The sequence below is a fragment of the Neorickettsia risticii str. Illinois genome, assembly GCF_000022525.1.
Lineage (GTDB): Bacteria > Pseudomonadota > Alphaproteobacteria > Rickettsiales > Anaplasmataceae > Neorickettsia > Neorickettsia risticii.
In genome coordinates, this window is the sequence record NC_013009.1 from 115,343 (window position 1) to 346,028 (window position 230,686).

Sequence of the window (230,686 nt, forward strand, 5' to 3'; positions counted from 1 at the left end):
CAGGTGGTCCAAACACGAATGCTCTCTTCCAAGTATCTCATACCTCTTCTCTCTGCTGGATGTGCTACTAGAAGGAAAGATTTTTATCTTTAGTCTGATAGCAACTCCATACTTCGTTTTGAAGTGGATCTGCCTGGTTCTCGCAAGTACAGTTCCGATATCGATGCTGTAATCTTCGTATTCGAGGTGTTCAACAATCTTCCTTCTATCTGCATCCTCTAAGATATCAAGAAATGGCTTTCCTTCAAGCTCGGAATACTCATAAGACAGCAGCGACAGCATAGCATCATTTGCACCAGATACGAGTGCTGTATCGTTGTCATTTCCATGAACAATCGACACGACAAGATCCCCCTTTCTTCGTGCGGCTAATGTTTCCACAATCGTGACTTAGAAACTCCAGCTAGAGATGTTACATTAGCTTGATTAAGTTTAAATAAATTATTCTTTGTGTTGTTTTGCCATAAACAATTGCTCTTCTCAATGTTATACATCCCTGGGATATACTATAATTTGTGGTCTTCAAATTGAGCCTTTGTAGATCGTGTGATCTTGGTTTGATTTTCTAGCTTGGTGGATTAGACATATGGCTTTTGATAGTCACCTCTCTGAATTAAGGTACAGAATGGTAGTATCTGTAATTTTTTTTCTTACTACTTTCTGCTTCTGCTACTATTTTTCCGAGGAGATATACAAGTTTTTGCTCAAGCCACTTGCTGAAGTGGCAAATCAACCGGAGCGTGTCGCTGGTTTAAATAGTAGCTTCACCCTCATTTATACTGGTTTAACAGAAACATTTGTCGTTTATCTTAAGGTCGCTTTCTTGGGTGCACTTTTGGTCTCTTCTCCATTCTTCATATGGCAGGTATACATGTTTGTTGCTCCTGGCTTATACCCTGGTGAGAAAAAGGCCTTTCTTCCTTATCTAATAGCAGCACCGGTCCTTTTCATTCTTGGATGTGCAGTGGTGTACTACTATGTGTTTCCACTTGCTTGGAGGTTCTTTGTAAGTTTTGAGTACGATGGCAGTAAACCTGGAACTTTGCCAATAGAGTTCATGCCATCTGTTTCGGAATACCTCGACCTTGTTGTCCAATTTATGTTTGCTTTTGGGATAGCATTCCAGTTGCCTGCTATCCTGACTTTGTTGTCTCATATGGGTTTGCTTGATCATAATCTCTTGGTAAAAAAACGTAGGTTGTCGATTGTGTTAATATTTATTGCTGCAGCTGTTCTTACCCCTCCAGACGTGCTTAGTCAAATAGGATTGGCAATTCCAATGCTATTTTTATATGAGCTTTCCATTTTTAGTTGTAGGTATGTCAGTAAAAAGAAGCTGATACTTAGGAAGGAAAGTAAAGAGAATTCAGATGAATAGGAAAAATGCGGTTAATGTTGCGATTACGGTAGGAGTGCTGGGTGCTATGTCCAGCTATGGGACTAATCTACGATGCCTCACATGAAAGAGAAAGATTGCAATTCAGATATGAGCATCGGGGCTAGGCTAATAGCAGGGAGTAGGTATCTTGCAAATTGGTCTTCTACTCCGCACCTTGATGCAGAGCTTTTACTCGCTCATGTACTATCTTTGAATCGTGAGCAACTGATACTGTATTGCAACGAGGGGATGACAAAATCCCAGGCAACGGACTTTGCAATGTTGTTGGAACTGAGAAAAAGTCATTCTGTGGCGGCCATTGTTGGTGAAAAAGAATTCTGGAAATACAGCTTTGCTGTTAATAAAGACGTTTTGATCCCTCGTCCGGATACAGAAACGATGCTGATAGCTCTTTTATCACGCTATAAAAAGCTTACTCAGCCTCTGAAAATAGTGGAGTTAGGTACTGGGAGCGGTTGTGTTATTATCTCCATACTGAAAGAATTCAGAAATGCATTGGGGTTTGGTTTTGAAAAGTCGAAGGCTGCGTTTTATCTTACAATGCGTAACATGCTTAAATATGGTTTGCGTGCTCGTTTGAAGCTATATAGGCTCGACTTCGACAGTGCAATGAGGGTTCTTTCATGCAAAGTGGACGTAATTGTTAGCAATCCCCCCTACATAAGACGCGGTGAAATTCCCTATCTCCAGCAAGAAGTGCAAAACGAGCCCCGTATTGCATTAGATGGAGGGTTTAATGGTATATTGCCCTATTTCTCTATCTTGAAACTTGCAAGCAAGATATTGCGTCCAGGTGGAGAAATTTTTCTAGAAATTGGTAACAGCTGGAGAGATTCGATAGTGTCAGCTAACTGTCCTTTTAAAATTATTGAAAGGTACCGAGATTTATCTGGAACGGAACGTATTCTTGTTTTAAGGTAAGTCTATCGCGAGACATTTAAGTATGATCTGCCGATCTCATTTTTCATTTCACTCTGCTATCAAGTAACTAAAAAATATATTTTAAAATATATTTTTTAAAAAAGTGTACTTTTTTTAAAAGTGGTGATACAATCGCGTGCGTATTGATATGATTTTATAGCAAGCAATGGATTTAAACCTACTGAACTTAGAGATAGGACAATGCCACTGTGTACCACCTGAAGGTGAATCTTCTATCATGATTTGCCCATGTCTGATCGTAAAATCTGATTCTGATACAGAGGGGTAGTGTTTGTTGAGTAGGGCCTTTATAGGCCCCCTCTTCTTATTTGTAGTACAAAGTGGCTACCACGACATGGTTCTCTCGTATTCTGGTAGTCCGTTAAGGTTGTTGTGGTTGCATTCATATAGCTCTGTACTTACTGCAGGTCTGCTGGAAAAAGGGGTTATTATTGAAGAACAATATGCGGCTGCCATGATACATAGAAGCGATGTTGCTAAGACTGCAAGCGTGATTGCAAGGGCAAGCTCTGTCATCAGGGGCTTTTCAGGGCTTAAGATGTCTCCCGCTGAGCACAGGCAAACCATGAGTACAATGGTAGCGCAGGAGAATGCGTATAGCGTACAAGGGTTGCGCATAATATGCGGGCTCAGTTTGTCTAGTAATTGCTCTTTTGAGCGCTCGTTGGCCTTGTAGTTGTCAAAGTTCTTGGGTTTTATTGTTTCCCAAGTGAGCAGAGCTAGGCTAAGTAATGTTACTATGCCAATCGCAATTATCAGAATAATCTTTCGGGCCGCATCATTCGGAGTTGTGCATACGTCAGCCATTTTATTTCCGAGGTGCAGTGAAAACAGTATCACGAGTCCCAAAGTAATCAAAAGAAAAAGGAAATATGCTACTCTTCTCAGGGTTCTCATTCTTTGTAGAACGTTATTCTTTTCTCCAGCATAGTACTTAGAGAGCAAGCTTAAGCCAATATTTTCTCCTGTTTTTATAAACTTCTCTTTATCCTCTTTCGTAAGAAAATAATTCTTGCAAGAGTCTCCAAAATGCTCCCTGAGGAATATTAACATGATGGCTTGTACTTCCACACTGTTCGGATTTCCTAAAACTCTTCCAAAGACCATTCTTTGTACTTCAGGATTTGCTAAATCTCGCTTGGCTAATAGCTTGAAGTATCTTGCAAAGTGAACAACCCTGTCATAGTAGTAAAAATTTTTACTGAATAGAGCGGTTTTTAAGTTCGTAGTGGAGCGTATCATAGTACCTAGAGCGGTTTTTAAGTGCGTAGCGAAGCGTGCCATAAATACCTATTAGTTTTGTCTGAGGGGAAGGTTGTACAACAAAATACTTACTGAAATTCTAACTATGTTTTACATGATAGTATTAATTTATATTAGATCCTAAATTATAGGTGTTCTCCCATATATAGCGAAACAAAAAATCGTTTGTCACTGAAGACGCGCACTTGTCTAAAAAGAGATAGAATCAAATATATCCACAAATCAAGAACATACAGCACAACGGCAAAGTTCCTCAAGCTAAGCTTGGACTAAGCATTGGTGGTTTTGCAGTGCTGCAGCGCACTCGAGAGCAAAGCTAAGTCTCCAATTACAGTTTTTTCCTTAATGTCTTCCAATAAATCCCGGTGATGTAAACGGAAAGATGCTAACAGGTTCTTTGCGGCAGTACTTATTCCTGTTACGTCGATATTATCAAAGTAACCCTCGTTTGCAGCAAACATAAGAACTACTTGTTCTTCTACCGGCAAGGTTTCATGCTGATTTTGCTTTAAGAGCTCAGTAAGCTTTTTGCCTTTTTCTAACAACGCCTGCGTTGTTTCATCGAGGTCTGCGCCAAATTGTGCAAACGCTTCCATTTCTCTGTACTGAGCTAGCTCCAGTTTGATGGATCTGGCAACTTGTTTTATTGCCTTGATCTGTGCAGCCGAACCAACACGAGACACAGACAGACCAACATTTACAGCCGGTTTCACGCCTTTATTGAACAACTCGGTTTCGAGAAAAATCTGTCCGTCAGTAATGGAGATTACGTTAGTCGGAATGTAAGCAGATACATCCCCGGCCTGTGTTTCTATGATTGGGAGAGCTGTAAGCGAGCCTGCACCGTGTTTATCAGACATTTTTGCAGCACGCTCAAGTAATCTTGAGTGAATGTAAAATACATCACCAGGATAGGCTTCGCGACCAGGTGGACGCCTTAAAAGCAAAGACATTTGCCTGTATGCAACGGCGTGTTTAGAAAGGTCGTCGTACACAATGAGACAATGCATACCGTTGTCACGGAAGTATTCTCCTATAGAACAACCCGCGTACGGAGCTAGAAACTGGGATTGTGCAGAATCAGATGCTCCTGCCAAAACAATGGTAGTGTACTCCATGGCACCTTGTTCCTGCAAAGTCTTCATGATTCTTGCGACTGTTGAACATTTTTGACCAATTGCAACGTAAACACAGTACAGTTTTTCTTCATCAGGGAGATTCTTATTTATGTCTCTCTGGTTGATTATACTGTCTAAGGCAATAGTGGTCTTTCCTGTTTGCCTGTCTCCGATGATAAGCTCCCTCTGCCCGCGACCAATAGGAATAAGTAAGTCAATTACCTTGATTCCCGTTTGAAGAGGCTCTTTTACGGGCTGACGGTCTAAAATTCCTGGTGCCTTCACCTCGATTGGAGAATATGCATCCGCGAAGATTTGTCCAGCACCGTCTAGTGGATTACCTAAGGGATCGATAACTCTACCAAGTAACTTTTTTCCTACCGGGATGCGTAAAGGCTCCTTCGTACGCCTAACGGTATCACCTTCCCTTATGTCTTGTGTGTTAGTTAAGATGACTATCCCTACGTGATCGTATTCTATGCTTTGTATTAGCCCAATTTCCCCATTTGGAAAAACAACCTTTTCGTTAAACTCCGCATTTTCAAGACCACACGCTATTACAACACCATCCTTGACCGAGATCACCTCGCCTATTTCTTCCGAAAAAATCTGCTGATCAAAATCCTCAATTTTTTCCTTTATTATCCTTAAAACTTCAGATGCATTAACGTCTAAACTCATTTTTTCCTTCTATTGAAATATCTCGAGAATTGTACTTTGCCCTATACTTTTACACTTTGCTAACCTTCCGGCGATGGAAAGGTCTATCATTATTGAATTTATTTTGATTGTCAGTCCGCCTAGCAGAGAGTGGTTCACTTTTTGAGCGATGTTAATCTTTTTCAGACAAGGAAATTTAACAAGCAGTGCATCCGCAACTTTCTTTTTAGCCGTGGCACTTAAGCGGCTATATGACTCCACCCTCGCGTCTACTTCTTTCCTGTTTCTTTTCACTATTTCTATGTACTCCAGCAGTACCCTAGTGCAGAGAAAGCCACGATGATTTGCAAGCAGGAGCTTACACAAATTTTTAAGTTCGCACGGGAGATCCAGTTTATCAAGCACATATACCTTAGTGCTGGTCTTGATCCTTGCGAAAGAAAGGAAGTTGCTCTCACTGAGCAAACCCAAGAATTTATTTGCATCACTTTCCAATCTGGGACCACAAACCGCGTATAAGGACTGCGCATATCTACCGGCTATGTACTGTTGCATTTACTTCGCTGCACGAACACACAGGCACATTCTCTTACAGCTTGAGCATTTTTGCAAATCCGACCGTACTCCTTCTTTTGTACTTGGCAAAAATTATTTTTGAGGATACTGCATATCTAGTATATTGTTGTTGGTGTAATGATCGAGTCAAGAGCTTGATCGTGTGCTTCAATCACCAGATCGTGACAAAGTTGTTCGTCATATGCTAATCCAATGTACAGTGTATTGCAGCCGTTCGATCTCGAATGATTAATAAATCTATCAAAAAATCCCCTACCGAAGCCTAATCTGTGACGATCACAATTAAAGGCTACTAAGGGGACAAATACTAATTCAGGTATAATATTTTCGTTCCTTGCAGGATAGTAAATGTTGAGTTTGTCGTATTTTACTAAGATGTCGTCTTTTTTCCATGTTCTGAAACACATTTCTTGATCACTCAAAATGCATGGAAGGGAGAAGACTTTATCATCCAATTCATCGAGGAGTAGCGTCGGATCAACTTCTCCATCAATTGGTAAATATAGCCCAATGGTCTTGTAGTTTTTGAAGTCCAATGTTTTGAGGAGATTTTGCACTATAAGGCTGTCAAGCAACACCTTGTTTACAATGCTTTTTCTTATTTTGCGATATTTCTCACGTAACCGAACTTTACCTCCAATCATGGATAACGCCTTTTTGAATGAATTGTCTTACTGATGAACATTTGAAAATACATCGAGAGGCAAGCTATAGTTTCTTCCCGGTTAGTGAAACAATCGCGTATGCTGAAATACCTTCCTTACGTCCTTCGAAGCCTAGTTTTTCGGTTGTTGTTGCTTTTACATTGGCCTGCTCTTTCCCAACACAAAGTAGATCTGCTACTTTTTGCTGCATCTCGCTTTTGTATTGCTGAATTCTCGGTGTTTCACACACTATTGTAAGATCTGCATTATTTACCACGTACCCAGCTCTTTGAATGAGTGTTACCACGTGCTCTACAAAGTAAGATGATGACTTTCCCCTCCATTTTTCGTCTGTATCGGGAAAAAGCATACCGATGTCATTTGCACCTTCTATACATGCTGCGCCGAGTACGGCGTCAACCAATGCATGTAGCGCAACATCACCATCTGAGTGTGCAATGACTGTGTACTCGCAGGGCACAGACACTCCACACAAGACAATGTAGGTATTGCCGGTTTTTACAGGTTTTTCTATTTTGTGGACATCGTATCCGAATCCAACACGGTACATAGCAAGACCGAATGATGTATCATGAGCGACAGATTCCTAACACGAATCTTAGAAAAAGAAAATGTTTTCTTTTGTTCTTATCCCCAATAGCACCCGGTTTATTTATGCTTGAAATCATTTGTTTCGTGCTTGGTGTATGTGTGCAAGTGAGCATTTTGAGATAGACAATCCTACGACTCAAAGAGGTGACACGGTTGTAGAATGGTAAGTCAAAGGGTATCATGTGTGGAATCGTTTCTCGTTTTGCCGCTATGGCCCAGTGGTAGCGCGCTTCATTGGTAATGAAGAGGTCTCAAGTTCGATTCTTGATAGCGGCACCGCCTTTTCCAAATGTTTATTATAAAGCTGGAGCTTGAGCTTGCGTGTAGTTATTTGATCTCCAAGAGTTTCAGAGGGCTTGTCACCTTTCTTTCTCTTGTTGGTGTAGCAATTGGAGTTGCTTCGTTAATAGTCGTCACGTCTGTCATGGATGGTTTCAAGGCGGAGCTTATTTCAAACATCGTGGGTGTGAGTGGTCATGTGAACATTTGGTTTCAGAGAGGTATAAATGAAGATGTGACGCGTATACGTTCCATTGCGACTGGAATACCTCATGTTGCTAAGGTAGTTCCAGCTCTCGAGGCAAGGGCTATCATTTCGAATGAGCTGACAAATGTGGGTGTCCTCGTTAGAGGAATGGAGCTAAATGATTTTGTGAGGGAATCGCTTGTTACGGAGAAAATTATCCAAGGGAAGGTTGCAGATTTTGAAGATGGTATCGTAATTGGTGCAAGGATGGCCGAAGAGCTAGGAGTGAGTGTAGGCGATGAGGTGAAGTTTTTATCTGCGTCATATACCAATACAATGCTCGGTCCAATACCTCGGATGAAGCATCTGAAAATAGCAGCTATTTTTGCTCTTGGGCTTGTTGAATACGACAGTGCACTTGTGTACATGCCATTTAACGTAGCATCAACTTTTTTCCGTTCCGAAATGAACACGGCAAGTATCTTCCTGGACGATCCCTATTTTGCTTCTGATGTATCAGAGCGCATAAAACAAAAGCTTCCGGATTTACATGTAACTAACTGGCAAGATGTTGGTAATCCTTACTTTCGTGCTCTGAAGGTTGAAAAAGCAGTGATGTCGATCGTTCTATTGATGATTGTGCTTGTGGCAGCATTCAATATCATCTCTGGGCTATTTATGTTAGTGGATGAGAAGAAACAATCTGTTGCTATTTTGCGTACCATGGGTATGACAGGAGCAAGTATTGTTAGGATCTTTATTTTCTGCGGCAGCATAATAGGAGTAGTCGGTACTGGTCTGGGTGTGATGTTTGGTCTTTTGATAGCTGTCAATATTAACAGGTTGAGATTTTTTATAGAGTGGCTTACCGGAGAGACTATTTTCGATCCGTCTGTGTATTTCATTGATAAAATACCAGTTTTGCTCGACCCTGCAAGTATAGGGTTGATAGCTCTATCCACAATTTTAATAACGTTCTTTGCAACCATTCCGCCGGCTTACAAGGCCTCGAAACAGAGTCCTGGATCTATTTTGCGCTGAGGTTCCCTTAGGTTATTTTTCGGTAAGATTATGGTGTAACCTGCTCTGCGTGAATAACACCTTCTTTGATCATCTCGGAAAGGCGTACATGTGAGGGATTAGTTTTCGCTACAATAAGGAAACCAGCTGTATCCTTGTCTAGTCGGTGCACTATCCCTGGACGAGATGAGTCAAGATTGCTGAGTTGTTCTGTAGGGTAGTGGTGCTCAAGAATGTTGACAAGTGTTTGTTCTTTGTTACCTATTCCAGGATGAACAACGAGGCCAGCAGGCTTATGAATGACGAGTAAGGAATCGTCTTCGTATCTTACATCCAGAGGTTGTACGAATGCGTGTCTGGGTTTTTGTTCTAAAGGTAGGTCAAGCAAGTGGTACTCCTCACCCAATAAAACCTGTTTAGAAGGCTCCAACCGAATCTTTCCGTCAGCTTTAACTCTACCCACCTTTGTCACAACAGAGAGTTTAATTACTGCTCCGCTTTTCTTCCATTGCTGCTGTGCCTACCAATTACCCTACTCCGTTTGATAAAGAAGTTATTCTCCTAAGAACGACAATCTCAATAAATAAGGGCAACACAACGAATGGGCCTGAACTTTGTGGAAATGATCCGAACCAGATAATGGTTCACAGTAAGCTTGAACAGCATTGGCGGTATTTTCGTATATAGCATTTATAATTCACGTTCATTGATTGCAATAAATGTAGCGCTACTTTCTTAATATTAGAATTAATAAATTGAAGCACTTAGGCCTTATCCTGCTTGAGAGTGTGTGAGTTGATTTTTTTCTGAAGCTTAAAATTTTTAATAAAAAACGATATAATCTTAATATGAAATTCATGATGGACACACCAAGCCCTTCATCAGAACAGCATCCTTTTAGGTAGCAATCTAAGAACACTATGTTTATATCTCGCATATTTTCCAGGCGGAGAGTTTTATGCATTTTTGCACTCTTTGTATTACTGTTTGCCTCTGTTGTACTAATATGGAACCTGCTTTTACTACATAGTGCGAAAACTTCTCCTTATAGCAAGGTAGTTTGGGTGTTGAATACCTTTGCTGCATTGTTCACATTTCTTTTTTTCCTATGCTGTACTGCAAATGAAATTGCTGCATGCACCGGATGGCAAAGAAAAAAGATAACACCGAGAGCCCTAGACCTTAAAGGAATTGTCTCCAGGCAGCATGTTTTTACACCGGAAAGTCCAGAAATACACAAGATTTCTATATGTGGATCAAAAAAACAGCTAGAGATGCTAAGTGAAATTGTTGAGCAGGCACTCACAACTGGAATGCAGGAACTTCAAAATAAGGAACCATCACAAACAAACTCTCTTGATTATGTAGCACCTGATACACCATTTTCCGCTCCCAGAGATTCAATGGCATCAAGCATAATACAGGAACTTCAAAGTGACACACCCCTAATACAACTTTCTGGACACGTACCCTCAGACCGTCATTAGATCTATGCACCTTCCGACACACCAACATTACAAACTGGCACATATGAAGTATATCTCTGCTCTGGCCTCTAGATAGAAAAATATGGCTATACCGCACAAAAAACGGGCAATGAGAACGCCTGTGTTAACTCACTCACTTATACAAAAGTAACGCTACCTACTTCTGAAAACGCACAAAACCACTAATCCACAGGCACAAGCCACTATTCAAACATGCGATCACGAACTAACACGGATACAGTTCCCGATGAACCGATAGCAAGTGCGTCACACATCTCACTGTTTATACAACGAGATAACTTCTGAAAGCATCGCAAGAGACTCCCTATGAGACCTCTGAAAGGCATTTCTACCTATTATGGATCCGTTGCCGCCACCCTTCTTGATTGCTCTAACCTCTTCATAGAGCGCAGGCAAATCCTTATTTTGCCCACCAGAAAATAACACCAACCTCTTACCAGTAAAGCAGGACCTAACTATCACCTTCACTCTTTCCGAAAGCTCCTCCGTTGAGGAAAGACTACTCTTTTTGTTGGCAAGGTTGGAGGTAGGCAATTTCACCTTGACAATGTCAGCGCCAAGAAGACATGCCATATGCGCTGCATACGAAACGACATCCAACGCGGTTTCGTCCTTAGCAGAGAGCTCACCACCACGTGGATAGGACCACACCACAACAACAAGACCAAGAGCCTTAGCTTGCGCTACAACTTTTGCAGCCTCAGTAAGCATCGAACAATAACTTTCAGAGCCAGGATAAATAGTCAGCCCTATACCAACGCAACCTAACCTGATAGCGTCTTCCGGCGTACTGATAAAAGCCTGGTTAGGCGAACAACTCTTCGGAAAAAGCTTGCTAGCGCTATTAAGCTTTAAAATCAGCGGTACACGGTTGGGATATTTATGTGCTACATCCTGCAGCATCGAGAGTGGAGCTGCATACGCACTCAAGCCAGCATCGATTGCCAACTTAATATGATACTCAGGATCATAAGCCAAGGGGTTATTGTAAAAACTCTCATCCGGGCCGTGCTCAAATCCCTGATCTACAGGCAGAATTAACAACCTTCCCGTACCACCAAGATGACCATGTTCCAATACCCTTGCAAGGTTTGTTCTAGAACCAGGAGAGTTATGAGAATACGCTGATAATATCTTATCGAGACTCATTCATAAAACCTACTTCAACCCTGGGATTGTAGAAATTTATCTCGGGAAAATCAACTCTACACCGCACGGAGCATCTGCAAATAAAAATAAAGCAAGTGCCTTTTTCGGTACTGACATTGTAATAAGAAGAACTATGAGACCTATATTAAAATCACATTTCATCTGAAAACCACAGATATTGAAGGCTGGAAGCACGAGCTACTCAACCTCGTTATTTGGATTTGCTACAATCATGGTGTCAGAAAGAAAGTTCCCAAATTGCAACTGCACAACAAATTGGAACTCCCCAAGTAACCTTTTTTCAAAGTAAGATTGTTATTACTGAACAGGCATTTGAAATTTTCTTCGGTGGGTGCTGTGCTATCCTGGAACTTTTCACAAAAAAAGTGCGGCAACCTGACTATATAATTCACTGCGGGATTGGTGTATGCAAGCAAGTGATTGCAAATATGTGGAACAGTTTCTGGAGAAGATCCTGGTTGAGAGAAATGCCACACTTAACACGATCAGCAGCTACCGGACCGATCTCAGATTATTGGGCGCCTTTCTCAAAAAAAAAGGTCTAAAAGATGCATCTAAAGAGGATTTGTATGGATACATCGCCGACTTGCGAGCTCAACAACTCTCCAACGCAACGATACGAAGAAAAACAGCGACTTTTAGGCAATTTTTCTCATTTCTGTACTCCGAAAAAATCTCCAGCGGCAATCCAGCTCAAACTCTTGAGCTTCCCAAAAAGACATTAGTACTTCCTAGGTACCTAACCAAAGAAGAAGTTTTGTCCTTACTTACCTTTCTAGAAACAGGGCAGCCTGCAACCCTACGATTGTATGCAATCCTGGAGATTTTATATTCCTCTGGTATGCGGGTTTCCGAACTTATAAACATGAAAATTTCCGACATACGACCACTTCTTAATGGGCAGCAGCATATCATCATCGTTGGGAAGGGTAGAAAGGAGAGGATATTGCCATTCTCTAAAAAAGCAATACAAGTGCTCAAGCTATATCTAACTTCCTATCAAAGCAATTCCCCTTGGCTTTTTCCGGGTGCAGGAAGAAAAGATAGACCAATGTCAAGACAAAGACTAGGACAGCTACTGAAAGAGCTTGCGTTAAAGTGTAGCATTGATCCCAAACGAATCTCTCCACATGTCATTCGCCACTCCTTTGCAACACACCTGCTAGATAATGGAATGGACATCAAGGTCGTGCAAGATTTACTAGGACATGCGCAGATTACAACCACCCAAATTTATACTCATATTTCACAAAACAAGCTTCACAAGGAAATCGAAGCTAAGCATCCACTCTCCTCAAAAAAAATCGGATAAACACCTTTTTAGGTCGAAACAGGCACATTAACTGATCAATGCATTCGCACCAGTAACTAACACAGCGTTGAATCAGAATAGTTCATGCTTGAATTTAGATATTCTCGAATATCCATAAAATAGGACTAAAACATGCGCGATGGTGCATGTGCACGTCCTGTTTGTATGTCTCTGCACCCGTTTTTGTTTGAGTTTGTTGTTGTGCTTGCTGCCTAAGCTGTCTTTTTACGCCCTCGTAAGCAGTAAAGGTGTGCTGGTTTGTTTATTTCGGAGGTAAAAATAATGTCTGATTGTGTTTCTTTGCGTAGCCGTGGTCTAAAGGGTAAGCCGGAGATTTTGTTTTTTATAGCACATACTGTGCTTGGATTGGCCTTAGCCTCGTTAACCGTTACATTCTGTGCAGTGCGTTTGTGCAAGCAGATCGCTGCAGGGAAGTCTTTAAAGAGTCTTGCAGCAAACATTGCTCTAATCGGAGTAAGTGGTGCATTTCTTTTGTCACTGCTTTTATACACCGCCCTTTCTGCAGGACATGCGGTAGAGTCTAAAGGTACTGCTCCATCTGATGTAGGAAATGAAACAGTTGAGCGAGAAGTTGAAGCTGGGTCCGCAGGCTTAACGTGTGTCGTGGACGCTGCTGCTCATTTTGTTGCTCCATCTGATTCTGATGTAAGAGATGAAACAGTTGAGCGAGAAGTTGAAGCTGGGTCCGCAGGCTTAACGTGTGTCGTGGATGCTGCTCCATCTGCTGAGGAAAGCGATGCGCAACCACAGGAGAGTGGATTGCCTGAAGATAATGATACAGAAGTGCATTCGGAAGGCGATGACGCAGTCGTGCAAAGGAATGTGAATCATCTAGAAACTTCGCAAGGTTCTCCTTCTTCAGCCCTATTTAACAATGGAAACAGTGGCTTAGATTCTCAGAATTTTGGTGGAGATCTCAGCACTTCTCCTGTTTTTCAAGAAGTGAAATCAGAGCCACTTTCAAATTCTGAAACCCTAGGACGTTAGTTATCTTGTTAGAGTGTGTCTTTTAGGTTAGCCTTCGTGGAGAACACAACCCCACAAAGGTGTTTTGCTTTGTACAGATGTATCGTAGCTGAGTGTGATGTAGGGAATCGTTTAGACGTTTTCCTGCATCGTTATTTACCCTTTTTTTCTCGTACCTTTATTAAGCACTGCATAAAAGGTGGCAGGGTTAAAGCTGACGGAAAGATTCGGTTGGAGCCTTCTAAACAGGTTTTATTGGGTGAGGAGTACCACTTGCTTGACCTACCTTTAGAACAAAAACCCAGACACGCATTCGTACAACCTCTGGATGTAAGATACGAAGACGATTCCTTACTCGTCATTCATAAGCCTGCTGGCCTCGTTGTTCATCCTGGAATAGGTAACAAAGAACAAACACTTGTCAACATTCTTGAGCACCACTACCCTACAGAACAACTCAGCAATCTTGACTCATCTCGTCCAGGGATAGTGCACCGACTAGACAAGGATACAGCTGGTTTCCTTATTGTAGCGAAAACTAATCCCTCACATGTACGCCTTTCCGAGATGATCAAAGAAGGTGTTATTCGGCGTGAGTATCTTGCACTTGTCCATTCCGTTCCAGCATCCTTGCGTGGAGAGATAAAGAAATCAATAAAAAGGGGACAGAGAAAAATGATGATAGGCAAGTGTAGCGGAAAACCTGCCTTGACTTACTACAACGTCCTTGCACGTACGGTTGACAGAAAATATAGTCTTGTTCATTGCAAGTTGGGAAGCGGAAGAACGCATCAAATCAGGTTACATATGAAATCCATAGGTTGCCCCGTTGTGGGGGACAAGTTGTATGGACTCAAGAGAGACGCTGATCTTTGTGCCGCACACCATGCCTTATGGGCTTATTCTCTTCAATTTAGGCACCCGTTTACCGATAAGAATATGGCCTTTTACATTGAGCCAGCTAGTATAATTCAGCCCTTTTTAGAAAAAATTCCTATCAGCTGAAGTTTACCCGTGGCACTTCTAGAAGACAGAGGAACTACATGACCAGAGTAATCCCAAAGTATATTGGAAGCAGCATGAATTCCGTAATGATCCAGTGTTCTATCCTGATTAGGACTAGGGTTGCTTAGTTCAATCCCGCCCATTCACATTAGAAACAGAGGCGGAAATACGCACATTAACTCATTAATATATTTACGTCAGGGATCAACACACCATTAGACGAGATTGTTCATACTCGAATCATAATATCCTTGAATGTCTGTTCAGATAATGCTATAACACCCCTAGTGATACACGTGCACGTTGTGTTTTTCGTCGTTGTGTTGTCTTTTTTTGTTGAACTGTTTTTACGTCCTGAGCCGTGCCTTGCATGGTGGGGGATTGAAATCTATTATTTTTTTTAGGAGATGATGGGTATGCCAGATCAAAATCATGGGGTTCCTATAGCGAGTCCTGTTACACGAACCAAGGGAAAGTTTCGTTCTTCTATAACGCTTTCCATGTTTGCTTTCTTTTCAGTCGTCGCGTTACTATGTACTGCGTTCTTTGTGGTGCGTTTGTGCAGACAGATTGCTGCCGGAGAGTCTAAAGGGGATCTTACAGTGAATAGTGCTATGCTTGCATTGTTCGGTGTGGTTGCAGTATTTCTAATTGCGGCCACAGTGTACTCAGCAGTACGTTCCGCAAGATCTAAAAGTGCAGGTGAAGGCCTAGGTCCTCTTCTTTCATACGAACCTACTACGGAAAGTGGTGCAGAAGCAGGGGGTGCGCGATCGCCTGCTGGAGATACTAACTCAGGGGTACCTCAAGGAGCCAATAGAAGCCTCGAACCAGGGAATGTGGATCATACTGGAGAACCTGGGCTTTTGCCAGGAGGTGCTTTTTCTTCAGGGCCATTGGGTGGTAGAAGCGGTGTCTTAGGTGGTCAGGATTTTCAGGCAAGTGAGACTCCTCCTCGTTTTCGAACAACGGGAGTGGTACCACCCACAGGTGTTCAAACCGGAGAACCTGAGCTACTTTTAGGTTAGCCTTCGTGGGAAACACAACCCCACAAAGGTGTCTTGCTTTGTACAGATGTATCGTACCTGGGTGCGATGTGGGGAATCGTTTGGACGTTTTCCCGCATCGTTGTTTGCCCTATTTTTCTCGTAGCTTTGTTAAGCGCTGCATAAAGTTTATTTGCTGGATGCTTTTCCTGTTTTATTTGCGACAGGATTTTAGGTTACATATAACTGTGCATTGTGCTTTATCCTATACAAGAATGCATATTCAGTCATTCGAAAAGATATAAATTAAATTACACTAAGCCCAGTCCGTACAGTTTTTCATTTAGGTTTATTGTTGGTAGGTGAAATACGTTAGCAGTTTGATCACCGTAAGTGGTATTTGTGGTCCAGGAACATTTGATAATCTAAGTTGCGGTAATAGATAAATCGTTCAAGGGAAAAGTATTTTTTTGCTCATGTGATATTGTCAAGACCAATGCACTAGCGCCGACTACCTCTTTAGAGACACGGCACTTTGAAGCATGAGGGAGCAATTTTTCACTCTTTTTACCGATAGAATGATAGATGTGGATGTCTCCTGGATTCCCATTTTTTACTGTACAGAGGAGAGTTGTTAGAAAATTTCATGGATCTAGTCCAAGGTGGATAGTCTCGTCGTATTGTTGTAGAATGGGTGAGTGTTGAGGCTGGATGGCAGATTGGTTATGCGGAGGACTGCAAATCCTTTTAGGTCGGTTCGATTCCGGCTCCGGCCTTTTTCGTTGTGTTTAGCACTTCCGTAGTTGTTTCTTGTCGGGCCTCTTTTTGTAGCCCCTTTTTGGTTTTTTGGTATGAAGTTCGTTTTGCCGACGGTCTTTGGGCTAGTACTTCTGGTGCTGGCTTTCAAGTTCATAGGGGGTGGCGTTCGTTCTGAAAATGAAAAAGCAGGCGTAGAAGTAAATTCATTGCGTACCATACTTGTCGAACCGGTGTTGCGGGCGATTGTTATAAATGGCTATGGAACTGTTGATGCCGCACAGCATTACTTTTTGTATTCGCAGGTACCTGGGGAGGTCGTGGAAAAACTTGCTAGGGATGGGCAGATATTGCAAGAGGGTGATACGTTGCTCCGTATTAATAGTGATGTGTGTGAAGCTCAGTTGCAAAGTCTGAAGGCTCTACTAGAAGAAAGGAAAATTGAGTACCGGGCTGCTAAAGAGCTTAAGGATAGTGGCCATTTGTCAGAAGTAAAACTCTCAGCTGCGCTTGCTGGTCTCAAAAAAGCTGAAGCGGATCTGAAGGTCCTAGAAAGGCAAATGGAAAAACACACGATAAAGGCCCCGGTTTCAGGCGTACTTGGGAAGATAAATGTTGCCGTTGGAGATCTTGTGTCACCAGGGGTGACGCTCATAGCGGAGTTGATCCCACTCGGGGACTATATTGTGCGAATGAATGTTTCAGAGGCGGACATTTTAAATGTGAAGGAAGGTATGGAAGCTGATGTTATTCTTCCCGGGATAGGTGCTATAAAGGGGAAAACAAGGTTCGTTTCACTTGTTCCGAATGGTCCTACAGGAGCATTTCTCGTTGAAGTTGGAGTTGAGCCCAAGGAATGGAGTGGAAATCGTGTACCACTCGGAATGGTGGTCGATACAAGGGTGATCGTGGATAGAAAGTTTCTCTATAAAGTACCTGGTGGTGCGCTCTTCCTAGGAAAAGATGGGAAGATCGCCGTAGAGATTCTCAAAGATGGTTTGCTCCAGCCCATTGAAGTGGGGATAGTGGAAGAAGAGGGCGAGGATTTTTGGATACAGCAGAGCACAGTGGGGGGACAGATAGAAATTGTTGTTGCTGGTGGGGGACTTTCCAGACGCCAGGAACTTAAAGCGAGCTGAGCTGGGTTTCTTTTTCTTCGTTTTTTGGTTACTAATTTTGCAGTGGTGGCGGGGCGCGATTTTTTGTGTTGGATATCTTTTTTACTCTCCAGGGTTATTTTTTGCAGTTTTTTGTAATACCGATGCTCATTTGTGTGGGTTTCTGGGTTTCCTGCAAAATGGGGTGGATACATATTCTCAAGCTACCGGTCGCTTTGAAGTGTCTTTTTGCTCCAGCTGAGGGTTGTAGAAAAAACATTTCTTCCTTTTCGGCTTTTTCAGCTATATTAGGTGGAAATCTGGGAGTTGGTAATCTTTCCGGTACTGCGATTGCGCTTGCTACTGGGGGTCCCGGTTCGATTATATGGATGATTCTAATCATTCTTTTCACTGCTTCCATTAAGTATGTGACTTGTTACTTAAGTCTTGTTTACAGGACAAAGAGAGGTACGCGCTTTATTGGTGGTCCCATGTATTTTCTTCGAGATGGGCTTAAATCTAAGGTTTTGGCACTCCTTTTTTGTATAGGATTGATTTGTACGGCAACCATTGGCGGTGGCTTGGTTCAAGTGAACTCTCTTGCTTTGCCGATGGATTATCTCCACATACCAAGGATCTATGGGGGTTTAATTTTCACAGTCTTAGTTGCGCTTGTAACTTTTGGTAGGCTTCGCTTTTTTACTCAAGTGGTTTCGTTTATAGTGCCCTTTATGGCTATTGGGTATCTGGGTGTCTCGCTTTACATACTTGTTTTGCACGCGGATAGAATCCCGAATGCAATTTCACTTATGCTAACATCGGTTTGGAGCAGAACGGATATACAAGGTGGAGTTGTTGGATTTGCATGGATGCAGTTTTTGACTACGATGCAGATGGGTATTTCCAGGGGCATATTTGCTTCGGATATCGGCTTCGGATTGGAGGGTATACTTCACGCAAACGTGAAACAGGAAGAAGGTCATAAGTTGCCGTTAGAGATAGAACAAGGTCTTATAGGTGTGATCTCACCGTTTATTGTTTTGCTGGTCTGTTTTGTTACAGCCTTGGTGCTTATGGTGACAGGTGTTGCATGGGGTCCCTTTGAAAGTACCAATATGTGTTTTGAGGCTTTCAAGGTTGGTGCTGAAAGTGATGTTGCAGGGTACTCACTTATCGTTGTGTTATTCTGTTTTGCGTTTACAACAGTCTTGACATGGTCTTTCTGCGCGCAATGTGCGTTTGAATATCTCACGAATTATAATCCCAAAGTACTCAGATTGTGGAAAGTTTTCTTCGTTCTCGTATTGCCCTTTGGAGCACTATCGGAGGTGTACTTTCTTTGGAGGGTAGTTGACTTTACTTCTGCGATTATGCTTGTGACGAATTTAGTAGGAATGGTGTTTCTTGCAGGGGGTGTTGTGCACGAAACCAATAACAGTGTTTGAGAATTGTGAGTTTACTAGGTTAGATGTGTTTGTTATTCTGACAGCAAGTTCTCTTCGTGTTTTTGGATGAAAAAATGGAATCTACCAACCGGTAGTGACAGAAAGGTTGCCTTCATTGATGCTAGAATCGTTGATCCAGAAAGCGGATTAGAAGTTCTTGGGGATTTGGTTGTTCATAAGGGGCGGATTAGTGATTTTGGGGAATCCCTCCTTAGCGATGTTGAACTTAAATCTTTCGATGAAGTTGTGAATTGTGATGGGCATATTCTCATGCCTGGCATTATAGACATACATGTTCATTTAAGGGATCCGGGACAATTACACAACGAGGATATACATTCTGGTACCAAATCTGCAGCTGCTGGTGGTGTGACTACAGTTGTTTGTCAACCTAATACTGATCCTCCGATTGATACAGTTGAAACTCTTGCATACATACGAGATAAGGCAAAAAGAGTTGGTTTTGTAAACGTCTTATGTTACGCGTCGATTACTGGGAGGTGGAGAGAGCTTACTGACATGTTTGCCTTGCACAAAGCTGGCGCAGTTGGTTTCACGGATGATGGTCTTCCGGTTATGAACTCACTTTTTATGAGACAAGCTTTCATGAACGCTGCGCTTCTGAAGGTACCGGTAGCACAGCATGCGGAGGATCTAGATCTTTCTAATGGTGGCTGCATAAATGAGGGGTTGATGTCTCATAAGTTAAATGTTCCGGGAATTCCGCACATTGCTGAGTCTGTCATGGTTGCAAGAGACGTATTACTTTTGGAACAACTTGATGCACATTACCACGTATTACACGTCTCAACGAAGAAAACGGTTGAAATAGTCAGAGCAGCAAAAGATAAGGGAATGAGAGTAACCTGTGAAGTAACACCACACCATTTTCTTTTAACCGAAGAGGCTGTAGATGGATATAACACCGCTGCTAAAATGAATCCCCCGCTGCGAACAGAACAAGATCGCCTCTGCATGATTGAGGCGCTTAAAGACGGCACTATTGATGCTATAGCTTCGGATCATGCACCGCATAACGAGGTTTATAAGGAGCTTCCACTAAAAGAGGCCGCGTTCGGAGTTGTTGGATTGGAGACAATGCTACCGCTATCATTAGAGCTATACCACTCCGGGGCTCTGGATCTGCATTCATTGCTTGCAAAACTAACATGCAATCCTGCAAGGATTGTTGGTTCTGAGGCTGGAAGAATAAAGGTAGGAGCTCCTGCGGACCTTGTTCTGCTGGACCTTAATTCGGAGGTAAGAATAGATACAAGACAGTTTGCTAGTAAATCGAAGAATTCGCCTTTTGGAGGACGTAAGACCAGAGGCAAAGTTTTACGTACTATTGTTGGTGGAGATACAGTGTATACGAATGTGTAAGAAAGCTCCCATTAATATTCCTTTCTTTTGATGTTTCAGCACTGAATTAGTTTGTTTGCGCTGACTTTTTAGGTATTGTCCTGTGTAGGTGCAGTACACATGAGTGTGTGAAAAAAGACTTTTGCTGCCCAGGAAGCTCCGATTACAGGTCCCGTTTAGCAAAAGACTTTTTGGAAATTTTGTATTGGAAAGGGCAGAACTTACACGATTTCTAAAAGGTAGATGCTACTAACTTAGATAAATTTTTTAGGCAGCGATCCAGATCCTCTTTTTCAGGAAATGTGGCCTGAATGACATATGGTACAGAAGGGGTAACTTTTCCGTGCGATTTACCAATTCTCTCTTTCATAGAATCTATGAAACTTATGTTTTTGCAAATCTCCTTATCGAGTATGATGAGCAAATATAGGGCTTCACTCAGTTCTGTGTGAATAATTAGTACTCCTGTTCGGGGTCTTATTCCTGATGCAAGGCTCAGCAGGATTTCTCTTGATATGCCCTGAACATTTTTAGTAACTATTTCCACTGATCCGTACCTTTCTGTTTGGGCTTCTGCATTTGCGACAATGGACTGATATACGCTTGTAATCTCTTTTTGGTGGCTCTTTTGCATTGTTTTAAGCTTTGATTGATGTTCATTGAGTTGGTAAAGCTGTGCTTGTATCTCTTCTCGCATATATTGTAAGGCAGTAAGATGTGTTACTGCTTCTATCCTGCGTACACCGTGAGCTACAGATGAAGCCGATAAAATCTTTACTAGTCCAATGCTTGAGCTTTTTTTGACATGCGTACCTCCACATAGCTCTACTGCTTCCCCTATTGAGACAACACGAACTGTATCGTCGTATTTTTCTCCGAACAATCCAATGGCGCCATCTCTTATAGCGTCATCGGTCTTTTTGACTTCCGTTATTACAGGATGATCATCCCAGATCATAAGGTTTATACAGTCTTCTATTTTAGAAAGCTCTTCCTCCGTAATAGGTTGGCTGTGACTGAAATCAAAACGCAACCTGTTTGGTGTCACTAGGGAGCCACGTTGCGAGACATGTGTACCAAGTCTTTTTCTCAAAACATGATGTAGTACATGTGTTGCCGAGTGGTTCCTGGCCAGGCTGTTTCTACGATTTATATCTATCTTGAGGTTTACTTTCTCGCCTCTACTTATTGCTTGACCCTTAATGATTTTGCACTCATGGAGGATAACTCCCTCAGTAGATTTGTAAACTTTTTCCACCTTCAGCGTGGTATTTTCTCCTTCTATTATGCCTTGATCGCTCTCTTGTCCACCTGATTCTGGGTAGAAAATCGTTTGGTCAAGTATAATTGTCAGTTCATTAGATCCCTCTTTTTCTGTTATCGCCAGGATAAGTGCTAATCCTGTAAAGTTTTCATAACCAATGAAAGGTGTTTTCCCGTGTTCCAGGAACACCGCTTTTACCTCATAACTTGAGGTTTGCGCTGTATCATTCATCCGAGAAGCCTGAGCAAGGAGCCTTTGCATTTTCATCCTTTCAGCGAAACGTTCTTCATCGACTGAAATTTTTTTCTCTTTTAAGACGTCTATCGTTATATCTAACGGGAATCCGTGAGTGTCATATAGTGTGAATGCTATGTCTCCAGATAAGGTATCGCCCCCCTTCATAGAGCTTGAAACCTCCTCGAGTAATTTCATTCCTGACTTGAGTGTGTTTCGAAAAGACTCCTCTTCTAGTGTTAATGTATCCAAAATTAGATTCTTGGCTCTTGTGAGTTCCTGGTAATAACTCCCCATGCACTCCTCGAGTACCCAAAAAAGCTTTGGTAATAACACCGTATCGAAACCAAGTACATGCGAGTACCGTACTGCTCTGCGTATTATCCTCCTCAAGACATACTCACGTCCAGTGTTACCCGGTAAAACACCATCCGCTATAAGAAAACTAGCAGAACGTAAATGATCGGCTATTACTTTGTGCGCAGCTTGGTTGTCTTTGTTGCCAGTAACCTTTTGTGATTCCTTTACAATGGCTTCGAACAATTTTGTTTTATAGTTATCATCTGTACCCTCTAGAATTGCGGCCACTCTTTCTAGTCCCATTCCTGTATCTATACACGGACACTCCATGCGCGCTAGTTCTCCGCTTTGTTTCCTTATGTACTGCATGAAAACGAGGTTCCATATCTCGACACATCTTTCTCCGGGGTCCTTGTTATCTTCAGGTATGTCTCCGGATAAGTGTTCTCCATGGTCGTAAAAGATCTCTGAGCAGGGACCACATGGGCCAATATCGCCCATCTGCCAGAAATTATCACTTGTGCTAATTCTCTTGATTTTTCTTTCCCCAAAGCCCGTTAATTTATCCCAAATCTCGAACGCTTCATCATCTTCGTGGTAGACTGTGATATACAGTTTTTCCTTACTTAACTTGAGTTCTTCGGTAACAAATTTCCAAGCTAACTCTATTGCTCTTTCCTTGAAATAGCAGCCAAAGCTGAAATTTCCCAGCATCTCAAAAAAGGTGTGGTGCCGTTTTGTAAATCCAACGTTTTCCAAGTCATTGTGTTTACCTCCAGCCCTAACGCATTTTTGTGCCGTTACGATGCTTGAGAATGGTGCTTTTTTGACATCTGCAAAGTATTCCTTAAATGGGACCATACCTGCGTTGACAAACATCAGTGAAGGATCGTCTTTTGGTACTAAAGATGCCGAAGGAAGGTGTGTGTGTCCGTTTTTGACAAAGAAATCTATGAATTTTTTTCTGAGTCCGTCTATCATAAAGCAGCCCAATGCATAGGACACGAACGTAAATGTTATGTTTTAGGGTCCTTAAAGTAAAGTACAGCAATTTTCTTGCAAGGTCTTGCAGGCGGGGTTCCTGTGCTGCTTAGAATTTGTATTGCTCCTGTAAAACATTGAACCTTCTAGAGCTGGATAGAGTTGCTTATGAAGGCTACTTTCCCGAAGATAATTTTTGTATAGGATTCCTATTTTATCATCAAAGGAAAGGCTTAATTTACGATATCCTGCAACCATCTGTAGCCGTGCTTTTTTGTTTGCAGTGCTCAATCAACTACTAGTGGATCTAGCGCCCCTTTATGTGGTGTCTGTTCTGATTGTGAGTACCTACTTCCTAGTGACTGGTCGCATTACTGCGGAGAGAATAACGTTTGTCTCAATTGTTCTACTTATAGTGTATCAGGGTTTTGTTCTCTCAAAACCGTTAGCTTTTTTAGAGAGTATAATGATTGCACCTGTTATTGCCATACTTGGTTTGGCTGTAATGGGGAGATTAGTTGCTTGTACTAGCATTGTTAACAGAGCTGCGGGTCTCATAGTAAAAATCAAGCATAAGGCACTCATACCAGTCATTTTGATACTTGTGTGCTACATGCTGAGCGCATTTGTTAACAATACACCTGTGGTGGTGCTTCTTATTTCGCTTGTTTCTACATTTGGTAAGCAAGTAGGTATAGCCAATTCCAGAATGATGCTCCCGATTGCTTTTTCTGCATCCCTTGGAGGAATGCTTACAGTTCTTGGAAGCAGTACAAATTTACTTATCTACTCAAAAGCTGAGGAGCTCGGAGTTCAATTAGGTTTCCTTGGCTTCTTCTTACCAGCGATCTTCGTAGGCATTTTTGGGATCATTTATGTGATTTTTCTTACGTTGATAGTGCCAATAAGAAAACCTGCAGAAGAGCACGCTAGAAGATTCCTTTTTGTTTTGGATTCGTCTAGGTCCGGGAGATTGATTTTCTCTTCGGTCGAGATACGTGAGATAAAAAATATTCTACATAATCACGCATTTGGGGATAATCTGGTAATGAATGAGATCGTGATTACGGAAAAATCTGAATTGATAGGCTGTAGCATATTGTCCGATAACGTTGCGAGTCACTTTAATGCATGTGCTGTTGGTATAGCACGCACTTCAGAGAAGATAGTTCCCGGATGTAGGCTAATCATTGTTTGTAAGGAAAGGACTCCTCATCATGGAGAGATGGAAGTGTTCTTCACGAAAGATAAATCGTACATTTTGGGTCATGCTAATAGCGTAAAGGTAATATGCACATTTGTTGGTATGGTTCTTTTATCCGGGATTTTAAAAATACCACTTGCTCTTACTGTTCTTTCTGCTCTTGCGCTGTTGATTATTTTGAGTGCCGTTGATGTAAAGGAGGTTTTCAGATTTCTCGAAATAAAGCTCCTACTTATGCTTGTTTACTCGCTTACTATAGGGAGATCACTAGAAATGACAGGTTTACTAGAGGATTTTGTGCAGCTTCTCTATAGATGCACAAGTACATTACCCCCTATTGGCCTAATCTGTATACTTTTCACTATAGTGACTTTACTGAACGAAGTTATGAGTAATAATGCAGTAGGATTAATTTTTACACCTGTTGTGCTAAAACTCAGCTACATGATGGGAGTAGAACCAAAGTATCTATTATGGACACTGATCTTTTCATCCAATAGTGCTTTTGCTACACCGTTTGGATATCAAGTTAACCTTATCGTCATGGAAGCAGGAAAATATAGGTATTCTGATTATCTAAAGTTTGGTTTTCCGCTCAATGTAGTTGTTTTAGTCGGCTATATCCTCTATTTGTACCTCTTTTCTGAGCTAGATTTCTTTCATAGTGTCTCCTATAAGTAGGTGTGAGTTCATGATTGTTTTTCTGGCCTTTGGACATGGATATTGCAACAGAGAAGTTTCTGTTTCTAAACGGAAGATGGTAGCACTCATTGAACAACGTATGTTTTAGGCGTACAATTCGGAGTTGTTGCGGTCGTGGTGGAATTGGTAGACACGCAGCGTTGAGGTCGCTGTGGCTAATTAAACGGCCTTGGAAGTTCAAGTCTTCTCGACCGCACGTCTTTGTTGTGCGCTCTGTCGTGCTCGCATAATTAATATTGCCCATTAGGTATCTGGTTTGGATGTTTGCGCCTTTGGCTTATGAGTTTTCCAGAGTTTCTTTTAGTGCGATTTCCATCACTAGTGGGAACAGCAGCACTGTAATCATGTTTCCAAAAAATAGTGCTGAGAAAATCCCTGGACTGTTTATATCCCACTTTAAAAGTGCAAGTGCTGTTATGATTCCGGGAATCGAAATTGGCGCGGCAAGAATAATTGGTGTGATGCGATCCGAGCGAACACTTAAACTACTGCACAGTGCACCAGTGAAGGATAGCATTCCTGTCGAGTAGCAAAGGGAACCAGCGAACGAAACTATAGTCTGGATACGCATTTTGTCGGTGTTTAAAAGGTAAAATAAACCCGTAGCAAAGAATGTTAGTAAGAGCCCTTGTTTAATCCATAATTCTAGTACAGTCTTTGTTATGAAGCGCTTGATGCTTGGACTAAACGTAACCAGTTGTTCGAGGCTTCCAGTAATCCAATATCGTGAAAAAATCCCGCTCACCGAGACTAGGTGTAGGATGTTTGTGGTCATCCAAAGCACCGGTCCGTCCATTGGACAGTTTAAGATCTGTTTGTAGAGAAGTAGCTGAAAGAAGTTGATCAATAAAAATGCTAATAGTACTATTGACGACTTGCCACGAAACATATAAGGTTCTCTCTTTGGTGGCAAGTATAACATAATAGTTATTTAAGTTTATGATGTTAGAGTTCTGCCGGTGTGGCTCTTTTTTTCTTTTGCCCGATGTCTTCTGATGATATAAAAAATGCCGAGTATATGGGAGAAAGGATGCTTGCATACTTTCGTGAAAAGTTGGTCGGCCTTAGGAAGGCTTTACTGAATCAAGGGAAGGTTGTAAAGGATGTGCTGAGCAAGTGCGCCAACTCGTATGAGGCGGACGACATCATAATGTCTGCACAAAAACGCAACTCATTGTTGGGTGAAATAGATGATGCAATTGAACGCATAGAGCAGGGCGTGTATGGTTACTGCGAGGAGACAGGTGACGAGATAGGGTTTGGTAGATTAGATCTCGAGCCCACAGCCAGGTACTGTGTTGATGTTCAGGAAAGACTCGATAAGAAAAATCGTTTTCTCAGGTCCTCTGGGAGCGTAAATAATGAAGAGGGGTGATTTTCTGCTTTGACAACTGTGGCACATGAGTGCAGAATAGTTCCCGTGTCCTATTATTTGGTCTGACTTGGTGGATAAGGAGAATCTCAACGAAACTAAGAGAGTTGTCTCTGAGAGTCTGGAGAAGAAGCTTGGCGAGTCTTACCAGGTTTTTGATAAGGGATTCATTCGTGTTGTCGACTACATGGGAAACGATCAAGCGATTGTTCAAGCTGCTCGGGTTTCCTATGGAAAGGGAACAAAAACAGTGAACCAAGATCGTGGTTTGATACATTACTTGATGCGACATGGACACACTACGCCATTCGAAATGTGTGAGATCAAGTTCCACGTAAAAATGCCGATATTTGTTGCCAGACAATGGATTAGGCACAGGACAGCTAACGTTAATGAATACTCAGCACGCTACTCAATTGTCGAGGAAGAATTTTATATTCCTGAGATTGACAAAGTTTGTTATCAATCTGCTACCAATTCTCAGGGAAGAGGAGATAGGCTTGAGCAGGAATTTGCACAAGAATTTTGTGATTTTCTCACAAAAAGTAATAGTTCTACATACGATGAATATACGCGCTTCATACGGAAAGGATTAGCTCGTGAGATCGCACGTATTGGGATGCCCTTGAATACCTACACAGAAATGTATTGGAAGGTGGATTTGCATAATCTGTTTCACTTTTTGAAATTACGTTCACATCAAGGGGCACAGTACGAGATTCGCAAGTACGCTGAGGTCATGGAGGAAATTGTGAGTTCCTGGGTTCCGATGGCGTATGAAGCCTTTTTAGAATATGTAAAACACGCAAAAACGCTTTCTAGAAGTGCGATTAAGTACGTCCGCGGTAATCTCAAGGGAGAACTTTCTTCCGAAAGGGAAAAATACGGTATTGGTGCTCGTGAATTTACTGAATTAACCGAAATACTTGGTGGAACGGGAAAGGAATAGAGAGGCTAGTTGTATGAGGCTTTTCAGGATGGGGTTGTAGCCTTTTTATCCTTGAAGCAGGAATGAAAATCAATTAGATTTAATTGGTCGTGGTGGTCTAGAGAGAAGATATAGGATGACATTAGCTAGATATGACAACCCTTGGGGTTCTGATGACGAACCACCACGGAGGACGAGAGCAACTCATAGAAATGTTTACGATATAGAGGGGCTTCTTTTGTCTGTTCGTGGTAAATTTTTTCGTCGTAGTGGGCCCAGGTTCAGCTGGTGGTTTGTTTTTTCTCTCCTTGGTTTGTTTGGCGTCTTTTGGCTTTTATCGGGCTTTTATATTGTTAACCCAGAGGAGCAGGCGGTGGAGCTTACCTTCGGTAAGTATACAGGAATGGCGGACCCAGGTCTCAGGTACCATTTTCCTTTTCCGATTGGTCGTGTCGATAAAGTAAAAGTAGCTGCCATAAATCGTAACGAAATAGGTTATTCTTCGGGCAAAAAAGGGGAAGGTGAGGGCATAATGCTCACAGGTGATGAGAATATTGTCAATGCAAATTTCGAAGTTCAATGGCGGATAAAGGACGCCTATAAGTTTCTGTATAAAGTCAGAGATTATGGGTTTGGGTTGAGTGTCAAAGGTGCTGCGGAAAGTGCCATGAGGGATGCAATTGGGCAAAATAAGATATCCTTTATTTTGAGAGGTGAAGGTAGGGCAAAAATCGCTTCAGATACGAAAAAACAATTGCAAGAAATCCTTGATGGTTATGATATGGGCGTAGAGGTACTTTCGATCCAAATGAAAAAAGTTGACCCTCCTGAGAAAGTGATAGATGCTTTCCGTGATGTGCAGAGTGCTCGTGCTGATAAGGAAAGAGAAATCAACCAAGCCTACTCTTATAGGAACGACGCTTTACCTAGAGCTCGTGGTGAGGCTGAGGTTGCCTTGCAAGGTGCACAAGCCTATAAGATAGAAGTCATAAATCGTGCAGTGGGTGACACAACAAGGTTCACCGAGGTGTATAACGAGTATAGGATTAATCCTGACATAACAAAGGTGAGAATGCGAATTGAAATGCTCGAAGAGGTTTATAAGAACACCGAGAAAGTCATCGCTGATGATAGCAACATATTCAAGTTCTTCGATTTACAGAAGGGCGGTGTCAAATGAGAGGAGTTTTGGCAGCCGTTATAGGCTTTTTTTTACTGTTGAATCTCAGCGTGTTTGTAGTTCCCGAGGGATATAACGCCATAGTTTTGCAGTTCGGTGAGGTGGTAACTGAAAAGCCACTTGAACCAGGTTTGCATTTTAAGATCCCGTTCATCAATAAAGTCATAGTGATCGATACAAGGATACAAGACTTATCATCCGATTCTAGGGAAGTCATTGCTGCTGATCAGAAGAGATTGATAGTCAGTTATTACGCGAAATATAAGATCACAGATCCTGTGCAATTTTACCGCTCTACTAGGAATATAACCAATCTCGAAAGTAGGTTGGGTCCGGTGGTTGAAGCAAATATGAGGGAACAGATAGGTCTGGTACCTCTTGTAAGTATTCTTACAGAGGAGAGGGCAGATGTGATGAACAAGATAAAATTGCATTCAGGAAATGTTGCGTCAGATTTTGGGGTCGCTGTGGTAGATGTTCGTATCAAAAGGACTGACCTTCCGGAAGAAAATAGTGGTGCGATCTTTAAAAGGATGCAAACAGAACGAGAAAAAGAAGCACGTGAAATAAGGGCACAGGGTTATCAGGAAGCGCAGAAAATAATCGCGAATGCTGATAGGGAGAAGAAAGTCATTCTAACTGAAGCATATGCAAAGGCGCAATCGATCAAAGGTGAAGGTGATGCTGAGGCTGCTAAGCTATATGCAAAGGCCTATGCGGTCGATCAAGATTTTTATAAGTTTTACAGGACGATAATTGCGTACAGGAAGGCTTTTGATCGGGGTAATACAAAATTTATTATCAACTCGAATGATAAGTTTTTGGCTACATTAAAGGATGTTAATGAGAAGAAATAGGTTTTATGAGATATTTCTCCTAGCTGTACTTTTGAACTTTTCTTTTGCTGCTGGGGCTGTGCCATCTGAGGGGTTTTCTGATGTTGTTTCGAGTCTTGCTCCTGCGGTTGTGAATATTTCCAGCGAATACAGGTTAAGGATGGATAACCAGGGTCTCTGTGGTAACCCAGCTATTTTGGAAGAGTTTTCTGAATTTTGTGAGCGCCTTAAACCGTTTTTTCGCAACAAGAACCCGGGTAAGAAATACGGGACATCTTTAGGTTCTGGCTTTTTGATTTCCGATGATGGGCTTATAGTTACGAATTATCATGTAATTGCGAATGCTGATAAAATCAGGGTCGTTTTGAGTCAATGTAGTGAAGCGTGCCAACAGTATGAGGCTACAGTGATTGGGTATGATAAAAAGACCGATCTTGCTGCACTAAAAATTTCTGGAGCAAGTGGCCTGCCATATTTGCGTTTTGGCGACTCGTCTAAGATGAGGCCCGGGGACTGGGTTATAGCAGTTGGTAATCCTTTTGGTTTGGGAGGTTCTGTCAGTGCCGGGATTGTCTCGGCTATCAGTAGAGAAATTGGTCTATCTCAGAACAGCGATTTCATACAGACGGACGTTGTGCTCAATTCTGGTAATTCTGGAGGACCGCTTTGCAATGCAAAGGGTGAAGTAATTGGTGTAAATACCGCTGCTGTGTATTCTAATGGTGGAAGTGCCGGGATTGGTTTTGCTGTGCCGTCGAATGTTGCTAAGCCAGTGATAGAAGCTCTAGCTAAGGGTAAGCAAATTCAGCGTGGATGGATAGGGATTGTCATCCAGGAGATCACAAACGAGACAAAAGACTCGCTTGGTGGAGACTTATCCGGTGTCCTAGTGGCGAGTATTGAAAAAGATGGACCTGCGTACAAAGCTGGGATGAGGGTTGGAGACGTTATTACAGCTGTGGACGGGGAGAAAATTAGTGGTTCAAGGAGATTAGTAAGGGAAGTTTCTGGGCGGAAGATAGGTGACACAATAGTACTCTCTGTAGTTAGGGACCCTCTTAAAAATAAGGAGACGGTGTCTTTGAAGATAAAAATTGAAAAAACACCACAAAGATATGCGGACGATCGAGCATCGCAGTTGGAGGTCGTAGGATTAGTGGTCTCCAATCTGACTGATACGATTAGGAATTCGTTTGGACTTGGTGCAAGCATTGAAGGGGTAGTGGTCTTGGCCGTTGATCCTGATAAAGAGAGTTTTCTCAAAGCCGGGGATATAATTGTCGGGGTTGGTACCAACAGGCAGATTTCTACTGTCCAAGAATTTAAACAGCATATAGACGAAGCAAAGAAAAAGGGGCAGAGGTCCCTCCTGATGCTGATAAATCGTGGTAAGCAGACGATTTTTGCGGCCGTAAGCTTAGATGACTAGTTCTACCTCTAATGCGGCGGCAGACATTCGTACATCTTAGGGTACGAAGCGATTATTCGCTCTTGAGGGCAGTCACCAAACCTAGGAAAATTGTCGATCTGGCCCGCGCTGCTGGTATGCCAGCTGTGGCGCTCACTGATATTGATACAATGGCAGGGGCGCTTGAGTTTGCCGAGTATGCTAAGGCCTCTGGTATTCAGCCGATTATTGGAGTTGATCTTTCGATTTCACATAATCGTGTTGATTCACGTTTACTCTTGATTGCAAAAAACGAAGAGGGCTACCGCAACATGATTAAGCTCTCTGGGATAGTTTCCTTGCGGAGAGTTGCGCTAAATGAGGTTTTTACATATAGCAAGGGTCTAATTCTTCTGTTAGGAGAGTTCTTTATTGATGCTATCAATAGTTACTCGATTGATGCCGAAACTTTGGTGTCCGATCTAAAGCAAGTCTTTGATAAGGATCTTTTTATCGAAATACAACGTTTGGGTAATCAATCTGCAGAGGAAAAACTTATTCAACTCGGATATAAGCATAATATTCCTTTTGTTGCTACAAACGATGTTCTTTTTCCAGATACGGATTTCAGGGAGGCGCATGATGTATTGACCTGCATAGGTAGCCTTACGTATGTCAACGATATAAACCGCATACATTACTCTCCAGAGTCGTATTTTAAAAGTACAGAGGAAATGGTTGCACTTTTTGCGGATTTGAAGGAGGCGCTGCACAATACTGTCTTGATAGCACGTCGTTGCAGCTTTATGCCAGAAGTGAGAAGTCCTATTCTGCCTAAGTTTGAATGCGAAATGGATGAGAGTGATGAGTTGAGGCGTCTAAGTTATGCTGGCTTACAAAGAAGGATGGGGGCTGATGTTCCACAAAATTATTTGGATAGGCTCGAGTATGAGCTTGGTATTATCATTGACATGAATTATGCTGGCTACTTTTTGATAGTAGCTGACTTCATATGTTGGAGTAAAGCCAACGGTATCGTTGTTGGTCCCGGAAGAGGATCTGGAGTCGGATCAATAGTTGCTTGGTGTCTGGGTATTACGGGTTTAGATCCACTAAAATTTGCCCTTTTTTTTGAGAGGTTCTTGAATCCGGTTCGTGTATCAATGCCGGATTTTGATGTGGACTTCTGTCAGGAAAAGCGCCACCTTGTGATAGAGTACGTGAGAAAAAAATATGGTCACGTTGCTCAAATAATGACTTTTGGTACTCTCCAGCCTAGAGCTGCATTGCGAGATGTTGGCAGGGTGCTGCAGCTACCGTATGGTCGAGTCGATAGAATCTGTAAAATGATTCCTAACAATCCAGCTAATCCGATTTCTCTGCAGGAAGCAATAAATCTTGACAAAGATCTCCAAAAAGAAAGTGAAAATGATGAATCTATAGCAAAATTGCTTGATCTTGCTCTTAAGTTGGAAGGAACGCTAAGGCATGCATCTACCCATGCTGCTGGAATAGTTATTAGTGATACTCCAATAGACGATTATCTTCCTATTTACCACGACAAGGAGTCAGATATTCCAGTTACTCAGTATTCGATGAAATATGTTGAGAAAGCAGGATTAATAAAGTTTGATTTTCTTGGTTTGAAAACGTTAACAGTGATCAATCAGGCGTGCTCATTGGTACGCTTAAAAAATCCTAATTTTGATATAGATTCCATTCCTCTTGACGATAAAAGGACGTATGACCTTCTTTCAGCGGGAAATGCGATAGGTGTATTTCAGTTGGATAATGCGTACATGTGTGAGACGTTAAAACGTCTGCATCCGGACTGTTTTGAAGATATAATTGCCCTGATTTCGCTTAATAGGCCCGGTCCTATGGCAAATATTCCGACATATATAGCAAGGAAGCATAGAAAAGAAGCAGTTAAATATCCACATCCGCTACTCGAGTCTTCATTGAAGGAAACTTTTGGTGTTGTCATCTATCAAGAGCAGGTAATGGAAATGGTTAGGCTTCTTGCTGGGTATACACTAGCTGAAGCAGATATTCTCCGCCGTGTTATGGGTAAGAAAATACGTGCGGAAATGTCAGAACAAGCCGAGAAATTTGTTGAGGGTGCAAAACGTAACGGTATCGATACAGAAAGAGCTCGAGAAATCTTCGAGATGATAGAAAAATTTGCTGGCTATGGTTTTAATAAGTCACATGCTGCTGCATATGCGCTAATCTCATATCAAACAGCCTTTCTCAAGGCTAACTTTCCACTTGAATTTACAACGGCCGCTCTTAATCTTGAATTGCACCATACAGACAAGCTTGCAATCCTAATACAAGATGCGAAAAACTGTGGTATTACAATTTTGCCCCCAGATATAAATAAGTCAAAAATTTTCTTCTCCATTGAAGATAATGCGATAAGGTACTCACTTGCGGCTTTGAAAAATGTTGGAGAAGCTGCAGCTTCAGCAATACAGAAAAGAAGCCCGTTCAAAACAATTGCTGAACTTCAAAGATGCTTGGATGGAAAAATGGTTCATAGAAAAGCTGTTGAAAGTCTTATAAAGTCGGGCGCTTTAGATGTACTTTCTCCTGAGAGGAGTGGACTTTATTCTTGTCTGAAGGACTTAGTGGGAAAAGAGGATGATGGTGCACAGATGACATTATTTGAAATCGCCGCAACCAAACCCGAAAAGACCGTAAAGCCCTGGAATTTTTTTGAAAGGACACAGTGTGAATTTGATGCCTTTGGCTTTTTTCTTTATGATCATCCTCTTTTTCCATACCGAAAATTTTTAAAGCTTTCACCGAATCAAATTGCTGGTGTGATAACTGAACTGAGGATAAGATCGAGAGGGGACAGAAAGTTCGCCGTGATGCATGTTTCAACAGTAAACGATATATACACTGTTGTGTTTTACGAGTCCGACGTTATAGATTCTAGACGTGAACTTTTTGTGGTTGGTGTAAAGGTCGTACTGACGCTCTTAAAGAGTGATAATGGCTATGTATGTAGTAATTTGGCTGAATTACATGAATTTATCTTTGCGGATTATAACGGAAGGTTTGCAATTCTCGTCAATCGTAAGGAACAGGTCACCGCATTGAAGGATGTTCTAAGGCGTGGTGGTAAGTATGAGGTTACACTCGTTGTACGTAATGATTCTCAATACACGAGGATTGTTCTAGGTCATGATTTTGATCTTGCGGTTGACAAGCTTGCGTTAATTGAGGGGGTGGAGATTCTCAAGTATAGGGCATGCTGGAGCGGTACGCTTAATTAGTACATGAGTATCGGGTGAGTATTTTAAGATCATTCGTTCTTGCTTGTAGTGTATTTGAAATTACTGGTGCTATAGCAATTTAATACTTCATACAAGTGTGTTACACTCTACGACGTCCTTGGGATGTAGCCAAGCGGTAAGGCAACGGTTTTTGGTATCGTGATGCGCAGGTTCGAATCCTGCCATCCCAGCTCCCGTAGTTTTGTCTTGTGCTTCTACTCGTCGGACGGCTTTTTCCTTCTTAGAAGGACGTAATATGCACCTTCGCCCCCGTGGTGCGGTAGTGCCTCTGCTACGAATTTGATCAGACCTCGTATTTCGGCGTTGTTTTCTAGCCATGGTACAAAACTTGTCTTAATAACTGCATCGCCAGTTCTTCCTTTTCCGACAATAACTAGAAGATAACGAAAACCGCTTACGTAATTTTCTAAAATGAATTTGATTGTTTTCTGGTAAGCACTTTCCATGGTTTCACCGTGAAGGTCTAGTGTCTTGTCTATATTGACCTTTCCGCGTTTGATTTTTCGTAAAAAATCAGGATCCGCACTTTTAGCGAAGTCAAGATCACTTGTGCTCAAGCTACTTGGTTTATTGTATGTCACAACTTTGCCTTTTATGTTTGGTGTAAGGTCCCTTACAGTTTTTTTTAGGTTATGACATGGGTAGGCAAATTTGTCTGAAACCTTGGTGATGTCTTGTATAAAACTGTCCCAGTCTGTTGTGTTTTCATACTGTATACTCATGTGAGAATTTTCTGTCGTGCTGATAGAAATCATGCTTATGTTACAAGTTTTATCATCTTCTCTAGACACGTTAGGGTTGTCCCAAGTACTTTCCTTTCCGTGCGAGTGAGTATACATGTTGATGCCCTGTATACTTCGTATTCCCACCTTCTCTAATAATTTTATGGAATGGTCGTGTAAATTGGTAGTGTATTTATAGGGAGGGTATTGTACGAATTCCGTGCTTGTGTCACTGCTGAGGAGTCTGTTTTTCGTGTTGTTGTGTTTGTCGTGTATGTACGGTCCTAGGACAGCGTTTATATATCTTATTTCAGCACCAGACTCTAGCATCTTAAGAACCGTATTTTGGACTAATTCATCTGACCTATTGAGATCTACATTTGCGATTCCTATAACACGGTTTATATGATCAGAGAGCAGTAAAGGGACAGAGTTTGTTGTTTTTATCACGAGAAGTAGGTTAGGCTTGTTCGTTACAAGCGCGTTGCATTTTAGGAAGCCGGTACTTGGACTGTCTGCGAATATGCAAACACTGGATTGCGATTGTTTGGGTAAAACGTATGCTTTCCCCTGCAATTCCATATGGGCAAAATCGCTTAGGTTTGTCAGAGAGTCTCCTTCGAGTAGGACATCACAAAGAAAGGAATGTTCTATTATGTGTGTGTTATGCCTATCGAATGAAGGTAGAGCTATCCTAAAAGCGGATCTCTTACGCATCTGCTTCGGTTCTGGGAAATACCAGAACAGTAACATACTAGTATAATCCCACACAACCTGTGTATATGGATCTTCAGGTTCACACTATACAGATAAATTGGTATAATCTCTGCTGTTTTTCTCTGCTAAAATGAAAGAAAACACCCACTCTTCCATTACTGTGCAACAAGATGCATTGACAAGAATTCTTGGGAATCTTGTTAGTGTGTCGACAAGGAAAAGCACCATAGCTTATCTGTCGCATGTTAGGGTACGTTTCACTGGTACCTCAGTAGAGTTAACCACAACTGATAATGAGCTTTCACTTACGGATTCATTGCTGGGAATTGAAGGTGTAATTGATGCAGCAATCTCAGTAGATGCGTTCAGATTGTATGAGATAGTCAAGCGTCTTCCAACTGATGTTGGAGTTGTCCTCTCGATTGAAAAGGATAATTTAGTTGTTCGTAGCAAAAGAATAGAGTTCTCCTTACCATACTTAGATGCAAAACATTTTCCACTGATAAGTGAAGAGGAAAAAATTGGGCAAATTAACTTTGCGGGGGATGAGATAAGGAGTCTCTTCAATAAGGTGCGGTTTGCCACTTCAAATGAATCAACGAGGCAACATCTCAATGGTGTATATTTTGAGTCGGATGGTGAGAAAATAACTGTCGCTGCAACCGATGTACACAGGCTTGCAGTGGCTACACTTACAAAAAAGACGGGTCTTAAGTTTTCTTGCATAATTCCAAAGAAGACCGTGTCAGAGATGATTAAGCTTTCTTCGAGCAAGGAAGTTGAACTCTTCCTTCATGGGAGGGAGTACATCAGTAGGATAAAGATGGTGTTCGGGAGTGTTCGTTTAAATTCAAAGTTGATAGCCGGTACATTCCCAAATTTTGCTGCGGTTATTCCGCAGAGCTTCAAGTCTTCTCTAACATTTGATAGAAAGGCTTTAGCGACCAGTATAGAAAGAGTTGGCCTTGTTTCGCCCGATCAGAGCCGTGCAATTAGTATTGGCATTAAGGGCAAGCAACTTTATCTCGATGCTAGCAATTCTGATGCGAGTTTTGGGCGAGAATTATTGGAATTAAATGAAGACACTGGTGAGGAGATTAGCATCTATTTTAATCATGTTTACCTCTTGGATATACTCTCGGCTCTGGATAATAAAGAGGTGACAATGAAGTTTAACAATGCAACTTCCCAAGTCTTATTTCAGGGTGATGAAAGTGCTTTGTATGTTGTTATGCCAATGGCTTTCTAGATCTCTAGGGTTTTGCACCTCTCCTTCCTCCTGTGAAGAAGCATGTTTACAAAGCTAACCCTAAAGATTAGAATTTCTCTGCTGGCCCGGTAGCTCAGTTGGTAGAGCAAAGGACTGAAAATCCTTGTGTCACTGGTTCGAGTCCGGTTCGGGCCACGCGATGTAAGGCTCATTGATTTGAGCTCCGTTCGCTCCCGTGTTCTGTTGTTCTAGGTTGGGTGTCTGGTTCCTTTCTACTTAAAGACAAGGTTGCTCCATAAGTTCGCTGAGCGGAAATCGCGAACGCGAGGTATCAGTGTCTCTTAAATATTTGAGAACCCCGCCTCATCAGCAAAGGAGTAAAGTTTCTCCATTCTAGTCACCTCTATTGCTGAATTTTCTAGTTCGTTCATTAGACCGTAGATAACTGTTGTGGCTAGACTCTTACTGGGTTCTGCCAAGAATCTGCAACAGAGAGTGTCACTGTACGGCATGATGGCTGTTTCTTCTGGCCAAATCAAGACGCCTTTGACGCTTATGCTACCCATGATTATCGCATCGTCTACTTTTATTTTTTCTAGAGCAGCCAAAAGGGCTGCTAAATTTGTACTATCCCAGCTAACAAAGAGATCTACACCAATTAGAACTTTTTCCTTCTTACTCTGGTATCGGGGTTTGAGAAGTGCACCTTCGACTAGACTGTTACATGAGAAAGCTACCAAACTTTTTCTGTCGATGTTGTGAATTATGTGTTCTGTAAACTTTTTAGTGCCAACCTTGAGTTTGCTGTGCAAAGGATTAAAAATATCCGCGGTATGTACACCTGATTTTAGTGTCTTCAACCATGCAGAATAGACTTTTTGGGCAATTTCCTTCTGTCCTATATAGCTGAGCATATACATTGCAGCGTTCAGAAGACCGGAGGGATTTGCAATGTCTTGATCTGCTATATCAGGTGCAGAACCATGTACAGCCTCGAACATTGCGTATTCTTCGCCTATGTTGATGCTACCTCCAAGACCTACTGATCCTGAAATTTCTGCTGCAATGTCCGAAATAATGTCTCCATATAGGTTAAGCGTGACGATCACATCAAATTTTTCAGGATTTTTCGCTATCCTAGCTGCCCCTATATCTATAATGTAGTTTTCACTCTCGATATCTGGATACTCCAGTGCGACCTTCTTAAACAGTTTGTGAAAGATTCCATCAGTCAGTTTCATGATATTATCTTTCACCATTACAGTGACTTTTTTTCTACCGTTACTGCGTGCGTACTCAAAAGCATACCTACAAATCCGCTCAGATGTACTTTCTGTAATAACTTTAGTGCAGTTGTACGTATCGAGGGTCTGTCTGTATTCTATCCCTGAGTAGAGGTCTTCCTCATTTTCTCGGATAATTACGATATCCATTTTGGGGTCTTGCCATTCTAAGTGTGATTTGCAGGGTCTAATATTTGCAAATAGTCCCAGCTTCTTTCTGAGCGTTACGTTAAGACTTCTTACACCCCCTCCCCGAGGAGTTGTTATCGGCGCTTTTAGGAGTACTTTATTCCTCTTAAGGGTTTCCCATCCGGAGTCAGAAATCCCAGAAGGCCAGCCTTTTTCATAAATCTTCTGTCCAATTTCAATTGTATCAATCTGTATTTCTGCACCAGCCTCAAAAATAATTTCGAGCACCGACGTCATTATTTCTGGTCCAACTCCGTCACCGTACGCTACTGTCAACTTGGGCATATTAACCTTCTGTATACTGTACTTCTTTCATTTTGTGGAAAATTGTCGTTATTATAGTTTAGAGTTGTCCTGTTAGCAAAAGTAGGTGTTCTTCGTGGTTTTGGGGAAAATATTCCCCCTTTATCTGATGATACTGCTGGGCTACATTGCTGGCAGGGCACTTAATACCGATCGTAATACCATCGCGACCCTCCTTTTATATCTCCTCTCACCGTTAGTCATATTAAACGGGTTACTCGGTGTGGACAATATGCAGAAGCTATTACTTCTTCCTGTAATTGTTTTTCTGACAAGTTGTTTCATGTGCTGGCTTGTGTATACGGCCACTAAGCTTTTTTATAATGACAGTCTCAGGAACATAATCGCATTTAGTTCAGGTAGCTTTAACACGGGTCAATTCGGTCTTCCCGTGGCACTTATGATTGTTGATGCTGAAACCGTTGGGATATATATCCTTGCATACAGTGGAATCATTCTTTTTGAGAACACATATGGTTTCTATGTTGCGTCTAAAGGGGCCTTTTCTCCGATGTATTGTATAAAAAAGACGCTAAGCCTGCCTCCGCTACACGCGATAGTAGTAGCATTTTCTATGAAGCTTTTGTGTTTACACTTTCCCGAATTTTTGGATCCATTTTTTGCGAACCTGCGAAGCACCTATGTGACTCTTGGTATGAGTACCATTGGTCTTGGTCTGGGCACTATAAAAAGGTTCGAAGTGGACTGGAAGTGCATTGGAATCACGATGTTTGTAAAGTACTTTCTTTGGCCAGTTCTAATGCTTAGTCTTGTTTATCTTGATGCCTCCTTTTTGCACGTTTTTGATAACAATAAAGTGTACAATGCCATGTTGATCCTTTCTGTGGTCCCAATTTCTGTGAGTACCATGCTTTTGGGTTGTGTTTTCAATTATCCAGCAGAGAAGGTTGCAGTTGTTGTTCTCATAAGTACGCTTACTGGCATAGTGTACATTCCTTTGGTGGTGAGATTCTTTTTTTAAATCTTAATAAAATGATTTCTTGTTTTAATGATGTACGCAAGAAAATTCTGATTTGCAAGTTTGGGAAAGAAAGTATTCTTTAAAGTTCGTCGGCTCATCCGTCACTTGAAAGGTAGGCTGCTTCACCGGGTGGTTCTAAGCGAGCTAGGGTAGGAAACAGCTTCTACTCAGTGCTGAAAAGTAAGGCAAGTATGATTCTAATCATCTCACTAGAAAAAATCCTTTAATTGTTGAGATATAGCAAGTGAATTTGAGCGAGTTGTGCCTTTTCTCGAGCTAAGGATGGATTCGTTCTCGAGTTGATTTCCCTGACTTCAGGTGCTAGAATCGACCCCTAAATCTTTCCGCCAGAGAAGTGCAACACCTAGTTCGGAGACGTCTTGGAAATAATCTACCAGTTCTTGTGGATAGTATATCAGGGCATTATTCTGTTTCAATAAAGGTTTGGGTCAGAGCTGGTAGTGAATGTGAAGCTCAAGAAAATAGTGGGTTGGCGCACTTTCTTGAACACATGATTTTCAAGGGCACAAGTACACGAAGTGCAGAACAAATAGCGGAAGATTTTGATCGACTTGGGGGTTATTGCAACGCCTGTACTAGCAGGGGTTATACGGTTTATTATGTGAAGCTGTTGGAAGAGCACCTAGACAAGGGGATGGAAATTCTTTCCGATGTGATCAACAACTCGATCTTTCCAAAGGAAGAGCTTGAGCGTGAAAAATTGGTTGTCCTAGAGGAGATTTCTCAAACTGAGGATGCACCCGACGACATTATCTTCGACCGTTTTTTTGAGAGTATATATCCGAATCAAGCCTACGGACGACCTATTCTTGGTTCTAGGGAGAATGTTAACCGCTTTACAAGAGATGACATCGCCTCTTTCATATCTCAGCACTACTATTCTGAAAATATGATGCTCATTGCATCCGGCAAAGTGGATTCTGAGAGGTTCATCTCGCTGGCGGAGAAGTATTTTGGAGGTATAAAATCAGTCGGCGGACGTTCCGTAGATAGGTTGCCAGCAAGGTATGTTCCTGCTGAATATAGAGAAGAGCGCAAGTTAGAGCAGACCCATATCATTCTAGGGTTGCCGTGTGTTTCTTACTCAGATAGCATCTCTCAGATATATTCTGCTAAGGTTCTTGCTATACTCTTAGGCGGTAGTATGTCTTCTAGATTGTTTCAAGAAGTGCGAGAAAAACGTGGTTTAGCTTACTCTATAAGCGCTTTTCATGCACCAAGTGAGACTTCGGCAATTATGGGTGTTTACTCTTCTACGGATCCAAAGAGATTAAAAGAACTGGTTGCAGTAGTCCTTGGTGAATTGTCTAGGCTTCAGAATACTCTTACGACCGAGGAGGTTGAAAGAGCAAAACAGCAAATTAAGTCATCGATTTTGATGGGTCTGGAGAGTAATGAGTCTCGCGCGTCTCATATAGGTAGGTCGATTCATTATTTTGGTAGGTACATAGATGGGGCTGAGTTGATCGAAGTTATTGATGCTGTTGAAGTTGATGATGTCGCCTCAATTGCAGAGTTTATGTTGCAGGGTAAGCGCTTGAGCCTTGCATTGATTGGTGCAAAAGATATGTTGGATGAATGCAGAGTGTTAGCAGAAGCACTGTAGCATTCGTTCGTATGACCAATTTAGTTTAGCTTTTGGAGATGTAAAATGGATACGTTTCATGGGACTACTATTCTTTCGATCAGAAAGGGTGACAAGGTCGTCATGATAGGTGATGGACAAGTGACTATGGGAAATGCGGTTGTTGTAAAATCGACTGCGCAAAAGGTCAAACGTCTTTCAAATGGAAAGATAATATCGGGGTTTGCTGGATCAACTGCGGATGCATTCACGTTATTTGAGAGGCTAGAATCAAAATTAGAAGCTCATCCAGGGCAGCTTCTGCGTTCGTGTGTGGAACTTGCGAAAGATTGGCGTACGGATAAATTTCTTCGTCGGTTAGAGGCAATGATGATTGTAGCTGATGCTAGAGGTACGTTCATTCTGAATGGTGCTGGTGATGTGATAGAACCTGAGGATAGTGTTGCTGCGATTGGATCTGGGGGCAACTATGCTCTAGCTGCTGCTAAAGCGCTTGTAGTTCACGCCAGTGATCTTGATGCTTTTCAGATTGCTGAAGCAGCTATGAAAATAGCTGCTAAGATCTGCGTTTTTACAAATGAAAATTTTACGGTTGAAGTCATTGATTGTGCTTCAAAAGAGTGTAGTTGAAGTTAGTGAGAGTTTTAAATATGGGTACAGAGAGAGTCTTTAAGTATTCAGCTGCGGTTGGACAGGATGCCGAACATATCTTAGAGGATGCTTATTCTGCTGCTCCAAAGGCGCTAGTAAGTTATCTAGACAGATTTGTTGTTGGACAGAAGTTGGCCAAGAAAAAAATTGCGATTGCAATAAGAAACCGCTGGAGGAGAAATAATGTCCCGAAACCACTTCATGATGAAATCATTCCGAAAAATATACTTATGATAGGACCAACTGGTGTTGGAAAAACGGAAATTGCTAGACGCGTGGCAAAACTCTCAGGGGCACCGTTTATTAAGGTCGAGGCGACAAAGTTTACCGAAGTCGGTTATGTCGGTCGGGATGTCGAATCAATAATTCGGGATCTTGTTGATAGTGCTGTTGCGCAGGTCAAAGATCAGAAGAGGAAGCAATTTTCGAAGGAAGCTGAAGAATCTGCCAAGGAGAAAATTCTTGATGCGCTGGTTGGTAAAAAAAATACTGAGGATGACGATCTGGTTGATGGTGAGGATGAAAAACATGATGCAAGAGCTGTTTTTGAGAAAAAGCTCGATGAAGGAAAATTAGATGATGCAGAAATCGAAATAAATGTTCGTGATATTCCCCAGAATGTTTTTCCTACAATGGATGTTCCAGGTATGCCAGGTACTCAGATCGGTATGATGAACATCGGGGACATGATGAGTAAGGTCTTTGGTGCCAATAAGAAGTTCAAAAGAAAGAGAGTTAAAGTCAAAGATGCTAGAAAAATCCTTGCAGATGCAGAGGTCGAGGATCTTTTCGATGAAGATGCGATAATCAAAGAAGCATTAGACCTGGTGACGAACAGGGGCATGGTTTTTATCGATGAGATAGATAAAATCTGTGCTCGAACAGAGGTTAGAGGGGAAGTGAATAGAGAGGGTGTTCAGAGAGATTTATTACCTCTTTTAGAGGGAACCACAGTAGTGACAAAGTATGGAGTTGTGAAAACAGATCACATTCTTTTTGTTGGTTCTGGAGCGTTTCACTTTGCTAAACCATCAGACTTGTTACCAGAATTACAGGGACGTTTGCCAATAAGGGTAGAACTTGACTCGCTTGATGTGGAAGATATGATCCGTATTCTTACTGAAACTGAGTCTAGCCTATTAAAGCAGTACTGTGCATTGTTGGAGACAGAAGGTGTTTCTCTTGAATTCACAAAAGATGGTGTGCGTGCAATCGCTGAAGCTGCAATAACAGTTAATAATGAAGTTGAAAATATCGGTGCAAGGCGTCTCCATACAATAATGGAGACACTACTTGAGGAAATTAACTTTGAGGCCAACGATAATGTAGGGAAGACTTTTTCAATTGATCGTGAGTACGTAGATAAACATCTGCAAACCATCATCAAGAAGCTGGACTTGTCCAAGTTTATTCTGTAAACATGGGCAAAATTGCCGGTCTAGTGGTTGCTGGAGGTGGTGGTTCGAGGATAACAAATTCGGTGCTCCCAAAGCAGTACTTGGAGGTCCGAGGCAAGGCAATTTTGCAATACACAGTTGAAGCTCTTTTTGCTCATCCGAAAATTGAGTGTGTGCAGCTTGTTGTCAATTCAAAGTATGAGGTGCACTATTTGCCAATTTTGCGCAACCTGAGTGGATATGTGGTTTCATTGTCAGAAGCTGGTGATACTCGAATGGATTCAGTTTTTTCGGGGCTAAAGGCATTAGAATGCTTAAATCCTAGTCATGTATTGATACATGATGCAGCTAGGCCTTTTACTCCGCCTAAAGTGATTGATGCAGTGATCAAGAGCCTCTTGCAGGGTTGTAAGGGTGTTGTTCCAGTTGTGCCGCTACAGGACACAATCATAAAAAGAGAACCTGAAGGTATAGTAACCGATGTCAACAGAGATGAGTTGAGAATAGTGCAGACCCCACAGGGGTTCGATTTTTGCGAGATTTTTGCGGCATATAGGGCGCACTTCATGTGTCCTTCTAAGAAGTATACAGATGACGGAAGTCTAGCTAGGGCACACGGTATAGAGGTGGAGTATATCACAGGTGACAGCGGTAATCTTAAGATTACCCATCCTTTTGATTTGAAGTTTGCGGATTTTCTCTTAGCTCGGGATTGTTAATGAAAATGTACCTCTCACCTCTTGCGTTTTATTTTTCTATTCCATCTTGAAAATTTTCGGAAAGTGACGGAAAATTCGCAGATCTCTCGCTTTTCTGAATAAAATGCATGAAAAGCTTTTAGTGGCCTTTTTACAGCGTTTGAGCCCGTCGTTTGCTCATGATGTGACTCGCGTGGTGCTCAAGCATTTTCCGGGATTTGTGAGCCAAAATTCTTTTGAGGACCCGATTCTGGAGAGTAGGGTGTGTGGTCTGCATTTTAAAAACCCGATTGGCATTGCAGCTGGATTTGACAAGAATGCTGAATGTGTTACTGCACTCAGGAGGGCAGGGTTTGGCTTCATTGAGCTTGGAACCGTCACACTTAAACCACAAAAGGGGAACCCCAGTCCTCGGTTGTTTAGATTGCCGCAAGACGGTGCCATCATTAATCGACTTGGATTTAATAATAAGGGGATAGCATATTTCCTTAAATCGCTTAGGAAAGCTATGACACACCCGGATCTGCCCCCTTTAGGAGTGAATATTGGCAAAAATGCTGTTTCAAGTAATCCCGTTTCTGATTATGCACGCTTGGCTGCGCATGTCTCTTCGGTTGCTGACTATATCACGCTAAATATCTCTTCTCCGAATACTGTTAGTCTCAGGGATATGCAGAAAGTAGAAATCCTTGAGGAACTTCTTATTGCTGTAAAGGCAGCAGTTGGAAGTAATGTGCGGATTTTTATCAAGGTGGCCCCTGATCTTACTGAGGGGGCAGAAGTCGGCATTGTTTCGCTTGCTTTGAAACACAAGGTAGCCGGGATCATAGTAAGTAATACTACTATTGGATGTAGAGAAAGCCTTCATAGTAAGCATAAAGTCGAATATGGTGGGTTAAGTGGTATGCCACTGTTTAAACTTTCTACTGGTTTGTTGAGAAAAATGTATAGGTGCGCAAACGGGGAGCTGGCTTTCATAGGTTGTGGTGGCATTTCAGATGCAGAAACGGCTTATGCAAAAATTAGAAATGGTGCTGCTTTAATTCAGGCTTATACGAGTTTTACCTATCATGGTTTTGGCCTTTTGAACCAGATCAAAAAAGATTTAGTTCAGAGACTTAAAGCTGATGGTTTTTCTTCTGTGAGTGAGGCTATAGGTGTAGATGCGTAATTTTGGGTTTCGTTTTTAATTCACATATAAATTCTGCGACAGGTGAAGAGTTTTTATGTGTGAAACTTAATATGCACTTCCAATGCAGCTATTGTTTCCCATGCATGTTCGCGCTCTGACCGCTATGCTATCGGGGTTACATAGCTTGGATCGGCAGTTAGGGTGCTTTTATGTGAGTATCCAAGTGGTTTATCTAGGTTTATATGCAGGCGCCTTACTAGGTTTGTTTGGCCGCATCGGTGGGCTTTCCAAAATTGTAGTATAATTGAAGCCACTCTGGGTGGTATCTAGATACTGTAATTGTCCCTTGGGTAATAAAACCTGCAAGAGTAAGTAGGTTGCCAAGCTGTTGGTCATAGGATGCACTTACGGAGTTGTTTCCCTTTAGTTGTGTGCCTCCTACATCTATTCTTTCATTCTTGAGTTTAATGTTTGCACCCAGCTTTTGCATTATTCCTACGAAGTCCATGAATCTCTTATTTTGTGTGATTTTTAGTCCTTTTGGGTTCTCTATGCAACTTTTCCCGTTTGCCGTGCATAAGAGAAAAAGTATGCTCCTGAGATTCTCTGCATGGACATCATTCTCGTTGATTGTTATACCGTTGAGAGTGGTACTTTTAACGTGAATCTCACCTATTTTTGCATTAAAAGTTGTTGTATTAACCTTAAACTCAATATTTGCCCCCATTTTCTTTAGGAATTTATATATTTCAAGACGTTTCTCATCTAGGTAGACATTTTTGATTATAATTGCGGAACCAGCCAGCAAAGTTGCTGCCATAACCAAAAACAAAGCCATGGATGGATCACCGGGAATTGTAATATTCCGTGATACGAATTCTTTACCTCCGTGCACAATAGTTGTTGTATTTTCTCTGGCTTTTGTTACCTTTACGTCAGCACCTAAGTGCTCTAGGATTCCTGTAAGATGATCTCTACTACCGGAAAAGGGTTCTATTACTGTGGTAGTGCCGAGCATATTCAATCCGGCCATTAACAATGCACTTTTACTCTGTGAACAGGAGTGTCGTAATATATGTTCATGCGGAATGCAGTAGTGGCAGCCTTTTATAACTGTTGGTAGGGTCTGCGAAACTATCTCTATACCTATATCAGCAAAGTGTTGAGCGCACTTGATTTTCAACTTGCCAATTTGATACTTGGACCCGGTAATGATTGTCTGGAAAGAGTAAGTTGCAACTGAGCCAAGCAATAGATGAAGTCCCATATGTGAACTGCCAATGTTGAAAATGTTTGCAGGAGTATGGAAGCCTCTCAAACCAATGCCGTATACTTCTATTTCTGATGAGTTCTTTATTTTTTTTATTCTTACGCCAAGTTGTTCTAAGCAATGAATTGTTTGTATGACGGAGTCGTAAGCGAAAAAGGGTGACACAGTAGACCTACCCATTGCGTGTGCAAGCACGAAAATGCTACTCTGCAGCATTGATACATCGGGTGGGACACTGTAGATTCCTTTCATTGGGGGGATTTTTTCTATTTTGCAGCCTTTGCTATTCATAATTTTTCCCTGGAGCATCTTGAACTTCTTTGTTGGAGCAGGACTTATAGCAAACCTAGGTGATACAAATTCAACATGGGATATAATTATTTAACACCGAGGAACAAGTATAGAATCATTACATACGCCCGAAAAGCAATACTCTACTCAGATGACAAGGATAGTGTGTATGTGGTGTCCAGGTTTGTTATTTGTTTTAGCTTGTTTAATATGTGTGTACTGATTAATAATAGGGCCAAAATGAAGGGAATTTTTCTTTAGAATCAATTAAAAACTTTGAAAAACTTATGCAGAATAGTTGGAGTAAATGTCGTGAGTGTGTTGACTGAAACTGTGGACTTATTCATTTTCCTTGTCAATGTATACTCCGCAGCAATTATGCCACGGTTCTTTCCAGCTGTTACTAATGTTCCTATTATCGGTACCTTCGAGATCAATTTGTTGAGCTTATACAATGGTACAACGCTTCCGTGAATGATTGCTTCGTCTTGTTTTAGGCTAAGGATCCCCATTATGCTTAGTCCTACTGGTGCTGCTTCTAGCCATGACTCTGAGATATAAAAAATACCGTCTGCATATTTAAACTGTGAAAAGAATCTTTCAAAGAAAATGCCTTCTCCATTGAGGATGTTCATTATTCCGTATAGAGAAGATAAGGAAAGAATGCGTGCTAGTATAGGAGCGTCCTGCACGTAAAAGTTTTCCACTACCAGAATCCCGTCGTTACTCCGTGTATTCTTTGTACCGAGATAAAATGAAGTCCTTCCCCCCATTATTCCACTCTTAATACCAAGACTCTTGAGCAGTGTTCCTATGTTCGTGCTATCCACAATTACACCACCATGTTTACTGAAACTTGCGCCCAGGATTGTGCCATCGTTAAAGATTCCGGAGAGATTCCCGTCTCCATTTTTGAGATCGAGCTTTAGGTCCGAGAGCGAAAGTGCGTTTTTTAGTTTGAGTGTGCCTATATTTACCTCTAAATTAGTTTTTGTTTTGCCTGTCCCGCCGAAATTTAGTACTCGGCCAAGTGTTTGTGCATTTGATAGGTCTAGTGTTTCGGAATTGATGATTAAGTTGGATGTATCGTCTTCAAGTGAATGATGAAATTTGAATTCAAGGCTCGAATCATTTATGTTTACCACTTGACTGTTTATGATGGTCTTTTTTGTGTCGCTGCTTCCACTGAGGCGCAATTCTAAAAGTTTTCCGGTAAGATGAAGTTTTTTGAAATTATATTGCTCCCCAACGGAATCGATCCTAAAGTTGAAAACGGTATCGGGATCCTTTTTCCATCCAAAAAGTTGAAAGACTTCTTCATGCACATCTTGCATATTAAGGCTTCCTTGCAAATTGAGATTTCCGTCTTGGAGAAGTTGCACTGCTACTCTTCCATGAATCTTTCCGTTAAATGGTAGGAAACTTGGTAAAAAGCCAGAATTTTTTATTGTTTCGACAGAGCTTGTGCCTTCGAAGATAAAATCCGTCACTTGGGTATGAAAATCTCTGACAACCTTTAAGCCGATCTCCCCATCTGCAGAAAGTAGACTTGTATCAATTTCGACTGTGTCATCATTCATCTCAAGTTGCGCTGTACCTGAAGTGATTGAAAAGTCGCGATAAAATTTATCTGCCTGGAGATTATCGGCTTTGACGTGAAGTTTGGTACTAATCTGTCCTTCATCGGTATGCGGTATATGCAATACTACATCTGCGCTACTATTCCCGTTCAGTCCTTTTAGATTAGTCACTTTTTCTATCTCGTCTATGCTATTTGGGCTTGCTTTTTCTCCTAGCAGGATAAGTTCACTGAGTTCTCCTGTAAGGGTGCCTGACAATTTTGTCTTTTCCATATCAATAATTGCTTCGCACTTTTGACACGACAGACCTTCTACTAGTCCAGAATCAGCTTTGATATATAAATTGCTATCTATTAGATTAAGCGTGCCTGCGAATCCTTCCAAATTAATAAGACGTTGTGCTTCGTTGGTGTCATAGGAAACATCTATTTCTCCTGCGGTATCGACAAAACTAGCATCTCGAATCTCAAAGTTCCTGGTTTTGCTTTCCAATTTTATAGTTGCCTCTTTTATAGTGCCGTGCTTTATGCTGTTCTTGTACCACTCTCTTGCAGTACTGGAGCTATTCCAATACTTTAGCACGTCTTTTGATGAAAGATTTGTAACCGTTCCCTGAAGAGAAATGCCATCACTGAAAAAGATGGTACCGTTAAACTGTGTTCCGTCGATGTTGATCCCCACGTCATCAAGTTCTATTATGCTTGACGTGCCCGTTACTAGGAATCTTCCGTCGTCAAAATGAAAGCTCGTTCCATTTCTTTTTATCGAGCCACGGAGGTCATTTACCGCTCCGCTGATTTTCTTTTCATTTAAATTGAGTAGTGCATATCCGCTAAAAGTGAAATTGTCATCTGAGATCTGCAGATTAGCCAGCTCCTTTATCAAGGGTGAAAAAACGCTATTATTAGGATTGAGGTTTTTTACTCTCATTGCGACGGTGTCGTATTGGGACTGAACTATTTCTAGCTCTATTTCCGCATTTTCTTCGTGTATACCGACTTGCAGAATTTTTTTGTGATTCATTTTTTTTATACGCATGAATCCCTCATTTATTTCGTGGCCGTTAAATCTTAGTCCTTTTACAAAGAGATCTGTGTTTAGGAGTCCGATTAGGGAAAAAACGCTGTCAATTTGGCTGCTCTCGGGTATGCTAACATTTTTTTTCTGTGTTCCCATTTGCACGTACAGATCTGCGTCATATATAGTTGCACTTATCGGGTAAAGCTTGGTAAATGGGAAGCTCCAGCTGAATAAGAGGCTAACCTTTCCTATTAGAGCGACTTTCTCAGAATTTAATGTGGCTACAATTCCGTTTAAAACAAGTTTTTTTGAGTCGTTAGATTTTTCCAGCTCAAAATCTGAAAAAGAAATACTAACTCCAGGGTTGAATCGATGAAAACGGCTGTTTATATAGTACTCAACAAATTTCTTTGATAGATTTCTGTTGTATTTGTACAGTAGAAATGGTGAAAGAATAGCAAGAAAGAAGAATAATACGAGTATTTTAAATTTCATTTGAAACAACTACCCCTGATTATGGAGTTGTAAACACCCAGCAGAACTATAGCTATAACAGTTTCTAGCTTGCTAAGAAAGACACGAAACACAAGATGAGGTGAGCTTTTCTGCTGGTGCATTAGAAACATCTCTTAACGATGTCTTAAGTTGTTATAGAGTATGAAGTTTATAATCGCTACCAGACCTATAAAACCCATAAAGGCATATATATAAGCAATATCAAGGAAATTGTGATCTGATACGAGGGTTGAATACAAACATGAAAGGACGATCACATGAGTGCTTAGAGAGTTTGCTGCTAAAATTTTGTCATGTTTTTCTTGGAAAAAGACCACACAAAAAGTCAAAAGGAGCATACTAGAAAGCAAGACAGCCAAAACAACCAAAAGCATTAGAAGGAATCTAGAGTGCCAAGTAAAGTTGGAGGACAGAGGTGAGCTCACCCGCGCGCAAGGGCAGCACTGCCAAACTCCGAACCACTTAGATTAAACTACGTGGCTATACAACGCCCTTAATCATAATATGTTGGAGCCGAAATGTCGATTCCTGTGATCAAGAATAGGTGCTTACTACACAATGTTTGCATGGAGCAAGTTTCAGGGGTTCTGACTGTTTTCTATGCTGACTTTTATCTCAATTGTTGATATGAGCATTGATGGTGAGCTGCATGGCATAAAGGATACAGAAGTGACACATATCTAGTTTTTTACAAAATCTTACATAAGATGTATGACAAAGAGGTTTACAGGAATGTTCTGCTATGTGGTATATTAGGTGGATAAATACCCTCATCAACTCTGCAAGCGAGTGTGGTCAGTAGGCACATCACTTTCTTTTATATGTGGTTTCCCAATGTATGCACAAGGCAGTCTCAGTATGTGGTTATCGCCGTCCCGCACGAAAGGTAATTTCTGTTTTTCTATACTCAAGGAGAAGGCCTTTACAACAACACAAGATCTGAGTTCAAGAAAAAATTTAGAAGTTTTCTAGGTCCTGTACCATCTAAGAAGGCAGCACTAATGTCTGAAATGCCTCATTCGGGTAAATATCATTGCAATGTTGTGATGATTGGCTGCCTCTATTACTTCTTTATCTCTGATTGAGCCACCTGGTTGGATAATTGACTCTACACCATTCTTTGCTGCCAATTCTATACTATCCGCAAATGGGAAGAACGCATCCGACGCCATTGCAAGAGGCTGTCCGACTTTGCTTTTTCCTAGTGCTATTTCTACACTCTTAACGCGGCTCATTTGACCTGCACCTATTCCTACAGTTGTGTAATCATGGGCAGTCACTATCGCGTTTGACTTGACATATTTACAGATTTTCCAAGCAAAAACAAGTTGATTAAGCTCTTCATTTGTTGGTTGCCTTTTTGTGACAATCTCAAAGTCCTGAAATAATTTTGTATTTCCAGATTGTACTAAGAGTCCCCCGAGCAAACTGAGCATGTTTTTTTCCGGTGCAGTATAACTCTTGTACGTAAGAACGCGTAAATTTGGTTTGTTTGAAAAGAGAAGTATGGCGTCCTGCGTGATTCCATAGGCAACTATAACTTCAAAGAAGGTATTTAAAAGCTTTTCTGCCACGTTCCTAGTAACAATTTGATTCAATGCAACTACACCGCCAAAAGCACTCAACGAATCTGCAGCCAGTGCCTTCTCGTATGCCTGTTCCAGACTGGATTTGTGTGAGGCTACACCGCAGGGATTAGTGTGTTTGATAATTGCACAAGTAGGTTCAGTGAAGTTTGTCACAATCGACAATGCGCTGTCTAGGTCAAGCAGGTTGTTATAACTTAGTTCTTTACCCTGAAGTTTTGTGAGTGGGAACTCTCCATCAGAGTAGAAAGATGCGTTCTGATGGGGATTTTCACCGTATCTGAAGTCATTTTTTTTCATGACAGATAAATTTAGCACCTCTGGCAAAGACGTAGAGGAAGCGAACCATTCTGCTATCTTACAGTCATATCTTGCCACCCGTGCAAATGCTTTTCTCGCCATTTTACTTCTGAAAGATAAAGTTGGGTTTACGTCGAATGTGCTGTAATCGCTTGGGTCAGAGAGGACACAAACATTTTTAAAATTCTTAGCTGCGGACCTTAATAGTGAGACACCGCCAATATCTATGTTTTCTATAATTTCACTTTCTGGAGCACCACTATTTACGCACTTTTCAAATGGGTAAAGATTTACGACTACCAAATCTATTTGTTTTATTGCCAGTGTTTGCATTTCAGCTTCGTGTAAAGCCGGATCTGCTAGCAGGCCTGCGTGTATTACGGGATGCAATGTTTTCACTCTACCACCTAGTATTTCCGGTTGATGGGTATAATCAGATAAATTGGTTGCTCTGATTTGATTCTCTAGGAGATATTGATGTGTTTTTCCAGTTGCAATAATTTCAACATTTGCAGCTTGCAATTTGTATGCCAGAGGTAAAAGATCAGTCTTGTCGTAAACGGATATAAGCGCTCTTTTTATCATCTTAGTTTTTCAAGTCAAAAATACACATAGTGCTGAGCCGAGACCTTAAGTACAAATCAGAAATACTATTGGATTGTTTTTAGCACAAGTAACAGGCAAAGCGCAGAACAGCACCCTATGGATCATAGGCGGATATTAGCACCTCTACTGTTTTTTGTCTAGAATTCCAAAATAAATTTATTTTCTGCTGTTTTTATGCAAAGGAGGTCTGCTTGCTCAACGCTTATGGGACCACACCATTTCCTCGAGGACGTCAAAGCATCTAGCGGCAGTGTTTATGTGGTAGAGTTCATTCAGCTCCGCTACACAGGCTGTGGAAGTGACATTGATTTCGGTTATCCTTCCTGCAACGAGATCTATTCCTGCAAGTATGATTCCTGATTCTTTTAGGTCTGAAGCAATCTTGCAGCATCTTTCTTCTTCTACTGGGGTAAGGGTACATGAGAAAAATTCACCTCCCTGGTGCAAATTCATGATGAAACTGTTTTTGTTATGTCGCCTTAGACAGCCCAGCAAGCCTCCATTGAGTACTACAACTCGTTTATCACCTTGCTCAATCACAGATTCGTCGTATTTTTGTATCACTACCGGAGTTCCAGTTTTTTCAATTAAACTCTGAACATGAGCAAGATTACTCTCGTTTGCATCCGATATTTTTGTTACATCAATTCCACCAAAACCGTAAAGCGGCTTCACTACCACTTCTCTATGTTGTTCGATGAAGAGTTTGATATTCCATATATCGCGGGATATGAGAGTTGGAAACGTATCCTCATAGTAATCCACGAATTTTTCAGGAAAATTGCGCACTGCTACTGGATCATTTACGACCAAAGCGCCACTTCTTTCCAAGATGTATGTTGCAGTTATGTAGTCCATATTGAACGGGGGGTCGTTTCTCATTAGGAGAAGATCTAGTGTATCTAAATTAACTTCTATTTCTTCCTTAGATAACGTGATCGTCCCCTTATGACAGTCCTCCACATATTTCCCACGAGCGAAAACACGACCACCACAAATACAGAGAGTTTTTACAGGGTAGATAAAGACGCTGCACTCTCTTCCTAGAGCTTCTTCGACTAGATAGATGGTGCTTTTTCCAGGTGCGTCGAGATCAAGTACCTGTAATCCTACTTTCATGGTGATGTCCGAGCATTTTTTGTAGTCTATCTTAATTTCTAGACTGAACAAAGAGATTGTGTATTTCCATTGCGAATGTGTATGCCAATAGTAAGATTGTATCACACATGCAACTTTCTAACTCGACAGTGAGAGTATCGTTCCTTGGTATACATCATCTGCTGCTGTAAGTAGAGGCAACTATGCAGAAAAGTGCCCGTGCAGTTACATGTCGAATCATACTTGCGGGTATGAGTATTACACCGGCGATTAAGGATATCTGTGATTCAATTGGTGCTATATTTGGGTGCTGCTGTTGGATTTTTTTCAGACAGTGTTCTGTTGGATGCCATCACATGTGGCAATTGTCCCGTTTATCATTGTCCGAAAAATGGGCTTGAATGGTTCTTGGGCTACCACGATTGATATTCGGAGCAACAGAGGTGCTCAAACTGTTTACTTAGCTGGAGCGATGCCTCTTACGTTGTTATTCCTGATACTCAGCTTGTTTTGTGTCATTTTATGCTCATTTTCGAAGACAAGTAACCTGCTAAATAAGGGTTTGGTGGGATCTTGACCTTGATACTCGGAGTAAGCAAAGAATCAGGTCTCATGCTAAAGTACCTGAACCTATTTGTGATCGTGTTTGTTGTTCGCTCTATGTATGAAATGTGTCCTTGAGAGTATTCCGAATGTTAGTTTGCATGGATGGACGATATGTTATACTCTTGGGATACGTTTCTTAGTAGATCCAAGTTGAGCGTCGTAAAAAAACTGACCATCTCAGGGTGGCCCGTGTGGCCCATAATAGAAGGTGGTAAAGGTGTAGCTGTAAGTGATGGGGTTTCATCTGGTGCTTTTGCTGCTGCAGGTTGTGTAGGCACCTTTTCTGCTGTTAACGCAAAGCTCATAGATGATAATGGGGAAATTGTCCCGCTTGAGTATCATAGTAAGACCAGAAAAGGGCGCCATGACGAGCTGATGGAGTATAGCATCAAGAGTGCAATAAGCCAGGCCAGGGTAGCCCATGAGCGTTCAAAAGGAGAAGGAAGAATCCACATGAACGTGTTGTGGGAAATGGGCGGAGTCGAAAGAGTACTGGATGGCGTTTTGTCAAAGGTTAGTGGATTAATTCATGGGATCACTTGTGGTGCGGGCATGCCTTATAAGCTCGCGGAAATAGCTTCACGCTACAAATTGTATTACTACCCAATCATTTCCTCTGTTAAGGCTTTTAGAATTCTGTGGAAGCGTTCGTACAGAAAGCTTAGTGAGTTTCTAGGTGGTGTCGTTTACGAAGATCCGTGGCTTGCTGGGGGGCATAACGGCCTTAGTAACACTGATAGACCGGACGACATACAGGATCCTTATCCAAGAGTGATTGAGTTGCGTTCTTTTATGAATGAGAATGGGCTGAATCAGGTTCCCATAGTTATGGCGGGGGGTGTATGGTCGCTCTCAGAATGGAAGCATTTCATAGATAATGATGAGGTGGGTGCGGTTGCGTTTCAGTTTGGTACGCGTCCTCTTGTGACAAAGGAAAGCCCGATTCCTGCTACATGGAAACAAAAATTATTGCAAGCCAAAAAAGGTGACGTCCTATTGCACAAGTTTAGTCCCACTGGATTTTATTCATCTGCTCTAAAAAATGGATTCATACAGGCTCTTATAGATCGTTCTGAAAGGCAGATTCCATATTCCGAATCTTTAGAGGGGGAGTTTGTGCTATCCTTCGAATATGGTCCCCGTAAACGGCAGATCTTCATAAAAGATACCGACGAATCTTTAGTACAGGAGTGGCTTTCTTCTGGATACACAGAAGTTGTTAAGACTCCTGATCATTCTGTTGTGTTTCTTACACCGGATGAGTTTACGTCAATCCGGACAGATCAGATGAATTGTATGGGCTGTCTTAGCCATTGTAAGTTCAGCAATTGGAAAGACCATGATGATTACACAACAGGTGAATTACCGGATCCTAGGAGCTTTTGTATACAGAAAACACTTCAGAATATAGTGTACGGGGCCGATCCTGATACAGAGTTAGCTTTTGCTGGGCATAACGCGTATAGGTTTTCCACAGATCCTTTATATAAGGATGGACACATACCAACTGTAAAAGAACTAGTCGAGAGGATTCTTGTTGGTGAGTGAATATAGTTTCTGTGGTAGCTCTGCTACATTCGTATATGAAAATGTTTTTGTTTTCTTTCGGCAATAAAGTGTGTTTTTGGGTCAATGTATCAAGTAGCTCTATTGGAAGGGTCCGTTTTAACAGATTCGCTTGATTTATTGAAGCTCGCATGCCGATGACTTACTTGTGAATCATTTATTGGGGTTGATTTTGTTTACTCACATAGGCACTTGCCTCGTGGAAAAGGCGTGCGGAAATTGGCTTCCCTTTGTGTAGTGCCTCCCTGTTCAAAAGAGCGACAAAGTCTACTACGGCCTCTAATGACCTATCAACTCGCTGAAGAACAAGGTTTACTACCTTTTCAGACACTCTGGTTTGATAGAGATAAAATTGCTTTCTTGTCACTACCCGGAGTAGTTCATCATCCGGGGGAGGGATGGAATATGTAATACTTGCTCTCAGTCTCGAACTTAAGTCAGGTAGAACATCTGAAAAGTCCAAACTCCTTGTGGTCATAAGGAGAATTTTTCCACTCTCTATAGCGCTATTGTAAATATGAAGCAATGCTTCGATCTCCTCTTGGGTGGTTAGTTTGTCTATATCATCTATGAAACAGTGATTGTGAATTGCAAAGTGTGCCTGCTCAGTGAGATTAGACAAAATGTCAGCGCCATGCTTCGATGCCCATACTCTACCAATATGCGTTTTACCAGATTTCGAATGACCTTTTAGCACAATTGGTTTCCCACTAAATGGTGTTTCGACTAACGATTTGTAAATGGACAGATTACTTTCCGAGACAAAATAATCCGCAACAGAATAGGTATTCTGCCTAATTTGGTTATCAATCAGTATTAGTTGCTTCATCTTTATAATAGGAGCTATCTTTGTAGTAAGAGATACCTAGTCGTACAAATCCTGCAACGGTCGCTGCAACAGGAACAGCCAGTAATATTCCTGCCAATCCAAACAGCATACCCCCGACTGTCATAGAGAAGATTACCCATAATGGATGTAGGTTCACACTCTTGCTTAGAAGTTTTGGTGATAGGAACATACCTTCAATTGCGCCGCAAAAGATGAAGATCAGCGTGATTGGTAACACATCTAGGATACTTGAGGCACGAGACAGCGCAACTAGATGGCTCGTTATAAGGCCTGTTATGTTCCCAAAATATGGGATAATCGTCAGCATTCCTGTAGATACACCAATTAGGAAATAATATGGCATCCCCGCAAAAAAGAGCAGCACTGTATATAATACTCCCAAAATAAATGAAATCTTCATCTGTCCTAGTACATATCCGGAAATGCTTGCGTCCATCAGTGTAACCTGGTTGTTGAAGGTAGTTCTGTGTTTTAGAGGTATGATTTCCTTTATAGCGTTCGTCATTTTTGGCCAGTCCTGAAGGAGATAAAAGAGTATTACAGGCGTGAAAATTAGTAAGATCACAATGTTTGCTAAAACAAGCGTTGAATTCCATAAATGTTGCGTAATCTTAGTCGAAAGCTGTGGCACAAGAGATAAGAGGTACTCAAATAAGGAAGACATTCCTCTTTCTTCAAGAAAACTATGTAGGCCTGGAGAAGAGGTTTTAATTGAGTTTTCTATGTATGCAATTAGTTGCGGTGCTCCTTTAAGAAAGAGAATTAGTTGATGATAAAGCAGAGGTATAGCCAGCGAGAGAACGAGGATGACAAGTATGCTGAGAAAAGTAACAACAAGCAGGGATGCGATACCCCTAGATCCAATGAGAGCTGCCAACTTTGTTGTAGAGCGATTCAAAAAATACGCAAGAATAAATGAGAATGCGAAGGCGAAAAGCATTGGGATAAAATAAGAAAGCCCAGGTAAGTTTGTACGTTAACCTTTTAAGATGTAAATCATCCATGCCTCTGTGTCCACCGTTTTTTCACATACTGCCTTGATAGATATGAGGTTCAAGTTCGGGTATTTAGCTTTGGTGTAGGCGAAAGCATCAGTAGTGCCGGAGTCAGAATAAGCGTTAAAAGTGTCGTGAACGACAGTCCCCCTGCAACGGTTGTTGCCAAGCTTTGCCACCATTGTGTTGCTGGAGCTCCATATGATATCGTAGAATTCACCAGGTCTATGGTTATGCAGAAAACCATTGGTAAAAGTCCTAGCACGGTTGTTCCTGAAGTAAGAAGTATCGGTCTGAATCTGGATATTGCAGCTCTTATGATTGAGCGCTTTTTATCAGTGGATTCACTCATGTAATCGTTGTAGGCGTCAATGAGTAGTATATTGTTGTTCACTACTATTCCAGCTAACGAGATTATTCCTATACCGCTCATCACAACAATAAATGGTTGATGCGTTATAAGTAATCCAAATGTCACACCTCCTGTGGATAATGCAACGGCGGTTAAAATGATCAGAACTTGACAAAAACTGTTAAATTGGAGAAGTAAGATCAGTACCATACAAAGTGTGGATACAAAAAATGCAACTACCAGAAAACGAGTTGTCTCACTTTGATCTTGCTGTTCGCCCTTAAAACTGATCTTTAACTGCGATAGCTCTTTGTGCTTCTCAATTTCTTTTCTAAGCGATTTGACTATATTATGTGAAAGGAATCCCGGCTGCACATCTGAATACACATGTATAGTTGGTTCAGAGTTAAACCGTTTTACTGTGGTAGTCTTTGCTACCGGTTCCACCTTCATTAAGGATGACAGTCGAATCATCCCTTTCTGAGACGGAATCATCATGCCAAGAATTGAGGAAACACATTTTCTTTCTTCTGGGAGCGTGAGCACGATATCTAATTTTTCTTCGTGGTCATTCCCTCTGTACTCACCGACTGTTATGCCACTAGTAGCAAGAGCTATATATTGTCCAACTGTTGCCACATCGAGTCCATGACGTGCAGCCTTGTTTCTATCTATAAGCGCCTCCCAGGCCAGTTTCTGTGCTGATGTATCGTCACTGATACTCTTTGTACCATTGATTTTGCTGAGCATCTCTTCAATTGACGCTGCAGCCTGTGCAACTTCTCCGTATGACTCACCGCTTATGACAATTTTGATAGGCTTTTCCTGTATTGGTCCATCTTTTTGGGTAAAAAGCTCAAACTGAATACCCTTAATAGACTGCATTCTTCTCTCTATATCGTCGTTGATTGCAGCAATTTTTCTACGCTTTTTCCAATGCGCAAACTCGACTTGAATGCTTCCTATTACATCATTGTCTAGTGCTCCGATCTTCGTATAGCAGGTTTTAATTTCTGGCGTCTCACAGATTGTTTTTTCCGCTGTTTCGACTATTATCCTCTTTTGCGCGAGAGTGAGATTTTCGACTGCCTTGATCAAAATGGTAGAGCTTTTAGGTTCTACGTTTGGTAAAAACTGCAGTCCTTTACCAAAAACGTAATAGCCTCCAATACTCAGTACAAGGAACACGGAGATTCCTGCAACTACAGCTTTCGGGTGATCGAGGAGTTTCTCTAGCAGTCGACAGTATTTCCCGGAAATTTTTCCCATTGCTGAAGGGTCCGCTTGATCTATTGCGAAGATCTTAGAAATTTCCACTGGATCAGATGTTGATGGTGTTCCAATCATACTTCCGATAACCGGAGTAAAAACAACTGACATTAAGACTGATGCGGAAAGTGTAAAAATAAGTGTGATCGGGAGGAACTTCATAAATTCGCCTGCAAGTCCAGGCCAGAATAGCAAAGGAACTAAAACAATTAACGTAGTTGCAGTCGAAGATAGAACTGGCCAAAACATCTTCCTTGCTGACAAAGTGTAAGCTTCTCTTGCGGAAGAGCCCATAAGCATTCTTCTATCTGCATACTCATTTACTATGATTGCTGCATCTACAATCATTCCAACCGACATGATTAAACTGAAGAGAACTACGATGTTCATCGTGAATCCACCTACATATAGGAGGAAGATCGCTATGAATATCGAACCAGGTACCGTGAAAGCCGTCATAAGCGCCATCTTCCATCCTATGTAGACCACCATGATGGCAACAACCATTATAACAGTCAGTATAACGCTGTTCTTGAGGTCTGTGAGGACCTCCTTAACCTCTGTTGAGGTATCAAATTCTGTCGATAAGGAGAATCCTTCAGGGAGAGTTGCCTGCATTCTGGAGACCTCCTCTTGTACTTGCTTGACTGTTTCCAAAAGGTTCTTTCCACTTGCTTTTGACACCTCAATTACTACGGTATCCACCCCACCTATCCTTGAGAGAACTTTCTCCTTTTCAAAAACGCCATTTACATCTGCAACATCCTTTAGAGTTAGTATGTTTCCATCGTTCAGTGGTATAGGAAGTTCCTTGAGTTTATTGAGGTGAGTTACAAGTCCATTTGTGGAAACGAGATACTCATTACTAGGGAAGCTGCCTGAAAGAATAAGTGTATTATTCCGGTGTAATGTGTTTACGATATTATGCAAGCCAATGTTGTACCTAGAGAATGTCTTTGGGTCGATCGTAATTTCTACAATCTTTTTTCGTTTTCCAATTATGTTCGTCGAAAGAACATTTGATAGGGTGTTTAACCTGTTGCGTAGCCTGGTTGCAACCATTTGTGTCGCTTCGACTCCTAAATTACTTGAGACTGTAACCACAACTGCGGGGATAAGTGCAGTACTAACCTGTTCGACGGTAGGTCTTAGAGTGTCTTTGGGAAGTTTACCAACAACTTGGTCCAACTTATCTCTGATACTAGCTAAGGCTTTTGCACTATCAAATCCAACCTCAAACTCCATCAGTATGGATGAAGCGTTCTCAACGGACTGTGAGGTAATGCTTTTCAGATGTTCGACAGATCGTAGAGAATCTTCGAGTTCTTTTGATAAAAATCTTGTGCTATCCTCAGCCGACACTCCTGTCAAAACTGCATTTACCAGTATGTATGGTATTTCCATATTCGGAGTTTGTTCCTTCGAGATGACAAAACAGGAATAAACGCCAGCTGCGATCAGAATGAACCAAAGCACCAATACAGCCTTGTTGCGCTCCAAAAGAAAATCAAGCATTTGTAAATCCAATGAAGGTTACATACCTCTAAAACAGCATCACAAATTCGTCCTTAAAAAGAAACCACCTAATAATATCAATCCTACCCATAGTGAGGATACCATAAATGGTTTGACACGCGCCAGTCAAAAGTGCACCTAATACAAAACTGCAGAGCAACGACACATTTATGAAACAGAAGATCCTGCTCACAATCTTGTGTGCACGAGCAACACTACAACTGAAACACCGTATAACTTACTTATTTTGGGGAGTTCCAAGGCACTTTATCGGATAATCACCGGTAAAACAGGCATCACAAAAATCTATTCGCTTCTCACTCCCAGATACAGCCCTGTATAACCCTTCAAGTGTAAGAAAATACAAACTCGTTGCACCTAAATACACGCTCATTTCTCCTAAAGGGATGTTTGCCGAAATCAGATCTTTTTTGTTAGGTGTGTCAACTCCGTAATAGCATGGATTAAGAATCCGTGGGCTTGATATTCTGACATGTATTTCACTTGTTCCGGCTTCCCACAACATAGCGATCAGCTGCTTAAGTGTAGTCCCCCTTACTATACTGTCATCCACAAGAACCACCTTCTTTCCTTTTAGCAAGAATCTATTTGCATTGTGTTTCAATTTAACCTTCATGCTTCTCCGCTCTGGCGTGGGCTCTATGAAACTCCTGCTTGAATAATGGTTCCTTGTGATTGCAAGTTCGAGCGGTAAACGGGACTCTTCTGAATAACCGAGTGCTGCTACCATACCAGAATCAAGTACGGGTACTACCATATCGGCGTCGATTTTACTCTCACGAGCAAGCTCTTTTCCTATTTCTTTTCTTGAAGCATATACGCTACGTCCTTCTAGAATGCTATCTGGTCTGGAGAAATACACATGCTCAAAGATACAAAACTTCCGCTCCATTTCGCTAAATGGGAACAGAGATATAAGCTTTCCGTCTTTTATTCGCAGTAGCTCACCAGGTGCTATATCCCTGACAAAAGTTGCTTTGAGCATGTCCAACGCACAGGTCTCAGATGCTATGACCACCCCATCACCAAGTTTACCAAGACTAAGTGGCCTTATTCCATAGGGATCTCTTACAGCAAAGATCTCCCCTCCAACAAACAATAGTAACGAATAAGCTCCTTCAACTTGTTGCAACGCGTCCACAATTTTTTCTGTCGGAGTCTTCGCGCTAGAACGTGCTATTAAGTGCGCTATGACCTCGGTATCAACTTCAGATTGCAGAACGCAACCTTCACTCTCAAGCTTGGTTCTTATCTCATCAGCGTTGGTGAGATTACCATTATGTGCTACCACTATTTCGTAGGATTGGCATTTCAAGTACACCGGCTGGGAAAAGTCAGAGCCCCCACTCGTCGAGTATCTCACATGTCCAATTACTGTCTCAGCAGGGGGGGTGGAAAGGTCACCTGGATTGACCGACATAACCCTGCCAAAGCGGTGAACAACACTCACGCCACCATTGTGCACAAACGCGACACCAAAGGCTTCGTGCCCTCTATGCTGCAGTCCATGAAGCCCCAAGAGAGAAAGCGCAACAGCATCAGGCACACCAACAACAGCTATAACACCACACTTCTCCGTGAGCCACCCAGACTCACCCTGCGATACCATGACCTATCAACTTCCCTCAAGACGCAAGAGAAATCTCTGCTTACGCAGATGTCCGAAGACATTTGACATACACTTCTTGGCCACCTTGATCGGCATCAGAATTCTGAGTTTCTAGCTGTGCCTTAGTGACAGAAGCACCTTGCTCCGTAGTGAAGAGGCACACAACACCGCCAGTGTTTTCAGCTGTTCCAACGGATTCAACTGATTCGCTGACTGGCGTTGACTCAACAGCCTGCGTTGTGTCAGCAGGTGGAGTCGACTCAAAAGCTTGAACAGGTGGAGTATCAGCCAGAGTTAATCCACCGACGTGCGCTAGCAAATCAGCCATGTGGAACTTCTCAAGAACTGGTATAGCACATTCACAACTTGTAAGATCAACGACGTCTAGCGAACCAGCATCATCAATTTGAAAAAAAAATATTCCTTGCATCATTTTTCGGCCCTCTCAACATATGTTCCATCTTCTGTTTTAACAACTACTTGATCCCCAACCTTGATAAACGGGGGCACCATAACCTTCAGCAATCCACCATTCAGTGTGGCAGGCTTGTAGGATGATGTAACAGTTTGACCCTTCATATAAGGTTCAGTCTCCTCAACCGTGTATGTCAGGTTATCTTGCACTTTCACCCCGACAATTTTATCGCCGTGCCTAAGGAGTTTCACAACGACCTCTTCCTTCAAATACTTCTCTACATCTACAAAAAGATCAGCACCAACGGAAACCTGTTCATAAGTTGCAAGGTTCATCAGAACGATAGCACCTCCTTCTTTGAAAAGGTAGTGATATTCCTCTTCTTCTAAGAAAGCTTTGAAAACAACCTCATCAGACCTAAACCTGTGATTGACTTTGCTTGCTCCATCTATGCTCTTCATTTCGACATTGACAAAGGCGCCACCCTTGCCAGGTTTTACATGCTCTCGTTTCAAAACCTGGTACAGAGCATTTCTGTACTCTAGAACATTGCCAACCCTGATGTCGTTTCCAAGGATTTTCTGTGACACGGCGAACAAGTACAAGAAAACAGGCCAGAATTGTAACTCACATTGCACGCACTTTCAATTGCCTGGGGTCACAGTCCATGCAACGGGAAAGGTGCAGTTACAATCAGGACGTACCAGCGAGTACATCTTCTAATTTTGCAGATCGATCACCTTCCTCTTGAATCGACTTCTCCCTTGTCATTCTTAGAGCTTTTTCCTTTGGGATATTTATCTTCTGGATATCACTAACCACATCGTTCGCGAAAACTACTTTTATCACATTTGAGGAGTAGCTCTTCCTGATCCCAACAGTATCGGAGTGTGTAGCTATTCTTACGTAGTACCACGTTTCACCATCTATCAGTGTAGGATCACCTGACATTACTCTGACTACTTCTTTGCGTTCTCCGATTTTGATTGGGCTCTCAACGAGGTATCCGTGTATAGCCGTTTTTTTTGCACATGCGGAAAGGAAGAGAAGACATAGACACGTGGCGAACTTTTTTCTAGAGAGGTTAAGCATAGTTTGTCAATTAAAAAAGCAGCAAAACAGACATGAGATTTTTTTAGAAAACACACTGAAAAGGACCGTACCAGAAATGCAGCAAGTCCCACTAAGTATCAATCATATTTACTTGATGTGCGGGAAGATTAAAAGATGCCTCCTAAGTGTGATGGGTTTTGGTTAATTGGAATTTGCACTCATCGTGGCAACCTTTTTAGCCTAGAGATGTACAATCCATGTAGGTGATTGTAGAATCCGTAGTAGGGGTTAGTTTCCTGGGTTTATCATGCGTATTTTCAACATTGCTACGGTTTTAATAATCATAGTAGTTTTCATATGGGTGGATCATATTCCTTTGAACATCCGTTCAGCTATGTATGCGGTCAGCTTAACGATTCAGGATGTGATTTTAATGATCTTGCCTTTTGTGATTTTCAGTGCTCTGCTCGACTTGATAGTAAAGATGAGAGCGAAAGCATCGGGTTTGCTTGTTTCTTTTGTCTTTTTCGTTACAGCTTCAAATGTAGTGGCGATCTGTCTTGCCTATTTGGTTGGACGTATCTTTTTACCAGATGTTCAAAGCATTGTTGATGAGTCTGTTGCTGTACTTACACCTATGTGGAGGTTGTATCTTCCTCAATTGATACGCACGGAGTACGCAATGCCACTGAGTGTTGTTATAGGAACCGTGCTGCTTATGGTATTTGGTGATAGGGTGAATTTCTTGAATGATAAATTGTACAATGCCTGCAACTTTTTATTAAACAAAATCATTATGCCGGTGATACCGATCTTTATTGGTGGTCTGGCAGTCAAAATTGCGAGTGATAAGATGCTACAGCCTGTGATAGATCACTATTCAGTGATGTTACTTGTCATCCTGATTAGTTCTATTTCATATTCCTTGTTTTGGTATTTAATCCTAACTGGAAAAAAGATAGGTTCTGTTATTTTAAATGTTGCACCTGCACTGATTACTGCGTTTACGACCATGTCAAGCGCGGTGACTCTGCCGGCTCTGTTGATTGCAACAAAGAAAAATACTGACGACTCGCATGTGGCGAGTGCTATCTTGCCTCCAGCGGTGAACTTCCACGTCATGGGTGATACATTCAATATTACGATCACCTTAATGGCTATTCTCTTTACCTTTACAGGTAAAGTGCTGGGCGTGTACGATTTGTGCATATACATTTTCTACTTCATAGTTTACCGCTTTGCCACTGTGGGTATCCCAGGAGGGGGAATAATAATTTTATTGCCTTTCTTTAGTTCACGCCTTGGATTCACGCCAGAAATGTTGACGCTCATTACGACTTTGTACGTTGTTTTTGATCCTTTTCAGACGGTGCTTAACATTTTCGGTAATGGTGCCTTCGCGATTTTTTTCAGTAAGTTGTACAAGGGTAAAAGGACAGCCACAGTTAGCAAATGAGGCCTTATATTACGGAAGTCCTGCTTAAGGATTTTCGTAATCATGCTTTTTGGACGGCGTCATTTGAATGCAGGCATGTCTTGCTTTGTGGTAAAAACGGTGCCGGCAAAACAAGTATACTCGAAGCTATATCAAAGTTATCTCCTGGGTTGGGGCTCAGATCTGCGAGTAATACCGAGATGATTCGATCTGGGTCTCTTTCCTGGGAGGTAAGTCTGAAATTTGCCGGTAGCGCTGACTTGAGGGGAGTCGGAATGAGCTATTGTGAGGATAAACGAATTACTCAAATAAATGGGAAGTCCGTTCAGTGTTTCAAGAAGGTAATTGACCTTGTCAAGGTGATGTGGCTCACCCCGCAGATGTCTAATTTGTTTACTACTGATAAGTCTGTCAGGAGAAGGTTTTTTGACCGTATGGTTGCACTTTCTGAACCTCAGCACCTTGAGAATCTTGTGATGTACGAACGTTTTAAGTCGGAACGTCTGAAGATTCTTAACGCAGGTGCATCCAAAATGTGGTTAGATGTTAATGAAAAAAAACTAGCAGAGTTATGCATAGCTATTACTGATGCCAGAGTGAGTTTCATCCGACAATTGATGAGTAATTTTCCTTCTAGAGGTTTTGGTTCTCTAGAAATTAAGTTACTCTGTCCTGTCGCAAGTGCAATTGATAAGGTAGGTTCGTCTCAGCAGATGCAGAGTATTCAGTCCGCTCTTGAGAGAAGTAGAGCTGTGGATACTGTTACTGGAAAGATGCAATTTGGTGTACACCGAACAGACTTTCTTGCTACAGTACGACAAGGAGACAATACCGCTAGATGCTATTCTACTGGGGAGCAAAAGTTGCTTATTTTGGGGATAATGCTTGCTGCCGGTGAACTAATAGACATAATACTTTTAGATGATATTTTTGCTCATCTAGATCCGCAAAACTCTTCAGCCTTCCTTTTGGAAGCAACTAAAAAAAATTGTCAGTTTTTTTTTAGTGATCTCGACAACAGCAAGTTCGTTGAGTTTGCAAATGTGATACATACTATTCCGGTTTAGTAGTTAGACTGATCTCGGAACGTGTATTGTGATGCTGAATGTACAGTCTAGGCCTGATGCATCATGCTAGTAAGTACTTAGGAGAGTAATAGACTGTGATAGGTATTTTATTTCGATCAGTAGTATTTGTTGTAAGCGGTCTAGCTATATGAAAGTCTATCTGAAGAAGTTAGTCAGTTATCCTTAGGGATTACCTTTCATTTGTTTGTCTTGATGAGAAATTTTCGTTTGCGACTGCTTCGCATTAAACATTGTCCTGCTAATATTTCTAAATCGTGTTTCAGCGTCGTTTCTGCTGAGAGAAGTGGAATATGTAATAAGTGCTAAAGACTTCCGTTTACCTGATTGTTTTAAGCGAAAGTATGGTTATTTACAGAGAAACTTTTTTTGCATAAAGCCATTCTGGCTCGAAAAAATTTCACGAAAGCATTGACTATTTGTGCTAAACTTATGCTGGTCGTTCATCCTTAACTAGATGCGTGTTATTTCGGGTAAATACAAAGAGAGGAAGATAGGTCTCATAAAAGGTGTCGAAATTAGACCCACCATGGGGAAGGTGCGTGAAGCGCTTTTTAACATCATCTTACACGCGCGTTTTGTGACAAAGTTACCAGAAGAGATTCACTTCCTTGATCTCTTTACAGGTACGGGTTCCGTTAGTATAGAAGCGCTTTCTAGAGGTTTTGCCAGTGTTACAGCGATTGATATTGATACGCGGTGCATATATGCGAATCTCGAAAAAATGGCTATCCATGATGAAATCACCGTCATTGGCAGGGATGTAGTAAAGCTAGAGGAGTCAGGCAAACAATACGATGTTGTATTCATGGATCCCCCATATAACGAGAAAACACCTAAATATCGTGCATCTCAGATAACTGAGAAGAGTTTTACAGGACTTCATGAACGTGGTTGGCTTTGTGCTGGAAGTATTGTCATTCTAGAGAAACACAAGAAAGAGATATTTGAATTAAAGCATCGTGCCTTTGAGCTGATTGATTCAAGGAGATATGGGATGGCCGAGTTGCTGACATTCATTTATAAAGGATGCGATTCGCCGCCAAAAGAGTAGAAACTTGAGTGTTCTTTATTTTCGCAGGTTTAGCTTTGTCCGGGATTTGCTGAATTCAGCAAATCCCGGAATATAAAAGGGTTAATATGAATTGATTACTTGTATTCTTTGTGTTAACCCTTGATGGTAGTTTTGCGCGATCGGAGTCGTTGTGCCCGTTGAAGAGAAGGAGATCACAAGGCTGCTTTTGGATGCGTTTCCCGATGTGGATCCTGAGACTGATATGCATCTTGTTGACACTGTTGGTGATAAAGATCATTACCTCCTTAAGATCCGGTCTACATCTTTTGCTGGTAAATCAGCGGTGGAGCGCCACAGGTTAGTAGTTTCAGCGTTGGGAGAGATTCTTAAGGGAAGGCTCCACTCGATTTCTATTGAGACTAAGGTTAAGAGTTAAAAAATACGCAGTGCGTTTATCATGAGAGAGATTTTTGCGAAAATAGAGGGAATAGTTGGGCGACATGACGTTGTGCTTTTTATGAAGGGTACATCTGAGATGCCGATGTGTGGATTTTCAGGTGCTGTTGTCAATATTCTCAAAGCTTTAGGTGTCACCTTTTATGGGGTGAATGTCTTAGAGGATCCTGAGTTAAGGGAAGGAATAAAGAAGTTTGCAGATTGGCCGACCATCCCGCAGTTATACGTGAAAGGTGAGTTTATTGGCGGATGTGATATCGTCAGGGAGATGTACGAGAGCGGGGAATTGCAGACTCTTTTTGAGAATAGTTTAGCTGGCTGAAAAGCTGTCTCCGACTCCCCTTATTAACAAGGGTGGCAAAGTTTTCCTTTTGCAGGGTTGCGTTGTGTCCACCAGATCTAATGTACGTGCCTTTTAGACATAGACATCGAAACAGCATTCAATACCCAGGTCAATATGAAGAGCGTCATACCTAGTGCATATGCAGACAGACTCTCTTCAGTATTTAGTGTCTGGTCACCTGTTAAGATTGTGACAATCTGGACGGTCACCGTAGTGACTGTGTGGAGTATGTTGTAATCGATATTTGCTGAAATTCCGGTCAGCATGAGCACTACCATGGTCTCGCCCAGTGCTCTTGAGAAACCTAAGAGAACAATTGCGACTATTCCAGGTAGGCAGTTTGGCAAGACTGCTCTTAATATGATTTCGGTCTGTGTGCTACCAAGTGCTGCGGCGCCGTAATATAGGCTTTTCGGTGTTGTACGTAAAAGGTCGTCAGTGAGGGATGTGATAAGAGGAATGACCATAATGCCTATGACTATCCCAGCAGATAAAGCACTTTCAGTTGAAATGTTTAGGTGCAGAAGGTGTCCGAGTTTTTGTACCAAGGCCGGCACAAATGTCAGGGAAAAGTAGCCGTATATGACGGTTGGTATGCCAGCCATTATTTCTATTATCGGCTTGATCACATTTCTCACCTTTTTTGGTATGAAGTAGGTTAATGCTATGGCTGCTCCTATACCTATAGGTGTGCCAACTATACTACCAATTAAAGCCACCATTGTTGTTCCAAAAAGTAGTGGTAGTATACCGAAGAGTTTTTCGACTTGCCCGTCCACAATTGTTCCGTTTGGTGCCCAGACGGTCCCAAAAAAGAAATCCGTTGGCGAAACCACACGGAAGAATGAAACTGTCTGCGTCACAAGTGACAAAATGATCAATGCTGTGACCATCGAAGTTGCGATCAACGCAACTGCAGCACACAAGACAAATGTTCTCTTTGACCAGAGCAAAAGAGCAAAAAAAATACCCAGAAATAGGATAAAGGTACTACTAAAGGAAAAAGCTAATACTGCAGACACGAGTAGCATCAACGCTGTATTTAGTCTAATTGCACGACTTGTACTATCCACAAAATCACGACCGCCTTTCCGCTCCAAGGTTTACACACTTCTTGTGCTTTTTCTAGTAATTCTGATTAGTATATGTACAAAAATGGTCTACCTATTACATGGGTGAGGAGGTGATATGAATAGTCTACAAGTATGTGGAATAGGAACTGAGTTACTGTTTGTTTCCTGGTTAAAAAGTGTTATAGCTTGTTAGAACCTTTAGTAAGTTTTTTATAGAATCGTGCTTGATGTTTGATTTCACACGTGTTTTGTATCTTAAGTTTATAGGGAAATTCACTTTTTCGTTCGTTTGTTTTTTGCTTTTCTTGGTTCCTGCACTAGCTGTGCCAAGAATTGGGATTTTCTCTACGGACTTATATGTTTATGAGCGTGAAGCTTTTGGAGTAGAAAAATTTTTTAAACTTCCAGAGGCACTTGGGCATGACTTTGAAGTTGTGATGGTAGATTACAACTTAATTCATTCCGATTACCTTAAGAAAAACAAAAAAGTTCCGTTGGAGAAGGTGCTTGAGAATGCCCTAGAAGTAAAAGGAGTGAAACACCTGATCTTGCCAGGTGATGTGTACAATGTGCATATGTCTCCCTTACATCCAACTTCCACAAAGGGCCATATGTACAAAGCGTTGCTTGGACTTGTAAAAGAAAATAAGGTCTCCATCTTTGGAATTTGTGGAGGTATGCAACAATTTTTTAACGCCGATGGTATTCGCATATTGAATCTATTGCAAATGGGTATTGCGGAACCTCATAAAAAGCAGAAAGATCCAAATTCAGCGAGCACCCCAAGCCCATATCCGGATAGGTTGATCAGAAAAGTTATGGTCAATCCTGCAAGTAAAGTAGGTGCGATTATTTCTCAGGTACCTCTTGAGGTCACAGCGAATGGCTGGTTGATCCTTTATGTTCCGGAGCTGCATTCAGAAGGTGTTGCGCTCGATAAGGATAATCTCAAAACGCTGCGAGATTCTGGTTACAACGTGGTTGGCTTTGCTGAAGATGGTGTCATTGAAATTGTGGAAGATCGGCACGGTAATTTTTATTTTCAGCCCCATATAGAGAGTTTTTTGCTTGAATTTACGCCGGAAAAAATAAGTGAGCTGCCGGAGAAATTACTAAGCAGTGTTGATGCAGCGAAGTATTTGCTTCTCCATTTCATCGGGTCGTAACGTCCCTATATGTGCCGTATTTGTACCTGGAGTTGAATCGGATATAAGTTTTGCTGAAAAAATTTTCTTCGTATCTTAGTAGATATGTGCGGCTATCTAAACGGATTTCTCGGATGTTACTATTGTTTGCACTAGTTTCTGTATCGAGATGCACCTGAATGTCGTGCTTCCGCTCCCATTGGATAGTGGGTTTCTGTACTCTTCTGAGCATTTTGATGTGTATGTGGGTAGTCTTGTTAAAGTTGATTTCCGTGGGAGGAAAATAACAGGGCTTGTCACATCAATAGTACCAGAGGATGATCATGAATACGTTGTAAAAGAAATCTTGGCTGTAGAGAAGATACCGCCTTTTTCATCTGAGTATGTGCAATTTCTCTCTTGGATTGCGTGTTACAATTTCACCAGGGTTGGTTTGGTACTACGTTCCGCACTCATTAAGGATATTCCTGATAGTGCTGCATATATTTTGACTAACGATAATATTGAAAGATCCTCTTTAACCACGGCAATGTGCCGTGTGCTCGGGTTATTCAGGGGAAGTAGGTATATCACTTCGGATGCACTAGATGCAGCAAAGATCCAAAAGAAAACAGTGCAGAAACTTATCGATATTGGGGCAATAGAGCGTGTTCATGCAGCAATTAGTGAGATGAAAGCCGTACCGGAAGAGTTAAAAAAACTCGAGTTCGAGCTTTCCGATGAGCAGAGTGCTGCTAGAGAAAAAATCTGTATGGATGGGTTTACTGTATACCTTTTGGATGGTGTTACAGGTTCGGGTAAGACGTTAGTTTATCTTTCGGCTGCACTTGAGATTCTACAGCGGGACCCAGCTGCGCAAGTTATAATGCTTTTTTCCGAGATAGCTCTTGCTTCTTATGTTTTTGAGCGAGTCAAGAAAAGTTTTCTCGGGATGGTTGAAATTGTAGAATGGCATTCAGAACTCTCTCCTGCACGTAGGAGAAAGAACTGGTATAAAGTCGTAACAAATAAAGCCAGACTGATTATTGGAGCAAGGTCAGCAATCTTACTTCCAATACCAAATTTACAAATGATTGTTGTAGACGAAGAACACGATCAATCCTTCAAACAGGATCAAGGAGATTTTACATATAATGCCAGGGATCTGGCCATAATGAGAGGTAAGTTATTTGATATTCCAGTAATTTTATCATCAGCCACACCATCTTTGGAAAGCTATTATAATGTGCAAAAAAAAGGGTTTGTCCATCTTAAGTTGGAGCGCAGATTTGGCGGAGCTCAGCTTCCAGATGTAAAGGTAGTGGATATGCGCAAAGCTCAAAAAGTGAGTCAGCATATTTCTCATGAGTTGTATGAAGAATTGAAGCGTACTTTTGATTCTGGCATGCAGAGCCTTTTGTTTCTCAACAAACGAGGCTATGCATCGATAATAATATGTTCGAGTTGTGGTCATAGAATGAAGTGTCCCGACTGTATTGCATGGCTAGTTGAACATAAACAGAACAACACACTTTTATGTCACTTGTGTGGTTTCAAACGCCCCATGATAACGAAGTGTGAGGAATGTTCATCGGATACGATAATATCATTCGGTCCTGGAGTAGAGAAAATTGCCGAGGAAATTGGTGAAATCTTTCCAAGTAAGAAAGTGGTTATCATGAGTAGTGATACAAAGATTACTGAAAACATCGGAAAAATAGAAAAGGGTGATGTCGATATAGTGATTGGTACACAGATTATTGCTAAGGGTTATGATTTTCCCAGACTCACTCTTTTAGCAATCATTGACAGCGATGTTTCCATGCATGCAGGTGATTTGCGTAACTCGGAAAAGAGTTTTCAGATATTGCAGCAAGCTATCGGACGTGTCGGTAGGAGAAAAGTGTATCCTGGTAGGGTGGTGCTACAGAGTTATTCTCCAGATAGTGTTGTAATAGAGGCTTTAAAAAACAACGACAGACAAACTTTCTACGAAGAAGAGCTTAAAATGAGACTAGCTGAGGAAATGCCTCCTTTTAGTAGGCTCATTAGCATCATTATTTCTGGGTTAGTGGAAAACGAAGTCACTAAGTGTGCTAAGAAAATAGCAAAAGCTATTGTTCCGATGAGAGAGATAAACGTTTTTGGACCTTGCCCTGCTGCAATAGGGGTGAAAAAAAACCAATTTAGATATAGAATTCTTATTGTTGCCCCTAAAAATTTTTTCTCTCGTGCTATTTTAACAGATTTACTTGCTCGATTTACCACTGAGAAAAAAGTAGGGATACAGATTGATGTGGATCCCATGTGTTTTTTGTGAGTTCTATATAAGTAAAATACTTTACATGAACTATAAAATTAATTACCCTACAAAGGTTCTGGTTTTGAACGCTGAAGTTTTTTGTTTGTGTATCGTCTGGTCCGTTTCTTTGCCTTATACTTGCTATAGCATTCTCTTTTTTGGACCTGCTACGCGCGCTTTTGCAGTAGATTCTTACCTTGTTTTCTGTCTTGGCTTGTAAATATGAAAACTCTATCTGGACTTAAGAATGGCATTGAAGGTCAAGTTTCTCCACCATTAGGTGAGATCGATCGGGCTATGGAGAAGTGCCTTGAAACTTATGTGAAACTAAATAGGGTACGGAATTCTCTTGTTCTTTCGCAAGGTATAGTTGAGCACAAAAATATACCTGAGGATGTGAGGCCTCTACTGTCGGTTGTTCTAAAAAGAAAACTTAGCAAAGTTGTAGGGAGCTATATAAAGCTTAAAAAGCTGCAGAGAGCTTTTGTCTGTGCGGAATTGGCTGCATTATGCGTATTCATAGTTGGTAGCTTGACTATTTTTATAGCGTTGCTGCGTCCTAATTTATTAATGAGCAGCACATTGGATAGAGTAGTGGAGATTGCCTTCTTTTGTGGTACCTCTGTTTTTTTTGTGGTTTTTCTTTTGAGGCGCCTTCTTTTGCCTAGAATACGTGCAGGGATAGTGGAGGGCATTGATTGTTATGCAGAAATACTTGATCCAAACAAGGAAAAGTTAGACAAAGCGATCTGTAAGGTAAGGGAGGATTGTAAACCTTCTCATCCTATTAAGGCCGAGAGAGTAGCTAATTGTCTTCGGTTTTTTACTCTTCTTGGTGGTTTAGTGCTTGAGCTTCTGCTTGTTATTGATCTGTTTCATGATTTCGGTTTGAAAAGAGCACATGGAGACTTTTTCTTTACGCTGGATGATACGCTAGAGCTACTCTTTACAGTTGTTGGGTTGTTATGCGCATCACTGTCTCTCTACTCACATTACTCAAAGCAGCAGAATAAAGGCGCGGACAAGGAAGATTGTGCATCAGCAAAAAAAGCGCCGTTTCTGCAAAGGGGTCCAAATGCGCTGTGGGTGTTTCTTGGTACTGGTTTCCTGTCTCTTGGGAACAGAATACTTAGAGGCTTGGAGGGTACCGGCCGTGTGAAAATATCCATACCTGGGGGACTCGTACGTGTTGGTCTTTTGTTTGCCGTGTTGTTATGTCTACTTGATATATACTTGACGTGCGGGACGCAGGAGGAGCTCATCACTTCTGATCTTGCTGATGTGAATGTGAGTGCGCGTGTTGTGCCTGTAACGACAGACATCGTTCCATAAAGGGATCATAGTTTTACTCCTAGGATGGAAAGGAGCTCAACAACCATTTTCTGTCCTAGGATGATTACTAATGCTGAAATAAAGAGTCCTACAAATGACGTTACTATTCCTAATATACCGATTACCCCATCTCTATTTAATACTCCGAGGGACATCAGCGCGATTCCCCCCGCTGGGATGAAGTTTGTTAATGGTAATGGAATTGCAATCGAGATAGCGCATATCAGGGAGATAATACCGTAAATTCTCTCACCAAAAGTGTTGTTCAAAATAGGGAATCTGGGACGCGTGAATTTCTCTACTTTGCGCAGTATTGGGACCGTCTTCTCAATCAAGAAAGCGAGACTTTTGCGCTTCATTGATTTTTCCCCAAGAAATTTCGGTAACCACGGAGAATCACATCCAAGAACGATTTGCACAGAAAAAAACAATATAGGGATTGAGAGAACAGTTGTGTAGCCAGGTGGAACAGGCAATGGTATTGAAAGCGGTAGCGAAAAAAGGAGAAGTAGTAGTGCAAACCCACGCTCATGTAGGGCGTGCTTTATTTCAAATAGAGTAATAGAGTCCGCTACGCCATGTACGACGACTGATTCCAATACATCGGAAGTGTTTCGGTCCTTATCCATTTGTAAAAACCTTAGAACTGCCCTTTCTTTTCTTAATGGCAGCTTTCATGTTAAAAACACACACGTGATCACTTCCATGCCGCAACGTGAACAATGGTGCGACCTCTTGCACTACTAGATATTTACCCGAAACATGGTAATTCACCAAAGCCTCATACCCTTGCGAATCAACTCGAAAAACAGCTGGCAGGTTTGCATTTACACTTGGGAACTGCATATAAGTAAAGCGTCCATCATCAAAAACCTTTAGGGGCTTTATTGGATCATATCCAGAAAGTTTATACTCGAAATTCAGATATGCTTTTTTGCCAATGTCAAGCTCAGTACTTCCACCAGCTTCGTTCTGCATGCCTGTAACGCCAGTATTTTGTATACTGACGGCATGTGAAGGATATCGGAAGCGTACTTCGTATGCTAGCTCTGGGTCGTACACATCCCGAGCTTCCTTGGCGTTGAAGACAAAATGATAAACCCGCTTGCTTGTAAGAATCGTGACGTTTGTTGTTGCGTTGTCTTCGATGGGTTTAAGGAAGAGTCTATTACCCTGAGTATCAAGCTGCCAACCGGTCGAGTCGCCCATAGAAATAGTGCTTATCACTTCTCCATCCTCGAAAACTATGCTGGACTGGTAGCCGAAAAATCCAGTGTACGTGTGAATACCATTTGGATTGTAAACTATCTCCTTTATGTGCGGAGTAGAGGCCAATGAGCGAGCCTTTTGGTCAGCAAACGCAGGCAAACAGAGCATGAGCTGTAGTGTGAGTAAGATGGCAAAACTATTGGATCTCTTCATAACCGCTTACTATTAATTCTAATGGTGCGATGTTTCTATGCGCCAAAATAACATCTGTCGTCCTGAAAGCAACCTTTACCGTTTTTTCTTGGTTCTTACTACCATCTTCATAGGATCTTACCTTTGCTACAGCTACTTTTCCACTAGTCTTGGTATCTTTATGAATTTGCACGTCAGCTATTTCGGTGCGTTTGTTCATTGTATTGGTAATCCCAGATCTGGATTTAAGGAATTTCTCATAAACCATATGAGAAGAGTTTAGTTGTATAAATTTGTCTTCTTGTCCTGTCCCTTCTTCCCATACTTCTATGTACTCCGAGAGTAAATATCTGTCTATGACCGTCTGCAAGTCATTATTTTTTTTGTACACGTCGTACAACCTGGTGGTTTTTATATTGTCTGTGTCTATGCTGTCCGTGTAACGAAGAAAGTTAGTAGTTGTTTTAAGTGGTAGGATAGAATATATGTTCAGTCCCATCACACAGAGTGTGGAAAAAAGGAGCGCGAGAAACATAAGCAACCAGACGCGTTCCACGAAGACATAATAGTTCTTTGTACAGTGCCATGAGAGGCCCTCTTTGTAATACTTACCTCCTTCAACAAGAGCTTCTTTTAGATCTCGTTCGTGCATGAGAAGTTTTCATTTACTGGATTCGATAATATAACCTATACTGAGCGTATATGATAATAGGGTTAACTAACAAGAGTTCGTGTGAGAGATATGGGTGAAAAGCAGTCAGAAAAACAGAAAAAAGTAGAAGGTAAGCAGAATGCTGAATCAAAGAAAGATATTCAAGAGAGCCTTCTGAAAGTTGGTTTTGTTTCTGAAGAAGAGTTCAATAAGGAGAGGGAACAGTGGAAAAAGAGACTAGCATATGCACTTGCTGAGCAGGAAAATCTTAAAAAAAATGCTCAAAAGGAAATAGAGAAAGTGCGAGATTTTGCTATTTTGGACCTCGTTAAAGAGATTCTGGTGAGTGTTGAAAGTCTTGAGAAGGCGGTGGCTCACATGCTTGAGCATAATGTTGAAGGACCCGTGTTTGAAGGCTCAAAGCTTACCCTTGACGCGATTTTCTCTGCTCTTAAAAAAAATGGCATAGAGAAGATCGAAGCTAAAGGAACGCGGTTTGATCACAATCTGCATCAGGCAGTAAGCACGGTTAAGGCTGCAGATTTACCTAACAACACGGTTTTTGAGGTTCTGCAGGATGGTTATACAATTAAAGGACGCCTTTTGCGTCCAGCGGTAGTAGTTGTGGTAGATAATTTCGAATAAAATTCGTTACTTGGGAGTAAATTATTCAATAATACGGTCCATGGTAGAGGATAAAATTGTTCTGTCTGGTATACAGCCGACTGGGTATGTGCAGCTTGGAAATTTGCTTGGTGCCGTAGACGTATGGGTAGAAATACAGTCTCGGTATAAAAGGAAGTTTTTCTTTATGGCTGATCTACACTCCCTCGATGGGGGAACATTAGGTCTGGCTGATGCTTCGGTAGAGATGGCTTGCACTTACATAGCGTGTGGCATAGATCCAAATGATTGTCGCATATTTGTACAGTCCCATATTCCTCAGCATGCAGAACTCTGTTGGTTGCTCGGTTGCATCACTCCTATGGGGCTGCTCAACAGGATGACTCAATTTAAGGACAAGTCGAACAGGGAAGGTGTTACTCCGATGCTTTCTTTATATGCTTATCCGGTTCTGATGGTGGCTGATATACTCTTGTACAATGCGGAAGTTGTACCAGTGGGTGATGATCAAACCCAACACGTTGAGTTGGCAAGAGATGTGGTGCTGCGTTTTAATCAACGGTATGGTGAGTACTTCAAGTTGCCTACGATTCTCAAAAAGAAGGAAGCTACTAGGATAATGAGCCTCACGGATCCAACAAAAAAGATGAGTAAATCTGATCCTTCGGATTTTTCTAGAATAAATTTGTCTGATCCAAAGGAGTTGATTGAAAAGAAGATATTATCTGCTAAGACAGACTCCATATTAGGTTTCTCCCCCGAAGGGTTGCAAGATAGGCCTGAGGCGTCTAACTTGCTCAACATAGCGGCCTGCCTTAGTGGTAAAAAAGTAGAGCAACTCTGCAACGAAGTGAGTAATTTTTCTGCTCTAAAATCTATGCTTATCGATCTGCTTCTTGCAAAGCTCCTGCCAATACAGGAGAAGAGGAAGAATCTTGAAAGGGATGCAGTCAAAAGGATGCTTGCTGATTCTGCTGAGGCGATGGGAGAGATAGCTCGTGCAAACTTGACGCGTATAAAACAGCTCATGGGGCTCATTTGATCACGTGTAGTTCTGGTTTGTTGCTGTGGGAAGGAATAGATGTTACTATTCCTTCCGAGGTTTTGAAGATGCCTAAGTTAAAAACTAATTCCAGCGCTAAAAAGCGATTTAAGGTGACTTCCACCGGAAAAGTCATGGTGACGCAGTCTGGTAAGCGTCATAACATGCGTAAAAGAAATAAGAGGATGCTTCTTGTTCAGAAGGGATATACACTCATCAGTAAGAGCAAGATGCGTCTGATGAGGAGCGTGATGCCTTACAGTTTTTAGTTGGAGGAGCAAAATGGCACGTGTAAAGAGGGGTGTACAAGTTAGGCAGCGTCACAAGAAGGTGATCAAGCAAGCCAAGGGTTTTCATGGGAGGTCGAAGAACTGTTACAGAATAGCTCTTCGTAGACTAGAGAAGTCCTGGCAATATGCGTACCGTGACAGAAAAGTTAGAAAGCGTGATTTTCGCAGTTTGTGGATTCAAAGGATCAATGCAGCTGTGAGATCATTTGGCTTGGTTTACTCTGTCTTCATGAAAGGTTTGAAAGCTGCTGGGATCGATGTGAACAGAAAAGTACTTTCTGAGCTTGCTATAAGCCAGCCAAGTGCTTTTGGTGAAATAGTAGACAAAGCCAAAGCTGCGCTGTGACTGTTGATTATGAGGAACTCAGAGGGCGTTTTTATTCGCGCCTTGACTCTGTGTTTTCCGTTGAGGAGCTTAATAAGCTTCGGTTTGAGTACTTGTCCAGTAAAGGTGGCTTAGTTAGAAGTGCTTTAGCCGTCCTCATCCAGCAGCGTGTGGAGGCAGAACGACTCAGTATTTGGACTGGTCTACTGAAGGAATTCAACTTAGCGCTGGCACACAGGTTAGAGTTTATACGTGAAAAAGAGTCAAATGAAAAACTTACTGCCGAGGCAGTAGATGTGTCCTATCCTGCCAGGCCTTTTAAGGTGGGATTGAAGCATCCTCTTGTGAGAGTTATCGAGGACACTAGAAAGATTCTCACCTCACTTGGGTTGGAATATGTAGACGGTCCGGAAGTAGAAGATGAATATCACGTGTTTGATGCTTTAAATACGCCTGCACATCACCCATCACGACAAATGCAGGATAGCTTCTACCTTTCTGAGGTAGGTAAGCTTTTACGTACGCATACATCTTCTGTGCAGATTCGAGCAATGGAAAAGCGCGAGCCACCTTTTTATATTTTTTCGCTGGGCAAAGTCTATCGGAACGATTGGGATGCTACACATACCCCTATGTTCCATCAGGTGGAGGTTCTGTGCGTCGACGTGGATATCAATATGTCACATATGCGGTATTGTGTTGGTTTCTTTCTAGATAATCTCTTTGGATGCGCCAGAATGAGAATGAGACCGAGTTACTTTCCTTTTACCGAGCCCTCCGCTGAGATCGATATAAGGGGTCAAGATGGTAAATGGCTAGAAGTGATGGGGTGTGGTATGGTGCATCCAAATGTTTTGCAGAACGTTGGTATATCGCCTGATAGGTATAGAGGTTTTGCTTTTGGTGCTGGGTTGGAAAGACTGGCCGTACTGCGTTATGATGTTCATGACTTGCGAAGCCTTTATTCAAACGATTTGAGGTGGAAGGTAAGCTGATCGTGGTGTTTTTGCTGTAAGGTAATTTTGCTTGGATGAGGGTTTCCATAGGTGCTGATCATGCGGGGTTCGCACTCAAAGCAGTTTTAATAGACTTCTTTAAGGCACGGGGCTGTTCCCCGGTGGATAGGGGTGCGTATTGCTCAGATGTTTCTGATTATCCTGATTTTGCTAAGTCTGTTTCCTTAGACGTATTGGACGGAAGGGTGGATTTTGGCATTTTAATATGTGGTTCTGGAATCGGGATGAGTATAACTGCTAACAGGTACAAAAAGATCCGTGCTGCCCTGTGTTACGATGTGCGAGCAGCAAAGATGGCTAGGGAACATAATGATGCAAACGTCTTATGTCTTGCAGGAAGAGCTCTAACTGTGTCAAGGTGTCTTGAAATAGTTGAAGTATTTGTGAGTAGTGAGTTTAGTTGTGAAGAGCGTCACAAGAAAAGGATAGAAAAGATTGATGTGGGAGGGGAATAGTGTTTTTTAAATCTAGAATTTCTGAGGTTGATCCAGCTGTTGCTAGGATTATTGATGGTGAAGTTAGTAGACAGCGTAAAAATCTGCAGTTGATTGCTTCCGAGAACTTTGCCAGTGCTGCAGTCCTGGAAGCGCAAGGGTCCGTGTTTACAAATAAATATGCTGAGGGCTATCCGGGTAAACGCTACTACTGCGGATGTGAATATGCAGATCAGATTGAGTGCCTTGCAATAGAAAGGGTCTGTAAGTTATTTGGGTGTTCTTATGCTAATGTTCAGCCGCACTCTGGTTCTCAAGCAAATCAGGCCGTATTTTTAGCGCTCCTAAATCCTGGAGATACGGTTCTTGGTTTTTCTCTTGCCTCAGGGGGACATCTTACTCATGGTGCAAGTGTCAACCTTTCCGGAAAGTGGTTTAATGCAGTTCACTACAACGTAAGAAGGGATAATTTCGAGATAGACATGGATGAGGTCCGTGATCTGGCAAAGAAGCATTCCCCAAGAATGATCATTGCGGGTGCATCTGCGTACTCGAAGTATATAGATTTTAAGAGCTTTCGTGAAATAGCAGATGAGGTTGGGGCTTATCTATTGGGTGATATGGCTCACTATGCCGGTTTGATAGCTGCGGGCGAGTATCCGTCTCCCTTTCCTTATGTAGATGTTATGACCTCTACAACACATAAGACTTTGCGTGGTCCGCGTGGTGCAATTATTCTTACAAACAGTGAGGAGCTTATGAAGAAAATAAATTCTGCCATATTCCCAGGGTTGCAGGGTGGTCCTCAGATGCATGCAATAGCTGCTAGAGCTGTTGCTTTTGGTGAAGCTCTTACTACAGAGTTCAAAGACTACATTAGGGCTGTTGTAAGGAACGCGAAGACTCTTGCAAACGTTTTAAGAGAGAGAGGTTTTGATGTCCTCTCTGGTGGTACTGATACCCACATCGTTATGATTGACTTGAGGAAGCTTAATCTGAAGGGTAATGTGAGCGCCTTAAAACTTGAGAGTGCTGGGATAATCTGCAACAAAAATGCTATTCCATTTGATGAGGAGAAGCCATTTGTGACGTCTGGCTTACGATTCGGTAGCCCTGCTGAAACCACCCGTGGAATGCGCGAATCGGAATTCGCGCACATCGGTGGGCTAATTGCTGACTTGCTTGAGGAAAAAATCAGTACAGATAATGCAGCCGAAATGGTCTCGGATCTCACAAGCAAGTTCAACTTTTACAATGTGTAAGGGTGACCAATATCACGCAGTGCGGTGCTTGATGAATTCTACAAGGTCCAAAATACCTTTGCAAAATAGAGGACAGAGGGACTTAATATCTATGTCTCCTTTGGCTTCGGCGTTTGTATCACAAAGCATGTCTAGATATGTGCTATCCTCCGGAGCTATTGGTTTAGGTGTTGGGTCTGTGGATGGATCTTCGCTTATATCAGTTGAAGGGGCTATATCAATTAAGTGGTCTCCGGAATCGATGAAATCAGTAAATTCAGACATGAGAAAAGTATATATTTCAAACTAGATTAATCGTATAAGTTGAGTCTTAAGAAGATATAAACAACTTAAGATTGAATAACTTCGCACATCCATCCACGGGCTGTAAAGTTTTACAAATATTTTGCTTGCGTATGCAATTGAGTAAGGCCTTTTATATCCTTTCGCCAAATAGACGAATTACCACTGCTGAGTATGCTGATCTAGCGAGACTGTTCAAGGACTTTTTTATATATGTGTATGCATTTCAGTTGCGCATCAAGGATAGGAATTTGTTAGAAAGAGAGATACCACGTCTGAGTGAGCTTTGTCATGAGTATAAAATCCCCCTTATAGTCAATGATTTCATTGATTTGGCATTAAAGTTTGAGACAGACGGTGTTCATATAGGTGTAGCGGACAATACTCTAGAGCAGTGTCAGTATCTCTTACCAAGCGGAAAAATCGTGGGTATAAGTTGTTATAACGATATTGAACGTGCAAAAAAGAATCTCCTGGCTGATTATGTATCCTTCGGATGTTTCTTCGAAAGTCGGACGAAACCCAATCCCCCAGCCAAAGCGACTTTAACGATACTTGATAAGTGGAAAAAGATCATTCCTAGAATTTCTTGCGTATGTATCGGCGGGATAAATGAAAAGAACTTTGCACAACTCCTGAGAAATGGTGCTGATATCGTTGCTTTCTCGGATTATTTATGGAAAGGGAAATCTCCATATGGTAAATTCGCAGCACTTGTGGAAACAAGTAAACATTATGGAAAGTTACTGTATAAGTGATGACTCTAAATTTGATTAGGATCGATGCTGAAAACAGCAAAAGTGTCGGCTTTTGTACATAAATTTGCGTAGGACTGCTTTTATTCCTACCTTACTCACATTTTCTTATTTGGTTGCTTTCGTAAGACTGTTGTACAAACTTTCCTGATATTAGACTACAATCAAAGAGAACTTTAAACAAAGGATGCAGGAGAAAAAGTCTACTATACTTGTTATAGGAGCTGGTCCAATAGTAATAGGGCAGGCGTGTGAATTCGATTACTCTGGTACGCAGGCATGTAGAATCCTGAGGAAATGCGGGTACAAAGTGGTCCTAATAAATCCCAATCCGGCGACTATAATGACAGATCCCGATACAGCCGACGTTGTCTATATAGAGCCAATCAATATTGGGATAATAGAGAGCATAATTGCCATAGAAAGACCTGATAAACTATTGCCGACTGTTGGAGGTCAGACAGCGCTAAATATAGCAATTGAGTTATTCGATAGTGGGATACTTTCCAGGTATGGTGTTGAACTAATTGGGGCTTCCAAACGTGTAATCGAAAATGCAGAGAAAAGAAGCATTTTCAATCAAATCATGAGTGAGATTGGTTTACAGGTCCCGAAAAACACTATGGTTACCCATGTCAATGAAATAGAAAAGGCTTTTGAATTTATCGGTGTTCCAGCAATAATAAGGCCATCTTTTACTCTTGGGGGACTGGGTGGAGGTGTTGCAACTACAAAGTTTGACTTTTTTACGATTATCAATAATGGTCTTAAATTTTCGCCAGTTAGTGAGGTACAAGTCGATGAGTCAGTTTTAGGATGGCAGGAGTTTGAGCTCGAGGTTGTTCGTGATTCTGTTGGGAATTCAATTATTGTTTGTTCCATAGAAAACACCGACCCAATGGGCGTTCATACTGGTGACAGTGTAACAGTCTCGCCTATTCTTACACTCAGAGACGAAGAATATCAGGAGATGCGGGATGCAGCTTTTAAGGTTTTGGATTGCATAGGTGTTACCACCGGTGGTGCGAATGTGCAGTTTGCTTTGAATCCGGAGAACGGTGAATTGCGTGTAATCGAAATGAATCCAAGGGTTTCAAGATCATCGGCTCTTGCCTCGAAGGCAACTGGGTATCCAATTGCAAAGGTTGCAGCACAACTAGCTGCCGGGTTTACTCTACCAGAGATTTATAATGATGCAGTTCCAACAATTCCGGCATCTTTTGAGCCGGCAATGGACTATGTGGTCGTAAAAATACCTCGCTTCAATTTTGAGAAGTTTTTCCATGCTGAGGAGAGGCTCTCTAGTTCCATGAAATCTGTAGGGACTACAATGGCAATTGGGAGATGCTTTCAGGAAGCTTTGCAAAAAGCTTTCAGTTCTTTGGAACAGGGTCTTGATGGTCTCAATACTGTCCTTGATCCGAATGTTTCCCGTGATGTTATTGAGAGAAAGCTACGCTCTCTCATACCGAATAAAATTCTTGTTATTGCGGATGCCATTAGAGCTGGTTTTGACATCAAGGAGATTGCCTATTTGAGTAAATATAATGAGTGGTTTCTTTTGCAAATTGACGAGTTGGTAAATTTAGAAAATGAAATTAAAAGCGTTGACTTTTCCCCAAATAGGCTTCTGATTTGGAAGAAAAAGGGTTTCTCAGATTCTAGGATAGCGTCTCTGAAAGGTTGCGATGAAGCCTTCGTAAGGAGTACCCGTAAGAGGATGGGTATAATGCCTGTATTTAAACGGGTAGACACGTGTGCTGCAGAATTTGAAAGCGATATAAAATATCTCTATTCCACTTATGAGGGTGATACTGTTACTCAGCCAGAATGCGAAGCTTATCCCTCCGATAGGAAGAAAGTAATTGTCCTGGGTAGTGGACCAAACAGAATTGGACAGGGGATAGAGTTCGATTATACGTGTGTGCATGCGATTTCTGCGATAAAGGAACTCGGCTATGAAGCAATCATGGTAAATTGCAACCCGGAAACGGTTTCAACTGATTACGATATTTCGGATAAACTCTACTTTACTCCGATGAATGTTGAGTCAGTTCTAGACATTGTAGAGAGGGAGTCTGAGAAAGGAGAGCTACTTGGTGTGGTCTTGCAGTGTGGCGGACAGACCCCTCTCAAACTTGCAAGAGCGATGCATGAAAATAACGTCAGGATAATTGGTACAGGTTTTGCGTCGATCAATACTGCCGAGGATAGAAAAAGTTTCAATAGCCTAGTGGCAGAGTTAGAAATGCTTCAGCCAAAAAACGCGATTGTTTTTGCTCGAGGGGAAATAGCCGAAAATGTTAAAAAAATTGGGTTTCCGTTGATAGTCCGACCTTCCTATGTACTTGGTGGTGAATCAATGCAGATTATCTATGACGACGCGATGCTTGAAAATTATTTGGAAAGGCATACGCAGCTCTTCAACGGTTCTTCGTTATTGTTAGACAAGTTCCTGGTAAATGCTCTGGAGCTCGATGTCGACGCAATTTCCGATGGTGAAGATGTGTACATTGCCGGTATAATGGAGCACATAGAGGAAGCAGGTGTGCACTCTGGTGATTCTGCCTTTGTTTTTCCTCCTCAAAAGTTGTCTGAAGAAATACTTGAGAGAATTAAGAGTTGTACCAAAAAGGTAGCGATTGCGCTCAACGTAGTAGGATTTTTGAATATCCAGTTTGTAATAGATGGAAGGGATGTATACGTGTTAGAAGTAAATCCACGTTCAAGTCGAACTATACCATTTGTTGCTAAGGCTCTTGGAATTCCAGTTGCGAGGATTGCGACTAAAGTCATGCTTGGTATGAAGCTCAGAGATTTCCAGCTGAAGAGATACGAAGACTACTTGCAACATGTTTTCGTAAAACAGCCTGTTTTTTCGTTTGAGAAATTTCCAGAATCTGATGTGCTCCTAGGACCAGAAATGAAGTCAACAGGGGAAGTAATGGGTGTTGGTGATGATTTTGATACCGCCTTTGCAAAGGTTTGTATGGCCAGTATGAGGAAACTTCCGACTTCGGGTAAGGTGTTTTTCTCCATTAGAGATGAAGATAAGCTTAAGTCTGTTGAGGTTGCAAAGATATTATCCGAATTACAATTTACAATTCTTGCAACAAAGGGGAGTGCGGCCTTTCTCGAGAAGCATAATATCGACGCGGTAACTGTGAACAAGGTAAAAGAAGGTTCTCCGCACGTTGTCGATATGATAATGAATAGTGAAATTAGTTTAGTGATAAATACATCTTCTCATGTACTAGAGTCCGTGAGAGACAGCATGAGTATTAGGTCTAGCTCTATTATTAACCAGATACCATGTTGTACAAATATTCACTCTGCTCTGGCTCTGGTAAGGGGTATAAAGAAAATTGTTAAGTGTAAGCTGCCAGTTTACCGGCTTTCCTATGTGCAAAGCTGATGCTTTAAAATTACATTCTAATACACTTTACTAGGTCGTCGCTTTTTTTGGTTTGGGGTTAGTTGCATTCCTTTATTTCTTGGTTGTTTAGTTTTTTCGGTGCCATTTGTTTGGGCATTGTTTTCATTTATGAGGTTTGTTTCTCTGTATAGCCTGTGCTACAATGTGCGGCGCCTGCCTGTTTTTGGAATGTGGGCTTGTAGCTCAGCTGGTTAGAGTACACGCCTGATAAGCGTGAGGTCGGAAGTTCAAGTCTTCTCAAGCCCACCGGTTTATATGTTGGATCTCGAAAAATTTGTTCCTGTTATTGTGTCAGCTCTTCAGGGTGCTGATGGGGGAGAGTTGTTTGTCGAGTACTCTCTTTCAGAGATTCTGAAGTTCGAAGATGGTGTACTTGCTGAGAGTAGTTGTGCCGATTCTTCTGGATTTGGTCTCCGTGCGTTTTATGGCGATAAGGTGCTCTATACGCACTCTTCACACTTGAGCGATGCTAGTATCTTTGAAGCTAGTGATTTTATTCGGAAAAACCGTCTAGCAGATGGCTCGGCTATGATGGCGGGGGCGACGCATGAGATCGTATGCGGAGATCCTCTTTATAGATTCGAAGTCCAAGATGATTCCTTCTCGTTTGACAGGAAGATCGCTTTTCTGCGTCAGGTTTACGACTATGCATTATCAAAGAGCAAAAACATAGCTAGTGCTTCTGTTACTCTTATGCGGTTTGTCCGGAGAATTGGAATCATTAAAAATACTGGAGAAACCGTAACTGACGAACAGCCGATGGTGCGCTTAGGGTTTTCAGTTGTGTTAAAGGATGAGAAAGGTGGAGCTCAAGGGGGCACTTCGGGTAAAGGTGGGAGATTCGGGCTTTCTGAGTTAATGAAAGACTGGTACGTTGTTGTTGATCGTGCATTTCACAAAGCTGAGGTCGCTTTGCGAGCTGTACCTTGCCCTTCTGGTGAGATGACAGTGGTTTTAGGGAGCGGATGGCCAGGTGTCTTGTTGCACGAAGCTGTAGGTCATGGGCTAGAAGCTGATTTTAATCGTAAAGGGGTTTCCGCTTTTTCCGGTCTGATTGGTAAGAGGGTCGCTTCTGATGTTGTCAGTGTTGTTGATGACGGCAGGATCAATGAGGCTAGGGGCTCCATTAATGTCGATGATGAAGGTACACGATCTTCATATAATGTTCTGATAAAGGATGGGATCCTCCACGGTTATATGTTTGACCTTATGAACGCTAAGTTGATGGATAAACAGTCTACTGGTAATGGGCGTCGCGAGAGCTATATGAGCATTCCGCTGCCACGCATGACAAATACATATATGTTGCCTGGTGATAAAACTCCGGGTGAAATAATAAAGAGTGTTAAAAGCGGTATTTATGCTGTCGATTTTTCAGGGGGTCAGGTCGATATCACGTCTGGAAAGTTTGTGTTTTCGGCATCTGAAGCATACTTAATAGAGGACGGTGAGGTCACAGTACCAGTCAAAGAGGTTACACTTATTGGGGATGGTCCAACTATATTGAAAAGAATTTCAGCTGTTGGAAATGATCTCAAACTCGATGACGGGATAGGTACTTGTGGTAAGGATGGGCAGTCAGTGCCTGTGTGTGTTGGTCAGCCAACCATTTGCGTGGATAAAATTACTGTTGGTGGGACTGCTTAAATTTCCTGTTTATCCTATGTTCTAAGCTTTTCTTACTATATTCCCTCATGTTACAATCCGGGGTCTTCGGTGTTTTTGGAGAGCTGTATGGACGCTGCAGTTATAGGGTTACAGTGGGGTGATGAGGGTAAGGGTAAAATCGTAGATTATCTTGCTGGCGACTTCGACAGTGTTGTCCGTTTTAACGGTGGAAATAATGCTGGGCATACAGTAATTGTGGGCGAGAGAACCTATAAGCTTAGAGTCTTACCATCAGGCATTTTGAGGGAGGATGTTGTTTCCGTTATTGGTAATGGAGTTGTTCTTGACCCACAAGGTCTACTAGATGAAATTCATTTGTTGAAGAAGGAAGGCGTCCAAATACACCCAGGTAAACTGTTGATTGCCGACAACTGTCATCTTGTTCTTCCTATACATAAGGAGTTGGATGTTCTGTTCGAGCAAAAACAGAAACTAGGAACCACTAAATGTGGTATTGGTCCATGTTACCAGGATAAAGTCGCTAGGCGAGGTATACGTTTATGTGATTTACGATCTGAAGAGCAATTAAGAAAGGCTTTGGCAGGGCTTTCATACTATCATAATGTCGTACGTAAAGGAGCTGGGCTTCAGGAGATTTGTCAGGAGGCTCTCTTTGCATCACTCTTTGCGATAAGGGATAATCTACTCTGTTATGCGGTTCCTCCATGTGAAATGCGTGGTATTTTATCTGGTAAAAGTAAACTTTACGAGGGAGCCCAAGGGATGCTACTCGACATAGATCATGGTACGTATCCATTTGTGACCTCAGGCTCCTCGGGTTTGGGTCAAGTGATGAATGGTGCTGCGCTTGGCTGTGCGAATAGGGTGATAGGGGTCATGAAGGGCTATGTTACACGCGTTGGAGAGGGTATTTTTCCGACTGAACAGGATAATGCGTTTGGTAGCGAGTTACAGAAACTGGGAAAGGAAGTTGGTACGGTAAGTGGAAGGATCAGAAGATGTGGTTGGTGTGATCTTCCCTTAGTTAGGTATGTCAATGCTGTTGCGGGGGTAACGGAAATTATTATAACAAAACTTGATGTTTTAGACTCTTTTAATGAAATCTTTTTATGTTGTGCTTACAAAAGTAAAAAAGGTAAGTTGATTGAAATTTGTAGTCCTAGTAAACTTTGCTATAGCGAGTATGAAGCGCAGTATATAGTAATGAAAGGCTGGAGATCATCAACTGTTGGCGTTACTTCTTTTTGCGATCTTCCCGATGAAGCAAAAAGTTTTGTGGAGACGATTGAAAAATGTCTTGATCTGCCAGTTACTATGATTTCTAATGGGCCCGAGAGGACCCAGGTTCTTCATAAGTAATATGAAAATCAATGTCGTTGTTTTGTCCACAGCGAGAAGGTAAGTAGGGGTTTCTTTGTGAGTGTCCTAGAGTAGAGATTGCGGTCTTATGTTTAGTGTTTCAAGTGTAAGAAGGATTGTTGGCGCTGTTATACCGTCTAGGATGATAACTACTTTTTTCTGGATTGGATATCTTCCTGAGTGGCAAAGTCATTGGACGGCTTTTTTTTCGATTCCGTTAGCTTTATTGGTTGTGTACTTTACCATTGGGTTTTCCGTACCTGCAGTGCTTGTGGCTCAGGTTTTGCTTATCTTCTCTCTGGTGCTCTTGTTTCTTGGATTGATCGGTATATATTTCTTCCAGAAGACTGTGTTCTCTGAGAGTAGATATGAGATAACGATACACGTTGCCTTCGGGCAGTGCCTTATGCTTGCGCTTTCTGTCCCTGCAATTATCAAGACTTTGACTCAGATTTTTCTGTTTAATTCCTTCATATGTGCTCACTTCTTGAACTGTGCAGACTGGTTTTTAAAATATGCAACTTATTTCATAACGACATTGGTTCCATATTTTGTTTTCAGGTTGATAGATATAGTGAAGCCTTGGCCGTCTTATTGGATCGAAAGGGATTACAACAACGCTTTTAGCAACATGCTTGAGGGCTTTTTCAATGCCATATATGCTTCTGCCTTGTTTTATGCGCTCAATTTCATACTATTCAATCTCTTGCTCATCGATGTCGTTGAGTTCTATAAGCAAGTTTTTTCTGGAGTCTTTCTCAACAGAGGGATTCCTTGGGTATATTTGTAATAGATAAGCAAAAAAAGAATGTTGCACCTCCGTAGTGTGTGGTTTCCATGTGGTTCTTGCACAACTTATCTAGGAGGTGGGAGAGTGTATTATTCTAATACTTACCCCTTACGAAGGCTTATATTTTTCAAGTAGCGTTTGTACAACTTCTTTAGGTTTGTTGCCTAGTATTCTTGCTAGTTCATTGTCTGGCGATACATTCTCTGTGAAAACTGCTACGGTTGGGACTGCCCTTACTTTCCACATCTGACTCGGGCTCTCGCCATTATTGCTAGTGACATTCATCTTGTAGAATTTCATTTCCTGATTCTCTTGTGCGAGTTCTTCATACGTGGATGCGAAATTGTTACATGCTTTACATGTTGGAAGGTAAAACTCCACTATGCCAAGTTGACCATCCTCGAGCGCTATCCGGTCTGTTGCGTTTAATTCTGTAATCAGATCCATAACATTCGTCTTGCAAAGTCGTTATTAATTATTTAACAGAATAAATAATTTTATATTAACATACCTGCAGGATATGTCAGAAGCACTATCTTGTATGACTGTAGTAATGTCATTACAATCCTTATTCTGGAAGGCTTACCTATCCAACTTTAAGGATTTTTTCGTGCGACCTAATAAGTTCATAAAAGCCGCATTAAGCTCCCGTTTAATATCTTGCTCAAAAGAGCTCGTGCCATGCGATCTAAATTGAGCTACAGCGTATAACGTATTTGTTAACACACAGTTTATGTTATGCACACGAGCTAATTCGTATAATGATTCCAATGTTGCTTTTCCTTCAACTAACGCGTTTTCACTGTAGTTATCGACAAGTCTGTAACCATAGCTGAAATTGCGTGATTTATTTGAAAAGCATGTGAGAACGAGATCACCTATCCCACAAAATTCCATTATAGTAGTTGGATCTCCATTCTTTATTGTTATGAAAGAGCGAGCTTCCTCCAATGCTAGGCTCATAAGCGCTGACAGAGTATTCGAACCTGCGTCCATACGAACCAGTAGACCACAAATTATTGCTATAACGTTCTTGAAAGCTCCGAGTATCTGGGTGCCATTAATATCCGCGATATATTTTGTAAAAAATGTTTCCGTCGAGAGTGCATTTGCTATCTTGTCATAAATGGTTTTGTTACGTCCAGCCAAGTTACTAAAAGAAGGTTTCTTGCTAAGTATCTCATGTGCAAAATTTGGTCCAGAAAGGACGAAGATATCATTTTTAGGAAGTTCTTCATGAACGACTTCACTCATCAAAAGCAAAGATTTTCTTTCTATTCCCTTATTACACAGTATGATTTGGGCGCTCTCTTCGATATTTTCTTTGACTTTTTGGAGGAGTTCTCGCATGCTCTGAGATGGGACAGCTACGAAAATCAACACCGCACTTTTTAAGACGTCCGTCCTGCTCGTAGCGGAGATGTTTTTGTTGAGTGTAAAGGTAGGTAGGTATTTAGCATTAATATGCCTCTCGTTTATACTATCGATAACCGCTGTATTTCTGCAAAGAATTGTCACGTGTTGGGTGTTGAACGCGAGAAGGTTCGCGATTGCAGTTCCCCATGCCCCTCCACCAATAACGACTGAGTCCATGAGCACTATAGTTTGATTGTCGATAGAATGGTACATCAAAGCTGTCTATCTGTCATCAGAGAAGCCCGTTAACCACAAAGCTGAAATGATCATGTGGTGTTACAATAAAGTGATCTACAAGCTGTACGTCCACTTTCTGACAGATCTTCTTCAACTTTCCGGTTAAGAGTAAGTCCTCTTGAGAGGGTAGGGGATTACCGCTAGGGTGATTATGTGCAATAACCATTGCACTTGCGCCACAGGTTAAACATTTCTTAATGATTTCTCTCATGCAAAGCGGCGTGTGATCAGTGGCGCCAAGTTCTTGAACATATTCTCTGATCAGGGTATATTTCTTGTTAAGAAAAAGGAACGTATTGTCTCGACAGGGTTATTTCCAATACTTAAACGCAAGTAGTCTACAACTGATTTCCACGATTTTAGGGTAGTTCTGGATGTTAGGTCCTTTCTTAGAATTGCTTTCATACTCTCGCGCACGGTTTTGATGAGTGCAACAACAGCATCATTGACGCCGCTCACGCTCTTCAAGTCGTCATGATCAGCAGCGAAAAGTTTCTTAAAATCTCCGAACTCTTTCAGCAAAGACTTAGCTAAAGGCTTAACATCAATTCTCGGATGGGTGCCAAAGAGCAAGTACTCCAGCAATTCCAACTCTGATATAGTACCACCTGCACTTTGTATTATGCGCTGCCGAAGTCTGAGTCTATGTCCCTTACGCAATGACTCAGGTACAACTTCTGCATCTTCTTGTCTCAACTTTTTCATAGTCAGCTCGACATCTTACTCATCGCGAACCGCTAGAACGAGATTAAACAGAAAAATCAAATTCTGCTGAAATAGGGTATTTCGCAGCGGTCGCACCTTATATTACTCATTTTTTTCCTCTCCATAAGCTTGAGACATTGTCTTTACCAATGAGAGAACCTTACTTCTTACAGAATCTTGTGTAATGGACTTGAACGCACGCACTAAAACCAGAAGCTCCTTGTTACATTCATTCTCATGTTCAAACTCTATGCTGTTTTCTGAATCGTGCAATGTGTCCCCTTCTTGTTCCTTATTTAGCGAGGCAAAAAAATAGGAGGGCGAAACTTTACAAAACTTACATATGTCAAGCAGCCTGCTTACGCAAAGGCGATTCGCACCGCATTCATATTTTTGAAGCTGCTGGAAGGTTACACCAATTTCCTTTGCTATGGCAGCTTGGCTATAACCTTTAAGGGTCCTAAGCCTACGAATCTGCTTTCCAATCATCACGTCAGTTTCCGCACGTTTCTTAAAATTCTCAGAGATTTTAGGCATATAAAAACACTGTACCGTGAATAAACGTAAAGTATTATGCTAACTCCTAACCGGTAGATAAACAACAACAATCATATTGGCATTATTAACAATACTAATATGATAAATCCTATTCTCTCTACAAAAAGCCACGGGAAGCAAATCGCTCCTAGCAGGAAACACCACGCGTAGGATTATACCAATAGAACCATCGATTAGTCAAGATAACCCGCCAAAATATATGATATTTCCTAATAAAATCGGGAAAACCCAAAGGAAGCATTTACTTAAACAAATGCTAAATGACTTTCATATGCATCCGTTCAACAAGTTTTACGCGGACAAAAGACGCTATGATATTTTCATGCCACCGCTCTGAGAGCCTTTGGAAAGCCTGGAATGCCTCATGTTTAAATTCGATAAGCGGGTTTTTCTGTGCAACGGCCTTTAGGTTTATACTTAATCTAAGATTCTCTAGAAACTGCAAATGCTCTTTCCATAGTTGATCTAGTATCGCTATCATTATGCGTTTTTTTATTTCCAAAAGAAGTTCCACATGTGCGCGCTCTTTTTCTGCAATGATGCTTTTTGTTTTCGAGTCTATGAAGCCTTCAATATCTTCGGTTTTGTGTAGTTCTTTGAAGTCCTCGTTATATATCGATTGCATACTGTGGACCAGAGTTGAAATATCATAAAAATTCTTAGATCGCGTATTCTCAAGAGTTTTGCTATTCACCTCTGTCACTATCGGTAAGAGATCTATATCACCACTCTCCATGATGTTGTTCCGCTGGCTGAAGATGACCTTCCTCTGTTCATTTATCACATCATCGAACTTAATAAGGTTTTTTCTGATCTCATAATTACGGCTCTCTACTTTCTTTTGAGCCTTTTCCAAGGAACGTGTTACGTAGGAATGTTTTATGGCACCGTTATTGGAAAGCTGCTTTTTCAGCATGTTGCGTATCCCTGGAGTACCGAATACACGTAATAGATCATCGTCGAGCGAGAGAAAAAACTTTGATTCACCTGGATCACCTTGTCTACCCGACCTCCCTCTGAGTTGATTATCAATGCGACGGCTTTCGTGTCTTTCAGTACCAATAACGTAGAGTCCTCCAGCTTTCCGCACTATCTCTTCGTTCTTCGCGTGCTCTTTTTCAGTTTCATCGTTTGCTGAAACGTTAAAATTAAGGTTGCCGCCCAACTGGATATCTGTTCCTCTTCCGGCCATATTTGTGGCTATAGTTATAGCTCCGGGTTTACCAGCTTGTGCAATAATTTCTGCTTCAAAAGCGTGCTGTTTCGCATTCAGTACGGAGTGCTTTAGCTTTGCCTTTTTCAGTTCACGTGAGAGTTCTTCGGAATTTTCTATACTTGTTGTTCCAATAAGGATGGGTTGTAGTTTTTCATGACATTCTTTTGCAAGTGCCAGGATAGCTTCGTATTTCTCCTTTTTTGAAGCATATATCTCATCATCATGATCGACTCTGCGTACTGGCAGATGCGATGGTATTTGTACAACTTCCAGTCCATATATTGTCGAGAATTCTTCTCTTTCTGTTGCGGCTGTTCCTGTCATGCCCGAAAGTTTGCCGTACATCCTGAAGTAGTTTTGGAATGTAATAGATGCAAGTGTTTGGTTCTCATTTTGGATCTTGAGATTTTCTTTGGCTTCAAGTGCCTGATGTAATCCTTCCGAATACCGTCTCCCGTGCATCATACGGCCCGTGAACTCATCTATTAAAACTATTTGGCCCTCTTGAACGATGTAGTCCTTGTTCTTTTGGAAAAGATTAATTGCTTTTAAAGATTGATTCAAACAATGTACAAGTTGAAGGTTTTGTGGTTCGTAGAGAGATGAACCACTCTCTATGAATTTTTCGGCCATCAACAGCTTTTCTACAGCTTCTTGTCCTTCCTCTGTGAGAGAAACGGTTCTTGTTTTTTCATCAACTGTGTACAAGGTGCTGTCGAGTTTTTCTGCAAGCTTGTTCATGCTTGCATACAGGTATGAGACATTATCCGTCACACCGGAGATTATGAGCGGTGTGCGTGCTTCATCGATCAATATCGAGTCAACTTCATCCACAATCGCATAATGAAGGTCCCGCTGAACCATTTCTCCTTTGGAAAACTTCATGTTATCGCGAAGATAATCAAAGCCTAGCTCGTTGTTTGTGGCATAAGTGATATCTGCTTTGTATGCATGCGCTCTTTCAGGATCTCGCATATCAGAGGTAACACAAGAAACTTGTAACCCTAGATATCTGTATATCTGCTTCATCCACTCTGTATCTCTTCGAGCTAAGTAGTCGTTCACTGTGACCACATGTACACCTTTTTCAGGTAGAGCATTCAAATAAGCTGCCAAAGTTGCGACAAGTGTTTTACCTTCGCCTGTGTGCATTTCACTTATCATTCCCCAGTGCAGTACCATTCCTCCCATGATTTGCACATCGAAATGCCGCATACCTAGCGTCCTGACTGAAGCCTCTCTGACGCATGCATATGCTTCAGGTAGTATTTCATCTAGTGAAGCGCTTTGCTTGAACAATCTTTCTTTGAATTCGCTAGTTTTATTTCTAAGCTCGTCACTTGAGAGTCCACTAATCTTAGCTTCAAGACTATTGACTTGCTCCACACCATCTTTTAGCTTTCCCTTGATCTTTCGATTGCGAGAGTCAAAAATTTTGTGCACTAAATCTAGCATCTTGCCTGAAGAGCGTTACCACATACAGGTCAATATTCTATGCTCTTGTTTGGAGATTAGCAAATATGTGCCCAAGTAGTACATCTTTTGCTTTTGTTTCTGAAGTGATGAAGTTCACATCTGGTTTGTTTCGGCGCTGTCTTAATACTACTGGAAAGTGGTATTTTAAGGGGGAGGTTATGCAAAAAGGTTGTACATGTGGAAAATATTCTAAGAAGATGCTATAATCGGAATGGCGTTTTTAAGCGGTACTTTCAGAAGTCAGGGTTTTCCCGTTGGGTGTAAAGTTTAAATTTTCGTGTTTATGTTAAGCAAGGCGTTGATCTCGGTTAACGTATGGTTAATCAAAAATTTACAAACTATGATGTATAAGTAACCGCACTTAGTGGTCTTTTGTGTTTTATGGTGTGAGTGTTTCCCGATTTTAGGGGCGTTTTTCTTGTGCCTAATTTGATTTGATTTTTTTGCCGTAGGGTGGAGTTGAGATGCGTATATTAGTAGTCGATGACGAACAGAAGGTAACAGATTACGTGAAGAGTATTATTACCTCTGTTGGGTATGTTTGTGACACGGCTTCTTGTTGCCGTGATGCTTCAGCACTGATTAATTCCAGCAAGGGCGATTATCAGTATGACCTTATTATCCTGGACAGGGTTCTCCCGGACGGAGATGGCTTAGATATGATCTTAAATTTGCGTTGCAAGAACATAAAAACTCCCGTGATATTTTTCTCTGCTCTCTCCTCTTATGAGAACAGGATTAAGGCTTTCGATTTTGGTGCTGATGATTTCATTGCAAAGAGTGAGCTACATAAGGGTGAGTTCCTTGCTCGCATAAGGGCTGTTCTGAGAAGATGCTTCAGTCACCACTTTTCAAAATTCAAACTTGGTAATATGCTGGTGGACTTTCACATGCAGGTTTGTAAGATGCGCGGTAAAGTTGTGCAACTGACAAACAAGGAATACTCAATGTTAGAGTTGATGTGTCTTCATGGTAGGGGAGCCATAATATCTAAGGACAAGTTTATAAGCCACCTTTATTCTAACAATGAGCCAACAGAGCAAAAGATTATCGATGTTTTCGCTTGCAAATTGCGCAGCAAGCTGGCTGCTTATAACGACGGTGTGAGTTACATAGAGACGGTTTGGGGAAGAGGGTACACGTTAAATGAGAATGTTCCCCCAATAAGAAGCGTGAAGAAATCTAAAGCTGTTTCTATGGGTGATGATAATCCTATGGGAGCCGAGGCTGGGCATGAGCTCCAGAAGAGTACCACCTAAGTGAGAAAGTTGTAGCATTAAGGGTGTCCAAGATTTGGGGGTTTCCTGCTTTTCTCGTGCCACGGGTAAAGGGCGTTCCTCCTCTGTTTAGGGCCTTTCAGGTACGGCCTCTGTTTGCTTTCTGATCCAGGTTTTCAGTCTGTTTTGTAAGTCCTTATCTTGCAGGGCGAGTATCCTGCAAGCAAGGAGTGCTGCATTTTCTGCGCCGGCTTTTCCTATAGAAAGAGTGCCAACTGGCGTGCCTGCGGGCATCTGGCATATCGAAAGTAGGCTATCCAAACCGTTAAGCGCCTTACTTTCTACTGGTACTCCTAGGACCGGAATATCGCTTATGGCTGCAATCATTCCTGGTAAGTGAGCTGCTCCTCCGGCACCTGCTATTATTGTCTTAATTCCTTTGTCTGCTGCGTTTTTTGAAAACTCGTATAACCTTGCTGGAGTTCTGTGTGCTGATATCACATAAGTCTCAAATTGTACTATCAACTGTTCTAGTATTTTCTCCGCATACTGCATAGTAGGATAATCAGACGTACTGCCCATTACTATTGCTACTTTGTTAGAACTCATTCTCACCATTGCAACAAATATAAAATTCTAATTCATCCATAAAAGTACTCAATATGGATACACGTTTGGTCCCAAATAATTATCAAGAACGAAATTGAATAATTGGACCTGGATTTCCACACACAAACCCATTTTGGTACATCTCCTCTTAGTCATGATTCTCACGGGGGTAATAGAAACTTCTACCAACGTAGTCTTGGTTGTGGCTCCAGAGATAGTTCTGTACAGCCTGCCTTAAGTCTCTCTATAGCTGCCCAGGCTATCATTGCTGCGTTATCCGTACATAAAATACCTTCTGGAAAGTGCAGCGATAAGTCGCGATTCTTTGCAAACTCTTCTAATATTTTTCTTATGTAAAGATTGGAGCCAACTCCTCCAGCTAATACAACCTTAGAATGGTTGCAAATTTTCACAGCTTGTTCTAATTTACTGAGCACAATTCTTGCCACGCATGCCTGGAATGATGCGCAAATATCTGCCTTATCTTGTTCTGTTATTTGGGGCAATGAAGTAATTATTTTTTTTAGAGCTGTTTTTATCCCTGATAGGGAAAAATTACAACCAGATTGATTTATCAGTGCTGCTGGTAAACGAAAACGTTCTGAGTCGCCTTTGATTGCGAGCTTTTCTACAGTTTTTCCTCCGGGGTATGTGAATCCAAGCATAGTTGCTAGCTTATCAAATGCTTCACCAAATGCATCATCCAGTGTTTCTCCAAGAAGGACATAATCACCTATCTTTCTTGCATCGATAAGTTGAGAATGTCCTCCTGAAATCACGAGACAAACAAATGGGAAATTAATTTTCTTTGCAAGTCTCACAGCAAGTAGGTGTCCTTCGAGGTGGTTTATTCCAAAAACAGGTTTTTTAAGTGAAAATGCAAGACCACGAGCCATCATCACTCCAACTATCAGCGATCCAACCAATCCTGGACCAACTGTACAAGCAATTGCTGTCAATTTTTCAAGATCGTGCGCTTGAGCTGCCCTTCGTAGTATCTGGGGTAAAATTTTCAAATGCTCCCTGGATGCAAATTCCGGGTAGACCCCATTATATCTGCTATGGTCCTGGGTGAAAATTTCGTGAAAACAAACCTCTCCCTCTTCGGAAACAATTGCAACCGAGGTTTCATCGCAACTTGTCTCTACGCCTAAAATTACATGATTGTTCATTCAGGGTAAGACTTCCCTCCAGAATCCCGCAGGAGACCAATTTGCTTGTAAAACTGCTTCGCGCCTGAATGAATTGGTATATTCCCAGCTTCTGGAATGAGATCAACTTTTGTTATGTGCGAAAAAGCCGGATGTGTTCCTTGTAAAGCGGAAAAATTCGAGAAGACGCTGCTTACCAACTTATATGCTTTATCATCAGAAAAATCTTCAAGAACATAAAACCCCGATTTCACTGCAATGGTTTTTGTTTCTTCCTCAGCTAATCCTGGGTAAAGGTCAACGGGAATGTCATAAGAATAATAATACGGATGGTCTAGAAGTAACTTCTTTCTTGTTTCATCATCTAATGATACGAGTTGCACACTACAGGTAGCAGAAGCTTCCTGAAAAAGCCCACTCGGGTGGCCTATAACCATTGTCATTACATCAATTTTGCCATCGCAAAGAGCACGCACTTGCTCAGATGAGCTCAACTCCGTGGTAAGTTTAAAGTCACCACTTGTCCATCCCTTGACTCTCATGATTTTTTCCATGGTCCCTCTGACTCCAGTGCCGGGTGCACCAATGTTAACGATCCTATGTTTGATTCCATCAAAATCTCTTATTCCTAAGTCCTTTCGTACGAGAACAGTAAAGGCCTCTTTGTGCGTGGAAAAAAGTGAACGAAGTGAGGACATAGGTTGCATAGAACTAAAGAGCCCCGTGCCATTGTATGCGTCATAGGCCCAATCCTCTTGTGCTGCTGCAAGTTCTAAGTCACCATTTCTGAGGGCGTTCAAATTGTACATAGTACCGGGTGTGGATTGGACTGAGCAAGATACGTCGAGTGTGTTATCATTTATCGAGTACTTTCTGATGAATCTGCATATTGTGTTGCCCGTGGCATAGTATACTCCGGAGATAGAGCCCGTACCCACCCTCATGAAGTAGCGTTCTTCACCGATTGCATGGTTCAAGAGCAGCGATAAAAAGAAGAGTACCAACAGATTGGAGCGAAAGTTTAACATCTAGAACCTTTACAGCGTCTGCAGTCTTAATTATATTTGACAACAACAACGAATACAAACGGGAGTCGATTAAAAGGCAATCGTTCAGTATTTTTCTTTTAGCTCCAGTAGTCTGCCAACACATATTCTCCAAAGTGACGCTTTCTTAATTTTTACTAACTGAGTTTTGCTATTGCTACGTATGTGGTTTATTCTTTGCTTGTTGTTCAAGACCCGTAGTTCCTATTTTCCTTTGGGCTCCGTTTTCTGGGCAGTGTATCATAATTTCTATGAATGTGACCACTTACGATTTTTTGAATGCATCTTTTTCTGAAAAACTGCGCTCCGTGGAGGAAGTGTTGTATGATTCTATGGCCACATTTACGAAGCTAAGGAGCATAGAGGATGCAAAGAAAATGCTTTCTAGTGGTAAAAGGATACGGGCTTTATTATCCCTGCTTTCCTTTGCTCTTTGTGAAAACTCCGATACTGATGTAGAAATTCGTGCTGCCGCAACAATTGAGCTAATTCACAATGCGACACTCATGCATGACGACGTTGTAGATGAAAACAGTATTCGTCGTGGTAAGCCTAATATAAAAAGCATTCATGGAAATAGAATAAGTGTTCTTACAGGTGATTTCCTTCTCAGTGTAGCCTTTGAGATTATTTTAGAGTGTGAGAACCTGAGCGTGGTGTTGTTGCTTTCAAAAACGGCAAAGCAGCTCTCTGAGGGTGAAATGCTACAGCTTCAAAGTATTGGTGAGATAGTTAGTGAATCTGAGTATTTGGAAGTTATTGCAAGAAAGACAGCTGTCTTGTTTTCCGCTGCTGCAGAAATAGCAGCGATACTGACTGGTAAAAAGGAGTATGTTGTTATCCTTAGAGAAATAGGATTTCTGATAGGTATGGCATTCCAAATTATTGATGATGTTCTGGACTATGGAGAGTCTCAGGAAGTTGGCAAAAGTGTTGGCAATGATTTTCGAGAGTGTAAATTTACTCTACCGTGTGTCATTGCGTACAGAGATGCAAGATCTAAGGCTGCAAAGGAATTTTGGCGCGAGGTATTTTTTACAGAGGAAAAAGACATACAGGAAGCGCGGTTTTTTATGTATGAAGTGGATGCTCTAGCAAAAGCGATGGAAGTTGCACGTGACTACCTTAGTAAGGCAGAAAAAAAAACTCTCGATATTTGAAAACAGTGCAAGTTTACTCACAATGAAGACTTTTCTTAGGTACACTGCCGAAAGGCCATACTAAACTAATTAGAGTTTGTATTGTATTCATGCTAGTGCTGCTAAAATTTCTGTTGTAAAAGGTTCTCTTTGAGATAGTTCATGTGTTTTCCATCTTGTAAGTGGGTAGATGGTATTTGTCGCTGTTGAGTGTCTTCTTCCCAAGAGAGATCGGAGTTTTGCTTTGGGTAGTCGCATTTATCAATTTTTTACATAAAATCTTTCGATTATGGTACAGATTTATTTCCCAATAGCTGAAGTTGCAATACCCCTATATGCAGTAATTGCTTTGGGTCTGATTTCAGGAATTATGGCCGGACTTTTTGGTATTGGTGGAAATATCATTATTATTCCTACCTTAATTTTTATGGGTGTTGCACCAGCGGTAGCAGTTTCTAGTGCTGTAAATCAGACAATTGCATCTGGGTTTGCTAGCTTCCTCAACCAGTTCAAACAGGGAAACGCAGACTTACCAATAGCTCTTTCTCTCTCCCTTGGTAGTCTGTTTGGGATAACATTGGGATCATTTTTATTGATGTATCTACGTAATACAGGAAACGTCGATATTGCAATTTTTCTCGTATACGTTGTCATGCTCAGTATTACAGGGTGTGTTATGGCATTTGACAGCATTCGCAAATTATTATTTTTGTTTCGTAATGAAATAGGGCTTCATGAACATATGGAAAAGCCTTACAAAAATAAATTCATAAAACTGGTTAATGGACTTCCTCTTCGGTATTACTTTCGTAGTGCAAAGGGTGATATAAGTCTAGTTGCTCTTTTTCTTTTTGGGACAGTTGTAGGTGTGATTCTATCCATATCGGGGGTTGGCGGTGGGTTTATTCTTGTTCCTGTGCTCATGTATGTTTTCAATCTTCCCGTCCGCATTGCAATAGGAACCTCAGTTGCTCAATCTGTATTGGTTTCTGTTGCCACTGTTTTTTTTCATACAATCACACTAGGTACAGTGGATATGCTTTTAGGATTCTTATTGAGTATTGGTGCGATTTGTGGTGTCACTTTTGGAGCAAAACTAAACTTAATTTTCCACCCAGTGGTAATTAGATTATTGCTTGCTTTTGTGATGTTTGGTGCTGTACTCAGGTTGGTGTTTACATTGCTTGTGACACCTGAAAATCCATATTCTTTTTCTATTATTTGATAGTGAAAATAAAAAGGTTTTTTGCTTTTGTTGCATTTTGTCTACTGCCCTGTAAAGCGAATAGCTTTTCTATTATAGCGGATCTTTCGCCTAACAGAGTTGAGATACATTCTAAATTTACAGGAAAAAAAATACTAGTTTTTGGAGCAGTTATGGAAAAAGCAGACAACGTTATAGTTATTATCCATGGTCCGAAAAAAGATATTGCTGTACACAAAAAGATCCGAGTTTTTGGTTTGTGGACAAATGGTGCTAAGGTTGAGATAAAGATGATGCCTCTATTCTTTTCTTTTTCCTCCTCAAATCATAGATACGAAGAAGTTGATAAGGTATTTCACGGAGAATTCACGCCGTTTTCGTATATTTCAAGCTCAAGTAGCGAAATGACTGCGTTCACTGAAAGTAAGGTCCGTGACTCTCTTTATCAGTTCGATAACAAAATTGAGATAATCAATGGAGGTCTCTTTCGTGGAAGTATCTTTCTTCCAAGCAATATACCAAAAGGGGAGTATGTTGTCGAAGTAGTTGCACTAAGGGAGAACAAGATTATAGGGATCGAAGTAACGCCACTTCTGATAGTGAAAACAGGTCTCGATGGGTGTATTTTTGAACTAAGCCGCTCACACCCACCACTTTACGCATTGGCTGCAGTCAGCGGTGCACTTATTATAGGTTGGATTGGATCTATATTGCCGCGAATGGCAAAAACTCTATTGAAAGGCAAAGGAAAAAGACCACCTCTATAGAAAAAAATCCCACAAAAGCAATACAATAACCTATAGTGGTACAGTGAAAACAGCATGAAAGACAAGGCCCACAAAAATAATATTGATATTTGTGGGCCTCGCCACCATATGATGAAAAACTTAAATTAGTACGACACCTTCACACCAGAAGTCAGGACAAAACCTTTGTTATTGTCTTCAGCTTTAATCCCAGTCTCCTGAGCCATGAAACACTTGGTGTTAATGTAAGGTGTGAGCTCATACGTGCTTCCAGTGATGCGATAATGCGTACCAAGGGAAACAACTCTGAGTGTATTCACTCCAACATTTTTCACGAAGGTATTGTAACTCTCCATATAGCCAAGGCTAAACATTACAGGGCCTTCTTCATATGCAGCACCGAAAGTCATGTAAGCACTATCACCGTCTGTTGCTTTGAGTTGACTGTTATCGGCGAAAGCCTTACTCAAATCAAGCTGCATGTCCTTCAATTTTTTAACTCCAGAGAGGTACGTACTACCCCATGATCCAGCAAGCTTTATAGTGTGAATCTGAGCCGATGCACCGACTTCAAAACGTCTGAGTGGATGATGTTCATCACCAGTTGGAGCGCTGAGACCGGCCTGACCACTAAAGGAAATGGCATATTTCAGATTTCCTTTTTTCCCAACATAGCCAGCACCCATATCAATAATGTCATGGTACGTGCCATCCGCAGTAGAGTTTGTGTAACCTAATGCCATCCGCAAATTGCCCAGTCCAGTAGTAATGAAGTTAGCTCTTAGTGGATTATTGTACGGGGTATAGTAATCTGCGTGCACCAAGAAAGGGCGTTGTACATCCTTGTGACGTTTGCTCTGGCTACTGCTCCCTGTTCCCGTGCTATGCGTAGCACCTAGAGGGCGTCCTTCAAGATTAGCAAGTGTCGTCCAACTCAGATCATTAAAACCACCACCAACAGCAGCGATGGAAGATACATCAATCCTGATTGGTTGTACAGCACTATCACTGACGCGGCCCATTTCAAATCTTCCGTAACCGGTTTCAAAGAAAACGTACGCATTATCGGCAGCAATCGCGTCCTTTCTACTAAACTCTGCTTCTAGGAAACCACCATAAGCGAAGTTGCCTAGTGTACGTCTAGCTTCTATGGATAATTTGTGCTTGTTGAACAAGTCAGTGTTACGTGTGTAATCACCTAGAATACCACCGTCAGACAGTGTCTTAACGTTTTTCACACTATTACTACTAGCGTCATTGCTAGTGGTGCCATTATAGGATGACTCGATATCCTTACCGTTTGCATCTACAAGGACATCGATCTTTGGAAGACCTTTTGCTAATTTGAAGAAATCCTTATTACTTCCGTAACCGAACGAGAAATCGTTACTACCCTTTACTCTAAACACGAAATTCACAGCATCGCAGTTATCGATCCCGTTTGGGTCAGACGAGCCATTACAACTGCACCCCGGTGAGCCAGTTCCCCCAGTTGTACAACGGTCCGCAAATTTACTCAATCGGGCCTTGACCTGATTAGGGCCTGTTTTATTGCAGACACATGGTTTATTTGATGTCGTTTTTTCAACAGCCGGAACTTGATCCTCTGTCAAAGGCACCTCGGACGCGCCTGCGACGCCGGCTAGTGCCGCCGTCAAAAGTAATATCTTGCTAAGTTTATACATAAGCTTCTAGTAAAAAATAACATAAAAACGTTTCCATCCAGGTCATGCCTCTACGAGCGTAATAAATAGCGAACCCTTCTCTCCGAATGTTACATGGATAATACGTTTTCGTAAACAGAGAAACTGCAATACTTCCTGAAGATACAGCTTAATTATCAAAAAGTCCAGCACTAAGTACTATGCATTTCAGTTGTTGAGGGATTTTGTCGATACAAAACACTTGTGGAGAGGCGGAAAGAGTCGGTTATTGCCGATATACAGAGTACGGTAAAGCAACCAAGGAGTATGCACTTATATCACACTTGGTGTGCTAGACAAAGGAGAACGAATGAAACTGCCCATCCAGATGTGGTCCCCAGTATATGCATGATGGTATGTCCACGCATAAGTGATCTTTGGGGAAACCTATTGAGGAGCAACTACCGCTTTTAGCATTGCAGCTGCGTCGTCTGCAACACTACTCTTGTCTATTGATGATTTCACCCCTTGCATCACGATAATCTCGGACGGTTTGCAGTTATTTATCGCGTATTCCATCGCTTTTTTTCTATCCTCAATTTCAATTGCCTTTGGGCAGCAAGACATAAGTTCGCGCCGAGTTTTCTCCGTTAACATGCTACCATGGCTATCGCTAGTGAAGATTATCCTATTTACCATTTTTGCTGCGATTTTGGCCATCTTTAGGGTATTCCTTGCCTCATAATTCTCGCTGCATCTGAGCACGAGGGTGACATCATTATACGGAAAATGCCACTTGATAGAAAGTAGAAGATCATGCAGTTCACTCGGGGTTTGGGCACAATCTGTCATAATTTTGCGCTCCTCTCCGTAGTCTTCTAGAAACTCCATATACCCAGCCAATGGGCTAATTTGTTCATGTTCAATGCTGGATGGATCTATGCCGCATGAGATAGCTAATCCCATTGCTGTTACAAGATTATTCCCTTGGAACTTTCCGAGTATATTTGTATGAACAACCATTTCCTTTCCAAGGATTTTCATTGTTAGTATTTGTCCTTTTTGTGTTGGCAATTGAGAGATCAATTGTATGTCGCTTGTGGCTCTTCCGTATGTGCAAACTTTTTTATTTGGACAGTGTTGCATTATTCTTGTTGTGTACTCACTAGCGACTGGTAGCACCATAATGCCATTCTCGGGTAATATCTCTGAGAGCAGCCTTATTTTCGTCTGAAGGCGTCTATCTACATCTTCAGGTTGTTCTAAATCGTCGCGTAGCAGATTGGTGAAAGCAGCAGCCTTTAAGTTAACACTATCTATCATCCTGCTTTCAATTGCTGCAGCTGAAATCGCTAAGCAACAATATTCGATCCTTCTCTCTGCTAGATCGTCAAGAATGTTGTACATGTCTGCAGCATCTGATATCAGATGATCTTTTTCTTGCCATAACTTGGGAGTGTCCATTGGTTCGTTTGACACACTCAAAGTGACGGCTTTTTTTCCGGCTAGTGTGCATACTTGAGAGAAAAAATGCCCGACACTTTTCCTTCCACTTGTACCAATTATTGCACACACAAATGTTGGCTGTTTCTTCCACATGAAAGAGCATATTCCGTGATATATCTGCTGTGGTTGAGCGTGCACAAAGAAATCAACACCTTGTTCGAGGCATTCTTCATATTTTTGATTTGTTAGTATGCTCTTCGCGCCACGATTGATTGCCTCCCGGATGTGTGCGTGTTCTTTTTCTGATGGCGCATAAAATAGGAAATCTTTCCCAACTTTTTGAGGATCCGAAGTAATGTTCTTGATTCTTCCCTTTGATATTTCTAGGCAAATTTGCTCGTATAGCGCAGCCATCTTCTTCCTCCCCTAAATATTACTCCATCTTCTGCGATGAGTTCATCCTATCCGAAGCAGGATTCCATACAACAAATTTACCTTATTTAACGCTTATTTTATACCCAGCTTAAAGTTGCACAGGTCCTTGATAATACAGTTTTCGCATTCTGGTCTCCTTGCTTTACAGACGTACCTTCCATGCAAGACAAGCCACAGGTGCGCTTGTGGTAGGAAGGTTTGTGGAATGCTTTCAAGTAATTGTTTCTCTACTTCTAAGACATTTCTTGCATGCACGAGTCCTATTCTGTTGCTTACTCTGAAGACATGTGTATCTACAGCAATTCTCTTTTCTCCAAAGAGTGTACACAATATCACGTTCGCTGACTTTCTTCCTATTCCTGGAAGGGACTGTAGATATTGAAAATTATTAGGTATGTCAGTCTGTTTATCCGAAATCAGTTTCTTTGCTAAGGCGATGATATTTTTTGCCTTGTTGTTGTACAAACCGATTGTTTTTATATACTCCTTCAGTTTTGCAAGGTCCATTTTTGCGTAATGCTCTGGTTCGTATGCAACACGAAATAGAGCTTTTGTTACTTTGTTTACACTAACATCTGTGGACTGTGCGGATAGCAGCACCGCTATGATAAGCGTAAATTTATTTATATATTTTAACTCGATTTTGGGCTCTGGCATTTGTCTCTGAAACCTTTCTAGGATTTCAACCACCCAGGAACGTGAAGGATGTGTTTTTTGCATCATAAGCTATAGAACCTTCACACCCGTCAACGAAACTGTGTACTTCACTACCAGCTTTGCTATCATCCGTTTCACATTACCTTTTCGAGTATGTGAAACAAGAAAGTGGCATTGAGCAGATGTAACACAGAGCTAAAACAGATATTGTGAGCCATGGTTTAAGTATCAAAGCGACTGCAATGGTGACAAAGAGAAATATTAATGTGGACTCTAAATAATGCGGGACGGCAACATTTTTTAGTGAGAAGGTTGGTATACTACTTACAGTGAGCATTGAGATCACTGAAAGATAACCGAGTAAAAAATAGTGGTGTGTTGCAAATAGCACAACAAAGCTGCAATCGTTGGAGGCGAATATAAGTATTACTGGAAGCACAGCTAAGATTCCTCCAGCTGGAGCAGGAATGCCGCAAAAGAATTTTTGTGGTTCTCCATTTGTTCCGGGCAATATAGCAGTGACGTTAAATCGTGCAAGACGAACAGCCATACAGACAACGAACACCATTGTAATTCCCCAACCGAAGACTCTGATGTTGTGCAACTCCCACAGGTACAACATGAATGCGGGCGCTACACCGAAACTCACCATATCAGCTAAAGAATCAAGTTCTGCGCCAAAATTGGAACTCGACTCAAACATCCTAGCTAAACGGCCGTCTATCCCGTCCATAATAGCTGCAACCACAATTGCTCCAATAGCGAGCTCCCAGCGACCTATGAGCGAAAACCTTATCGAAGTGAGCCCAAGACACAAACCACAAAACGTAATAAAATTAGGGAAAAACCTTGTTATCGGAACAGAACGACTCTTCACAATCTATCAGTCGAGAAAACGCTCAGTTACAAAAGATGCCGTCTCATGAAGCAATGCCAGAATCGTTTCGCCAGCGACGACAGTTTGTCCTTCAGAAACAAGCAGGGGCATATCTTTTGGGATATATACAGTGACCCTGCTGCCAAACTTAATAATGCCAAATCGCTTTCCGGCAGAAACTTGCTGATCTTTTTTCAAATCACAAACCACACGCCGCGCAAGAAAACCTGTCTGTTGAACAACCACCACGTTCCTACCGTCTGCCATCTCTATTGTGCTTTCCTGTCTCTCGTTTTCATCCTCGGAGCTATCGTAGTCAGCACGCAAATTCTTTCCAGGCACATAGTGTAGTCTTTTCACTATGCCATCAACTGGTATACGATTAACATGCACATTCAAGGGGCTTAAGTAAATACTAACTTTCTGCATTTCTTCGACCAGCTCACTACTTTGTGGTGGTAAAGCACTTTCGATCTTGCAAATTAATCCATCTGCCGGACTAAGGACAAAATCTCTTGATACCGCTATTGCGCGCTGCGGATCCCTGAAAAAGTAGGTGACCAGTGCAGTAACACAGATTCCACACAAACCTAGTGCAGGAACAAAAAAAAAATGCTACCGCTGTGCAAGCTATTGCAAAGCTAATACTGAGCAGGCCTTCCTTATGAAGCGAAAATTTAGTCACGATGCGAATATATAAATCCCCCTGGATATTCTCAATTCAGTACTACATCAAAATTCATTTTGCAATTACCCGAATAGAGCTAATTTCTCCAGAATTTCCTCTTCTTTTTTTTCCATGGCCAATGTTTCCTTGTCAGAGGAATGATCATAACCTAGTACATGTAACACCCCATGAATGAACATATGCAATAAGTGGTCTTCAAATTTAATTTCATTCTCCAGGGCTTCGATAACTAGCCTGTCAAAAGAAAGTATCACCTCTCCTATGATTCCAATTCCGATTTGTTCGTTTGTGTAATTGAATGACAAAACGTTGGTTGGAGCATCTTTTCCTCTATAATTTTTGTTTAAGGTTCTTATAAACTCATCATCTGTCAATACGACAGAGAACTCAGCCTTCTTTCCTTCTAGACAACATTCAAAGGCTTTTTGTAGCAAGGCATCGAGATTCTTTATTTTTTTTGTCCAACGGGGGTCTATGATTCGAATTTCTAGCATACCAACGTAGCAGATATTGCGGCCAATACAAAGAATTAATAATTTTACTTAATTGTGCGAGAAAACTCAATATATTAACGAAGCTAGAGATGCACTAAAGCAGACAAAAAACACCCGGCCTAAAATAACCCCGATTTATCTTAACGCGATAAAAATCCAGGAAAATCGGTATCTCATATCTGTTGACACCGTCAAAAATACTTATGCTATGAGATCTGCAACCGTTTTACCTATCAGAGCCGGAGTTTCCGCAATTACGACTCCGGCGTCTTTCATCACTCTTATCTTACTTTCTGCAGACTCATCACTACTCGAAATAATTGCTCCAGCGTGGCCCATCCTCTTTCCAGGAGGAGCAGTAGCACCGGCAATAAAACCAACAGTTGGTTTTTTAGTTTGTGATGATTTCAACAATGCGCAAGCCTTTTCCTCAGCTGAACCACCAATTTCACCAATCATGACAATTGCTTCAGTTTCTGGATCGTCCAAGAACATTTTTACACAATCCACGAAGCTAAGTCCTTTTACTGGATCACCACCCACACCAATACATGTGGATTGTCCGAGGCCCATTTGTGTTGTCTGTGCAACCGCTTCATAGGTGAGTGTCCCAGAGCGAGAGACAATGCCTACTTTTCCACGCTTATGGATATATCCTGGCATTATACCTATCTTGCATTCACCAGGCGTTATGATGCCCGGGCAATTTGGACCTATCAACAGGCTTTTAGAGTTACTCAATGCGCTCTTAACGCGCATCATGTCTTGAACAGGAATTCCCTCTGTTATACACACGATCAATTCTATTTCCGCATCAACTGCTTCAAGAATTGCATCCATCGCAAATGGTGCCGGGACATATATCACTGTTGCATTTGCTCCAGTCTCTTTTTTTGCCTGGTACACGGTGTTAAAAACCGGTAGTCCCAGGTGCATTTGACCTCCTTTACCGGGTGTTACGCCACCAACCATTTTTGTACCATACTCAATAGCCTGTTCAGAGTGAAAAGTACCCTGGTGGCCTGTAAATCCTTGACAGATAACCCGTGTCTCTTTGTTAACTAAAATTGCCATTCAAATTTCCTTCCTTGTCAGTTTTACGATCTTTTGTGCCGCATCACCAAGTTCGGAGGCGGTCACAATATTCAGTCCAGAGTCCTCAATAATCTTCATTCCAGCAGAGTAGTTAGTGCCGGAGAGACGGACGACCAAAGGCATAGTAAGACCTATATCTTTGGCTGCTGCAACTATACCCTTCGCGATGATATCGCAACGCATAATACCACCGAAAATGTTCACTAATATGCCAGTGACATGTTTGTCAGACGAAATTATTTTAAATGCGTTCGTGACTTGCTCTAGGTTGGCCCCACCACCAACATCTAGGAAATTTGCAGGACTAGCACCATAGTATTTTATGATATCCATTGTTGCCATCGCGAGTCCGGCTCCGTTTACCATACAACCTATGTCACCTTCCATTTTGATGTAGTTGAGGTTGTATTTTGATGCCTCAATTTCTTTGGGGTCCTCTTCGTATAAATCTCTTAGTTCTAGCGTGTCTGGGTGACGATAAAGTGCATTATCGTCAAAGTTAATCTTTGCATCTAAAGCTATGAACTCACCTCTACTATTTGCTATCAGGGGGTTTATTTCAACTTGGGAGGCATCCCTTGTGACAAATAGAGCATACAATTTCTTCACGAGCGGCGTGAACTGCTTAATTTGAGCAAGACTGAGTCCCAGCTCAAATCCTATTTTCCTTGTGTGAAAGTCGGATATACCAATACTCGGATCTACAAAGACTTTCTTGATTTTTTCTGGTTTTAGTCTTGCAACTTCCTCTATCTCCATGCCGCCTTCTTCTGAGGCAATTATAGCTACTTTCGCGCTTTCTCTATCAACCACCATGCTTAAGTAGTATTCTTTCAGGATCGACTGTCCAGCCTCAATGTAGACCTTCCGTACTTTCTGCCCCGCTGGAGAAGTTTGATGAGTTACCAGGTTCATACCAAGCATTTTTTTCGTGTTATCTATCGCCTCTTCAACAGAACGACAAATCACGACACCGCCAGCCTTACCTCTTCCCCCTGCATGTATCTGAGCTTTCACTGCAAATACCTCGCCACCTAGTCGAGCTAGACTTTTTGCGATTTCTGAGGTTTCTGTATTCTCTTGGACCAAAAACCCGGCGGGCGTGGGCACGCCATAGACTTGCAGTATCTCCTTTGCTTGGTACTCATGAATGTTCATTTGTTTGCTTATCCTGAAAGATTTTCTTACACAGCTGAGTACCTTTTAGCACGTAAGATTTGCCCAAACAACCTAGACTGTTAACATGATGGCTTTGTTTTTATGGAAACCTTGGATGTAAAGAGCCGTGACGTGATACGATGAATTATCCTGGCAGATTTAGCTCTAAGATTTGTGCGTGTTGTTTTTATGTTCCATAAGACGTACAATTGCGATCTCACATGGCGATGTAGCTCAGCTGGTTAGAGCGGCGGAATCATAATCCGTAGGTCGTGGGTTCGAGTCCCACTTTCGCTATTTCCTTCTTTATGAACGAGCATCGGATTCTTTCTGAGATTATTTCTAGAATTGCAGAGCCCTTTTCTCTTCTAAACGATGCGTTTGTGCTTGATGATTTCGTTATTACGAAAGATCTCTTGGTAGAAAGTATTCATTTCTTTCCCTTTGCAGAGCCGCGTAATCTTGCAAAAAAAGCTTTGAGAGTGAATTTGTCCGACCTTGCTGCAATGGGTGCTGAACCAGTCGGTTATTTTCTCGGACTTGTCTTAGGTGAAAAACATAAAAGTTCAACATGGCTGAACAGATTTGCTGAGGGCCTTCTTGATGATCAACACTGCTATGGAATTAAACTTTTTGGGGGTGATACGGTTATTCATTCTGGGCCGCTTCTCATAAGTGTTACGATGATCGGGAAAAAAGCGGAGCATGTTTTAAGTCGTTCCGGTGCAAAACGCGGAGATGAGCTCTGTATCAGCGGGCCGATAGGTGACTCGCACCTGGGGTTACTTTCGTATCAAGGTGAATTGCAAGAAAATTCATACTTTCGCGGCAAGTATGATTTGCCGGAGCCATGTCTTGATGTGAGTAGGGATATAATCTCTAGCGTGACTTCTTGCATTGATATTTCTGATGGTTTGTTAAGTGAAGCTCAACACCTAGCAAAGAATTCTGCGGTTTCTATCACGATTTTTTTTGATAAGGTTCCTATTTCCGATGAAGCAAAAAGCGTATTGCTCAAAAAACCGGAGATTCGTAAAGAGCTCCTAACGGCAGGTGACGACTACCAGTTGCTTTTTACTGTTCCTCGAGAAAATCCCGTGACAAGAAAATACCCGGTGATCGGTTTTGTTTCAGAAGGCATGGGGGAAGTTAGAGTGCTTGACTCGTTCGGAAGAGAGATCTATTTTGACAGTTCAGGCTTTGTACATCGTTAAACTAGGCAGTATGGTTGAGTTATAGGGAGTAAAGCGGTCTACGCAGACTTAAGTTTGGCTTCCTGGAGTGAATATACCCAAGTATTAGTTGATTGGCAACTTCGGAGTTTTCCGACAAAGGCTTTTTTTTATCTGTTGAAATTGATATCATGGATTCCCGCAAGGATATATTGGAGAGTATGGAAACTTGTGTGCAACGCTTCGTGGTTGCAAACTGGAAGATGAATGGCAGTCAGCAATTGTGTGACGTTTTTGTGAATCGCTTTTCTACTTTTGCTTTCAACCCTGCGGTCGAGATTGTGATAGCACCTCCGGCTGTCTATTTAGGACAGATGAGAACTGCTGTAATGTCTTCTGATTTGCCCTTAGCTCTGGGAGCACAGGATTGTGCTTCAGGTGATAATACTCCTAGCACTGGTGACATAAGTTCTAGGATGTTTAAAGAGGTTGGTGCGAGGTATGTCCTTGTAGGACATTCCGAGAGGAGGACTTTGCACTGTGAATCGAGTAAAGTGGTGGGTATGAAGGCCAATGCTGGATTGCGCAGTCGCCTTATACCGATCATTTGTGTTGGGCAGAATAACAGGTCCATAAGCAGAGAGAGTCTGACCAAGCAATGTAGGGATTCAATTCCAATGAATAGCCACGACTTCATAGTGGCTTACGAGCCGGTCTATGCAATAGGAACAGGTATTGTGCCTTCGAACGAAGAGATTGAAGAGGCGGTCAGTTTAATCAAGGGTGCTGTCGGGGATGCAGTACCGGTGCTTTATGGTGGTTCTGTTTCTCCAGCTAATTGCTCAGAGATTTTTGGTGTGAAAAACCTTGGTGGAGTGCTTGTAGGTGGTGCGAGCTTAGATCCGGATAGTTTCATCAAGATCTGTGAGGTTGCAAATCGGTTTTGATCCTAGAGTCTTGACCCCTCTTTGAGTTGGGTTTGAAGCGGTGCTATGGTAAGCTGTTCCGTGTTGGTGGGTTTTTTTGAACTTTTTATGGAGAAGTTTACACTTGTTACTTTCTATCATCTCGTGCAGTTGGAGAACTACGAGGATATGCGCGACGAACTCCTTTCGTATTGCATTGGAAAGGGATTAAAGGGCACAGTTTTGCTTGCCATGGAAGGAATCAATGGCTCGGTTGCTGGTCACGATGGCGAAGTACGTGATTTCCTCGATTTTGTTCGAAGGGATGACAGGCTCTGTGGTTTGGAGTGGAAAGAGAGTTACACTAGTTTTCAACCGTTTCAAGAAATGAAGGTTCGCTTGAGGAAAGAAGTCGTTGCTCTTGGGTGTGCTGAGTTGGAGAACATGGGAATGTGTGAGACCGGTGAATATGTAGAACCTGAAGATTGGACCAGCCTGATAGCGCGTGAGGATGTAAAAACTATTGATATTCGTAATTTATACGAAACTAAGCTTGGCAGGTTTAAGTATTCCATAGATCCAGAGACGATCAATTTCAGAGACTTTCAGGACTGGGTAAGAAGGTGGATTGAAAAAGATAATATCAGCACGGACCAGAAAATAGCGATGTATTGTACTGGCGGTATAAGGTCCGAGAAGTCCACTGCGTATATGAAGATGATTGGTTTCAAAAATGTCTACCAGCTCAGAGGTGGGATAATACACTATCTTTTAAAAACTAAGAATACAGATGGTGCATGGGTCGGGGATTGTTTTGTGTTTGACGATAGAGTTGCGGTGAACGTGGATCTTGAACCTGTACAGCTCAAGTGTTTAGAATGTAGCTGCGTTGTGAACACGGATGATTTAAAGAACATTCCTAGAGGTAGGGTGTTATGTTCGGGTTGTGGACAGAATACCCAATTTAGCTGAGTAGATCTCCCATAAAAGTGGTGTGAAGAGAGAGTTTAATCGCCTGTGAATTGCTTTAATGTCCTGGCTTCTCCTTTTATGGGATCGACTTATTTGCAATGCATGTTCTGTGGTGATAAACGTTTTTCCGTTTTCTAAGGTGTGAATAGTGGTGAACGATCTAATTAAATTGAGTGTTGCGGAGATGCATCTTGCATTGGTGCGTCGGGAAATTTCTTCTCTAGAACTAGTTGAGGCACATCTATTGCAGATAAGAGAGCGAAATCCTCATACCAATGCGTTGATACTTGTAACAGAAGAAGAAGCTAGACAAAGAGCAAAACTTGCGGATGAGCGCCTCAAAAGAGGGAAGAGTATAAATACACTTACCGGTATACCTTGCGTCATTAAGGACATGTATTGCACTAAGGGTGTCAGGACCACTGCTGCGTCGCGTGCCTTGAGAAATTTTGTGCCGACATATGAGTCTACGGTAACAAGTAAGCTAATCGATGCTGGTGCAGTGATGCTTGGCAAAGCTAACATGGATGAATTTGCTATGGGTTCTTCCAATACCTCCAGTTACTTTGGGCCAGTGAAGAATCCGCTTAATGGAAAGAAGGGGGTCGATCTTGTTCCTGGTGGTTCGTCTGGTGGTTCTGCTGCGGCGGTTGCAGACTATTATTCCCCGTTCTCGCTTGGCAGTGATACAGGTGGTTCTGTACGACAACCTGCTTCTTTTTGTGGTCTTGTTGGTCTTAGACCGACTTATGGTCGCTGTTCACGTTGGGGAATGATTCCGCTGGCAAATTCTTTGGACCAGGCTGGCATATTTAGCAGAAACGTTGAGGATAATGCAGCAGTTTTTGAGGTGATTTCTGGCTATGATCGTAAAGATTCTACATGTGCCAAACTAGAGCCATTCAAATATAACAAAAACCCGGATATACGTCACATAAGGGTTGGCATACCGAAGGAGTGTAAGGTTAGTGGTCTGAGCTCGCATATAGTAAAATTATGGGAAAGTACAGCTGACATATTGAGGCAACTTGGGGCAGAAATAATTGATGTCTCGCTCCCATGTGTGGAGTATTCTTTGATGGTGTATTACATCATATGTTCTGCTGAAGCGTCCTCCCAGTTAGCGCGCTATGATGGTATACGCTACTCTCCTGATCCTTCAATTAGTGCATCTACTATTTCGGAACTATATGAGAAGTATCGTTCGGTTTCTTTCGGTAGGGAGGTGAAACGTAGGCTGTTTATGGGTACACATGTACTTTCCTCTTCTGGCTACTCTGATTACTATGCAGCAGCGAAAGAACTACAAGAGGAGATTGTCAGCGAATATTCTGCAGTGTTTGAAAAGGTCGATGTGATACTTAATCCCACTGCGCCGAATGATGCATTTCCGATTGATGGGAAATTAGAACCATTGGAGATGTACATGAACGATATTTTCACTGTTCCAACAAGTGTTGCTAAGCTACCGTGTATTTCGATTCCCGTGGGGTTGTCCGAAGATGATATGCCACTGGGTATGCATCTTACGGCAAATTATTTTGCTGAAGAGTTGCTTTTGAACGTTGCTCTAGCTCTGCAAAATGCACTTTCCAAGTAAGTTGTGCGATGAGGGAATTTTATATTTGGGTGCTATCTTTTATTTTTTGCAGTCAAAAGTTATAATACCGATCGGTTTGGATACTGCGTTTATGGCGAAAGCAAAGAAAAAAGGTGCTACTCTCTTTAAAGTGGTCAGTACTGAGGGTACCGGGTTTTTTTACCTTGTGTGCCGTAATCTCAAGAATAAACAGGAAAAATACTCATTTAGAAAGTATGACCCTGTTATCCGCAAGCACGTGCTTTTTAAGGAAGCTAAACTAAACAAGTAATCTTCTTGGCTACACATGTCCGGTAGAAAGAGACGACTCCTGCCGTTCTTTGTTTTGCTGCCGGTCTTCATGCTGCTTCTTGCCTTTGCGTCTGTTCCGCTCTATAGCCTCTTTTGTAAAGCGACTGGCTATGCCGGCACCGTTAAGAGATCAAAACGCGGTTTCGACTTGCCAATTGGTTCTCGTGATATAGTCGTGAGATTTAACGCGGATGTAAGTAAGAATCTGCCGATACGTTTTTTTGTCCAGGACTATCCAATAGTTGTTAAACCAGGTCAGAATGCACTCATATTCTATGCGGTCGAGAACACCACAGACGAGCCAATTGAAGCGATTGCAATCTATAATGTCACACCCTATAAAGCTGCCAAATATTTCAATAAAGTTGCGTGCTTTTGTTTTGAAAAACAGATACTCCCGCCAAGGAAAAAGGTAGTAATGCCCGTATCATTTTTTATTGACCCGGAGATTGAAAAGGATCACCAAATGGATGAGATAAAGACATTCACCTTATCATATACTTTTTTTAGATACGCGGAATATAACGCGGGATGGTTAAAATAAATTTTATATCACCTAACGTATTTTAGGTAAAGATGTTTTCGGTTTTTCCCACAGCGGACACAATATATTGAGCTACGGCGAAAAAAAACGACATATCGTATTCCAAGGTAGAAAAGTCCCCTGTTCTCGTTGTTTGCTGGGAAAGAGCTATCCTGATATAATGCGGTAATCCTTCACGTTTATACTTTTTAGGCCCTCAGTTTATCATGGGTATTATTAACAATAGGTTCATCAATGCATTTTTGGATGCCCTTCCATCTCCTAAAAAAAAGTCGCTCGAACCAGTGTTAGAGTCTAATTCTCAGTCGTGTAATGGCGGTTTTGCGTTGACAGGATCCACATTAGTGGCGCCGCAGGTGAGCTCTTTTGGGATAAATGAAGTCCGTGCAAGACCTACAGAAGAATTGTTTCAGCGGGCAGCTCGTGATTGTATCTCGGAGGTTGAGGTTATGGATCATGATCTTCAGGAAATCCGAAATGGAGTGGTGAGCGACCTTTTAGATGGAGGTTGCGAGGATGGAATATATCACGACGGACAATGCGTTGATGGTGTTGCGGATTCATATTCCTCAGATGCGGTGTTATTAGCGGAGCAACATGACAAGTGTACCGAGGGTATCGGTCCAGCGGAGTGGGATAGGGTAACGAGAAAGTTGCGTAAATTCTACGGCGAAAAGATTTATGGAAGCTGGTTGAAGTTCATGTCTTTTAAAGAGATGAAATGTGGTCAGGTTTTTCTTTCTGTTCCAACAGGGTTCATAAAGGAGTGGATCACCGTGAACTATTTGGGTAACATTCTTGGGTTTTTGCGGAATGAAGATCCGACAATCATCTCGATAGAGATAAGTGTGAATAAAGAGCATGATAGAGCTCTCGAATCAGACCGTGAAGAGCTAGTTGCACCCTTTGTAAAATCTAAAATCAGCGGTGAAAGAGATCGATTTGATAGAGGGAGTTTTTCTGAAAGTTTAAGTAGCAGCATAGATCGAAGTAGGACATTTGATAGCTTTGTTGTTGGTAAGTCAAATGAACTTGCATTTACGGCTTCTAAGCGTGTCGCAGAAGCTGCTGAGTTGCCAATTCCAGGAAGTAACCCTTTATTTCTGTATGGTGGTGTAGGCCTTGGAAAAACACACCTCATGCATGCAATTGTCTGGCATATAAAAGCGAACTATGCAGACCGTAGAGTTATTTACCTCTCAGCGGAAAAGTTCATGCACAAGTACATTACCGCATTGAAGAACAAGGACATGATGTCATTCAAGCAGATTTTTAGGTCTGTGGATGTCTTGATGGTTGATGATGTACAATTTATTAGTGGCAAGGAAAGCACTCAGGAGGAGTTTTTTCACACGTTTAACGCTCTTATAGAGCAAAACAAGCAGCTTGTTATTTCAGCTGATAGATCTCCCAGTGATTTGCAAGGGGTTGAGGAGCGGATACAGTCACGTTTGTCTTGGGGGCTTGTTGCAGACATTAATCAGACAACATTTGAACTGCGTGTTGGTATCTTGGAATCTAAATTGGAGCAAATGAAGTCTGATATTGTTGTTCCAAAAAAGGTAGTGGAGTTCATGGCGAGAAATATAGTGTCGAACGTGCGTGAGTTGGAAGGTGCACTTAACAAAGTTATAGCGCACTCAGAGATTACTGGGAGTGTTGTCACAGTTGATTCTGCTAAGGATTTGTTGGCCGATATATTGCGGACAAATAGTGTTGCGGTCACTTTAGAAAATATTCTTGCTAAGGTATCAGAATACTTTGGTATTAAGATTTCAGATCTTAAGTCGCAAAGAAGAGTTAAGGATGTTGCCTATGCGAGACAAATGTGTATGTTCCTCGCTAAGACACTTACACAGAGGAGTCTCATCGATATAGGCAAGTTTCTCGGGGGTAGAGATCACGCTACGGTGATACATTCTGTGAGAAAAATCGAGATTTTGATTAAGAATGACGCAAGAGTCGCTGAAGATGTCAGAATACTCACTAAGAGGTTGACATGATCACTGAAACTGTCGCTTCTTTATTGATGGAATAGTATAAGAGTCGTTATCGGAGTTCAGTTTTGTGGTGAGTTCTCATGTAGCTGTTGTTGGCGCGACAGAAATTATTGGAAGAGAGTTGATTAAGTTGCTTGCGTGTAGGGAGATGAAAAAAGAATCCATTTCTTTTCTTGTTTCTAGGGAGCACGCGGGGATGCACATCGGTTTCGGTGAGAGCAGCGATGTCGTTGTGCAGGATGTAAGTATATATGATTTTTCCAAGGTTCGTTTGGCTTTTTTTGTTGGTGGGTGTGGAGTTTCTCATAATCTTGCCGAGCTTGCGACAATGGCAGGATGTATTGTTTTGGATAGTAGCTCTTGTTTTAGAATGAGAGATGATGTACCTCTTGTCATTCCTGAAGTCAATCCGCACGTCTTGAACTCTCTTCCCGATACTAGAGTTATTTCCAGTCCCAGCTCGCTAACGACACAGATGTTATTACCTCTGAAGCCTTTGCATGATGTAGCAAAAATTTCCAGGATATGGGTTAGCACCTACCAATCGGTTTCGGATGCTGGAGAGGCAGGAATGGATGAGTTGTACGAGAGTACAAAACGTAGATTTGCTTTTGCTCAGGAGAAGCCATGTGTATTCCCGAGAAACATAGAATTTAACTGCATTCCACAGGTGGGAGAATTAGACGAGCAAAACTTCTGTGACGAAGAAATAAGTCTTGTAAGAGAAACTAGAAAAATTTTGGAAGACTGTTCAGTAGATGTGTTCCCGACATGTGTACGAGTTCCAGTTTTTCTTGGTCATGCGCAGAGTATAACTGTGGAGTTCAAGGAAAACATTTCCAAGGATGATGTTTATGAAATACTTTCGGACGCTGAGGGGGTAGCCTTCTTAAGGAAAAACTATAAGTGTCAGCCAGAAGTTGTTGGATATGATGATGTTTTTGTCTCACGATTGAGGTTTCACTCTCCACGTATGCTGTCTATGTGGGTGGTTGCAGACAACTTGAGGAAAGGTGGTGCGTTGAATCTTCTCCATATTTATGATCTTTTGTGCAGTGTTCATGGTTGGAAGTAGCGTTCTGCATTTGATTCGTGACTTGATGTTACGGAAAAAATTGATTGGGGTGGTGTAGTTGGGTGCGTAAGGGTTGTCCGTTTGGATGCTGTTTTGCCATGTGGTGCTTCTTTCTGCAGAAAAGGTCGGGAAATGTTTTTTAATGCGCAAGCAGACTGTTCATTTGTAAAGTTTAAGGGAGAAGTTATTTTAATTGATTCCTTCCTAGCATAGAACGCAATATGTGGATGGTACTTCGAATGAACAAGATTTTCGAGCATGGTTCATGCTGTGAAGGATTTATTCATCGCTGTAGAACTTGAACATTGCTATAGCAGCAGCATTAGAAACATTAATACTATCGAAGTTTTTATCAGCGTACATCGGTATAGAAAGGGTTTGGTCACATCTGGTTTTTAGGAGATGTGAGATACCTTTTCCTTCTGAGCCAAGTACAAAGGCAACTTTATTCGGGAATCTTATTTCTGTTAATTTCGAACTCGCTCCTCCATCCATGGCATAACAAAAATAACCGTTCTCTTGTAGAATCTTTATTGCGTTTGTAAGATTCGCTATTGTGCAAACTGGTATACTCTCTAAGGCGCCGCTAGCTGTTTTCGCGATAACAGAAGTTTCACTCGGTGAATGACGTTGTTTCACTACAATTGCATCTACGCCAAAAGCCTTGGATGACCTCAGTATGTTACCGACATTAAATGGATCAGTTATACTATCCAGTATCATGACCAGGGATCTCTTGTTGGTATTTTTTAGTACATCTCTTAGCTCGGGTTGTGAGAGTTTTTCGGTTATCACTGCTATTCCTTGGTGAAGCGCATCCCTTCCACAAATCTTCGCAATTTGCGTGTTTTCACAAAAAGAAATATTTGGCAATCTAGATCGTTCGAGCAATGGTAAGTAAACAGCCTTTTTCTCTCTAGCGATGAAGATAGATAAAATATTTCTCTCAGGATTTTTTATCGCTGCTACGGCAGCATGTTTCCCAAATATTACGATCTTCTCCTGTTGCACTTGTCCGACAGAGTGTTAGAATATCACGACGACTGATCTTAGCAAAAAAACTTTGCGCGTTACAGTGTTGTATTAGGAGGGATGGCTGAGTGGTCAAAAGCAGCAGACTGTAAATCTGCCGACGTGAGTCTACGTAGGTTCAAATCCTTCTCCCTCCAGATTTTGTGCGGGTGTAATTCAATGGTAGAATATCAGCCTTCCAAGCTGGTTGTGTGGGTTCGATTCCCATCATCCGCTCCCTGTTTCTTTTTTGTTGTAGTGATTTAAGCGCTTTTGCGGCGATTGGGCCTTTTAATTGTTCGAGTTTTGGGTAGAATGTATCTAGTATGAAGAAAATTAGGATAAAACTTAAGTCATTCGACAGCGGGATTCTGCACCGTTCGACCAAAGAGATTGTCATGGCAGCTAAGCGTAATGGCGCTCTAGTTTCGGGACCGATACCTTTGCCGACCAGGGTGAGTCGTTATACGGTGAATAAGTCCCCTCATGTCGATAAGAAATCCCGCGAGCAATTCCAGCTTGCAGTGCACAAGTGCCTCTTGGAGCTTTCTAGTTTTAATGCGCATCTTTTGAGCACCTTTACGAATTTTCAGCTGCCGGCTGGAGTTGATATAAGTGTTGAGGTAAGAGATGAGTAGGGTTGGTTTATTGCTGAAGAAGGTTGGCTGTACCTCAGTCTACGACGATCGGTCTTCTTTAGTTCCGGTTACGCTTCTTCAATTAGAGGAAAATGTTGTCCTTTCCGCAGAGGAGAGAGACGGTGTTGTTGTCACAAGGGTCTCATTTGGAACTAGGAAGCTCAAAAAGCCACAGTTGGCGTACTTGAGGAAACTTGGTCTAGAGAAAGGTGGTAGGGTTGTTGAATTTCGGGTTTCGCCTCGCTTTGTGCCAGAGCCGCTTGGGTCTCTTACGGTAGAACATTTTCGTCCTGGTCAGTACGTCGATGCTGTTGGGACAAGCATAGGAAAGGGTTTTGCTGGTGTAATGAAGAGACATAACTTTGCTGGTTTACGCGCTTCTCACGGTGTTTCTATATCACATAGATCAGGTGGATCTACTGGGCAGTGTCAGGATCCTGGAAAAGTTTTTAAGGGAAAAAAAATGGCGGGGCATATGGGTAATGCTAGAGTTACCATGCAGAATCTATTGGTTCAGTTAGTAGATGTTGAAAACTGTCTCATAGGTGTACGCGGGAGCGTTCCTGGATGCAAGAATTCCTACGTTTTGTTGAGAGATGCGTTAAAAAAAGGTGAGTTTGCGTGATGAGTAGTCTAGAGGTAGGAGTTTTGGATTTTGGTGCCACCAGTCTTGCTGGGAGTGTCGCGGTGGATCGTGCGCTTATAGAGGCGCCGTTTCGTCCTGATCTGCTGAGTCTTGTGATAAATTGGCAGCTTGCAAAAAGACGTGCTGGTACTCACAAAACGAAGGGTATCTCTGAGGTTAGTGGTACGACTAGAAAGCCGTACAGACAGAAGGGTACCGGTAGAGCAAGGCAGGGTAGTTTGCGTGCTCCACAATTTCGCAAGGGTGGAATTGTGTTTGGACCAGTGGTTAGGCAGCATGGTTTTTCTGTTAATAAGAAGGTTAGATCCTTTGCTCTTTGTTCAGCTCTATCGATGAGATTCGCTGAAGGTCGCTTGTTTGTGCTTGAAAGTTGTAGATTGGGTGAGTCTAAAGCCGCTACGTTGCTAAAGTGGTTTGCTTCAAATACTGAGTTATCTGTGGGCAAGAAGTTTCTCATTGTGATGGAAGAGAAAAACGAAGATTTGCTCAGAGCGGCTTCCAATTTGCATTGGGTTAAGGTCTTATGGGGATCTTCTGCTAATGTATATGATGTTGTTCTGCATGACTTCGTGCTGCTCGAGAAGGCATCTGTTGATGTATTGGTTAAGAGGTTGCTGAAATGAGGCTCGATTTAATAGGCCCTTTGGTGGTCACTGAAAAGTCATGTTTACTGAAGGATTCCTTGGGGAAGATTTCGATTTTTGCGCCTGTCTCTGCAACCAAAAAGCAAGTTAGATCTCTTTTTTTGGAGAGGTTCAAAGGCATAAAGATTCTAGCAGTTAATTCTGTTCTTACTTGTGGAAAAAGTAAGCGCTTTAAGGGTAAGTCAGGTAAACGCTCCGATAAGAAGAAGTTTATCCTTACTATAGATGGTGGTTCCCAACTTGATTTGAGTAGGTTGTAGATTTATGCCGGTTAAGAATTTAAAGCCTTTTAATGCTTCCTCCAGAGGTGCGGTTCTCGTTGATTATTCTGCTCTCTGGCGTGGGTCGCCTGAGAAAAAGTTACTTCTTCCTAAGAGGTCAGGTTCTGGGAGAAATAACGCTGGTCGCATTACTGTTAGACATAGAGGTGGTAGAGGTAAAGTAAGGTATAGGTTGGTCAGCTTTAGTCGTTTTTCGTCTAGTGCTCCACTCTTTACAAGGGCTGTTGTTGAAAGGATTGAGTACGATCCGAATAGAACGGCATTTATTGCTTTAGTTCGTGATGCTAAGACCGGACTGCCTTCATATATTGTTGCCCCGGAGGGTCTGAAGAAAGGTGATGTGCTTTCGACGGACGTTTTTGATGATATAGCTCCAGGAGCGTGTATGCCGTTGGAAAAGGTGCCTCTTGGTACAACGGTGCATAATGTTGAGTTAAAACCCGGTGCTGGTGGCCAGCTTGTTCGTTCTGCAGGTAGTAGTGCACGTGTAATTGCCAGGGATGGGAATTACACGCTTATCACTTTACCTTCCGGAGAGAAGCGATTGATTCTGTCAACTTGTCGTGCTACGATTGGCACGGTTTCCAACGCAGATAGGAAAAATACTAAGCTAGGCAAAGCTGGAAGATCTAGGTGGCTTGGCAAAAGGCCTTCTGTGAGAGGGGTTGCGATGAACCCTGTGGATCATCCTATGGGTGGAGGAGAAGGAAAAACTTCGGGTGGGCGTCACCCTGTTTCTCCTTGGGGCTTCCCTACAAAAGGTAAGAAGACTAGGGGTCCCAATAAGTTGAGCTCGAAATTTATTAAGTCGAAGAAGAGGTAGTGTTTTGTATGCCTAGGTCTGTCTGGAAGGGTCCGTTTTGCGATAACTACGTTATAAAGTTGGCGAGGAGGGCTAGAGGCAATCCTAACGTTCTGATCAAGATAAGATCGAGGAGGTCTGTGATCCTACCTGCTTTTGTTGGTTACACTTTTGGAGTTTACAATGGGAAGGTGTTCATTCCTGTTAAAGTGAACGAGAACATGGTTGGCCATAAGTTTGGTGAGTTCTCTCCAACTAGGACATTCAACGGACATAGTGGAGATAGGAAGGTTAACAAAAAATGAGAGCTGAGTATAAAAATATGAAATCGAGTGTCCAGAAGGTAAATCTGGTTGCCGATATGATTCGTGGTAAGGGGGTCGGTGTTGCTAGGTCGCAGCTTTTGTTTTTGAAAAAAGCTTTGGCTAAGCCACTTTCGAAGGTTTTGATGTCATCTGTTGCGAATGCTCAAAATAATTTTGGTGTTGATCCAGATAGTTTGTACGTGAAGGAAGTTTTTGTGGGCAAGGGAATGTCTTTAAAGAGATTTGCGGCTCGCGCGCGCGGTAGATCTGCTTCTATTAGGAAGCACTACTCAAATGTATCTATTTTATTAGGGGTTTTGGATGGGTCAAAAGGTTAATCCTGTTGGTTTTAGGTTGTGGACACATGGCTCTCATGGTTCTGTTTGGTATAGTAAGTCTTGCGATTACGCTAAGACCGTTGCTGAAGACTACTTTGTCACCAGGTATGTGGAAAGCAGTTTTGCTCATATTGGTATATCTAAGGTAATTATAAAACGAAAGGGCGTGTCCTGTGATATTACACTTCATTGTGTAAAGCCTGGTCTGATAATTGGGAAGAAAGGTGCTGATCTTGAGTCTTTTAAACTTAAGCTGAACAAAAAGTTTGGTTTTGTTCCTAGCCTAAATGTTGTTGAAGTGAAGAAGCCTAACAGTAGTGCGGTATTAGTGGCGAAGAGTATTGCTTTTCAGCTTGAAAAACGTTCTTCCTTTAGGAGGGTGATAAAAAAGGCCATAGCCACTGTTATGAGGGAGAGCGACGTAAAAGGCGTGAAGGTTGCTTGCTCTGGCAGGCTTTCTGGAGCTGAAATTGCTCGTACGGAAGTCTTTAAGGAAGGCTCCATTCCTCTGCACACTATGCGGGCTGATATTGACTATTGGGTCGCTGAAGCTCATACGACGTATGGTGTAATAGGTGTGAAGGTTTGGATATACAGGGGTAATATATTTAGGGTATAGTGGTTTTTACTTGGTATGCTTGCACCGAAGAAATTAAAGCACAAGAAGTTTAGGAAAGTGAGGTTTTCGGACGCTAGTGCTAGGGGTTCAGGGTTGGCTTTTGGGGAATATGGCTTAAAAGCAGTTGGGAGCGCTAGGCTCAACGGAAGGCAAATAGAATCTGCTCGTAGGGTGATAACCAGGATTGTCTCAAAAGCGGGTAAGCTTTGGATAAATGTTTTCCCAGGAATTCCTCTTACACGAAAACCAACTGATGTTCGAATGGGTGGTGGTAAGGGATCTGTCGACTCCTATATCTTTGCTGTTTCTCCAGGTAGGGTGCTTTTTGAGCTGGGTGGTGTCGACAGAGAGAAGGCTAAGCTTGCTCTGTGTAAAGCATCTGCTAAGCTTCCTTTTTCTACAAAGTTTGTTGAGAGAGTTTCGTGTGAGCTATGAGAATGTCTGATATTAGAGCTAGGTCTAATGAGGAACTGATGGAATTGCTTTCCTCTATGAGGGCTGAGTTGTTTGCTATTGAGCTTAGGGTTCCCTCTTCTGAACCTGTGGTCAAGCGTGTTGCCAAAAAGTTTATCCGCAGAGATGTTGCGCGAATATTGACGTGTTTACGAGAGAATAAAGGGAGTTAGAATGTCTGCGTTGGTGTTAGAAGGTGTTGCCGTTAGGGATTCTTTATCTAAGACGGTTAAAGTAAGGGTCACTCGCAAGGTGTCCCATCCAAAATATAAGAAGGTTTTGCATCTTACGAAGTCTTACTTGGCGCATGATGAGGCGAATGTTGTCCGGGCCGGGCAGGTTGTGAGGATTCAAGCTGTGAGGCCTATATCCGCTCGGAAAGCGTGGTTGGTAGTTTAGGTGGTTGTCTTAGCTTTATGATAAAAAAGGAAACTGTGTTAGAAGTAGCTGACAATTCGGGTGCTAAGAAGGTTCTGTGTATCGGTATCTCGGGCTCAAAGAGGACAGCTTCGATAGGTGATGTAATAACTGTCTCGGTGAAGAAATGCATTCCTGTAGGCAAGGTTTCTGCTGGTTCTATACATAAAGCGGTTGTCGTACGGGTCAAGAAAAGGTCTCCTTCCAGTGTTGTAGTTTTTGGTGATAATGCTGTTGTGCTTCTCAATAAGCAGAATGAAATGATAGGAACGAGGGTTTTTGGGCCTACGGATAGTTTGTTGCGCCGTAATAAGGGTTTTGCAAAGATTTCCTCTTTGTCGCAGGAGGTTTTTCAGTGAGAAGGATAGTGTCTGGTGATCAGGTAAAGATCATTTCGGGTAGCGAAGCTGGTAAGATAGGTGTTGTACGGAAAGTTCTCTGTTCCTCTGTCGGTCAGAGAAAAGAGGTTCGTGTTATCGTATCTGATGTGAATGTTCGTAGGTTTGTTAAGAAGACTCAAGCTGGAAAGAAATTTGATGCTAGACCTTATCCGATTGCGGTTTCCAATGTTGCGCTGCTTGCGGGGGATGGTTTTATCTCGAAGGTTGGCTTTAAATTAAAGGACGGTACGAAAAGGCGGATTTTCAAGAGGACTGCCGAGTTTGTCTAGTTTGGGTATTTTAAGATGCTTGAAAGTGAATATCATAAAAATGTGTTGGCGAGGGTAATGAAAGAGGTTGGGGTGGACTCCCCTATAAAAGCCCCGAGATTTGAGAAAGTATGTCTCAGTGTTGGACTGGGTAGTGCTAGCAGTGATAGTAAGCTTTTGGCTTCTGCTGTTGAAGATTTATCTCTCATAGCTGGGCAAAAGGCTGTGGTGACGGTTGCGAAGAAGTCCATATCTTCCTTCAAGTTGCGCAAAGGCTTTCCGGTTGGTTGCCGGGTGACTCTCCGCAAGAGGAGGATGTTTGATTTCATAAACAGACTATTATACGTTGCCTTGCCTGATCAAAAGGATTTTAAGGGATTTACAGTGAGAAATTTTGACGGGCGTGGTAATATGGCTTTTGGTTTGACAGAGCATATTGTTTTCCCTGAAGTAGATTTTGACAAAACTTATCGGGTGATCGGGATGAATGTAGTTGTAGTCACGACGGCTTCTACTGATCAGTTAGCACGAGTCTTATTATCTTGCTACGGGTTTCCGTTCAGGGATTAGTATTTGGAATTTTTTGTATGGCAAAAAAAGCTTTGGTAGTAAAAGATGAAAGGAAAAGGGCGCTGGCCTGCCGTTCTAGAGAAAAGAGGTCCGCTGTTCGGAATATGAGGAACGATAAGACTATTTCGCTCAAGGAAAGAATTGCGATTCAGGCGAAGCTTAATTCTCTCCCTAGAAACAGTTCTCCTGCGAGAAGTAAGAATAGATGCTCGATAACTGGTAGGCCTAGAGGTTATTATCGTAAATTTGGTATCTCTAGGATACAGTTGCGTGTCTTGGCTAACTGGGGGAAGCTGCCTGGTGTTGTGAAATCTAGTTGGTAGTTTTTTAGGAGGGTGTTACGTGCCGAATAGCTTGATTGCAGATGCTATTACAAGAATTAGGAATGGACAAATGGCTAGGCTTCGAGAAGTCACCATATATCATTCTCGTATTCTTGTTGAAATAGCTGCCCTTCTCAAGGAAGAAGGTTATATTTTTGGGTATGAAGTGATTGAAATTAGGCCTTCTGTGAAGAGGATAATAATAAAGTTGAAATACTACTGCGGAGAGCCAGTTATAAGTAAGCTGAAGCTCTTTTCGCGGCCAGGGAAGAGGATTTATTCGCGCGCACGTGAGATACCAAGGTTCTACGGGGGATTGGGTATCTCAGTTCTTTCTACTTCTAAGGGTATTTTGCCCTCTTATAAGGCTGTGAGCAGTAATTGCGGTGGTGAGTTGTTATTTGGGGTGTATTAGATGTCCAGAGTTGGAGAGAGCAGTATTGATATTTCAGGTCTGGACTGTTCCTTTGAGCGGTCTACTGGTGTGGTGAAATTTTCTTCTAAAGAAGTGAGCGTGAGTCATGCCTTGCCTGGCGGTGTTTTTTGCGAGGTTAGTGCAGGACGCATTCAGCTAAGTGCAGAGGATGATTCGAAGTCGATGTTGCTTGGTTTGCATAGGAGCTTGCTCAATAATATTGCTTGCGGTTTGAGGAAAAAGTTCCAGCGTAGGCTTGTACTTAACGGTGTTGGTTATAAAGCTGAGGTGCGTGGTAGGTATCTTATCCTTTATTTGGGGTATACGCATAATATTAAGTATTTTATATTTGAGGCAGTTTCTATTACGGCTGTCAAACCAACTGAGCTGCTTATTGAAAGTTCGGATAAGCATGTGTTAGGTTTAGTTGTTTCGGATCTATGCTCTCTTAGGAAGTACGATCCTTACAAGGGAAAGGGGATTTTTCCGAGCGATGTTGTAATGCCTAGAAAAGAGGCGAAGAAAAAATAGTGATTGTTTCGTATTGTCAATGTATTTAAGGTTAAATAGGCGTGATAGGCGTGCCTTCAGAGCTCACTATCGGAAGAGGGGGAAGCTACCTTTGCGTCTCGTCGTCTCAAGAAAGAATCGCAATTTTCACGCGCAAATTATAGATGACGTAAGTGCGAGCACAGTGTATCATGTTTCGACTTTGAATAAGGATTTCGTGAGAAAGGGTGGGGTCCTTAATTCATCTATTGTGGTGGAGCTGGCTGAATATTTTGTATCCAGGATTCCGGAATCTTTGAAGGGATCTAAGGTTGTATTTGATAGTGGTGCTTCTGCCTACCATGGATTAGTGGCGCTTTTTGCGGAGAAGGTAAGGGCGTGTTTAGAGTTTTGAGGTCTTTTGTCGGAAAATGAAAAACGTCGATCATAGAAATTTGGATCTTTTTGAGAGTGTTGTTGACATAGCAAGAGTAAGTAAAGTTACGAAAGGTGGTCGTCAATTTTCGTTTAGAGTTGCTGCATTGGTAGGAGACAAGAAGGGTTGTGTCGGTTATGCCACTGCGAAGCATGATGAGATGCTTGATGCACGCAGTAAGGCTGTGAGAAAGGCGAAAGGTGCTATGATCCGTTTTCCGCTTAAGGAGGGCAGGACTATCCATCATGATTGTTTCTCGAAGCTTGGTGCTAGCAAACTGTTTATAAAACCTGCTCCTGAAGGTACTGGAATAGTTGCTGGTGGTGCCATGCGAAAGTTCTGTGAAATGTTGGGTGTATCAGATATTATTGCCAAGTCGTATGGTTCCTCTACTTCTGGTATAGTGATACGGAATGCTATTAAAGCGTTTTCGCTGGTATGTTCTCCTGAATATGTTGCTGGCAAGAGAAATAGAAAGAAGTCAAAATTTGTTAGTGAATCTGTTGCCCAATGATTAAAGTTAATGATATTTTACTCTCTTTGGTGACTCGTCGCTCGAAGCGACGCGGTAGGGGTATAGGTAGTGGGAAGGGTAAGACCTGTGGTAGGGGCTTCAATGGCCAAGGCTCTAGGACTGGAGTCGCTCTTTCTCGTATGGAGGGGGGACAGCAGTCCTTTCTTCGCGCGTTACCTAAGCGTGGACAAAGGCCATTGGCGAAGAAAATTTATTCCCTTGTTAGCACTGGGGAGATTGCTTCTCTTGTAGGGTCTGGCGTTTTTTCTTCGGGGGAAATCCATATTTCAAAGGAGCTGATGCTCAAGTGTGGCCTGATTAAGAAGAATTCTTTGGTTAAGGTTTTGGCTTCTACTGGTGTCTCACTTGTTGATCTTAAGATTTCTTCCTGTGAGTACGACAAAATTTCTGTTTCTGCTAGACGTGCTTTTGGGTTACCTGAATGAATCAATCGAACTTCGGATTACTTTTTTCGTCTAAGGATCTTTTCCACCGGCTGTGCTTCTTGTTGGTGGCTCTTTTGGTTTACAGGTTTGGTACTTTTATAACTCTTCCCAGTGTGAATCCCGCGCATGTATCGGAGATCTTTGGTGCTAATCTTTCATCTGGCATAATAGGGATGTTTAACACTTTTTCCGGAGGTGCTCTTGGGAGAATGACGCTATTTGCGCTCAACGTGATGCCATACATAGTCTCGTCGATTGTGGTGCAGATATTTTTCTCGATGCTTAAGAGTGAAGGAAAAGTGAGTGCCGAGTTTATGAACGAGTCCAGGTTGTCATTTTACTCAAAATTGGTTGCACTTTTTCTTGCTTTCTTTCAGGGTTTCGTTATCGTTGTTGGCCTCGAAAGGACAAAAGCCTTTGTTGGTGGTAATGAAGAATTTTATTCTTTGTTAAAATATGCGTCGGTTTTCACCTTGGTCTGTGGGACATTCTCTTTGATTTGGCTTGGCCAGCAAATCAATTCTAGGGGTATAGGAAATGGTATATCGTTGATAATTTTTGCCGGAATAGTTGCAGAGATGCCGGCTATTTTTGGCAATCTCTTTTCGGGTATTGGGTCCCCGGGTTCGGGCATTCTCGGCATTTTTGTAAGTTTGTCTTTGCTCTTTTTTGTTGTTTTTTTGGTTGTTCTTGTGGAACGTGCTTCCAAGAATATTCCGGTTCATTATCCCCGTCGCAGGACTTGGGGTAGCACGCATGGAGACGCTGCTTCTAATATACCTGTGAAGATTAACGTTTCGGGTGTTATACCTCCAATCTTTGCTAATGCGCTTATTTTATTTCCCCTGACGCTGGCGAATTTCTCAGCGGATAGCTATCTTGGGGAATTCATTATTAGGTACTTTTCGGTTGGTCAGCCACTGTATTTTCTTTTACATTCTTGTTTGTTGGTATTTTTCTGTTTTTTTTATAGTGATTTTGTTTTTAACACAACTGAAATTTCTGACTCTTTAAAAAAGGGTGAGGCAATTGTTGCAGGTAGAAGGCCTGGTATTTCGACTAAGAGACATCTTGATTATGTTCTTACGCGTGTCACGGTTGTTGGTGCTGCGTATCTTGTCTGTATCTGTGTGGTACCTGAGATTTTTCGTAGCTATTTTGGTTTTGATGCTATCATCAGCGGTACGAGTTTATTGATAATTGTAAATGTTATAACAGATCTACTCTCTCAGATTCAGGTGCACCTCTTTAGTTCTCATTATTCTTCTTTTTTAAAAAAGGGAGGGGTGGTTTTTAACAAGCGATGAATTTAGTAATATTTGGTCCACCTGGCTCTGGTAAGGGGACACAGTCCTTGCGGATTTGTTCTTATGTTTCAGCTTCCGTGGTTGACTGTGGTAAGCTTTTGAGGGCAGCTGCTCTCACTATGGGGCAATCTGAGGATCTTAAAGCTGGAAAGCTTCTTCCGGATGAGTTGGTAATAGGTCTTGTAAGAGAGAGGTTGAAGGAGCTGATAAAAGTCGGGGATAATTTTATTCTCGATGGTTTTCCACGAAGTGTAGTCCAGTGTCACGCACTATTTGAAATGTCTTCTGAACTAGAGTTTGAGATTTCGTGTCTTGTAAAGTTTGAAGTTTCTGAAAGGGAAATTTTTGCGAGGCTTTTGGATAGGCTTGTGTGTAGGGCGTGTGGTGCTCTTCATGATATTGTTTTGGGCAGGTGTGTTTCCTGTGGTAGCGTTGAATATGAAAGGCGTAGTGATGATCTCAAAGTTGAGGCGATAAAAAAAAGACTGATGCTATATGGTGCTGTTGAGCGGGATATTGTAAACTTGTTCAGGTCTAGATCTATAAAAGTGTTGAGCATAGATGCAGGCCGTTCCGTAGACGAGGTTGCAGCTGATCTTAGGACGCAACTTTTGATGTTTATATGATATATTTGAGCGTATGAGGTTTTTAGGGGTAAACTTGCCGGATAATAAGGCGGTTGTCGTTGCTTTAACGTATGTGTATGGGATAGGCCTGCCTACGGCGAGGAAGATTTGTTCTAGCCTTGCTATAGATGGATCTGCTAAATTGCCGGATTTGGGGCAGGAGCAGCTAAATTCCATTATGGCATATATCAAGAACGACATTCCGTTTGAAGGGGAGTTAAGAAAGTCTGTTGCCTTTTCAATTAAGCACTTAGTGGATATCAAGTGCTATAGGGGGGTAAGACACAGAAAGAATCTGCCTGTTAGAGGACAGAGGACTAGGACAAATGCTCGCACTAGAAAAGGCAAAGTCAGAGTTCCTATTGCAGCTAAGAAGAGAGTTTAGTATTCGATATACATGAAAGAAAAGAAAAGTATCGTTTCGGGTAATGCGCACGTTATTGTGACGTTTAATAATGTCTATATCAGTGTCACCGATCATCAGGGAAATGTACAAGGCTGGGCCAGTTCTGGCTCGGTTGGCTTTAAGGGTAATAAGAAGTCCACCGCGTACGCTGCACAGTCTGTTGCAACGACCTTAATGACCAAGCTGAAGCGCATCGGATTAAAAATCCTTAATGTTTATTTAAGTGGTTCCAATCCAATTAGGGAAGCTGCGCTTCGTGCGATTCGCAATTCGGGCATCGTAATCATCTCCCTTCAGGACATGACGCCTGTTCCACATAATGGAGTAAGGCTGAGAAGGAGGCGTAGGGTTTAGTCTTTTATATATGATTTTTGACGTTGTGTAGTTTATTATGAGTGTTGTCTTAGATAAGGGTTCTTTAGTCGATGTTTTTTCTTCTCCCTCTGTTGTTTTTAACCAAATCCGGGAAGGGTACTCTGCTGAGTTCGTTGTTGAGCCCTTGCGTGGAGGCTTTGGGCTGACAATTGGGAACGCGATGCGTAGGGTTCTCCTTTCGTCCCTCAGTGGTTTTGCTATAAGTGCTGTTGGGATTAAGGGGTTAACTCACGAATTTTCTTGTATACCTGGGGTGCGTGAGGACTTTGCCGACCTTGCGCTCAACTTAAAAAAGGTGGTTTTAAAGAGTGTTTCTGGTGCTACATGCGGAAATTTGCATCTTTCTGTTACGGGTGGAGGTGCTGTGTTCTCTAACATGATTTCTCCTAGTCACGACTTCGAAGTTGTTAATGCGGATTTACTGATATGCAATGTTGCTGAGGGGGTTTCGTTAGAGATGGAAATGAAGGTTAGTAGCGGTTTCGGATATGTGTCGTCTGTCTCTGTTAGGAAGGATGAATATGATCTTGAAGGTGCTGTTCCGATAGACGCAATTTATAATCCCGTTCGTGCTGTGAATTTTACGGTCAAGCCTACTAGTGCTGGCAGCTTTGTTGGGCACGACAAGTTGATTCTTTATGTTGAAACAAACGGTGCTATGGATCCAAAGACTGCTGTTCTTGAGGCAAGTAAGATACTGTCGACTCAGGCGAGGTGTTTTCTTAATATTGCGGACCCTGAACATCGGGTTCATGGAGTTCCTTATAGTGTTTCCACTTCTGACAGGAATGATACTAGTGATCTTTTGTCTGCGCGCATCGATCGTTTGTATTTGTCTGCAAGAGCAAGGAAATGTCTTAATGGCGAGAATATAGTTTACATAAGGGATTTGGTTTCTAGAACAGAGGCTGATTTGTTGAAAGCACCAAACTTCGGTAGGCGTTCTTTAGAAGAAGTAAAAAAAGAGTTGTTTAGCAAAGGATTGAGTCTTGGTATGAATCTCGATAGTCATGGTTGAACTTTATGGGAATTTATTATGAAGCACAGGGTAAAGAAGCATAGATTATCAAGGAATTCCTCACATAGGATGTCACTTATGTGCAATCTTTCCGTCTCAATAATAGAGCACGGGCGGTTGCAGACTACTTTGGCTAAGGCCAGGGCTCTGCGGCCGTTTATTGAAAAGTTGATTACTAAAGCTAGGGTACCGGATTCGTTGTCTGTGAGGAGGCTTTTGCTCTCTCGTATCAAGAACGAGTCTGCGGTTAAGAAACTTATCAATGAGGTTGCACGGCGTTATACAGATCGTCCAGGTGGTTACTGCAGGATTGTTAAGACCGGATACAGAGTCGGTGATGCTGCTCCGATGGCTATCATAGAATTTGTATAAGGGTTCGCTTGTACTTTCTTAGTCTTTTGCAAATTTTGTAAGGAAATCCCTGAGCGACCTGAGATGCTCCGTTGCTATCTCAAGCTCTGTTTGATTTGGATCTCCCTTCAGAGCTGAGCGTGCGCCTCTTATGGTCATTCCTCTTTTGTGAAGTAATTCTTGTATTTTCTGTATTGCCTTTATATCGCTTTGTGTGTAGAGTCTTTTCCCGGATTGTCTTTTTGGTTTAAGTATTTCGGGGAACTGAGTTTCCCAGTATCTCAATACGTACTCCTTCAGTCCTATAATTTCCGCGACCTCGCGTATCGAATAGTATAGCTTTCCCTTCTCAAAACAAAACATATGTAACAATTGAAATTATTATGAAGGCAGCAAATGCTGCGAGTAGATCGTCAAGCATCACTCCAAAACCGCCATGTATGTTTTTTTGCACGAGACTTATGGGCCAGGGTTTCACGATATCGAAAAATCTGAACAATATAAATGATGTGACGCACAGAAGCAACATGATGGAAAGCTCAAAGCTACTTCCAAAGGCACAACTGATACATAAAAACAAAATTAGTTGTGCGATCAACTCATCTATTATGACTTCCTTTGGGTCCTCCAAGGAGTAGGTTGTTTCATATTTATCACAGCTCCAGATGCCAATTAGAAACAAAAATGATGAGATCAGGACAACATACGCAGTGGAGAGAGGGAAAAATATAATCAACGGGAGAAAAACAAATGCAAGTATACTACCCAGTGTGCCAGGTACCGGAGAAAGGTAACCAATACCAAAGCATGTCGCGCATTTTGTAAATACGTCCTGCTTTCTGTTCTTATGATTTTGCATTGGGAGCAAGGATGATAAAAAAATTATTGTTATTCTGTACAACTTCTTTTTCCAATTTACCAACCTCAGATCCGACTTCCTCTACAACCTTGTTCAGTAAGTTAATAGCAAGGTTCTTGTTAGTCATTTCCCTACCACGGAGCCTCACTACAACTTTTACTTTGTCTTCCTCCTGCAAAAACTCCCTAATTTTTTTGAGTTTTGTACTCAGATCGCCTGCTCCTATGGATTGGCGTAACTGAACCTCTTTTACCGTAGAGGATTTTTGTTTTCTTCGTTTTAGGTTGGACTCCTTCTTTGCCTCGTACTTGTATTTTCCGTAGTCTAATATTTTACATATCGGTGGAACTACAGCTGAGGATACCTCTACCAAGTCTAAATTTCTGCTTTTTGCTAGCTGCAATGCTTCCGCGATCTTCATCACTCCCATGAACTTATCGTTCACGTCTATCACTCTTACTTCGTTGTTCGCGTTTGCGTAACTCCAGACAATTCTTTTGTCTGTATTAGACCTATTTGGAGTACGGCTAGTGAAATTCTTTTCTTTATTCTTCAAATTTATTGAACCTCAAATTCTTCTTATATTAGTACTACTTATTTGTCGAACATTGAACTCCCCTAATATATCGTCAAGGGCCGTATCAACTGTCTTCACTTCAGACTCACTTGAACCCATTCTTCGTACCGTAACGCTATTGTTTTTTTCCTCAATTCTACCGATGATCCACAAAATTGGGACCCTTCTTGTAGTATGATACCTGATTTTGTAATCAATTCTTTGATTGCTAAAGTCAGAGACAGCACGTATGCCTGTTTTGGATAGATGGTTCAGTAACGACTTTGCATATTCTTCAACCTTTTCCGTAATCGTGAGGACTGCTACCTGTGTTGGAGCGAGCCATAATGGAAATTTGCCGTCATAATGTTCGATCAGGATACCCAGGAAACGCTCAAACGTACCTAAAATAGCTCTGTGCAGCATTACAGGGTGCTGCTTTTTCCCTTCATGGTCTATATAGGTTGCATCCAGACGCTCAGGCAACACAAAATCTACCTGCAGAGTTCCACATTGCCATTTCCTTTTTAATGCATCTACCAGTACAAACTCTATCTTTGGGCCATAGAAGGCTCCTTCTCCGGGGTTGAGTGTATAAACCAACCCTGCTTTATCCATCGCAGACTTCAGTGCAATCTCTGCCTTATCCCAGGTTTCGTCATTTCCAAGACGTACCTCCGGGCGATCTGAAAAGCGCACCTCTACTTCTGTGAATCCAAGATCTCTATAAACCTCTTTTAGTAATTCGCAAAACGCAACAGTCTCATCACAAATTTGTTCAGGTGTGCAGAAAATATGTGCGTCATCCTGAACAAAGCCTCTGACCCTCATTAGACCATGCAGTGCTCCAGAAGCCTCATTTCTGTGACACATACCAAATTCTGCCAGCCGCAGTGGCAAATCTCTATAACTTTTTAGAGATTGTTTAAAGACCTCAATATGTGCAGGGCAGTTCATTGGTTTTAGTGAAAATTCACCATCGTCCGATCTTATAACGAACATATTCTCTTTGAACTTAGACCAATGTCCTGATCTTTCCCACAGGCATTTGCTGTACACAACAGGAGTTTTTACTTCGCGATAATCGTGTGCCTTGAGCTTGCTGCGGATATAATTCTCCAATACTCTGTAAAGGAGGAAACCATTTTCATGCCAAAAGACCTGTCCTTGGGCTTCTTCCTGTAGATGAAAGAGTTCCATTGTCTTACCAATAGCACGATGATCCCTCCTTTTTGCTTCATGTAAGAAGGAAAGATAACTTTCCAATCCGTCTTTTGTTGCCCATGCGGTGCCATATATACGCTGCAAAGAGTCATTTTTTGCGTCACCAAGCCAGTAAGCAGTTGATACTTTCAGTAATTTAAAATGTTTCAACCAACCTGTCGAAGGAGCGTGCGGACCACGGCACAAGTCAATAAAATCACCCTGCTTGTATATAGAAATCTTTTCTTTAGGCGGAATCTTACTTACAAGTTCAACTTTATACTTTTCGCCCTTTTTTTGGAAAAATGAAACTGCATCGTCTCTGCTCCATTCTTCACGTATTATCGGGTAGTTTCTCTGAATGATTTCTTTAATTTTCTCTTCTATTTTTTCGAAATCACTGTCGGAGAAAGGGGCGAGGGTAGAAAAGTCATAATAAAAACCATCATCAATGACTGGTCCTATTCCTAATTTCGTTTCTGGGTATAGCTCCTGTACTGCTTGTGCCATGATATGAGCACAATCATGTCTTAGTATTTCAATTCCCGCTTCGCTTTCGAGGAGAACGGGTTCTATATTTGCATCACAGTCGAGACAGTAAGAGAGATCAACACTAACCCCATTCACTGAAGCTGCGATTGTCTTAGAAAAAACTCCAGCATTAAAACCAGATATTACAGACCCAACAGTCTCACCAAAGGATACGGTGAAAGAAGATGACAAAAGAGTTACGGTTAACACGATACGCCCCAAACGTGACTCTCAACCAAAAGTAGCACCGCGAACACAGGATCCAAAAAAATGCTCCCAAGAAACTCTGAAAACCCGTGATCTCGGTGCGATTCGAACGCACGACCCTTTGATTAAAAGTCAAATGCTCTGCCTACTGAGCTACGAGATCAACTGACCGAGATTTTACAATGAAAGGATGAAAGAATCAATTATAATGTGGGAAAAGAGGGCAATTTCAGAACATCTTTAATAGAGGAATCATATTTTGTTCGGTCCCGATTAGCAACTCTTCATTTTTGTCTTGCACACATATGTGCAGTGTATCATCGCTCTTATCTACAAAGTGACGCATCTTCCCGAGAAATCCATGTGCTTTTTGTGCTGTAAGGCCACTGTCCAAGCTTTTCTCAATCGCTGATATTAAATGGCCTGCTCCTTCTACTTTCAAGCATATCTTACCTTTGGCAATGGATGTGTAACTTGGCGAAAGTGCTACTTTTCCAGTTATGTCACACCTGTGCTGCGGTGTTGAGATATCAAGCCTCTTCACATCTAACGTATAAGTGGGAGGTCTCTCAGATAAATTTACTAGTGACATGTCAGTTTCGATTTTTTTTGTACCTTCACCGAAGCTGAGGGTGAGGTTAATAGTACTTTCTAGTGAGTTTTTCTGTGAATAGCTCATCCTAAAAGCAATGTCGAAGAGCAGGGTCTCGCCCGTGGTTTCTTTATTTTGCATGTGACATTCTAGCTCCTCTTTTTTGATTGAAAGGGTGAAACCATTTTCCCCAGCTGGGATACCTGATATGGATGCTCCATCGAGGTTCTTACAGTGAAATTGTCCATCAGCCGCAGAAATAACAACCGTTGTAGTTGGATTATTTACTTCTATCTCGTTCTTCCAAGGGACACCGGTGAAGATAAGCTTGTCGAACTCCACAAGGAGTGGTTTGTTCAGGTTGTCTATTTTGAGAACCGGCTTTGTGAAGGAAACTCTGGATTTGTACTCGAAAAATCCTTCAAGTTGGTAGCCTGAATATTCAAAAAGTGAGAAACCGCTTAGTGTGGAAACAATATTATTCTTGAGAGACTGTGTCTTATAGAACCAATATCCCGTGACACAAAAAGCTGAAAGTACGACAAACAAGCAGCAGTAGAGAAAAAAGCGCGTCTTATCCATGTTTCGGTAAATAAACCCTTACTTTATATTTCTTGTTGCGCTTGGGAGCCTTACTCTGATCCCATCTATGGACTCGCTCATCACAACTTGGCAACCCAACCTTGACGTAGCAGAAAGTCCAAATGCAAGGTCTAGCATGTCATCTTCATCATCAGAGATAGGAGGCAACTTATCAAACCATTGTGATTCAACTATCACGTGACAAGTAGAACATGCAAGAGAACCTTCACATGCACCTTCTAAGTCAATACCGTTTTTATGTGCCACCGTAAGAATGGTTTCTCCTTCGTGAGCAGTGCAATGACGCTCTTTTCCATTTGGTTCAATGAAAGTTATTTTTAGCTCCTTCGACATGTCAGGTTTTATTCAGGTCTATTTCCATTTTCTTAAAAAGAAAGTCTAATCTCCGCTTCAGGAACGGTTCTGCTACTCGCTCTAGTTCCTCAGTTGCCTCTCTAATTTCGATGCTATCACATTTTTGTATACTTCTTGCTATAAGTTGCATATGCTCATCAATTATTTCTTTTTCGCTGCCGATGAGTAAAGGCTCGTGCTCGGCTAAGGCTTTCCTTAGAACCTGTAAAACACGCTCGGCATGTTTCTGTGCATCTGTTACCGACCTTTTCTTCATGTCCTCTGTGAGGCTAGTTAGGGAATCTTCTACCATCTTCTGCACAGTTTCCCTTTTTAGTCCATAATGCGGGTTTATTTCAATTGTTTGTGCCTTTCCTGTGAGTAATTCGGTCGCACTTACCTTCAATATTCCGTCTTCATCTACACTAAAGGTAATCTCTATTCTCGCTTTACACATTGGAAGCGGGGGTAGGTTGTTAAGCGTGAACTCTGCTAAGTACCTATTATCACAAGCGAATTCTCTTTCTCCTTGTAAGACACGTATCTTAAAGGAGGTTTGACCATCGACTGCGTTAGTCAGTACTTGTGATTGCTTGACTGGGATTGGGGTATCTTTCATGATGATTTTTTCCATCGTACCATCAAGAGTCTCTATACCTAATGAGAGTGGTAGGACATCTAATAAAAGTACCCTTTTAGGATTTTTACCATTAAGAAAGCTCCCCATCAATGCTGCGCCGCAAGCAACAATTGTCTCTGGATTGACTCCCCTCACGACTTTTTCTTCCCCAAAAAACGCGGAAACTCTGCTTCTTATCATTGGTATCATCGTTGATCCACCAACAAGAAGGAGTCCATCAATATCTCCTACGGAGAGACTGCTTGCTCTGAGAGCACGTTTCACTATGTTGATTGTTTTCTCTACATCTTTTTCTATTATTTTTTCAAATTCATCCAATGTGATTTCAAAGCATATGTTTTGTCCCCGATAGTCAAAGTAGTGTGTTACTCTATCTTGGCGACTCAACTCCTCCTTGATCTTCATGCAAACCCCCAGTAAGACTGCTTTTTCCTCATCTGTGGGTTCAAGTACACATTTTTTCAGGAGATGTTCTAACAGTTCCTGATCAAAGTTATCACCACCAAGGTAATCATCACCATCGGTACAGGAAACCTTAAAAATACCTTTGTGGAATTCCAAAATTGAAACATCAAAAGTTCCACCACCTAAATCGTAGACGATGTATCTGCCCTCTTCTTTTTTCTCGTCAATTCCATAGAAAAGTGCTGCTGCAGTTGGTTCACTTAACAGACGCACAACATTTAGCCCGGCAATCGTTGCCGCATCCTTAATTGCGGTGCGGGAAGCGTTATCAAAGTATGCCGGGACTGTTACCACAGCCATGTTCACACAGTGTCCAAGATATTTTTCAGCTGTTCTTTTTAGAGATGCAAAAATTCTGGATGCATATCCTATTGAGAGAGTGCACATTTCCTGCGGATCGTTCCGTATGCTTCCTGGGATGCCTGCTTTTTTTGCGATTATCCTCTTTATTGAGAGAATGTGACCCTTGCATTTCCTTGCTTCCTTTCCAATGATGACGTCCTTGCCTTTCACACCAATAATGGATGGAAGAAGCACGTCGCCATCCTCTTGAGGAATAACAACGCATTTGCCGTTATCGAATACAGAAGCAAGGGAATTGGTTGTTCCAAAGTCTATACCTATGATGACTTCGCGATCAAGTCTTTGTCTTGGTTCATCGATTGTTATCACTTGCATAGATCCTCTGTTTTAATTTTTCTAAATATTTGAGTCCTACACAATACGAGCTTGCCAAGTCATAATCTTTGCAATTGAAAGCTTTTTCCATTTGTTGCAAAGCCTCAATGCACATGTTTTCTACTAATGGTAGGACTTCTACAGCTCCGCCGTTCCTGACTTTTTCCTCCAGTTCGACGATTTGCATAAGCAGTTCAGGACAGCTTTTGTCGGAGAGGTTAGTGTAACCAGATAATTCTAATAAGTGTTGTGCTCTATTAACAGGATCTCTTAAAAGATGATACGCTTTGTTGAGTAATTGAACCTCATCGTAGATAGCTGAATCTTCCTTAACTGAATTAGACGTGGTTCTCAATTTTTTTTTGCAGAGCGAGATAAGATTTCTCCAGTGAATCTGCAGGGTCAAAAGTGAACTTCTCTTCTAATTCTAGGATCCTGAAATAATTTTTTCTTTGCATCTCATACGGTTAGCTGATCTAATTGTGTTTCAAACAAGAGAAGTTCCTGCCTACTTTGCTTAGCGTGGATTTTAGTGTTGCACCTGTCTCATTCAATTTAGTATTGTACCCACTAACTCAATAGTAAAAACTCTTGCCGCATCCACACCTTCCTTTCTCTCTGGGATTTTTGAAAACGAAGCCACTTTTGAATTTTGTTTCTTCATAGTCTATTTTTGTTCCAATAATTCTAAGCATCGTTTTCGGATCAACAAACAATGATACTTTTCCCATAGGACCTTGTTCTAGCTCTACCATTTCATCATGTTGTCCTGCTTCTTCGACATACTCCATACCGTATTCATTTCCACCACATCCTTTGGAAAGTAATTTTATCCTTATACCAAGCGTCGGTTTGCCCTTTCTTTTTCTTTCATCGATCAGCTCAACAAATTTTTGAAACGCCAAAGCGCTCACTGCAATGGGTGGTCCATTTAAATTCATCTGAATCTAGATATGAGGAACCTTGCTTTAGCTTTTGTTATCTGTATTTTCGTTATTTGCCTCCTCAGTGCTAGAAGCAGCCTGTTTCTCTCTAAAATCTTTGATTGCAGCTTTGATTGCATCCTCTGCCAGCATTGAGCAGTGCATTTTTATCGGTGGGAGACACAAAGTAGACGCGATCTCAGTATTTTTGATTTTTTCCGCTTCCTCGATGCTTTTCCCGATCAGGTACTCTGTTGCCAAAGAGCTTGATGCTATCGCTGAACCACAGCCGAAGGTTTTGAACTTTGCGTCCACAATGCAACCGTTATTATCAACTTCGATCTGTAACCTCATCACATCCCCGCAGGCTGGAGCACCCACTAAACCGGTTCCTACGTTCTTTTTATTCTTGTCAATTGTACCAACATTTCTTGGATTGTTGTAATGATTTAATACGGAATCACTATAAGCCATAAACGTCCCCCTCCTAAACTAAATATCAATATTACCTATTTTGTAAACCATTTGCCTAGCTCGTATCCCATTTTATTGAGTTAAGATCTATCCCTTCTTGAGCCATTTCCCATAGGGGACTCATTTCACGCAGACGAATGACTTTTTTCACAAGTAACTCACCAGCCATAATAATTTCTTCCTCTGTGTTGTACCTACCAACCGAAAAGCGTATTGATGAGTGGGCAAGGTCTTCTGCAACTCCAAGTGCTTTCAGAACGTAAGATGTCTCTAAAGATGCTGATGTGCATGCAGATCCGGAGCTAACAGATATTTCTGGGATTGCCATGATTATTGATTCTCCCTCAACATAAGGGAAACTAATATTAAGGTTGCCAGGTAGCCTTCTTGAGGGATCCCCGTTCAGAACGATATCTGGTATTCCCGCCTTGATTATTTCATACAGTTTATTTGTTAGGAACTTCACTCTTTTGTGTTCTTCCTCCATAACCCTGGCTGCAATTTCTGCTGCTTTTCCGAAAGCAACAATCAAAGGAGTAGGAAGTGTGCCGGAGCGAATACCTCTCTCTTGACCACCTCCACTGAAAAGCGGTGTCACCCTTATCCTGGGGTTTTTTCTGCGAATATAAAGGGCACCAACACCCATTGGGCCGTATATCTTGTGACCAGAAATGCTCATAAGTGAGATCTGCATCTCTTCCACATTGAGCGGGATTTTACCAAAGGCTTGCGCTGCGTCTGTGTGAAAGATTATCTCCGCTTCCCTACATATTTGGCCGATCTCTTTGAGTGGTTGCAGGACACCTATTTCGTTATTTGCAGCCATTATGGATACCATCATAGTTGACGGTTTTATAGCTTTTTTGAGTACGTCCAAATTTACAATGCCGTTTTTCTCAACTGGAAGGTAAGTTACTTCGATTCCACTTGTTTCCAAGTTTCTGCAACTATCCAGGACACATTTATGCTCTGTAGAAAGGGTAATTATGTGATTTTTCTCATTTGAACGATAAAAATTAGCCACTCCCTTGATGGCTAAATTATTTGATTCTGTTGCACCAGATGTAAAAATGATGTCTTTAGAAGAAGCGCCAATAAGGTGTGCAATTTTTTCACGTGCATTTTCCACAGCAGCTTCAGCATGCCATCCATATGAATGCGTTCTCGAATGCGGGTTGCAAGGGCGATCAAAGAGGCTGACCATCGCCTCAATGACTTCTGGATCAGGTTTTGTTGTGGATTGATTATCAAGGAATACTGGCAACTTCATTTTTCATTCCCCTAGTTCAAACTATGCAATAATCATTTTACACCCTAATGTTGTACAATATCTCCCATGTTGATACAAGCTTTTTCACTTCTTCTTTTGTATTTGAAATCCCCAAGCTTATTCTAATTGCTGACTTAGCCATATTATTGTCAAAGCCCATTGCGAGCAGTACATGAGATGCTTCCAGCTGTCCGGATGAACATGCTGATCCGTTGCTGACGCATATTCCATGCATATCGAAATGCATTAATTGAGTTGTTCCGTCAATTTCCGGAATGATGATGCAACTTGTGTTTGGGAGTCTTTGAGCTTTCTGGCCCACTATTACAGCCGACTTCATCCGTTTTGATATCTCATCCTCCATATAATCTCTTAAAGATCTTATATTTTTCATATTTTTTATAGAGGTATTAATAAACATTGATGCATTTCCAAATGCAGCTATTGCAGCGAGATTTTCTGTTCCGCTTCTGAGGTTTCTTTCTTGTCCTCCTCCTAGTATGAGTGGTTTTAGTTCTTTCGAAAGATATTTCCTGTAAGCGAGGCACCCAGCACCAATAATGCCTCCCATTTTGTGTGCAGAAAAGGTAATGAAATCTGGCTGTGTCTCATTAAATCTACAATGAATTCTGGAAATAGCTTGTGTAGCGTCCGCATGTACCAATGCTCCATGCTCTTTTGCAATTTCCATTATGAGGTCCAGTGGTTGTATAACTCCAGTTTCGCTATTTGCAAGACAAACCGATACTAATTTACAACCATGGTTCTCCAATAGGGCTCTTTTTAGACTTTCAAGTTTGATAATGCCATTTTCATCAACATCGACTTGAATAGGGTTATTGGCAACTTTAAGCGTCGAACTGTGGTCTGTACTACAAACTATATGCTGGTAATCGCTTGCATTATGGAAAAGCATGTTATTTGCTTCTGTTCCGGAGGCAGTGAATACAAGGTCATAGTCTTCTTCGAGGTTGAGATTTTTCTTTATCAGTCTACGGGCTTCTTCAATAACTTCTCTGGCTGCTTGTCCACGTCTGTGAATTGAGGATGCATTATATGGCAGTTTCAGGAGGGTACATGCTTTTTCTACTGCATATCGGAAAGGAGTAGCTGTGGCATTATTATCCATGTATATGATGTCTTCTTGATAAGATTCCAATGTTGATCCATTGTGCACGTTCTTTTCTTGTCTCAGAACATCGTCTGATATGATGTCCTGAAGCGTCACAGACTCAAAAAAATTATTGAACCTTTTCTCTAGAACAACCCATAGATTGTGGGTACAGCATTTCTTTGCTTCTCCCGTACAACTTTGCTGCCCATCACCACCACAACGAGTTATTTTTGGAGTATCAGCTACGGCTTTGAGGATTTGCATCAAAAAGATTGTATCGGGCTCTTTAGCAAGTCTATAACCGCCGCCAGGACCGAGTAGAGACTCTAAAATACCTTGTTTTTTCAGGGGCGGTAAAATTACCTCAAGAAATTTCTCAGATATTTTTTGTCTTGATGCAATCTCGGAGGTTTTTACGTATTTTCTACCCTTTGAATGCAATGCGATATCAATAGATGCTACAATTGCATACCTTGTTTTGGCTGTGAGCATGGTGAGGTATTCTCCTCTAGACAAGGGTCATAGAATAATCATGATTCTAACATGCTTCGGTTATATAGTGCACTATCAAATACCTATTGGTAAGTATGACATTCGGTAATGTGACTTTTTGTGGAAAAAACGATGAGTTGTATCAGTAGTGTGAGGTATTATCTGAATAGGTATGTTTCTACTTGTGATTGATCTTCGCATGTCCTCTGTTCTTTCTAGAAGCCGCTTTATTTGCTAAAGTTTGCTTGAGATAAATGCGAGTGATTTTGCTAAAAGTCGGAATTCACCTCACGTTGAATGAGGTGTGTATATTCCTTATCATCTCTTTGTATACTTGGCGGAGCTTATAATGCAAAAGGTACTGCTTAATGGACTGATTCTCCTGTTTTTTGCTCCTACGCTTTCACTGATTCTACCATCGTTTAGTGCATACGGATTTGTTTGTGCTTCTTGTTGGTTATTTGGTGAGTACCTACTTAATACTCTAGCACTACTTTCTGGGGTGGGCTTTTTGACTTTCGTTTTTGGAGTTGGTTCTGCTTGTGCCGTGACGTTTTTGTGCTTCCCAGGTCGAAAGCTATTAAGAATGCTGTTATTTTTCCCGATCGCTGTTCCAGGCTACATAATGGCGCTTTCCTATGTGCAGTTCTTTGGATTTTCGTCTGAGTTTTCGAGTTTCTTGAGGGATGTTCTTGGTGTACGGCACTTACTGAGAATCAACTCTTTATATGGAGCGATTTTTGTTATGAGTGTTGCCTTTTACCCATATGTTTACATACTGTGTTTGGCTAGGATTTCTTCTATTGGTGGGGCGATAGCGATAGCAAGAAGCTGCGGAAAATCTTTTCTTTCCACTATGTTAGAGGTTGTGATTCCGATAGCGAGACCGGCCATCGTTGGTGGAATTACACTCGTATTGATGGAAGTGGTTTCGGACTTTGGAATAATGCAATTTTTTGGTCTGCAGACATTTGTAACTGGTATATACAGGAAGTGGTTTCTACTGAATGATGTCATAGGTGCATCGAGGTTGATTCTATTTTTGCTATTGTTTGTCGTGGGAATGATTTTCCTTGAGAAACTTCTAAGACAGGGTGCTGTTTATTCTAATGTCATAGTGGACCACCGTGTGGACTGTTGTTGGCACATTAAGGGCTATAAAGCCGTTGTCATTCCGCTTTTGCTTTCCTTACTTCCACTTTTTGGTTTAATTTTTCCAATAGTTTCGCTTGTGATTTTAAGCGTTGGTGCCGTTCCAGATTATAGGCTCCTATCTCTCGCTTTTGAGAGCATCCAGATTGCCTTGATAGTCTCTTTCTTCACGATCCTAGTCGCATCTTTCTTTGTATATATGGAGAAAAAGAAAAAGATAGGAGCAACAGCCTTCCAGCTGTCTAATTTAGGATACTCGCTTCCTGGATTAGTTGTGGGAATGGGCATAATAAACTTTTTTGCTAGCGGTTCCTCATTTCTGTCATATATACCACTACCAGGGTTACACCTTTTTACTATTGGGACGTTCACAGCACTGGTTTATGCATATGTCTTTCGGTTTCTTGCTCTAGGTTCTAACAGCATAAAGTCTGGTATGGAAAAAATACCCAATGAAATTCCTTGGACGATGAGGCTTGTAGGAAAAAGTGGTTTCATCGATACAGTGCGCGTTTATTCACCAATGTTGGTTGGGTGTTTGGTAAGTGCTGCCATGTTTATTTTTCTTGATACGTTTAAAGAACTGCCATTGACTTTACTTGTTAGACCTTTCAATTTCGAGACGATGTCCACTCGTGTATACGAGCTTGTCATGGATGAAAGATATGAGGACGCCGCTATGCCAGCACTCATAATGACGGCTATATGTATTGCAATAACGTGGTTTCTTACGCGCAGTACATACGCTGGAGATTTGCGTAATCTGAAAAAACAATCTAAAATCGGGTGTTTCTGCGATGTTTGCTTAAGTAAGAATGGTTGTTTCGATTGAGTGTATTCCTAGAACTAGTTTGGGGGGGAATAGTGCGGATGTTCTGCGCAGGTCTGGGTTTGTGCCGGCTGTTGTCTATGGTAAAGAGCGAGAAAATATGAACGTTGCTATTTCCGTTAGAGATGTAAGTAAGCATTTCGCAGTCTTATCGGGTAGTGGAGTTGTTGAGTTGTCTTGTGAAGGAAAGGTATATAAGGTAGTCCCTAAAGCGTATGAACTCCACCCAGTTTCTTCTGTTGTGCTGCATTTGGATTTTGTTTTTGCTGGTGAACATTCCTCGAAGTTTCAAGTTCCGCTCAATTTTGTAAACTCTGGAAAGTCCGAGGCGATAAGGCTCGGTGCAATGCTCAATATAGTCAAGCGGACAGTCCTTGTCAGGTGCGCGGCAGCGAATCTTCCTAAGAGCATCCCCGTGGATATAGAAAATGCTAAGGTAGGTGACTCAATCAAGTTCTCCGATCTCGTTTTTCCTGATGGAGTTGTGCCACTTGCGAGGGATGCAAATTCGGTTGTCGCGACGGTTGTAGGTAAGAAAGTTAAGGCTAGTACTACGGCTACTACCGCGTAATGTCGGAGTTTCGCACGCTTGTTCTGTGTGGCTTGGGGAACCCAGGATTCCGGTATGCGGAGACGCGGCATAACCTTGGGTTCATGCTTATTGATTACATTAGGTGTACCTTTTCTTTTCCGGAGTTTCTTCCGAAATTTTCCGGGCTCTTATCTTCAGGGCGAGTTTCTTCCTCTCTTTTGTACTTATTCAAGCCGGTGGCGTTTATGAATAATTCAGGTAGGCCACTTGTACAGCTGGTCAACTTTTATAAAGTCGAGCCTGAAAATGTAATCGTCTTTCACGATGATATAGATCTTGATTTTGCTAAAGTGAAGATAAAAAGGGGTGGAGGCTCTGGAGGTCATAATGGACTGAAATCTCTCGATGCTAACTTGGGTAGAGATTATTGGAGGTTTCGCTTCGGTGTGGGAAGAGGTGTTGGTGAGCCGGCTGAACATGTTTTGTCATGTTTTACTTCGTTGGAGTTGGAGCGTTTGAATAAGTTATTTGGATTTATTGGTACGAACCTTCCTCTTCTTTTAAGTGATATTGCTACGCACAAAGAGAAGTTTCTTGGTGAATACAGTACTGCAGTCAGTAAAGGATAATCCTGGGAAATAGTATTCTATGTTTCTCCATAACAAGTTGGGATGGGTACTAATAGCGGTCTGTTATCCTTTCCGCGTTAAGCTGGTTAATTTCATCTGAAATTGCTTGATTTGGTGGTGCAGCAACGTTTTTATCGTCTACGGCTTGGGCCTCCTTTTCTGCCGCGATAATGATAAGGTCACTCACGATTTCTAGTTGCGCTTCACTTGCTTTCGCAGGTGTGTGACCAATGAAATGCATTCCGGAGCTGTTTAGATTTTGTCGTGCATCATGTTTCGTATTATAGCGCGTTGCAAATGCAATTTTTTTCCCTAGAACCGAGTACATAAGGCTCTCAGCGGGGTAATTCAGATAATATTCTTTGGTTTCTATGCCTTCCTGGACTATAACACTTGTAATTGCAGTATTACCTTTAGTAGTTCCTAATTTTTTACGCTCTTTCCTGTTCATGAAGAGAATTTCTTTTCCACTGCTTGCGGTAAGAATCCCCATACCATAACTGCCGCTGTTTGCTTTAATAAAAACAAATGGTTTTGACGATATTCCATACTGCTTGTAGTTTTTCTGGAGCTTTTCAATTATTCCATCTACAACATCTGCAAGCCTTGCGAGACTTTCTTGAGTGTCAAAGTTAATATTGTCACAAGCTTCTGAATAAGCATAGAATAACCACGGATCTAACTCAAAAGTATTGGCGAATTCCTCTACTGTTTTTTCATAGTACGGGAAATACTGAGTTTTTGTCCTTTTCCACCAACCTAGTAATGGGGAAGGGAGGCACGGTTGGCTTACTTCCAGGAGCACAGAAGGGTCAAGCGAGATCATGTCGTTGTTTAGTACTATTAAATCTGGAATCACACCACTTTCCGTGATGATTCTTTTATCCTTTATGTGAAAAGTTTCTGTGTCTATGTTTTCTATTTTCTGATCACTAGGATTTCCCAGAATAACGGTATTTTTTGCATCTTCAAATAATTTTTTTAGTGTGTGAACGTTACTTAAATAGTGGGTATTTCGGGTATGTGTCTCTATGATTAGTAGAATTGTTTTTCCTGTATAGCGTTCACAAATCAACCTTGTTGCGAGTGTCTGGCTTTCCTTATTGAGTAAGTGGAATCCAGCTGGAAAGATGTTTACATCTACCGGGGCAAGTTTAAATCTGGCGTTCCTTATGTCCGCTGAGAGGTACAACAACTTTCCACTAATTCTACTGTTGCACCACCGACGGATTTCTTCTATATTCGTAGAAATCTTTGAGAAATGTCTATCCATTGAGAAGAGTGCTCCTTTAGAGACTTACTATGTCAGGAAGCGTCTGTGTAAAAGGGGAAGAAGGCAATTCTAACATGGATTTTCACGTGTGTAAAACAATATACCCACTCGGAAGAAGTTTTCCTGCTGTTATTTTGGCTCGAAAATAGACTCTCTGAGCTACTATACGAAAACTTGAGAACATTATTGTTCTAACGAGGGTAGTCTCCCTTTCGTCTGCACGAATTGGGTGTACTTGTAGAGTTCATATTTTGCTAGACCAGATGAAATTACAATAACTTTTCTACTATGTTTGTTCCGTTGTTGAAATTTTATCTTACCTAGCGCATCTAGTTTTACTGAGTAATGACACCGCTGTTTTAGGCGGTTTGATCTAGCGCCGTCACTTGTTTGGAGAAAGAAGATGCTATCGCAAAGTTTGTCCGCGCCGATCCTGAACAAGAGTGGAATGTCCAAGATAATTGCGCTCATCCTTCTCCTTCTATATAGCTTAATGAACGCATCCATTTTTTTTTTAACTATTGGATGAACAATCTCTTCAATTTTCTCTAATAGATTGGGTCGCTCAATAATGCAAGAAAGAAGCTGTGTCCGATTTATTTCTCTTTGAGCATTTCTACATCCAAGAACATCATTTATTGCTCTTATCAATGTGACATTTTCTCTGTAAAGAGAATGGACGACTTTATCTGCATCAAATACTTTACAGCGCAGTAAACGAGATAAAATGAACGAAAAATACGTTTTGCCTGAAGCCATTCTTCCCGTAACACCGATCGCTTTCATCAACGGAATTGGGCCATCATAATTTTTTTATGTAGACTCTCGCTGGCTGCAAACAACGCGGAAACAGTTTTCTTTTTATCTATGGATATTCTTGCTCTTTCTACTCCCAAAAAGATTTGTGCATCCGCTGCGGCAATCACGGGCCTTCTATCATGGTGGTGGATTTTGACTTCTATTGTACTATCTCTTGGTAGGACAAGACTCTTAAACCCTTTTGGTGTAAATGGATTAATTCCTGTTAGGATTATGCAATTTGAGCTGAGTGATAACACTGCTCCACCTACAGCTGAATTATAAGCTGTACTTCCCGTCGGAGTTGAAATGATCAGCCCGTCTCCGACAAAATTCTCGGCAAGAATTTTCCCGTCTACCATTATACCAAGCTTTGCTGCTTTTGTGTGGCTTCTGAGGAAATAACAATCATTTATCGCATTCACCACATTGCTGCCATTTCCATCGAAAAGCTCTGCACTTAGAACGGGCAGGGTATAGATGCTTGCACTTTCTATATCTTCGAGTAAGCGGTCTGGATGAAATTTGTTTAGTAAAAAGCCAACATTCCCGCAATTTATCCCATAAACAGGTATCTGGGTTTCCATTGTGTTACGTAAAGTATCAAGCATGAATCCATCGCCGCCTAAAGCGAGAATCATCGACGGTTTTACTCCTTCTGAAGCATCAATGCACTTTATTCCGTAACGTGAACTAATAAGCGCGGCGACTGATGTTGCCTTTTCTGAGCCAGAAGAAGAATAAAACACCTTTATTGATTGTTTAAAAATAAAAGCTCATCGAGTTTGCCATTCTCGTTTAGGGTGTTGAGATCATCAAAGCCGCCCACGCACATGTCATTAATGAAAATCTGAGGAACAGTCTTCCTCCCACCAGATTTTTTAATCATAACTGCGGCTAGATCCGGATCACTGGTAATGTCCACTACCGTATAGGAGATACCTTTTCTGTCGAGTAATTCCTTCGCCCTGCTACAGTAAGGACAAGATTCTTTCACATATATTACGATCTCGTGATTCATAGTGCGACCGGGATGATACATTTCGGCATTTATAAGCTCACATGACAGGAATATCAAGCTTTTCTAGGTTTTCTGCTTTATACATGCATGCTGGTGAGCTGTTTTGGGAACTTAAAAGTTGCAGATTAGTATTGAGTAAGCATCACACGATATATCAATATAGTGAGATCACAAAAGTGTTGGTGGTACGTGTCCTCAAAGTTTATGGATTATTATTGGCTCAAAGGTGCACACCGCATCAATGGAGTAATGCTAAAGGTATCTATCCCAAAAGTTAACAAGTACAAGAGCAGTTTTCTTTAATTCAAGTGTACACGGGGATTATCTAGCAATGCACATGCAAGTATCATGACACACTATTTCAAGATGAATAACGCGACTAGTGAAACGATTGTCAAAAATTGCAAAACCACTCTCAAGCACATCAGGGTATTTCCCGATTTTTTCTCATTTGAAAGTATGGACAAAACTCCGAAAATCAGCACAAGAAAAGTAGCCAAAAGTAAAACCAGTAATAGGTGCACAACTCTTAGTATTTAAGGAAAGTCCTTAATTTTATAGATCGGCTTGGACTCCTCATTTTTCTTAATGATTTGGATTCAATTTGTCTGATCCTTTCCCTTGTTACATTGTACAGTATCCCTACTTGTTCGAGAGTGAGATTTGTTCCTCTATTAAGGTCAATTTTCAGAGACTTCAAGTAGTGTTCATCTTCGGGACTGTGCACACTGTTGCATAGTCCAAACCTATACCTCAGGATTTTTTCTTCCCTTGGAGAGAGCATTGCAAGTGCTTCATCCAGAACTTTCCTCAAGTTTTTTGAGAGGACCACATCCACTTGGCTTACTGCGTTCTTATCCTCTATAAAGTCGCCAAAAGAACCACTATTACTGTCATCGCCTACTGGTGATTCCAGACTTATCGGATCTTGATTTACCTTGAGTGACTTCTTGACCTTATCCGGAGAAATCTTAAGTAGATTTGCAATCTCCTCGACAGTGGGCTCTCTACCATTGAGGTTGTACAGCCTTCTTCTAGTCCGCATTACCTTATTTGCAGTCTCGTGGATGTGCACAGGTTTTCTCACTATGCTTCCACAATCTGCTATAGCACGGGTTATAGCTTGTCTGCACCACCAAGTTGCGTATGTGGAGAATTTATGTCCCCTCCTGTGATCAAATTTATCTACGGCTTTCATCAGGCCAATATTTCCTTCTTGAATCAGATCGGGGAATGGCATACCTCTATTAGTGTACTTCTTAGCAATTGAGATCACTAACCTCAAATTAGCTTCTACCATTCTATGTTTTGCTGCATTCGCATTATCCAGGTGAGTAGCAACCTTCCTGGTTAGAAAGCTGATACTTTCATAGTCCATTCCTTCATTTTTTTCCAGCTCTCTAATTGGAGAGAGAAATTCTTCAAGAGAGAAATGCGTGTCGCAAATATTGTGTTTCTTCAGAAGTTCTGATAGGACCCCAGCATCCAGGATGTGCACTTTACCTTTGATGAGGACCGTTCTATCTAGGCCACGTTCTTCTAAGAATGTGAGGAGCACCTTTTTCTTTTCGAGAATAAGCTCGTTCTTCTTTCGAGTGTTCTCAAAAAACTCAGCAAGAAGCTTTGGGTTGAGCTTCACCTGGTTTAAGTGGTTTACTGCAAGAGTGTGTAGTTCCCTATATTCTGGGTCGAGTATCACCTCACCATCTACAATTTTTACCATCTGTCCTTCTTTCGCTTTATCGAGCGCGGATGTGATTATTGTCTCGAGCTCCCCAAAGATCTCTAAGACCTTTTCCATCAGTTCCTCGTCAGACATCTGATTTCCTTCTTCCGGTTTGCCATCCATGCCTTCAAAGAGGTCATCTCCTTTGCTCGTCTCCTCAGTAAGCTCACTCTTTAATCCTGAGTCCGATTCTATTACTTCACGCAACGAGATCGTGCCTTCTCTCAGTTTCGTTCCGAGATCTACTATACCCTTCATTACTGAAGGGAAGAGTAAAACCGCGGAAAGCGACTCAAATTTTTCTGCTACAATGGCCTTTGCTATTTCTACTTCATCATCTCTAGAAAGGAGCTTAACGTAGCTCATTTCACGAAGATATAGCCTTACTGGGTCGTCCGTGTGACCTAATATGTCAGCGGCTTCGTCCTCTTCTTCATCTTCTTCCTTGACTTCCTCACTGAGTTCATCTTCCTCATCCTTTTCTAGGATGCCTATTCCGGATTCCTCCAGTTTGCTTATTGCTTCTTCTATGCAATTTAAATTTTCAAAGTCCTCATCTGAAAATGAGTCACTCAACTCACCGTACGTGACGAAACCTCTTTTTACTCCTTTGGTGATCAGGGCTTTAACAACTTGATGAAACTTAGAACTGTAACCTTTTGTCATATGCTATAAACACAAAACGTCCCACACGCAAACAAGAACGTGCAAGTAGGACGAAAATATTGGTGAAGACTAAAAAAATTTGCAAAAATCAAGAGGGATACCTACACCAAACAGCCGTCTTTGATGGTTAACTCTATTTCGCTAGTTTTAGAACGCAACATCCTATCCGAAACCGCCTGCATTATATCATTCCTGATGGTTCTTTCTATAGTTCTGGCACTTATTTTACCAGATGAGTGCCTAGCAACGAGGGACTTTACTACTTCATCTGTAAGACTAAGCTTGATTCCCCTTTCTTCAAGGAGGGCCCGAATCTCAGTTGCAGACTTATTTATTATTTTTTCCACGCTATTTTTGTCAAGTGTATTGAAGACTATTGCAAGGTCTAACCTATCAAGTAGTTCTTTGTTGAAGAAACTCGCAAATTGAGCTTCCTTACCGGTTTTCTTTCCATCTTGAGTAAAACCAAGAGAATTATTCTCAATAAAAGTACTTCCAACGTTTGTTGTACAGACCATTATGCAGTTTTTGAACCTACTCTTTTTCCCAGTGCTATCGGTTATGCAGCCATAATCCAGAATCTGGAGGAGAATGTTTTGAAAATCAGCATGTGCCTTTTCTATTTCATCAAACAGGATAAGTGAACTGCCTTGTTTAAAAAGTATCTCAGCTATAAAGCTTCCCTTATCATGTCCCACGTATCCTGGAGGTGCACCTATCAATCTGGAGACAGCGTGACCTTCCATATACTCGGACATATCAATTCTCACAAACTGCATGCATAAGTTTTTTGCAATTTGTTTAGCAAGCTCTGTTTTGCCGACACCCGTAGAACCACCAAATAGGTACGAAGCCAAAGGTTTTTCACCTTTTAATCCAAGTAGTCCAGGTCTCAGTGAATACACGACCTGCTCTATGACATTGTCTTGATCGAAAATTGCTGTCTTAAGGTTTCTCTCAAGGGAAGTTAATATTTCCTCTACGGTATAATTTAACTGTGCAACCGGAATATTAAAACGCTTTGCGAGCGTTTCCCTGACATACTTAATATCTATTTTTCTATCGCGCCTTTTTTTGACATCGAATAACTCTGCATTGTATGATGCACCTAAATCATCCATTAAATCTATAGCTTTGTCGGGGAAAGATCTGTTTGGTATATATCTATGGGCTAGATTTACTATCTCATTGAGGGACGCCTTCGTATAATGTACCCTGTGAAAATCCTCGTAATATGACTTTGTTCCGTCAATTATATTCAGCGTGTCACTTATAGATGGTTCCTCTATTTCTATCCGCTGAAATCTCCTATCAAGGGCTGCATCTTTTTCAAAGTGTGTGGAGTATTCTCTATAGGTTGTAGCGCCAATACACCTGAGAGGACCCTTTGTCAGAAATGGCTTTAGAAGATTTCCTGCATCGATAGAACCATTACTTGTTGAACCCGCACCGACAATAGTGTGTATTTCGTCTATAAAGAGTATCGTATTCTTACTACTGGATATTTCGTTCATGACTGTTCTAATGCGCTCTTCAAAATCGCCTCTATAGCGTGTACCCGCGAGTAAAGAGCCTATCTTGAGTGCATACACGCGTGTATTTTTCAGCTTCTGAGGAACGTTGCCACTGACTATCGCATGTACCAATCCTTCTACTATTGCTGTCTTCCCGACTCCAGGTTCACCAACGTAAATAGGGTTGTTTTTAGTTCTCCGTAAAAGGATCTCTATTGTCCTTTCAATTTCCTTTTTTCTATCAATTAGTTTGTCTATCTTTCCTTGAATAGCTAGCTCGTTCATGTCCGTGCAGTATTCCTTTAAATTATCAAGGTCTGCACTTCTGAGTATATCCGTATTTGAAGTAGATGTGCTCTGGGTAGAGCCGCACTTATGGGACCTCATTACATGCGACATGAGCTCTACGAGTGTTATATTGCTTTCTGTGAGAAAAGAGAATGCGTAGGAATCTTGTTCACAGAACAGTTCGATCAAAACATGCAAGCCCGTGATTTGTCCCAATTCCGCTATGTTTGCATGGATTTTGGTTCTCTGTATGACGCGTCTTAGCCCAAGTGTCGGCTTTATTTTTGCAATATCAACACATCCATTAGAAAAGCGTGCAAAAAACTGTGCTGTGCTGAGAAAATGAATGAGCGAATCCCTCAACTTAGCAAAATTCATACTTGAGTTGGAGGCGATTCTGGAAACTTCTTCATCCTCCGTGAGTGCAAGAAGAAGATGTTCCAATGTGACGTAAGAATGTGAAAAACTCCGCGCCAAAACGAGTGCGTTCTGAAGCGTATTCTCTAAACTAGGTGAGATCATCGTGCAAAAATAGACAAAACAAGGAACTATTCTTTAAGGGGTGAAATACCCAGTTCCAGTCCGTGCAACCGAACAGAAGGACCTAAGTCCTGCATAATTGTCTCTGCAAGGTCAGAGTGATATGTCCCGAGAAACCATTCACCTTGCTGCATCAGAGACTCACACAGTGCTTCTACATCATTTTGTCTTAATTTCAAGGTGTCAGTGCCTAAACTCCTTACTTGCTTCAGGTCGACGCTCGTAGCGGCTTTTTTAACAAAGACTCTGTACAAGGATGGTTTTACATCAACAACTTCAGATTCATCAAAGCACCAACCCTGTTTTCTTTTGTTTATCATAAGCTCAAAGCCCGAATGTCCTGCATCAACTCACTGAGATTCTACGCAAAATAGGTAAAAAAAATCCTATATAGAACTGATCAAAGAATGGTTCACGATTTCAAGTACTCTGTCGGCTTTTAGCAAAAAAGATGAATCATGGGTTGCAAGAAATACAGCACTGCAATTTTCCTTAGCAAAACGACAAATCAAATCAAACACGTCTTTTGCAGTATTTGGATCAAGATTACCAGTTGGTTCATCTGCTATTATCAATGCCGGCTTCTTTATCACCGCTCTTGCGACTGCTACGCGTTGTCTCTGTCCACCCGAAAGCGTGTCGACTGGTTGGTATGCAACTTTCTCTAATTTTAGAAACTCAAGCAAGTTCTTTGCTCTTTTTTCTGCAACTGCTTTTGGTGTTCCAGATATAAGAAGTGGGAGCATAACGTTCTTTAGGACGTTGAGTTCGCTAAGCAAATGATGGAACTGATATATAAAGCCTATTTCTTTTCTACGGAGTGTGGTATCCAGACAAAGAGCCTCTTTCCCGCAGATTTTTACCTTCCCGGAGTCTTGTTTGTCGAGTAATCCTGCAATCTGTAGAGTAGTAGTTTTTCCAATACCAGAGGCACCGATCAACGCGACAATTTCTCCTGTATGAATTTGCAGATTTGCGTTACGCAGTATTGGTATTTCTTGCTCTGTTTTGTCTCTGAAGAATTTTGAAACGTTACAAAACTCCAGCGCTAATCTTGACATGCAATAAGGTAGAGATTTGGTGTCCAATGATGTTGCTGTTATGAGCAAAAATCAATATTACGGACTATATCAATGAATAGGTGAAGCTCGTTTTTAATCACCTAGATCCCCAAATTAGATTGCTAAGGAATAGCAAATAGTTGGGCACGATTGTGCGCTTATGTTACTGCATGTGACGAAGGCTGGTGTTTGTATTTTTGTTCTTTACCAGCTTCCAAATTGTCTCGATGAGTATTTGATGTTGTATTACTTGGAAAGTGTCAAAAATAAAGAATGGCTCTTTCTGTCTTTCTCGTTATGGTCTTGGTTCGGTTGGTCTATTTGGGTTCCTATTTTGAAGAAAAATGCTAGCCAGATTTAAATCCTATCCTAAGGGGTTTATGGGCACAATTTCTTACTTTCCAGGAGGGGAATGGTCTAAGCCATATTGAAGTATATCCTGTTCACATGAGCTAATCATTCTTTGATCAGCCCTGTGCGGGATTTATTGGATCTCTACTGTACTGATCTCTGTAATGTCGTTTCAATGCAAGGATCTCTCGGGGCCAATTTCTTCCCCTTGTCGTTTTTATTCCATTATTCCGTATAGAGATAAACGTATTCTGATTTTCTGCTATTTCTAGTGAGGTATGTGTTCTTTCGTTGTCTATCATTGGTCCATCAATGTGCGCAGAAAAGTTGTTGTGTGTTCTGTTTTTTGCCTCCCTTGTAAAAGTGATGGTGATTGTTTTGCCATTTTTTGTATACACGTATGAGTTTTCCCGTTTTTCTATTTCGCTATTAAGTGTATTGGATATTTTGCTTGCCTTGCATCCTGAGTATTGTAGCCATTTTTTTGCAATGAAATTTTGTGGAATTCTTGGTGCATTAAGAAAATATAGGTTGTTGTCTTGTGATCGTATCGCGATATTCTTCTCTGAGATGAAGATGTCTGGTAGTGGTGAGAATTTTATCATCGCAACTCCCATCGCAATGGGCATTATACCTAGGTATCGCTTCCATGTTGTACCTATAAGAAGCAATAGGGTTCCGGTGACCATTACAAATAATGTTGTTCCGGAAAAGCCCTGCACGTTGAAGTAGCCTAGGTTTAAGTGGCTAAACGATTCCATGAGGCTTAGTAGTATTTTTATTTCAGTGGAGAGGAGAGCGTATAAAAGCTCGGAATCATGCAAAGGCATGAGAAGCAGTATTCCGGCAAGTGTCGGTATGACTAAGAAAGATGTGAACGGTATTGCTATAGCGTTTGCAGCCACTCCAATCACAGAAAGATAGTGGAAGTGGTATAAAACAAAAGGGGTAGTAGCAGCAGTCGCAAAAATCGAGGTTTTTATTATCCCCAATAGGTATGTGAACGGTTTAACTATGCTCTTACAGAACGATTTTATTTTGCCTTTGTGAAATGAATCGGTGGAGAATTTATGTAAAGAGAGAAAAGATCGTCGTGTAGGATTGTTAATGGGTTTAGTCTGATGTTTTGATTGTGGGATCAGTGTCATTTCAGATTGTGTTACTGCTTTTAACTCCTTAATTTCGAATTTTGACTTTCCTATTTTAAAGAGAGGAGCAAATTCTGTATGTGTGTACAGGGATGACTTTCTGTTACAGGAGCATATTCCAAGTACAGCAAAGAATGACATCTGAAAACCTGGCTTGAATATGTTTTCGGGATATAAAGCGATTAAAACGGTCGCTGCAAAGATGATAGAACGTAATGTGTCTGGTTTTCTATCTAGCAGTATTGAAAGGAAGAAAGTGCAGATCATTATGCAGGCTCTCTGAGCAGATGTCTGCATTCCAGAAAGTTGTAAATAAAAAATACTCGATGCTATTCCAGCGATAGCGGAAAGCTTTTTTATGTCGTACTTGAGTGTTAGGCGTGCAGAAAATGTACAAGATCTTCTCAGAAGGGAAAAGAAAAATAACCCTACTAATCCCATGTGTAATCCGGAAATTGCTAACAAATGAGATGTCCCAGATTTCCTAAATAGCTCATTTATTTTTGGATCTATTCCATCTCTTTTACCTATTGTGAGTGCTAGAGCTATTTCAGAAGGTATTTCCGCCAAGTTGTATTTAAACTTTTCATGAATGACTTTTCTGATACGTGGAAAAACGGATTGGTGACTTGTGGATTTTACTACCGTGATTTCTCCGACGAGTCTTCCTGTGGCCCTTACACCGCTGAAATATTGAAACATGGCAAAGTCGTAGCCTGATGGTGTTGCCGCACCTTGTACTGGTAATATGTACGCAGAAAAGTTTATTACATCGCCCGAGTGTAGATCTGTCAGACTTTTTGTCGAATATAGTTTTAAAGAACTTTCAGCGTGCTTCACTGTGATTAGCATTCCAGATTTTTTGTGTGAAAGACTTTGCACTATACCTGTTGCGTTTTGAAGGTATTGTGGTGTTTTAACCATCTCTGTATAGGAAACCAGCGTTCGAATTTCTGCGATAATAAATCCCACGGAAATTATGCTACTTATTAGTATGGCGGTTCTGGCTTTTTTAGCTGTATAAGCCAGGAATAGCAGTAGTCCTAGTCCAAATATTGTGAGCACCAAATGATGTGGTCTTGGATAAAAAGTAGCTTCGAAGAAAAGTATAATCCCGATGCTTAACAGGAAGGGGATCCATATAAAAAGATTTGTTTGATTCTTTGCAATCAAAATTTATTTCTAAATAATATTAGCATTAACTATTTTGTTGTACCTAGTCAGAAATAGCGATAGTTGTCACTGTAGTTTCATAGTGGATTTCAGATGATAATCGATTATTAGGGGCACATTTATCTGTGAGTAAATGCATTTTTTCCAGGACAAGAGTAACTTTTACTCTATTAGCGGTGAGAGGGTGAAAGCTTTCTTACAAGGGATCATTACCTGCAATGTCGAAACACTAGAAGATTGTGCTTATGGATTGATACTTACCCCAAAGGGGAGACTTATTTGTGACCTGTTTGTATATAAATGTTCGACGGAAACTGAACTTCTATTAGAAACCAACCACTGTAATACAGAGGCACTGCTAAGTGTGCTGGATCTGTATAATTTCAAGAGAGGTATTACTATCCAGCAAAAGGCTTACTTTTCATATGTAGGAATTCCTAAAAGTACTGATGCGTGTGTTACTCAACCCGAAGAAGCTCATCAAGATACATGCAAGGTTCCAAGAACAAAAGGTTTAACAGGCGCGGTACATGATGTACAGAAATTCCTGGAAATGGTTGAGGGAGTAAGTGAAGCGAAAACACAGCTGAGGTTCATCAAGGAATGTTTGTTTTGTGTTCGCGATCCGAGAAATAGAAAATTAGGTTTTCGAGTTGTTTTATCAAGTTCTGAGTTTCCAACATCGGAAGTTTGCCATGAAGAATATCAACGGATAAGAATCATGAGCAAAATCTCAGAAGCCGGAAAGGAGCTGAAGCCTAATATCTTCCCGTTGGAGTATGCAATGGATTACGCTTTTGATTTTAACAAGGGCTGCTACGTCGGGCAGGAAGTAATTTCCAGATTTAGGATAAAAAATTTCATTGAGAGAGCCTTATTCTGTCTTCAGGGAGAGGAAGGAGCAAGTCTTGAAGAGGGTGATAAAATATACTTGGGTGATGATATGGTTGGGTGTTTCAGTTCGTGTTGCCAAAATTACGGATTGGCAGTGCTACCAAGGTGTGTACTAAAGCAGGACACAATCATTAAACAGCAATCCGGCAAACCAGTCACAATTCTGGTGTAAAGAAATGAAATCTACTTTTTTTTACTTAAAAATATGATATTATGGCAACTAAAACGCTAATATTATAATATTTTTATTTCAGTACTTGTAAAATTTTATCTAAATCAGTAAAGTTGGGTGCTGATGATAGATTAATTTATTATTACTTATTAACGCTTGGTTTTTTGTTTTACCGTGCTGGGGTGTGCTTTTGTTTTAGGGCTTGTCAGTCGTTACTGGTGCATTCTTCATGTTTCCTGATCCAGGCAGAAAAGGTGAGTGGGGTGTGTTATATTCTGATTGTTTGGTTTGGATATTTTTATGTCTTTTTCACAGATCTTTACCAGTACTAGCACGGGTTCTGATTCTATATTACTGAGCTTGCTCCCCCTGGGGATTGTTTTTTTTGTGTTCTACGTATTTGTAATACGTCCACAAAGTAAAAAGATGAGGGACCATCAGAATATGCTTAAAGCATTAAAAGTTGGAGATCCTGTTATTACTACTAGTGGAATTAGCGGGACAGTTGCAAGGATAGATGAAAAAAACGACATGGTACATCTTCAGGTAGCTGAAGGGGTGATAGTAAAAATTTTAAAGAATTTTATTTCAGAGAAGAGATAGGGGTATATTGGAATAATGACGAGAGTAAGTATTAATTTGGATAAGGTTGCACTCCTTAGAAATTCAAGAAGTACTGGAAGTCCCGATATCAAATATGTTGCGAATCTCGGCATTATGAGTGGTTGCAGCGGAATTACTTTGCATCCCAGGGCGGATAGGAGGCATGCTTTAATTGAAGATGTCCAAATAATACTTGGTTTGAGTGAGGTTGCCTGCGGAGAAGTAGAATGCAATGTGGAGGGTGATCTAAGACCCGAAATACTAGAACTCGTGGAAAGCAGCCCTATACATCAGTTTACAATTGTTCCGGTTAGAGAGGGTGAGAGGACCACGGAAAGAGGATTTTCCGTTGGAGAAAAAGCGGAACTACTTAGTTCGACTATAGAGAGGATCAAGAAAAAAAGAAATGTGCGCATAAGCCTTTTCATAGAACCAGAACCTGCGTCTGTGAAGTATGCTGCCGAGGTTGGTTGTGATGCTGTTGAGCTTCATGCGAAGTGGTATGCGCGTGCATTTTGTACTCATCGTGAATCCGAGGAAATCAAGAGACTTCATTTTGCTGCGCTAGAGGCGAGAAATCTTGGACTGAAAGTGAATTTAGGTCATGATCTCAGTTTGGTAAATATTTCGACTGTAATAAATAAGATAAGACCAGATGAGATTTCTATAGGGCATGCGCTTATAGTTGAGTCATTCTTGCAGGGCTTCTCAAGGACCTTAAGAAAGTATGTCTCTATTGCTAGGGGCTGAAATTATGTCTGCCATTTTAGCAATCTATATGGTATAAGACTATAGCTGTAGTAGTTTTTCTGAGCGTCGATGAGCAATTCTTGTGATCTAACAGGCCACGGTTGGCAAAATGGTAATATGGTTTCCCACTCGAACAGGAAAACAAAAAAACGCTTTATGCCAAATCTTCAGAGAATTACGGTTTTTAGCGATGTGCTCAAACAGAAATTTAGGTTTAAAGTTTCTGCTAAGACCATCAGAACCGTGGATTTTAAGGGAGGTTTAGATGATTTTCTTAGGAACACTAAAAATTCAAAACTGAGCAAGTCGGCACTGGCTTTGAAGAAGCGTATCATGAAGAAGGTTTCTGGTGATGGAACGGACGATAGAAAAGCCTAGGATTCGTGTTTCTGCGGATAATCGTGCTTTTCTTGAGACTTCCAGGCTTATAAGTGCGTGTGGGTTGAACACTGTTTGCCAAGAGGCTGCCTGTCCGAATATTAGTGAGTGCTGGAGCAGTAAGCATGTCACCGTGATGATTTTGGGTTCTGTCTGCACGAGGGCTTGTAAATTTTGTAATGTTGCGACCGGCAAGCCTGAGTTACTCGACCCGCATGAACCAGAGAAACTAGCCTCAGCGGTAGGTAAACTTGGCTTGAGGCACGTTGTTATAACTTCTGTTGATAGGGATGATCTGGACGACGGGGGTGCAGAACATTTTGCAAGCTGCATAAGGAGAATTAGAGAAACTTCACCTGATACGACAATAGAAGTTCTCACCCCGGACTTTCTGGGTAAGGTAGGCGCAAGGGACATTATAATAGCTGCAGCACCAGATGTTTTCAATCATAATGTGGAGACTGTGCCGCGTCTGCATCCTAAAATAAGGATTAAGGCAAAATACTTTAATAGTCTTTCCTTATTGGAGGAGGTCAAGAGAAAGAATCCACGGATTTTTACGAAGTCTGGCCTAATGCTGGGACTTGGTGAGGAAAGAAGTGAGATTTTACAGGTTATGGACGATATGCGCGTGGCCGGGATCGACTTTCTGACTATTGGTCAGTATCTGCAGCCAAGTAAGAAACATATTGAGGTGCAGCACTATGCAACAGATGAGGAATTTCAATATTATAAGGAAGCTGCGTACGCACGTGGGTTTCTCATGGTTGCGTCAAGTGCTTTGACGCGTTCTTCTTATCATGCGGATGAAGATTTTTTGCGCCTAAAAAATGCTAGAGCTGCAGCTTTAGCGAAGTTGCTCTGAATTGCATGGCAAGTTAAGGTTTTGTAATATGCATAAGTTCGCATTTTAAGCGATCTTTGCAACGCGTTGTTTAGAATTGTCTTGTCTGAACATTTTTATTGTTTGAAATACGACCTGGATTGCAAAAGCGGTATTGTTAGGACTTTTCTGTTATTGGTGTGTTGAGAAATGTCGGGACAGTGTTCATATCGTGATTGCAAGATTCTCCCTTCTAGTGCCTATTGCGCCTTTGCGATTGTCCTTGATGTGGTACGCTATCCGGAGTTTATACCTTGGTGTGAACAGATACGGATTATTTCTAGGGAGAAAGATACGATACGGGCTGAAGTTGTGATTTCGTTTAAAGGAATGCGCTCAAGCTATATTTCTGTAATAAAGTTCTTGCCTCCGACATGTGAGAGGGGGGGCTATATAGAAGTCAGATCAACTGAAGGTGTGTTTAAACACCTGTATACCTTGTGGGAATTTTATCCACAAGGAAGCTCCTCAAAGGTGGCATTCTACATAGAATATACATTGAGATCGAGGCTTGTAAATTCCATGGTCAAGCTCATGTATGGTGCAGCACAGAAGAGAATAATAGAAGCTTTTGAGCAAAGATGCAGGACGGTGGCAAATTTATACGAGCCATATCAGAGTGATAAGTAAAGTAGCCGTACCATGTATCAGGGAACGAGGTTTTGCCTTGTGAGGCTACGTGTCACTGTGAAAGGATTCATAATGGGGTAGTTTTTAGAATTTTGCGTGCAAGTGCTCGGTATGGAATTTAGTACTTTCTCATCGTGTACTCCTTCATTATTGCTGCAGCGATTTCCTCAACAGATCTGTGTGTGACATCTATAACCGGCCAGTTATTTTTGATGAATGTTTTACGTGCATTTGTAAGTTCTTCCAAGATCTGTTCTCTGTCGGCATAAACTGGATTATCATAATTTTGTGATATAGAGAGTCTTGCTTTTCTTATTTCTATCAGTCTGTCTGGGTTTATCACCAGTCCTACTATCAGGATATTTTCTAGAGTAGTGAGTTTTGCTGGCAAGGGTATGTTATTCACAAACGGAATATTCGCGACTCTATAGCCGAGATGTGACAAGTAAACACTTGTTGGGGATTTTGAGGTCCGTGATGGACCTACTATTATGATGTTTGCCTCATCAAGGTCCCACGTATTTTGACCATCATCATGAGTGAGAACGTAGTTCATCGCATCTATCCTTGCGAAGTAGTCTTCGTTGAAGGTTTGATATTCTTCTTTACTTGCGTTTATTGGTTCGATTCCTAAATATGAAGAAAGTTCCCTTATTATCCGTGAAAGTACCGCTATACAAGGGATTTTTCTTTTTTGACAGAAATCTTTTAGTGTGTCTCGTATTATCCGTTCCCTTATCGAGTAGAGTACAAAGGAATTTCTCTCAATATGTAAAAAGACCTGTTGCAATTTCTCTATGCTTGTCGTAGAAGGCCACAGATGGTGTTCTGCAGAGACTAAGTGTTCGAATCTTTCTAGAGACGCCCTTGAGACCGCAATTAATGCATCTACTCCGTAGTCCGAAATTAAGTGCACATTCAGTTGTTTCATTGTCGTTGTTGATTTATACTTTCCGTCGAGCTCCTTGCGCTGTTTCGGATATCAGTTACTAAATTTTACGCGCCCTTAGCTCAGCAGGATAGAGCAACAGCCTTCTAAGCTGTGGGTCAGAGGTTCGACTCCTCTAGGGCGCAGAAGCCTGTATATATTGGGCTTGCACTTTCGTTTATCTGGACTATCTTTCAGCGTTCAATGCTCGTGATTTTCTGGTTTTAGAGGGGATTTGGCAGTAAATCTTGTTGTGGTCTATTTACTGCATCGAGGCTTGTCTTTTATGACTGACTTTAGACAAAGTTTTTTCTGATCTGACAGAGGTGGTTTTGTATATGGGGTCATTGATCTCGTGTTGTAGTTAAAACAAGCAGTTCACCATTTGTTGATAATTTTTCTTTAGCCTCGTGTAGGCACAAACCTAGTTGATTTCCGCGGGGTGTGTTCTTAGGTGAATTGCTCGGTTCCTCAGATTTACAAAGCATTTTTTTTAGATTACAATGGCATACCGTTTATGTGCCTTCTTTCGTCCCATATTTAGTTTTCTAAAAAAGTTCGTTGCATGGAAGCGGAGGGATGTGTCTACTCAAGATGGTTCTTTCCTTGCAAAGTTAGACAGCGTATACGTAGAGGACATAATGGTTGAGCGCTCTAAAATTGTTGCGCTTGACGTTTGCACAAGGGGTGAAGAATTGCTGGAAGTCCTGAGAGGTATTAGTCACAGTCGGGTACCCGTATTTGAAGGTAATCTAGACAAGATAATTGGGTTCATTCATGTAAAGGATGTGTTGAACTGCGTGGGTGCTCCTTTTGATATAAGAAGTGTGTTGCGCAAAATTATATGTGTTCCACCTTCGATGAAGGCCTCCGGATTGCTGGTGGAGATGAAAGCTGCTCGTGTTCATGTAGCGGTGGTTGTCGACGAGTTTGGTGCAACTGTGGGTGTCGTCACAATGACGGATATTGTTGAACAAATACTTGGAGATATTCAGGACGAACATGGAGTTGATGCTGAGCCATTTTTTCTCCGTGTTGGTAGTGGTAAATTTGAAGTCTCAACCGGAATTGAGATGAAAGAATTTCTTGACAAATCTGGTCTAGAATTAAAAGCTGGTCATGGTTCCAGGACTTTGGGCGGTTATATATTGAGTATTGCTGGAAAAGTTCCCTCGGTTGGGGACGTCGTATCTTCCCCTGAAGGAGTGGAGTTTACAATCTTAGATGCAGATAACAAAAAGATTGGGGTAGTTTTGGTTGATGCTTCTCGCCTTGGGAACTAGTCTGACGTGTTCTTTGTTTATCAATTCTGGTACACGGTTTTTTCTGTGACATGCCGTTCTTGCATTGGGTGTTATAATAGTTGGATGGAGTGCGATTAACTTGGAGGGTTGAATGCAAGGTAAAATAGGGCAGTTTGCGCTGGCTGCGGCTCGCGTGAGCAGAAGGATCGGTGGTGCCGTAGTCAATACTGGTAAGACCGTTCTTCTTGCGACTCCACGTAAGATGAAGTTGGGCATCGCAGAGAAATTTAGTGATTTTATCACTGGTGCCAAGGATTGGGAGGTCTTGCATAAAGCTAATACCAATCGTTTTACGAAAAAAGCCTTAGATGCAGATTGGGCCAGCCGTACAAAGACTTTGGACGGAGCAAAGGATGTTGAGTTTCATGTGCCAAGGGCGCTGGTGCCGGAGGATAAGATCCATACCTTTGAAGCTTATCTGAATGCTATTGCAGATGGTGAGGGAATAGCGGAAGCACGCGAGAGGAATAAGGGAAATCATCTGTATCTTCTCCATGCTGAGTTTGTTGCCCTAGGTGGTGGTGTAGAAATTAGAGAGAATGGTAGGAATAACCAGGCTGAGCTTGTGATTAAGATCCCGCTGTGCCCGAGCAAGGCAGAGTTTCAAGAGCGAGTTGCGAAGGCTATAAAAGCTGCGGGAATAGAGGATTCATACTCGGTTAAAGAAGCTACTGAGCGATTGTGGAAGAAAAAGGATGTAGATTTTGGAAAAAGCGATAGTGCTACACAGTGCGATCATGAACATAATCACCGTCCTTCCAAGCCTGAGAATTCTTATGATTCAGTTAGTCATCATGAGGAAGTTTATGATTCTCCTAGGACTCAGAACGAGTATGATCCAGTTAGCAATGAAGGGCCGAATAAGGCAAGTAGTATGCCTGATCTCCGCGAAATAGAAAGGCAAACCCGTGTAGAAAGGCAAACCCCTGTAATTCCAGCTAGATCTCAGTCTACGAGTGATCTGAGTAGTGCTATCTTAGCAATGAGGCTAAGACCGGTTGCAACTCAGGAAAAAAATGCAATTGTTGAGTCTGCAGGTCGTCTTTTGGAGATGCTGAAATATAGGAATTTGGAAGTGTGTGGTGGTCTTACGGAGGCAGATTTAGACGGTCTTAGAAATGTTGCAGCAGAGATGAGGTCTAGCGGTGCTTTAGATCTTTCAGATAATCAGAGAAGTGCTCTACCGGTGGGCCTAGTAGCAAAATTACATGCGTTCAGAGCAGGATGTGAGCAAAAAATTGCAGATTTGGAACGTGGTGACCAGAATCTTCCAGGAAGCAGTGTGGACCCACTGCCAGCAGCAGTAGTGAAACAGATTGAAGTTTATGAATCTGCAGGGAGAGCTGCTGAAGAGTTGGTTAGTGCAATTGCAATTCTTCCTGCTTTAGCTAGTCATTTTGGTGTTGCTCCAGCGCAATCCCCCTTTCGGTCTTCACTTGCTGGAGCGCTCCTGGATGCGGCTTCTGGTGTCCCAATATCTGGTGTGGACGAAGCACAGGGCCTACAACATGCCCCCTCACATACTCCGGAAAGTATGGAGCACGCTGTACATGGACAAGGTAAGTAGCTTGAGAAAAGTGTTGACTTTCCTGCTGTTCTGCATTGAGCAAGTTGAGTAGTTGTCTTACTGATATGGAGTTGGTGGAGGTGTGCTTCTGTCTTCATTCTTTTGTTGTACTCAGGGAGTCTTTAGGACTCTTTTGTGGATTTGCCAAGTATGAGTATGTCGGTTAGACTGTGTGAGTTATGTGTTTGAGCACCTGTATGCCGCATGTTGTCACGGAGAAATGTCTGAAATGTAAGTACACAGACTGCGTTGAAGTCTGTCCTGTAGACTGCTTTCACGAGGCTGGAGAGTATTTGGTGATAGATCCAGATGTCTGCATAGATTGTGGCGTTTGTGTTCCTGAATGTCCAATAGAGGCGATAATCAATGATGAAACGTATATTGATGGAAAAAGTCTAGAGGAGATCATTTCTGTGTCGGACACTTCTCTGCTTACTAAAAAGCAGCTTGATGCAAGGTTTATGGTGGTTTTTAATCGTGAGAGAGCCGCTGAGCTGCCTTTGATAGTTATGAAAAAGGATCCTTTGGATGGAGCAGAGAAATGGGCTGAAGTTCCGAATAAAATTCGCTATATAAAGCAGACAGAAAGTAAAGAAAATGGTATAGAAAATAGTTAGGGAGTTGCTTCGTTTGGTCGTATGAGTTCTGGTAGTGGTGAGTCGTTTCTTGATCGACTGAAAAAGAAAAAACCTGTGAGTAGTGGCGGAGATGAAGGGGGAGGATTTGCCTCTCGTTTTACTCAGAAAGCCTCACAGGGAGGTGCTGCTTTCTCTGAAAAGTTTTCCGGAGCAAAACCTAGTGGTGGTTTTGCTTCTCAGAAGGGTGTCCAGAAAAGTAGAAAGGATACTGCAGGTTTTGCTGAGAGTGTTCGAAAGAAGCGCAGCGATTGTGTATACCTTGTTCGTGGTAAGGATAAAAATAGGCCAGCTTGGCACTATGTTCTTGTGGATAAGGTTAAGAAGGAGATGTTTCTTGCTGCTGCAAAAAGTGGCTCCATAGATGTTAAAGATTATGGGGAAATATTATATTCTGGTTGGGGCGAAGACCCTCCTGAAGACATTAAGAAAAAAATTGAAGAAGAGTACAGTTGATTTTCCTAGTTGTGGATACGAAACTGAACGACCCTTGTTGCTTTTTGCTATGGCTTGTGTGCTTTTCCTCTTTCCAAGACTTTACGCGAATGTGTGTTCGCATTTCTAGACTAGTGGAATGAAGCTGAGGGTTCATAATACACTTTCTGGCTTAAAGGAAGAATTTTTTCCTTTAAGCAGCGAGGTGGTGCGCATGTATGTGTGTGGACCAACTGTATACGACGTCCCACATATAGGGAATATTAGGGCCTCTATAGTGTATGACATTGTATATAGGGTCCTACTTAAGCTTTTTCCTGAAGTTGTTTATGTGCGCAATATCACTGATGTAGATGACAAGATTATAACATCTGCGTCTGCCCAAGGTGTTAGGTGTGATGAGATTGCGCTTCGTTACGAACGTATTTTTCATGAACATTTGGACTTGCTTAATTGCCTTTCGCCAACTGTCGAACCGAAAGCTACGCAAAGCATAGGTAGAATGATTTCCATGATTCAAGCGCTTATAGATAGAGGAAATGCTTACTCCGTTGCGGGAAATGTATATTTTGATGTAGGCTCGTTTGCTGAATATGGGGTGCTTTCCAAGAGAAAAAAAGAGCAGTTGGTCTACGGTGTGCGGGTAGAGGAAGATGTCAATAAAAAGCATCCAGGGGATTTCGTATTGTGGAAAAGTGATGATCATGTATATTGGCCAAGTCCATGGGGAAAGGGGCGACCAGGGTGGCATATAGAGTGTTCTGCTATGACGTTAGCAACGTTAGGTGCAGATTTTGACATACATGGTGGTGGTGCAGACTTGAAGTTTCCCCATCACGAAAATGAAAGAGCTCAGAGTATGTGTGCTAATCCCGGTTCTAAATTTGCCCGCTACTGGATTCATAACGGCTTTCTCACAGTGAAGGGGGAAAAAATGAGTAAGTCCCTAGGGAATGTTGTTAACGTCGATACGCTAGTTGAATCAGGTGTTACACCAAATGTGATCCGTTTTGTGCTTATTAGCACTCACTACAGTAAGCCCTTGGACTGGAACGATGCCATGGTCGGAGAAGCGGTAAACTCTTTAATGAAATTCAAGCTTGCTCTTTTGGATAGTGGTGTTCTGTCTAAAAGTGGAAGCTGTATAAGCAGCTCAAACAGAAAGGTTTATAGTGATGGGTGCAACGGTGAGGGTGGAGAAGCTGATTTAAGAGCCTGCACGTCTGAAGTTGTCGTAGCACAAACTAGTGGGAAAACAAAGAATTTTTCGCAGAAAATAAAGGAAATTTTTGATAAGTTCGAGAGTTTCGGTGACGATTGCAGTATTTACACAAGGGAATTCTTTGAGTGTATGGCAGATGATTTTAATACCCCTGGTGCTATTGCTGTTCTGCACGGACTTAGTGATAAGGTTCGTCTTATTGGTACGAGCAAAGTAAATAACTTAGCATATCTTCTTTACAATTTATTGATCTTCTTGGGTATAGACTTAGGAGTAAGACAGTCCAGTGTATCCGAAGATTTTATTCGTTCGCAACTGCAGAGGCGTGCTGATTGTAAGCGGCAAAAGAACTTTGTTGAGGCGGATGAGATCCGTTCTGTATTAGCCCAAATGGGAGTTCTAATCAGAGATCACAGGTGTGCACCTACAGATTGGGTGTCTCTTTAGTACTGGCTTTGCTTTTATAACAGTATTGTACTTTGTGTTAGAGTGCAGTATACTATGTATATAATCCTACTGTAGGTTTTCAAGCGTATACTGTTCGTATGCTGAAAAGTTTGTTTTTTCCGTCTCCAATAAGTTCAAGTTCTGCTGCCGCCGCTGCTTCGCTACAAGGGACTATTCTGCAAGCAAGCCTTGATTTGAATGACCTGAGTCAGAGTATTGAAAGCGGATCATGCATTGTCCAGCAGTGTGATGCTGTTTCTAACTCCCAGGAGAACGGGAGAGAAAGAGGATAGGGTTTCTCCTGCGTTCTAGCTTTTTCTTCTTTTCCTTTCTCCTCTTTCTGGCGCAGCTCCACCCGGGTTTTCGTCTTTGTTCGCCCTTTGCTTTGTTTCTCCTTGCCGGTCTATCTTGCCCCTCTGCTGCTGGCAATCTTTGTCTTGGTGAGAGAGAATTGTTCCTTTTGGGCTAATCTCATTTATTTATGTCAGAAGAATTCCCGCCCGCAATGAAGCGGTATTTGGAGGTCCGGTGCCAATACCCGGATGCGGTTATTTTCTATAGAGTAGGTGATTTTTACGAAATGTTTTTCGAAGATGCACGCGAGGTATCTGCTCTACTGGGGTTACATCTTACTCGAAGGGGTACGTACAAGGGAAAAGATATTCCGATGTGTGGGGTGCCGGTTTCTTCTTATGAAGTTTACATAAACAAATTAGTAAAGCTGGGTCGTAAAGTTGCTATCTGTGAGCAATTGGAAACAGCAGAAGAAGCGAAAAAACGTGGTGCTACGGCTATAGTCCGAAGAGATGTGGTTCGGTTGGTGACTCCTGGGACACTGACTGAGGATAATCTTCTTGTAAGTGGGGAGAACAATTATTTATTTTGTGTTGCTCCTGGAAAAAATGAGATTGGTATAGCGTGGCTGGATATTTCTACAAAGAAGATTGTATTCACAAGTGCTAGTCCAGCTTCTTTAGAGAGTTATCTCGTTAAAACTGAGCCCAAAGAGGTATTACTTCCAGATACAATTGATTCAGAACTAAGAAAACTTATAGAACAACACAATATCCATATAACGAGACGTCCTAATAACCTTTTTCAATTTGAGTATGCCGAAAACGAATTGAGAGGGTTTTATAATGTTCTTCAATTAGGTTTTATGGATGCTAGATCTCCATGCGAAATTGTCGCTTGTGGTGCTCTGATTGCTTATGCACGTGCAACGCAGATGGGGGAGCTAAAACAGTTGGAATTTCCCAAACGGTATGAGAGGGGCCACTATCTTGAGCTGGATGCATCAACTGTCCGAGGTCTGGAGTTAATAGAATCACAAACACCAGGTGAGAAGAATAGTCTACTACAAGTAATTGATCAGACTTGTACAGCTGGAGGTAAGAGGCTTCTAAAGAGCTATATCGTTTCTCCTTTGATATCGGTTGAAGAAATTCAAACCCGTCAAGACAGGGTGGAATTTTTCTTTATACAAGAAGAGTTGCGAAAAAAGGTGCGTACCGAACTTTCTAACATTCCAGATGCAGAGCGAGCACTGTCGCGCATTGCACTGAATCGTGGAGAGCCAATCGATTGTCTTGCTGTGCTTTCCTGTATGAAAGCGTCGCTTTTACTTGCTGAGCACTTTTCTTCTTTTTTAAAGGACGATTATATCAGAAGCATATATGATAAGTGTGCACCAAACGATGAATTAATGGAGACTTTGCGTACTGCATTTCTACCAACTTCTAACAGAAAAGTAGACGGTCCGTTTCTGGATCCTACATATCACCCAAAACTTCTAGAGTTGAATATGTTATCCACCAACGCTGATGTGGTGATGAATGATTTGTTAATCACATACAAAAGAAATACTGGGATTAACTCTTTGAAATTGGGTAAGAACAACCTTATAGGCTACTATGTCGAGGTTCCTAAGTCTGCGCCGGTTCTTGATAGTAAAGTTTTTATTCACAGACAATCCTTGTTGAACAATATACGCTATACAACGCTTGAGTTGCAGAATTTGGAAGCACAGATAGCAAAAGCAAACGAGAACTACAGAAAGTTAGAATTGGAACTTTTTAGGGAACTTTGTGAAAAAATTCTTGCATCTGAGAGTCCACTGAAAGAAATGATAGCAGCGATGGCAGAACTGGATGTTATAGTTTCCTTTGCCGAGATCGCTGTTCAAAGAAAATATGTGCGTCCACAGGTTGATAATAGTAACGAACTGCGCATTTCTGGGGGTAGACACCCATTTGTAGAACAGGTGAATGCATTTGTGCCAAATGATCTAGCTTTTACCTCCGAAGAGCGTGTGTGTGTCTTAACTGGGCCTAATATGGCTGGAAAAAGTACTTACCTGCGTCAAAATGCATTGATAACTGTACTGGCTCAAATGGGATCGTTCGTACCAGCTGATTCTGCTCACATCGGTGTTGTAGATAGAGTTTTTAGTCGCATTGGTGCGTCTGATAATATTGCCAGGGGGAAGTCAACGTTTATGGTGGAGATGATGGAGACAGCAAATATAGTTAATAATGCGACGTGCAGGTCTCTTGTGATCTTAGATGAGGTTGGGAGAGGCACGTCTACTCTAGACGGTATCTCAATCGCACAAGCCGTTCTTGAGTATTTGCACGATTCAGTAAACTGTAAGACCATTTTTGCAACTCATTACAATGAACTTTGTGATCTGGAAAGTAAACTTCCACGGATGAAGTGTTACTCAATTGAAGTAAAACGCTGGCGAGATGAGATTTTTTTAATGTATAAAGTTGTTCCTGGGCGAGGTGATAAGTCGTATGGAATACATACAGCAATGCTTTCTGGTATTCCCGAATCGATTATCCGTCGCGCAACTGAAATAGCAAAGGAAAAGAATCTCAGCATGGAGAGTTCTCTTTCTAATGAAAGGATCAAAGTGAAACACTAGTGAGGGATAGTACGTATCATTTGTTCTTAAATTTTTTGAATTTCTCTTGAATCAATGTGGGTTACTGGTGGGCGAGGGGGTATTTTTTAGGTTATTAATTTAGAGAAGGAGTTATTCGCGTAGCATGTGCAACTAGAATCCATATTGAAAGCGTTTATTTTTCCTTTGTGATCACTGTGGCAGGCAAATATAGTGGCAGTTGTTACACAGTAGCGTCGATATATGACTGTTTAATTTTGAAATTGCGCTTTTCCTGATATACATTTTAGAATCCACCTAACTTAATCCTTTGCATCGGATGATCAAGATTTCCCCCTCCTTGCTGTCAGCTGATTTTTTAAATCTACATTCTGACGTGAAACTGCTAGAAGAGTCAGGGGCCGACTCGATTCACATTGATGTGATGGATGGGCACTTTGTACCGAATTTCACTTTTGGACCTGTCATAATAGAGCAAATAAAGAGAATCACATCAATTCCTATTGAAGTACATTTAATGATCCTGAATGCTGAGCAGACTTTTCAGGACTATATCAATGCAGGAGCGGACACCATTTTTGTGCACAGTGAAGCATGTTTTCACTTGGATAGGATGGTGAATGCGATAAAAAGTCAGGGTGTCAAAGTAGGTGTTGCGTTAAATCCAGCTACCTCTGAGGAAGCGCTCAGATATCTATATAACTCGATAGATGCGGTTTTGATCATGACTGTGAATCCAGGCTTCGCATCTCAGACTTTTCTTACATCCCAGCTTGATAAAGTGGGTTTGGTACGACGTCGAATAGTTGAACTTGGTGTTTATGTAACCATTGCTGTCGATGGTGGAATAAATGCCGAAACAGCAAATCTTGTAGTCTCTGCTGGTGCCGAGACACTTATTACAGGATCGTATCTTTTTTCTAATAGAAAAAATCTTGGCGCTAAGATTGCATCATTACGTTCACTGGTGTGATTTTACCTGTGTTGGCTTTTATATGTCTTGATGATAAAACGTAGTTTCTACGCCAGTGCGCGCATGTTATTTGAGAACCGTGTTTTATTGTGGAGTTGCATGCTGGCAGAACGCGAAATATATTCAACGTGTAACTGTTTCACAGCTCTAAAAGTTTGGAGTATGTAACCCAGCTGGTGAAAGAGTGAAGATTTCGTATCCGGTTTGGGTTACTCCGATAGTGTGTTCGAATTGAGCTGACAGCGACAAATCCTTTGTTCTGACAGTCCATCCATCTCTCCGATCGAGTATTACATCAGCTCTACCAGCGTTTATCATTGGCTCGATAGTGAAAAACATTCCGGGTGCCATAATAAGAGCACTATTTTCATCTGATGCATAATGTACAATATTTGGGGGTGCGTGAAACGTTTGTCCTATACCATGTCCACAATACTGGTAGACTATTGAGTATTCGTATTGCGAGATGTGTGCGTTTATTGCATGACCAATTGCGTTAAATGGGATGCCTGGTTTAACCGCTGAAATGCCGGCCATCATCGCCTCATAAGTGGCTTTACACAGTCTCACTGCTTTGATAGAAGGTGTTCCAACGAAGTACATCCGACTTGTATCGCCGTGCCAGCCATTAAGAATAACTGTGACATCTATATTGAGTATATCTCCATCTTTTAGAGGTACGGCATCTGGGATGCCGTGACAGACAACATTATTCTTGGAGGTGCATATCGACTTTGGAAAGCCTTTGTAATGCAATGGCGCAGGAATAGCACCTGCAGCAACTATAAATTCGTGACATAAGCTGTTTAGTTCATCAGTTGTAACACCTGGTTTTACATAATCGGTAATGTAATCCAGTACTTCTGCGGCTAAGTGGCCAGCTTTTCTCATGGATTCAAAATCTTCCCCTGAGTGTACCTTTATTCCTGTAACCATAAACTTAGTAGATCTTTTCCCAATTGTGAGTTCTGTTAATTCATAATCATGTACCGAACTATTAACCTCTTTTTGCCATGCGACATAACTACACAACTGCGTGACCAGCTAATGTGTGATGCTAAACATTTTAGTTTCCTTACAAATCTCGATGTAATAGAACGTGCCACTTCAAAGAGGGGTACATAACTTCAAAAGAATATACCTAAATTTTTTCTGCGATGAAAATTCCAAGTCTGCAACCTAGACTTACAACTCTTGTGATGATGGAATGAAATGGTGCTTTTTTTGCCTCATTTGCCAATCCTATGTCTTTATGCTCAAGTTCTTCTTGGTGAAATTGGATAATCTTTTCTAAGAGTTGATGCTCATTTGGTTTAACCTTGGCGAGAAACTTTATTTGTTTTTGGTAATGTTTATCTATTGTGTCCTCAATTGCGGCGGTAAAAGACATTGCAACTTGGACGCCCGCCTTAGCACTTAGGTATCCCACCCCAAAAGCAACGCCTTTCCAAACTCCTAATAGAATAGTTGGCCTAGCCCTCAATTGAATAATTTGAGAATGAAAAAACTGTAGATGCTTTTGTTCGGTTTTCATCATCTCGTAAATCAATTCTCTTTTCTCTGGATTATTTTGAAGGCCACGCAATTGGCCTCTGTAAATATAGACAGCAGCTGATTCACCTGCATGGTTTACTCTCAATATTCTGTCAATTAGTGGATCGGCTTTCATTTTTAATACACACAAAAATTACTAAAAGTGCACTTCCTAGAGAATACAACAGATTTAAATAAGTCAAACGTATTCCAAGTAATTTTTGTGGATCATCACAACGTACTATTTCATTTGTGGCAATTTGTTCATACAGATTAGCAATGTTAAGTGTATCACGGTATGTGATTGCACAATTTTCTGCCATGGTGAAAATGTGCATCTCTATTCCTATGTGGTAGAGCGTTATCAGTGTGCCTGAAAGAAGGGATGCCACAGCAAAGTAGATGAGGAAGCGATTTCCATTTTCCGTTAAAAGAAGTCCGATTGCTATTATCGTACTAACAAAATAAGGCCATCTCTCATATATGCAAAGGGCACACGGATAATAATGAAATCCATATTGCAAGATTACAGCTAGGAACAGGGCCAGCAAAGAAGGTACAAGAAGCGTAACCGCGACCAATCTGGTTGAGGATAGGAGATGCTTATGCATTGCTCTAGTATACTATATACGTATTAATTTAAATATTAAACCAAAGTACTTATTAATTTGACAAAGAGTTGAATGATATACTCTTGTGGCACCTTAGGAGGTTAAGAAAATCAAGCGTTATGGTAGCATTGTGTAGGTAATTTTGCACCATAGTTATGGGTATAAAGCTCTGTGATACCTCGTGTCTGCTAGCTTACCTTATAATAAGCCCTGCTTAAACACATGTGTCTGCATGTCCAAACCCGGTTTACCACTAAAGAGCACTATTCAAATTTTAACGGCGTTATTCTTGTGTTTTGCGGAAAAAGAGTGCTTTCCACGGAACAAAAAGCACTTTCAAAGTTATACTGCCGTAGATTTTACGGGGAATATGTGGATCATCTGGTACTGTTGTGATCAATCTGAGTTATGTGTACTTCCCTTTTTATCAACGGAGAGAAAAATCATGATAAGCAGAATGTAATCATGAGGTAGGTATGCTATAATCCTTTAGTTTTTGGTGTTGTTTGCATGAGAGAGCTCTCATTACCCGTTGATAATTCTGAGTTTGATGCCTATGCACGGAAGATCTTAGCGATTCCGATACTGCAGGAGGAAGAGGAACGCGACCTTATAGATAGGTGGTTTCTTCATAGGGACATTTCAGCTGCTCAGAGGCTTGTTGAAGCCTATTTGAGGCTGGTAGTGAAGGTGACTGTGCGATTTAGGAATTATGGTTTTCCTCTTATGGATCTTGCTTCTGAGGGAAACATTGGTCTGATGAAGGCTATAAAAAATTTTAACCCGACGCTCGGGCATGGAATCGCTACTTATGCAATATGGTGGATAAAAGCTGCTATAAACGAGTATGTCATAAGGTCTTGGTCTATAGTGAAAATTGGTACGACAGCTGCTCAGCGTAAACTCTTCTTTAATTTGCGCAAGCTGAAGAATTCTGGTAGTGTTGCCGGCCTGGACGAGCACCAGGTGGTGGGGAAGATTTCAGAAATGCTTGAAGTGTCAAAAAATGATGTAGAGGAAATGGAAAGAATTCTAAATGTTCGGGATGTTTCTTTGAATATGCAGTTGGGCGAGGATGGTAGTTCAGAAGTTCACGATCTTATTCCTTTTCCAGAAGCAAATCAGGAGGCTGTTCTTTCAGAAACACGGGAGAGACAGATGAAAAATCGGTTACTTTATGAGGCGGTTGAATCACTTGAAGCGCGTCATAAAGAGATTTTTGTTGCTAGAAGCCTGAGTGCAGTTCCTAGGACGCTTAAAGAACTTGGTGAGAAGTTTTCTATTTCTCAAGAGAGGGTTAGACAGATACATGCTCGGGCGATGAAGAAAGTGGCGGAATATGTGGAAGAACATGGAAGAAAACTTGGGATAGTATAACCGAACATGACCTTGCGTTTATCTGTACCGTTAGAACAGAATCAGCGTCAGAGCTTGCTTTGTCCCAAAATAGCGGTTATCGGGGTCGGTGGGGCAGGTGGTAACGCGATTAATAATATGATTAACTCGGGCCTCCGTGGTGTTAAATTTATTGCTGCGAATACTGATGCACAAGCTCTTGAGCATTCTCTTGCTGATCTGAAGATTCAATTGGGTGCTAATCTTACAAAGGGGTTGGGAGCTGGATCCATACCTGAAATCGGCAGGCAAGCAGCAGAAGAGTCCATTAATGAGCTTGCTGAGGCCATAGAAGATACTGATATGCTATTTATCACTGCCGGTATGGGCGGTGGTACCGGTACGGGTGCAGCAACGGTGATAGCAAGATTGGCAATGGAGCGAAAAGTTCTGGTCGTGGCAGTTGTGACGAAACCTTTTTATTTTGAGGGTGCTCGCAGGGCTAAGGTGGCTGAGGTTGGGCTTGAAGCGTTAAGGAGGGTAGTGGATACCTATATAGTGATTAATAATCAAAATCTTTTCAGGATAGCGAATGAAAAAACAACGTTTGCGGATGCATTTAAAGAGGTTGATAAAATCCTCTATTTTCATGTGAGAGAAATAAGTAGCTTGATGGTTAATCCAGGGTACATTAACCTTGATTTTGCAGATGTCCGTTCAGTCATGAGCAAGATGGGCAAAGCTCTTATGGGGACGAGTGAGGCTTCGGGCGAGAATAGGGCAGTTAAAGCAGCTGAGAATTCTATAGCGAATCCGTTGTTGGATAATCTTTCTGTGCAAGATGCAAAAGGTATTTTGATTAATATTACTGGTGGTCCCGATATGACGCTTTTTGAGGTAGATGCAGCTGCAAATTGTGTCAGGGAGAAAGCTAGTGAAAATGTTAATATAATTTTTGGCTCTACTTGTTCGGAGTCCATGAGTAATGTTGTTAGGGTCTCTGTTGTTGCCACTGGAATTTCTCCAGATCATGGTGAATTGAGCGAGACAGCGGATCTAGATGAGGAAGGTTTTTCTGGGTGGAGAGAGGAAAAATCTGACGAGCAGAAAAAGATGGAGTTGCTCGAGATTCCGGCTTTTGTCCGCAGAGTAAAGAAGAAATCTTGATTTTTTCTTGTGCATTCTAATCGTGTTTTGTAGGGTTCGTTTTTGCGGTCTTGTCGAATGGCGCTCTCCTGGTTTACCGTGCTTATTTGTTTCGTTTTCTCTCTTGAAATAATTTCATTTTTTTCATAGTGTGTGCAATTTTCTAGTCTTTGTTAAGATGTCGCGGCCCAGACAGAAAACTCTTGCGTGGTATGTAGTGTTCTGACACACTTCTTCTTCGGGTTCAAATTATTATTTTTTTGTGTCCGGAGAGATTCCAGATGTACTTTTATTGGTTTTCGTAATGTGATCTTTTTGCTAATCTTACCCTTTGGGTTGAGTGTTTTTAGAGATGAAAGTAACAGTTTCTGGGCATGGTTTTGATTTAGGTTCCAGCTTATCTGAGTATATCACTGATCGGATTCTTTTCAGTGTGAAGAAGCATCTCACACAAGCTGCAGGTGCTCGTGTTTCGCTTTCTAAGGAGGGACGCTTCTTTCACGTAGATGTAATCGTAAATAGCCCTATATCGCTAATCAAAGCAAGTGGTGAGTCTCATGATCCGTATCTAGCCTTTGATAATGCTTTTTCAAAAATATTATTAAAGTTGCGTCGGTACAAAGATAGATTGAAGGAGCATAAATCGGAGGCCAAGTGCAGCATGAAATTTGCTCTACATCATCATGAGTATGAAACACAAGGGCCGAGGGCTATTCTTGTTAAGGAGGAGAAAATTCATCTTAGGCAGCTTTCTCTAGAGGAAGCCATAATGCATATGGACCTTATGGCACTGCCGGCTTTTGTTTTTATTAATCTTGAAACGAATAAGTTGAATATAATTCATAAAGAAGATAATTCAAAAGAGACTATCCTTCTTCTAGATACAAACCAAGAGTTTAAAGAGATAGATTGATACTTGGTGGCAAAGTAATTGATGATTTGGGTTACATACTGCTTGCTGGGGTGGTGACAGATGGATAGGTTCTTGTATATATTCTTTTTTCTGCTATAGATGAGGAGGTTAAAGACAAAAGTTAATGATAATTTTTGGCTCGGTTTTTGGGATGTTTGCTAAAGAAGGTAATATGTACCAGTGATGAGCACCTTATGTGTGAGGACGCTCTCCGGGGTGTCTTTTCCTGCGGTTCCACCTAGCCGGAAAGAGGGTAGGAGGTTCTGTGCGGGTTGCAGTGGGAAGCAGATAAAGCGAGGGTTCAATGCATGCGGTGCTGCTATCTATCGCAGATGTGTTAGGTCACTATGATGTTGCGCTGTTTTTTTCCAACACTCACAACAAATTGCTCCGGCAGGTCGATGCTGTGGGTAAGTATCTTTTTCTTATCTATTTTAACTGCACCTGACTCTATCAATCTTTTTGCTTGAGTTCTAGAGGAAGCGGCTTCGATCCGAATGACTACGTCGATTATATCTGAACCACGTGGAATAGCGATTTCTGGTAACTGAGACGGATCATTTTCTTCAAAGGCCTTGATTATACTTGCGCTGACCTCTTCTGCAATTGCGTTGCCATGACATATTCTGGTTGCCTCGGTGGCTAGTACCTTTTTTGACTCATTTATTTGAGCATCATCACACGCTGAAAGAGTTTTTATCTTATCGATTGGTAGCTCAGTAAAAAGTCGTAAGAACCTTTCCACATCCGAGTCTTCGGTATTGCGGAAATATTGCCAATAATCATGTGGCGAGTATAGATCTGCATCTAACCAGACAGCTCCTGCCTCAGTTTTGCCCATTTTTTTTCCTGAAGCGGTTGTGATCAATGGTACGGTCAAACCAAACATCTGTGTATTTCTCAATTTTCTTCCCAACTCTACACCATTGACTATGTTGCCCCACTGATCTCCTCCACCTATTTGTACGTTGCAGTTATACAGGCGGTTTAATTCAACGAAATCGTAAGCCTGAAGTATCATGTAATTGAATTCTAAAAAACTAAGATGAGATTCACGGTCTAAACGACTTTTCACACTATCAAAGGTGAGCATCCTATTTATAGAAAAGTGACGTCCCACGTTTCGGAGAAAATCTATGTATCTAATGTCTTCCAACCAGTCAGCATTATTAACGAACCGTACATTTCCTATGATGCGCTTCACGATTTTGCTGATGGTGCCAATATTCTTATTTATTTCTTCCCTGGAAAGTATTTTGCGGGATTTGTCTTTTCCAGATGGATCCCCTATGAGAGTAGTACCACCACCAAGTAGTATTATTACTTCATGTCCATAACTCTTTACCAAGCGCATCAGCATCAACGGTACTAGATGTCCCAGATGTATAGCAGATGCTGTGCAATCAAAACCTAAATAGAAGACAAGCTTCTCACCTGAATGTAAACGACGCTCCAATGCCTCTCTGTCTGTACACTGGAGGAAATAACCTCTCTCCTCAATTATTTTCAGCATGACCAAGAGAACTAAGCTTTTAACCGTGCTTCACCAAATACTGTTGGATTCCCAGGTTCTGAATTAAAGATAATTGCTGCTCCAACCACTCCAAGTGTTTTTCTTCGTCTTGTAGAAGAGATCTCATCAGAGCCGAACTCACAAAATCCTCGTTTTGCTCGAATTCCACGATTGACTTCTTGTACGAAGAAACAGCTTCCAGTTCGAGATCGCGGTCTTTTTCAAAAATTTTTTCTACACTTCTTGGACATGTGCCCATTTCTTTATAACCAACTCTCGGACTTCCTTTACAGGAAAATATTCTCTCGAGTAGTGCGTCGGCATGGTGCATCTCTCCAATAGAACGACTTCTCAAAGCCTCGGATAAATTAAGAAGACCCATATCCTTGAAAACTTTTGAGTGAATAAAATACTGATTTATTGCTAACAATTCACGCTCTAAAGCGTCATTTAGCCTCTCCACCGAAGAAAAAGTTGTCATTGGGCACCCGGATGATGATATTAGGGGCAATTGTAGTAGAAAAGTCTAAATCTTTCTAGTCCACTAGTACTTGAAGGTGGGGTAAAAAGATACGTTTATAGTCAGGACAATAACTTTCTATACTAATCCATAGCCTGCTTACTAATACACAACTGGTGCAAAAGCAACCGTCCAAAACATCGAAACAGACCGATTTCAGAGAAACTTAACTAAAGCCTGATCTAGAAATCACACCCTTTGTTCTGACTGTTGTGTGGAGGACAACGGGATATCTGGCCAGACGTCAACCGTAAGTGGCGTTGGTTGCTCGGCAAGAGTGAACATTAGTGCCTCTGATACGGTGGAGACAGGAATGATCTTCACAGCGTTTCTGACCGATTTTGGAATGTTTTCCAAATCCTTTTCATTGCTAGCTGGTATAAGGACAGTTTTTATACCACCACGCACAGCCGCTAGAAGTTTTTCCTTCAGACCCCCAATTTCCATTACTTTTCCTCTGAGACTAACTTCTCCGGTCATTGCAACATTTGAGCACACTGGTATTCCAGTCATCACTGAGACGATAGAAGTGCATATCGCAACCCCTGCAGATGGGCCGTCCTTTGAAGTTGCACCCTCAGGTACATGAACGTGCACGTCTTTGCCTTTGAAGAACTTCGATGTGAAACCAAACTTATTACAATTTGAGCAGACAAAGCTGTAGGCTGCCTGAACAGACTCTTGCATTACTTCTCCAAGCTTTCCTGTAGAACGAACCTCGCCCTTTCCTGGGAGCAAGACTGCCTCTATCATAATTAAATCCCCGCCGGTTTGTGTATAGGCAAGACCCGTGGTCATACCTACTAAATTTTCCGGTTCTGCAGTACCGAAGGTATATTTTTCCACGCCGGCATACTTCTTCAGATTTTTAACTGAAACTTCTATAGATTTGACACCAGACTGCACACCTAACTTCTTGACAGCTTTTCTCATCAAGTTTGCCAGCTCTCTCTTCAGATTTCGTACCCCACTTTCACGAGTATAACGACGTATGAGTAATTTCAGTGCTTCCTTGGAAATGCTCCACTCGCTTTTTTTCAGACCGTGTTCCTTTTGTAGTTTCCCGATGAGATAGTGTTCCGCGATCTGTAATTTTTCTTCTTCTGAATAGGCTTCCAGACGTATTATTTCTAACCGATCCAACAATGCAGGAATCATATTTAAGCTGTTTGCAGTTGCAACGAACATGACATCACTTAAATCGTATTCAACTTCCAAGTAGTGATCTACAAAATGTGCGTTCTGTTCTGGATCGAGTACTTCTAGAAGTGCAAAAGCAGGATCGCTTCTGAAATCCGAAGACATCTTATCTATTTCATCAAGAAGGAAGACAGGATTAGATAATTTTGCCTTTTTCATATGCTGAATTATCTTTCCTGGCATTGCACCTATGTAAGTTCTTCTATGACCTTTAATTTCAGATTCATCTTTTATTCCACCAAGTGACATCCTCACGAACGGTCTGCCAGTGGCTTCTGCTATTGCGCTAGCAAGGGAGGTCTTTCCAACGCCTGGAGGACCAAGTAAACATAGTATGGAGCCCTTAAACGATTTCGTACGGTTTTGCACAGCCAAGTATTCAATAATCCGCTCTTTGACCTTTTCTATGCCGTAATGACTTGCCTTTAGAATCCGTTCTGATGCCGCAATATCCGTAATCATCTTGCCCTTCTTTTTCCAAGGAAGGGAAATGATCCAGTCTATGTAATTACGAACGACAGTTGCTTCAGCAGACATGGGTACCATGTTCTTGAGCTTTTTCAGTTCTTTTGAAACTTTTTCTTTTGCTTCTGTAGAGAGTTTACTATTTCCTATTTTTTTCTCTAGATCGACGAGTTCATCATATTCTTCGCCTTCTTTGTCGTATAGTTCCTTGGTAATTGCTTTCAGTTGCTCATTAAGTAGGTATACCTTATGCGATTTCTTAATTTGACTCTCTGTTTTTTCCTTAATCTGCTGTTTTACCTGCAATACTCCAAGCTCTTTTTCCAGGAGTGCATGGACTTTTTTTATTCTCTCTAAGAGGTCTACAGTTTCGAGTATTTCTTGTTTTACACTAAGCTTGAGGTTTATACTTGCAGTCACCAAGTCTGCTATTCTGCTCGTGGAATCTATTTGCGAGAGGAGTCCAATGATTTCATCTGGAATTGTCTCGCTCAACTTGACGCACTTTTCGAAATTCTGAACGACTGCCCTTCGATACGCCTCTATGTCCACGTTGTCGCCTTCCTCTTCCTCTATTGGAAGTACGTCAGCTTCGAGTACTTCCTCGCTTTTTCTGAAATTCACAGCGCGTGCACGACACTCAACGATTACCATAAGCTTGACACCGCCATCCTGGAGATTGATCTTTGGTTCAGCGATCTTTGCTATGACACCTACCTCATACAAATCCTTACCTTCCGGAATTTCCTTTTTTGGATTTTTCTGTGCAACCAAGAGCATCCTTCCAGTATTTTCAGATGTCTCCGCCAGTGCCTTATCCATTGCCTGTATAGACCCCTTCCTTCCTATAAATATTGGAAGGTAATCACCGGGAAAGAAGATAACCTCCCTAAGAGGTAGAACCGGTAAATTTAGGTGTGCCGACCCCGCTTCAAAGTTAGAATTGTCTTCATCATGTTCTTGCTTTGACTCTGTGTCACGATTATTCAGCTCTTCTTCTGACATAAAAAATGCATTTCCTTACGTGATATATGGGTGCTAGAATTTTGTATTCAAGCTCACAGACGGTCATTATACAAATTAATTCCCGCAATACCAACTTTTTGCCTAGTTTCTCTCAGTTTCGATATATTTGCTTTTGCAGTGCCTCCTAGTGCAAAGACGTCAATTTTTCTTGTAAAAGCTTGGTATTTAAGAAATTTTGTTGCTCCCATTGCCTTAAAGTTAGTTTTCTTGCTATGAAAAACTGGTGAGAAAAGTGCTGCATCAAAACCAGCTGCTTGTATTTTGAGGTTTTGTTTTACACTGTGCGATGCACAACTTATAAACCACCGCTTTTTTAAGTACCGCCACTTTCTCATCTTGCTGAAACTTGACTCTCTCACGTGTAGTCCTGATGCACGCGTTGCAAGTGCAGTAAAAGGATCGCCAGCAACGAGAAAAATCAAACGCAACTTCCTACATATTCTTGAAAGCCAGTGTGCCAAGTTTTTCCTTTGCAAATGTTCGTAACACCGCAACACAACGAGACTTTCCAGAGGTAGTTGTTTCAAGACAAATACAATTTCAGACGGGGAAGATATCACATCGATCACGAACAACCATCTAAAAAGGTGGGCGTAGCGCTTGAAGAACATCAAAATGGTTTTGTCACCGCCAGTATAACAACTGCGATAAACGCAATTGTGACTCCCTCATTCGCGAACTTAAAAAACGTGCTCGAGTATCTATTACACCCTCTACTAAAGGCAACGGAACATCGCCAAAAGAATATGTGCAAAGACACTAATACAGCTACGAAAAGTAGTTTTAGATGTAGCCATGCACTCAGAATGTGACCTGTATCGACTGCTAACAGCAATCCAAGGGCAATACTTACCACCATAGCAGGTGTCATAATGTAGCAGAGCAGACGTCTCTCCATCACGCGGAAAACAGAATCGGTTTCAGTGCCAACATCCACTTCGGCGTGATAGACCATGATCCTGGGTAGGTAAAAAAGGCCCGCCATCCACATTGTTACAACAATGATATGAAATGCCTCCACCCAATCGGTGCCAATACTCATACGACTTTAAACGCTATAGTATTTGATAAATTCAATCGGTACAGGATGTTTTGATAACTCCCTGGAGTCATCACTTAGGAGCTTTATATAGGTATCAAGCTGACCATTCGTGAACACACCACCTTCTGTCAGAAATTGCCTATCAGTGTCGAGTGCGAGGAGTGCCTCTTCTAAAGATCTAGATAGAGAAACCTTTGAGGGCTTTTCGACTTCTACAGCGGTTTCCGGTAGGATTTTCTCCCGTATCCCTGCTATACCTGCCATAATTAAAGCAGCAGTTCCAATATAGGGATTAGTACCCGCATCAGGAAATCTAACCTCTATTCTCTTCCCGGAAAAATTGCCTTTCCTGCAGTGTGGAATCCTCACTGCTGCCAGACGATTTTCAGGCGAATAATCGAGCCCGCAAGATGCATTATGGATATCTGCGAGGCGCTTATAGCTATTGGTAAGCGGGTTCAAAATGGCGTTTAGCGCTTTCCTATGCTTTATGATTCCACCAATGTAGTATTTACACAACTGTGAAATCTCCTCTCTTGGATCTTGCGGCACGAACAAATTTTGCTCATTCTCCCAGAGCGATATGTGTAAGTGCATCCCACTGCCGTTGTAGTCCTTGAATGGCTTAGGCATGAAAGTAGCCGACTTTCCATAAGAACTAGCAACGTTGCGTGTAACGTACTTACATTTTTGCATATTGTCAGAAGTCTCCAAAGCTTCTCCGTGGTGGAAGCCTATTCTGCACTGTGACGATGCAGCCTCGTGATGGTGTAGCAACGGTTTTATTTTTACCTCTCTGAGCGTTTCTAGAATCTCTGCCCTTATGTCATTTAGAGAATCCGAGGGTTGACTTGCCAGATAGCAGTTTCTGCTGCCTTCTCTGTGAGCGTGATTATTATATTCATACCGTCTGCCAGAGTTATAGATTCCTTCTGATGAATCTAGCTCAAAAAAAGCTCCGTTTTCTTTGACGGCAAACCTAGCATCATCCAGTACGAAAAACTCCATCTCGAGACCAAAGAATGCCTTTTCAGCTATTCCGGTGCTGCGTAAAAATTCCACAGCTCTCTTTGTTGTTGCGCGTGGACTATGCTCATAAGAATCACTTCCACGTGGTTCCACGATGTCACAAATAAGGCATAATGTCGGCTGTGCAGCGAATGGATCTAAGAAAGAACTGCACGAGTCAAGATCCGGTACGAGCACTACATCGGATCTATCTATGTCATGCCTGCCTTGAATCAACGAGCTGTCGAACGAAATGCCATGCGTGAGAGCATCTGTGGTGATACTATCGCTATGACGCGTGATGTGTAAAAACTTCCCGGTGATCGAGGTAAATCTGAAATCAATAAGCCTAATCTCGTTTTTGGCCACGAACTCGAGTATAGAGGCAGCTCTGTTATTTGTCACTTGTGTAGCAAAAAAACCAAGGGTAATTGTATTCTTCGTTCATTGATTGTGCAATCTGTTTTAGGGTTTCTTCTAAGCTGCTTTTTTGCATGAGAAAAGTATCTGACTAATAAGGTAGGTAATCCTACTTACCGAAATTGTCTTTACCTTGCTTGGGTAAATCTGTATTCTATGCGATTGGTTCTTTAGAGCTGATAATTTTTAACAGTGGCTCAAGAGTCCAGTTTGCACTTTCCGTTCGAGTGATATGAAATGTCCATTTTGCGGTAACCAAGATACTAACGTTAGAGACTCACGTTCTGTCAATAAAGGTACCTTCATAAAAAGAAGGCGCTTCTGTGGCGAATGTGGTGCTAAGTTTACCACTTTTGAGACTATACAACTTAAAGAAATAAAGGTTATTAAAAAGAACGGTAGTTGTGAAAGTTTCGACAGAGAAAAGGCGATGCGTTCGGTGGAAATCGCGTTACGCAAAAGACCTGTGACCCGGGAAAGGGTAGATGAACTAATGAATTGTGTCATTTATAAGATTGAACGCATTCATGATGCAAAGATTACAGCAAAGGTCATTGGGGAGCTGATTATGGAAGAGCTTGCTATTCTGGATAAAGTTGCTTTTATTCGGTTTGCGTCGGTATACATGAACTTTGAAAACGAAAAGGATTTTATTCAGTTGATAGGTAGTCTCACTTCCTAGCAACGTCTCTCTCAGTTCTTATAAAGTGATTGTGATGATGGTTGCTTTTTCCCCGTCTATCTAAGAATAAATACCTTTATTGTAAAGAATTTTAGCAAGTATAAGTATTTTTAGATTGTTCCGGACATCTTTTTAACATAGGTTGTATGCGAGGAATAGAATTCCGTACCTACCGGTAAAATGATGATACGCTTTCTCATGTTTGCTAAATCTGATGGTTTGTTTTTGGTCGGGGCATTAGTCTTTCTCTTTGCAGTTTAAGATCACTAATTTTTATTTCTCTGCTAATTCCAACATGAATCTCGATTTTACAGTGTTTTGCCAAGAGTTTCTTATTAATCTTCGATGAGCGCTTGTTATTGTTAAAAACCTTTTTGCTCTTGTTATTCCAACATAAGCTAAACGACGTTCCTCCTCAATTTGTTCAGTACTAAAGAGAGACCTTGCATGTGGAAACGTTCCATCCTCCCAACCTGGGAGGAATACTTGCTCAAATTCCAGTCCTTTAGAAGCATGTAGTGTCATCACGTTGACAGCATCAGTGTTATTTATTTGTGCATCACTTTCTGTCAAAAGTGACACGTGTTGTAGGAAGTCTGTAGCATCATCGAATTCTTGGATCACTCTGAAAAGCTCATCAACGTTTTCAATTCTCGTTTCGTCTTGCTCTCTTAATGCTGATATATATCCGGATTCCAGTGTGATCTTTTTCAGCAAGTCGTGCAAACTGTGATTGAGAGATTCTTCCTGCCATTTTCTAACTTGTTTTACAAATGTCAGAAGCGCTGTACTTTTAAGTTTTTCGTTTTCCTCAAGTTTTCTGGCTGCTTCAAACATCGAGCAACCTTCCTCAAGTGAGTAGTTATATATCTTGTTCAGGGATGCCTGTCCGAGGCCCCTTTTTGGTGTGTTTATTATTCTTTCGAAGGCTAAATTGTCATTTGGATTCACAACGAGCCTTAAGTAAGCGATAACATCTCTTATTTCTTTTCTCTCATAGAATTTCAGTCCTCCAACGACGCGGTAGGGGACGTTTTCGTGAATAGCTGCTTCCTCAAAGGCTCTAGTCTGAAAGCCTGCCCTAACAAGGATGGCCGTATCGCTGTAGCGACACACTAATTTTCTTTCCTTTATCATTCTGATGATAGCTCTTGCTTCCTGTTCACTATCCATGTAGGTGAAAATTTGTATTTCCTCGCCGCCAGGGTATGCTGTCCATAGCTTCTTTGTGAGTCTGGACTGATTATTTTTTATGACATTGTGCGCGGCAGTAAGTATTTTGTTCGTCGAGCGATAATTTTGCTCCAGCTTGATGACTTTTGCTCCTTCAAAATCTTTTGCGAACCTCAGTATGTTACCTACTTCTGCACCACGCCACCCATAAATTGATTGATCATCATCCCCAACGCAGCAGATATTTGAGTGCTTCTGCGCTAATAGCCTCAACCATAGGTATTGGCATAAATTTGTATCTTGATACTCATCTACCATGATGTATCTAAATTTCTCTTTGTATTTTTCCAAAGTTTCTGCGTCCTTATTGAAAAGAGTAACGTTGTGCATGAGTAAATCTCCGAAGTCCATGCTATTGTTTTCCTTGAGTTTTTCTTGGTAAGCATCATACACAGAGAGTGCTTGTTTCTCGAACCATGTGTTTGCTGCATTATTAAACCTTACCCTACTTGGTGTGAAGGCCTTATCTTTCCATGCGGAGATCACGCTTAAGTACTTTTTAAGCAGTGCTTTATCTGCTTCGATTTTTTTTTTCTTGGGCGACTTTCTGAAGCATTCTGACTTGGTCGTCCACATCTAATATTGTGAAGTCCGGTTTAAAGCCAAGTTTATCTGCTTCGATTCTTAGGATCTTCGCTGCTGCTGCGTGAAATGTTCCAATCCAGTGAAATTTCATTTCCCCTACAATCTCATTAACACGCTGGATCATTTCATTTGCAGCCTTATTTGCGAAGGTCACAGCCATAATCTGATTCGGATGTGCATACCCTGACTTAATCAGGTGGGCTATCCTATGCACTAATGTCTTTGTTTTACCTGTTCCCGCACCAGCAAGTATCAAGACGGGACCGTTTACAGTTTCCACGGCAAGTCTTTGCTCATCGTTCAGATTCATAATTGTTGATCGTGCAAGGTGCCCAGATCGTACCACATAATTTTTCTCTTCTACATGTTGTTCAAGCACTGTTGCACTTTGTTTGCTGAGTTGTTTCTTCAAATGTGCTGTCACTCTGAATTATGTCTTAAGAGTACGCAAGCTGGAAATTTAGACCGCTTACTAAGTAATTTTGTTTCAGGTAGGTAGAAAGAAAAATGTTAAAGCGAGGTTCATTAACTACTATGGATTTTTTTGTCGTTATCTTCGTGTTAGAAACATCTCTCTACTTTCATGTTCCATAGTATGGTAGGGCGGTTATTGGGCATATGCAAATGGCTGCTGAGTTTGAGTGATAAGATCGAGGTCTTGCAAATTTGACAGAGGACTTACCTTTTTGTGGTCTATATCAGTATGGATACTATCATGTTGGTCGCATGACCTTTGGAAACGCCCTAAGAAAATTCTCCATTAGTTTTGTCGACAATTCCTCGCTTTCGATGCGTCTAAGTTTACTTATGTATTTGAGTACGTGCACGACGTGCGAGGGATAGTTTGTTTTGCCTCTTAACGGGACAGGAGAAAGATACGGTGCGTCGGTTTCTATAAGCATTCTATCCAGGGGTACTTCAACGGCTATTTTTTGTACTTCTGTTGCATTTTTAAATGTTACTATCCCAGAAAATGACACGTACCAAGAATTTCTTATCGCTGCTTCGAAAAGTTCTCTGGATGAGGCGAAACTATGGAGGATTACTGATGTTCTACTGTTGCTCAACTCAGTTTCCAGTATACGTGCTGTATCAGTTTCAGCATTTCTCGAATGCACTACTAGTGGCAAGTTTGATTCCAATGCCGCTCTTATATGCTCTCTAAACGATTCCTGTTGAGCTTTCTTTGCAGTGTACTCGTAATGGTAATCTAATCCTGTTTCGCCTATGCTTATCACCTTTTCGTGTGTTGCCAATGATATGAGTGTTTCTTTTAGAGATTCACATTGTGCGACGTGATTTGGGTGTACGCCTACGGAGCAGTAGACATTGGAGAATTGCTCGGAAAGTGAAAGCAGATCTTCAACCTCGCTTAACTTGGTCGCGATATTATTTAAGATTCCTACACCGTTTCTTTTTGCTTCTTCCACAATATCTTTTATTGCTTCTTTTTTGTAGAAAAGAAGATGACAATGCGAATCAAAAATCATTTGGCAATCTGATTTAGGAAATGGATCCAAAAATTTTAGGCATCACGACAGGAAGAGTAGAGACGCGGGCAGGAGAAGATACATAGGCAAAACCATCCACAAAATGCACAGCAAACCGGATTGTGAACAAGGTAGAAGATGTAGAAAGAAAGCAACAACGAGCAACGGATACTATCTCATAACACACCGCGGGGCGAATCTGCACCCAACACAACTGAAACAAGGTAACATATCAGAAATATGCGGAAGCAGAACGCAAACTCGGAAAACAATTAATCTCTTTGACTCTCAGCGTACTTTTGAGCAAAATTTATAGGTGCAAGCATCAAAGGTGGAAAACCTGCATCAGTTGTTGCCGTGGCTATAATTCTCCTTGCAAACGGAAAGAGCAACGTAGGTGCTTCGACAAGTAGTGTCTGCCTCAGTTGTTCCTGAGTGAGATTCTTTATCGTAAAGACACCGCAGTACTTCAACTTACAAACGAACGCAACCCGTGTTTCATCTGGAGAGTCTTTATCTTTTATGCGTGCTTCAGTTTTTAAATCAAGAACCACTTCATATATACTGTTCCTCTCATCTATTGCTCTGCTGTCTATATTGCACTGCACATCCACTTCCGGAGGATTTTTCATGATGCTAAACACCTCCGGAGAGTTAGGCGTGTCTAGAGCTATTGACTTCATGAATTGACCTTCAGGTCGTGCCAATGGGAGGTTTTCTTCGTTTTCGGATTGTACTTCATCATTGGTGATTTCGTCTTTGTTGGGCATTTTTGTATTCTTTACAAATATAAGCGATACTGTAGATGTAGCTTAGAGTAAGTGTGGCGTTTTGTCCACCTTTCCATTTTTTGGGTTAGTAGTGCTATTTTTCAGGTGACTGTTTTTGCTGGTTTATGGAGTTAGTATTATACGCGATATTAGTTTTTTTTATCTTTAACAGGCTTTATGCGTCTTTTGGTAGGGTATCTGTTGAACGCGAGCTGGGTTTTAAGGCTGCGGAAGTAAAAGAAATTCTTGAAAAGAAGGTCAGGGCCATTGATCAATTTACTTACGTTGCTCCAAGTGATCTTCAAGAGATCGTGTCTGCGAAAAAAGAGATTGAATCTTTATGGAAACAGGATTTTTCGACAGATCGGTTTATGGAAGGTGCTGAGCGCGCTTTTGAAATGTTCACCAAGGCTTTTACCGATTGCGATCTAAAGGTTTTATCAAAGTTGCTTTCCAAGAAAGCCTTTAGTGTTGTCTCGGAGAAAGTAGCACAGCGCAAGATCCGAGGTAATACTCTTGAAAGAACTTTGGTTGCTTTGCGGTCGAAGAATTTGATTAAGCTTGACGTAATAAAAGGTGTTTTGTATGCGACCGTACGGTTCGTTTCCGAGCAGATTAATGTTGTACGCGATGATGCTGGTCGCATACTGTCTGGGGACCACGACACAATAGAAGTGATAGAGGATAAATGGGTATTTGAAAGGTCGTTAAGGTCGCCCAATAATAGCTGGGTCGTATGCGAGTTTTCCTAGATCATAATCAGGTTATTCATTCGTTTTGCTACTAGGGTGTTTTGGCTTGATTTTCGTTTGGTAGTCTGATCTGCTCTGTTTCTGCGGTGACTTTTTTGTTGCAGGAAAGGAGAGGGTGCTTGTTGCATACAATTTTATCGTTTGTGCGTCTTGGGTGTTTTACAAGGAGGAATCAACTTGTTGAAGTTAACTTTCTTTTACAAAGTTTAAAGACGCGTTCCTCTCTTGAAGCTAGTTCATTTCTGCCATACAAGAAAGCTTGCAGAGTTGCTCGGGGTTAAGTTCCTCTATTCTCATTGTGGGACTGGCTCCTGCGTGCGCTAATGCAAAATGTAGTGCTTCAGAGTCTTTGAAAACTCTTGATAGGCTTTTTTTGATCATTTTTCTTCGCTGAGAAAAACCTTCTGTCAGGATCTTTTCTAAAACAGGTTTGTTTCTTGGCCATTTCTTTTCTAGCGGTGTAAGCTTCAGAACGGTAGATGTTACTTTTGGTGGTGGCGTGAAAACTTCTGGTGCAAGTGTAAATTGTGACTCCACTTTACATTCTAGCTGCACTAGAACAGATAAAGTGCCATAGCTTTTGCTTTTAGGCTGTGCACAAATACGGTCTGCCACTTCTTTTTGGAACATTAGCACCATTTCTCGAATGTGCTCTAGCTCGTTCATCCATCCCAGCAAAAGATGCGTAGCAATGTTGTATGGCAAATTTGCAATTATTGTGACCTTTTCTTGTTTGTACAAACTGCTTAGTCGAATGAGTAAAGCGTCACCTATGGTGTATTTGTAATTTTGATATTGTGCCATGAGGGAAGACAGTGATTCTGAAAATCTTTTATCTTTCTCGACTGACATAAGCGAAGCTGGTTCTCTCAGAAGTATGGCGGCAGACAATGTGCCTGATCCAGCACCTATTTCGAAAATGTGTTTGCCCTTTACTGATGTTACTGTGTCGATTATTTTGTCAAGCACTTCCCTGTCGTAGATAAAGTGTTGTCCAAGTAGTTTGTTATATCGTTGCACCTTTTACTTTTTCTGATGAATAAGTTCGTCATTCAAATATAGCCCTAGTACTTTGTCCGAAGCAAAACCCGATTCCTGTTTGCTTACCCATTTATTTTGCACAAATTTACTTCCTACTTGTCGTATAACTTGATGTGTAACTTCAACTTTTTTGGGATAGGTCAGGCATCATTTTCGGATAAATATGCAATTCTATTAAAGATGCAACTTAACACTTGCAAATTTTTATATAAATCATTCTAGTTTGAGGATTTATATTATTTTCTGCTATTATCTTGCAGTCGATTATGCCAGACTACATTGCAAATACCATCTTTTTCACTGTACAGCGGCCTCTACTTAATTCTAAGCATTGTTTTTTGTGTTGTAATCTTTTCTTTATCACGCGAGGCAGTTGAAGCGTCCAGGGTACAGGTTGTTATGGATGGGTACGCAGCAAAAATGGAAGCTCTTGTCAATCAATCCACAGAGTGGGCGTATCAAAAAATCACAGACCTTTGCAATAGAATAATTAATACTGAATTGGTGGAAAGGGAAATTGCAGATTTCAATCAAAAGAATGAGAAGATATATGCCTACTGGTTCAAAGATGATGACGCGGAAAAGGTGACCGATCAAGTTGGAAGTAATTTGTTTCCCGCCGTTTCAATAGGTAGATCGCTGCTCCAAAGAGATTTTGCTTCTTCGAGGGGGGAACCAGTGTTGCCGATCACAGTCGTTGTTAAAAGCCCTAAAAATACTGGGCGGTTGCTGTTTTACTTATCACTTAATGATCTGTTTGCAGCAATGGAAGATTTAGTGAGAGGAGATCCATACATGCAAATAGCCATCTTAAAGGAAAATAATGAAGTATTACTTTCTGTTAATCTTGATAGGAAGGTTGAGTTTTACGATTTAAAAAATAAAAGATTTTCTAGTTTTCTCAATCTAATAAAAGGAAAATATTCGTATGGGTTTATAAGAGCGAACGAGGTGGCTCCGATTAAAATATGCTATTTTTATAGGGGTGATGTAAACATGTTCTCGATCATAAATTTTGTCGATTTTGCCCTTTTATTTTTTGCTTGGTTATGCCTCTCGTTCTGCTGTTGCGTTTTTGTTTGGAAGGAGACCTCAAAATTATTGAATAGCGTCGCAGGCAAAGGTGCGGTATACCATTTCTATATACGTGAATTCTGTGAAGTGTATGCTGGGATAAATTTTCTTTCAGGAGAAGTGGAAAGAAATAAGAGTAAAGTAGTCCAGTTTACGAGTGAAAACAATAAGTTGAAAGAGTTAAACAACATCTATGCTTTTGAAAGGGCGAATATGAATGCAACCATAGACGAGTTAGCAGCGGAAAAGGAGATTTTGCTTATAGATAAGATGGTATCAGAGGAGAAAATAGATTATCTAAAGCGAAAAGTGAAGGAAAATGAAAAGTAGATACACAGATGGTATCAAAAAGAACAAGCTGAACTTTGTTATCAGGTATCCGAGAAGATTTTTCTTAGTTTTCATTTTAATGTTACTGCAGTTTCTATGCGGTGCTCCAATTGTTTTGGAATTCAATTCGATAGATCTGTTAGGCGTTTACGAAATTAAAGGACTTTTCTACGCATTTGGGATTATCATATTTTTTCTCCTCACCTACAACTTAAAAAAGCTTCACTTAGTACTTGCAGCAGCGGAATTTCAAAATATGTTCTACTCGAATGCTGCAAAGGCACTGACAGAATTTTACTTGATCATCACCAATAATGGCGAGGTAGTATACAGGGATGAGAGAACGAAGGTGAAAAATCTTCAATCTCTTTTAGGAGAGAAGTACGAAAAGTTTATTTCTGATATCAGGGAAGGGGTGTTGTATCACCGTTTTTCTTGCGATGGGCAGGTGATAGAAATTATTCCAATGATTCGTCCAAAGGGGTATTTCATTGTTGCGGCTAGGAGAGTTGGTGAAAGAGAAATTTACGATGTACTTCTGCGAGAGGCAGGGGTTTCCTTATACAGCGTCAAAGGTGATTCATTACAATACAGGGGTGCTCGCTATTTCGAAGAGGTAAGTTATAAAAAAACTTTTCTTGAGGATGAGCTTTACAGACTAACGGAAGTTTTTTTAACAGAACAAAACCGTAAAGGCCTCTTCCTGCAAAACTACAGAAGGTGTCTCAATGACACACATTATGGAGTGTTAGTACCAAAGTTGAAAGAAATTAGAGAGCTAGCGGACAATGCATCCATTGGGATTGTTTTGATGAGCAATGATTTAGAGATAATTAGCGCGAATGATGCTTTTTTTGACATATTCGAGAAGGGAGACCAGATAAAGCAGTTTCTTCGTGATAAATTGAGTGATTTAAAGCGTGGAGATGGGCCGTCTATATTTAACTTCTCCACGGAGAGCGGTGATAGTGCACGACTTTACCTTTCAAATTATGGTATCCTTAATGCAGGTTTTCTTGTTGATCTAAGCGAGTTAAGTGACTTGCAGAAAAAATTTCAGCATTCTCAGAAGATAGTTTCTTTAGGTGAGTTAAGTGGTGGCATAGCTCACGACTTTAATAACATTCTTACCGCGATAATGGGCTTTGCAGAGATTCTACTTGAAGACGTTCGACTAGAAAGTAAGCACTACTATAACATTGCTCAGATAAGGTATAGCGCAAAAAAAGGTAGAGACTTGGTAAAGAAAATTTTGGCTTTTTCTCGAAAACAAACTCTGCATCCCGAGGTTCTGAGTATGGCAGAAGTTGTGAAAAGTATGAGGCAGTTTGTAGAAAGGCTCGTTCCAGAAAATATCAAGCTGACTTTTGTCATTAGGTCAGGTCTGAAAAATGTAAGAGTCGACAGGACAGAGATAGAGCAAAGTCTTATCAATTTAATAGTCAATGCACGTGATGCAATAGAAGCGTGTGGGGAAATCACTGTTGAAATTGCAGAAACTTTCGTAAACAAAAAATATGTTGTTCTTATTGGTACTCAAAATGAGGAGGTTGTTTTAAAAGGAGAGTACATAAGCCTCACAGTTCGTGATAACGGTTGTGGAATGAACAAAGAGATACTATCCAAAATTTTTGATCCTTTCTTTTCAACAAAAAGTGTAGACAAGGGAACAGGTTTAGGTCTCTCTACTGTTTATGGCATAATGAAACAGATGAAGGGTTACATAAATGTCGAGAGCACCGAAGGCCAGGGTTCCGTTTTTACACTTTTGATACCAGTTTCCTATGAAGATATCAGTAACGATGCAAAAAAGGTTGATGAAGATTTAGTTCCTTCAGAGAAAAGCAAAGGTGCAAAGATACTGCTAGTTGAAGATGAAAAAATTGTCAGGAATTTTTTAGTGAAAGCTTTAACTCGACAGGGTTTTAGTGTCGTCGAGTACGAAAGTAGTAAGTCAGCTCTTGAAAAATTTGAAGAAGAAAAAGATACGGCTGTCCTACTAATTACAGATGTCGTAATGCCAGGTATGGATGGTCCGGAAATGGTCAAGGAGATGAGAAAGCAGAAAGCGGATCTCAAAGTTCTTTTCATGTCTGGTTACACACGTGACAAGTTACATCTAGACAGTAAGAATCGTGATGAAATTTTTATAGCAAAGCCTTTTGGGATTAATGAGTTAATTTCTAAGGTCATAAGCCTAACTGAAGATAGGGGTCAGAGTGCATGAAAAATAAAGCAAGAGTATCCGAGTACTATTTACCCCTTATGAAAAATGTGTCGGGTGAGGTTAAGTTGCGCTCGCACAAATATTCATTGCGTGCTGGGCTTGTAAAGCAGTGTGGGGCTGGTCTATATAGTTGGCTGCCTTTGGGTCTCAAGGTGCTAAAAAATATCGAAAGTATAATCAGGCAAGAGCTTGATTCTATGGGAATGCATGAGATGCTAATGCCCTGCATTCAATTGGCTAAGCTCTGGGAGGAATCAGGAAGGTATTCGGACTATGGTAGAGAGCTGTTGAAGTTTAAGGATAGACATGACAACGAGCTTCTGTTTGGTCCGACAAACGAAGAAGTCATTACAGCAATAGTTAGAGATGATCTTGCGAGCTATAAGCAGTTGCCTAAGATTCTTTACCACATTCAGTGGAAGTTTAGGGATGAAATTAGGCCAAGATTTGGCCTCATGCGTGCTCGTGAGTTTCTCATGAAGGATGCCTACAGTTTTGATGTAGATCAGCAATCTGCTAGAATTTCTTATAACAAAGTCTATCAGTCCTATTTGCGTATTTTTAAGCGACTTGGGCTCAATCCAATCCCTTGTAGAGCAAATGCTGGAGTTATAGGCGGCAGTCTGAATCACGAATTCCATATTACTACGACTGAAGGAGGAGAGGGTAAGATTTTTTATCCGGAGGAGATAGGAGAGCTTGTAGATGAATTTTGCAAAATTGATCCTTCCGATGAACATGCAGTATCTGTCATGACAGCGAAATTACAGGAGCTGTCTTGTTTCACCGAGGAATGTAACAGCTCTAGTATAGAAGATGACAACAGAATCTGCGCAGCGCAAGGAATAGAGGTTGGGCATATTTTCCTATTTGGGGAGAAGTATTCTGCTCCTATGCAGGCGCGCTTCTCGGATAGAGATGGAATGAAGAAGAATTTTTACATGGGATCCTACGGTATTGGAATTTCGAGACTACTTGCTGCGATAATTGAAGTGTATTCGGATGATAAAGGTATTATTTGGCCGGAGTCCATCGCGCCATTTAAGGTTGGGCTTATTAATTTGCATGAGGAATCTTGTGGTCTTGCTGAGGAGATTTTTTCCAAATTGGACAGCGTCATCTATGATGATACGACTGATAGTCAGGGTGTGAAGTTTGCCAGGATGGACTTAATTGGAGTGCCTTTCCAAATAATTGTCGGTAAGAATGCTATCATCGATGGGACAGTTGAGCTAAAATGCCGCCTTGACTCGAAAAGAGAAAGCTGCAATTTTAACGAGCTTATTTCGGGTTTTAGGTATACATGATCGTGCATATTTGTGGGAGACAATCTTGTGAGTACATCTGAAGGAGAACAATTACGGCTTTTGCAAGTACGTGTCCAGGTGCTGCAGGAGGAGAATGAGTACCTAAAGAGAAAGATCGCCGCAAAAGAAATCATATTACCGTTTCTTTTTTCTTTTTTGGCTGCTGCTATTGGTTTCTTTGTAAAAGTTGGTGTTCCAGTAATATCACGAGAGTGGTTCTCTGATCAAAATGAATTGGCAGCAAGGGTGGTGATGTATGTATTTGCTCTGTGTATAGTATTTCCGATTCTTGGTTGCGTAATTAGCAATAGTGTAAGGAATGTAAGAGTCCTAAAGGCTGTGAATCTGTCAAGATATGAGGAAACAGAGCCACAGCAAGGAGAAGGGAACGCGGTGCAAAGGTGGTGGAGGAATTTTACAAGTCCTGACAATCTTGTTGTGAACCTGTGTTATTACTCTATTTCTCTTCTAACTGCAGGCTTTTTTTGTTTCGTTCAATATGTTGCAATCAGAGGAATAAGAGAACTTTTCTCTGATATTGAACAGCACAGAACAGAAATTGTCGTCGGTATTTCGATTGTTGTTGGTATAGCGACCGCAGCCTTGGGCATCATTTTTTCCATTGCGCTTCAGAACCTACTTTATCATAGACAGGCAGAATTTTTTCCATCTGCATGTTTTTATGTGGAGAAAGTTAAGAGTGTTGAAGCGCAAAATGATTCTCTGGCTATGTAAGAAGAGTATCGTGCGTGAAAATTTTCTATAGTCTGAATCTCGCTAGATGTTGCATATGTTGTCCCTTGTTTTTAATATATGGGGGTGACCTTTCCTGTTGTCTTTCTGAGTGATTCTAGGACTTCCCGATGTCAGAGAAGCTTGTATATCATTTTTCCCCTTCTAATGCGGACGGGGATGCCTCGATGCTGGATGTGCTTGGTGGTAAGGGTGCGAATCTTGCACAGATGTGCAACATGGGATTGCCAGTGCCGCCAGGATTTACAATTTCGTCAAGTGCCTGTGAGCTTTATCATCGTGATAGAGATCTCTTCCGCAAGATTTTAGAAAAGGAAGTACGAAGATCGTTGCGAGTCCTTGAGGCTGCCACCGGTAAGGTATTTGGATCAAAAGTAAGACCGCTATTGGTTTCAGTGCGTTCAGGTAGTAAGTTTTCTATGCCGGGGATGCTCGATACTGTTCTTAATGTAGGGCTAAACAATGAGATCGTCGGTTCTTGTAGTAGCAGGTTTATTCTCGATAGCTATAGAAGGCTCATTCAAATGTATGGGGACGTGGTTTTAAAAGTAGAGTCCTATCATTTTGAAGAGGTGCTGTACAATTACAAGAACTCCAAGGGTGTCCTGAGTGATCATGATCTCAGCATCAGCGACTTGCACGAGCTCATCGAGGCTTTTCGCGAAGTTGTAAAACGGAATTCTCGTGCTTCTTTACCAGAGGATGTTTATGTACAGGTCATGGCTTGTATAGAGGCTGTTTTCCAGTCCTGGGGAAATGAGCGCGCAAAGACGTACAGAAAAATTCATGGTATTCCAGAGAGTGTAGGTACCGCGGTTAATATACAGAGTATGGTCTTTGGAAATTTCAATGAGCATTCTGGTTCTGGTGTTCTATTTACAAGGAATCCTTCCAATGGTCACAAAACGATATTCGGTGAGTACATGAAATGTGTACAAGGAGAAGATATTGTTTCCGGTGTGAGGACACCTAAACCTATTAACGAACTGAAGTCTGAGAATCCAAGATTGTACGAGCAGCTTGAATCGGTTTGTCAAAGTTTGGAAAAGCACTATAGGGATGTGCAAGATATCGAATTTACTATTGAGGATGACGCCTTGTATATACTCCAGACAAGGAGTGCAAAGCGTTCAGTAGAAGCGGCGATAAAGGTTGCTGTCGATATGGTAAAGGAGGGATTGATAACAAAAGAAGAAGCTGTTCTCAGAATCAGCCCAAAGTCGCTAGAAAGCTTGCTTCACCCTAGAATTGATGATGAAGCGAATCATCAAATAATAGGTAGTGGTTTGCCCGCATCACCAGGCGCTGCTTCTGGAAAAATAATTTTCTCCACTGAGGAGGCAGTGAAGCGAGCTCAAGGTGGCGAGAAGGTGATTCTTGTCAAAAGTGAGACCAGTCCAGAGGATATCGCGGGTATGCATGCTGCAGTGGCAATTCTTACGACGAGAGGTGGTATGACTTCGCATGCAGCTGTTGTTGCAAGAGGAATGGGCAAGCCTTGTATTTGCGCCCTTTCTGGTGGAAGCATTGACCAATATTCTCAGGTTCTGCGTATTATCCCAGATGTAACTTTGAACAGAGGAGATGAAATTACAATTGACGGTGCGAGTGGTAATGTTATTTTAGGGAACGCAAGTACTTCTGAGTTCAGTTTTTCCGATGAATTTAGCGTTTTCATGGGTTGGGTCGATGAGTTTAGGCGAATATCTGTGAGGGCAAATGCTGAAACGAAAGAAGATGTCGAAGTGGCATTGAAATTTGGGGCGGATGGGATAGGTCTCTGTAGAACTGAGCATATGTTTTTTTCAGAGGATAGGATTCATATAGTCCGGGATATGATAGTTGCAGAAGATCTACGGCAGAGAAGTACAGCCCTAAAAAAGTTGCTTCCTATTCAGCAAGGCTGTTTTGCGGCGATTTTTCGTGAAATGCAGGGTAAGTGCGTCACAGTAAGGCTACTTGATCCTCCATTACATGAATTTTTACCAGCTGATGAAGCGAGCTTGGAGAGTTTTAGGAGGCACTCTACACTTGAAGAGTCCTTCATACAAAGAAGGATAAAGGCGCTCAAAGAAGAGAATCCGATGCTTGGACATCGTGGTTGTAGGATAGCAATATCGCATCCTGAGATATATGAGATGCAGCTTCATGCGATTTTTGGAGCGGCACAAGAAGTTGGTGGCGTAAAACTAGAGGTTATGATTCCGTTTATCATGAACGCAGATGAGCTGTATGCTATAAAACAGCTTGTCACGTCGGTTGCGCAAGGGTACTCGGCTGATTATTTATTGGGTAACATGATCGAATTGCCTTCTGCTGCAATTCTTGCTGACAGGATAGCTGAAAATTCAGATTTTTTTAGTTTTGGGACTAATGATCTCACTCAAACTACTTTGGGTATTTCGAGAGATGATTGCGGAATGTTTATGAATATTTACAAGGAAAGAGGTTTGTTCAAGGAGGATCCGTTTATCTCTATTCAGGTTGAAAGTGTTGGTTTCTTGATCAGGGAAGCTATCAAAAAAGGCAGAAGTGCAAACAAAACACTGAAGATAGGGATCTGTGGTGAACATGGTGGTGACCCATACTCTGTAGAGTTTTTTGCGTCTTCGGGTGTGGACTACGTTTCTTGTTCACCGTATAGGGTGCCGATTGCGAAAGTCGCAGCTGCACAGCATTTCATCAAGACGAAGCAAAACAATGAGACTCTTTAGTTGACTTTTATTGAGATTAGAGCTTTTTTCAATACTGCCAATTATCACGATTAGTACATGAGAGGAGGAAATCTGACCCGGATTGCCTATTTCCTGATCTGTGCACTCATTTCTCGCCAAGTGATTCCGCTGTGTGCATCATTGCCTGCTTAGCGTTGATTTTTTAGTATACGTCTTTTTAGATCTGAAACACCTATGGATACAGTCTAGAAATTTTCCACTTTCCATCTGATTGGAGAAGATATAGGTATCTTTTGTTCAATCTGTGTTCGCCAGCAAGGAAAAACTCCATGGCGTATGGCTTCAACTGAAACCCCACCCAGTGCTTTGGTCGTCTTATCGGGTCGCTGGAATTTTCTAGCTTCTCCACCGCACTAAGGAAAAGTGTTTCATTTGTTAATTCTTGAGATTGCTTGGAAATTGTAGTGACAGCTCTGCTCCTTCGTGGACGATAGGCAAAGTTTGTGTCTGCTTCCTTTTCACCTATAAGGAAAACATCGCCACGTCCGATAACCTGTCTTTCGTTCCAGTAAAATACGATCGCTGCTTTTGGATTATCAAACAGGTTTTTACCTTTGGTGCTATTCATATTGGTATAGAATGTAAATCCATCCGTGGTAACATCCTTCACTAAAATCGTCCTCGCATAGGGAATATTATCCCTTGTACATGTTGCAAGCACGGCAGCAGTTCTGTCGTAAGCATTAGCATCCTTTTGCCATAGCAAAAACTGTGCAATTGGATCCGCATCCATTCAAAAGCCTACCAGGTTCACTATACATTAATCATGATGCAGGAATCATACATTACTTTTTCACGCAAGGAAATTTTCATAAAAAAGGACGTTGCAAAGGCTATTAAGTCACTTATGTATGTCGTGTTTATACTAAAAAGATGATTTTTCTTGGAAGATTTACGGATTAAGTTGAGTGCCGTACGATACTGTACCCTTTTGTTCAAACCGCAAAGACATGTAAGAGTAATGTATAGCTAGATAAGCCAAATCGTTCTATTGACAAGTATATATAGTCTATTCCAGATTTAGCCTTTTTTAAGTTCTTTATCTTAGCCTTGATCTTGCAGTTGAAATTGTCGGTTTATGCCGCGCGTCTTTAGTGAAAGGGAGAAGGACAAAATTGTTCAATTTCTGAGCCATCCAAACTTATTACAACTTTTCAGTGACTATGTTTTCATTAAAGATGATGTGGTTGAGAGGTTAGCGATTGAAGAGAATGATGAGAATGTAAACGCGATTTTTCTTCTTCTTTTTGCAGGTATTTTTGTAAAGCGGAGAGATGATGTTAGTGATGTTTTCTCTGGGGCGGTGCTGAATTATTCAGGGCCTGAGAATGCGGGATTCTTTGTGGGGAAAGAAAAATATCTTTTGAAGGGGCTCCTTAAGCTTGTTGCCGAAGAATTTTTTTTTCCTTGTATGGGTACGGTTCCGCATAAAAAAGTTCGTAGTTTTGCTGAGTTGTTTAGCGTCGTCTTAGGAGATGATTCGACAAGCACTGATGTACCTGACTATAAGGAAGCTACTGTACAGATCTGTTTTAAGGTATTAATGCAACTATCAAGATATCAAGATGTTATCGATACAGATGAAGGATTCGATCCTACTGGTACGTTACACAACTTGGCTAACTTGTATGATGCTATTAGCGAAGGATCTATATCTTTACAGGAGTTCTATATCTGTTATGAAAACGGCATGTTAAGCGCCTTGCATAGTTCTACATTGCTCAGCAGAATAACAAACTTTTTACACAGAATCCCTGGCTTCAGTCTGTTTGTACACGGTATCAGATATTTTACTAACTGGATTAAGAATATTTGGTAATTCTCTTTGCTCTTCATCTAGTGATGAACAAAAGTGATGATGCATGCCGCGTGCTCGCCCACGACCCTACTGAGTGCAGTTATCCTTCTTTACTAAGGTCACAGATATTTTTGAGGAATACAAGTTATTGTTGTGGTAGTTTGGTGGTGCAACAAGCTGAATGAAAGAACTCTTCCACTCTTTCGAGAAGTTTCTTTATACAGGTTTCTTGGCATATTTGTTGCCGGAATTCGGCGGAGTTTTTATAGTTCGCGCTGTACCAGAGAATGTGCTTTCTTGCGATTCCTATACCCGTTTCGGTGCCATAGTGAGAGAATATTGAGCTAATGTGTTGCAGTATTATCGGAAGTTTTTCCTGTGGTGTAGGTTCTTGTAATTTTTCGCCTGTCCTGAGAAAGTGCAACATATTTCTTATAGACCAAGGTTTTCCATAGGCTCCGCGACCGACCATAATGCCGTCAGCGCCAGACTCTGCCAAGGCTCTTTCAGCATCCTCGTATGTTTTTATATCACCGTTTGCTATCACTGGGATCTTAACAGTGTTTTTCACCATCCGGATGAATTGCCAATCTGACTTTCCTTTATACATTTGTGCTCGCGTTCGTCCATGTATAGTGATCATCTTTATTCCAAGGTCCTCCGCAATTTTTGCTAATTTTGGAGCGTTCCTGTGATTTTCATCCCAACCAGTGCGCATTTTTAGTGTTACTGGTATTTTAACCGCTTTTACTGTTGTTTCGAGGATTTTTGCTGCGTGACATTCGTCTTTCATCAGGTAGGAACCAGCATATCCGTTGACTACTTTTTTAACAGGGCACCCGAAATTAATATCAATGATTTTAGCGCCCATATCTTCATTTATTTTTGCTGCTTCTGCCATTACGTCTGGCTCGAATCCAGCTAATTGTATAGCAGTGATATCCTCTCGAGGAGACAAAGAAACTTTTTTCATTGTATCTTTTGTTTTCAGAATCATAGCTCTGCTTGCGATCATCTCGGAAACCACAAGTCCTGCGCCAAAGCTTTTTACAAGATCCCTGTAAGGCATATCAGTTACCCCAGACATAGGTGCCAGAATTACGTTGTCAATACTTACGTTATTAGCCAGGTTGAGTTTCATTGTTCTTTAGAATGATAAGATTAACAAAGTCACTAGTTAACTGTGTATAGCTGTCCAAGCTGTTCTCTTTTGGGATTTCGACTCGCTCTTTGGTACTAAAGACGTCATTCCGGCGTCAATACTCGAAAATACAATAAAGGCTTCAAATACTCTTTTACCTTTACATTAAATACTCTGAATGTTCTTTATTGTATTTGTCTACATGAAAATGCTATACGAGGCTAGATGATTTATCGAGGAATTTCAGTGCCGCGTAGTGTGTGAGGTCACAACCAACCGGGGTTACTGTTACATAGCCACTTCTGAGAAATTCGCAAAACTGCGGAGAAGATGTTGCTTCAATCGTAACATATTTTTCGTTTTCTTCTTCATGCGGCCTGGCTCTGATAGCGGATTCCTTCTTGTTTCGGACGTCGATATTACTATACTGCGGCACGTGTTTCACTCCTATAACTTGGCATTCAGGGATGTTTATGTTCAGCACGCAATTTTTCAGGATGTCAACTTTTTCAAGCATTGAAAGTATATATTTTTTTATGTGAGGGTTATCTATGTTCCAGCTCATAGTATTGGGACTCGAAGAATAAAACTGGCTAAAAGCAAATGAAGCTGTTCCAGATAGCATGCCTTGCATGGCCGCAGCTATCGTTCCTGAGTATATCGTGTCTATTCCCAAGTTTGCACCAATATTCACACCAGAGAATACTACATCCGGTACACCATTTTTCGTAAGTCTAGGATCATGGAAAGCTGTTATAACACAGTCTGCCGGGGTTCCATCAACTGAGAATACGTTTTCAGCAATTTCTTCGATTTTCAGTTTTTTATCCAGGCTTACAGCATGACTAGATGCAGTCCTATTTGTTTTGGGTGCCACCGTGATAGTTTCCAGGAAGCCAATGCTTAGGACAAATTCTCTGAGCAGTTTCAGTCCCGGTGAATCAAATCCATCGTCGTTCGTTATAAGTGCGCGCATTCTACAAATTCTAGTCACTCCATGTGACTCCTAAGTGTATACAATTGTGTTAGTTCAGCAAATAGGTCTTCCGTCTTCACAATGAAATTTAGCTGATCTTTCAACAGAAGTAGCTTTGTGAGTGAGATTTTAGCTGTATAACCCAGCCTTTAACTAATACGTGTAGACAGTTAATACTTACGAACAGCATTTGTAAACGAGGTAATGGATTTCCTCAGTTGCCTGGACTACAATTTGGGCTTGGTCGTTGTGTCTTTTGCACGTGGTTTATGGTTCTCAATAGTTATCCAATTGTTGAACATGAATATGATGTTGTTGTCGTAGGAGCTGGTGGTTCTGGACTTAGAGCCACTTTGGGTATGGCGAGTCAGGGTTTGAGGGTTGCGTGTCTTTCCAAGGTTTTTCCAACTAGGAGTCACACTGTAGCAGCTCAAGGAGGAATTAGTGCTGCATTAGGGAATATCAGTGAAGATGATTGGAGATGGCATGCCTATGATACTGTCAAGGGTTCCGATTGGCTTGGTGACCAGGATGCAATTGAATACATGTGTAAAAATGCTTCCAGTGCAGTAATAGAATTAGAGAATTTCGGTGTGCCATTTTCACGGACGTCTGAAGGTAAAATATATCAACGTCCATTTGGTGGTATGACGACCCATTATGGGAAGGGTCGTGCTATTCGAACATGTGCTGCTGAGGATAAAACAGGCCACGCAATATTACACGCTCTTTATCAACAGTCTATAAAGCTGGATACGGAATTTTTTGTGGAATATATAGTCCTTGATTTACTCATGGATGATGAGGGTTGTAAGGGAGTCATTGCTTGGGACCTAAAAGATGGCTCATTACACAGGTTCAGAGCTCATATCGTTGTGATAGCAACTGGTGGCTACGGTCGTATTTACTTTTCAGCCACAGGTGCGCATACCTGTACGGGTGATGGAAATGCGTTTGTTCTGAGGGCTGGTTTGCCGCTCCAGGACATGGAATTTGTGCAATTTCACCCAACTGGTATTTATGGGGCTGGTTGTTTGATAAGTGAGGCGGTTCGTGGTGAAGGTGGCTATCTGATAAATTCAGAAGGGGAAAAGTTTATGTCTAAGTATGCTCCTTCTGCGAAAGATCTCGCGTCCAGAGATGTTGTGAGTCGTGCAATCACTATGGAAATCCGTGCTGGTAGGGGTGTGGGTCCAAAGAAAGATCATATCTATCTTCAAGTTTCACACTTAGGTTCCGAGGTTATAGAACAACGGCTTCCGGGTATAAGCGAAACTGCACGTATCTTTGCAAATGTGGATGTGACGAAAGAGCCTATTCCGGTGCTTCCGACTGTCCACTATAACATGGGGGGGATTCCAACAAATTATCATGGAGAAGTCCTTACCATGGATGATGAGAATGTGGAGAAAGTTGTTCCAGGTTTAATGGCTATAGGCGAAGCTGCTTGTATTTCAGTACATGGCGCGAATAGACTTGGCTCAAATTCTTTATTGGACCTTGTAGTTTTTGGTAGAACAGCTGCTATTAGGGCCAGAGAGGTGATAAAAGCCAATACGAAGCACTCTCCTATCGATAAGGAGTTGACAGAGCAGGCTCTGGCGCGCTTTGATAGGTTCCGTTATGCAGACGGTGGGCTTCCTACAGCTGTGCTAAGAAAAAAAAATGCAGTTGATAATGCAGGAGCACGCTGCCGTTTTTAGGACTCAGGAGGTCCTAGATGAAGGATGTAAAAAAATGCAGGAGCTCCTCCGTGAAATGGATGAGATCAATGTAACTGACCGTTCACTTATCTGGAATACTGATCTCGTCGAAACGCTTGAGCTCGATAATATGGTGGGTCAGGCTATTGCAACAATAGAGTCAGCTGCGAATAGGAAAGAAAGTAGAGGCAGTCATGCTAGGGAGGATTATCCCGAAAGAGATGATGAAAACTGGCTCCGTCACACGCTGTTTTGGTTCCTACCGGACAGTAATGAGACAAAGTTTGGCTACAGGCCAGTACGTCTGCAGCCAATGAGCAATGAAATAGAATCATTTCCTCCTCAAAAGAGGGTCTACTAGTCTGTTTTCTGCTCACATCTGTTAGCTTTTCAGCTAGGATTTATGAGTAGTTTTTTTGAGAGGTCACCTGCGGGCGTGGCTGTGTATGTTTACTATTTTGGTGGTTTGGTAAGTAGAAAACTAAATCTCCCTTGTAGTTAAAGCAATCCTCAACAGGTGTTTTTTTTCTATGTAAAGCTCTTCGGGTGTCGAGAGTACCTCGCTAATTTGCAGCCACCTGTTATGCCAAAAAATGGCTGATTGCCCTAATTTTCCTAGTAGAATTCTTTCACCAAAGAAGCTTTCTTTTTCCAAAACTCCGTGGTGAAATTTAATGATCCGGTTGAATGTGAAGCATAGCAGATCCTTTAGTGATGCCTCGGAAAATTTTTGGGTCATCTGGAATTGTGTTGTTAGATCCTGACCAAGTGTATCTAGGGTTGGAAGAGAATCCTTTGCTTCTTCCTCTACAGATTTTTCTAGGAGATTTCTATACTGCACAATTAATTTGTCTATTTCAGTACTTTTTTTAAAGAGTGGGAAATAGAGGTGAAAGCAACGTGAACGGACTGTATTTGTAATTTGCTGTGAGTATCTGGCTATCAGGATAAGTGTCGCTGTCTGTTTTCCTTCCTCTAGCACTTTTAAGAGTGCGTTCGCTGCACCAGATGTAATTATCTCAAAATGACTCATGATGATAATCTTCTGGTTAGAGAAATTGCTGGTTAGATTCAAAAAATCGTGTATCCTTTGTACGTGAGCGACTTTGATAGATCTTTCCTGGATGATCATTAAATCTCCTATCGCTTCATCAGATTTAAGGATCCACTTTGCGTATCTAATCGCAATCTCAAACATATCATCTAAGCTGGGGCCAGTAAGAAGCCACGCACGAGACTTCTGGTATCCAGATAGTAGAACCTTTTTTTGAGCCTTATACATGTACGAATAGTAGTGGGCTGGACATCCAGATTCTACAGTGTTTTTTTTCTTAGTCCATTCGCTGCATATTAGACTTTGGTATCCGCATGGCCCTTTCTTGAGCTTCGTGCATTCAGGAATAGCTTTTAATCGGACGTTCAGATTCTACAGTATTTTTTCTTAGTCTATTCGCCGTATATTAGACTTTGGCATCCCCATGGCATGGACTTTTTTTGAATCTTGTCCGTGCAGGAGTAGTACTTGAACAGACATTTAGATTCTACGCTGTTTTTGCATTGCTCCATTCATTGCCAAGGTAGGTTGTCTCATTCAACCTGAGATGTTTTTAGTGTTTCGATGCAACTTGGGAAATTTGTATTGTTCAGAAGAGCATATGGCGGATAAGTTAGTCGCTAGAAGAGTTACTCGGTAGCGTGATGCATACTCATTTGCTAGTAGTTTATTAAAGTATGCTGATGTAGAATCTCCTCGAAAATTTAGATGATTCTATGACAAAGGCGCTTCTTATAGAGAAGACAGGTGGTCCAGAAGTTTTTAAATCAGTGGATATTAATTTTAGGGCGCCCAGAAGTGATGAAGCTCTCATTAAGCACACGGCTATTGGAATAAACTACATAGATATTGAGCAAAGAAGTGGCTTTTACAATCTGCATGAGAATGCTAGTAGGCGGAAGTTGCCGGCGATTGTGGGATGTCAAGGAGTCGGTGTGGTCAAAGAGTTGGGTGAAGGTGCGGTTGTGGATGTTCAACCCGGAGATAGAGTCTGCTATGCAACGATACCCTATGGTGCCTATTCTGAAGAACGCGTAATAAAGCTGAAATATCTTCATAAAATTCCAGATTTTCTCTCTGATGTTGATGTGGCAGCATCATTATACAGTGGAATGGTATCCTTCTACCTTACGTGTAGGGCTTATCTCGTCATGAATGATTTTACAGTGATGGTCCATGCTGTAGATACGGATATGGGGGATATGTTGTGCCAATGGATTAAGGCTCGAGCTCCTGGGTGCAAGATAATTGGTACTGTGGGTTCGATGAGAAAATTAGAATTACTTAAAGATATACGCTGCGAATTGTTACTTAACTATCTTGAGGATCCAGAAGTTCTCAGGGAGAGAATACATAAGTTCACCCGTGGGTATGGTGTAAATGCTGTTTATGATTGTATTGGTAGAGACACCTACATGCTTTCCTTGAACTCTCTTGCACGATTCGGCATATACGTACTCCATGAGCAAAGATCAGGGGAGATTCCTCCAATGTCTTGGAAGGCTTTTCGTGCGCGTTCTTTGTTTTTTACTCATCCTTCGCTCTTTCATTACGCACGTAATCATGTGGAGTCAGTGCTTGCGGTTGCTGAGGTTTTCCATTACATGCGAATCAAAAAGATAGTACCTAATATTGCTCTTCGCTGCAGAGGTCTGGATGACATACCTGAAGCGCATAGGCAGATTGAGGCGGGCAACGTGAGTGGAGCGTCTGTCGTTATTTTTTGAATATCGTGGTTTTTCAGTTTAGCCTATGTGAATTCCTCTTATCTGGAAAGGGTTGTTATATATCTTTCTAGGTGCCAGTGTGTTGTAGGTGTACAAGTACCGGTCTATTCATATGCTATTCGCGAGGAGGGTGTATAGCGTGTGAGATTTGTTGATCTTATTGTGTGAGGGAAAGTTCATATAGGTGGTTGTCTGGTATTTTATTTCGTTGTTCCCATTTGAGCGCGTAGGTTGGAGTTCTATTTGCTTTTATAGTATAAGAATGGGTGTTGATTTTACTGTAGCTTGAAATTTTGTCTATTGAAAACAAGAAGGCCATAATATACAGACCAAGCAAGGCAGCTACTCAGTCTGGGTATGGTGGTCAAAAGTGGGTGCTCAAGTTTTGTTCTGATGAGCCAAAATATGTAGAGCCATTAATGGGTTGGGTAGGTAGTCGTGATACGATAACCCAGTTGGTGCTCAAATTTAACAGTAGAGAAGCAGCTGAGGCTTATGCCAAAAAAAATGGTATTGACTATACTGTTATCATGCCGCAACAGGCAAAGGTAAAGCCAAAGTCCTACGCGGATAACTTTCAATGACTAAGTTTTACGATTTTATAATTTCTGGGGCGGGTCTATCCGGAGTTCTAGCAGCGCATTTATTGAAGAACCTTGGTTTATCTTATTACATCTTTGATAAAAGCGGCGAAGCCTCTGTTGACTTTAGAACCAGTGCGATTAGTTGTGAGTCCGTGCGTTTCTTCGAAAGACTCAATCTATGGGAGGTGATAGAGCCGTTTGCAGTGCCCATAAGCGATATATACACTTTTCAAGAAAAAAGTGGGTCCTTTCTTCACTTTGAGGGTGAACAGGCCAATCTGGATTTTTCAATGAGTTATGTGGTGCCAAATCTGGTGCTCCAGGATATTTTATACAAAGGAATTGATATTAATTACGGTTGTACATACAAGAATGTATGTCATTCCCATGATAAGGTGCGTGTAGATTTCTCAGATAGAGTGATTGAAGGAAGATATATGCTTGTTGCAGAAGGTAGGTACTCTAATACTGCAGGACTACTGGGCTTCAAGATGATACGCTCAAGCTATAGACAGAGTTGTCTTATATGTAATTTGAGAAGCAGTGGAAGAGAACACTCTAATGTTGCGGTAGAGATGTTCTTAGAAGGTGGTCCATTTGCATTGTTACCATTACGTAAAGGCACTGAATTTTCTCTTATCTGGACAGTTAAGTTTCCCTTTGGTGATACCTTTGCAACAATTGATGAGAAGGAGTTTCTTTCAGAGGTACAAAAAATTTCAGGTATTGAGTTTGAGAAAATTCTTACGCCCCGAACAGTTTATCCTATTGTATTAAACTTTTGCATGAATCCACGTAAGGGGCCAGTGATGTTAATAGGCGATTCTGCACATGGGATACACCCAGTGGCCGGGCAAGGATTTAATTTGGCTGTATATGATCTAAAAGATCTCCATGACGTGTTGAATAAGTATGGATTAGACAATTTTGATGAGTTGGCTGACGCATATTTGAAGAGAAGAAGACGAAGTGCTCTTTCTATGGTTGCTTTCACTCATTTCCTTGTTAAATCTTTTTCTTGTGCTTCGCCTTCGTTACGCGCTGCTAGAGGCTTTGTATTCGATGTAATAGAATCGAGTAGTCGGTTGAAGCGTTTTTTCATGGAGCGTGCCGCCGGAAAAGGTCTGTAGTAATCGACGGGATATGTTGTCTCTAAAGGTTGGGGCGCGTTGTTCGACATTAGCACTGGCTCAGGCGCGTCTTGTAGAGAGAGCCCTTGCTCCCTATTGTGAAAGAATCGATTTAGTTGGAGTAAGAACCTCTGGTGATATACTCAGTGACATTCCTTTAACTGAGGTAGGTGGTAAAGCTCTTTTTCTTAAGGAGCTGGAAGAAAAACTTCTCACGGGTGAAATAGATATAGCAGTCCATTCAATGAAGGATGTACCCGCGTTTTATCACGATGATCTTGAAGTTGTTCCTGTACTCAAAAGGGCTATTCCTAACGATGTTTTTGTTTCGTTTCGATACCCGAATATGTTGTCTCTGCCAAGTGGGGCAGTGATTGGAACTTGTGCTCCACGCAGGGTAGTACAACTAAATCAAAGATTTCGGGTTATCCCTTTGAGGGGTAATATTGCCACTAGGGTAGAAAAAGCTAAAAACTTAGATGGGATAATCCTCGCCTTCTGTGGTTTGGAAAGACTTGGTCTATGTAAAATGATTTCAGAGGTTATACATGAAGATGTTATGCTTCCCGGTGTCGCTCAGGGTGCACTTTGTGTTGAGTTTAGGAAAAAGGATCATTTTCTTAGGGAATTGATTCTGAACATTTCTGATAGAGAGACTATCATTTGTACTACAGCTGAGCGTGCTTTCCTCGAAGAGATCAATGGTGATTGCAAAACTGCTTTAGGTGCGCTCGCTGTAGTGAAAAACAATACTTTATATTTCACAGGGATGCTGGGTAAAGATAACAGACCATGTTACTTTAGGACTTCGGGATCATGTTTGAATGCGAAACAAATTGGTAGAAGCGCTGCTCTAGCGCTTTTGCGCATGTAAAATGCTATCTCTGCATTTTTTTAGAACTCATTTTTGCAAGTATTGCTATTCTTATCGTTCTGAACGACGTCCAGGGAAAGCTTGCCTACTTTTGACATGTTATTCATTAGGTGCTACAAGTGGTAATTACTGGAACATCCTTCATACAATTCTACGTGTGAGTTTTACTAAGAAATCACCAAATCCTATAGTTTTTGTAGGCGTTACTGGCTGTCTTTCAAGCTTTTTTTGTTAGGATCCAGTAAATAGTGGATGCTCGGCCTGCAATCCTCTAAATAGCTAAGCAATTTTTAGATTCAGCAAACGCCTTAGTATCATAAACCTTAGACTGTCAATTGAATGGGCACCGATTGAACAAGCCACATGCATTTCACAATGAGAAGGCCACAAATATAACTCCAAAAAGAGAAGTATTTAAATTGTTTTTATGTAGGACTGAAGTTTCACCTCAAGAGCAGTTGTAGGGATAGTAAATTCCTGTAAAGCGTTTTCATCTGAGATACTGCCGTACTTCAGCATCTTAACTTGCTCGCGTGTTATAATTGGTGCAGTTTTACCTGAGAGAAACTTATTTATAGGTTTCAGCAAGAAACACTCAAGGAGTGCAGCTTCGCAAAGTGCCATCCAATAGGGAATTGGTAGGCATATCACAGTTATGTCAAGAAGCCTGCTGATGAGCGAACAAATTTCACTCAGTGTGTATCTTTTTGATCCGACTACTGGATAGATCCCACCTTTCAATGTTTCATTCTGCAAAATTTTAGCGACTAGGAAAGCTATGTCGCCAACATAAACTGGTTGTATTGATGCAGTTTTGCAGGCAGGCAGAAGTAAAATACGCAATTTCCTGCCTAGTTTAACGAAGAGATTTATAAAGTTGTCTTCCTCTCCAAAAACGACTCCCGGTCTAATTATTATGCTTTCTGGGAAAGCTGATCTCACTGCTTTTTCTCCATTGATCTTGCTCCTACCGTACTTGGTTGCACCTTTACAACCTAGTAGTGCGGAAAAATGAATAAAACGTCGCACGCCATTCTCCGCAGCTATTTGTGCAACCTGCGCGCATGCCAAATGATTAATTGCATCAAAAGAAGTGCTGGAAGTTTCCCTTAGAACACCAACCATGTTTATGACAATCTCAGAATTTCCGATGCCTTTCACGATATCACCGGGGTCTCTTATGTCACCGTGTACCACCGAGATCTGGCCTAGATTTCCGGAGAGCTTAAGTTTTTTTGCACACGAAAGCGAATTGGAAACTACGGTAACCTGGTAACCGGACTTTACCAATTCCCTCACTACATAAGAACCGATAAACCCACCGCCGCCAAAAACAGTGATCTTTTTCATAACCAAATCAATTAAGACCCAAACCACCGTTTTTGATATCTCGAAACTTGAGACCCGTTTGTACAGGTGGAGGCGGCATCCATCCAAGCTACGCCGAGCATGGACGTTTTAGCCTCCTTCAAGTTCTTCTGTAGCTCAAAGTTTTGATACCTTTCACGCATGGCCCAGGCCAACGCTAGTCTTTCACAGGATAAGAGGAAAAGCAATACATACCATTCACTCATAATTCAGCCGTTTTTTCTTTGTTAATTTAATTGATTCTATGCTTTATTCGGACGAAGAATACGTCCTTTAATAGTAAAAAAACCAGTCCTGTACTTCTGAGATTTCACTTTAACAGTTATGCTTTTTATACAAAGACTTCCTCTGCCAAGTAACATGCGTTAAGAGTCTGCTTAGTGCCGTTTTACTAAGTGAGTTAAGCAAACTAATCATAAAGCAGGGAAACTTCATTTGCTATTGTTCGTGTTACTTTTCCCTCTATTTCGAGTTCGACTATTGCCAATAGGAGGGTCTTTTCTGAGATACCAAGCTCATGTGCTAACTGACTCATTGGTATAGATGTACTATCAATTTTTTTGAGGATCTGAGCCTTTATTAGGGTTATCTTATCGGTGTCACAGTTAAGCGTGGAGAAAGGTATAAACGCCTTGTCCTCAACATCCAAAAGGGTCTTGTAGCCAAAATCGTTACGTTTTTTTCTTTCTAGGTGTTGTATCACATCTAGGGCATTTTCTACCAATATGGCTCCCTGTTTTAGGAGCCTGTTACTTCCTGAGAATCTCTTGTCGTAGGGTGCTCCAGGTGATGCAAAAAGATACTTGCCCTGTGCCAGTGCGTACTGGGCAGTAAGTAGAGAGCCAGAGTTCTCTGATGCCTCAATAATGATAACGCACTCCGAAAGACCAGAAATTATTCTGTTCCTGCGTGCAAAATGGACAGACTGTCCTCGCTTACCAAAAGGGACTTCCGTAACCACCAAGCCACCTCTTTCGATTATTCTTTCTTGCAACTTTTGATTTTCGGTAGGATAACACTGATCTATACCAGTTCCTATTACTGCGATTGTTGGCAACATGCTATCAGTGATTTTTAATGCCGCTGTGTCTACTCCTATAGCTAGGCCTGAAACGATTGTATATCCTTCTTCTGCTAGTTCGCGCGCAAGTGAATATGCAAAGTTGCAACTATTGATTGTGGCATTTCTCGAGCCTACTACTGCTATAGAAGGAGTGTTAAGTAGTTCTATATTTCCTCTTGCTGTAATGACTGGAGGTGGATCTCTGATTACTCTCAGGTTTTTGCTGTATTTGTTTTCGCAGGCGGCCAGAATACTGGCATCAAATTTTTCAGTTAGCTCAAGTTCTTTTAGTGCATCGGTCTTGGAGAAAGGTCTTGTCTTTTTCGTACGTTGTTGAATAGTAGAAAGTTGTCCTAGAGCGTTTTCAGCTGTTCCATATAGGCTAATTAATGACTGAAAAGTCACCTCTCCAACTGTTCTAGACAACTGTAGCCAGAACAGCAGTTCACTTTTAGATAAATTATTAATTATCATGAGATATTTCTATTACATCGTACCTGTGATGTAAACCTTGGATGTAATTTTGGTAGTTAGGCTCTTTTTAACCGCTATAGGCTAAAACTGACATCTGTTGGGGGGTAATATTGAATATGGAGCAGAATTTTGTTGAAAGGCGTATAATGGGCCAATTATGTGAGTATTGGAAAGGTATCCAAGGCGAAAATAGGGTTCCTAGGAAAACTGATATAGATGTTGATGAGATAGCTCACATAATGCCTTATTGTGTGATTGTCGATGCAAATCAGGACGGTGGAAGAATTAAGTACACCCTCAGTTATGTTGGATCTAAAGTGAAACAGTTTGAAGAGAGCGGCATCTTTCATGAAACATTTATCCAGTTTGTTTCTTCGAATACGGATACTTTCCAAGAGTACATAGATGAAGTCTTTCAGACTAAGGAACCTCTCACGGATTCTGGTGAAGTTGTGAATGGTAATCAAGAAGAAGTAAAGTTTAGGCAGTGCGTCCTTCCTCTGAGTAAGGATGGCAACGAAGTGAGTTCTGTGATTTGTGCAATAAACTGCAAAATATACTAGGCAAGTGACATGGCATAACTATTTTGTCGAAGTACCGTTCAGTTGCCTGCCACTACCATCAAGGCCAACAGGATATGCACAGAGTAACCACTTGCGCCGCAATGTGCTTCACAGGCATACAAACACTCACTTCGACCAAAAACGTGAAAATGACTCCTACGGGAATCGAACCCGTGTTTCCACCGTGAAAGGGTGATGTCCTAGACCGCTAGACGAAGGAGCCTGAAAATGAAAGATATATGCTAGAGCTTAAGCCAGCGGGTTTTTATTGTCAACGGCATTGGCAAAGGGGCTTGCTATCAGATGGCGTTTCTTCTCGTTAATTCGCGTTTGTCAATATGTGAAAGTCAGGAGACGATACTCAATACAATGCTATGTTTACTTGTTATACTTTTGACATCTGCAGCCTTAGAGGGGTATCTCAAACACACTGTTCGTTATGAGTTGGAATGAGGTTTAGTAACAGAGTTTTTTCTCGGCTGCTTTTGCGCACTACAAAAAGTCTTTTCAGAAACCGCATTGTTTGATTTTACGCTTATATCATTGTTTCACTTTTAAATCGCACTTCTTCTTTTTGGTGAATTTTTGATATCATTGAGTATACAGCAGGATAGCTTGCGAAAAGGCTTTTGCTCTGCTAGATCTAGGGCTTTTTATTTCTCATTCTTTTTGCCAATGGCATTACTTAAGTTGGTCATAGAACCTGACCCGATATTGCATAAAGTTTCAGGGAATGTAGTTGGCGTATCGGATGAAAAAAGAGAGTTTCTCGATGATATGCTAGAGACAATGTACCACTATACTGGTATAGGGTTAGCTGCAGTTCAAGTGGGTGTACTTGAGAGAATTATTGTTGTTGATGTTCCGCCGGACAAAGAGTGGCATTCAAGTCCTCTTAATCATGTAGGATACGAAAGCTCAGGAGGTCCGTACTATCTTGTTAACCCTGAAATCATAGAATTCTCACGGAATTTGGTTTCTGCTGACGAAGGATGTCTTTCGCTTCCAGAACAGAATTACGAGATAGTACGCCCGGATGCAGTGGTAGTTAAATATCTGAATTATAATGGAGAAGAGTGCTTACTCAAGGCAAATGGTTGGCTGGCGCGCTGTATACAACATGAGGTGGATCACCTGGATGGAAAACTGTACGTGTCACATCTGTCGAAGCTAAAGTATGATCTTGCAACAAAAAAGGCAGCTAAAATAAAGAAACGGCACTCTGAAGTATAGATCAATATCACACTCAGGTCTCGCTGATGCGGGACCGAAAGGACAATAAGGCAGGCAAGAGAACGGTGGGTAGTAACGGGCTCGAACCGCTGACCTCCTCGGTGTAAACGAGATGCTCTACCAACTGAGCTAACCACCCGACGGCCTATATTGTATATTTTTTCTTGAGTAGATGTAAAGAAGCTGCAATCGCATCTTAAGAAATTGTATTCGACGTTCAGTAATAGTCACTTGTGTAATCAGTTAATCTACAAGGATAGTTCCTTTACTTGGTCGTACAATACTCGAACTAATTTGAGCCTCATTTCGTATGATGATAGTATTCCACGTGTAAATCAGAGGTATTAAGGAGATGCAATCCGGTTCTTTTGTTCGTCTTAGAAGGACGCGTAGAAATAAAATTATCCGAGACTTGATTGCCGAAACCACGCTCTCTGCTTCGCAGCTTGTATTACCATTGTTTGTCATAAATGGTTCAAATACTGAGTTGCAAGTGGGTGAGATGCCAGGTGTGTGTGCGCATTCTATCGATATACTGAAAAAGGTAGTAGAGAGTGCAATAACAGTTGGTGTGAGAAGTATCATGCTTTTTCCGCGGGATCCCGGGAAAAGAAGCTTTGAAGCGGAGGAAGCCTATAATCCGGAGAATTTAATCTGTCGTGCAGTGAGAGCTCTCAAAAGAGATTTCGGAGGTGACCTTGTTATTATTACTGATGTCGCAGCCGATCCTTATACAATTGATGGTCACGATGGATTTTATAGAGATGGAAAAATTCTTAATGATGAAACATTAGAACTCTTGATAAAGCAAGCCTTAGTGCAGGCCGCAGCTGGGAGCGATATGCTTGCTCCCTCAGATATGATGGATGGAAGAATTTTTGCAATCAGAAATGCTCTCAATCTTGCTGAATTTGATGAGGTCCCGATTGTATCGTATTCTGCTAAATATGCTTCCAATTTCTATGCACCTTTCCGAGACGCATTGGGTTCCACGAATATCACGCTGGACAAGCGATCCTATCAAATGGATTACAGGAATGCAAACGAAGCCATGCGAGAGATCGAAGTTGATATTAATGAAGGTGCTGACATCGTAATGATCAAACCGGCTAGCCTCTACCTTGACATAATAAGGATGGCAACGGATCGGTTTCGTGTGCCTATTTTTGCGTATCAAGTTAGTGGCGAGTATAAAATGTTAGTTCAATACGGTGGTCCCGAAGTGTTATTGGAATCCCTAATTGCAATAAGAAGGGCAGGTGCAACAGGGATAGTAACGTATGCTGCTGTTGAGGTTGCAAAGTACTTAGCGTCTTAGGTATTTTTTGGTTTATTTAATTGTCTTTTAAGCCAAAGTAAAAATCGAGCAGACATCATGATAGGTGGCAGCCTTCCTGCTGAGCTGTCTCTTCTTTTGGATTGACACGGCCTCTCTCAGTTAAAATCGAAGTGTGAGCGAAAAAGTTATACTGATATGCATGAGGCAGGACTTCTCCAATTGAGATTAAACCCTTTTCTATTTCTCACTAATTCGTTTATTTAAAGCGTTGATCTCCGCTCCGTATATAAAACACAAGTTGAGTAAGTAAAAATACAACATAACCACAATTATTCCTGCGATGCTTCCATAGATTATGTTCATTTGTGCGAAGGAGTGTAGGTAGAAGGAAAACGCAATCGAAGTGAGAATCCACAGTGACACGACCATTATACTCCCAGGAATGACATCGCAAAACCCTTGTTTCTCTTTTGGAAAAAAAATATACAAAGCTGATACAAAAAAGAAGACACAGCACGTCGTGATGGTGCTATAGGGTAGCCAACTTGGTCTTTTCAGTGTGTGAAGGAAAGATACCTTCTTGGTTAAGAGCGGATATATTGTCGGAAAAAGAAGGAAAACAAGTATGATAACGGAAATCAAAAGGAATTGTATGACACTGATAAGGCGCCTTAGTATGTACTCTGAAACTAGGGCTTCAGTTCCAAAATTATATGCCTTGTTTACTGCTGCTTTTAGTCCCTCTACAATGGATGAGGCCGTCCATATTGCGCCAAGAATGGTAAGCGTCAGAAGTCCATGTGTAGGACCCTCAAGGATCTCCTTGATATACGGCATTATGCCTTCGATGATGTTTTCTGGTACGTTCTCTATGAAGACCGACAGCAATTTTCTTGTTATTTCGTATGAGGAAGCCCCTATTATGTTTGCTATGTGACCTGCTACAGCAGTGAAGAAAAATAAAAATGGAAAAATCGATAGAAGCAGCAAAAAAGATAGGTATCCAGCATACTCGGAGCCGCCATGATATAACATGTTGTACAATGAGATTTTTAGTACCGCAAAAATTCGCTTCATTTTTTACAAGCTTTGCAATTTCGCAAGCGATAAGTATCAATACTAGCCATATTATTTGACATTTCTATAATTGTGAAAGAATATCCGGTTGTAAGAGCTGCCCTACTATATGAGTCCTTTAAAACAGTTTGAGGTTTTTCCTCTAATTCGTCTCCCAGAATTTTTCGGCTGGGATATCAGTTTTACTAACTCCTCGTTGTATATGGTGCTTACAGTTGTATTCGCCTCCCTTTTCCTTTTTGCTGGTGTTTTCAGAGGTAAGGTGATACCAGGGCCAATGCAGTCTTTTGTTGAGGTAGTATGCGGTTTTGTATTGGAAATCATTAAGGGTAGTTGCGGAAAGGCCGGTGTAGACTATTTCCCTTTAATTCTATCAGTATTCTTATACGTGCTGTTTGCAAACCTTGTTGGAATGTTACCACTTCCTATGAGCTTCACAGTGACAAGCCATATAGTTGTGACACTTGCACTTGCAATGGTCGTCTTCATTTTTGTGACCCTCATTGGATTGAAAAAGCAAGGCATGGGTTTCTTTGCCATGTTTCTTCCTGATGGAACGCCTAATTGGATCGCTCCACTGATGGTATTTCTTGAGGTGTGTACCTATCTCTTTAGGCCAATTAGTCTTGCTATTCGGCTGACTGCGAATATGATCGCTGGTCACACAATACTTAAGGTCATTGCTGGGTTTGTATATCCAGTCTCTTTGTTGATAAGCCCTTTATCTTTTTTGTTTGTGGTGGTACTAATAGTGTTCGAGGTGTTCATAGCTATGTTGCAGGCATACATTTTTGTCATGTTGACCTGCGTCTATTTGAATGATTCACTGGTGAAACACTAACGTGGTTATTTTATAAGGGTATATGGAGTTAGAAGGTCTAAAATTTTTGGGAATTGGTCTCTCTGTTGTTGGTATGTTGGGAGCTGCTATAGGAGTGAGTAACATATTCTCCATGATGCTTAATGGCATCGCTAGAAACCCTGAGTCCGAAGAAAAATTGAAGAAGTACGTCTATGCGGGTGCTGCTTTGACGGAAGCGATGGGGCTTTTCTCATTCGTTTTGGCGTTGCTACTGATTTTTGTTGCGTAGATGCCTCAGTTTGACATATCTACCTATTTTGGGCAGGTATTTTGGTTTTCTGTCTCCTTCTTCTTTCTATACTGCTTTGTTAGGTTCGTCTTTGTTCCTAGGCTAAATGCTTTGCTGGATGTACGAGCTTCTGTATTAAGGGAGAATCGCAAATTAATAGCTGGGATGAAGAAGGATCTCGAGCGTTTGGAGAGTGTGTGGAATGCTGCTCTCTCGGATGCTCGCTTTGCTGCTGAAAATATTCTTCGTGACGCAGTTATCTCTGTTGAAAAATTAAGAGGTGGTGTTGCTGAGCGCTTAGCTGTTTTAAATAGTGAGTTAAGAAAGGAGAATGAGGTCCTGCTTGACGCCTTTTTTGCCCAGAAGTCGCTTGAGCTTGAAGAGTTGTTTGTGAAGTTGGTGGAAGACTACTATGTAGTAATCTATACTCCATTTGTGGTTGGTTCTAGCGATGTTCGTATCTCCTCTGTGCGTAAGAAGGCACTAGAGGATTTTAGCTGTCTTTATGAGAGATTAAGGGGATGTCGGTAGAAAGTATAGTCATAGGTTTTGCATTTTTTACTGCGTTTGGCGTCCTTGCTAAGCCTGTTGTTGGTGCGGTTATGCGCTCCCTTGCAGGTCACTCGGGTAAAATAATGGATGAGATATCCTCGGTTGAGGAAGAGCTTTTGAAAACCAAAAGTTTGCTTGCAACCGCAATGAAGCGCAATGGGTGTCTTAATGATGAAGTGGAGCGAATTATCACTGCTGCGAAAGCCCGTGCCGCAAAAATGTACGAAGAAGGTAGACACAAAACAGAAGAAGATTTGTCAGTTGCGGTTGGTAGGGTACGTGCTCGCATTGAAAGAGATAATAAGGATCTTATGATGAAGGTAAGGCTTTCAGTCTTGGATGGAGTATTCAGATGTTTAGCGGGTTTTGGCGGAAAATCACTTGAGAAAGCAGAGCATGAAGCGCTCGTGTTGCACATGGCCGAGAAGCTTTCCATAGATCTTTCTCCGCGCAATGAACAGTGAGATTCCTTTTGCAAAACTTTCCACAGTTGTTTTTGATGAAATAGTAGCGCTTGCTGAACGGTCTCACCTTTGCGATGAATATGATTGCAACGAGGGGATAGTTGAGTTATTTCTTCGCCAGGGTGTGTTCTTGATTGTTGGGAAAGAGGATCTTGGTGAGATATGGGTATCCAGCTTAGCTATAGGGGCTGAGCGCTTTTATCTAGATGATGGAGAGCGCTTTGTCAACAAAAATGGGGAAGAGATAGTTAGCTGGGTTAAGAAAATTCTTCAACTTTAGCGATTCTGATATGTCTGTGCTGGATATAACGTCGCTGTGCACTGTAGGGGTACAAGAGCGGTAGTAGCTCTGCGATTGCTGTTTTGCTGCAATTTAGCACATCTTAAATTTAGCAAGAGATCCTGGCAGACATAGAGAAAGAACAAATCAACTTTGGAAAAGGAAAGAAGTACTTACAAATCTGTATCTTCGAAGAAATCTTCTTCTAACAGCGTTGGACTTCTTTCTTTTAGCTTGATCATTGCCATGCAGGCATTTACAGCTGCAATTCCATAAGAAACAGATCTCTCGTTTGCTTGCTCCATGTTATTTGCTGTTATAACGCCGAAACCTATGGCAAGGTTATTCTTGATGGCGACATCCATAATCCCGCGACAGGCCGCGGACGAAACATAATCGAAATGTGGGGTACCGGATTTAACAATGCATCCTAAGAGGACGTAACCAGCAAAATCTTTAGAATGTAAAATGTTAAGTGCGGTAGGCAACTCAAATGCACCTGGTACATAAACTGACTTGTAAGCTCTTTCCTGTCGTTTAAGATGTTCGACTGCTGTTTTACATAACACCTTGCAGATGTCAGGGTTTACCTTACTGCAAATTATTAGGATCTTTTTTTGCATTGCAAAATTTAATACAGAAAGCCGTGTGATTCTAGCATCGGCCAGCTGTAAAGAAAAGTGAAGTAACTTACGATACCGATAGGGGAAAGTGACCTTGTAACAGAACAGGTAAGGATAACATGTTGATCAGTAACGTTAAAACTGAACTAAGGAAGGCTTTCTTGAGTTTCTGCCACAGCTTTAAACTTTTTAGTAAATAGGTATCTACCTATCATAAATTGTTGTACTAGCGAGAGAATGTTGTTGAACACCCAATAAAGAACCAAACCTGAAGGAAAGCTTGCGAACAATATCATGAAAACATACGGCATAGCTTTAATCATAAAAGCCTGTGTGCCGTCCTCATAGTGTGATGGGCTAAGCTTTTGTTGAATGACCATAGTTAACCCGAGTATTATAGGTAGTATTCCTATTGAAAGAAAATCGGGACAGTTCCAGTTAATTAAGCCAAATAGAGTAAACAAATTCGTGGGATCTGGAAGCGAGAGATCGGAAATCCATAGAAAGAACGGCGCCTGCCGCATTTCTATAGTTATAAAGATTACCTTATAGAGCGCAAAAAACACTGGGACTTGCAACAGAGTCGGTAAACAGCCGGACATCGGCGTGACTCTGTGCTTTCTAAACAACTCGACACTTGCTCTGTTTAGGGCATCCTTATCATTTTGATATATTGATTTGATTTTAAGGATTTCAGGTTGCAATTCCTTGATTTTAAACATCGAGATACCAGATTTAATTGATAGTGGCAACATCAGTACCCTAATGAAGAAAGTTAACAGTATGATTGCAACACCGAAATTCCCAACGAGGTGATAGAAAACCTGTAACAATTTTGAAATGGGTTTCGTTATAAAATACAAAACACCAAAATCTACGGCTCTATCAAAGAGGTAAATTCTCATGTTTTGTGCGTACTCTTCTAAGAGAGATAGCTTCTTGGGCCCTGCGAAGAGCATAGTTTCCTTTGTAATAAAGCCGCCGCCACGAACTATTTTCTGTGCGTTAAAATTCGTAATGCGGAAGATATCATCGCTTTTATCATCGACGTGACTGATGTACAATTTCCCGTCCGATGAATTCTCGAAAATCTGTGAGACAAACCAATACTTGTCTGAAAAGCCAAACCATCCATGTTGATTCTGCGCGTCCTCGTCAAATGCTATACTTTTGTTCTTTTTTGCTATCTTAGAGTACTTGAGCTCTATCAGCTGATCTTTTATTACTCCTACGGGTCCCTCATGCATTATAAGCATGCTTTTATTTGTTTCAGGAAGCCTCTTGGTGATTGTAAAGTGTGAGCCGACACTTAGATCGTTTTGCGACTTGTTCTCAACAATCTGCTTGAAGGTAAACATGTAATTATCGTCGACACTCACGACTACTTTAAAAAGCAGGCCAGACCTGTTGTCCCAAGAAAAAGTAACTGGGTTGCCAGGAGTCAAAAGTTCAGAATCAGCCTGCCATTTGGTTTTGGAAGAGGGAGTCCTAAGGCCAGCATCACCGGGTATTGTCCAGCCTGGATTAATGAAATATGCACCTTTTGTCTTGTTCGGATAAAGTAGGCGATACTGACCTTTTAGGTCATCAGATTTGTAATCTTTTAGGATCAGATCATCGAGAGCAAGGCCAGTTAACTGAATACTTCCTTCGAGCTTGCTGCTGCTAATTTTGATTCGTTCTGTACTCAGGGTGCTTTCCAAGGACTCATATACTTTGACACTTTCTCTTTTTGGGACTTCATGCAAACTCTCTCTTTGTGCGGGATTATAGAACACGAGGTTCCATCCGATGATCACGAGAAACGACAACAGAGTTGCTATAAAAACGTTGTATGTCTGCTGCATTAAGGACTTTGACGAATGATGTTCAAGTAGTGATGATAACACAAAAACACTCGACATCTAGAAACTTTCTCGCTATATAGTAGACTATTCCCGAGAGTGGGCTAGGAAAATAAGCCTGCTTGTATCCACGGCCACTTCCGTGGGACTTCTGTTGGTGTACGTGTTCGCATTGAGGGTTTTGATTTGTGTAGGTATATCGATGATTTCCTTCTTTCCTCTTGATCTTTAAACTGTTCTGTGCTCGGTGTTAGTCCTTAATGTCTGGTTTATTACTTTTGTTGCTTGCTTTATTACTTTTCTTGGCTCTCCTTTTGTCCTGTGTATTCTCAGGGGGTGAGACTGCTATAACAGTGGTGAACCCAGCTAAATTGATTCAGCTTAAGGGTAAGAACGACAGAAGAGTTGCGCTACTACTCGATCTACATAATGATAAGGAACGTGTCATCAGTACGATATTACTGTGTAACAATGTCGTAAACATATTAGCTTCGTCTATATCAGCTTTTCTTGTGATCAATTTTTTTGGAAGCATTGGGATACTGGTTTCCACTTGTGTTATGAGCGTCATAATAGTGATTCTTGGCGAGATATTTCCAAAGACTTACGCAATCAACCATCCTGAAACACTCGGAATGTATCTTGCACCGTTCATGGTCATTCTAGTTAAACTCTTTGGGTCACTTGTCAAGTACGTGAACCTAGTAGTAGGTGTTTTAGTGAAGTGGTTTGCTCCGTCGAGCGACTCAACTAAGGTTTTCTCTCCGTATGATGCTATTCGAGGTCTGATAATGTTGCACAAAAAATCGTATGTGCAGCAGAATACGCAAAAGAACTTAGAGGTCATAAATAACATGCTGGATCTCACTGAACTGCATGTGGATAAAATTATGACTCACCGTAAAGATGTCTACTCTTTAAACATAAACCTTCCAAAAGATGAGCTCATCCAGTTGGTGCTCGGAACGACGTACAGGTGGATACCTTTGTGGGAGGAAAGGGATGACAACTTTGTTAAGGTTCTTAATGCCGTCCAACTCAGAATTGCTTGTGCAAATGATCGGGACATTAACATGGAAGAGTACCTGACTGAACCTTCCTTCATTCCGGAAACAACCCTTGTGAGCGTTCAATTGCATAATTTCAAGGTGAACAAAGCGGATTTTTCAATTGTCATTGATGAATATGGCAACGCAATAGGAATAGTGACCTTCTTTGATATCATTGAAGAGATCATTGGGGAGGCAATTTATACCCACAATTACAAAGACATAAAAGACAGTGGAGATAACGGATACATAATAAACGGAAGGATTCCAATAAGGGATCTTAATAAAAAGATGGGTTTCAATTTTCCAACAGACCACAATCGCACCTTTGCTGGAATGATAATTGATGAGATAGAACGGATTCCGAATGAGGGTGAGGTGTTTGAAATGTTTGGTTGCACGCTTGAAATTCTCAAAACTAGGAATAATAAGCTCGTCTCTGTAAAAGTTAAAAGGATAAAAGAGGATACGGGTGATGAGGGTTTCCAAACAAGTGCGAGGTGAAAGGTTTTTGGTGTCGATGTATCCGTTCCATTGCCTTGGTTATGTGTGAAAATAGGTTTTGTGCGTGCTATAACTTTAACGCTGTTAGTAAAAGGATCTAGCAGAGGGCGCTGTGACTTTGAAGGGCTGGTGAATCGTAAGGGGGTTTATGGATAATCTTTGTGGAGTTCTGGAAGAGATTCTAAACAGGCATACGTATCTTGCGGATAGGTTGCGCTGTCCAGAAACTATACCTTCTCAGGAGTTTTCAAAGCTTTCTAAGGAGTATGCGGAGCTTAAGCCAAAAGTTGAATTAATTACTAGATATAAAAAATTGAAAGAAGAACAGGCTTACCTAGAACTGTTGGTAAAAAATCCACTAGAGGATCAGGAGATACGTGAAATAGGAAAGTCTGATCTGCAAGCAATCCAAGATGTTGTTCCAAAGCTCGAGTTTGAAATAAGGAGGATGTTGCTTCCAAAGGATAAAGACGATGCTTTAAACGTCATGCTGGAAGTAAGGGCTGGCACCGGCGGTGATGAAGCTGCACTTTTTGCAGCGAGTCTCTTCCATATGTATCAGAAATATGCAGAGCGTATGAAGTGGCGCTTTGAGATCATTAGTATTTCCCACAATGAGATAGGTGGATACAAAGAAGCCAATGCTAGTATAAGTGGATCTGAAGTTTTCGCAAAATTAAAATTCGAGTCTGGTGTGCATAGGGTTCAGCGCGTTCCAGAAACCGAAAGTGCCGGACGTATACATACTTCAACAGCCACTGTCGCTGTGCTGCCAGAACCTGAAGATGTAGATGTCAAAATCAACGATAAGGATCTACGTATCGATGTGTATCGGTCTAGTGGTCCTGGAGGACAGTCTGTCAACACAACTGACAGTGCAGTTCGTGTTACGCATATTCCAACTGGTATAGTAGTGATACAACAAGATGAGAAGTCCCAACACAAGAACCGTGCTAAGGCAATGAAGGTGCTCAAAGTAAGATTATATGAAATAGAGCGCAATAAAGTTCAACAAGAGATTTCATCAATGAGAAAGTCGCAGATTGGATCAGGTGAACGCTCTGAAAAAACTAGAACATATAATTTCCCCCAGGGCAGGATAACTGATCACAGGATCAATTTAACTACTTATAGGATTAATGAAACGGTGAAGGAAGGAGAACTGGAGCCAATCATTGAAGCCCTTATTAGGGAAAATGAAGCTCGTATGTTAGCTGGTGTAGAAGCAGGCTTAAGCGGAGATAAGTCTTGAGTGTTCTCAAAATCTGTTTTGTAATGGGTGTTATTCCAGCGAATGTAGTTTTTTGAACAGCTTTCAGGTGGATCTTTGTGATAGTTCGTTATGTACTAGGAAAAATGAGGAAGAAGAATGAGAAATAAGGGTTTCTTTCCTTCAGCAGCATACGTGACGATGAACTTTCTGTTTAATGTTTCTATTGTTATCTGGACTGCTTTGTATGGTTTGCTCGTGCTCCCGGCTCTTTTTTTGCCCCCAGAAGATGTAATAGAGGTGCGTAGGGTTTGGATCAGGGGGATTTTCGTTCTCCTGAGATTTTTTTTCAATATTGAGTTTGAGATAAGGGGCGGCGAAAATATACACCTACACAAACAGTTCATCGTTGCATCCAAACACCATTCTCCCTTAGATGTGATTTTGTTGGCTGACTTATTTAAAAAGCCGGTCTTTGTACTGAAAAGAAGTCTCATCTTCATTCCGATCTTTGGGCTGTATATGATTGCGACAAAAATGATTACGGTTTCCTATTCAGCAAAATCAAACGGTTTGGATGTGCTGAGAAAAATGGTTAGGCAAGCCAAAGTACTTTCTAAAAATAGGACGATAATTCTGTATCCGGAAGGAGGGAGAACTAAAATTGGGGAGGAAGTGGAATACAAAAGGGGTATACTGGCTCTTTATAAACACCTAAATCTTCCTGTGCTGCCAATTGCGTTAAATGTTGGTCAAATTTGGCCAGTTGGCTATTTTAGCAATAAACAAAATGGCAAGGCTGTGGTTCAAATATTGCCACCAATTATGCCAGGTTTAAAGGACGATGAGTTTCTGCAGGTTCTGCGAGATGCAATAGAAAGCAATACAAAACGCCTTTTAAACAGTGAGAATAAACATCTTCTAACACTACAAAAGAATTAAGTGAACAGGTTTCAGACGCATATTTGGTTATTTCTCTTTAGAGTCTTTTGTATTATCATCAATCTTTACCTTTCAGGAGCAAAGTAGTATACACTTAGCCATGAACAAACAGCAGTTTTACATTACCACCAATAAAGCGTCTGAGAGAAGGTTTTACTCAGAGGTTCCAGATTACAACGAGGAAGACTTCACTACAATTCTTGAGGAACGATTTTCGGACTCTCTGATAAAAGAGGGTGACATGGTTGAAGGTGTAGTTAAGTCTATAAGTCCGCACTTTGTTTTAGTAAATCTGGGTCTTAAGTCAGAGGGAAAAATTCCTGTTCAGCAGTTCCATGATTTAGGTACACTAGAGGTGGGTTCTAAGATTGTTGTGTATGTTGAAAAAACAGAGACTGGCAGTGGTAACCTTGTTTTAAGTTATACCAAAGCTCTGAAACAAAAAGTCTGGGACAGGCTTTATGAGATGTATCTCAGTGGGTCTGATGAAGATGTCATGGGAGTTATCCTATACACAATCAAAAGTGGTTGCATTGTTGAAGTTGAGGGGCTGAATGCGTTTTTACCAAATAGTCACCTAGACGTGAGACCAGTCTCTGATCCAGCAACTCTCGTGGGAGTGAAATTGAAGTTCAGGATTCTAAAAATGGATCCCAAAACAGGAAAGATTTTTGTTTCCAGGAAAAAAGCGCTTGGTGCAGTACATGAAGCTGCTCGTTCAGAGTACATTTCAACGATTAAAGAAGGTGACATCATTGATGGTCGTGTCAAGAGTATCGCAAGTTATGGCGTTTTTGTGCAAATACACGAGTCTGACAAAGTCGGCGTTGTTGATGGCCTTCTTTACGTAAACGATATTTCTTGGGCACGTGTTACTCACCCGTCTTCGATCTATTCTGTTGGGCAAGAGGTTCGGGTTAAGGTGATCGCTGTGGATCCAGAAAAGGGGCGTATATCGCTTGGCGTGAAGCAGCTTACGGAGAATCCGTGGAAGGATATTTCTAAGAAATATACTCCAGGGAACGTGTATCCTGGGGTTGTTACTTCTGTTGAGGATTATGGTATTTTCGTTAGGTTGGAAGAGGGTGTAGAAGGGTTGGTGCATAGCGGTGAAATATCTTGGACCAGGGAAAAGCCATTGTTCTTACCTAACAGCAAGGTGAACGTTATGCTTCTATCAGTTGATGAAGAGGGTCATAAAATTGCCCTTAGTGTGAAGCAATGTAGTGAGAACCCATGGAAGAAGTTCCTGGATGCGTATGGGCTCGGTGTTGTAGTGAAATGTAAGGTTGTCGAGATAACTGACTCTGGAATAGTGCTGACACTTCTTGATTCCGGATACTCTTATGTCAGAGGATATGTAAGGCTTGCGAACATTAGTTGGTCACAAAATCCTAGGAAGGAATTGAAGCGTTTTACTATCGGCGACGAAGTTGACGCGAAGCTAGTACATGTCAATCCCGAGCGTGGTCGCGTGATGTTTAACATCAAGTATGTTGAATATGATCCTTTTGAGGAATTCATCTCTAAGGTGAATGAAGGGGATATAATTAACGCAAAAGTAATACGAGTGGAGGATGATGGTATTTATATCGAAGTTAGAGAAGGTTTGGAGTTCTTCACAGCACAGTCTGATGTAAGTCGTCTTACTGTGGGGCAGTATCTTTCCTTTGTTGTGTGTAGTAAAGATCGTTATTCGGTTAAGCTTGAGATTATCACAGACGAGAAAGCTGCTGGAGCTCCTGCTGGAAAAGAAAGCTGAGGGGTGGTTGTTGGTGCATGAATTTTTTGGGTGATGCGTTTATCGAAAATTCTAGCCTGAGGAAGAGGTTGACTTTTTGGAAAGTGGTTACATTTATTGTGATTGGTGTCCTCTTGGTTGTTTCGGGTTCTTCTTTTCGTGGTGGCTTGTTCGACAGTTTTTCCGCTCCGTACATAGGTAGGGTGGTTTTTTCCGGGATTATAGATCAGGATCTTGTAAGAAATAGCCAGTTCGCTTCTTTTGCGGACAATCCTAAAATAAAGGCAGTAATCCTTCATGTAGACAGCGGAGGTGGGGGAGCTGCTGCTTCTGAAGCACTTTACAACGCTGTTAGGAGTGTGTCACTAGTCAAGCCGGTTGTGGTTGTAGCCAATGGAATGATGGCTTCTGGTGCATACATGGTAGCAATGGCTGCTGAACACATAGTTGCATACAATTCCAGCATTGTCGGTTCGATCGGTATGATACTACAAGCCCCGAATTTTCATGAGATCGGAAAGAAAGTTGGGATAAAAATGGACGTTGTTCGTTCTGGTAGGTTGAAAGCCTTCCCATCTATCTTAGAAGAATTTACCAAAGAGGCGCGTTCATCTATGGAGCATTCTATTAGTGTCGCTAACGAGCACTTTTTATCTATGGTACAGGAGCGCAGAAAGATTACAGATGCCCGTGTGATGTCCGAGATTGCGACAGGTAAGATTTTCACCGGCAAGGAAGCGCTTGAGTTTGCGCTCGTTGACGAGATAGGTGATGAGACGAATGCGGTAAGGTGGCTTAAGGAAATGGGAATTACGGGGAAAATACGTGATCTTGGGTTTGTTTCAGGTAGGGGTTTTCGTGTAGATAAGATTTCTCCATCTTCTTATCTTTCAGTTTTAAACGAGTTTTTCCGTTACTTATATTCTCCCGGGCTTCTTGCTGTTTTTCCAGGTACCTCCACTTAGATTGGGTTTTCCTTGCTTTCTACTTCCTGTTTTTCTGTTGAAATATTGTATTTTGTTGTTGCTACATTTCATTTGAGTCATGCCTAGGGGTATTTTGTGGTTCCATTTAAAAAAATCGGGTTTTCTGCTTTTTTTATCTTTTTTCATGGTTTTTGTATCTGGGTGTGCCTCCCTTGCTTTAGGAAAGGTTATTGGGCATTCCGTCCAGCTTTTTGCAGGAGAACAGGTACGTCATACTCTATCTCTTGGAGTTGTTCTGTTTGCAGTGTTTCTCTCTTTAACGGTTGCGCTTCGTAGTATTTTTTCCGGGTTGCTTGGAATGAAAGTGGTACAGGGTATGCTACTTGACTTATATGAAGCACTTTTAAGGGCCAAGATTGAAACCATTAAATGCAATTCTGCCCAGATTCCAATCATTCTCAGTTCTGATATGACATTTTTGCAGAATTTTTTTGGTTCTGCAGCGCCGGTTTTACTAAGGAATCTAATTACTTTTCTTGGGTCGCTTATTGCACTTTTTTATACAGAAAGGCAGCTTTTCATCTATCTCA

221 protein-coding genes, 13 tRNA genes and 2 pseudogenes (2 of these 236 cut by a window edge) are annotated in these 230,686 nt (G+C 41.5%); 141 read left to right on the forward strand and 95 right to left on the reverse strand.

Annotated features, from left to right (window positions below; all coding sequences use genetic code 11):
* Nucleotides 1-381 carry the start of a PAS domain-containing protein gene (locus tag NRI_RS00535; RefSeq protein ID WP_015816017.1) on the reverse strand. It extends 447 nt beyond the left edge of the window, so the window shows 381 of its 828 coding nt (coding positions 1-381); its start codon is at nucleotides 379-381; its stop codon lies off the left edge, out of view.
* Nucleotides 382-586: 205 nt separating this feature from the next.
* Here NRI_RS00535 and tatC point away from each other — a divergent pair, with 205 nt between their 5' ends.
* Complete coding sequence (gene tatC, locus NRI_RS00540) at nucleotides 587-1,378, forward strand: twin-arginine translocase subunit TatC (RefSeq protein WP_015816015.1); 792 nt, start codon at nucleotides 587-589, stop codon at nucleotides 1,376-1,378.
* A gap of 81 nt (nucleotides 1,379-1,459) precedes the next feature.
* Nucleotides 1,460-2,320: a peptide chain release factor N(5)-glutamine methyltransferase gene (gene prmC, locus NRI_RS00545; RefSeq protein ID WP_238523014.1), complete on the forward strand. Its 861-nt coding sequence runs from the start codon at nucleotides 1,460-1,462 to the stop codon at nucleotides 2,318-2,320.
* 345 nt (nucleotides 2,321-2,665) lie between these two features.
* Here prmC and NRI_RS00550 read toward each other — a convergent pair whose 3' ends face one another.
* The 5 genes from NRI_RS00550 to ispF all read right to left on the reverse strand — a co-directional run bounded on the left by NRI_RS00550 (nucleotide 2,666) and on the right by ispF (nucleotide 7,173).
* On the reverse strand, nucleotides 2,666-3,583 hold the full coding sequence (locus tag NRI_RS00550; RefSeq protein ID WP_041351382.1) for a hypothetical protein: 918 nt from the start codon (nucleotides 3,581-3,583) through the stop codon (nucleotides 2,666-2,668).
* Between the two features lie 290 nt (nucleotides 3,584-3,873).
* Nucleotides 3,874-5,403, reverse strand: coding sequence for a F0F1 ATP synthase subunit alpha (gene atpA, locus NRI_RS00555; protein WP_015816021.1), 1,530 nt, complete (start codon nucleotides 5,401-5,403; stop codon nucleotides 3,874-3,876).
* A gap of 9 nt (nucleotides 5,404-5,412) precedes the next feature.
* Complete coding sequence (gene atpH, locus NRI_RS00560; protein ID WP_015816022.1) at nucleotides 5,413-5,937, reverse strand: ATP synthase F1 subunit delta; 525 nt, start codon at nucleotides 5,935-5,937, stop codon at nucleotides 5,413-5,415.
* A gap of 116 nt (nucleotides 5,938-6,053) precedes the next feature.
* On the reverse strand, nucleotides 6,054-6,602 hold the full coding sequence (locus tag NRI_RS00565) for a 5-formyltetrahydrofolate cyclo-ligase (RefSeq protein ID WP_015816024.1): 549 nt from the start codon (nucleotides 6,600-6,602) through the stop codon (nucleotides 6,054-6,056).
* Nucleotides 6,603-6,666: 64 nt separating this feature from the next.
* Nucleotides 6,667-7,173 carry a 2-C-methyl-D-erythritol 2,4-cyclodiphosphate synthase gene (gene ispF, locus NRI_RS00570; protein WP_015816025.1) on the reverse strand — a complete coding sequence of 169 codons (507 nt, stop codon included), beginning with the start codon at nucleotides 7,171-7,173 and terminating at the stop codon, nucleotides 6,667-6,669.
* Between the two features lie 245 nt (nucleotides 7,174-7,418).
* Between ispF and NRI_RS00575 the strand changes: the two genes are divergently transcribed.
* A tRNA-Thr gene (locus NRI_RS00575) sits at nucleotides 7,419-7,490 on the forward strand.
* A gap of 13 nt (nucleotides 7,491-7,503) precedes the next feature.
* Entirely contained in the window at nucleotides 7,504-8,721 is a 1,218-nt protein-coding gene (locus tag NRI_RS00580; RefSeq protein WP_015816027.1) for a lipoprotein-releasing ABC transporter permease subunit, read from the forward strand.
* A gap of 28 nt (nucleotides 8,722-8,749) precedes the next feature.
* Here NRI_RS00580 and NRI_RS00585 read toward each other — a convergent pair whose 3' ends face one another.
* Entirely contained in the window at nucleotides 8,750-9,163 is a 414-nt protein-coding gene (locus tag NRI_RS00585; protein WP_238523015.1) for a pseudouridine synthase, read from the reverse strand.
* Nucleotides 9,164-9,620: 457 nt separating this feature from the next.
* Here NRI_RS00585 and NRI_RS00590 point away from each other — a divergent pair, with 457 nt between their 5' ends.
* Nucleotides 9,621-10,187 carry a hypothetical protein gene (locus NRI_RS00590; RefSeq protein WP_015816029.1) on the forward strand — a complete coding sequence of 189 codons (567 nt, stop codon included), beginning with the start codon at nucleotides 9,621-9,623 and terminating at the stop codon, nucleotides 10,185-10,187.
* A 276-nt stretch (nucleotides 10,188-10,463) separates the two neighbouring features.
* On the opposite strand, the gene NRI_RS00595 is transcribed toward NRI_RS00590, so the two are convergent.
* Entirely contained in the window at nucleotides 10,464-11,357 is an 894-nt protein-coding gene (locus NRI_RS00595; protein ID WP_015816031.1) for a class I fructose-bisphosphate aldolase, read from the reverse strand.
* A 427-nt stretch (nucleotides 11,358-11,784) separates the two neighbouring features.
* Here NRI_RS00595 and xerA point away from each other — a divergent pair, with 427 nt between their 5' ends.
* From xerA to NRI_RS00635, 8 genes are all read left to right on the forward strand, one after another.
* The gene (gene xerA, locus NRI_RS00600; RefSeq protein WP_015816032.1) at nucleotides 11,785-12,690 is read left to right on the forward strand and encodes a site-specific tyrosine recombinase/integron integrase; all 906 of its coding nucleotides are present in this window, start codon (nucleotides 11,785-11,787) and stop codon (nucleotides 12,688-12,690) included.
* A gap of 258 nt (nucleotides 12,691-12,948) precedes the next feature.
* Nucleotides 12,949-13,698 carry a hypothetical protein gene (locus NRI_RS00605; protein WP_148205699.1) on the forward strand — a complete coding sequence of 250 codons (750 nt, stop codon included), beginning with the start codon at nucleotides 12,949-12,951 and terminating at the stop codon, nucleotides 13,696-13,698.
* 15 nt (nucleotides 13,699-13,713) lie between these two features.
* Complete coding sequence (locus tag NRI_RS00610) at nucleotides 13,714-14,682, forward strand: RluA family pseudouridine synthase (RefSeq protein ID WP_148205700.1); 969 nt, start codon at nucleotides 13,714-13,716, stop codon at nucleotides 14,680-14,682.
* A gap of 416 nt (nucleotides 14,683-15,098) precedes the next feature.
* Nucleotides 15,099-15,710 carry a hypothetical protein gene (locus tag NRI_RS00615; protein ID WP_015816035.1) on the forward strand — a complete coding sequence of 204 codons (612 nt, stop codon included), beginning with the start codon at nucleotides 15,099-15,101 and terminating at the stop codon, nucleotides 15,708-15,710.
* A 663-nt stretch (nucleotides 15,711-16,373) separates the two neighbouring features.
* Nucleotides 16,374-16,444, forward strand: a tRNA-Cys gene (locus tag NRI_RS00620).
* A gap of 75 nt (nucleotides 16,445-16,519) precedes the next feature.
* Entirely contained in the window at nucleotides 16,520-17,563 is a 1,044-nt protein-coding gene (locus tag NRI_RS00625) for an efflux RND transporter periplasmic adaptor subunit (RefSeq protein ID WP_049751187.1), read from the forward strand.
* 122 nt (nucleotides 17,564-17,685) lie between these two features.
* Entirely contained in the window at nucleotides 17,686-18,966 is a 1,281-nt protein-coding gene (locus NRI_RS00630) for an alanine/glycine:cation symporter family protein (RefSeq protein WP_274377737.1), read from the forward strand.
* Nucleotides 18,967-19,032: 66 nt separating this feature from the next.
* The gene (locus NRI_RS00635; protein ID WP_015816038.1) at nucleotides 19,033-20,349 is read left to right on the forward strand and encodes a dihydroorotase; all 1,317 of its coding nucleotides are present in this window, start codon (nucleotides 19,033-19,035) and stop codon (nucleotides 20,347-20,349) included.
* 211 nt (nucleotides 20,350-20,560) lie between these two features.
* On the opposite strand, the gene alaS is transcribed toward NRI_RS00635, so the two are convergent.
* The gene (alaS, locus tag NRI_RS00640) at nucleotides 20,561-23,107 is read right to left on the reverse strand and encodes an alanine--tRNA ligase (protein WP_015816039.1); all 2,547 of its coding nucleotides are present in this window, start codon (nucleotides 23,105-23,107) and stop codon (nucleotides 20,561-20,563) included.
* Nucleotides 23,108-23,447: 340 nt separating this feature from the next.
* Here alaS and NRI_RS00645 point away from each other — a divergent pair, with 340 nt between their 5' ends.
* Both NRI_RS00645 and NRI_RS00650 read left to right on the forward strand, forming a co-directional pair.
* Nucleotides 23,448-24,992 carry an SLC13 family permease gene (locus NRI_RS00645; RefSeq protein ID WP_238523017.1) on the forward strand — a complete coding sequence of 515 codons (1,545 nt, stop codon included), beginning with the start codon at nucleotides 23,448-23,450 and terminating at the stop codon, nucleotides 24,990-24,992.
* A gap of 129 nt (nucleotides 24,993-25,121) precedes the next feature.
* A tRNA-Leu gene (locus NRI_RS00650) sits at nucleotides 25,122-25,209 on the forward strand.
* An 81-nt stretch (nucleotides 25,210-25,290) separates the two neighbouring features.
* Here the strand turns inward: NRI_RS00650 and NRI_RS04095 are convergent.
* Nucleotides 25,291-25,935, reverse strand: a complete 645-nt coding sequence (locus tag NRI_RS04095; RefSeq protein WP_322785197.1) for a heme exporter protein CcmB — start codon at nucleotides 25,933-25,935, stop codon at nucleotides 25,291-25,293.
* 63 nt (nucleotides 25,936-25,998) lie between these two features.
* On the opposite strand from NRI_RS04095, the gene NRI_RS00660 reads away from it, so the two are divergent.
* The 7 genes from NRI_RS00660 to NRI_RS00690 all read left to right on the forward strand — a co-directional run bounded on the left by NRI_RS00660 (nucleotide 25,999) and on the right by NRI_RS00690 (nucleotide 34,194).
* Entirely contained in the window at nucleotides 25,999-26,388 is a 390-nt protein-coding gene (locus NRI_RS00660; protein WP_015816044.1) for a TraR/DksA family transcriptional regulator, read from the forward strand.
* Nucleotides 26,389-26,458: 70 nt separating this feature from the next.
* Nucleotides 26,459-27,334 (forward strand): FAD-dependent thymidylate synthase, encoded by an 876-nt coding sequence (gene thyX / locus NRI_RS00665; protein WP_015816045.1) that lies wholly within the window; start codon nucleotides 26,459-26,461, stop codon nucleotides 27,332-27,334.
* A 115-nt stretch (nucleotides 27,335-27,449) separates the two neighbouring features.
* Nucleotides 27,450-28,493, forward strand: coding sequence for an FtsH protease activity modulator HflK (gene hflK, locus NRI_RS00670; RefSeq protein ID WP_015816046.1), 1,044 nt, complete (start codon nucleotides 27,450-27,452; stop codon nucleotides 28,491-28,493).
* Complete coding sequence (gene hflC / locus NRI_RS00675; RefSeq protein ID WP_015816047.1) at nucleotides 28,490-29,350, forward strand: protease modulator HflC; 861 nt, start codon at nucleotides 28,490-28,492, stop codon at nucleotides 29,348-29,350. The genes hflK and hflC overlap by 4 nt, the downstream gene beginning before the upstream one ends.
* Nucleotides 29,337-30,758: a Do family serine endopeptidase gene (locus NRI_RS00680; RefSeq protein WP_015816048.1), complete on the forward strand. Its 1,422-nt coding sequence runs from the start codon at nucleotides 29,337-29,339 to the stop codon at nucleotides 30,756-30,758. The genes hflC and NRI_RS00680 overlap by 14 nt, the downstream gene beginning before the upstream one ends.
* Nucleotides 30,759-30,769: 11 nt before the next feature.
* Nucleotides 30,770-34,003, forward strand: a complete 3,234-nt coding sequence (gene dnaE, locus NRI_RS00685; protein WP_041351394.1) for a DNA polymerase III subunit alpha — start codon at nucleotides 30,770-30,772, stop codon at nucleotides 34,001-34,003.
* A gap of 119 nt (nucleotides 34,004-34,122) precedes the next feature.
* A tRNA-Gln gene (locus NRI_RS00690) sits at nucleotides 34,123-34,194 on the forward strand.
* Between the two features lie 24 nt (nucleotides 34,195-34,218).
* On the opposite strand, the gene NRI_RS00695 is transcribed toward NRI_RS00690, so the two are convergent.
* Nucleotides 34,219-35,463 carry a Smr/MutS family protein gene (locus NRI_RS00695; protein ID WP_238523019.1) on the reverse strand — a complete coding sequence of 415 codons (1,245 nt, stop codon included), beginning with the start codon at nucleotides 35,461-35,463 and terminating at the stop codon, nucleotides 34,219-34,221.
* 130 nt (nucleotides 35,464-35,593) lie between these two features.
* On the opposite strand from NRI_RS00695, the gene dnaN reads away from it, so the two are divergent.
* Nucleotides 35,594-36,712, forward strand: a complete 1,119-nt coding sequence (dnaN, locus tag NRI_RS00700; protein WP_015816051.1) for a DNA polymerase III subunit beta — start codon at nucleotides 35,594-35,596, stop codon at nucleotides 36,710-36,712.
* An 83-nt stretch (nucleotides 36,713-36,795) separates the two neighbouring features.
* A tRNA-Phe gene (locus tag NRI_RS00705) sits at nucleotides 36,796-36,868 on the forward strand.
* A gap of 146 nt (nucleotides 36,869-37,014) precedes the next feature.
* Here the strand turns inward: NRI_RS00705 and icd are convergent.
* Nucleotides 37,015-38,430, reverse strand: a complete 1,416-nt coding sequence (gene icd, locus NRI_RS00710; RefSeq protein WP_015816052.1) for an isocitrate dehydrogenase — start codon at nucleotides 38,428-38,430, stop codon at nucleotides 37,015-37,017.
* A gap of 94 nt (nucleotides 38,431-38,524) precedes the next feature.
* On the opposite strand from icd, the gene NRI_RS00715 reads away from it, so the two are divergent.
* From NRI_RS00715 to NRI_RS00740, 6 genes are all read left to right on the forward strand, one after another.
* Nucleotides 38,525-39,430 carry an AEC family transporter gene (locus NRI_RS00715; RefSeq protein ID WP_015816053.1) on the forward strand — a complete coding sequence of 302 codons (906 nt, stop codon included), beginning with the start codon at nucleotides 38,525-38,527 and terminating at the stop codon, nucleotides 39,428-39,430.
* Nucleotides 39,431-39,785: 355 nt separating this feature from the next.
* Nucleotides 39,786-41,057, forward strand: a complete 1,272-nt coding sequence (locus NRI_RS00720; RefSeq protein WP_041351399.1) for a M16 family metallopeptidase — start codon at nucleotides 39,786-39,788, stop codon at nucleotides 41,055-41,057.
* Between the two features lie 45 nt (nucleotides 41,058-41,102).
* A complete protein-coding gene (hslV, locus tag NRI_RS00725) occupies nucleotides 41,103-41,666 on the forward strand; it encodes an ATP-dependent protease subunit HslV (RefSeq protein WP_015816055.1) in 564 nt (187 codons plus the stop codon).
* 20 nt (nucleotides 41,667-41,686) lie between these two features.
* Nucleotides 41,687-43,105: an ATP-dependent protease ATPase subunit HslU gene (hslU, locus tag NRI_RS00730; protein WP_041351401.1), complete on the forward strand. Its 1,419-nt coding sequence runs from the start codon at nucleotides 41,687-41,689 to the stop codon at nucleotides 43,103-43,105.
* Nucleotides 43,106-43,107: 2 nt separating this feature from the next.
* Complete coding sequence (ispD, locus tag NRI_RS00735) at nucleotides 43,108-43,803, forward strand: 2-C-methyl-D-erythritol 4-phosphate cytidylyltransferase (RefSeq protein WP_015816057.1); 696 nt, start codon at nucleotides 43,108-43,110, stop codon at nucleotides 43,801-43,803.
* Between the two features lie 103 nt (nucleotides 43,804-43,906).
* Nucleotides 43,907-44,953, forward strand: coding sequence for a quinone-dependent dihydroorotate dehydrogenase (locus NRI_RS00740; RefSeq protein WP_015816059.1), 1,047 nt, complete (start codon nucleotides 43,907-43,909; stop codon nucleotides 44,951-44,953).
* A 217-nt stretch (nucleotides 44,954-45,170) separates the two neighbouring features.
* Here NRI_RS00740 and NRI_RS00745 read toward each other — a convergent pair whose 3' ends face one another.
* The 5 genes from NRI_RS00745 to NRI_RS00765 form a co-directional block, all read right to left on the reverse strand.
* The gene (locus NRI_RS00745; protein ID WP_015816073.1) at nucleotides 45,171-46,493 is read right to left on the reverse strand and encodes a 3-phosphoshikimate 1-carboxyvinyltransferase; all 1,323 of its coding nucleotides are present in this window, start codon (nucleotides 46,491-46,493) and stop codon (nucleotides 45,171-45,173) included.
* A 245-nt stretch (nucleotides 46,494-46,738) separates the two neighbouring features.
* The gene (locus NRI_RS00750) at nucleotides 46,739-49,570 is read right to left on the reverse strand and encodes an AsmA-like C-terminal domain-containing protein (protein ID WP_015816060.1); all 2,832 of its coding nucleotides are present in this window, start codon (nucleotides 49,568-49,570) and stop codon (nucleotides 46,739-46,741) included.
* Between the two features lie 134 nt (nucleotides 49,571-49,704).
* A complete protein-coding gene (locus NRI_RS04280; protein ID WP_015816061.1) occupies nucleotides 49,705-49,965 on the reverse strand; it encodes a monovalent cation/H+ antiporter complex subunit F in 261 nt (86 codons plus the stop codon).
* Nucleotides 49,966-50,589: 624 nt separating this feature from the next.
* Entirely contained in the window at nucleotides 50,590-52,062 is a 1,473-nt protein-coding gene (purH, locus tag NRI_RS00760; protein WP_015816062.1) for a bifunctional phosphoribosylaminoimidazolecarboxamide formyltransferase/IMP cyclohydrolase, read from the reverse strand.
* 216 nt (nucleotides 52,063-52,278) lie between these two features.
* Nucleotides 52,279-53,202, reverse strand: coding sequence for an ATP-grasp domain-containing protein (locus NRI_RS00765; protein ID WP_015816075.1), 924 nt, complete (start codon nucleotides 53,200-53,202; stop codon nucleotides 52,279-52,281).
* 687 nt (nucleotides 53,203-53,889) lie between these two features.
* On the opposite strand from NRI_RS00765, the gene NRI_RS00775 reads away from it, so the two are divergent.
* On the forward strand, nucleotides 53,890-55,335 hold the full coding sequence (locus NRI_RS00775) for an NAD(P)H-dependent flavin oxidoreductase (RefSeq protein ID WP_015816076.1): 1,446 nt from the start codon (nucleotides 53,890-53,892) through the stop codon (nucleotides 55,333-55,335).
* 175 nt (nucleotides 55,336-55,510) lie between these two features.
* Here the strand turns inward: NRI_RS00775 and NRI_RS00780 are convergent, their stop codons facing one another.
* The 7 genes from NRI_RS00780 to NRI_RS00810 all read right to left on the reverse strand — a co-directional run bounded on the left by NRI_RS00780 (nucleotide 55,511) and on the right by NRI_RS00810 (nucleotide 63,471).
* Entirely contained in the window at nucleotides 55,511-56,182 is a 672-nt protein-coding gene (locus NRI_RS00780) for a P-loop NTPase family protein (protein ID WP_081436396.1), read from the reverse strand.
* Nucleotides 56,160-57,149 carry an AI-2E family transporter gene (locus NRI_RS00785; protein ID WP_407635194.1) on the reverse strand — a complete coding sequence of 330 codons (990 nt, stop codon included), beginning with the start codon at nucleotides 57,147-57,149 and terminating at the stop codon, nucleotides 56,160-56,162. The genes NRI_RS00780 and NRI_RS00785 overlap by 23 nt, the downstream gene beginning before the upstream one ends.
* A gap of 107 nt (nucleotides 57,150-57,256) precedes the next feature.
* Nucleotides 57,257-60,334 (reverse strand): efflux RND transporter permease subunit, encoded by a 3,078-nt coding sequence (locus NRI_RS00790; RefSeq protein WP_015816065.1) that lies wholly within the window; start codon nucleotides 60,332-60,334, stop codon nucleotides 57,257-57,259.
* Between the two features lie 238 nt (nucleotides 60,335-60,572).
* Nucleotides 60,573-61,964 (reverse strand): amidophosphoribosyltransferase, encoded by a 1,392-nt coding sequence (gene purF / locus NRI_RS00795; RefSeq protein ID WP_015816078.1) that lies wholly within the window; start codon nucleotides 61,962-61,964, stop codon nucleotides 60,573-60,575.
* Between the two features lie 40 nt (nucleotides 61,965-62,004).
* Nucleotides 62,005-62,397, reverse strand: a complete 393-nt coding sequence (locus NRI_RS00800) for a hypothetical protein (protein WP_015816066.1) — start codon at nucleotides 62,395-62,397, stop codon at nucleotides 62,005-62,007.
* Nucleotides 62,394-62,969 carry an elongation factor P gene (efp, locus tag NRI_RS00805; RefSeq protein ID WP_148205704.1) on the reverse strand — a complete coding sequence of 192 codons (576 nt, stop codon included), beginning with the start codon at nucleotides 62,967-62,969 and terminating at the stop codon, nucleotides 62,394-62,396. Before efp ends, NRI_RS00800 begins: the two co-directional genes overlap by 4 nt.
* A gap of 103 nt (nucleotides 62,970-63,072) precedes the next feature.
* The gene (locus NRI_RS00810; protein ID WP_041351406.1) at nucleotides 63,073-63,471 is read right to left on the reverse strand and encodes a hypothetical protein; all 399 of its coding nucleotides are present in this window, start codon (nucleotides 63,469-63,471) and stop codon (nucleotides 63,073-63,075) included.
* Between the two features lie 268 nt (nucleotides 63,472-63,739).
* On the opposite strand from NRI_RS00810, the gene NRI_RS00815 reads away from it, so the two are divergent.
* From NRI_RS00815 to grxD, 5 genes are all read left to right on the forward strand, one after another.
* On the forward strand, nucleotides 63,740-64,888 hold the full coding sequence (locus NRI_RS00815) for a cation:dicarboxylate symporter family transporter (protein WP_015816068.1): 1,149 nt from the start codon (nucleotides 63,740-63,742) through the stop codon (nucleotides 64,886-64,888).
* Nucleotides 64,885-65,934, forward strand: coding sequence for a DNA replication/repair protein RecF (gene recF / locus NRI_RS00820; protein WP_015816081.1), 1,050 nt, complete (start codon nucleotides 64,885-64,887; stop codon nucleotides 65,932-65,934). The genes NRI_RS00815 and recF overlap by 4 nt, the downstream gene beginning before the upstream one ends.
* 475 nt (nucleotides 65,935-66,409) lie before the next feature.
* A complete protein-coding gene (locus tag NRI_RS00825; RefSeq protein WP_015816069.1) occupies nucleotides 66,410-67,006 on the forward strand; it encodes an RsmD family RNA methyltransferase in 597 nt (198 codons plus the stop codon).
* Between the two features lie 151 nt (nucleotides 67,007-67,157).
* The gene (locus NRI_RS00830; RefSeq protein ID WP_015816082.1) at nucleotides 67,158-67,403 is read left to right on the forward strand and encodes a BolA/IbaG family iron-sulfur metabolism protein; all 246 of its coding nucleotides are present in this window, start codon (nucleotides 67,158-67,160) and stop codon (nucleotides 67,401-67,403) included.
* Between the two features lie 21 nt (nucleotides 67,404-67,424).
* Nucleotides 67,425-67,745, forward strand: a complete 321-nt coding sequence (gene grxD, locus NRI_RS00835; protein WP_015816070.1) for a Grx4 family monothiol glutaredoxin — start codon at nucleotides 67,425-67,427, stop codon at nucleotides 67,743-67,745.
* Between the two features lie 77 nt (nucleotides 67,746-67,822).
* Here grxD and pstC read toward each other — a convergent pair whose 3' ends face one another.
* Entirely contained in the window at nucleotides 67,823-68,866 is a 1,044-nt protein-coding gene (gene pstC, locus NRI_RS00840) for a phosphate ABC transporter permease subunit PstC (RefSeq protein WP_015816083.1), read from the reverse strand.
* A gap of 200 nt (nucleotides 68,867-69,066) precedes the next feature.
* On the opposite strand from pstC, the gene NRI_RS00845 reads away from it, so the two are divergent.
* The 3 genes from NRI_RS00845 (at nucleotide 69,067) to NRI_RS00855 (ending at nucleotide 73,597) form a co-directional block, all read left to right on the forward strand.
* The gene (locus NRI_RS00845) at nucleotides 69,067-70,005 is read left to right on the forward strand and encodes a hypothetical protein (RefSeq protein ID WP_015816071.1); all 939 of its coding nucleotides are present in this window, start codon (nucleotides 69,067-69,069) and stop codon (nucleotides 70,003-70,005) included.
* 148 nt (nucleotides 70,006-70,153) lie between these two features.
* Complete coding sequence (priA, locus tag NRI_RS00850; protein ID WP_015816084.1) at nucleotides 70,154-72,283, forward strand: replication restart helicase PriA; 2,130 nt, start codon at nucleotides 70,154-70,156, stop codon at nucleotides 72,281-72,283.
* 204 nt (nucleotides 72,284-72,487) lie between these two features.
* Nucleotides 72,488-73,597, forward strand: a complete 1,110-nt coding sequence (locus NRI_RS00855) for a hypothetical protein (protein ID WP_015816072.1) — start codon at nucleotides 72,488-72,490, stop codon at nucleotides 73,595-73,597.
* 5 nt (nucleotides 73,598-73,602) lie between these two features.
* Here the strand turns inward: NRI_RS00855 and NRI_RS00860 are convergent, their stop codons facing one another.
* From NRI_RS00860 to NRI_RS00870, 3 genes are read right to left on the reverse strand one after another with little or no spacing between them, the layout of a single operon-like run.
* On the reverse strand, nucleotides 73,603-74,226 hold the full coding sequence (locus NRI_RS00860; RefSeq protein ID WP_015816085.1) for an exopolysaccharide biosynthesis protein: 624 nt from the start codon (nucleotides 74,224-74,226) through the stop codon (nucleotides 73,603-73,605).
* A complete protein-coding gene (locus NRI_RS00865; protein WP_015816086.1) occupies nucleotides 74,219-75,019 on the reverse strand; it encodes a TrbG/VirB9 family P-type conjugative transfer protein in 801 nt (266 codons plus the stop codon). The genes NRI_RS00860 and NRI_RS00865 overlap by 8 nt, the downstream gene beginning before the upstream one ends.
* The gene (locus NRI_RS00870; protein ID WP_015816099.1) at nucleotides 75,003-75,650 is read right to left on the reverse strand and encodes a conjugal transfer protein TraJ; all 648 of its coding nucleotides are present in this window, start codon (nucleotides 75,648-75,650) and stop codon (nucleotides 75,003-75,005) included. The genes NRI_RS00865 and NRI_RS00870 overlap by 17 nt, the downstream gene beginning before the upstream one ends.
* Before the next feature lie 90 nt (nucleotides 75,651-75,740).
* Here NRI_RS00870 and NRI_RS00875 point away from each other — a divergent pair, with 90 nt between their 5' ends.
* The 7 genes from NRI_RS00875 (at nucleotide 75,741) to glyA (ending at nucleotide 80,643) form a co-directional block, all read left to right on the forward strand.
* The gene (locus NRI_RS00875; RefSeq protein ID WP_015816087.1) at nucleotides 75,741-76,295 is read left to right on the forward strand and encodes a nucleotide exchange factor GrpE; all 555 of its coding nucleotides are present in this window, start codon (nucleotides 75,741-75,743) and stop codon (nucleotides 76,293-76,295) included.
* A gap of 40 nt (nucleotides 76,296-76,335) precedes the next feature.
* Nucleotides 76,336-77,316: a tryptophan--tRNA ligase gene (trpS, locus tag NRI_RS00880; protein WP_015816100.1), complete on the forward strand. Its 981-nt coding sequence runs from the start codon at nucleotides 76,336-76,338 to the stop codon at nucleotides 77,314-77,316.
* Nucleotides 77,317-77,384: 68 nt separating this feature from the next.
* A complete protein-coding gene (locus NRI_RS00885) occupies nucleotides 77,385-77,585 on the forward strand; it encodes a large ribosomal subunit protein bL35 (protein ID WP_041351575.1) in 201 nt (66 codons plus the stop codon).
* A gap of 13 nt (nucleotides 77,586-77,598) precedes the next feature.
* Complete coding sequence (gene rplT / locus NRI_RS00890; RefSeq protein ID WP_015816101.1) at nucleotides 77,599-77,952, forward strand: 50S ribosomal protein L20; 354 nt, start codon at nucleotides 77,599-77,601, stop codon at nucleotides 77,950-77,952.
* Nucleotides 77,949-78,926 carry a phenylalanine--tRNA ligase subunit alpha gene (pheS, locus tag NRI_RS00895; protein ID WP_015816089.1) on the forward strand — a complete coding sequence of 326 codons (978 nt, stop codon included), beginning with the start codon at nucleotides 77,949-77,951 and terminating at the stop codon, nucleotides 78,924-78,926. The genes rplT and pheS overlap by 4 nt, the downstream gene beginning before the upstream one ends.
* Nucleotides 78,927-78,961: 35 nt before the next feature.
* Nucleotides 78,962-79,402, forward strand: a complete 441-nt coding sequence (gene rpiB, locus NRI_RS00900) for a ribose 5-phosphate isomerase B (protein ID WP_015816102.1) — start codon at nucleotides 78,962-78,964, stop codon at nucleotides 79,400-79,402.
* Nucleotides 79,402-80,643, forward strand: a complete 1,242-nt coding sequence (gene glyA / locus NRI_RS00905) for a serine hydroxymethyltransferase (protein ID WP_015816090.1) — start codon at nucleotides 79,402-79,404, stop codon at nucleotides 80,641-80,643. The genes rpiB and glyA overlap by 1 nt, the downstream gene beginning before the upstream one ends.
* Before the next feature lie 12 nt (nucleotides 80,644-80,655).
* Here the strand turns inward: glyA and NRI_RS00910 are convergent, their stop codons facing one another.
* Nucleotides 80,656-80,907: a hypothetical protein gene (locus tag NRI_RS00910; protein ID WP_015816103.1), complete on the reverse strand. Its 252-nt coding sequence runs from the start codon at nucleotides 80,905-80,907 to the stop codon at nucleotides 80,656-80,658.
* Between the two features lie 131 nt (nucleotides 80,908-81,038).
* Between NRI_RS00910 and NRI_RS00915 the strand changes: the two genes are divergently transcribed.
* The 6 genes from NRI_RS00915 (at nucleotide 81,039) to NRI_RS00940 (ending at nucleotide 88,894) form a co-directional block, all read left to right on the forward strand.
* Nucleotides 81,039-81,683, forward strand: a complete 645-nt coding sequence (locus NRI_RS00915) for a thiamine phosphate synthase (protein WP_015816091.1) — start codon at nucleotides 81,039-81,041, stop codon at nucleotides 81,681-81,683.
* A gap of 184 nt (nucleotides 81,684-81,867) precedes the next feature.
* The gene (gene carB / locus NRI_RS00920) at nucleotides 81,868-85,095 is read left to right on the forward strand and encodes a carbamoyl-phosphate synthase large subunit (RefSeq protein WP_015816104.1); all 3,228 of its coding nucleotides are present in this window, start codon (nucleotides 81,868-81,870) and stop codon (nucleotides 85,093-85,095) included.
* Between the two features lie 193 nt (nucleotides 85,096-85,288).
* A tRNA-Ile gene (locus tag NRI_RS00925) sits at nucleotides 85,289-85,362 on the forward strand.
* Between the two features lie 9 nt (nucleotides 85,363-85,371).
* The gene (locus NRI_RS00930) at nucleotides 85,372-86,763 is read left to right on the forward strand and encodes a TldD/PmbA family protein (protein ID WP_015816105.1); all 1,392 of its coding nucleotides are present in this window, start codon (nucleotides 85,372-85,374) and stop codon (nucleotides 86,761-86,763) included.
* Between the two features lie 87 nt (nucleotides 86,764-86,850).
* Nucleotides 86,851-88,104, forward strand: coding sequence for an adenylosuccinate synthase (locus tag NRI_RS00935; RefSeq protein WP_015816093.1), 1,254 nt, complete (start codon nucleotides 86,851-86,853; stop codon nucleotides 88,102-88,104).
* A gap of 88 nt (nucleotides 88,105-88,192) precedes the next feature.
* Entirely contained in the window at nucleotides 88,193-88,894 is a 702-nt protein-coding gene (locus NRI_RS00940; RefSeq protein WP_015816106.1) for a phosphatidylglycerophosphatase A, read from the forward strand.
* 108 nt (nucleotides 88,895-89,002) lie between these two features.
* Here the strand turns inward: NRI_RS00940 and NRI_RS00945 are convergent, their stop codons facing one another.
* The 6 genes from NRI_RS00945 to secA form a co-directional block, all read right to left on the reverse strand.
* Complete coding sequence (locus tag NRI_RS00945) at nucleotides 89,003-89,341, reverse strand: thioredoxin family protein (RefSeq protein ID WP_015816094.1); 339 nt, start codon at nucleotides 89,339-89,341, stop codon at nucleotides 89,003-89,005.
* A 135-nt stretch (nucleotides 89,342-89,476) separates the two neighbouring features.
* The gene (locus tag NRI_RS00950; RefSeq protein ID WP_015816107.1) at nucleotides 89,477-90,487 is read right to left on the reverse strand and encodes an NAD(P)H-dependent glycerol-3-phosphate dehydrogenase; all 1,011 of its coding nucleotides are present in this window, start codon (nucleotides 90,485-90,487) and stop codon (nucleotides 89,477-89,479) included.
* A gap of 55 nt (nucleotides 90,488-90,542) precedes the next feature.
* Nucleotides 90,543-90,812 carry a JAB domain-containing protein gene (locus NRI_RS04060; protein ID WP_081436397.1) on the reverse strand — a complete coding sequence of 90 codons (270 nt, stop codon included), beginning with the start codon at nucleotides 90,810-90,812 and terminating at the stop codon, nucleotides 90,543-90,545.
* Nucleotides 90,809-91,252: a JAB domain-containing protein gene (locus tag NRI_RS04065; protein WP_015816108.1), complete on the reverse strand. Its 444-nt coding sequence runs from the start codon at nucleotides 91,250-91,252 to the stop codon at nucleotides 90,809-90,811. The genes NRI_RS04060 and NRI_RS04065 overlap by 4 nt, the downstream gene beginning before the upstream one ends.
* A 102-nt stretch (nucleotides 91,253-91,354) precedes the next feature.
* On the reverse strand, nucleotides 91,355-91,789 hold the full coding sequence (locus NRI_RS00960) for a helix-turn-helix domain-containing protein (RefSeq protein WP_015816096.1): 435 nt from the start codon (nucleotides 91,787-91,789) through the stop codon (nucleotides 91,355-91,357).
* Between the two features lie 277 nt (nucleotides 91,790-92,066).
* Nucleotides 92,067-94,481 (reverse strand): preprotein translocase subunit SecA, encoded by a 2,415-nt coding sequence (gene secA / locus NRI_RS00965; protein WP_015816109.1) that lies wholly within the window; start codon nucleotides 94,479-94,481, stop codon nucleotides 92,067-92,069.
* 485 nt (nucleotides 94,482-94,966) lie between these two features.
* Here secA and NRI_RS00970 point away from each other — a divergent pair, with 485 nt between their 5' ends.
* Nucleotides 94,967-95,761, forward strand: coding sequence for a response regulator transcription factor (locus NRI_RS00970; protein ID WP_015816110.1), 795 nt, complete (start codon nucleotides 94,967-94,969; stop codon nucleotides 95,759-95,761).
* Nucleotides 95,762-95,848: 87 nt separating this feature from the next.
* Here NRI_RS00970 and purE read toward each other — a convergent pair whose 3' ends face one another.
* The 3 genes from purE to NRI_RS00985 all read right to left on the reverse strand — a co-directional run bounded on the left by purE (nucleotide 95,849) and on the right by NRI_RS00985 (nucleotide 98,507).
* A complete protein-coding gene (gene purE / locus NRI_RS00975) occupies nucleotides 95,849-96,328 on the reverse strand; it encodes a 5-(carboxyamino)imidazole ribonucleotide mutase (RefSeq protein ID WP_041351579.1) in 480 nt (159 codons plus the stop codon).
* 182 nt (nucleotides 96,329-96,510) lie between these two features.
* Nucleotides 96,511-97,500 (reverse strand): tRNA (adenosine(37)-N6)-threonylcarbamoyltransferase complex transferase subunit TsaD, encoded by a 990-nt coding sequence (tsaD, locus tag NRI_RS00980; RefSeq protein WP_015816111.1) that lies wholly within the window; start codon nucleotides 97,498-97,500, stop codon nucleotides 96,511-96,513.
* Nucleotides 97,497-98,507 (reverse strand): TAXI family TRAP transporter solute-binding subunit, encoded by a 1,011-nt coding sequence (locus NRI_RS00985; protein ID WP_015816112.1) that lies wholly within the window; start codon nucleotides 98,505-98,507, stop codon nucleotides 97,497-97,499. The genes tsaD and NRI_RS00985 overlap by 4 nt, the downstream gene beginning before the upstream one ends.
* Before the next feature lie 269 nt (nucleotides 98,508-98,776).
* On the opposite strand from NRI_RS00985, the gene NRI_RS00990 reads away from it, so the two are divergent.
* From NRI_RS00990 to NRI_RS01000, 3 genes are all read left to right on the forward strand, one after another.
* Entirely contained in the window at nucleotides 98,777-99,685 is a 909-nt protein-coding gene (locus tag NRI_RS00990) for a polyprenyl synthetase family protein (protein ID WP_015816114.1), read from the forward strand.
* A 268-nt stretch (nucleotides 99,686-99,953) separates the two neighbouring features.
* Nucleotides 99,954-100,889, forward strand: coding sequence for a sulfite exporter TauE/SafE family protein (locus tag NRI_RS00995; RefSeq protein ID WP_015816116.1), 936 nt, complete (start codon nucleotides 99,954-99,956; stop codon nucleotides 100,887-100,889).
* A 2-nt stretch (nucleotides 100,890-100,891) separates the two neighbouring features.
* Nucleotides 100,892-101,635 (forward strand): TIGR02186 family protein, encoded by a 744-nt coding sequence (locus tag NRI_RS01000; protein ID WP_015816117.1) that lies wholly within the window; start codon nucleotides 100,892-100,894, stop codon nucleotides 101,633-101,635.
* Nucleotides 101,636-101,760: 125 nt separating this feature from the next.
* Here the strand turns inward: NRI_RS01000 and NRI_RS01005 are convergent, their stop codons facing one another.
* From NRI_RS01005 to sucC, 8 genes are all read right to left on the reverse strand, one after another.
* Complete coding sequence (locus NRI_RS01005; protein ID WP_015816118.1) at nucleotides 101,761-103,299, reverse strand: porin; 1,539 nt, start codon at nucleotides 103,297-103,299, stop codon at nucleotides 101,761-101,763.
* A 405-nt stretch (nucleotides 103,300-103,704) separates the two neighbouring features.
* A complete protein-coding gene (locus tag NRI_RS01010; RefSeq protein ID WP_015816119.1) occupies nucleotides 103,705-105,117 on the reverse strand; it encodes a Mur ligase family protein in 1,413 nt (470 codons plus the stop codon).
* 93 nt (nucleotides 105,118-105,210) lie between these two features.
* Nucleotides 105,211-105,861 carry an endonuclease III gene (nth, locus tag NRI_RS01015; RefSeq protein WP_015816120.1) on the reverse strand — a complete coding sequence of 217 codons (651 nt, stop codon included), beginning with the start codon at nucleotides 105,859-105,861 and terminating at the stop codon, nucleotides 105,211-105,213.
* Nucleotides 105,862-105,934: 73 nt separating this feature from the next.
* Nucleotides 105,935-106,672, reverse strand: coding sequence for a CDP-alcohol phosphatidyltransferase family protein (locus NRI_RS01020; protein WP_015816121.1), 738 nt, complete (start codon nucleotides 106,670-106,672; stop codon nucleotides 105,935-105,937).
* A 6-nt stretch (nucleotides 106,673-106,678) separates the two neighbouring features.
* The gene (locus tag NRI_RS01025) at nucleotides 106,679-107,260 is read right to left on the reverse strand and encodes a phosphatidylserine decarboxylase (protein ID WP_015816122.1); all 582 of its coding nucleotides are present in this window, start codon (nucleotides 107,258-107,260) and stop codon (nucleotides 106,679-106,681) included.
* Between the two features lie 162 nt (nucleotides 107,261-107,422).
* Nucleotides 107,423-107,854: an rRNA maturation RNase YbeY gene (gene ybeY, locus NRI_RS01030; protein ID WP_015816123.1), complete on the reverse strand. Its 432-nt coding sequence runs from the start codon at nucleotides 107,852-107,854 to the stop codon at nucleotides 107,423-107,425.
* 201 nt (nucleotides 107,855-108,055) lie between these two features.
* Nucleotides 108,056-108,928 (reverse strand): succinate--CoA ligase subunit alpha, encoded by an 873-nt coding sequence (gene sucD, locus NRI_RS01035; protein WP_015816124.1) that lies wholly within the window; start codon nucleotides 108,926-108,928, stop codon nucleotides 108,056-108,058.
* Nucleotides 108,929-110,107: an ADP-forming succinate--CoA ligase subunit beta gene (gene sucC, locus NRI_RS01040; protein ID WP_015816126.1), complete on the reverse strand. Its 1,179-nt coding sequence runs from the start codon at nucleotides 110,105-110,107 to the stop codon at nucleotides 108,929-108,931.
* A 223-nt stretch (nucleotides 110,108-110,330) separates the two neighbouring features.
* On the opposite strand from sucC, the gene NRI_RS01045 reads away from it, so the two are divergent.
* The 9 genes from NRI_RS01045 to NRI_RS01085 all read left to right on the forward strand — a co-directional run bounded on the left by NRI_RS01045 (nucleotide 110,331) and on the right by NRI_RS01085 (nucleotide 118,666).
* Nucleotides 110,331-110,404, forward strand: a tRNA-Met gene (locus NRI_RS01045).
* Nucleotides 110,405-110,415: 11 nt separating this feature from the next.
* Nucleotides 110,416-111,321 (forward strand): thiamine-phosphate kinase, encoded by a 906-nt coding sequence (gene thiL, locus NRI_RS01050; protein WP_041351418.1) that lies wholly within the window; start codon nucleotides 110,416-110,418, stop codon nucleotides 111,319-111,321.
* Between the two features lie 92 nt (nucleotides 111,322-111,413).
* Nucleotides 111,414-112,226: a triose-phosphate isomerase gene (gene tpiA / locus NRI_RS01055; RefSeq protein ID WP_015816127.1), complete on the forward strand. Its 813-nt coding sequence runs from the start codon at nucleotides 111,414-111,416 to the stop codon at nucleotides 112,224-112,226.
* Between the two features lie 87 nt (nucleotides 112,227-112,313).
* The gene (gene trhO, locus NRI_RS01060; RefSeq protein ID WP_041351583.1) at nucleotides 112,314-113,156 is read left to right on the forward strand and encodes an oxygen-dependent tRNA uridine(34) hydroxylase TrhO; all 843 of its coding nucleotides are present in this window, start codon (nucleotides 112,314-112,316) and stop codon (nucleotides 113,154-113,156) included.
* Between the two features lie 151 nt (nucleotides 113,157-113,307).
* A complete protein-coding gene (gene gatA, locus NRI_RS01065; RefSeq protein ID WP_041351585.1) occupies nucleotides 113,308-114,756 on the forward strand; it encodes an Asp-tRNA(Asn)/Glu-tRNA(Gln) amidotransferase subunit GatA in 1,449 nt (482 codons plus the stop codon).
* A 91-nt stretch (nucleotides 114,757-114,847) separates the two neighbouring features.
* Complete coding sequence (rpmG, locus tag NRI_RS01070) at nucleotides 114,848-115,027, forward strand: 50S ribosomal protein L33 (protein ID WP_015816130.1); 180 nt, start codon at nucleotides 114,848-114,850, stop codon at nucleotides 115,025-115,027.
* A 15-nt stretch (nucleotides 115,028-115,042) separates the two neighbouring features.
* Complete coding sequence (locus NRI_RS01075; RefSeq protein ID WP_015816131.1) at nucleotides 115,043-115,591, forward strand: cytochrome c oxidase assembly protein; 549 nt, start codon at nucleotides 115,043-115,045, stop codon at nucleotides 115,589-115,591.
* A 206-nt stretch (nucleotides 115,592-115,797) separates the two neighbouring features.
* The gene (dnaA, locus tag NRI_RS01080) at nucleotides 115,798-117,594 is read left to right on the forward strand and encodes a chromosomal replication initiator protein DnaA (RefSeq protein ID WP_015816132.1); all 1,797 of its coding nucleotides are present in this window, start codon (nucleotides 115,798-115,800) and stop codon (nucleotides 117,592-117,594) included.
* A gap of 67 nt (nucleotides 117,595-117,661) precedes the next feature.
* Entirely contained in the window at nucleotides 117,662-118,666 is a 1,005-nt protein-coding gene (locus NRI_RS01085; protein ID WP_041351420.1) for an aspartate-semialdehyde dehydrogenase, read from the forward strand.
* A 279-nt stretch (nucleotides 118,667-118,945) separates the two neighbouring features.
* Here the strand turns inward: NRI_RS01085 and rlmB are convergent, their stop codons facing one another.
* The gene (gene rlmB, locus NRI_RS01095; protein WP_015816135.1) at nucleotides 118,946-119,677 is read right to left on the reverse strand and encodes a 23S rRNA (guanosine(2251)-2'-O)-methyltransferase RlmB; all 732 of its coding nucleotides are present in this window, start codon (nucleotides 119,675-119,677) and stop codon (nucleotides 118,946-118,948) included.
* A gap of 75 nt (nucleotides 119,678-119,752) precedes the next feature.
* Here rlmB and NRI_RS01100 point away from each other — a divergent pair.
* From NRI_RS01100 to rplQ, 28 genes are all read left to right on the forward strand, one after another.
* Nucleotides 119,753-119,835, forward strand: a tRNA-Tyr gene (locus NRI_RS01100).
* An 8-nt stretch (nucleotides 119,836-119,843) separates the two neighbouring features.
* Nucleotides 119,844-119,914: transfer RNA gene (locus NRI_RS01105), tRNA-Gly, on the forward strand.
* An 89-nt stretch (nucleotides 119,915-120,003) separates the two neighbouring features.
* Nucleotides 120,004-120,315 (forward strand): 30S ribosomal protein S10, encoded by a 312-nt coding sequence (gene rpsJ, locus NRI_RS01110; protein WP_011451662.1) that lies wholly within the window; start codon nucleotides 120,004-120,006, stop codon nucleotides 120,313-120,315.
* Nucleotides 120,308-120,940, forward strand: a complete 633-nt coding sequence (gene rplC / locus NRI_RS01115; protein WP_015816137.1) for a 50S ribosomal protein L3 — start codon at nucleotides 120,308-120,310, stop codon at nucleotides 120,938-120,940. The genes rpsJ and rplC overlap by 8 nt, the downstream gene beginning before the upstream one ends.
* Nucleotides 120,940-121,584, forward strand: a complete 645-nt coding sequence (gene rplD / locus NRI_RS01120; protein ID WP_015816138.1) for a 50S ribosomal protein L4 — start codon at nucleotides 120,940-120,942, stop codon at nucleotides 121,582-121,584. Before rplC ends, rplD begins: the two co-directional genes overlap by 1 nt.
* Entirely contained in the window at nucleotides 121,581-121,865 is a 285-nt protein-coding gene (locus NRI_RS01125; protein WP_015816139.1) for a 50S ribosomal protein L23, read from the forward strand. The genes rplD and NRI_RS01125 overlap by 4 nt, the downstream gene beginning before the upstream one ends.
* A gap of 4 nt (nucleotides 121,866-121,869) precedes the next feature.
* Complete coding sequence (gene rplB, locus NRI_RS01130) at nucleotides 121,870-122,709, forward strand: 50S ribosomal protein L2 (RefSeq protein WP_015816140.1); 840 nt, start codon at nucleotides 121,870-121,872, stop codon at nucleotides 122,707-122,709.
* A gap of 8 nt (nucleotides 122,710-122,717) precedes the next feature.
* A complete protein-coding gene (rpsS, locus tag NRI_RS01135) occupies nucleotides 122,718-122,993 on the forward strand; it encodes a 30S ribosomal protein S19 (protein ID WP_011451667.1) in 276 nt (91 codons plus the stop codon).
* Nucleotides 122,990-123,331, forward strand: a complete 342-nt coding sequence (gene rplV / locus NRI_RS01140; protein ID WP_015816142.1) for a 50S ribosomal protein L22 — start codon at nucleotides 122,990-122,992, stop codon at nucleotides 123,329-123,331. Before rpsS ends, rplV begins: the two co-directional genes overlap by 4 nt.
* The gene (gene rpsC, locus NRI_RS01145; RefSeq protein WP_015816143.1) at nucleotides 123,315-123,950 is read left to right on the forward strand and encodes a 30S ribosomal protein S3; all 636 of its coding nucleotides are present in this window, start codon (nucleotides 123,315-123,317) and stop codon (nucleotides 123,948-123,950) included. Before rplV ends, rpsC begins: the two co-directional genes overlap by 17 nt.
* Nucleotides 123,951-123,965: 15 nt before the next feature.
* Entirely contained in the window at nucleotides 123,966-124,385 is a 420-nt protein-coding gene (gene rplP, locus NRI_RS01150; protein WP_015816144.1) for a 50S ribosomal protein L16, read from the forward strand.
* Between the two features lie 2 nt (nucleotides 124,386-124,387).
* Nucleotides 124,388-124,576, forward strand: coding sequence for a 50S ribosomal protein L29 (gene rpmC, locus NRI_RS01155; protein WP_238523021.1), 189 nt, complete (start codon nucleotides 124,388-124,390; stop codon nucleotides 124,574-124,576).
* A 1-nt stretch (nucleotide 124,577) separates the two neighbouring features.
* Nucleotides 124,578-124,802 (forward strand): 30S ribosomal protein S17, encoded by a 225-nt coding sequence (gene rpsQ, locus NRI_RS01160; protein WP_011451672.1) that lies wholly within the window; start codon nucleotides 124,578-124,580, stop codon nucleotides 124,800-124,802.
* Between the two features lie 17 nt (nucleotides 124,803-124,819).
* A complete protein-coding gene (gene rplN, locus NRI_RS01165; RefSeq protein WP_015816146.1) occupies nucleotides 124,820-125,179 on the forward strand; it encodes a 50S ribosomal protein L14 in 360 nt (119 codons plus the stop codon).
* Entirely contained in the window at nucleotides 125,176-125,490 is a 315-nt protein-coding gene (rplX, locus tag NRI_RS01170; protein ID WP_015816147.1) for a 50S ribosomal protein L24, read from the forward strand. The genes rplN and rplX overlap by 4 nt, the downstream gene beginning before the upstream one ends.
* A gap of 15 nt (nucleotides 125,491-125,505) precedes the next feature.
* Nucleotides 125,506-126,039 carry a 50S ribosomal protein L5 gene (rplE, locus tag NRI_RS01175; RefSeq protein WP_015816148.1) on the forward strand — a complete coding sequence of 178 codons (534 nt, stop codon included), beginning with the start codon at nucleotides 125,506-125,508 and terminating at the stop codon, nucleotides 126,037-126,039.
* 17 nt (nucleotides 126,040-126,056) lie between these two features.
* On the forward strand, nucleotides 126,057-126,362 hold the full coding sequence (gene rpsN / locus NRI_RS01180; RefSeq protein WP_015816149.1) for a 30S ribosomal protein S14: 306 nt from the start codon (nucleotides 126,057-126,059) through the stop codon (nucleotides 126,360-126,362).
* Nucleotides 126,363-126,381: 19 nt separating this feature from the next.
* Complete coding sequence (rpsH, locus tag NRI_RS01185; protein WP_015816150.1) at nucleotides 126,382-126,777, forward strand: 30S ribosomal protein S8; 396 nt, start codon at nucleotides 126,382-126,384, stop codon at nucleotides 126,775-126,777.
* A complete protein-coding gene (locus NRI_RS01190) occupies nucleotides 126,778-127,308 on the forward strand; it encodes a 50S ribosomal protein L6 (protein WP_015816151.1) in 531 nt (176 codons plus the stop codon). It begins immediately after the preceding gene.
* A gap of 19 nt (nucleotides 127,309-127,327) precedes the next feature.
* Nucleotides 127,328-127,681: a 50S ribosomal protein L18 gene (locus NRI_RS01195; protein ID WP_081436398.1), complete on the forward strand. Its 354-nt coding sequence runs from the start codon at nucleotides 127,328-127,330 to the stop codon at nucleotides 127,679-127,681.
* Nucleotides 127,682-127,697: 16 nt separating this feature from the next.
* A complete protein-coding gene (locus tag NRI_RS01200) occupies nucleotides 127,698-128,216 on the forward strand; it encodes a 30S ribosomal protein S5 (RefSeq protein WP_015816166.1) in 519 nt (172 codons plus the stop codon).
* Nucleotides 128,213-128,662 (forward strand): 50S ribosomal protein L15, encoded by a 450-nt coding sequence (gene rplO, locus NRI_RS01205; RefSeq protein ID WP_015816154.1) that lies wholly within the window; start codon nucleotides 128,213-128,215, stop codon nucleotides 128,660-128,662. The genes NRI_RS01200 and rplO overlap by 4 nt, the downstream gene beginning before the upstream one ends.
* Complete coding sequence (gene secY / locus NRI_RS01210) at nucleotides 128,659-129,969, forward strand: preprotein translocase subunit SecY (RefSeq protein WP_015816167.1); 1,311 nt, start codon at nucleotides 128,659-128,661, stop codon at nucleotides 129,967-129,969. Before rplO ends, secY begins: the two co-directional genes overlap by 4 nt.
* Nucleotides 129,966-130,595 (forward strand): adenylate kinase family protein, encoded by a 630-nt coding sequence (locus NRI_RS01215; protein WP_015816155.1) that lies wholly within the window; start codon nucleotides 129,966-129,968, stop codon nucleotides 130,593-130,595. Before secY ends, NRI_RS01215 begins: the two co-directional genes overlap by 4 nt.
* A 13-nt stretch (nucleotides 130,596-130,608) precedes the next feature.
* Nucleotides 130,609-130,980 (forward strand): 30S ribosomal protein S13, encoded by a 372-nt coding sequence (gene rpsM, locus NRI_RS01220; protein WP_015816168.1) that lies wholly within the window; start codon nucleotides 130,609-130,611, stop codon nucleotides 130,978-130,980.
* A gap of 12 nt (nucleotides 130,981-130,992) precedes the next feature.
* Nucleotides 130,993-131,355, forward strand: a complete 363-nt coding sequence (rpsK, locus tag NRI_RS01225) for a 30S ribosomal protein S11 (protein WP_015816156.1) — start codon at nucleotides 130,993-130,995, stop codon at nucleotides 131,353-131,355.
* Between the two features lie 37 nt (nucleotides 131,356-131,392).
* Nucleotides 131,393-132,394, forward strand: a complete 1,002-nt coding sequence (locus tag NRI_RS01230) for a DNA-directed RNA polymerase subunit alpha (RefSeq protein WP_015816169.1) — start codon at nucleotides 131,393-131,395, stop codon at nucleotides 132,392-132,394.
* Nucleotides 132,395-132,412: 18 nt separating this feature from the next.
* Nucleotides 132,413-132,766, forward strand: a complete 354-nt coding sequence (gene rplQ, locus NRI_RS01235; protein ID WP_041351429.1) for a 50S ribosomal protein L17 — start codon at nucleotides 132,413-132,415, stop codon at nucleotides 132,764-132,766.
* 18 nt (nucleotides 132,767-132,784) lie between these two features.
* On the opposite strand, the gene NRI_RS01240 is transcribed toward rplQ, so the two are convergent.
* The 13 genes from NRI_RS01240 to NRI_RS01300 form a co-directional block, all read right to left on the reverse strand.
* Complete coding sequence (locus tag NRI_RS01240) at nucleotides 132,785-133,108, reverse strand: MerR family transcriptional regulator (RefSeq protein WP_015816170.1); 324 nt, start codon at nucleotides 133,106-133,108, stop codon at nucleotides 132,785-132,787.
* Nucleotides 133,095-133,604: a phosphatidylglycerophosphatase A family protein gene (locus tag NRI_RS01245; protein WP_015816158.1), complete on the reverse strand. Its 510-nt coding sequence runs from the start codon at nucleotides 133,602-133,604 to the stop codon at nucleotides 133,095-133,097. Before NRI_RS01245 ends, NRI_RS01240 begins: the two co-directional genes overlap by 14 nt.
* Nucleotides 133,591-134,160, reverse strand: coding sequence for a translation initiation factor IF-3 (infC, locus tag NRI_RS01250; protein WP_081436399.1), 570 nt, complete (start codon nucleotides 134,158-134,160; stop codon nucleotides 133,591-133,593). The genes NRI_RS01245 and infC overlap by 14 nt, the downstream gene beginning before the upstream one ends.
* A gap of 12 nt (nucleotides 134,161-134,172) precedes the next feature.
* Nucleotides 134,173-136,104 carry a threonine--tRNA ligase gene (gene thrS / locus NRI_RS01255; protein ID WP_238523022.1) on the reverse strand — a complete coding sequence of 644 codons (1,932 nt, stop codon included), beginning with the start codon at nucleotides 136,102-136,104 and terminating at the stop codon, nucleotides 134,173-134,175.
* An 87-nt stretch (nucleotides 136,105-136,191) separates the two neighbouring features.
* Nucleotides 136,192-136,264 (reverse strand) — tRNA-Lys (locus tag NRI_RS01260).
* A gap of 66 nt (nucleotides 136,265-136,330) precedes the next feature.
* Nucleotides 136,331-137,242 carry a hypothetical protein gene (locus NRI_RS01265; RefSeq protein WP_238523023.1) on the reverse strand — a complete coding sequence of 304 codons (912 nt, stop codon included), beginning with the start codon at nucleotides 137,240-137,242 and terminating at the stop codon, nucleotides 136,331-136,333.
* A gap of 51 nt (nucleotides 137,243-137,293) precedes the next feature.
* The gene (locus NRI_RS01270; RefSeq protein WP_015816160.1) at nucleotides 137,294-137,629 is read right to left on the reverse strand and encodes a ferredoxin family 2Fe-2S iron-sulfur cluster binding protein; all 336 of its coding nucleotides are present in this window, start codon (nucleotides 137,627-137,629) and stop codon (nucleotides 137,294-137,296) included.
* 1 nt (nucleotide 137,630) lies between these two features.
* Nucleotides 137,631-139,412 carry an Hsp70 family protein gene (locus NRI_RS01275; RefSeq protein ID WP_015816173.1) on the reverse strand — a complete coding sequence of 594 codons (1,782 nt, stop codon included), beginning with the start codon at nucleotides 139,410-139,412 and terminating at the stop codon, nucleotides 137,631-137,633.
* Nucleotides 139,390-139,818 carry a Fe-S protein assembly co-chaperone HscB gene (gene hscB, locus NRI_RS01280; protein ID WP_148205710.1) on the reverse strand — a complete coding sequence of 143 codons (429 nt, stop codon included), beginning with the start codon at nucleotides 139,816-139,818 and terminating at the stop codon, nucleotides 139,390-139,392. Before hscB ends, NRI_RS01275 begins: the two co-directional genes overlap by 23 nt.
* 169 nt (nucleotides 139,819-139,987) lie before the next feature.
* Nucleotides 139,988-140,353, reverse strand: a complete 366-nt coding sequence (locus tag NRI_RS01285) for a HesB/IscA family protein (protein WP_015816162.1) — start codon at nucleotides 140,351-140,353, stop codon at nucleotides 139,988-139,990.
* Between the two features lie 27 nt (nucleotides 140,354-140,380).
* A complete protein-coding gene (iscU, locus tag NRI_RS01290; RefSeq protein WP_015816175.1) occupies nucleotides 140,381-140,809 on the reverse strand; it encodes a Fe-S cluster assembly scaffold IscU in 429 nt (142 codons plus the stop codon).
* A gap of 55 nt (nucleotides 140,810-140,864) precedes the next feature.
* Nucleotides 140,865-142,079, reverse strand: a complete 1,215-nt coding sequence (locus NRI_RS01295; protein WP_015816163.1) for an IscS subfamily cysteine desulfurase — start codon at nucleotides 142,077-142,079, stop codon at nucleotides 140,865-140,867.
* Nucleotides 142,080-142,116: 37 nt separating this feature from the next.
* Nucleotides 142,117-143,685, reverse strand: a complete 1,569-nt coding sequence (locus NRI_RS01300; RefSeq protein ID WP_015816176.1) for an aminotransferase class V-fold PLP-dependent enzyme — start codon at nucleotides 143,683-143,685, stop codon at nucleotides 142,117-142,119.
* Nucleotides 143,686-144,034: 349 nt separating this feature from the next.
* Between NRI_RS01300 and NRI_RS01305 the strand changes: the two genes are divergently transcribed.
* Genes NRI_RS01305 through pth form a run of 3 tightly spaced genes read left to right on the forward strand, consistent with a single transcriptional unit; the run spans nucleotide 144,035 to nucleotide 146,827 of the window.
* Complete coding sequence (locus NRI_RS01305) at nucleotides 144,035-145,669, forward strand: ABC transporter permease (protein ID WP_015816164.1); 1,635 nt, start codon at nucleotides 144,035-144,037, stop codon at nucleotides 145,667-145,669.
* On the forward strand, nucleotides 145,653-146,237 hold the full coding sequence (locus tag NRI_RS01310) for a 50S ribosomal protein L25 (protein ID WP_015816177.1): 585 nt from the start codon (nucleotides 145,653-145,655) through the stop codon (nucleotides 146,235-146,237). Before NRI_RS01305 ends, NRI_RS01310 begins: the two co-directional genes overlap by 17 nt.
* Nucleotides 146,237-146,827 carry an aminoacyl-tRNA hydrolase gene (gene pth / locus NRI_RS01315; protein ID WP_041351430.1) on the forward strand — a complete coding sequence of 197 codons (591 nt, stop codon included), beginning with the start codon at nucleotides 146,237-146,239 and terminating at the stop codon, nucleotides 146,825-146,827. The genes NRI_RS01310 and pth overlap by 1 nt, the downstream gene beginning before the upstream one ends.
* Nucleotides 146,828-146,876: 49 nt before the next feature.
* Here the strand turns inward: pth and gshA are convergent, their stop codons facing one another.
* The 10 genes from gshA to NRI_RS01365 all read right to left on the reverse strand — a co-directional run bounded on the left by gshA (nucleotide 146,877) and on the right by NRI_RS01365 (nucleotide 158,137).
* Nucleotides 146,877-148,100: a glutamate--cysteine ligase gene (gene gshA / locus NRI_RS01320; protein WP_015816178.1), complete on the reverse strand. Its 1,224-nt coding sequence runs from the start codon at nucleotides 148,098-148,100 to the stop codon at nucleotides 146,877-146,879.
* 183 nt (nucleotides 148,101-148,283) lie between these two features.
* Entirely contained in the window at nucleotides 148,284-148,886 is a 603-nt protein-coding gene (gene coaE / locus NRI_RS01325) for a dephospho-CoA kinase (RefSeq protein WP_015816179.1), read from the reverse strand.
* A complete protein-coding gene (locus NRI_RS01330; protein WP_015816193.1) occupies nucleotides 148,886-149,647 on the reverse strand; it encodes an NAD kinase in 762 nt (253 codons plus the stop codon). Before NRI_RS01330 ends, coaE begins: the two co-directional genes overlap by 1 nt.
* 2 nt (nucleotides 149,648-149,649) lie before the next feature.
* Nucleotides 149,650-149,919, reverse strand: a complete 270-nt coding sequence (grxC, locus tag NRI_RS01335) for a glutaredoxin 3 (RefSeq protein WP_041351593.1) — start codon at nucleotides 149,917-149,919, stop codon at nucleotides 149,650-149,652.
* A 356-nt stretch (nucleotides 149,920-150,275) separates the two neighbouring features.
* Nucleotides 150,276-150,443 carry an HIG1 domain-containing protein gene (locus tag NRI_RS04285; RefSeq protein WP_407635192.1) on the reverse strand — a complete coding sequence of 56 codons (168 nt, stop codon included), beginning with the start codon at nucleotides 150,441-150,443 and terminating at the stop codon, nucleotides 150,276-150,278.
* 5 nt (nucleotides 150,444-150,448) lie between these two features.
* A complete protein-coding gene (locus NRI_RS01345; protein WP_015816181.1) occupies nucleotides 150,449-152,311 on the reverse strand; it encodes a sigma-70 family RNA polymerase sigma factor in 1,863 nt (620 codons plus the stop codon).
* Between the two features lie 101 nt (nucleotides 152,312-152,412).
* Nucleotides 152,413-154,635 carry an AAA family ATPase gene (locus NRI_RS01350; RefSeq protein WP_015816195.1) on the reverse strand — a complete coding sequence of 741 codons (2,223 nt, stop codon included), beginning with the start codon at nucleotides 154,633-154,635 and terminating at the stop codon, nucleotides 152,413-152,415.
* A gap of 26 nt (nucleotides 154,636-154,661) precedes the next feature.
* Nucleotides 154,662-154,973, reverse strand: coding sequence for a hypothetical protein (locus tag NRI_RS01355; protein ID WP_015816182.1), 312 nt, complete (start codon nucleotides 154,971-154,973; stop codon nucleotides 154,662-154,664).
* 66 nt (nucleotides 154,974-155,039) lie between these two features.
* Nucleotides 155,040-155,714: an ABC transporter ATP-binding protein gene (locus tag NRI_RS01360; protein ID WP_015816196.1), complete on the reverse strand. Its 675-nt coding sequence runs from the start codon at nucleotides 155,712-155,714 to the stop codon at nucleotides 155,040-155,042.
* 467 nt (nucleotides 155,715-156,181) lie between these two features.
* Nucleotides 156,182-158,137, reverse strand: coding sequence for a ComEC/Rec2 family competence protein (locus NRI_RS01365; protein ID WP_238523025.1), 1,956 nt, complete (start codon nucleotides 158,135-158,137; stop codon nucleotides 156,182-156,184).
* A gap of 382 nt (nucleotides 158,138-158,519) precedes the next feature.
* Here NRI_RS01365 and ygfZ point away from each other — a divergent pair, with 382 nt between their 5' ends.
* The 6 genes from ygfZ to NRI_RS01395 all read left to right on the forward strand — a co-directional run bounded on the left by ygfZ (nucleotide 158,520) and on the right by NRI_RS01395 (nucleotide 162,696).
* Nucleotides 158,520-159,452, forward strand: a complete 933-nt coding sequence (ygfZ, locus tag NRI_RS01370; RefSeq protein WP_015816184.1) for a CAF17-like 4Fe-4S cluster assembly/insertion protein YgfZ — start codon at nucleotides 158,520-158,522, stop codon at nucleotides 159,450-159,452.
* Between the two features lie 300 nt (nucleotides 159,453-159,752).
* Entirely contained in the window at nucleotides 159,753-160,055 is a 303-nt protein-coding gene (yajC, locus tag NRI_RS01375; protein ID WP_041351432.1) for a preprotein translocase subunit YajC, read from the forward strand.
* A 15-nt stretch (nucleotides 160,056-160,070) separates the two neighbouring features.
* A complete protein-coding gene (locus tag NRI_RS01380) occupies nucleotides 160,071-160,805 on the forward strand; it encodes a pyridoxine 5'-phosphate synthase (RefSeq protein WP_041351433.1) in 735 nt (244 codons plus the stop codon).
* Between the two features lie 69 nt (nucleotides 160,806-160,874).
* On the forward strand, nucleotides 160,875-161,183 hold the full coding sequence (gene rpmB / locus NRI_RS01385) for a 50S ribosomal protein L28 (RefSeq protein ID WP_041351435.1): 309 nt from the start codon (nucleotides 160,875-160,877) through the stop codon (nucleotides 161,181-161,183).
* The gene (gene lipA, locus NRI_RS01390) at nucleotides 161,158-162,048 is read left to right on the forward strand and encodes a lipoyl synthase (RefSeq protein WP_015816200.1); all 891 of its coding nucleotides are present in this window, start codon (nucleotides 161,158-161,160) and stop codon (nucleotides 162,046-162,048) included. The genes rpmB and lipA overlap by 26 nt, the downstream gene beginning before the upstream one ends.
* Nucleotides 162,049-162,216: 168 nt before the next feature.
* Complete coding sequence (locus NRI_RS01395; protein WP_015816187.1) at nucleotides 162,217-162,696, forward strand: type II toxin-antitoxin system RatA family toxin; 480 nt, start codon at nucleotides 162,217-162,219, stop codon at nucleotides 162,694-162,696.
* A 118-nt stretch (nucleotides 162,697-162,814) separates the two neighbouring features.
* On the opposite strand, the gene NRI_RS01400 is transcribed toward NRI_RS01395, so the two are convergent.
* Nucleotides 162,815-163,627: a pyruvate, water dikinase regulatory protein gene (locus tag NRI_RS01400; RefSeq protein WP_015816201.1), complete on the reverse strand. Its 813-nt coding sequence runs from the start codon at nucleotides 163,625-163,627 to the stop codon at nucleotides 162,815-162,817.
* 69 nt (nucleotides 163,628-163,696) lie between these two features.
* Here NRI_RS01400 and NRI_RS01405 point away from each other — a divergent pair.
* From NRI_RS01405 to rpe, 9 genes are all read left to right on the forward strand, one after another.
* Nucleotides 163,697-163,770 (forward strand) — tRNA-Arg (locus NRI_RS01405).
* Between the two features lie 357 nt (nucleotides 163,771-164,127).
* Complete coding sequence (locus tag NRI_RS01410) at nucleotides 164,128-164,907, forward strand: transporter associated domain-containing protein (RefSeq protein WP_081436401.1); 780 nt, start codon at nucleotides 164,128-164,130, stop codon at nucleotides 164,905-164,907.
* A 112-nt stretch (nucleotides 164,908-165,019) separates the two neighbouring features.
* On the forward strand, nucleotides 165,020-166,495 hold the full coding sequence (locus NRI_RS01415; protein ID WP_015816202.1) for a hypothetical protein: 1,476 nt from the start codon (nucleotides 165,020-165,022) through the stop codon (nucleotides 166,493-166,495).
* Between the two features lie 197 nt (nucleotides 166,496-166,692).
* On the forward strand, nucleotides 166,693-167,112 hold the full coding sequence (locus NRI_RS01420) for a ferredoxin family protein (protein ID WP_015816203.1): 420 nt from the start codon (nucleotides 166,693-166,695) through the stop codon (nucleotides 167,110-167,112).
* Between the two features lie 21 nt (nucleotides 167,113-167,133).
* The gene (locus tag NRI_RS01425; protein WP_015816190.1) at nucleotides 167,134-167,586 is read left to right on the forward strand and encodes a hypothetical protein; all 453 of its coding nucleotides are present in this window, start codon (nucleotides 167,134-167,136) and stop codon (nucleotides 167,584-167,586) included.
* A 118-nt stretch (nucleotides 167,587-167,704) separates the two neighbouring features.
* Entirely contained in the window at nucleotides 167,705-169,234 is a 1,530-nt protein-coding gene (gene cysS / locus NRI_RS01430) for a cysteine--tRNA ligase (RefSeq protein WP_049751167.1), read from the forward strand.
* Between the two features lie 98 nt (nucleotides 169,235-169,332).
* On the forward strand, nucleotides 169,333-169,527 hold the full coding sequence (locus tag NRI_RS01435) for a hypothetical protein (RefSeq protein WP_041351437.1): 195 nt from the start codon (nucleotides 169,333-169,335) through the stop codon (nucleotides 169,525-169,527).
* Nucleotides 169,528-169,715: 188 nt separating this feature from the next.
* On the forward strand, nucleotides 169,716-172,163 hold the full coding sequence (gene mutS, locus NRI_RS01440; protein ID WP_015816192.1) for a DNA mismatch repair protein MutS: 2,448 nt from the start codon (nucleotides 169,716-169,718) through the stop codon (nucleotides 172,161-172,163).
* 298 nt (nucleotides 172,164-172,461) lie between these two features.
* Nucleotides 172,462-173,115, forward strand: a complete 654-nt coding sequence (gene rpe, locus NRI_RS01445) for a ribulose-phosphate 3-epimerase (RefSeq protein ID WP_015816206.1) — start codon at nucleotides 172,462-172,464, stop codon at nucleotides 173,113-173,115.
* A gap of 147 nt (nucleotides 173,116-173,262) precedes the next feature.
* Here the strand turns inward: rpe and map are convergent, their stop codons facing one another.
* From map to NRI_RS04070, 3 genes are all read right to left on the reverse strand, one after another.
* On the reverse strand, nucleotides 173,263-174,051 hold the full coding sequence (gene map / locus NRI_RS01450) for a type I methionyl aminopeptidase (protein WP_015816208.1): 789 nt from the start codon (nucleotides 174,049-174,051) through the stop codon (nucleotides 173,263-173,265).
* Nucleotides 174,052-174,256: 205 nt separating this feature from the next.
* Nucleotides 174,257-174,784 carry a demethoxyubiquinone hydroxylase family protein gene (locus NRI_RS01455; protein WP_015816207.1) on the reverse strand — a complete coding sequence of 176 codons (528 nt, stop codon included), beginning with the start codon at nucleotides 174,782-174,784 and terminating at the stop codon, nucleotides 174,257-174,259.
* Entirely contained in the window at nucleotides 174,762-175,259 is a 498-nt protein-coding gene (locus NRI_RS04070) for a disulfide bond formation protein B (protein ID WP_049751169.1), read from the reverse strand. Before NRI_RS04070 ends, NRI_RS01455 begins: the two co-directional genes overlap by 23 nt.
* A 510-nt stretch (nucleotides 175,260-175,769) precedes the next feature.
* Between NRI_RS04070 and NRI_RS01465 the strand changes: the two genes are divergently transcribed.
* From NRI_RS01465 to hpf, 3 genes are all read left to right on the forward strand, one after another.
* Nucleotides 175,770-176,636, forward strand: a complete 867-nt coding sequence (locus NRI_RS01465; protein WP_015816220.1) for an RNA polymerase factor sigma-32 — start codon at nucleotides 175,770-175,772, stop codon at nucleotides 176,634-176,636.
* A 6-nt stretch (nucleotides 176,637-176,642) separates the two neighbouring features.
* Entirely contained in the window at nucleotides 176,643-177,761 is a 1,119-nt protein-coding gene (gene ftsZ, locus NRI_RS01470; protein ID WP_015816221.1) for a cell division protein FtsZ, read from the forward strand.
* 331 nt (nucleotides 177,762-178,092) lie between these two features.
* Nucleotides 178,093-178,653, forward strand: coding sequence for a ribosome hibernation-promoting factor, HPF/YfiA family (hpf, locus tag NRI_RS01475; RefSeq protein ID WP_015816222.1), 561 nt, complete (start codon nucleotides 178,093-178,095; stop codon nucleotides 178,651-178,653).
* A 337-nt stretch (nucleotides 178,654-178,990) separates the two neighbouring features.
* Here the strand turns inward: hpf and tyrS are convergent, their stop codons facing one another.
* From tyrS to glnA, 6 genes are all read right to left on the reverse strand, one after another.
* Nucleotides 178,991-180,166, reverse strand: coding sequence for a tyrosine--tRNA ligase (gene tyrS, locus NRI_RS01480; protein WP_015816223.1), 1,176 nt, complete (start codon nucleotides 180,164-180,166; stop codon nucleotides 178,991-178,993).
* 19 nt (nucleotides 180,167-180,185) lie between these two features.
* Nucleotides 180,186-180,647, reverse strand: a complete 462-nt coding sequence (gene bfr / locus NRI_RS01485; RefSeq protein WP_015816224.1) for a bacterioferritin — start codon at nucleotides 180,645-180,647, stop codon at nucleotides 180,186-180,188.
* A 228-nt stretch (nucleotides 180,648-180,875) separates the two neighbouring features.
* Nucleotides 180,876-183,356 carry an endopeptidase La gene (gene lon / locus NRI_RS01490; protein WP_015816225.1) on the reverse strand — a complete coding sequence of 827 codons (2,481 nt, stop codon included), beginning with the start codon at nucleotides 183,354-183,356 and terminating at the stop codon, nucleotides 180,876-180,878.
* A 53-nt stretch (nucleotides 183,357-183,409) separates the two neighbouring features.
* Nucleotides 183,410-183,937: a thiamine phosphate synthase gene (locus NRI_RS01495; protein ID WP_238523027.1), complete on the reverse strand. Its 528-nt coding sequence runs from the start codon at nucleotides 183,935-183,937 to the stop codon at nucleotides 183,410-183,412.
* 50 nt (nucleotides 183,938-183,987) lie between these two features.
* Nucleotides 183,988-184,419, reverse strand: a complete 432-nt coding sequence (gene hemJ / locus NRI_RS01500) for a protoporphyrinogen oxidase HemJ (RefSeq protein ID WP_015816227.1) — start codon at nucleotides 184,417-184,419, stop codon at nucleotides 183,988-183,990.
* A 6-nt stretch (nucleotides 184,420-184,425) separates the two neighbouring features.
* Complete coding sequence (gene glnA, locus NRI_RS01505; RefSeq protein ID WP_041351440.1) at nucleotides 184,426-185,832, reverse strand: type I glutamate--ammonia ligase; 1,407 nt, start codon at nucleotides 185,830-185,832, stop codon at nucleotides 184,426-184,428.
* 247 nt (nucleotides 185,833-186,079) lie between these two features.
* On the opposite strand from glnA, the gene nrdR reads away from it, so the two are divergent.
* Nucleotides 186,080-186,529, forward strand: coding sequence for a transcriptional regulator NrdR (gene nrdR / locus NRI_RS01510; protein ID WP_015816229.1), 450 nt, complete (start codon nucleotides 186,080-186,082; stop codon nucleotides 186,527-186,529).
* A 273-nt stretch (nucleotides 186,530-186,802) separates the two neighbouring features.
* Here the strand turns inward: nrdR and NRI_RS01515 are convergent.
* From NRI_RS01515 to secB, 3 genes and pseudogenes are all read right to left on the reverse strand, one after another.
* Nucleotides 186,803-188,657, reverse strand: a pseudogene (locus NRI_RS01515) (ATP-dependent helicase).
* A 403-nt stretch (nucleotides 188,658-189,060) separates the two neighbouring features.
* Nucleotides 189,061-189,837, reverse strand: coding sequence for a TatD family hydrolase (locus NRI_RS01520; RefSeq protein WP_015816231.1), 777 nt, complete (start codon nucleotides 189,835-189,837; stop codon nucleotides 189,061-189,063).
* A gap of 272 nt (nucleotides 189,838-190,109) precedes the next feature.
* Nucleotides 190,110-190,607: a protein-export chaperone SecB gene (gene secB, locus NRI_RS01525; protein ID WP_015816210.1), complete on the reverse strand. Its 498-nt coding sequence runs from the start codon at nucleotides 190,605-190,607 to the stop codon at nucleotides 190,110-190,112.
* 125 nt (nucleotides 190,608-190,732) lie between these two features.
* Between secB and NRI_RS01530 the strand changes: the two genes are divergently transcribed.
* Nucleotides 190,733-191,359, forward strand: a complete 627-nt coding sequence (locus tag NRI_RS01530; RefSeq protein ID WP_015816234.1) for a Tim44/TimA family putative adaptor protein — start codon at nucleotides 190,733-190,735, stop codon at nucleotides 191,357-191,359.
* Between the two features lie 231 nt (nucleotides 191,360-191,590).
* Here NRI_RS01530 and rsmA read toward each other — a convergent pair whose 3' ends face one another.
* Nucleotides 191,591-192,379 carry a 16S rRNA (adenine(1518)-N(6)/adenine(1519)-N(6))-dimethyltransferase RsmA gene (gene rsmA / locus NRI_RS01535; protein WP_015816235.1) on the reverse strand — a complete coding sequence of 263 codons (789 nt, stop codon included), beginning with the start codon at nucleotides 192,377-192,379 and terminating at the stop codon, nucleotides 191,591-191,593.
* 300 nt (nucleotides 192,380-192,679) lie between these two features.
* On the opposite strand from rsmA, the gene NRI_RS01540 reads away from it, so the two are divergent.
* The 5 genes from NRI_RS01540 to ppdK all read left to right on the forward strand — a co-directional run bounded on the left by NRI_RS01540 (nucleotide 192,680) and on the right by ppdK (nucleotide 200,805).
* Entirely contained in the window at nucleotides 192,680-193,804 is a 1,125-nt protein-coding gene (locus NRI_RS01540) for a hypothetical protein (protein WP_015816236.1), read from the forward strand.
* Nucleotides 193,794-196,031, forward strand: coding sequence for an ATP-binding protein (locus NRI_RS01545; RefSeq protein ID WP_015816237.1), 2,238 nt, complete (start codon nucleotides 193,794-193,796; stop codon nucleotides 196,029-196,031). The genes NRI_RS01540 and NRI_RS01545 overlap by 11 nt, the downstream gene beginning before the upstream one ends.
* On the forward strand, nucleotides 196,028-197,338 hold the full coding sequence (proS, locus tag NRI_RS01550) for a proline--tRNA ligase (protein WP_015816238.1): 1,311 nt from the start codon (nucleotides 196,028-196,030) through the stop codon (nucleotides 197,336-197,338). The genes NRI_RS01545 and proS overlap by 4 nt, the downstream gene beginning before the upstream one ends.
* Before the next feature lie 27 nt (nucleotides 197,339-197,365).
* Entirely contained in the window at nucleotides 197,366-198,073 is a 708-nt protein-coding gene (locus tag NRI_RS01555; RefSeq protein ID WP_015816239.1) for a hypothetical protein, read from the forward strand.
* Between the two features lie 128 nt (nucleotides 198,074-198,201).
* Nucleotides 198,202-200,805: a pyruvate, phosphate dikinase gene (ppdK, locus tag NRI_RS01560; RefSeq protein WP_015816240.1), complete on the forward strand. Its 2,604-nt coding sequence runs from the start codon at nucleotides 198,202-198,204 to the stop codon at nucleotides 200,803-200,805.
* A 193-nt stretch (nucleotides 200,806-200,998) separates the two neighbouring features.
* Here the strand turns inward: ppdK and NRI_RS01565 are convergent, their stop codons facing one another.
* Nucleotides 200,999-201,559 (reverse strand): pyridoxine/pyridoxamine 5'-phosphate oxidase, encoded by a 561-nt coding sequence (locus NRI_RS01565; RefSeq protein WP_015816241.1) that lies wholly within the window; start codon nucleotides 201,557-201,559, stop codon nucleotides 200,999-201,001.
* A gap of 345 nt (nucleotides 201,560-201,904) precedes the next feature.
* On the opposite strand from NRI_RS01565, the gene NRI_RS01570 reads away from it, so the two are divergent.
* Nucleotides 201,905-202,645: a hypothetical protein gene (locus NRI_RS01570; protein ID WP_015816242.1), complete on the forward strand. Its 741-nt coding sequence runs from the start codon at nucleotides 201,905-201,907 to the stop codon at nucleotides 202,643-202,645.
* Between the two features lie 124 nt (nucleotides 202,646-202,769).
* On the opposite strand, the gene dusB is transcribed toward NRI_RS01570, so the two are convergent.
* Together dusB and surE are read right to left on the reverse strand one after the other, a co-directional pair.
* On the reverse strand, nucleotides 202,770-203,765 hold the full coding sequence (gene dusB, locus NRI_RS01575; protein ID WP_041351443.1) for a tRNA dihydrouridine synthase DusB: 996 nt from the start codon (nucleotides 203,763-203,765) through the stop codon (nucleotides 202,770-202,772).
* 211 nt (nucleotides 203,766-203,976) lie between these two features.
* Nucleotides 203,977-204,759, reverse strand: a complete 783-nt coding sequence (gene surE, locus NRI_RS01580; RefSeq protein WP_238523028.1) for a 5'/3'-nucleotidase SurE — start codon at nucleotides 204,757-204,759, stop codon at nucleotides 203,977-203,979.
* Between the two features lie 251 nt (nucleotides 204,760-205,010).
* On the opposite strand from surE, the pseudogene sdhA reads away from it, so the two are divergent.
* Nucleotides 205,011-206,805: pseudogene (sdhA, locus tag NRI_RS01585) on the forward strand (succinate dehydrogenase flavoprotein subunit).
* A 120-nt stretch (nucleotides 206,806-206,925) separates the two neighbouring features.
* Here the strand turns inward: sdhA and NRI_RS01590 are convergent.
* The gene (locus tag NRI_RS01590) at nucleotides 206,926-207,726 is read right to left on the reverse strand and encodes a hypothetical protein (protein WP_015816211.1); all 801 of its coding nucleotides are present in this window, start codon (nucleotides 207,724-207,726) and stop codon (nucleotides 206,926-206,928) included.
* A 488-nt stretch (nucleotides 207,727-208,214) separates the two neighbouring features.
* On the opposite strand from NRI_RS01590, the gene NRI_RS01595 reads away from it, so the two are divergent.
* The 4 genes from NRI_RS01595 to hemC all read left to right on the forward strand — a co-directional run bounded on the left by NRI_RS01595 (nucleotide 208,215) and on the right by hemC (nucleotide 211,813).
* Nucleotides 208,215-209,225, forward strand: a complete 1,011-nt coding sequence (locus tag NRI_RS01595; RefSeq protein ID WP_015816247.1) for a quinone oxidoreductase family protein — start codon at nucleotides 208,215-208,217, stop codon at nucleotides 209,223-209,225.
* A 293-nt stretch (nucleotides 209,226-209,518) separates the two neighbouring features.
* Complete coding sequence (locus NRI_RS01600; RefSeq protein ID WP_015816248.1) at nucleotides 209,519-209,809, forward strand: ETC complex I subunit; 291 nt, start codon at nucleotides 209,519-209,521, stop codon at nucleotides 209,807-209,809.
* Nucleotides 209,806-210,939, forward strand: a complete 1,134-nt coding sequence (locus tag NRI_RS01605; RefSeq protein ID WP_015816249.1) for an FAD-dependent monooxygenase — start codon at nucleotides 209,806-209,808, stop codon at nucleotides 210,937-210,939. Before NRI_RS01600 ends, NRI_RS01605 begins: the two co-directional genes overlap by 4 nt.
* Nucleotides 210,940-210,952: 13 nt before the next feature.
* Entirely contained in the window at nucleotides 210,953-211,813 is an 861-nt protein-coding gene (gene hemC, locus NRI_RS01610) for a hydroxymethylbilane synthase (RefSeq protein ID WP_015816250.1), read from the forward strand.
* 414 nt (nucleotides 211,814-212,227) lie between these two features.
* Here the strand turns inward: hemC and NRI_RS01615 are convergent, their stop codons facing one another.
* Nucleotides 212,228-213,163, reverse strand: coding sequence for a complex I NDUFA9 subunit family protein (locus NRI_RS01615; RefSeq protein ID WP_015816251.1), 936 nt, complete (start codon nucleotides 213,161-213,163; stop codon nucleotides 212,228-212,230).
* 427 nt (nucleotides 213,164-213,590) lie between these two features.
* Nucleotides 213,591-214,718, reverse strand: a complete 1,128-nt coding sequence (dprA, locus tag NRI_RS01620; RefSeq protein WP_015816253.1) for a DNA-processing protein DprA — start codon at nucleotides 214,716-214,718, stop codon at nucleotides 213,591-213,593.
* A 116-nt stretch (nucleotides 214,719-214,834) separates the two neighbouring features.
* Here dprA and NRI_RS01625 point away from each other — a divergent pair, with 116 nt between their 5' ends.
* A complete protein-coding gene (locus NRI_RS01625) occupies nucleotides 214,835-215,281 on the forward strand; it encodes a PAS domain-containing protein (protein ID WP_015816254.1) in 447 nt (148 codons plus the stop codon).
* A 150-nt stretch (nucleotides 215,282-215,431) separates the two neighbouring features.
* Here NRI_RS01625 and NRI_RS01630 read toward each other — a convergent pair.
* A tRNA-Glu gene (locus NRI_RS01630) sits at nucleotides 215,432-215,504 on the reverse strand.
* A 452-nt stretch (nucleotides 215,505-215,956) separates the two neighbouring features.
* Here NRI_RS01630 and def point away from each other — a divergent pair.
* Nucleotides 215,957-216,514, forward strand: a complete 558-nt coding sequence (def, locus tag NRI_RS01635; protein ID WP_041351447.1) for a peptide deformylase — start codon at nucleotides 215,957-215,959, stop codon at nucleotides 216,512-216,514.
* A gap of 66 nt (nucleotides 216,515-216,580) precedes the next feature.
* On the opposite strand, the gene NRI_RS01640 is transcribed toward def, so the two are convergent.
* Nucleotides 216,581-216,653, reverse strand: a tRNA-Val gene (locus NRI_RS01640).
* A 213-nt stretch (nucleotides 216,654-216,866) separates the two neighbouring features.
* Here NRI_RS01640 and hemB point away from each other — a divergent pair.
* A complete protein-coding gene (gene hemB, locus NRI_RS01645; RefSeq protein ID WP_015816257.1) occupies nucleotides 216,867-217,832 on the forward strand; it encodes a porphobilinogen synthase in 966 nt (321 codons plus the stop codon).
* Between the two features lie 198 nt (nucleotides 217,833-218,030).
* On the opposite strand, the gene NRI_RS01650 is transcribed toward hemB, so the two are convergent.
* Nucleotides 218,031-218,870, reverse strand: coding sequence for a YihY/virulence factor BrkB family protein (locus NRI_RS01650; protein ID WP_015816258.1), 840 nt, complete (start codon nucleotides 218,868-218,870; stop codon nucleotides 218,031-218,033).
* Between the two features lie 109 nt (nucleotides 218,871-218,979).
* Here NRI_RS01650 and NRI_RS01655 point away from each other — a divergent pair, with 109 nt between their 5' ends.
* Genes NRI_RS01655 through NRI_RS01675 form a run of 5 tightly spaced genes read left to right on the forward strand, consistent with a single transcriptional unit; the run spans nucleotide 218,980 to nucleotide 221,257 of the window.
* Entirely contained in the window at nucleotides 218,980-219,711 is a 732-nt protein-coding gene (locus NRI_RS01655) for a F0F1 ATP synthase subunit A (RefSeq protein ID WP_015816259.1), read from the forward strand.
* Nucleotides 219,712-219,733: 22 nt separating this feature from the next.
* Nucleotides 219,734-219,961 (forward strand): F0F1 ATP synthase subunit C, encoded by a 228-nt coding sequence (locus NRI_RS01660; protein ID WP_011451790.1) that lies wholly within the window; start codon nucleotides 219,734-219,736, stop codon nucleotides 219,959-219,961.
* The gene (locus tag NRI_RS01665; RefSeq protein ID WP_015816261.1) at nucleotides 219,962-220,492 is read left to right on the forward strand and encodes an ATP synthase subunit B family protein; all 531 of its coding nucleotides are present in this window, start codon (nucleotides 219,962-219,964) and stop codon (nucleotides 220,490-220,492) included. It begins immediately after the preceding gene.
* Nucleotides 220,483-220,977: a F0F1 ATP synthase subunit B family protein gene (locus tag NRI_RS01670; RefSeq protein ID WP_015816212.1), complete on the forward strand. Its 495-nt coding sequence runs from the start codon at nucleotides 220,483-220,485 to the stop codon at nucleotides 220,975-220,977. Before NRI_RS01665 ends, NRI_RS01670 begins: the two co-directional genes overlap by 10 nt.
* Nucleotides 220,967-221,257 (forward strand): frataxin domain-containing protein, encoded by a 291-nt coding sequence (locus NRI_RS01675; RefSeq protein WP_015816262.1) that lies wholly within the window; start codon nucleotides 220,967-220,969, stop codon nucleotides 221,255-221,257. Before NRI_RS01670 ends, NRI_RS01675 begins: the two co-directional genes overlap by 11 nt.
* A 173-nt stretch (nucleotides 221,258-221,430) precedes the next feature.
* On the opposite strand, the gene ribH is transcribed toward NRI_RS01675, so the two are convergent.
* Nucleotides 221,431-221,880 carry a 6,7-dimethyl-8-ribityllumazine synthase gene (ribH, locus tag NRI_RS01680; RefSeq protein WP_015816213.1) on the reverse strand — a complete coding sequence of 150 codons (450 nt, stop codon included), beginning with the start codon at nucleotides 221,878-221,880 and terminating at the stop codon, nucleotides 221,431-221,433.
* A gap of 146 nt (nucleotides 221,881-222,026) precedes the next feature.
* Nucleotides 222,027-223,784: a membrane protein insertase YidC gene (gene yidC / locus NRI_RS01685; RefSeq protein ID WP_015816263.1), complete on the reverse strand. Its 1,758-nt coding sequence runs from the start codon at nucleotides 223,782-223,784 to the stop codon at nucleotides 222,027-222,029.
* A gap of 200 nt (nucleotides 223,785-223,984) precedes the next feature.
* Here yidC and NRI_RS01690 point away from each other — a divergent pair, with 200 nt between their 5' ends.
* From NRI_RS01690 to NRI_RS01715, 6 genes are all read left to right on the forward strand, one after another.
* Nucleotides 223,985-225,277 (forward strand): HlyC/CorC family transporter, encoded by a 1,293-nt coding sequence (locus tag NRI_RS01690; protein ID WP_015816214.1) that lies wholly within the window; start codon nucleotides 223,985-223,987, stop codon nucleotides 225,275-225,277.
* A gap of 148 nt (nucleotides 225,278-225,425) precedes the next feature.
* Entirely contained in the window at nucleotides 225,426-226,529 is a 1,104-nt protein-coding gene (gene prfA, locus NRI_RS01695; RefSeq protein ID WP_015816264.1) for a peptide chain release factor 1, read from the forward strand.
* 117 nt (nucleotides 226,530-226,646) lie between these two features.
* Nucleotides 226,647-227,429: a lysophospholipid acyltransferase family protein gene (locus NRI_RS01700; protein WP_015816215.1), complete on the forward strand. Its 783-nt coding sequence runs from the start codon at nucleotides 226,647-226,649 to the stop codon at nucleotides 227,427-227,429.
* Nucleotides 227,430-227,529: 100 nt separating this feature from the next.
* A complete protein-coding gene (locus NRI_RS01705) occupies nucleotides 227,530-229,191 on the forward strand; it encodes a S1 RNA-binding domain-containing protein (protein ID WP_015816265.1) in 1,662 nt (553 codons plus the stop codon).
* A gap of 17 nt (nucleotides 229,192-229,208) precedes the next feature.
* Complete coding sequence (gene sppA / locus NRI_RS01710; RefSeq protein WP_015816216.1) at nucleotides 229,209-230,135, forward strand: signal peptide peptidase SppA; 927 nt, start codon at nucleotides 229,209-229,211, stop codon at nucleotides 230,133-230,135.
* A gap of 79 nt (nucleotides 230,136-230,214) precedes the next feature.
* Nucleotides 230,215-230,686 carry the 5' portion of an ABC transporter ATP-binding protein gene (locus tag NRI_RS01715; RefSeq protein WP_015816266.1) on the forward strand. The gene runs 1,202 nt beyond the window's last position, so 472 of the gene's 1,674 nt are visible here — the first part of the coding sequence; the start codon lies at nucleotides 230,215-230,217; the stop codon falls past the right edge of the window.

What these genes read in the sequence shown, in the direction of transcription:
- NRI_RS00860 (WP_015816085.1), bottom strand. Translation starts at nt 74,226, where the DNA reads ATGGATAAGGACCGAAACACTTCCGATGTATTGGAATCAGTCGTCGTA.
- rplO (WP_015816154.1), top strand. Translation starts at nt 128,213, where the DNA reads ATGATTAAAGTTAATGATATTTTACTCTCTTTGGTGACTCGTCGCTCG.
- NRI_RS01595 (WP_015816247.1), top strand. Translation starts at nt 208,215, where the DNA reads ATGACAAAGGCGCTTCTTATAGAGAAGACAGGTGGTCCAGAAGTTTTT.
- rpmB (WP_041351435.1), top strand. Translation starts at nt 160,875, where the DNA reads ATGAGCAATTCTTGTGATCTAACAGGCCACGGTTGGCAAAATGGTAAT.
- NRI_RS00855 (WP_015816072.1), top strand. Translation starts at nt 72,488, where the DNA reads ATGAAAACTCTATCTGGACTTAAGAATGGCATTGAAGGTCAAGTTTCT.
- NRI_RS01295 (WP_015816163.1), bottom strand. Translation starts at nt 142,079, where the DNA reads ATGAAGTTGCCAGTATTCCTTGATAATCAATCCACAACAAAACCTGAT.
- NRI_RS01700 (WP_015816215.1), top strand. Translation starts at nt 226,647, where the DNA reads ATGAGAAATAAGGGTTTCTTTCCTTCAGCAGCATACGTGACGATGAAC.
- NRI_RS00790 (WP_015816065.1), bottom strand. Translation starts at nt 60,334, where the DNA reads ATGCTTGATTTTCTTTTGGAGCGCAACAAGGCTGTATTGGTGCTTTGG.
- hslU (WP_041351401.1), top strand. Translation starts at nt 41,687, where the DNA reads ATGGGTACAGAGAGAGTCTTTAAGTATTCAGCTGCGGTTGGACAGGAT.
- NRI_RS00590 (WP_015816029.1), top strand. Translation starts at nt 9,621, where the DNA reads ATGTTTATATCTCGCATATTTTCCAGGCGGAGAGTTTTATGCATTTTT.
- NRI_RS01690 (WP_015816214.1), top strand. Translation starts at nt 223,985, where the DNA reads ATGTCTGGTTTATTACTTTTGTTGCTTGCTTTATTACTTTTCTTGGCT.
- tatC (WP_015816015.1), top strand. Translation starts at nt 587, where the DNA reads ATGGCTTTTGATAGTCACCTCTCTGAATTAAGGTACAGAATGGTAGTA.
- NRI_RS01605 (WP_015816249.1), top strand. Translation starts at nt 209,806, where the DNA reads ATGACTAAGTTTTACGATTTTATAATTTCTGGGGCGGGTCTATCCGGA.
- rplB (WP_015816140.1), top strand. Translation starts at nt 121,870, where the DNA reads ATGCCGGTTAAGAATTTAAAGCCTTTTAATGCTTCCTCCAGAGGTGCG.
- NRI_RS01010 (WP_015816119.1), bottom strand. Translation starts at nt 105,117, where the DNA reads ATGGCTGCGCTATACGAGCAAATTTGCCTAGAAATATCAAAGGGAAGA.
- rpsM (WP_015816168.1), top strand. Translation starts at nt 130,609, where the DNA reads ATGAGGTTTTTAGGGGTAAACTTGCCGGATAATAAGGCGGTTGTCGTT.
- NRI_RS04065 (WP_015816108.1), bottom strand. Translation starts at nt 91,252, where the DNA reads ATGAAAAAGTTGAGACAAGAAGATGCAGAAGTTGTACCTGAGTCATTG.
- NRI_RS01655 (WP_015816259.1), top strand. Translation starts at nt 218,980, where the DNA reads ATGAGTCCTTTAAAACAGTTTGAGGTTTTTCCTCTAATTCGTCTCCCA.
- NRI_RS00915 (WP_015816091.1), top strand. Translation starts at nt 81,039, where the DNA reads ATGCAATTGAGTAAGGCCTTTTATATCCTTTCGCCAAATAGACGAATT.
- dnaA (WP_015816132.1), top strand. Translation starts at nt 115,798, where the DNA reads ATGGGTATTATTAACAATAGGTTCATCAATGCATTTTTGGATGCCCTT.
- rpsJ (WP_011451662.1), top strand. Translation starts at nt 120,004, where the DNA reads ATGAAGAAAATTAGGATAAAACTTAAGTCATTCGACAGCGGGATTCTG.
- NRI_RS00775 (WP_015816076.1), top strand. Translation starts at nt 53,890, where the DNA reads ATGGACGATATGTTATACTCTTGGGATACGTTTCTTAGTAGATCCAAG.
- gshA (WP_015816178.1), bottom strand. Translation starts at nt 148,100, where the DNA reads ATGGATAGACATTTCTCAAAGATTTCTACGAATATAGAAGAAATCCGT.
- NRI_RS01410 (WP_081436401.1), top strand. Translation starts at nt 164,128, where the DNA reads ATGGCATACCGTTTATGTGCCTTCTTTCGTCCCATATTTAGTTTTCTA.
- rpsC (WP_015816143.1), top strand. Translation starts at nt 123,315, where the DNA reads ATGGGTCAAAAGGTTAATCCTGTTGGTTTTAGGTTGTGGACACATGGC.
- rplP (WP_015816144.1), top strand. Translation starts at nt 123,966, where the DNA reads ATGCTTGCACCGAAGAAATTAAAGCACAAGAAGTTTAGGAAAGTGAGG.
- NRI_RS00990 (WP_015816114.1), top strand. Translation starts at nt 98,777, where the DNA reads ATGAATGTGACCACTTACGATTTTTTGAATGCATCTTTTTCTGAAAAA.
- grxD (WP_015816070.1), top strand. Translation starts at nt 67,425, where the DNA reads ATGAGAGAGATTTTTGCGAAAATAGAGGGAATAGTTGGGCGACATGAC.
- NRI_RS00800 (WP_015816066.1), bottom strand. Translation starts at nt 62,397, where the DNA reads ATGATGCAAGGAATATTTTTTTTTCAAATTGATGATGCTGGTTCGCTA.
- lipA (WP_015816200.1), top strand. Translation starts at nt 161,158, where the DNA reads ATGGAACGGACGATAGAAAAGCCTAGGATTCGTGTTTCTGCGGATAAT.
- secY (WP_015816167.1), top strand. Translation starts at nt 128,659, where the DNA reads ATGAATCAATCGAACTTCGGATTACTTTTTTCGTCTAAGGATCTTTTC.
- tsaD (WP_015816111.1), bottom strand. Translation starts at nt 97,500, where the DNA reads ATGAACAATCATGTAATTTTAGGCGTAGAGACAAGTTGCGATGAAACC.
- rpsS (WP_011451667.1), top strand. Translation starts at nt 122,718, where the DNA reads ATGCCTAGGTCTGTCTGGAAGGGTCCGTTTTGCGATAACTACGTTATA.
- NRI_RS01705 (WP_015816265.1), top strand. Translation starts at nt 227,530, where the DNA reads ATGAACAAACAGCAGTTTTACATTACCACCAATAAAGCGTCTGAGAGA.
- NRI_RS01675 (WP_015816262.1), top strand. Translation starts at nt 220,967, where the DNA reads ATGAACAGTGAGATTCCTTTTGCAAAACTTTCCACAGTTGTTTTTGAT.
- NRI_RS01660 (WP_011451790.1), top strand. Translation starts at nt 219,734, where the DNA reads ATGGAGTTAGAAGGTCTAAAATTTTTGGGAATTGGTCTCTCTGTTGTT.
- NRI_RS01195 (WP_081436398.1), top strand. Translation starts at nt 127,328, where the DNA reads ATGTATTTAAGGTTAAATAGGCGTGATAGGCGTGCCTTCAGAGCTCAC.
- NRI_RS01305 (WP_015816164.1), top strand. Translation starts at nt 144,035, where the DNA reads ATGCAAAAGGTACTGCTTAATGGACTGATTCTCCTGTTTTTTGCTCCT.
- NRI_RS01270 (WP_015816160.1), bottom strand. Translation starts at nt 137,629, where the DNA reads ATGTCGAAGGAGCTAAAAATAACTTTCATTGAACCAAATGGAAAAGAG.
- NRI_RS01285 (WP_015816162.1), bottom strand. Translation starts at nt 140,353, where the DNA reads ATGAATTTAAATGGACCACCCATTGCAGTGAGCGCTTTGGCGTTTCAA.
- yajC (WP_041351432.1), top strand. Translation starts at nt 159,753, where the DNA reads ATGTCTTTTTCACAGATCTTTACCAGTACTAGCACGGGTTCTGATTCT.
- NRI_RS00580 (WP_015816027.1), top strand. Translation starts at nt 7,504, where the DNA reads ATGTTTATTATAAAGCTGGAGCTTGAGCTTGCGTGTAGTTATTTGATC.
- NRI_RS00815 (WP_015816068.1), top strand. Translation starts at nt 63,740, where the DNA reads ATGCGTATTTTCAACATTGCTACGGTTTTAATAATCATAGTAGTTTTC.
- grxC (WP_041351593.1), bottom strand. Translation starts at nt 149,919, where the DNA reads ATGAATCACGAGATCGTAATATATGTGAAAGAATCTTGTCCTTACTGT.
- sppA (WP_015816216.1), top strand. Translation starts at nt 229,209, where the DNA reads ATGAATTTTTTGGGTGATGCGTTTATCGAAAATTCTAGCCTGAGGAAG.
- NRI_RS00870 (WP_015816099.1), bottom strand. Translation starts at nt 75,650, where the DNA reads ATGCACGAACGAGATCTAAAAGAAGCTCTTGTTGAAGGAGGTAAGTAT.
- NRI_RS00970 (WP_015816110.1), top strand. Translation starts at nt 94,967, where the DNA reads ATGCGTATATTAGTAGTCGATGACGAACAGAAGGTAACAGATTACGTG.
- NRI_RS01435 (WP_041351437.1), top strand. Translation starts at nt 169,333, where the DNA reads ATGCTGAAAAGTTTGTTTTTTCCGTCTCCAATAAGTTCAAGTTCTGCT.
- dnaN (WP_015816051.1), top strand. Translation starts at nt 35,594, where the DNA reads ATGAAAGAAAACACCCACTCTTCCATTACTGTGCAACAAGATGCATTG.
- NRI_RS01200 (WP_015816166.1), top strand. Translation starts at nt 127,698, where the DNA reads ATGAAAAACGTCGATCATAGAAATTTGGATCTTTTTGAGAGTGTTGTT.
- NRI_RS00940 (WP_015816106.1), top strand. Translation starts at nt 88,193, where the DNA reads ATGTTTAGTGTTTCAAGTGTAAGAAGGATTGTTGGCGCTGTTATACCG.
- NRI_RS00875 (WP_015816087.1), top strand. Translation starts at nt 75,741, where the DNA reads ATGGGTGAAAAGCAGTCAGAAAAACAGAAAAAAGTAGAAGGTAAGCAG.
- NRI_RS01360 (WP_015816196.1), bottom strand. Translation starts at nt 155,714, where the DNA reads ATGTCAAGATTAGCGCTGGAGTTTTGTAACGTTTCAAAATTCTTCAGA.
- NRI_RS01240 (WP_015816170.1), bottom strand. Translation starts at nt 133,108, where the DNA reads ATGTTTTGTTTTGAGAAGGGAAAGCTATACTATTCGATACGCGAGGTC.
- NRI_RS04070 (WP_049751169.1), bottom strand. Translation starts at nt 175,259, where the DNA reads ATGCATAAGCATCTCCTATCCTCAACCAGATTGGTCGCGGTTACGCTT.
- NRI_RS01125 (WP_015816139.1), top strand. Translation starts at nt 121,581, where the DNA reads ATGAGGCTCGATTTAATAGGCCCTTTGGTGGTCACTGAAAAGTCATGT.
- NRI_RS00825 (WP_015816069.1), top strand. Translation starts at nt 66,410, where the DNA reads ATGCGTGTTATTTCGGGTAAATACAAAGAGAGGAAGATAGGTCTCATA.
- hemC (WP_015816250.1), top strand. Translation starts at nt 210,953, where the DNA reads ATGTTGTCTCTAAAGGTTGGGGCGCGTTGTTCGACATTAGCACTGGCT.
- atpA (WP_015816021.1), bottom strand. Translation starts at nt 5,403, where the DNA reads ATGAGTTTAGACGTTAATGCATCTGAAGTTTTAAGGATAATAAAGGAA.
- bfr (WP_015816224.1), bottom strand. Translation starts at nt 180,647, where the DNA reads ATGACAACTTTTTCTTCGGTGGAGAGGCTAAATGACGCTTTAGAGCGT.
- NRI_RS00745 (WP_015816073.1), bottom strand. Translation starts at nt 46,493, where the DNA reads ATGCTCCAGGGAAAAATTATGAATAGCAAAGGCTGCAAAATAGAAAAA.
- NRI_RS00750 (WP_015816060.1), bottom strand. Translation starts at nt 49,570, where the DNA reads ATGAAATTTAAAATACTCGTATTATTCTTCTTTCTTGCTATTCTTTCA.
- prmC (WP_238523014.1), top strand. Translation starts at nt 1,460, where the DNA reads ATGAAAGAGAAAGATTGCAATTCAGATATGAGCATCGGGGCTAGGCTA.
- NRI_RS00945 (WP_015816094.1), bottom strand. Translation starts at nt 89,341, where the DNA reads ATGGATCTGATTACAGAATTAAACGCAACAGACCGGATAGCGCTCGAG.
- NRI_RS01665 (WP_015816261.1), top strand. Translation starts at nt 219,962, where the DNA reads ATGCCTCAGTTTGACATATCTACCTATTTTGGGCAGGTATTTTGGTTT.
- NRI_RS01520 (WP_015816231.1), bottom strand. Translation starts at nt 189,837, where the DNA reads ATGATTTTTGATTCGCATTGTCATCTTCTTTTCTACAAAAAAGAAGCA.
- rpmG (WP_015816130.1), top strand. Translation starts at nt 114,848, where the DNA reads ATGGCGAAAGCAAAGAAAAAAGGTGCTACTCTCTTTAAAGTGGTCAGT.
- rplQ (WP_041351429.1), top strand. Translation starts at nt 132,413, where the DNA reads ATGAAGCACAGGGTAAAGAAGCATAGATTATCAAGGAATTCCTCACAT.
- NRI_RS00930 (WP_015816105.1), top strand. Translation starts at nt 85,372, where the DNA reads ATGTTGGATCTCGAAAAATTTGTTCCTGTTATTGTGTCAGCTCTTCAG.
- NRI_RS00740 (WP_015816059.1), top strand. Translation starts at nt 43,907, where the DNA reads ATGCATGAAAAGCTTTTAGTGGCCTTTTTACAGCGTTTGAGCCCGTCG.
- NRI_RS01345 (WP_015816181.1), bottom strand. Translation starts at nt 152,311, where the DNA reads ATGACAAAAGGTTACAGTTCTAAGTTTCATCAAGTTGTTAAAGCCCTG.
- rpmC (WP_238523021.1), top strand. Translation starts at nt 124,388, where the DNA reads ATGTCTGATATTAGAGCTAGGTCTAATGAGGAACTGATGGAATTGCTT.
- NRI_RS01215 (WP_015816155.1), top strand. Translation starts at nt 129,966, where the DNA reads ATGAATTTAGTAATATTTGGTCCACCTGGCTCTGGTAAGGGGACACAG.
- NRI_RS01590 (WP_015816211.1), bottom strand. Translation starts at nt 207,726, where the DNA reads ATGTATAAGGCTCAAAAAAAGGTTCTACTATCTGGATACCAGAAGTCT.
- NRI_RS00765 (WP_015816075.1), bottom strand. Translation starts at nt 53,202, where the DNA reads ATGAAAGTAGGATTACAGGTACTTGATCTCGACGCACCTGGAAAAAGC.
- NRI_RS00595 (WP_015816031.1), bottom strand. Translation starts at nt 11,357, where the DNA reads ATGAGTCTCGATAAGATATTATCAGCGTATTCTCATAACTCTCCTGGT.
- NRI_RS00810 (WP_041351406.1), bottom strand. Translation starts at nt 63,471, where the DNA reads ATGCTTAACCTCTCTAGAAAAAAGTTCGCCACGTGTCTATGTCTTCTC.
- hemB (WP_015816257.1), top strand. Translation starts at nt 216,867, where the DNA reads ATGCAATCCGGTTCTTTTGTTCGTCTTAGAAGGACGCGTAGAAATAAA.
- rpsQ (WP_011451672.1), top strand. Translation starts at nt 124,578, where the DNA reads ATGTCTGCGTTGGTGTTAGAAGGTGTTGCCGTTAGGGATTCTTTATCT.
- NRI_RS00680 (WP_015816048.1), top strand. Translation starts at nt 29,337, where the DNA reads ATGAGAAGAAATAGGTTTTATGAGATATTTCTCCTAGCTGTACTTTTG.
- rpiB (WP_015816102.1), top strand. Translation starts at nt 78,962, where the DNA reads ATGAGGGTTTCCATAGGTGCTGATCATGCGGGGTTCGCACTCAAAGCA.
- ispF (WP_015816025.1), bottom strand. Translation starts at nt 7,173, where the DNA reads ATGTACCGTGTTGGATTCGGATACGATGTCCACAAAATAGAAAAACCT.
- purE (WP_041351579.1), bottom strand. Translation starts at nt 96,328, where the DNA reads ATGAGTTCTAACAAAGTAGCAATAGTAATGGGCAGTACGTCTGATTAT.
- ispD (WP_015816057.1), top strand. Translation starts at nt 43,108, where the DNA reads ATGGGCAAAATTGCCGGTCTAGTGGTTGCTGGAGGTGGTGGTTCGAGG.
- ygfZ (WP_015816184.1), top strand. Translation starts at nt 158,520, where the DNA reads ATGCATTTTTTCCAGGACAAGAGTAACTTTTACTCTATTAGCGGTGAG.
- NRI_RS01650 (WP_015816258.1), bottom strand. Translation starts at nt 218,870, where the DNA reads ATGAAGCGAATTTTTGCGGTACTAAAAATCTCATTGTACAACATGTTA.
- NRI_RS00630 (WP_274377737.1), top strand. Translation starts at nt 17,686, where the DNA reads ATGCTCATTTGTGTGGGTTTCTGGGTTTCCTGCAAAATGGGGTGGATA.
- lon (WP_015816225.1), bottom strand. Translation starts at nt 183,356, where the DNA reads ATGTCAGAAGAAGAGCTGAATAATCGTGACACAGAGTCAAAGCAAGAA.
- NRI_RS00625 (WP_049751187.1), top strand. Translation starts at nt 16,520, where the DNA reads ATGAAGTTCGTTTTGCCGACGGTCTTTGGGCTAGTACTTCTGGTGCTG.
- sucC (WP_015816126.1), bottom strand. Translation starts at nt 110,107, where the DNA reads ATGAACATTCATGAGTACCAAGCAAAGGAGATACTGCAAGTCTATGGC.
- NRI_RS01230 (WP_015816169.1), top strand. Translation starts at nt 131,393, where the DNA reads ATGAGTGTTGTCTTAGATAAGGGTTCTTTAGTCGATGTTTTTTCTTCT.
- NRI_RS01420 (WP_015816203.1), top strand. Translation starts at nt 166,693, where the DNA reads ATGCCGCATGTTGTCACGGAGAAATGTCTGAAATGTAAGTACACAGAC.
- rplN (WP_015816146.1), top strand. Translation starts at nt 124,820, where the DNA reads ATGATAAAAAAGGAAACTGTGTTAGAAGTAGCTGACAATTCGGGTGCT.
- map (WP_015816208.1), bottom strand. Translation starts at nt 174,051, where the DNA reads ATGGTTACAGGAATAAAGGTACACTCAGGGGAAGATTTTGAATCCATG.
- thiL (WP_041351418.1), top strand. Translation starts at nt 110,416, where the DNA reads ATGAACGAGCATCGGATTCTTTCTGAGATTATTTCTAGAATTGCAGAG.
- rpsK (WP_015816156.1), top strand. Translation starts at nt 130,993, where the DNA reads ATGAAAGAAAAGAAAAGTATCGTTTCGGGTAATGCGCACGTTATTGTG.
- NRI_RS01530 (WP_015816234.1), top strand. Translation starts at nt 190,733, where the DNA reads ATGGAGTTAGTATTATACGCGATATTAGTTTTTTTTATCTTTAACAGG.
- NRI_RS01425 (WP_015816190.1), top strand. Translation starts at nt 167,134, where the DNA reads ATGAGTTCTGGTAGTGGTGAGTCGTTTCTTGATCGACTGAAAAAGAAA.
- NRI_RS01455 (WP_015816207.1), bottom strand. Translation starts at nt 174,784, where the DNA reads ATGAAAGCCGATCCACTAATTGACAGAATATTGAGAGTAAACCATGCA.
- prfA (WP_015816264.1), top strand. Translation starts at nt 225,426, where the DNA reads ATGGATAATCTTTGTGGAGTTCTGGAAGAGATTCTAAACAGGCATACG.
- NRI_RS01415 (WP_015816202.1), top strand. Translation starts at nt 165,020, where the DNA reads ATGCAAGGTAAAATAGGGCAGTTTGCGCTGGCTGCGGCTCGCGTGAGC.
- def (WP_041351447.1), top strand. Translation starts at nt 215,957, where the DNA reads ATGGCATTACTTAAGTTGGTCATAGAACCTGACCCGATATTGCATAAA.
- hflK (WP_015816046.1), top strand. Translation starts at nt 27,450, where the DNA reads ATGACATTAGCTAGATATGACAACCCTTGGGGTTCTGATGACGAACCA.
- NRI_RS01075 (WP_015816131.1), top strand. Translation starts at nt 115,043, where the DNA reads ATGTCCGGTAGAAAGAGACGACTCCTGCCGTTCTTTGTTTTGCTGCCG.
- NRI_RS00995 (WP_015816116.1), top strand. Translation starts at nt 99,954, where the DNA reads ATGGTACAGATTTATTTCCCAATAGCTGAAGTTGCAATACCCCTATAT.
- NRI_RS04280 (WP_015816061.1), bottom strand. Translation starts at nt 49,965, where the DNA reads ATGCTTTTGGTTGTTTTGGCTGTCTTGCTTTCTAGTATGCTCCTTTTG.
- pth (WP_041351430.1), top strand. Translation starts at nt 146,237, where the DNA reads ATGTCGGAGTTTCGCACGCTTGTTCTGTGTGGCTTGGGGAACCCAGGA.
- NRI_RS00635 (WP_015816038.1), top strand. Translation starts at nt 19,033, where the DNA reads ATGAAAAAATGGAATCTACCAACCGGTAGTGACAGAAAGGTTGCCTTC.
- purF (WP_015816078.1), bottom strand. Translation starts at nt 61,964, where the DNA reads ATGGTATCGCAGGGTGAGTCTGGGTGGCTCACGGAGAAGTGTGGTGTT.
- mutS (WP_015816192.1), top strand. Translation starts at nt 169,716, where the DNA reads ATGTCAGAAGAATTCCCGCCCGCAATGAAGCGGTATTTGGAGGTCCGG.
- NRI_RS01310 (WP_015816177.1), top strand. Translation starts at nt 145,653, where the DNA reads ATGGTTGTTTCGATTGAGTGTATTCCTAGAACTAGTTTGGGGGGGAAT.
- NRI_RS00865 (WP_015816086.1), bottom strand. Translation starts at nt 75,019, where the DNA reads ATGAAGAGATCCAATAGTTTTGCCATCTTACTCACACTACAGCTCATG.
- NRI_RS01365 (WP_238523025.1), bottom strand. Translation starts at nt 158,137, where the DNA reads ATGGTTAAAACACCACAATACCTTCAAAACGCAACAGGTATAGTGCAA.
- NRI_RS00695 (WP_238523019.1), bottom strand. Translation starts at nt 35,463, where the DNA reads ATGCGTAAGAGATCCGCTTTTAGGATAGCTCTACCTTCATTCGATAGG.
- NRI_RS01465 (WP_015816220.1), top strand. Translation starts at nt 175,770, where the DNA reads ATGAGAGAGCTCTCATTACCCGTTGATAATTCTGAGTTTGATGCCTAT.
- NRI_RS00660 (WP_015816044.1), top strand. Translation starts at nt 25,999, where the DNA reads ATGTCTTCTGATGATATAAAAAATGCCGAGTATATGGGAGAAAGGATG.
- rpe (WP_015816206.1), top strand. Translation starts at nt 172,462, where the DNA reads ATGATCAAGATTTCCCCCTCCTTGCTGTCAGCTGATTTTTTAAATCTA.
- ybeY (WP_015816123.1), bottom strand. Translation starts at nt 107,854, where the DNA reads ATGCTAGAAATTCGAATCATAGACCCCCGTTGGACAAAAAAAATAAAG.
- NRI_RS00885 (WP_041351575.1), top strand. Translation starts at nt 77,385, where the DNA reads ATGCCTAAGTTAAAAACTAATTCCAGCGCTAAAAAGCGATTTAAGGTG.
- rplD (WP_015816138.1), top strand. Translation starts at nt 120,940, where the DNA reads ATGAGTAGTCTAGAGGTAGGAGTTTTGGATTTTGGTGCCACCAGTCTT.
- yidC (WP_015816263.1), bottom strand. Translation starts at nt 223,784, where the DNA reads ATGTCGAGTGTTTTTGTGTTATCATCACTACTTGAACATCATTCGTCA.
- NRI_RS00950 (WP_015816107.1), bottom strand. Translation starts at nt 90,487, where the DNA reads ATGGACTCAGTCGTTATTGGTGGAGGGGCATGGGGAACTGCAATCGCG.
- atpH (WP_015816022.1), bottom strand. Translation starts at nt 5,937, where the DNA reads ATGCAACAGTACATAGCCGGTAGATATGCGCAGTCCTTATACGCGGTT.
- trhO (WP_041351583.1), top strand. Translation starts at nt 112,314, where the DNA reads ATGGAGAAGTTTACACTTGTTACTTTCTATCATCTCGTGCAGTTGGAG.
- trpS (WP_015816100.1), top strand. Translation starts at nt 76,336, where the DNA reads ATGGTAGAGGATAAAATTGTTCTGTCTGGTATACAGCCGACTGGGTAT.
- ribH (WP_015816213.1), bottom strand. Translation starts at nt 221,880, where the DNA reads ATGCAAAAAAAGATCCTAATAATTTGCAGTAAGGTAAACCCTGACATC.
- NRI_RS01005 (WP_015816118.1), bottom strand. Translation starts at nt 103,299, where the DNA reads ATGTATAAACTTAGCAAGATATTACTTTTGACGGCGGCACTAGCCGGC.
- NRI_RS00960 (WP_015816096.1), bottom strand. Translation starts at nt 91,789, where the DNA reads ATGCCTAAAATCTCTGAGAATTTTAAGAAACGTGCGGAAACTGACGTG.
- NRI_RS01380 (WP_041351433.1), top strand. Translation starts at nt 160,071, where the DNA reads ATGACGAGAGTAAGTATTAATTTGGATAAGGTTGCACTCCTTAGAAAT.
- nrdR (WP_015816229.1), top strand. Translation starts at nt 186,080, where the DNA reads ATGAAATGTCCATTTTGCGGTAACCAAGATACTAACGTTAGAGACTCA.
- proS (WP_015816238.1), top strand. Translation starts at nt 196,028, where the DNA reads ATGAAAAATAAAGCAAGAGTATCCGAGTACTATTTACCCCTTATGAAA.
- nth (WP_015816120.1), bottom strand. Translation starts at nt 105,861, where the DNA reads ATGATGCAAAAAACACATCCTTCACGTTCCTGGGTGGTTGAAATCCTA.
- NRI_RS00845 (WP_015816071.1), top strand. Translation starts at nt 69,067, where the DNA reads ATGTTTGATTTCACACGTGTTTTGTATCTTAAGTTTATAGGGAAATTC.
- rplV (WP_015816142.1), top strand. Translation starts at nt 122,990, where the DNA reads ATGAGAGCTGAGTATAAAAATATGAAATCGAGTGTCCAGAAGGTAAAT.
- cysS (WP_049751167.1), top strand. Translation starts at nt 167,705, where the DNA reads ATGAAGCTGAGGGTTCATAATACACTTTCTGGCTTAAAGGAAGAATTT.
- ftsZ (WP_015816221.1), top strand. Translation starts at nt 176,643, where the DNA reads ATGACCTTGCGTTTATCTGTACCGTTAGAACAGAATCAGCGTCAGAGC.
- NRI_RS00985 (WP_015816112.1), bottom strand. Translation starts at nt 98,507, where the DNA reads ATGTTAAACTTTCGCTCCAATCTGTTGGTACTCTTCTTTTTATCGCTG.
- hemJ (WP_015816227.1), bottom strand. Translation starts at nt 184,419, where the DNA reads ATGAGTATTGGCACCGATTGGGTGGAGGCATTTCATATCATTGTTGTA.
- NRI_RS01190 (WP_015816151.1), top strand. Translation starts at nt 126,778, where the DNA reads ATGTCCAGAGTTGGAGAGAGCAGTATTGATATTTCAGGTCTGGACTGT.
- rplT (WP_015816101.1), top strand. Translation starts at nt 77,599, where the DNA reads ATGGCACGTGTAAAGAGGGGTGTACAAGTTAGGCAGCGTCACAAGAAG.
- dnaE (WP_041351394.1), top strand. Translation starts at nt 30,770, where the DNA reads ATGCGGCGGCAGACATTCGTACATCTTAGGGTACGAAGCGATTATTCG.
- NRI_RS01625 (WP_015816254.1), top strand. Translation starts at nt 214,835, where the DNA reads ATGGAGCAGAATTTTGTTGAAAGGCGTATAATGGGCCAATTATGTGAG.
- NRI_RS00935 (WP_015816093.1), top strand. Translation starts at nt 86,851, where the DNA reads ATGGACGCTGCAGTTATAGGGTTACAGTGGGGTGATGAGGGTAAGGGT.
- rplE (WP_015816148.1), top strand. Translation starts at nt 125,506, where the DNA reads ATGCTTGAAAGTGAATATCATAAAAATGTGTTGGCGAGGGTAATGAAA.
- NRI_RS01570 (WP_015816242.1), top strand. Translation starts at nt 201,905, where the DNA reads ATGCCGCGCGTCTTTAGTGAAAGGGAGAAGGACAAAATTGTTCAATTT.
- hslV (WP_015816055.1), top strand. Translation starts at nt 41,103, where the DNA reads ATGGATACGTTTCATGGGACTACTATTCTTTCGATCAGAAAGGGTGAC.
- carB (WP_015816104.1), top strand. Translation starts at nt 81,868, where the DNA reads ATGCAGGAGAAAAAGTCTACTATACTTGTTATAGGAGCTGGTCCAATA.
- rplC (WP_015816137.1), top strand. Translation starts at nt 120,308, where the DNA reads ATGAGTAGGGTTGGTTTATTGCTGAAGAAGGTTGGCTGTACCTCAGTC.
- NRI_RS01395 (WP_015816187.1), top strand. Translation starts at nt 162,217, where the DNA reads ATGTCGGGACAGTGTTCATATCGTGATTGCAAGATTCTCCCTTCTAGT.
- NRI_RS04095 (WP_322785197.1), bottom strand. Translation starts at nt 25,935, where the DNA reads ATGTTATACTTGCCACCAAAGAGAGAACCTTATATGTTTCGTGGCAAG.
- sucD (WP_015816124.1), bottom strand. Translation starts at nt 108,928, where the DNA reads ATGGCAATTTTAGTTAACAAAGAGACACGGGTTATCTGTCAAGGATTT.
- tyrS (WP_015816223.1), bottom strand. Translation starts at nt 180,166, where the DNA reads ATGCTGAAAATAATTGAGGAGAGAGGTTATTTCCTCCAGTGTACAGAC.
- NRI_RS01300 (WP_015816176.1), bottom strand. Translation starts at nt 143,685, where the DNA reads ATGCTCACAGCCAAAACAAGGTATGCAATTGTAGCATCTATTGATATC.
- NRI_RS00910 (WP_015816103.1), bottom strand. Translation starts at nt 80,907, where the DNA reads ATGTCTGAATTTACTGATTTCATCGATTCCGGAGACCACTTAATTGAT.
- NRI_RS00780 (WP_081436396.1), bottom strand. Translation starts at nt 56,182, where the DNA reads ATGAAGCAACTAATACTGATTGATAACCAAATTAGGCAGAATACCTAT.
- NRI_RS01545 (WP_015816237.1), top strand. Translation starts at nt 193,794, where the DNA reads ATGAAAAGTAGATACACAGATGGTATCAAAAAGAACAAGCTGAACTTT.
- purH (WP_015816062.1), bottom strand. Translation starts at nt 52,062, where the DNA reads ATGATAAAAAGAGCGCTTATATCCGTTTACGACAAGACTGATCTTTTA.
- priA (WP_015816084.1), top strand. Translation starts at nt 70,154, where the DNA reads ATGCACCTGAATGTCGTGCTTCCGCTCCCATTGGATAGTGGGTTTCTG.
- alaS (WP_015816039.1), bottom strand. Translation starts at nt 23,107, where the DNA reads ATGATAGACGGACTCAGAAAAAAATTCATAGATTTCTTTGTCAAAAAC.
- dprA (WP_015816253.1), bottom strand. Translation starts at nt 214,718, where the DNA reads ATGATAATTAATAATTTATCTAAAAGTGAACTGCTGTTCTGGCTACAG.
- dusB (WP_041351443.1), bottom strand. Translation starts at nt 203,765, where the DNA reads ATGAAACTCAACCTGGCTAATAACGTAAGTATTGACAACGTAATTCTG.
- coaE (WP_015816179.1), bottom strand. Translation starts at nt 148,886, where the DNA reads ATGAAAGCGATCGGTGTTACGGGAAGAATGGCTTCAGGCAAAACGTAT.
- xerA (WP_015816032.1), top strand. Translation starts at nt 11,785, where the DNA reads ATGCAAGCAAGTGATTGCAAATATGTGGAACAGTTTCTGGAGAAGATC.
- NRI_RS01400 (WP_015816201.1), bottom strand. Translation starts at nt 163,627, where the DNA reads ATGAAACAACTGAATGTGCACTTAATTTCGGACTACGGAGTAGATGCA.
- secA (WP_015816109.1), bottom strand. Translation starts at nt 94,481, where the DNA reads ATGCTAGATTTAGTGCACAAAATTTTTGACTCTCGCAATCGAAAGATC.
- secB (WP_015816210.1), bottom strand. Translation starts at nt 190,607, where the DNA reads ATGCCCAACAAAGACGAAATCACCAATGATGAAGTACAATCCGAAAAC.
- NRI_RS01355 (WP_015816182.1), bottom strand. Translation starts at nt 154,973, where the DNA reads ATGATAAACAAAAGAAAACAGGGTTGGTGCTTTGATGAATCTGAAGTT.
- NRI_RS01615 (WP_015816251.1), bottom strand. Translation starts at nt 213,163, where the DNA reads ATGAAAAAGATCACTGTTTTTGGCGGCGGTGGGTTTATCGGTTCTTAT.
- NRI_RS00565 (WP_015816024.1), bottom strand. Translation starts at nt 6,602, where the DNA reads ATGATTGGAGGTAAAGTTCGGTTACGTGAGAAATATCGCAAAATAAGA.
- ppdK (WP_015816240.1), top strand. Translation starts at nt 198,202, where the DNA reads ATGTCAGAGAAGCTTGTATATCATTTTTCCCCTTCTAATGCGGACGGG.
- NRI_RS01350 (WP_015816195.1), bottom strand. Translation starts at nt 154,635, where the DNA reads ATGATCTCACCTAGTTTAGAGAATACGCTTCAGAACGCACTCGTTTTG.
- NRI_RS00615 (WP_015816035.1), top strand. Translation starts at nt 15,099, where the DNA reads ATGCCAGATCAAAATCATGGGGTTCCTATAGCGAGTCCTGTTACACGA.
- rpsN (WP_015816149.1), top strand. Translation starts at nt 126,057, where the DNA reads ATGGCAAAAAAAGCTTTGGTAGTAAAAGATGAAAGGAAAAGGGCGCTG.
- NRI_RS01275 (WP_015816173.1), bottom strand. Translation starts at nt 139,412, where the DNA reads ATGCAAGTGATAACAATCGATGAACCAAGACAAAGACTTGATCGCGAA.
- NRI_RS01245 (WP_015816158.1), bottom strand. Translation starts at nt 133,604, where the DNA reads ATGCAAAATCATAAGAACAGAAAGCAGGACGTATTTACAAAATGCGCG.
- iscU (WP_015816175.1), bottom strand. Translation starts at nt 140,809, where the DNA reads ATGGCTTATAGTGATTCCGTATTAAATCATTACAACAATCCAAGAAAT.
- hpf (WP_015816222.1), top strand. Translation starts at nt 178,093, where the DNA reads ATGAAAGTAACAGTTTCTGGGCATGGTTTTGATTTAGGTTCCAGCTTA.
- NRI_RS00550 (WP_041351382.1), bottom strand. Translation starts at nt 3,583, where the DNA reads ATGATACGCTCCACTACGAACTTAAAAACCGCTCTATTCAGTAAAAAT.
- NRI_RS01670 (WP_015816212.1), top strand. Translation starts at nt 220,483, where the DNA reads ATGTCGGTAGAAAGTATAGTCATAGGTTTTGCATTTTTTACTGCGTTT.
- icd (WP_015816052.1), bottom strand. Translation starts at nt 38,430, where the DNA reads ATGCCCAAGTTGACAGTAGCGTACGGTGACGGAGTTGGACCAGAAATA.
- recF (WP_015816081.1), top strand. Translation starts at nt 64,885, where the DNA reads ATGAGGCCTTATATTACGGAAGTCCTGCTTAAGGATTTTCGTAATCAT.
- hflC (WP_015816047.1), top strand. Translation starts at nt 28,490, where the DNA reads ATGAGAGGAGTTTTGGCAGCCGTTATAGGCTTTTTTTTACTGTTGAAT.
- NRI_RS01565 (WP_015816241.1), bottom strand. Translation starts at nt 201,559, where the DNA reads ATGGATGCGGATCCAATTGCACAGTTTTTGCTATGGCAAAAGGATGCT.